The 202,912-nt window shown below is 55.4% G+C and carries 181 protein-coding genes and 5 tRNA genes (1 of these 186 running past the window's edge); 100 read left to right on the top strand and 86 right to left on the bottom strand.

What is annotated here, in order from left to right; translation table 11 throughout:
• The 5 genes in view from FFB58_RS12645 to FFB58_RS12665 are tightly spaced (at most 2 nt apart) and all read left to right on the top strand, a layout consistent with a single transcriptional unit that may run on beyond the window.
• Positions 1 to 1,355, top strand: partial view of a hypothetical protein gene (locus tag FFB58_RS12645; protein WP_039028396.1) — the 3' portion only. Its footprint begins 22 nt before the window's first position; the window shows 1,355 of its 1,377 coding nt (coding positions 23-1,377); the start codon falls outside the window, past its left edge; its stop codon occupies positions 1,353 to 1,355.
• Positions 1,352 to 2,350 (top strand): glycosyltransferase, encoded by a 999-nt coding sequence (locus FFB58_RS12650; protein WP_138370061.1) that lies wholly within the window; start codon positions 1,352 to 1,354, stop codon positions 2,348 to 2,350. Before FFB58_RS12645 ends, FFB58_RS12650 begins: the two co-directional genes overlap by 4 nt.
• Positions 2,350 to 3,561: a glycosyltransferase family 4 protein gene (locus FFB58_RS12655; RefSeq protein WP_138370062.1), complete on the top strand. Its 1,212-nt coding sequence runs from the start codon at positions 2,350 to 2,352 to the stop codon at positions 3,559 to 3,561. Before FFB58_RS12650 ends, FFB58_RS12655 begins: the two co-directional genes overlap by 1 nt.
• 1 nt (position 3,562) lies before the next feature.
• Entirely contained in the window at positions 3,563 to 4,675 is a 1,113-nt protein-coding gene (locus tag FFB58_RS12660; RefSeq protein ID WP_138370063.1) for a glycosyltransferase family 4 protein, read from the top strand.
• 2 nt (positions 4,676 to 4,677) lie between these two features.
• Positions 4,678 to 5,085, top strand: coding sequence for a hypothetical protein (locus FFB58_RS12665; protein ID WP_039028400.1), 408 nt, complete (start codon positions 4,678 to 4,680; stop codon positions 5,083 to 5,085).
• Positions 5,086 to 5,125: 40 nt separating this feature from the next.
• Here the strand turns inward: FFB58_RS12665 and galE are convergent, their stop codons facing one another.
• On the bottom strand, positions 5,126 to 6,142 hold the full coding sequence (gene galE, locus FFB58_RS12670) for a UDP-glucose 4-epimerase GalE (protein WP_138370064.1): 1,017 nt from the start codon (positions 6,140 to 6,142) through the stop codon (positions 5,126 to 5,128).
• A gap of 121 nt (positions 6,143 to 6,263) precedes the next feature.
• The gene (locus tag FFB58_RS12675; RefSeq protein ID WP_138370065.1) at positions 6,264 to 7,190 is read right to left on the bottom strand and encodes a hypothetical protein; all 927 of its coding nucleotides are present in this window, start codon (positions 7,188 to 7,190) and stop codon (positions 6,264 to 6,266) included.
• 291 nt (positions 7,191 to 7,481) lie between these two features.
• Between FFB58_RS12675 and FFB58_RS12680 the strand changes: the two genes are divergently transcribed.
• Positions 7,482 to 8,843: a DUF4832 domain-containing protein gene (locus FFB58_RS12680; RefSeq protein ID WP_138370160.1), complete on the top strand. Its 1,362-nt coding sequence runs from the start codon at positions 7,482 to 7,484 to the stop codon at positions 8,841 to 8,843.
• Between the two features lie 282 nt (positions 8,844 to 9,125).
• Here FFB58_RS12680 and FFB58_RS12690 read toward each other — a convergent pair.
• Positions 9,126 to 9,201 (bottom strand) — tRNA-Phe (locus FFB58_RS12690).
• Positions 9,202 to 9,372: 171 nt separating this feature from the next.
• Between FFB58_RS12690 and FFB58_RS12695 the strand changes: the two genes are divergently transcribed.
• Together FFB58_RS12695 and FFB58_RS12700 are read left to right on the top strand one after the other, a co-directional pair.
• The gene (locus tag FFB58_RS12695; RefSeq protein ID WP_039028403.1) at positions 9,373 to 10,215 is read left to right on the top strand and encodes an AraC family transcriptional regulator; all 843 of its coding nucleotides are present in this window, start codon (positions 9,373 to 9,375) and stop codon (positions 10,213 to 10,215) included.
• 36 nt (positions 10,216 to 10,251) lie between these two features.
• A complete protein-coding gene (locus FFB58_RS12700) occupies positions 10,252 to 10,842 on the top strand; it encodes a LysE family translocator (RefSeq protein WP_138370066.1) in 591 nt (196 codons plus the stop codon).
• Here the strand turns inward: FFB58_RS12700 and FFB58_RS12705 are convergent.
• The 5 genes from FFB58_RS12705 to aspA form a co-directional block, all read right to left on the bottom strand.
• Complete coding sequence (locus FFB58_RS12705; protein ID WP_039028483.1) at positions 10,839 to 11,414, bottom strand: transcriptional regulator; 576 nt, start codon at positions 11,412 to 11,414, stop codon at positions 10,839 to 10,841. The genes FFB58_RS12700 and FFB58_RS12705 overlap by 4 nt on opposite strands.
• A 46-nt stretch (positions 11,415 to 11,460) precedes the next feature.
• The gene (locus FFB58_RS12710; protein ID WP_138370067.1) at positions 11,461 to 13,158 is read right to left on the bottom strand and encodes a protein-disulfide reductase DsbD; all 1,698 of its coding nucleotides are present in this window, start codon (positions 13,156 to 13,158) and stop codon (positions 11,461 to 11,463) included.
• Positions 13,134 to 13,457: a divalent cation tolerance protein CutA gene (gene cutA / locus FFB58_RS12715; RefSeq protein WP_039028406.1), complete on the bottom strand. Its 324-nt coding sequence runs from the start codon at positions 13,455 to 13,457 to the stop codon at positions 13,134 to 13,136. The genes FFB58_RS12710 and cutA overlap by 25 nt, the downstream gene beginning before the upstream one ends.
• Positions 13,458 to 13,571: 114 nt before the next feature.
• Complete coding sequence (locus FFB58_RS12720; protein WP_039028407.1) at positions 13,572 to 14,873, bottom strand: anaerobic C4-dicarboxylate transporter; 1,302 nt, start codon at positions 14,871 to 14,873, stop codon at positions 13,572 to 13,574.
• Positions 14,874 to 14,987: 114 nt separating this feature from the next.
• Entirely contained in the window at positions 14,988 to 16,424 is a 1,437-nt protein-coding gene (gene aspA, locus FFB58_RS12725) for an aspartate ammonia-lyase (RefSeq protein ID WP_039028408.1), read from the bottom strand.
• 335 nt (positions 16,425 to 16,759) lie between these two features.
• On the opposite strand from aspA, the gene FFB58_RS12730 reads away from it, so the two are divergent.
• Positions 16,760 to 17,230, top strand: coding sequence for an FxsA family protein (locus tag FFB58_RS12730; RefSeq protein ID WP_039028409.1), 471 nt, complete (start codon positions 16,760 to 16,762; stop codon positions 17,228 to 17,230).
• Positions 17,231 to 17,309: 79 nt separating this feature from the next.
• On the opposite strand, the gene yjeH is transcribed toward FFB58_RS12730, so the two are convergent.
• The gene (gene yjeH / locus FFB58_RS12735) at positions 17,310 to 18,548 is read right to left on the bottom strand and encodes an L-methionine/branched-chain amino acid transporter (RefSeq protein ID WP_138370068.1); all 1,239 of its coding nucleotides are present in this window, start codon (positions 18,546 to 18,548) and stop codon (positions 17,310 to 17,312) included.
• Between the two features lie 177 nt (positions 18,549 to 18,725).
• On the opposite strand from yjeH, the gene FFB58_RS12740 reads away from it, so the two are divergent.
• The 3 genes from FFB58_RS12740 (at position 18,726) to FFB58_RS12750 (ending at position 21,201) form a co-directional block, all read left to right on the top strand.
• Positions 18,726 to 19,019 (top strand): co-chaperone GroES, encoded by a 294-nt coding sequence (locus tag FFB58_RS12740; protein ID WP_032616151.1) that lies wholly within the window; start codon positions 18,726 to 18,728, stop codon positions 19,017 to 19,019.
• 44 nt (positions 19,020 to 19,063) lie between these two features.
• The gene (gene groL / locus FFB58_RS12745) at positions 19,064 to 20,710 is read left to right on the top strand and encodes a chaperonin GroEL (RefSeq protein WP_039028411.1); all 1,647 of its coding nucleotides are present in this window, start codon (positions 19,064 to 19,066) and stop codon (positions 20,708 to 20,710) included.
• A 137-nt stretch (positions 20,711 to 20,847) separates the two neighbouring features.
• Positions 20,848 to 21,201 carry a DUF4156 domain-containing protein gene (locus FFB58_RS12750; protein ID WP_039028412.1) on the top strand — a complete coding sequence of 118 codons (354 nt, stop codon included), beginning with the start codon at positions 20,848 to 20,850 and terminating at the stop codon, positions 21,199 to 21,201.
• Positions 21,202 to 21,246: 45 nt separating this feature from the next.
• Here the strand turns inward: FFB58_RS12750 and yjeJ are convergent, their stop codons facing one another.
• The 8 genes from yjeJ to FFB58_RS12790 all read right to left on the bottom strand — a co-directional run bounded on the left by yjeJ (position 21,247) and on the right by FFB58_RS12790 (position 31,141).
• Complete coding sequence (yjeJ, locus tag FFB58_RS12755) at positions 21,247 to 22,110, bottom strand: YjeJ family protein (protein WP_138370069.1); 864 nt, start codon at positions 22,108 to 22,110, stop codon at positions 21,247 to 21,249.
• A gap of 23 nt (positions 22,111 to 22,133) precedes the next feature.
• Positions 22,134 to 24,257: a peptidase domain-containing ABC transporter gene (locus tag FFB58_RS12760; protein ID WP_138370070.1), complete on the bottom strand. Its 2,124-nt coding sequence runs from the start codon at positions 24,255 to 24,257 to the stop codon at positions 22,134 to 22,136.
• Positions 24,250 to 25,536 (bottom strand): HlyD family secretion protein, encoded by a 1,287-nt coding sequence (locus FFB58_RS12765; RefSeq protein ID WP_138370071.1) that lies wholly within the window; start codon positions 25,534 to 25,536, stop codon positions 24,250 to 24,252. Before FFB58_RS12765 ends, FFB58_RS12760 begins: the two co-directional genes overlap by 8 nt.
• A 117-nt stretch (positions 25,537 to 25,653) precedes the next feature.
• Positions 25,654 to 26,022, bottom strand: coding sequence for a hypothetical protein (locus FFB58_RS12770; RefSeq protein WP_138370072.1), 369 nt, complete (start codon positions 26,020 to 26,022; stop codon positions 25,654 to 25,656).
• A gap of 195 nt (positions 26,023 to 26,217) precedes the next feature.
• Positions 26,218 to 27,234, bottom strand: a complete 1,017-nt coding sequence (locus tag FFB58_RS12775) for a fimbrial protein (protein WP_138370161.1) — start codon at positions 27,232 to 27,234, stop codon at positions 26,218 to 26,220.
• A gap of 24 nt (positions 27,235 to 27,258) precedes the next feature.
• Complete coding sequence (locus FFB58_RS12780) at positions 27,259 to 29,802, bottom strand: fimbria/pilus outer membrane usher protein (RefSeq protein WP_138370073.1); 2,544 nt, start codon at positions 29,800 to 29,802, stop codon at positions 27,259 to 27,261.
• 30 nt (positions 29,803 to 29,832) lie between these two features.
• On the bottom strand, positions 29,833 to 30,516 hold the full coding sequence (locus FFB58_RS12785) for a molecular chaperone (protein WP_138370074.1): 684 nt from the start codon (positions 30,514 to 30,516) through the stop codon (positions 29,833 to 29,835).
• Positions 30,517 to 30,571: 55 nt separating this feature from the next.
• Positions 30,572 to 31,141 carry a fimbrial protein gene (locus FFB58_RS12790; RefSeq protein WP_138370075.1) on the bottom strand — a complete coding sequence of 190 codons (570 nt, stop codon included), beginning with the start codon at positions 31,139 to 31,141 and terminating at the stop codon, positions 30,572 to 30,574.
• A gap of 479 nt (positions 31,142 to 31,620) precedes the next feature.
• Between FFB58_RS12790 and FFB58_RS12795 the strand changes: the two genes are divergently transcribed.
• Complete coding sequence (locus tag FFB58_RS12795; protein WP_138370076.1) at positions 31,621 to 32,163, top strand: winged helix-turn-helix domain-containing protein; 543 nt, start codon at positions 31,621 to 31,623, stop codon at positions 32,161 to 32,163.
• 206 nt (positions 32,164 to 32,369) lie between these two features.
• On the opposite strand, the gene epmB is transcribed toward FFB58_RS12795, so the two are convergent.
• Entirely contained in the window at positions 32,370 to 33,398 is a 1,029-nt protein-coding gene (epmB, locus tag FFB58_RS12800) for an EF-P beta-lysylation protein EpmB (RefSeq protein WP_138370077.1), read from the bottom strand.
• A 40-nt stretch (positions 33,399 to 33,438) separates the two neighbouring features.
• Between epmB and efp the strand changes: the two genes are divergently transcribed.
• The 3 genes from efp to ecnB all read left to right on the top strand — a co-directional run bounded on the left by efp (position 33,439) and on the right by ecnB (position 34,458).
• Positions 33,439 to 34,005: an elongation factor P gene (gene efp / locus FFB58_RS12805; RefSeq protein WP_010427766.1), complete on the top strand. Its 567-nt coding sequence runs from the start codon at positions 33,439 to 33,441 to the stop codon at positions 34,003 to 34,005.
• A 67-nt stretch (positions 34,006 to 34,072) separates the two neighbouring features.
• Positions 34,073 to 34,204: an entericidin A/B family lipoprotein gene (locus FFB58_RS12810; protein WP_039028423.1), complete on the top strand. Its 132-nt coding sequence runs from the start codon at positions 34,073 to 34,075 to the stop codon at positions 34,202 to 34,204.
• A gap of 107 nt (positions 34,205 to 34,311) precedes the next feature.
• A complete protein-coding gene (ecnB, locus tag FFB58_RS12815; protein WP_032616157.1) occupies positions 34,312 to 34,458 on the top strand; it encodes a lipoprotein toxin entericidin B in 147 nt (48 codons plus the stop codon).
• Positions 34,459 to 34,507: 49 nt separating this feature from the next.
• On the opposite strand, the gene FFB58_RS12820 is transcribed toward ecnB, so the two are convergent.
• Positions 34,508 to 35,086, bottom strand: coding sequence for a LuxR C-terminal-related transcriptional regulator (locus FFB58_RS12820; protein ID WP_039028424.1), 579 nt, complete (start codon positions 35,084 to 35,086; stop codon positions 34,508 to 34,510).
• 271 nt (positions 35,087 to 35,357) lie between these two features.
• On the opposite strand from FFB58_RS12820, the gene sugE reads away from it, so the two are divergent.
• Positions 35,358 to 35,675 (top strand): quaternary ammonium compound efflux SMR transporter SugE, encoded by a 318-nt coding sequence (gene sugE / locus FFB58_RS12825; RefSeq protein ID WP_032616159.1) that lies wholly within the window; start codon positions 35,358 to 35,360, stop codon positions 35,673 to 35,675.
• Here sugE and FFB58_RS12830 read toward each other — a convergent pair.
• From FFB58_RS12830 to frdA, 5 genes are all read right to left on the bottom strand, one after another.
• On the bottom strand, positions 35,672 to 36,202 hold the full coding sequence (locus FFB58_RS12830; protein ID WP_138370078.1) for a lipocalin family protein: 531 nt from the start codon (positions 36,200 to 36,202) through the stop codon (positions 35,672 to 35,674). The two genes, sugE and FFB58_RS12830, sit on opposite strands and share 4 nt — an antisense overlap.
• 86 nt (positions 36,203 to 36,288) lie before the next feature.
• Positions 36,289 to 36,648 (bottom strand): fumarate reductase subunit FrdD, encoded by a 360-nt coding sequence (gene frdD, locus FFB58_RS12835; RefSeq protein ID WP_039028426.1) that lies wholly within the window; start codon positions 36,646 to 36,648, stop codon positions 36,289 to 36,291.
• A 10-nt stretch (positions 36,649 to 36,658) separates the two neighbouring features.
• Complete coding sequence (gene frdC, locus FFB58_RS12840; protein WP_039028427.1) at positions 36,659 to 37,054, bottom strand: fumarate reductase subunit FrdC; 396 nt, start codon at positions 37,052 to 37,054, stop codon at positions 36,659 to 36,661.
• Positions 37,055 to 37,064: 10 nt separating this feature from the next.
• Positions 37,065 to 37,799 (bottom strand): succinate dehydrogenase/fumarate reductase iron-sulfur subunit, encoded by a 735-nt coding sequence (locus FFB58_RS12845; RefSeq protein WP_039028428.1) that lies wholly within the window; start codon positions 37,797 to 37,799, stop codon positions 37,065 to 37,067.
• Positions 37,792 to 39,582, bottom strand: coding sequence for a fumarate reductase (quinol) flavoprotein subunit (gene frdA, locus FFB58_RS12850; RefSeq protein ID WP_039028429.1), 1,791 nt, complete (start codon positions 39,580 to 39,582; stop codon positions 37,792 to 37,794). The genes FFB58_RS12845 and frdA overlap by 8 nt, the downstream gene beginning before the upstream one ends.
• A gap of 309 nt (positions 39,583 to 39,891) precedes the next feature.
• On the opposite strand from frdA, the gene epmA reads away from it, so the two are divergent.
• Positions 39,892 to 40,869, top strand: coding sequence for an elongation factor P--(R)-beta-lysine ligase (gene epmA, locus FFB58_RS12855; RefSeq protein ID WP_138370079.1), 978 nt, complete (start codon positions 39,892 to 39,894; stop codon positions 40,867 to 40,869).
• Positions 40,870 to 40,954: 85 nt separating this feature from the next.
• Here epmA and mscM read toward each other — a convergent pair whose 3' ends face one another.
• The 3 genes from mscM to rsgA all read right to left on the bottom strand — a co-directional run bounded on the left by mscM (position 40,955) and on the right by rsgA (position 46,414).
• Entirely contained in the window at positions 40,955 to 44,278 is a 3,324-nt protein-coding gene (gene mscM, locus FFB58_RS12860; RefSeq protein ID WP_138370080.1) for a miniconductance mechanosensitive channel MscM, read from the bottom strand.
• Between the two features lie 16 nt (positions 44,279 to 44,294).
• The gene (gene asd, locus FFB58_RS12865) at positions 44,295 to 45,263 is read right to left on the bottom strand and encodes an archaetidylserine decarboxylase (protein ID WP_039028432.1); all 969 of its coding nucleotides are present in this window, start codon (positions 45,261 to 45,263) and stop codon (positions 44,295 to 44,297) included.
• Positions 45,264 to 45,361: 98 nt separating this feature from the next.
• Entirely contained in the window at positions 45,362 to 46,414 is a 1,053-nt protein-coding gene (rsgA, locus tag FFB58_RS12870) for a small ribosomal subunit biogenesis GTPase RsgA (RefSeq protein ID WP_171029960.1), read from the bottom strand.
• Positions 46,415 to 46,521: 107 nt separating this feature from the next.
• Here rsgA and orn point away from each other — a divergent pair, with 107 nt between their 5' ends.
• The 4 genes from orn (at position 46,522) to FFB58_RS12890 (ending at position 47,594) form a co-directional block, all read left to right on the top strand.
• Positions 46,522 to 47,067, top strand: a complete 546-nt coding sequence (gene orn / locus FFB58_RS12875; RefSeq protein WP_039028434.1) for an oligoribonuclease — start codon at positions 46,522 to 46,524, stop codon at positions 47,065 to 47,067.
• Between the two features lie 189 nt (positions 47,068 to 47,256).
• A tRNA-Gly gene (locus tag FFB58_RS12880) sits at positions 47,257 to 47,332 on the top strand.
• 78 nt (positions 47,333 to 47,410) lie between these two features.
• Positions 47,411 to 47,486, top strand: a tRNA-Gly gene (locus FFB58_RS12885).
• A 32-nt stretch (positions 47,487 to 47,518) separates the two neighbouring features.
• A tRNA-Gly gene (locus FFB58_RS12890) sits at positions 47,519 to 47,594 on the top strand.
• A gap of 270 nt (positions 47,595 to 47,864) precedes the next feature.
• Here the strand turns inward: FFB58_RS12890 and queG are convergent.
• Positions 47,865 to 49,004: a tRNA epoxyqueuosine(34) reductase QueG gene (queG, locus tag FFB58_RS12895; RefSeq protein ID WP_039028435.1), complete on the bottom strand. Its 1,140-nt coding sequence runs from the start codon at positions 49,002 to 49,004 to the stop codon at positions 47,865 to 47,867.
• Here queG and nnr point away from each other — a divergent pair.
• The 9 genes from nnr to hflC all read left to right on the top strand — a co-directional run bounded on the left by nnr (position 49,003) and on the right by hflC (position 59,242).
• On the top strand, positions 49,003 to 50,529 hold the full coding sequence (nnr, locus tag FFB58_RS12900; RefSeq protein WP_138370082.1) for a bifunctional ADP-dependent NAD(P)H-hydrate dehydratase/NAD(P)H-hydrate epimerase: 1,527 nt from the start codon (positions 49,003 to 49,005) through the stop codon (positions 50,527 to 50,529). The genes queG and nnr overlap by 2 nt on opposite strands.
• Complete coding sequence (gene tsaE / locus FFB58_RS12905; protein WP_039028437.1) at positions 50,522 to 50,983, top strand: tRNA (adenosine(37)-N6)-threonylcarbamoyltransferase complex ATPase subunit type 1 TsaE; 462 nt, start codon at positions 50,522 to 50,524, stop codon at positions 50,981 to 50,983. The genes nnr and tsaE overlap by 8 nt, the downstream gene beginning before the upstream one ends.
• A 16-nt stretch (positions 50,984 to 50,999) precedes the next feature.
• Positions 51,000 to 52,328 (top strand): N-acetylmuramoyl-L-alanine amidase AmiB, encoded by a 1,329-nt coding sequence (gene amiB, locus FFB58_RS12910; RefSeq protein ID WP_138370083.1) that lies wholly within the window; start codon positions 51,000 to 51,002, stop codon positions 52,326 to 52,328.
• Between the two features lie 9 nt (positions 52,329 to 52,337).
• The gene (mutL, locus tag FFB58_RS12915) at positions 52,338 to 54,185 is read left to right on the top strand and encodes a DNA mismatch repair endonuclease MutL (protein ID WP_138370084.1); all 1,848 of its coding nucleotides are present in this window, start codon (positions 52,338 to 52,340) and stop codon (positions 54,183 to 54,185) included.
• A complete protein-coding gene (gene miaA / locus FFB58_RS12920) occupies positions 54,178 to 55,128 on the top strand; it encodes a tRNA (adenosine(37)-N6)-dimethylallyltransferase MiaA (protein ID WP_138370085.1) in 951 nt (316 codons plus the stop codon). The genes mutL and miaA overlap by 8 nt, the downstream gene beginning before the upstream one ends.
• Before the next feature lie 85 nt (positions 55,129 to 55,213).
• A complete protein-coding gene (gene hfq / locus FFB58_RS12925) occupies positions 55,214 to 55,522 on the top strand; it encodes an RNA chaperone Hfq (protein WP_032616179.1) in 309 nt (102 codons plus the stop codon).
• A gap of 77 nt (positions 55,523 to 55,599) precedes the next feature.
• Positions 55,600 to 56,880 (top strand): ribosome rescue GTPase HflX, encoded by a 1,281-nt coding sequence (gene hflX / locus FFB58_RS12930; protein WP_039028441.1) that lies wholly within the window; start codon positions 55,600 to 55,602, stop codon positions 56,878 to 56,880.
• Positions 56,881 to 56,981: 101 nt separating this feature from the next.
• The gene (gene hflK / locus FFB58_RS12935) at positions 56,982 to 58,238 is read left to right on the top strand and encodes an FtsH protease activity modulator HflK (protein ID WP_039028442.1); all 1,257 of its coding nucleotides are present in this window, start codon (positions 56,982 to 56,984) and stop codon (positions 58,236 to 58,238) included.
• Between the two features lie 2 nt (positions 58,239 to 58,240).
• On the top strand, positions 58,241 to 59,242 hold the full coding sequence (gene hflC / locus FFB58_RS12940) for a protease modulator HflC (RefSeq protein WP_039028443.1): 1,002 nt from the start codon (positions 58,241 to 58,243) through the stop codon (positions 59,240 to 59,242).
• A gap of 69 nt (positions 59,243 to 59,311) precedes the next feature.
• On the opposite strand, the gene FFB58_RS12945 is transcribed toward hflC, so the two are convergent.
• Positions 59,312 to 59,602 carry a hypothetical protein gene (locus tag FFB58_RS12945; protein ID WP_138370086.1) on the bottom strand — a complete coding sequence of 97 codons (291 nt, stop codon included), beginning with the start codon at positions 59,600 to 59,602 and terminating at the stop codon, positions 59,312 to 59,314.
• 368 nt (positions 59,603 to 59,970) lie between these two features.
• On the opposite strand from FFB58_RS12945, the gene FFB58_RS12950 reads away from it, so the two are divergent.
• From FFB58_RS12950 to rlmB, 4 genes are all read left to right on the top strand, one after another.
• Positions 59,971 to 61,269 (top strand): adenylosuccinate synthase, encoded by a 1,299-nt coding sequence (locus FFB58_RS12950; RefSeq protein WP_039028486.1) that lies wholly within the window; start codon positions 59,971 to 59,973, stop codon positions 61,267 to 61,269.
• A gap of 191 nt (positions 61,270 to 61,460) precedes the next feature.
• Entirely contained in the window at positions 61,461 to 61,886 is a 426-nt protein-coding gene (gene nsrR / locus FFB58_RS12955) for a nitric oxide-sensing transcriptional repressor NsrR (RefSeq protein WP_039028444.1), read from the top strand.
• Between the two features lie 38 nt (positions 61,887 to 61,924).
• Positions 61,925 to 64,366 carry a ribonuclease R gene (rnr, locus tag FFB58_RS12960; RefSeq protein WP_138370087.1) on the top strand — a complete coding sequence of 814 codons (2,442 nt, stop codon included), beginning with the start codon at positions 61,925 to 61,927 and terminating at the stop codon, positions 64,364 to 64,366.
• A 64-nt stretch (positions 64,367 to 64,430) separates the two neighbouring features.
• A complete protein-coding gene (gene rlmB, locus FFB58_RS12965) occupies positions 64,431 to 65,162 on the top strand; it encodes a 23S rRNA (guanosine(2251)-2'-O)-methyltransferase RlmB (protein WP_039028446.1) in 732 nt (243 codons plus the stop codon).
• A 116-nt stretch (positions 65,163 to 65,278) separates the two neighbouring features.
• Here rlmB and FFB58_RS12970 read toward each other — a convergent pair whose 3' ends face one another.
• Complete coding sequence (locus tag FFB58_RS12970) at positions 65,279 to 66,568, bottom strand: MFS transporter (protein ID WP_138370088.1); 1,290 nt, start codon at positions 66,566 to 66,568, stop codon at positions 65,279 to 65,281.
• A gap of 160 nt (positions 66,569 to 66,728) precedes the next feature.
• Here FFB58_RS12970 and FFB58_RS12975 point away from each other — a divergent pair, with 160 nt between their 5' ends.
• Positions 66,729 to 68,351 carry an isovaleryl-CoA dehydrogenase gene (locus FFB58_RS12975; protein WP_138370089.1) on the top strand — a complete coding sequence of 541 codons (1,623 nt, stop codon included), beginning with the start codon at positions 66,729 to 66,731 and terminating at the stop codon, positions 68,349 to 68,351.
• Between the two features lie 3 nt (positions 68,352 to 68,354).
• Here FFB58_RS12975 and FFB58_RS12980 read toward each other — a convergent pair whose 3' ends face one another.
• The 3 genes from FFB58_RS12980 to bsmA all read right to left on the bottom strand — a co-directional run bounded on the left by FFB58_RS12980 (position 68,355) and on the right by bsmA (position 71,206).
• Positions 68,355 to 70,280 carry a methyl-accepting chemotaxis protein gene (locus FFB58_RS12980; RefSeq protein ID WP_138370090.1) on the bottom strand — a complete coding sequence of 642 codons (1,926 nt, stop codon included), beginning with the start codon at positions 70,278 to 70,280 and terminating at the stop codon, positions 68,355 to 68,357.
• Between the two features lie 172 nt (positions 70,281 to 70,452).
• Positions 70,453 to 70,740 carry a DUF1471 family protease activator YjfN gene (gene yjfN / locus FFB58_RS12985; protein WP_039028450.1) on the bottom strand — a complete coding sequence of 96 codons (288 nt, stop codon included), beginning with the start codon at positions 70,738 to 70,740 and terminating at the stop codon, positions 70,453 to 70,455.
• Positions 70,741 to 70,876: 136 nt separating this feature from the next.
• Positions 70,877 to 71,206, bottom strand: a complete 330-nt coding sequence (gene bsmA / locus FFB58_RS12990) for a biofilm peroxide resistance protein BsmA (protein WP_072036607.1) — start codon at positions 71,204 to 71,206, stop codon at positions 70,877 to 70,879.
• A 138-nt stretch (positions 71,207 to 71,344) separates the two neighbouring features.
• On the opposite strand from bsmA, the gene yjfP reads away from it, so the two are divergent.
• The gene (yjfP, locus tag FFB58_RS12995) at positions 71,345 to 72,076 is read left to right on the top strand and encodes an esterase (RefSeq protein ID WP_138370091.1); all 732 of its coding nucleotides are present in this window, start codon (positions 71,345 to 71,347) and stop codon (positions 72,074 to 72,076) included.
• Here yjfP and ulaR read toward each other — a convergent pair.
• The gene (ulaR, locus tag FFB58_RS13000) at positions 72,073 to 72,828 is read right to left on the bottom strand and encodes an HTH-type transcriptional regulator UlaR (protein WP_039028453.1); all 756 of its coding nucleotides are present in this window, start codon (positions 72,826 to 72,828) and stop codon (positions 72,073 to 72,075) included. The genes yjfP and ulaR overlap by 4 nt on opposite strands.
• 109 nt (positions 72,829 to 72,937) lie before the next feature.
• Positions 72,938 to 74,002: an L-ascorbate 6-phosphate lactonase gene (ulaG, locus tag FFB58_RS13005; RefSeq protein WP_039028454.1), complete on the bottom strand. Its 1,065-nt coding sequence runs from the start codon at positions 74,000 to 74,002 to the stop codon at positions 72,938 to 72,940.
• A 353-nt stretch (positions 74,003 to 74,355) separates the two neighbouring features.
• Between ulaG and ulaA the strand changes: the two genes are divergently transcribed.
• The 6 genes from ulaA to FFB58_RS13035 are packed head-to-tail and all read left to right on the top strand — an operon-like array spanning position 74,356 to position 78,764.
• Positions 74,356 to 75,756, top strand: coding sequence for a PTS ascorbate transporter subunit IIC (gene ulaA, locus FFB58_RS13010; protein ID WP_138370092.1), 1,401 nt, complete (start codon positions 74,356 to 74,358; stop codon positions 75,754 to 75,756).
• A 12-nt stretch (positions 75,757 to 75,768) separates the two neighbouring features.
• Complete coding sequence (ulaB, locus tag FFB58_RS13015; protein ID WP_138370093.1) at positions 75,769 to 76,074, top strand: PTS ascorbate transporter subunit IIB; 306 nt, start codon at positions 75,769 to 75,771, stop codon at positions 76,072 to 76,074.
• A 9-nt stretch (positions 76,075 to 76,083) separates the two neighbouring features.
• Positions 76,084 to 76,551, top strand: coding sequence for a PTS ascorbate transporter subunit IIA (gene ulaC, locus FFB58_RS13020; RefSeq protein WP_039028457.1), 468 nt, complete (start codon positions 76,084 to 76,086; stop codon positions 76,549 to 76,551).
• Positions 76,552 to 76,564: 13 nt separating this feature from the next.
• Positions 76,565 to 77,215, top strand: coding sequence for a 3-keto-L-gulonate-6-phosphate decarboxylase UlaD (locus FFB58_RS13025; protein ID WP_039028458.1), 651 nt, complete (start codon positions 76,565 to 76,567; stop codon positions 77,213 to 77,215).
• A 9-nt stretch (positions 77,216 to 77,224) separates the two neighbouring features.
• Complete coding sequence (locus FFB58_RS13030; RefSeq protein ID WP_138370094.1) at positions 77,225 to 78,091, top strand: L-ribulose-5-phosphate 3-epimerase; 867 nt, start codon at positions 77,225 to 77,227, stop codon at positions 78,089 to 78,091.
• The gene (locus FFB58_RS13035) at positions 78,078 to 78,764 is read left to right on the top strand and encodes an L-ribulose-5-phosphate 4-epimerase (protein WP_138370095.1); all 687 of its coding nucleotides are present in this window, start codon (positions 78,078 to 78,080) and stop codon (positions 78,762 to 78,764) included. The genes FFB58_RS13030 and FFB58_RS13035 overlap by 14 nt, the downstream gene beginning before the upstream one ends.
• A 96-nt stretch (positions 78,765 to 78,860) precedes the next feature.
• Here the strand turns inward: FFB58_RS13035 and yjfY are convergent, their stop codons facing one another.
• Positions 78,861 to 79,136, bottom strand: a complete 276-nt coding sequence (gene yjfY / locus FFB58_RS13040) for a DUF1471 family protein YjfY (protein ID WP_039028461.1) — start codon at positions 79,134 to 79,136, stop codon at positions 78,861 to 78,863.
• A gap of 344 nt (positions 79,137 to 79,480) precedes the next feature.
• On the opposite strand from yjfY, the gene rpsF reads away from it, so the two are divergent.
• From rpsF to FFB58_RS13065, 5 genes are all read left to right on the top strand, one after another.
• Complete coding sequence (gene rpsF / locus FFB58_RS13045) at positions 79,481 to 79,876, top strand: 30S ribosomal protein S6 (protein ID WP_011915632.1); 396 nt, start codon at positions 79,481 to 79,483, stop codon at positions 79,874 to 79,876.
• 6 nt (positions 79,877 to 79,882) lie between these two features.
• A complete protein-coding gene (priB, locus tag FFB58_RS13050) occupies positions 79,883 to 80,197 on the top strand; it encodes a primosomal replication protein N (RefSeq protein ID WP_039028462.1) in 315 nt (104 codons plus the stop codon).
• A 4-nt stretch (positions 80,198 to 80,201) separates the two neighbouring features.
• Positions 80,202 to 80,429 (top strand): 30S ribosomal protein S18, encoded by a 228-nt coding sequence (gene rpsR / locus FFB58_RS13055; protein WP_000135199.1) that lies wholly within the window; start codon positions 80,202 to 80,204, stop codon positions 80,427 to 80,429.
• Positions 80,430 to 80,470: 41 nt separating this feature from the next.
• On the top strand, positions 80,471 to 80,920 hold the full coding sequence (gene rplI, locus FFB58_RS13060; protein WP_032616202.1) for a 50S ribosomal protein L9: 450 nt from the start codon (positions 80,471 to 80,473) through the stop codon (positions 80,918 to 80,920).
• 153 nt (positions 80,921 to 81,073) lie between these two features.
• Positions 81,074 to 82,015, top strand: a complete 942-nt coding sequence (locus tag FFB58_RS13065; RefSeq protein WP_039028463.1) for a DMT family transporter — start codon at positions 81,074 to 81,076, stop codon at positions 82,013 to 82,015.
• Between the two features lie 23 nt (positions 82,016 to 82,038).
• On the opposite strand, the gene FFB58_RS13070 is transcribed toward FFB58_RS13065, so the two are convergent.
• Positions 82,039 to 82,680 (bottom strand): OapA family protein, encoded by a 642-nt coding sequence (locus FFB58_RS13070; protein ID WP_138370096.1) that lies wholly within the window; start codon positions 82,678 to 82,680, stop codon positions 82,039 to 82,041.
• Between the two features lie 231 nt (positions 82,681 to 82,911).
• Between FFB58_RS13070 and fklB the strand changes: the two genes are divergently transcribed.
• Together fklB and cycA are read left to right on the top strand one after the other, a co-directional pair.
• Complete coding sequence (gene fklB, locus FFB58_RS13075) at positions 82,912 to 83,532, top strand: FKBP-type peptidyl-prolyl cis-trans isomerase (protein WP_039028465.1); 621 nt, start codon at positions 82,912 to 82,914, stop codon at positions 83,530 to 83,532.
• A 308-nt stretch (positions 83,533 to 83,840) separates the two neighbouring features.
• Positions 83,841 to 85,250: a D-serine/D-alanine/glycine transporter gene (gene cycA, locus FFB58_RS13080; RefSeq protein WP_039028466.1), complete on the top strand. Its 1,410-nt coding sequence runs from the start codon at positions 83,841 to 83,843 to the stop codon at positions 85,248 to 85,250.
• Between the two features lie 65 nt (positions 85,251 to 85,315).
• Here cycA and ytfE read toward each other — a convergent pair whose 3' ends face one another.
• Positions 85,316 to 85,978 (bottom strand): iron-sulfur cluster repair protein YtfE, encoded by a 663-nt coding sequence (gene ytfE, locus FFB58_RS13085; RefSeq protein ID WP_103823313.1) that lies wholly within the window; start codon positions 85,976 to 85,978, stop codon positions 85,316 to 85,318.
• A gap of 242 nt (positions 85,979 to 86,220) precedes the next feature.
• Here ytfE and FFB58_RS13090 point away from each other — a divergent pair, with 242 nt between their 5' ends.
• Positions 86,221 to 87,870 (top strand): methyl-accepting chemotaxis protein, encoded by a 1,650-nt coding sequence (locus tag FFB58_RS13090; RefSeq protein ID WP_138370097.1) that lies wholly within the window; start codon positions 86,221 to 86,223, stop codon positions 87,868 to 87,870.
• A gap of 153 nt (positions 87,871 to 88,023) precedes the next feature.
• Here the strand turns inward: FFB58_RS13090 and FFB58_RS13095 are convergent, their stop codons facing one another.
• The 3 genes from FFB58_RS13095 to FFB58_RS13105 form a co-directional block, all read right to left on the bottom strand.
• Positions 88,024 to 88,989, bottom strand: a complete 966-nt coding sequence (locus FFB58_RS13095) for a DMT family transporter (RefSeq protein ID WP_138370162.1) — start codon at positions 88,987 to 88,989, stop codon at positions 88,024 to 88,026.
• Positions 88,990 to 89,065: 76 nt separating this feature from the next.
• Complete coding sequence (locus FFB58_RS13100) at positions 89,066 to 89,890, bottom strand: AraC family transcriptional regulator (protein ID WP_138370098.1); 825 nt, start codon at positions 89,888 to 89,890, stop codon at positions 89,066 to 89,068.
• Positions 89,891 to 89,971: 81 nt separating this feature from the next.
• Positions 89,972 to 90,820: an SDR family oxidoreductase gene (locus tag FFB58_RS13105; RefSeq protein WP_138370099.1), complete on the bottom strand. Its 849-nt coding sequence runs from the start codon at positions 90,818 to 90,820 to the stop codon at positions 89,972 to 89,974.
• Positions 90,821 to 90,909: 89 nt separating this feature from the next.
• On the opposite strand from FFB58_RS13105, the gene FFB58_RS13110 reads away from it, so the two are divergent.
• The gene (locus FFB58_RS13110; RefSeq protein ID WP_039028470.1) at positions 90,910 to 91,290 is read left to right on the top strand and encodes a helix-turn-helix domain-containing protein; all 381 of its coding nucleotides are present in this window, start codon (positions 90,910 to 90,912) and stop codon (positions 91,288 to 91,290) included.
• A gap of 130 nt (positions 91,291 to 91,420) precedes the next feature.
• On the opposite strand, the gene FFB58_RS13115 is transcribed toward FFB58_RS13110, so the two are convergent.
• Positions 91,421 to 93,364 (bottom strand): bifunctional 2',3'-cyclic-nucleotide 2'-phosphodiesterase/3'-nucleotidase, encoded by a 1,944-nt coding sequence (locus tag FFB58_RS13115; protein ID WP_138370100.1) that lies wholly within the window; start codon positions 93,362 to 93,364, stop codon positions 91,421 to 91,423.
• A 190-nt stretch (positions 93,365 to 93,554) separates the two neighbouring features.
• Between FFB58_RS13115 and cysQ the strand changes: the two genes are divergently transcribed.
• On the top strand, positions 93,555 to 94,295 hold the full coding sequence (cysQ, locus tag FFB58_RS13120; RefSeq protein ID WP_138370101.1) for a 3'(2'),5'-bisphosphate nucleotidase CysQ: 741 nt from the start codon (positions 93,555 to 93,557) through the stop codon (positions 94,293 to 94,295).
• Here cysQ and FFB58_RS13125 read toward each other — a convergent pair.
• Entirely contained in the window at positions 94,289 to 94,846 is a 558-nt protein-coding gene (locus FFB58_RS13125; protein ID WP_039028473.1) for a YtfJ family protein, read from the bottom strand. The genes cysQ and FFB58_RS13125 overlap by 7 nt on opposite strands.
• A gap of 327 nt (positions 94,847 to 95,173) precedes the next feature.
• Between FFB58_RS13125 and FFB58_RS13130 the strand changes: the two genes are divergently transcribed.
• Positions 95,174 to 95,380: a DUF1107 domain-containing protein gene (locus tag FFB58_RS13130; RefSeq protein WP_032616223.1), complete on the top strand. Its 207-nt coding sequence runs from the start codon at positions 95,174 to 95,176 to the stop codon at positions 95,378 to 95,380.
• A gap of 58 nt (positions 95,381 to 95,438) precedes the next feature.
• Here FFB58_RS13130 and FFB58_RS13135 read toward each other — a convergent pair whose 3' ends face one another.
• Together FFB58_RS13135 and msrA are read right to left on the bottom strand one after the other, a co-directional pair.
• Entirely contained in the window at positions 95,439 to 96,776 is a 1,338-nt protein-coding gene (locus tag FFB58_RS13135; RefSeq protein WP_039028475.1) for a hemolysin family protein, read from the bottom strand.
• 188 nt (positions 96,777 to 96,964) lie between these two features.
• The gene (msrA, locus tag FFB58_RS13140) at positions 96,965 to 97,606 is read right to left on the bottom strand and encodes a peptide-methionine (S)-S-oxide reductase MsrA (protein WP_039028476.1); all 642 of its coding nucleotides are present in this window, start codon (positions 97,604 to 97,606) and stop codon (positions 96,965 to 96,967) included.
• A gap of 224 nt (positions 97,607 to 97,830) precedes the next feature.
• On the opposite strand from msrA, the gene tamA reads away from it, so the two are divergent.
• From tamA to FFB58_RS13155, 3 genes are read left to right on the top strand one after another with little or no spacing between them, the layout of a single operon-like run.
• Complete coding sequence (gene tamA, locus FFB58_RS13145) at positions 97,831 to 99,564, top strand: autotransporter assembly complex protein TamA (protein WP_138370102.1); 1,734 nt, start codon at positions 97,831 to 97,833, stop codon at positions 99,562 to 99,564.
• Positions 99,561 to 103,337, top strand: a complete 3,777-nt coding sequence (gene tamB, locus FFB58_RS13150; RefSeq protein ID WP_138370103.1) for an autotransporter assembly complex protein TamB — start codon at positions 99,561 to 99,563, stop codon at positions 103,335 to 103,337. The genes tamA and tamB overlap by 4 nt, the downstream gene beginning before the upstream one ends.
• Before the next feature lie 2 nt (positions 103,338 to 103,339).
• Positions 103,340 to 103,684, top strand: a complete 345-nt coding sequence (locus tag FFB58_RS13155) for a gamma-glutamylcyclotransferase (RefSeq protein ID WP_039028479.1) — start codon at positions 103,340 to 103,342, stop codon at positions 103,682 to 103,684.
• A 118-nt stretch (positions 103,685 to 103,802) separates the two neighbouring features.
• Here the strand turns inward: FFB58_RS13155 and ppa are convergent, their stop codons facing one another.
• Positions 103,803 to 104,330, bottom strand: coding sequence for an inorganic diphosphatase (gene ppa / locus FFB58_RS13160; protein WP_032616230.1), 528 nt, complete (start codon positions 104,328 to 104,330; stop codon positions 103,803 to 103,805).
• A gap of 309 nt (positions 104,331 to 104,639) precedes the next feature.
• On the opposite strand from ppa, the gene ytfQ reads away from it, so the two are divergent.
• From ytfQ to FFB58_RS13185, 5 genes are all read left to right on the top strand, one after another.
• A complete protein-coding gene (gene ytfQ / locus FFB58_RS13165) occupies positions 104,640 to 105,596 on the top strand; it encodes a galactofuranose ABC transporter substrate-binding protein YtfQ (RefSeq protein ID WP_032616231.1) in 957 nt (318 codons plus the stop codon).
• Positions 105,597 to 105,726: 130 nt separating this feature from the next.
• The gene (ytfR, locus tag FFB58_RS13170) at positions 105,727 to 107,229 is read left to right on the top strand and encodes a galactofuranose ABC transporter, ATP-binding protein YtfR (protein WP_138370104.1); all 1,503 of its coding nucleotides are present in this window, start codon (positions 105,727 to 105,729) and stop codon (positions 107,227 to 107,229) included.
• 10 nt (positions 107,230 to 107,239) lie between these two features.
• Positions 107,240 to 108,265 (top strand): galactofuranose ABC transporter, ATP-binding protein YtfT, encoded by a 1,026-nt coding sequence (ytfT, locus tag FFB58_RS13175; protein WP_138370105.1) that lies wholly within the window; start codon positions 107,240 to 107,242, stop codon positions 108,263 to 108,265.
• Positions 108,252 to 109,253 carry a galactofuranose ABC transporter, permease protein YjfF gene (gene yjfF, locus FFB58_RS13180; RefSeq protein ID WP_138370106.1) on the top strand — a complete coding sequence of 334 codons (1,002 nt, stop codon included), beginning with the start codon at positions 108,252 to 108,254 and terminating at the stop codon, positions 109,251 to 109,253. The genes ytfT and yjfF overlap by 14 nt, the downstream gene beginning before the upstream one ends.
• 93 nt (positions 109,254 to 109,346) lie before the next feature.
• On the top strand, positions 109,347 to 110,915 hold the full coding sequence (locus FFB58_RS13185) for a methyl-accepting chemotaxis protein (protein ID WP_138370107.1): 1,569 nt from the start codon (positions 109,347 to 109,349) through the stop codon (positions 110,913 to 110,915).
• Here the strand turns inward: FFB58_RS13185 and FFB58_RS13190 are convergent.
• Complete coding sequence (locus tag FFB58_RS13190; RefSeq protein WP_039030618.1) at positions 110,890 to 111,243, bottom strand: LysR family transcriptional regulator; 354 nt, start codon at positions 111,241 to 111,243, stop codon at positions 110,890 to 110,892. The two genes, FFB58_RS13185 and FFB58_RS13190, sit on opposite strands and share 26 nt — an antisense overlap.
• A gap of 150 nt (positions 111,244 to 111,393) precedes the next feature.
• On the bottom strand, positions 111,394 to 112,392 hold the full coding sequence (gene fbp / locus FFB58_RS13195) for a class 1 fructose-bisphosphatase (protein ID WP_039030617.1): 999 nt from the start codon (positions 112,390 to 112,392) through the stop codon (positions 111,394 to 111,396).
• Positions 112,393 to 112,571: 179 nt separating this feature from the next.
• Between fbp and mpl the strand changes: the two genes are divergently transcribed.
• Positions 112,572 to 113,945, top strand: coding sequence for a UDP-N-acetylmuramate:L-alanyl-gamma-D-glutamyl-meso-diaminopimelate ligase (gene mpl, locus FFB58_RS13200; protein ID WP_039030616.1), 1,374 nt, complete (start codon positions 112,572 to 112,574; stop codon positions 113,943 to 113,945).
• A 105-nt stretch (positions 113,946 to 114,050) separates the two neighbouring features.
• Here mpl and yjgA read toward each other — a convergent pair whose 3' ends face one another.
• The gene (gene yjgA, locus FFB58_RS13205; protein WP_138370108.1) at positions 114,051 to 114,602 is read right to left on the bottom strand and encodes a ribosome biogenesis factor YjgA; all 552 of its coding nucleotides are present in this window, start codon (positions 114,600 to 114,602) and stop codon (positions 114,051 to 114,053) included.
• Positions 114,603 to 114,697: 95 nt separating this feature from the next.
• Between yjgA and pmbA the strand changes: the two genes are divergently transcribed.
• Complete coding sequence (pmbA, locus tag FFB58_RS13210) at positions 114,698 to 116,050, top strand: metalloprotease PmbA (protein WP_138370109.1); 1,353 nt, start codon at positions 114,698 to 114,700, stop codon at positions 116,048 to 116,050.
• A gap of 54 nt (positions 116,051 to 116,104) precedes the next feature.
• Positions 116,105 to 116,488: a cytochrome b562 gene (cybC, locus tag FFB58_RS13215; protein ID WP_039030613.1), complete on the top strand. Its 384-nt coding sequence runs from the start codon at positions 116,105 to 116,107 to the stop codon at positions 116,486 to 116,488.
• A gap of 68 nt (positions 116,489 to 116,556) precedes the next feature.
• On the opposite strand, the gene FFB58_RS13220 is transcribed toward cybC, so the two are convergent.
• A complete protein-coding gene (locus FFB58_RS13220) occupies positions 116,557 to 116,712 on the bottom strand; it encodes a Hok/Gef family protein (RefSeq protein ID WP_039030612.1) in 156 nt (51 codons plus the stop codon).
• A gap of 419 nt (positions 116,713 to 117,131) precedes the next feature.
• On the opposite strand from FFB58_RS13220, the gene FFB58_RS13225 reads away from it, so the two are divergent.
• From FFB58_RS13225 to FFB58_RS13270, 10 genes are all read left to right on the top strand, one after another.
• Positions 117,132 to 117,470 carry a glycine dehydrogenase gene (locus tag FFB58_RS13225; RefSeq protein WP_039030611.1) on the top strand — a complete coding sequence of 113 codons (339 nt, stop codon included), beginning with the start codon at positions 117,132 to 117,134 and terminating at the stop codon, positions 117,468 to 117,470.
• Positions 117,471 to 117,480: 10 nt separating this feature from the next.
• Positions 117,481 to 117,843, top strand: coding sequence for an SFCGS family glycine-rich protein (locus FFB58_RS13230; protein WP_032616243.1), 363 nt, complete (start codon positions 117,481 to 117,483; stop codon positions 117,841 to 117,843).
• A 2-nt stretch (positions 117,844 to 117,845) separates the two neighbouring features.
• Positions 117,846 to 118,145 carry a DUF4312 family protein gene (locus tag FFB58_RS13235; RefSeq protein WP_039030610.1) on the top strand — a complete coding sequence of 100 codons (300 nt, stop codon included), beginning with the start codon at positions 117,846 to 117,848 and terminating at the stop codon, positions 118,143 to 118,145.
• Positions 118,146 to 118,167: 22 nt separating this feature from the next.
• Positions 118,168 to 118,944: a DUF4311 domain-containing protein gene (locus tag FFB58_RS13240; protein ID WP_039030609.1), complete on the top strand. Its 777-nt coding sequence runs from the start codon at positions 118,168 to 118,170 to the stop codon at positions 118,942 to 118,944.
• A 13-nt stretch (positions 118,945 to 118,957) separates the two neighbouring features.
• On the top strand, positions 118,958 to 119,599 hold the full coding sequence (locus FFB58_RS13245; protein ID WP_039030608.1) for a DUF4310 family protein: 642 nt from the start codon (positions 118,958 to 118,960) through the stop codon (positions 119,597 to 119,599).
• Between the two features lie 42 nt (positions 119,600 to 119,641).
• A complete protein-coding gene (locus FFB58_RS13250; protein ID WP_138370110.1) occupies positions 119,642 to 120,775 on the top strand; it encodes an amidohydrolase/deacetylase family metallohydrolase in 1,134 nt (377 codons plus the stop codon).
• A complete protein-coding gene (locus tag FFB58_RS13255) occupies positions 120,759 to 121,877 on the top strand; it encodes a DgaE family pyridoxal phosphate-dependent ammonia lyase (protein ID WP_039030606.1) in 1,119 nt (372 codons plus the stop codon). Before FFB58_RS13250 ends, FFB58_RS13255 begins: the two co-directional genes overlap by 17 nt.
• On the top strand, positions 121,874 to 122,614 hold the full coding sequence (locus FFB58_RS13260) for a KDGP aldolase family protein (RefSeq protein WP_138370111.1): 741 nt from the start codon (positions 121,874 to 121,876) through the stop codon (positions 122,612 to 122,614). The genes FFB58_RS13255 and FFB58_RS13260 overlap by 4 nt, the downstream gene beginning before the upstream one ends.
• A gap of 93 nt (positions 122,615 to 122,707) precedes the next feature.
• Positions 122,708 to 123,796, top strand: coding sequence for a lactonase family protein (locus FFB58_RS13265; RefSeq protein ID WP_138370112.1), 1,089 nt, complete (start codon positions 122,708 to 122,710; stop codon positions 123,794 to 123,796).
• Positions 123,797 to 123,815: 19 nt separating this feature from the next.
• Complete coding sequence (locus FFB58_RS13270; RefSeq protein ID WP_039030604.1) at positions 123,816 to 125,726, top strand: PRD domain-containing protein; 1,911 nt, start codon at positions 123,816 to 123,818, stop codon at positions 125,724 to 125,726.
• Between the two features lie 2 nt (positions 125,727 to 125,728).
• On the opposite strand, the gene nrdG is transcribed toward FFB58_RS13270, so the two are convergent.
• The 5 genes from nrdG to treR form a co-directional block, all read right to left on the bottom strand.
• The gene (nrdG, locus tag FFB58_RS13275) at positions 125,729 to 126,193 is read right to left on the bottom strand and encodes an anaerobic ribonucleoside-triphosphate reductase-activating protein (RefSeq protein WP_138370113.1); all 465 of its coding nucleotides are present in this window, start codon (positions 126,191 to 126,193) and stop codon (positions 125,729 to 125,731) included.
• A 144-nt stretch (positions 126,194 to 126,337) separates the two neighbouring features.
• Positions 126,338 to 128,476: an anaerobic ribonucleoside-triphosphate reductase gene (nrdD, locus tag FFB58_RS13280; protein ID WP_039030601.1), complete on the bottom strand. Its 2,139-nt coding sequence runs from the start codon at positions 128,474 to 128,476 to the stop codon at positions 126,338 to 126,340.
• A 372-nt stretch (positions 128,477 to 128,848) separates the two neighbouring features.
• A complete protein-coding gene (gene treC, locus FFB58_RS13285; RefSeq protein WP_138370114.1) occupies positions 128,849 to 130,504 on the bottom strand; it encodes an alpha,alpha-phosphotrehalase in 1,656 nt (551 codons plus the stop codon).
• A 49-nt stretch (positions 130,505 to 130,553) separates the two neighbouring features.
• Entirely contained in the window at positions 130,554 to 131,972 is a 1,419-nt protein-coding gene (treB, locus tag FFB58_RS13290) for a PTS trehalose transporter subunit IIBC (RefSeq protein ID WP_039030599.1), read from the bottom strand.
• Between the two features lie 130 nt (positions 131,973 to 132,102).
• Positions 132,103 to 133,050 (bottom strand): trehalose operon repressor TreR, encoded by a 948-nt coding sequence (gene treR, locus FFB58_RS13295; protein ID WP_039030598.1) that lies wholly within the window; start codon positions 133,048 to 133,050, stop codon positions 132,103 to 132,105.
• A gap of 387 nt (positions 133,051 to 133,437) precedes the next feature.
• Here treR and mgtA point away from each other — a divergent pair, with 387 nt between their 5' ends.
• Together mgtA and FFB58_RS13305 are read left to right on the top strand one after the other, a co-directional pair.
• On the top strand, positions 133,438 to 136,140 hold the full coding sequence (gene mgtA / locus FFB58_RS13300) for a magnesium-translocating P-type ATPase (RefSeq protein ID WP_138370116.1): 2,703 nt from the start codon (positions 133,438 to 133,440) through the stop codon (positions 136,138 to 136,140).
• A 211-nt stretch (positions 136,141 to 136,351) separates the two neighbouring features.
• On the top strand, positions 136,352 to 138,736 hold the full coding sequence (locus tag FFB58_RS13305; RefSeq protein ID WP_138370117.1) for a family 20 glycosylhydrolase: 2,385 nt from the start codon (positions 136,352 to 136,354) through the stop codon (positions 138,734 to 138,736).
• A 119-nt stretch (positions 138,737 to 138,855) separates the two neighbouring features.
• Here FFB58_RS13305 and gbpA read toward each other — a convergent pair whose 3' ends face one another.
• The 5 genes from gbpA to FFB58_RS13330 form a co-directional block, all read right to left on the bottom strand.
• Complete coding sequence (gene gbpA / locus FFB58_RS13310) at positions 138,856 to 140,307, bottom strand: N-acetylglucosamine-binding protein GbpA (RefSeq protein WP_138370118.1); 1,452 nt, start codon at positions 140,305 to 140,307, stop codon at positions 138,856 to 138,858.
• 183 nt (positions 140,308 to 140,490) lie between these two features.
• Positions 140,491 to 140,877 (bottom strand): 2-iminobutanoate/2-iminopropanoate deaminase, encoded by a 387-nt coding sequence (ridA, locus tag FFB58_RS13315; RefSeq protein WP_039030594.1) that lies wholly within the window; start codon positions 140,875 to 140,877, stop codon positions 140,491 to 140,493.
• A gap of 72 nt (positions 140,878 to 140,949) precedes the next feature.
• A complete protein-coding gene (gene pyrI / locus FFB58_RS13320) occupies positions 140,950 to 141,411 on the bottom strand; it encodes an aspartate carbamoyltransferase regulatory subunit (RefSeq protein WP_039030593.1) in 462 nt (153 codons plus the stop codon).
• Positions 141,412 to 141,423: 12 nt separating this feature from the next.
• The gene (gene pyrB, locus FFB58_RS13325) at positions 141,424 to 142,356 is read right to left on the bottom strand and encodes an aspartate carbamoyltransferase (protein WP_138370119.1); all 933 of its coding nucleotides are present in this window, start codon (positions 142,354 to 142,356) and stop codon (positions 141,424 to 141,426) included.
• Positions 142,357 to 142,390: 34 nt separating this feature from the next.
• Positions 142,391 to 142,495, bottom strand: coding sequence for a pyrBI operon leader peptide (locus tag FFB58_RS13330; RefSeq protein ID WP_138370120.1), 105 nt, complete (start codon positions 142,493 to 142,495; stop codon positions 142,391 to 142,393).
• Positions 142,496 to 142,698: 203 nt separating this feature from the next.
• Here FFB58_RS13330 and FFB58_RS13335 point away from each other — a divergent pair, with 203 nt between their 5' ends.
• The 5 genes from FFB58_RS13335 to FFB58_RS13355 all read left to right on the top strand — a co-directional run bounded on the left by FFB58_RS13335 (position 142,699) and on the right by FFB58_RS13355 (position 149,583).
• On the top strand, positions 142,699 to 143,151 hold the full coding sequence (locus FFB58_RS13335; protein WP_138370121.1) for a YhcH/YjgK/YiaL family protein: 453 nt from the start codon (positions 142,699 to 142,701) through the stop codon (positions 143,149 to 143,151).
• 303 nt (positions 143,152 to 143,454) lie between these two features.
• On the top strand, positions 143,455 to 144,363 hold the full coding sequence (locus FFB58_RS13340) for a dihydrodipicolinate synthase family protein (protein ID WP_138370122.1): 909 nt from the start codon (positions 143,455 to 143,457) through the stop codon (positions 144,361 to 144,363).
• Positions 144,364 to 144,378: 15 nt separating this feature from the next.
• Positions 144,379 to 146,346: a xylonate dehydratase YagF gene (gene yagF / locus FFB58_RS13345; protein ID WP_138370123.1), complete on the top strand. Its 1,968-nt coding sequence runs from the start codon at positions 144,379 to 144,381 to the stop codon at positions 146,344 to 146,346.
• Between the two features lie 228 nt (positions 146,347 to 146,574).
• Positions 146,575 to 147,957, top strand: a complete 1,383-nt coding sequence (locus tag FFB58_RS13350; protein ID WP_138370124.1) for an MFS transporter — start codon at positions 146,575 to 146,577, stop codon at positions 147,955 to 147,957.
• A 12-nt stretch (positions 147,958 to 147,969) separates the two neighbouring features.
• Entirely contained in the window at positions 147,970 to 149,583 is a 1,614-nt protein-coding gene (locus FFB58_RS13355; protein WP_138370125.1) for a glycoside hydrolase family 43 protein, read from the top strand.
• Between the two features lie 4 nt (positions 149,584 to 149,587).
• On the opposite strand, the gene FFB58_RS13360 is transcribed toward FFB58_RS13355, so the two are convergent.
• The 3 genes from FFB58_RS13360 to FFB58_RS23075 all read right to left on the bottom strand — a co-directional run bounded on the left by FFB58_RS13360 (position 149,588) and on the right by FFB58_RS23075 (position 151,521).
• The gene (locus FFB58_RS13360; protein WP_039030588.1) at positions 149,588 to 150,346 is read right to left on the bottom strand and encodes an IclR family transcriptional regulator; all 759 of its coding nucleotides are present in this window, start codon (positions 150,344 to 150,346) and stop codon (positions 149,588 to 149,590) included.
• A gap of 105 nt (positions 150,347 to 150,451) precedes the next feature.
• Positions 150,452 to 151,456 (bottom strand): ornithine carbamoyltransferase, encoded by a 1,005-nt coding sequence (argF, locus tag FFB58_RS13365; protein ID WP_138370126.1) that lies wholly within the window; start codon positions 151,454 to 151,456, stop codon positions 150,452 to 150,454.
• Positions 151,426 to 151,521 carry a hypothetical protein gene (locus tag FFB58_RS23075; protein ID WP_231568142.1) on the bottom strand — a complete coding sequence of 32 codons (96 nt, stop codon included), beginning with the start codon at positions 151,519 to 151,521 and terminating at the stop codon, positions 151,426 to 151,428. The genes argF and FFB58_RS23075 overlap by 31 nt, the downstream gene beginning before the upstream one ends.
• 99 nt (positions 151,522 to 151,620) lie before the next feature.
• Between FFB58_RS23075 and rraB the strand changes: the two genes are divergently transcribed.
• From rraB to FFB58_RS13390, 5 genes are all read left to right on the top strand, one after another.
• Positions 151,621 to 152,046 carry a ribonuclease E inhibitor RraB gene (gene rraB / locus FFB58_RS13370; protein ID WP_039030585.1) on the top strand — a complete coding sequence of 142 codons (426 nt, stop codon included), beginning with the start codon at positions 151,621 to 151,623 and terminating at the stop codon, positions 152,044 to 152,046.
• A 42-nt stretch (positions 152,047 to 152,088) separates the two neighbouring features.
• The gene (gene miaE, locus FFB58_RS13375) at positions 152,089 to 152,847 is read left to right on the top strand and encodes a tRNA isopentenyl-2-thiomethyl-A-37 hydroxylase MiaE (protein WP_138370127.1); all 759 of its coding nucleotides are present in this window, start codon (positions 152,089 to 152,091) and stop codon (positions 152,845 to 152,847) included.
• A gap of 61 nt (positions 152,848 to 152,908) precedes the next feature.
• A complete protein-coding gene (locus tag FFB58_RS13380; RefSeq protein ID WP_286172736.1) occupies positions 152,909 to 153,583 on the top strand; it encodes a topoisomerase II in 675 nt (224 codons plus the stop codon).
• A 114-nt stretch (positions 153,584 to 153,697) separates the two neighbouring features.
• A tRNA-Leu gene (locus FFB58_RS13385) sits at positions 153,698 to 153,782 on the top strand.
• A 198-nt stretch (positions 153,783 to 153,980) separates the two neighbouring features.
• Positions 153,981 to 155,267 carry an integrase arm-type DNA-binding domain-containing protein gene (locus FFB58_RS13390; RefSeq protein WP_138370129.1) on the top strand — a complete coding sequence of 429 codons (1,287 nt, stop codon included), beginning with the start codon at positions 153,981 to 153,983 and terminating at the stop codon, positions 155,265 to 155,267.
• Positions 155,268 to 155,660: 393 nt separating this feature from the next.
• Here FFB58_RS13390 and FFB58_RS13395 read toward each other — a convergent pair whose 3' ends face one another.
• The 7 genes from FFB58_RS13395 to FFB58_RS13425 are packed head-to-tail and all read right to left on the bottom strand — an operon-like array spanning position 155,661 to position 166,027.
• Positions 155,661 to 157,679: an ATP-binding protein gene (locus FFB58_RS13395; protein WP_138370130.1), complete on the bottom strand. Its 2,019-nt coding sequence runs from the start codon at positions 157,677 to 157,679 to the stop codon at positions 155,661 to 155,663.
• Positions 157,676 to 159,055, bottom strand: a complete 1,380-nt coding sequence (locus FFB58_RS13400; protein ID WP_138370131.1) for a Shedu immune nuclease family protein — start codon at positions 159,053 to 159,055, stop codon at positions 157,676 to 157,678. Before FFB58_RS13400 ends, FFB58_RS13395 begins: the two co-directional genes overlap by 4 nt.
• A gap of 9 nt (positions 159,056 to 159,064) precedes the next feature.
• Entirely contained in the window at positions 159,065 to 160,198 is a 1,134-nt protein-coding gene (locus tag FFB58_RS13405) for a restriction endonuclease subunit S (protein ID WP_138370132.1), read from the bottom strand.
• Positions 160,199 to 160,200: 2 nt separating this feature from the next.
• Positions 160,201 to 161,679 carry an N-6 DNA methylase gene (locus FFB58_RS13410; protein ID WP_138370133.1) on the bottom strand — a complete coding sequence of 493 codons (1,479 nt, stop codon included), beginning with the start codon at positions 161,677 to 161,679 and terminating at the stop codon, positions 160,201 to 160,203.
• Between the two features lie 2 nt (positions 161,680 to 161,681).
• Positions 161,682 to 163,484, bottom strand: a complete 1,803-nt coding sequence (locus FFB58_RS13415) for an AAA family ATPase (protein WP_138370134.1) — start codon at positions 163,482 to 163,484, stop codon at positions 161,682 to 161,684.
• 3 nt (positions 163,485 to 163,487) lie between these two features.
• Complete coding sequence (hsdR, locus tag FFB58_RS13420) at positions 163,488 to 165,803, bottom strand: EcoAI/FtnUII family type I restriction enzme subunit R (RefSeq protein ID WP_138370135.1); 2,316 nt, start codon at positions 165,801 to 165,803, stop codon at positions 163,488 to 163,490.
• Positions 165,803 to 166,027 (bottom strand): helix-turn-helix transcriptional regulator, encoded by a 225-nt coding sequence (locus tag FFB58_RS13425; RefSeq protein ID WP_040077403.1) that lies wholly within the window; start codon positions 166,025 to 166,027, stop codon positions 165,803 to 165,805. Before FFB58_RS13425 ends, hsdR begins: the two co-directional genes overlap by 1 nt.
• 349 nt (positions 166,028 to 166,376) lie before the next feature.
• Here FFB58_RS13425 and FFB58_RS13430 point away from each other — a divergent pair, with 349 nt between their 5' ends.
• Positions 166,377 to 169,895: an AAA domain-containing protein gene (locus FFB58_RS13430; protein ID WP_138370136.1), complete on the top strand. Its 3,519-nt coding sequence runs from the start codon at positions 166,377 to 166,379 to the stop codon at positions 169,893 to 169,895.
• Positions 169,896 to 170,037: 142 nt separating this feature from the next.
• On the opposite strand, the gene FFB58_RS13435 is transcribed toward FFB58_RS13430, so the two are convergent.
• Both FFB58_RS13435 and FFB58_RS13440 read right to left on the bottom strand, forming a co-directional pair.
• The gene (locus FFB58_RS13435; RefSeq protein ID WP_138370137.1) at positions 170,038 to 170,625 is read right to left on the bottom strand and encodes a class I SAM-dependent methyltransferase; all 588 of its coding nucleotides are present in this window, start codon (positions 170,623 to 170,625) and stop codon (positions 170,038 to 170,040) included.
• Positions 170,625 to 171,638 (bottom strand): HNH endonuclease domain-containing protein, encoded by a 1,014-nt coding sequence (locus FFB58_RS13440; RefSeq protein WP_138370138.1) that lies wholly within the window; start codon positions 171,636 to 171,638, stop codon positions 170,625 to 170,627. Before FFB58_RS13440 ends, FFB58_RS13435 begins: the two co-directional genes overlap by 1 nt.
• A gap of 476 nt (positions 171,639 to 172,114) precedes the next feature.
• Here FFB58_RS13440 and FFB58_RS13445 point away from each other — a divergent pair, with 476 nt between their 5' ends.
• Entirely contained in the window at positions 172,115 to 173,782 is a 1,668-nt protein-coding gene (locus tag FFB58_RS13445; protein WP_138370139.1) for a zinc finger-like domain-containing protein, read from the top strand.
• 89 nt (positions 173,783 to 173,871) lie between these two features.
• Here the strand turns inward: FFB58_RS13445 and symE are convergent, their stop codons facing one another.
• Together symE and FFB58_RS13455 are read right to left on the bottom strand one after the other, a co-directional pair.
• Entirely contained in the window at positions 173,872 to 174,207 is a 336-nt protein-coding gene (gene symE, locus FFB58_RS13450; protein WP_138370140.1) for an endoribonuclease SymE, read from the bottom strand.
• Positions 174,208 to 174,417: 210 nt separating this feature from the next.
• Complete coding sequence (locus FFB58_RS13455; protein WP_138370141.1) at positions 174,418 to 174,789, bottom strand: hypothetical protein; 372 nt, start codon at positions 174,787 to 174,789, stop codon at positions 174,418 to 174,420.
• 136 nt (positions 174,790 to 174,925) lie between these two features.
• Between FFB58_RS13455 and FFB58_RS13460 the strand changes: the two genes are divergently transcribed.
• On the top strand, positions 174,926 to 175,447 hold the full coding sequence (locus tag FFB58_RS13460; RefSeq protein WP_138370142.1) for a hypothetical protein: 522 nt from the start codon (positions 174,926 to 174,928) through the stop codon (positions 175,445 to 175,447).
• Here the strand turns inward: FFB58_RS13460 and csiR are convergent.
• From csiR to glaH, 5 genes are read right to left on the bottom strand one after another with little or no spacing between them, the layout of a single operon-like run.
• A complete protein-coding gene (gene csiR / locus FFB58_RS13465; RefSeq protein WP_138370143.1) occupies positions 175,442 to 176,125 on the bottom strand; it encodes a DNA-binding transcriptional regulator CsiR in 684 nt (227 codons plus the stop codon). The two genes, FFB58_RS13460 and csiR, sit on opposite strands and share 6 nt — an antisense overlap.
• A 45-nt stretch (positions 176,126 to 176,170) precedes the next feature.
• Entirely contained in the window at positions 176,171 to 177,454 is a 1,284-nt protein-coding gene (gene gabT / locus FFB58_RS13470) for a 4-aminobutyrate--2-oxoglutarate transaminase (protein WP_138370144.1), read from the bottom strand.
• 23 nt (positions 177,455 to 177,477) lie between these two features.
• On the bottom strand, positions 177,478 to 178,926 hold the full coding sequence (gabD, locus tag FFB58_RS13475; RefSeq protein WP_138370145.1) for an NADP-dependent succinate-semialdehyde dehydrogenase: 1,449 nt from the start codon (positions 178,924 to 178,926) through the stop codon (positions 177,478 to 177,480).
• Between the two features lie 23 nt (positions 178,927 to 178,949).
• Positions 178,950 to 180,218, bottom strand: coding sequence for an L-2-hydroxyglutarate oxidase (gene lhgO / locus FFB58_RS13480; protein ID WP_138370146.1), 1,269 nt, complete (start codon positions 180,216 to 180,218; stop codon positions 178,950 to 178,952).
• An 11-nt stretch (positions 180,219 to 180,229) separates the two neighbouring features.
• The gene (gene glaH / locus FFB58_RS13485) at positions 180,230 to 181,207 is read right to left on the bottom strand and encodes a glutarate dioxygenase GlaH (protein WP_138370147.1); all 978 of its coding nucleotides are present in this window, start codon (positions 181,205 to 181,207) and stop codon (positions 180,230 to 180,232) included.
• Between the two features lie 347 nt (positions 181,208 to 181,554).
• Between glaH and FFB58_RS13490 the strand changes: the two genes are divergently transcribed.
• From FFB58_RS13490 to FFB58_RS13510, 5 genes are all read left to right on the top strand, one after another.
• Positions 181,555 to 183,036, top strand: a complete 1,482-nt coding sequence (locus FFB58_RS13490; RefSeq protein ID WP_138370148.1) for an APC family permease — start codon at positions 181,555 to 181,557, stop codon at positions 183,034 to 183,036.
• A 32-nt stretch (positions 183,037 to 183,068) separates the two neighbouring features.
• The gene (patD, locus tag FFB58_RS13495; RefSeq protein ID WP_138370149.1) at positions 183,069 to 184,493 is read left to right on the top strand and encodes an aminobutyraldehyde dehydrogenase; all 1,425 of its coding nucleotides are present in this window, start codon (positions 183,069 to 183,071) and stop codon (positions 184,491 to 184,493) included.
• 123 nt (positions 184,494 to 184,616) lie between these two features.
• On the top strand, positions 184,617 to 184,901 hold the full coding sequence (locus FFB58_RS13500; RefSeq protein WP_138370150.1) for a hypothetical protein: 285 nt from the start codon (positions 184,617 to 184,619) through the stop codon (positions 184,899 to 184,901).
• An 11-nt stretch (positions 184,902 to 184,912) separates the two neighbouring features.
• Complete coding sequence (locus tag FFB58_RS13505) at positions 184,913 to 185,305, top strand: hypothetical protein (RefSeq protein ID WP_039030567.1); 393 nt, start codon at positions 184,913 to 184,915, stop codon at positions 185,303 to 185,305.
• A gap of 150 nt (positions 185,306 to 185,455) precedes the next feature.
• The gene (locus tag FFB58_RS13510; protein ID WP_138370151.1) at positions 185,456 to 185,875 is read left to right on the top strand and encodes a FosA8 family fosfomycin resistance glutathione transferase; all 420 of its coding nucleotides are present in this window, start codon (positions 185,456 to 185,458) and stop codon (positions 185,873 to 185,875) included.
• Positions 185,876 to 185,991: 116 nt separating this feature from the next.
• Here the strand turns inward: FFB58_RS13510 and FFB58_RS13515 are convergent, their stop codons facing one another.
• The 6 genes from FFB58_RS13515 to FFB58_RS13540 all read right to left on the bottom strand — a co-directional run bounded on the left by FFB58_RS13515 (position 185,992) and on the right by FFB58_RS13540 (position 194,217).
• Positions 185,992 to 187,290: a restriction endonuclease gene (locus FFB58_RS13515; protein ID WP_138370152.1), complete on the bottom strand. Its 1,299-nt coding sequence runs from the start codon at positions 187,288 to 187,290 to the stop codon at positions 185,992 to 185,994.
• On the bottom strand, positions 187,287 to 189,344 hold the full coding sequence (locus tag FFB58_RS13520; RefSeq protein WP_138370153.1) for an AAA family ATPase: 2,058 nt from the start codon (positions 189,342 to 189,344) through the stop codon (positions 187,287 to 187,289). Before FFB58_RS13520 ends, FFB58_RS13515 begins: the two co-directional genes overlap by 4 nt.
• A 129-nt stretch (positions 189,345 to 189,473) precedes the next feature.
• Positions 189,474 to 190,295, bottom strand: a complete 822-nt coding sequence (locus FFB58_RS13525) for an alpha/beta hydrolase (RefSeq protein WP_039030563.1) — start codon at positions 190,293 to 190,295, stop codon at positions 189,474 to 189,476.
• A 30-nt stretch (positions 190,296 to 190,325) separates the two neighbouring features.
• The gene (locus FFB58_RS13530) at positions 190,326 to 191,936 is read right to left on the bottom strand and encodes an MFS transporter (RefSeq protein WP_138370154.1); all 1,611 of its coding nucleotides are present in this window, start codon (positions 191,934 to 191,936) and stop codon (positions 190,326 to 190,328) included.
• Positions 191,933 to 192,343, bottom strand: a complete 411-nt coding sequence (locus FFB58_RS13535) for a DoxX family protein (protein WP_039030561.1) — start codon at positions 192,341 to 192,343, stop codon at positions 191,933 to 191,935. Before FFB58_RS13535 ends, FFB58_RS13530 begins: the two co-directional genes overlap by 4 nt.
• Positions 192,344 to 192,345: 2 nt before the next feature.
• Positions 192,346 to 194,217: an amidohydrolase gene (locus tag FFB58_RS13540; RefSeq protein ID WP_138370155.1), complete on the bottom strand. Its 1,872-nt coding sequence runs from the start codon at positions 194,215 to 194,217 to the stop codon at positions 192,346 to 192,348.
• 236 nt (positions 194,218 to 194,453) lie between these two features.
• Between FFB58_RS13540 and FFB58_RS13545 the strand changes: the two genes are divergently transcribed.
• Genes FFB58_RS13545 through FFB58_RS13565 form a run of 5 tightly spaced genes read left to right on the top strand, consistent with a single transcriptional unit; the run spans position 194,454 to position 201,725 of the window.
• Complete coding sequence (locus tag FFB58_RS13545) at positions 194,454 to 195,146, top strand: hydrolase (protein ID WP_039030559.1); 693 nt, start codon at positions 194,454 to 194,456, stop codon at positions 195,144 to 195,146.
• A gap of 59 nt (positions 195,147 to 195,205) precedes the next feature.
• Positions 195,206 to 195,415, top strand: coding sequence for a DUF1427 family protein (locus tag FFB58_RS13550; RefSeq protein ID WP_032616311.1), 210 nt, complete (start codon positions 195,206 to 195,208; stop codon positions 195,413 to 195,415).
• On the top strand, positions 195,412 to 195,669 hold the full coding sequence (locus tag FFB58_RS13555; RefSeq protein WP_039030557.1) for a DUF1427 family protein: 258 nt from the start codon (positions 195,412 to 195,414) through the stop codon (positions 195,667 to 195,669). The genes FFB58_RS13550 and FFB58_RS13555 overlap by 4 nt, the downstream gene beginning before the upstream one ends.
• 26 nt (positions 195,670 to 195,695) lie before the next feature.
• Complete coding sequence (locus FFB58_RS13560; RefSeq protein WP_138370156.1) at positions 195,696 to 196,064, top strand: response regulator; 369 nt, start codon at positions 195,696 to 195,698, stop codon at positions 196,062 to 196,064.
• Positions 196,065 to 196,121: 57 nt separating this feature from the next.
• On the top strand, positions 196,122 to 201,725 hold the full coding sequence (locus FFB58_RS13565; RefSeq protein ID WP_138370157.1) for an AAA family ATPase: 5,604 nt from the start codon (positions 196,122 to 196,124) through the stop codon (positions 201,723 to 201,725).
• Here FFB58_RS13565 and FFB58_RS13570 read toward each other — a convergent pair.
• The gene (locus FFB58_RS13570) at positions 201,717 to 202,334 is read right to left on the bottom strand and encodes a response regulator (RefSeq protein ID WP_039030554.1); all 618 of its coding nucleotides are present in this window, start codon (positions 202,332 to 202,334) and stop codon (positions 201,717 to 201,719) included. The genes FFB58_RS13565 and FFB58_RS13570 overlap by 9 nt on opposite strands.
• Between the last annotated feature and the right edge of the window lie 578 nt (positions 202,335 to 202,912).

Raw genomic sequence — 202,912 nt, forward strand, 5'->3', positions numbered from 1 at the left:
ACCTACAAACGTTCACCCTGCTGACACTCATCTTCTGCGGGCTGGTGCAGTATTTTACCGGTGAGCTGACGGTGCTGTGGCTGCCCTTCTTCTTAACGATGCTGATGGCGGCTTTCCTGCTTCTGCAGACCCGTCACGAACCCGTGCGCCTCGATGCGCAGGAAGCCATTGTCCTGACGCTGTATCTCTCTTTTATCCTGCTCGCAGGGATCTCGACCCTGTTTCAGGGCGGGGCGCTCATCACCCTTATCGGGTTTAAGAATGAGATTGCCCTCTCGCTGGTGATGCTCTGCCTGCTGCTGGGGTTCTGCCGGGAATCGCAGATCTACCAGGTCACGCGCGGCCTGTACTGGATTTTTTATCTCCAGTTCCCGGTTGCGCTCTACCAGCTCATCTTTGTGGTGCCGCAGCGCGTGGCGTTGCATGGCGAAGAGGAAAAATGGGACTCCGTGGTGGGAACGTTCGGGGGCGACCCGATGGGTGGGGGAAACACCGCAGCGATGGGCTTGTTCTGCCTGCTGATCATGCTGCTGAAAGTCTCGGAGTATAAGCATGGGCTGACCAGCTTTAAAAACATGGCCTTGCATATCATCCTGGGTTTTGTGATGTGCATTATTGGTGAAGTGAAGTTCGTGATCCTGCTGTCGCCGTTATTGCTGGGGTGGGTGTGGATCATGCCTTCCTGGGTCAAAGAGGCGAGCAAGGTGAATCTGGCCGTGCTGCTGTCTATTCTGGTGTCGATGGTGCTGTTGATCGGCCTGGCCATTGTCATCCTGGCCTACAGCTATAGCGCCGCCTATGGCATCGACACGTCGGAAAACCCCTTCGCCGTGTTCTTTGACTCACTGGGCTACATTTTCGACCCGAACTTCATCCTGCCGGGCGGGGAGATAGGGCGTTTTACCACCCTGACGTTCTGGTTACAGCATAACGACCTGTCGGGGTTGCCGGGCACGCTGTTCGGCTACGGGCTGAATGCCACCAACAGCGGCAGCTTCCTCTCGCCGGGTTTCCTGAACCAGATCTACAACCTGACCCTCGACAGTACCGCCATGAGTATGCTGCTCTGGGAAGTCGGGGTGGTGGGGACCGTCATCTTTATCGGGCTGTTTGTCTATATTCTGAAAGTGGTTCAGCCTGAACCGTTGCTGTCGGTTGACCAGATTGATGAGCAGGATCTCCGGCTGCTGAGCTTTGCGCCGGCCTTTAACGTTTTTTCAATCGCCTGTCTGCTCAGTATTCCCTACAGCCAGATACTGATGATCGTGCCAATGCTGCAATTCTTGTTCTATTTATCATTAGGTTCCAGCTTGATCATTCGCCGGACCGTACGCCGTTATACGGGGCTCTATTGATGTACAAACCGTTTATTACCGTAAGTATTAAGACGTTTAACGAAGCCGAATGTATAGAGAAAACCATCGACAGTATTCGCAGCCAGATTGCTGAGTATCCGCATAAAATTATCGTTGCCGACAGTCTTTCGACGGATAACACCCAGCAGCTGGCCAGCGATAAAGGGGTGATGGTGGTGTCGTTAACCGAACCGGCAGACCGCTGCTGCGGCGTCGGGCATCAGCTGGGCTACCTTCACAGCGAAGGTGAGTTCATCCTGCTGATGGATGGCGATATGGAGCTGGAGCCGGGATTCATCGATCGGGCGGTGGCGTTTCTGCAGGAAAATCCTGGGTACGCTGGCGTGGCCGGAACGGTGGAGATGGACGACGCTTCAAACTATGAATTCACCTCCCGCAAGCAGCGCATTAATAAGATCTACCCCCTGGGCGACTGCGACCATCTGGGCGGCGGCGGACTGTACCGCCTGTCGGCGATTGCCGATATCGGCTACTTAACCAACCGCAGCCTGCACGCCTATGAAGAGGCGGAGCTGGGGATCCGCCTGCTGACCGCGGGTTACAAACTGCATCGCCTGAACGTGCCCTATTTCCGGCACACCTCCTACACAATGCCGACCTTCAAAATGCTGCGCTATCGCTGGAAGAGCGGTTTCCATCAGGCGCCGGGGGAGCTGCTGCGCAGCGCGTGGGGTAAACCCTGGTTCCGCGACGCGCTGATGCTGGTGAAAAACGAAGTCATCTTCGCAAGTTACATTCTTATCGTGCTGATTGTGTTCTTTACCTTCGACGTCAGCCTGATCGATATCGCGCTGTTGCCGCTGCTGGCCTTTATCCTGCTGAAAACCATTCGCAACCGCTCATTAAAAAACGGCCTCAACAGCGTAATCAATCTGGCGGTGCTCTCTGCCGGGCTGGTCAAAGGGCTTTTTCATCCGCTCCGCGACCCCAGGGTGCCACCGGGCAATAAAGTTATTCGTGAGCAGGGAGAGTAATGAAAGTCTTACTGGTGAATAAGTTCTTCTTTATCAAAGGAGGAGCTGAAACGGTCTATTTTCAGGAACGCAACATGCTGAAAGAGGCCGGCGTGGAGGTGATCGATTTCTCGATGCAGCATGAGAAAAACTTCCCCTCTGACTATGCGGACTACTTTGTCACAAACGTGGATTACCATACAGAGGGTGGTCTGCTGGCCGGGGCTAAAACCGCCATCAACTTTATTCACAACCGCGAAGCCTGCAAAAAAATGCGGGCGCTGCTGGAGCAGACGCGCCCGGAGATCGTCCACTTCCACAATATCTATCACCAGCTGACGCCGGCGCTGATCAAGGTCGCCCGGGATTTCGGCTGTAAGACGGTGTTAACCGCCCACGACTATAAAATTATGTGCCCGTCGTACTCCATGCTGCGCGACGGCAAGGTGTGCGATGCCTGCGTGACCGGCACCGTGTTCAATGCGTTTCGCTATCGCTGCCAGGAGGGCTCGGCGGCGAAAAGCCTGCTGCTCTCCTTAGAGGCCACCTGGCAGTACATCGCGCAAAATTATCAGGCGCTGGACGTGATTGTCTCCCCGAGCGAGTTCCTGCGTAACGAGCTGAAGCGCTCGCTGCCGAAGTCCCGTATCGAGGTGATCGTGAACGGCATCGACGACGGTAAGCCGCCAGAAGAGAGCCCTGATGAGTCGTATCTGCTCTACGTCGGGCGCCTGAGCCGCGAAAAAGGGGTGCCGACGCTGACCCGGGCGCATCAGCTTATGCGCAACAAAATGCCGTTAAAAGTGGTCGGCCACGGGCCGCTGCATGACGACATGGTTAAGAACTTCCCCGATGCGGAATTCCTTGGCTATGTGCAGCAGGGACCGGGGCTGGATGCGTTGATTAAAAACGCCCGGGCGGTGGTGCTGCCCTCAGAATGTTATGAGAACTGCTCGATGGCGGTGCTGGAGGCGATGTCGTTCGCCCGGCCGGTGGTGGGGGCCCGCATTGGCGGCATCCCGGAGCAGATTCGACACGATGTGGAAGGATTGCTGTTTGAACCTGGCAACGCTCAGGATCTGGCCGATGCGCTGGACGTGATAGCGGAAAACCCGCAGCAGGCCCGGGAGATGGGGCTGAGAGGCCGGGAACGGCTTTGCCAGAAATACTCACTGCGTAAGCACATGGAAACGTTGCAGTCGCTGTACCGCGAGCTGCTCGACGGGCGATAACATGGCAAAAAAAATCACGGTGTTGGGTACCCGGGGGATCCCCGATGTATTGGGCGGCGTCGAAACCCACTGTCAGCATCTCTATCCGGCTATTCGCCAGCAGTATGACGTGGAGATTTGCGTCATTGCCCGGTCTCCCTATGTACCTTACCGGCGCTCGAGCTACAAAAACGTCGAGACGCTGGCGCTGTGGGCACCTAAAAAACGCAGTTTTGAGGCCATCGTGCACTCTGTTATCGCTGCGTTGAGGACATTCTTCGATCGATCCGATATTGTTCATGTTCACGCCATCGGACCCGGCCTCGTGGTGCCGCTGTTACGCCTGCTGGGCAAACGCGTGGTCTTTACCCATCACGGGCCGGACTACGATCGCCAGAAGTGGGGCAAGACGGCGAAAAAAATCCTGATGCTCGGTGAGAAAGTGGCGGTGAAGTACGCCAGTGAAGTGATTGTGATTTCTGAGGTGATCAACCAGCTGATCCAGCAGAAATACTACCGCTATGATGCGCATCTGATTTATAACGGCGTGAAGGTGCCAGAACCGCTGGATAACGAGACGATTGACAGGATCCTCGGGCGGTATGATCTGCAGCCCGGGGGCTATATCGTGATGGTCGGGCGATTCGTTGAAGAGAAGGGGATGCATGACGCCATCGCCGCGTATCAACAGTCGGGCCTGACGTTGCCGCTGGTGCTGGTGGGGGATTCGGATCACCCCTCGGAATACAGTTTGCGTCTGAAGCAGCTCGCGTTTGAGACGCCGGGCGTGGTGATGACGGGATTTTTAAAAGGTGAGGAGTTGCAGGTTGTCTTCTCTCAGGCTTCACTCTTTGTGATGCCGTCGTACCATGAGGGGCTGCCCATTGCGCTACTGGAGGCGATGTCCTACTCGCTCCCGGTGGTGGTAAGCGATATTCTGCCCAATCTCGAGGTCGGCTTGCCGGATGAGACCAGCTTTAAGCTCGGGAACATCGCGGATTTAGCCCGGAAAATGGCAAGCCAGGCGAACCTGCCGCGCGTGGATTACGGTGATTTTCTGAAGCGTTACAACTGGGACGAAATCGCCAGAAAAACCGTCTCTGTCTACCACAAAATAGATAAAACAATAGGTTAAAATTGACCAGTAAGCCCAGAAACCCGATAGTTATCGATCGTTTTTACGAAGTGCTTGATAAGAACGTTGCCGCTCAGCTGACCCCAGAGCAAAAAGAGGAGATCGAGGACGCCATCGTTTCGATTACCCTGGCATCGCGGCATCGGATCGATTTCCGTAAAAGTTTTCCTTTCTTCGGCAAACGCCTCTATATGGTGTTCTTACTGGGACGGGACCTCCGCGCGCGTTCCCGCCCGGAGTCAAAACTGTCACGCATCGTGGTGACCTTCCTCATTCTGTTCGCCACGCTGTTCCTGCTGTGCTGCGTGCTGCTGACGCTGTACATGATCAAATCGGCACTGGGAATAGACGTCTTCCAGAACTTCCACGTCGGGATCTGGGACTGGTGGCTCAGTCTGAAATATCAGTAAAAAACAGGTGCCTGATGGCACCTGTTTGCTCAGCTGAACGTCAGGCGTTGTAACCCCCGGGATTGTTCTTCTGCCAGTTCCAGGCGTCGCGCATCATCTCGTCCAGGTTGCGCGTGGCCTGCCATCCCAGCTGCTGGCGCGCCAGCGACGAATCAGACCAGCACTCTGCCACGTCGCCGGAGCGCCTGCCGACGATGCGGTAATTGATTCTGGTCTGGGCGGCTTTTTCGAATGCCTTGATCAGGTCAATTACCGAATACCCGACGCCGGTGCCGAGGTTGATGACCTTAAACGCCTCGCCTTCGTCTTTATGATCCAGCGCGGCCAGATGGCCGTGGGCCAGATCCATCACATGAATGTAATCCCGAACGCCGGTTCCGTCAGGCGTCGGATAGTCGTCGCCGAAGACGGTCAGGCACTCCAGCTTGCCGATCGCAACCTGGGAAATATAGGGCACAAGATTATTGGGAATACCGTTCGGATCTTCTCCCAGGCGCCCGGAAGGGTGCGCACCCACCGGATTAAAATAGCGCAGACAGGTGATCCTGAATTGCGGTTGCGCGGCCGCGAAATCCCGCAAAATCTGCTCTACCATCAGCTTGGAGGTGCCGTACGGGTTCGTGGTACCGCCGGTGCGGGACTTCTCGCTCAGGGGAACGGCGTCAGGATTGCCATAAACCGTGGCCGACGAGCTGAAAATTAAACTGGTCACGCCTGCCCGCTGCATTTCATCCAGAAGGACCATCGTCCCGACCACATTGTTTTCATAATAGGCGAGCGGCTGGGCAATAGACTCGGAAACAGATTTAAGGCCCGCGAAGTGGATGACGTCGGTAATGGTATGTTGAGTGAAAAGCGTTTTTAACGCGTCGCGATCGAGAATATCAGCGATATGAACCACCGGCTGTTTTCCCGTTAATTCTGCAACCCGGATTAACGACTCCTGCGAAGCATTAGAAAGATTATCTATGACAACGACCTCTTCTCCTCGCTCCAGTAATGTCAGCACCGTATGTGAACCAATATAACCTGCACCGCCCGTAACCAGAATTGCCATAATAAATCCCCTAAAAAGCCCGCATCCGTCCGCGCACCGGGGTGGCGGAATATAGACGCTCTTTTGCAGTTTTTTATCCTGTGACACTGGTTAGGTTAGTGCTAATTCCCCATATTGTCACTTAGCTAAAAAGACGCTTTCGGTGATTAACCATAACTTTATACGTCAGCTTTTTAAGCGTGGAGAGCAGGCTGAAGGTCAGGTGTTTTGTATCGTAGACAATATAGTTATCGGTAAAGTTTAAGGTGTGAATACCGTCACTGTTATTAATCGACGAACTTATTTTGCCTACCAGCTTCTCTTCATATTTATGCGGCGTCAGGCTGGTCAATTCCTTGATGAAGATAGACTTTCCATAAAAGCCAGGATTGCACTCCTGGGTAAAAAGGTAGGTCTTGTCGTTGATCGAGTACGGCTTGCCGGCACCTCTGGCATGAACATTACAGATATCCAGGGCCGGGGAGATTTGCTTCCAGTCGCCGAGAATGCCCTCTGAGGTGTGGATCACCAGCTCGTTATCCAGCGTGGTGGAGACCAGGTAGTTCACGCCGTTCAGCTCAAAGACCACGTTATCCGTCACGGCTATATCGGAGACCAGCACTTTGACCTTTTCCCAGCGCGCGGGGAAATCGACGGACTGGAACAGAATGACCTCTTTTCTCTCTGACGACTCGGGGATCATGAACAGTTTACCCTCGAGTTCAAACAGGAACGGAAAAGAGAGATGGCATTTTAAGTCGTCAAAGCCTTCAAGCTTAACGTCGTCCATCTCCTGAAGGTCTTTATTCAGGATACGGCAACGCAGAATGCCTTTAGAGTTGAGGAAGGAGAAAGCTTCATAAAAAACATACAGTCGATCGCCTTTATCTATAATAAAAGGGTCGGCCTGGAAGATATATTTTTTATCAAGCTGCTGTGCTTTAGCGTTACAAAGAATATCCAGCGTGTTTTCCGGGAAAACATGCTGGCCGTGGCTGTTTATGACCATGATGTCCCAGGACTCATGGAAGAACAGCTTTTTGATTAGCTTGTTATTTTTATTGAACATTTCACCATGCTACTCATGATAAAAATTGATAAAACCAGAAATAAGCGGTGTCTGTTGGCCCAGAGGTATGATAGATGAATCCTGACACTCACTTTTCCCGCGCAGTAACATATCAACATTAGTTCCTTTCTTGTTTATGGAAATAGTCAATTCGTGTGAGTCCGGGAATATATTCTGTGAAATAAAATGTTATTTATAAGAAGTAAGTCACTGTAAAAAGGGGATTCAATGCGCTTAAACGATCTGCCATGCAGTAAAAATGGGTTGTTACTGCTTATCGCCGGAGCGCTGATGTTCTCTTCGGGTTGGGCCTGCGCTGAAAGTGCAGAAACCTTGCAGACGGTGAATCCGCCCGCCATTAGCGGCCCGCTGGCTAATCCCGGGAACGGCGTGGCCCGTTTTCACGATCAGGACTTAAACCTTGCGGATTATCCGGCGACGGGCCTCGAATATCGGCGCTATTACTGGAGCGAGGTTGAACCGCGAGAAGGGCAGTACAATTTTGCGCTGGTGGATGAGGGGTTTGCGGCGGCGGCTGCCCATCAACCGCCCATGAACGTCGGGCTGCGCTTTATGATCCTCGATGGGCCGGAGTCAGGCTCTGAGATCCCCCAGTGGCTGATCGACAAAGGGATTAAAGGCACCTGGACGCCGGATCATAAAACCTTTGCCCCCGATCTGGACGATCCTACCTATATTGCCTACGCCCGGCGGCTTCTGCAGGCGTTTGGCGCGCGGTACAACAATAACCCGGAGCTGGCTTTCATCGACATTGGGATGGTGGGCGCCTGGGGGGAGTGGCATAACAGCAACTTCCCTAACCTGCCGCCGTTGCAGGAGCGCTATTCCCCGGCGCTGCTCAACCGTTACGTTGATATGCATTTCAGTGCCTTTCCTGACACGCCTAAGATCATGCTGATCAACGGCTATGATTCCGTCGCCTATGCAGCGAAAAAAGGGGCGGGCTGGCGGGCGGACTGCTGGGGAGACTGGCGCAACTTCAGCCCTACCTGGAGCCATATGGCCAATGATTACCCGGAGCGTATTACGGCGGCGCAGGCGGCCTGGCCGGGATTCAACGACGCCTGGAAAAAAGCGCCCGTCAGCCTGGAGATTTGCGGCCATATGGCGGAATGGCTGACCGAGCAAAAGTACTCTCGCGAAGAGGTACAGGCGACCTTTGACTGGGCGCTGGCGCAGCATGCCAGCACCCTGAATATCAAATCCACTGAAATACCGAAGGTGTATCGCGATATCGTCGACAAGGCGCTGACTAAAATAGGTTACCGCTTCCGGGTGGTGTCGCTGACGCATCCGGCGAGTGCGCGTGCGGGGCAGGCCCTGTCGCTCACCAGCCAATGGTCAAACGATGGCGTGGCGCCGATTTATCTGCGTTATAACCTCGCCTGGCGCCTGCAGGACCAGCGCGGGAGCACGGTCGCCCAGGGCAGCGCCGGGGATGATATCCGCCAGTGGCTGCCGGGCAGGCACAGTTCGGCTTATCAGCTGGCAACGCCGCGTAACCTTGCGGCCGGACGCTATCAGCTGGACATGGCGCTGGTGGATAAAAACAACACAGCGCGGATCCAGCTCGCTAACGAGGGGAAACTGAGTGATGGCTGGTATCGGCTGTCGTCGGTCGTGATTAACTGAAGGATTTGGCTGAAAGCTGAAAAGCAAAAAACCAGCCCTAAGGCTGGTTTTTCTAAATAGTGGTGCCAGTCCGGCTCTGTAAAAGCAAAAACCCGCCTAAAAGGCGGGTTCTTTAAATAGTGGTGCCCGGACTCGGACTAACGCCGCAGGCGTTGAACAGCGCGCTTGCCGCGCTGGCCCCGAAGGGGTGAGCCGCTGGCGGCGAATAATCGAACGGAGTTCGATGAAGAGTCCGGCTCTCCAAAAGCAAAAACCCGCCTTTTGGGCGGGTTCTTTAAATAGTGGTGCCCGGACTCGGAATCGAACCAAGGACACGGGGATTTTCAATCCCCTGCTCTACCGACTGAGCTATCCGGGCAACGAGGCGCATTAAACCGTAATCGCGTACGGTCGTCAACCTTATTTCGGGAAACCCTGTTCAACTGCTTAAGATTGCGGCAATCTGTCGGTTTGCGCGGCGATTTTGCACAAATCTTCCAGACAGAAAGATACGCTCGGGCAATGCTGGCAGCGAAAAAGGGGAGCGACAGTGAACGACTGGCTTGAACTGCGACAGCATGCGGATACAGGAATTGAAACGATCAAGGCGCACTTTGAAGGGCATGCCTACGATCCGCACTGGCACGACAGCTATCTGGTGGGCATCACCCTGAGCGGTACCCAGCAGTTCCATTGCCGTCGTGAGCGCCATCGTAGCCATCCGGGTGATGCGTTTCTGCTTGAGCCGGGTGAGATCCACGACGGCGACGCTCCTGTCGCAGGCGGCTTCACCTATCTGACCTTCTACCTCGACGAGCGCTGGCTGACCGATACCCTGCATGGCCTGTATGAATCCACCCCCGGCAGTTATTCCCTGCATTTCACGCAAACCCTGACCCGCGAGCCGCAGCTTGTGCGCATCATTGGCGACACCTTTGCCACGCTGCACAACGACGAGATGAAAATCGTGCAGCAAAGCACGATGGATAATCTGCTGGCCCAGCTCACGTCACACTGCTACTGGCGCAAAAAACTCCCCTCGCAACTGCAGAGCGCGGCGGTAGCGCACCGGGCGCGGGACTATCTCTATGCGCACCTGGGCGACAATATTGGTCTTTCCGATCTGGCACGGGAGACCGGCACCGATCGCTTTACGCTTACCCGCTGCTTCAAGCGCGAGTTTCATCTGGCGCCCCATGCCTGGCTCATTCAGCTGCGGCTGGCAAAAGCACGGCAGCTTCTGGCGCGTGGGGATCAGCCTGTCGATGTGGCGGCGGCGCTGGGGTTTGCCGATCAAAGCCATTTAGGGCGCTGGTTCCAGCGTGCCTATCGCATTACGCCCGCCCACTACCGGCGGTTATGCACAAACCTTCCAGACGTTTCCAGAAAATAGCGGCAATGTCAGGGCTCTTATCAAAAGGAGCCACCTGTGAATCTGATCCCGTTTCTGCTGTTTGCTTTTGTCGCCTCGATAACGCCGGGCCCTACCAATATCTTGATTCTGACCAACAGTCAGCACCACGGTGTGAAGGCAACCCTGCCTGCGCTGGTGAGCGCCTGCGCGGCAGCCAGTGCCATTGTGCTGATTTCGGGGGCCGGAGCGGGTGAGCTGCTGCATCAGTATCCGCTGGTGCGTCAGGGGATGAGCTGGGCCGGGGTGTTGTGGTTGAGCTGGATGAGCTGGCAGTTGTTTTGCGCACCCGCAGCTAACTTATCCGGTAATACGCATACCCGGTTTACCGCGCGTGCGGCGGCACTCTTGCAGGTGATCAATCCTAAAACCTGGATGATGGCGCTGGCGGTAGTCAGCCTGTTTGCTCCTGCAGGGGGGCATGTATTACGGGACGTCGCGCTGATGGCGCTCTGGTTTTTACTGATTTCAGTGGCCTGCCTGCTGTGCTGGGCATGGCTGGGAAAAGCAGTGAACAGGCTGTTTCGCACCACTGCGGCAATGGTGCGTTTCCAGCGCCTGATGGCGCTGTGCCTCTTTATTTCTGCCTGGGCGGGAATGCTGGCTTAAGTCAGCGCCCCCCCTTTACGACATTGTGCGAAGTGCAGAATGTCCTCCGCCAGTCGCTGGGCGGTGTCGACATCTGCCTGGCTGCGGTTCACCAGCATCCGGCTGAGGCAGCCCTCCAGGATTAGATCCATCTGCTTTGCCACCATCGCCGGGTCGTCTACTTCAAGCGTGGTCAGCAGCTCATGGGTAAAGTCATGTGAGGCGCGTTTTTGCTGGTCGGCAAGCTGGTGAATAGGGTGGCCCGGATCCGGGAAAAAGGTACAGGCGGCAATAAACAGACAGCCTGGGTAGCGGTGATTGCGCACGCAGTCGGTGAGCGCGGAATAGCGCGCCATTAACTTTTGTTCCGCCGAGAGGTCAGGGTTAAGCATCAGTTGCCTGCGCCAGATGTCTACCTGCTGGCTGAGGTAGCGCAGGGCATCGTACAGCAGAGCCTCTTTATCGGGCCAGAAACGGCGGAGTTCATCCAGAGGATAATTAATTCGTTCGGCGACCATTTCCAGCGAGGTGCTGGCTATCCCTTGAATTTCAAGCAATTGCAGGGTTGCGCCCAGAACATCTTCACGTTGCACGGTTTTCTCCTCCGTTACTTTCGTACTTTCCCGCTTAAAGTGTCGTTTACGGTTGGCGATCGCGCAAATGCGCGCTGAATGCGGCGGCATCCATAAAGCCCGTTACCCGTTGAGCGGACTGCTCCTTACCCTGAGCATTAAAAAAGAGGATGGTAGGCAGGCCGAGCACCTTAAGCTCATTCAGCAGGACCTTATCCTCCGGGCCGTTCGCCGTGACGTTAGCCTGCAGGAGGACGGTATCTTTCAGCGCGTTTTGCACCTGTGGGTCGCTAAAGGTGTATTTTTCAAACTCTTTGCAGGCGACGCACCAGTCGGCGTAGAGGTCGAGCATCACCGGTTTGCCCTGCGCCTGCGCTAGCGCGTGATGTAATTCGTCGACGTTCCTGACCGGCGTGAAATTCAGGTGCGCCTGGCTTTGCGCGGCCGGCGCGCCAAACACCCAGTCCTGTAGCGGGCGCACGCTAACCAGCGCGGCAGCCAGCAGCAGGATCTGCACAACGCGGACCCACGGCTTGCGGGCACTGAGGCTGCTGATAAATGCCCAACTAAAGAATGCCACCCCCAGCATGGCCCACAGGCGCATCCCCCAGACATCGCCGATCACGCGTTCCAGCAGGAACACCGGCAGCGCCAGGATTACAAAGCCAAACGCGGTTTTGACTGTTTCCATCCACGGGCCGCTTTTGGGCAGCAGGCGGTTGCCGAATACCGTCACCAGAATCAACGGCAGACCCATTCCCAGGGCGTAAAGATAGAGCGTGCCGCCGCCGAGCCACATATTACCGCTCTGGGCGATATAGAGCAGGATCGCGCTGAGCGGGGCGGTGGTGCAGGGCGAACAGATCAGCCCGGCGATAGCGCCCATCGCAAATACCCCGCCTATGGAACCACCCTGCTGACGGTTACTCATCAGGGTTAAGCGGGTTTGCAGGGAAGAGGGCAGCTGCAGGCTGAAGAGGCCAAACATGGAGAGCGCCAGCAGGATAAACACCACTGACAGCCCGATAAGCACCCACGGATGCTGCAGCGCGGCCTGGAACTGGAGCCCGGCTGCCGCCACGATCAGGCCAAGCGCGGTATAGGTAAGCGCCATCCCCTGTACGTAGATAAACGCCAGCAGCAGCGCGCGGGCGGTAGAGAGACGTTGCTTGCCCCCGAGCACGATGCCGGAGATAAGCGGATACATCGGCAATACGCAGGGCGTAAAGGCGATGCCGATGCCGATCAGAAGGGCCCAGAAGGCGGAGAAGGGCAGTTCACTGCCGCTTTCGCCCGTCACCCCTGAGGGGAGAGGGGAAACTGCTGGTTGGTCAGTTGCGGTAACTTCGCTCAGCGGCACGACTTTGGTTTCGGGCGGATAGCATAAGCCCGCGTCGGCACAGCCCTGATAGGTGACCGTCAGGGTGGCACCTTTATCAGCCTGAGTGACCGTTACCGGGACAGACAGCTGGCCGCGGTAGATTTCGCTTTTACCGTAAAATTCGTCTTCGTGCGCCACGCCGGCGGGCAACTGGAGCTCACCGACCTGCGCCTGAGCGGGCGTAATGCTGATCTGTTTGCGATAGAGGTAGTAACCCTCCTTCACAGTCCAGTTGAGATTCAGTTCATGTTGGTTTTGCTGAAAATCGAACACGAAAGCCTGATCGGCTGGCGTGAAGTTTGAGCGGCCGGGTGCATCAAACAACCCGGCAAAGACTGATGTGCTGCACAGCAGCAGGATCAGCGTAAGGACGCGTTGAGCCATGAGAGATAGTCGTTATCACCGTGGAGCACTGGCAGCACCAGCAGTTCCGGGGTCTGGTAAGGATGATGCGATTTGAGGCAGTCGAGGAGTGCTTGCTGATGGGCCACGCTGGATTTAAGCAGCATCTGCACTTCATACTCCTGTTCCAGCTTGCCTTCCCAGTAGTAAAGGGAGGTGGCGCCGGGGAGGATGGTCACGCAGGCCGCGAGCTTTTCTGCCAGGACTTTGGCAGCCAGATCCTGAGCGGTAGCTTCATCAGGGGCGGTACAGAGTACAACAACAGTGTCAGGCATATTCACAGGTCGACCTCGTTATCGCGAAAAAAAATCACTATATCACGACGGGCCGCTGCTCATTAATGAATCGGGCCGCTAAGCGGCCCGACTTTAACTCTTTTTACAGCCAAAAAAGGTTTACAGCACAATCCCGCCGATGATGAAGCCGAGGATCACGCACAGGGTAATAGCAATCACGCCCGGGATCAGGAAGGCGTGGTTAAACACGTATTTACCAATGCGGGTCGAGCCGGTGTCATCCATTTCGACGGCTGCAAGCAGGGTCGGGTAGGTTGGCAGCACAAACAGCGCGGAAACGGCAGCAAACGAGGCGATTGCAGTCAGCGGAGAAACGCCCAGCATCAGTGCCGCAGGCATCAGCGCCTTGGTGGTGGCCGCCTGAGAGTAGAGCAGGGTAGCCGCAAAGAACAGCACCACCGCCAGCAACCACGGGTAGTTATGCAGCAGGTCGCCCGCAACGGTCTGGATATCGGTGATGTGGGCTTTGACGAAGGTATCGCCCAGCCAGGCCACGCCCAGTACGCACACGCAGGCGCTCATACCGGATTTGAAGGTGCTGGCATTAAGCACTTCGCTGGTGTCGATTTTACAGGTGATGCTAATCAGCGTAGCGATGGTCAGCATGAACACCACGATGGCTTCGTTACGCGGCAGAACCGGGTTCTGGATCAGCCCAACGGTATCGCTGATGGCGGTGGCGTAGAACATCACCGCGACGATGCCGATCAGGAACAGCAGCACGGAGCGTTTAGCGTGTGGCTTCAGGATAAATGCCTGGCTGCCGCGCAGCTTCACTTCACCTTTTGCCAGACGCTCCTGATACACCGGATCGTCTTTCAGCTCGGCACCGAGGAAGTTACAGACCACCGCGGTGATCATCACCGCAATCAGGGTCACCGGAATACAGATCGCCAGCAGCGTCAGGTAGCTCACGCCCAGCGGCTCAAGGATACCGGCAAAGAACACCACTGCCGCCGAAATTGGCGAGGCGGTAATCGCAATTTGCGAAGCGACAACGGCAATGGAGAGCGGACGGGACGGACGGATGCCCTGCTCTTTCGCCACTTCGGTGATCACCGGCAGGGTGGAGAACGCGGTATGGCCGGTACCGGCCAGAATGGTCATAAACCAGGTGACCAGCGGAGCAAGGAAGGTGATGTATTTCGGGTGACGGCGCAGCATACGCTCCGCCAGGCTCACCAGGTAGTCCATACCGCCTGCAACCTGCATGGCTGCGATAGCGGCGATAACCGCCATGATGATTTCAATAACGTCAAACGGGATAGCGCCTGGTTTAATTTGAAAAAAGAGAGTGAGGACAAGCACGCCGAGACCACCGGCGAAACCGATACCGATCCCTCCAAGCCTTGCGCCTAAGTATATCGCCAACAAGACGATGACGAGTTCTGCTCCGAACATAAGTGCCTACCTTGCTTATTAACAAGTTGATATTAAATTGTTGTGTTTTGGTAACGCCTAAAAAGAAAAAAGGCACGTCATCTGACGTGCCTTCATGAAGTTTAACCTGAACTGTTATTGTTCACTTTCATCCGTATATCTTTTTGCTTTATAGGCCGGGTGCATTAAGTTTTGCGCCGAGAAGATATCATCCAGCTCGGCTTCTGTCAGCAGTCCGCGCTCAAGTACGACCTCGCGTACGCTCTTACCGGTTTCAGCACAGATTTTACCAACGATGTCGCCGTTGTGGTGACCGATGAACGGGTTAAGGTAAGTCACGATACCGATAGAGTTATATACATAACTTTCACAAACCGCTTTGTTGGCCGTGATGCCGTTAACGCATTTTTCCAGCAGGTTGTAGCAGGCGTTAGTCAGGATGTGGATGGATTCGAACATCGCCTGGCCAATCACTGGCTCCATTACGTTCAGCTGCAGCTGGCCCGCTTCGGACGCCATGGTAACGGTAATGTCGTTGCCGATGACTTTAAAGCACACCTGGTTTACCACTTCCGGCACGACCGGGTTCACTTTGGCTGGCATGATGGACGAGCCCGCCTGCAGTTCCGGCAGGTTGATTTCGTTCAGACCGGCACGTGGCCCGGAAGAGAGCAGACGCAGGTCATTACAGATTTTGGACAGTTTCACCGCCAGGCGTTTCAGCGCGCTGTGCACCATTACGTAGGCACCGCAGTCGGAGGTGGCTTCAATCAGGTCTTCCGCCGGCACAACGGCCAGGTTGGAGACTTCCGCCAGCTTCTGCACCGCCAGCTGCTGATAGCCATCCGGGGTATTCAGGCGCGTACCAATCGCCGTTGCCCCAAGGTTCACCTCAAGCAGCAGTTCAGAGGTGCGCATCAGGTTGCGGGTCTCTTCATTCAGCAGCACGTTAAACGCGTGGAACTCCTGACCGAGGGTCATCGGTACCGCGTCCTGCAGCTGGGTACGCCCCATTTTCAGGATGTCCTGGAATTCGACAGCCTTGTTCTGGAAACCTTCGCCCAGCTGGTTAATCGCATCAACCAGCTTCACTACAGAGGCGTACACGGCGATACGGAAACCGGTCGGGTAGGCGTCGTTGGTGGACTGGCATTTATTGACGTGATCGTTCGGGTTCAGGTACTGGTACTCACCTTTCTGGTGGCCCATCAGCTCAAGGCCGATGTTTGCCAGTACCTCGTTGGTATTCATGTTCACTGATGTACCCGCGCCGCCCTGATAGACGTCGACCGGGAATTGGTCCATGCACTTGCCGTTGTTCAGCACTTCATCGCAGGCGGCGATGATGGTATTGGCGATGTTTTTAGGAATGGTTTGCAGCTCTTTGTTCGCCATGGCTGCCGCTTTCTTCACCATCACCATGCCACGGACAAACTCAGGGATGTCGCTGATTTTGCTGTTGCTGATGTAGAAGTTTTCAATCGCTCTCAGAGTGTGAACACCATAGTAGGCATCCGCTGGAACTTCCCTGGTACCCAACAAATCTTCTTCGATACGAATGTTGTTTAACATGTGAACCTTCTTTTCAAGCTGCCGATTGATGTACTAAACACACAGTACATATGTGGTTATGTCTATTTTCTGACCGACGATTATCCCCTGAATCGACCAGATACCCGGAATGATATGCTGATGATAGCGAAATGCCGTAACCTGGATCACTTATTATGGAGCCCGCGACATGATATTTATTAATCTGTGAAATGAATCACCGCTTTAATATTTCCAGAAAAAATATCCGTGCAAACCGATTGAATTTTGACTAAACGCCTCCATTTCTGACAGACGCGAATCGCAAATTGATACCGACAGGGGCCATAAAGGCGTCTGCCACACAGGAGAAGCCAGTGCGCTGGATACCGTTAGCTGCAATCTTTCTCTATGTTTACATAGAGATTTCTATTTTTATTCAGGTCGCCCACGTGTTGGGCGTCCTGCTGACGCTGATACTGGTGATTTTCACTTCGGTGATTGGCATGTCGCTGGTGCGCAATCAGGGTTTCAAAAACTTCCTGTTAATGCAGCAGAAGATGGCCGCAGGGGAGAGTCCGGCTGCGGAGATGATCAAAAGCGTATCGCTGATTATCGGCGGTATTTTGCTGATTATTCCCGGATTTTTCACCGACTTCCTCGGCCTGCTGCTGCTTGTCCCGCCAGTGCAAAAGCTCCTGACGCTGAAGCTGATGCCGCATTTGCGTTTTAACCGTATGCCGGGTGGTGGTTTCAGCGCCGGTACGGGCGGTGGCGAGACGTTTGACGGGGAGTATCAGCGCAAGGATGATCAGCGCGACCGTCTGGACCATAAAGACGACCGTTGATTATGTGCCCGGCGGCGCTGCGCTTGCACGGGCCTGGGGAATCTGTAGGCCCGGTAAGCGAAGCGCCACCGGGCGTAACTTACACCGCACTCCGCTTCGGCAAAAACAGCCATAATCCCGCCAGCATCACAATGGCGTAGAGACTCTTCCATCCCACCATTGCCAGCAGCAGCAAACAGAGTACTCCGCCAATCACCGCCAGCGCTTTATAGCGGCCTTTCAGCAGACGACATCCCGCCAGCATGCACAGCAGGTAGATCATAATGAAAATGCCGTTGGCATAGACGATAAGCGCGTCGAGGTTGATGTCCAGCCAGTAGATAGCCAGCGTACTTAGCACACAGCAGCCCAGCACCGTATTCAGGGCGTTGAGCGGCAGCTGACGTTTCGACAGTCGTGCGAGACGGCTTTCCGGCTTGTATAGGGCCTGGGACCAGACCAGTCGGGCAAAGCTCTGGATGTAAATATTCAGGCTGGCAAAGCAGGCCAGATAGCCAATGACGCAGGCAATCCACAGCGCCTTCAGGCCAAACAGCTGTACCACGATGGCAGGAAGAGAAGCCGCTGCCGCCATCTCGGCACCGTAGGCGGTAAAGTGGAGTACCAGCACCGTACAGGCCCAGTAGACCGTGCCTGCCAGCAGCAGACCGATCATCAGGGCGCGCGGAAAATCCCGTTCCGGCTGTTTAAATTCGGAAGCCAGATGGGCAAAAGCCTCGAGGCCGACAAAACACCAGAACATCACAGAAAGCGCCGCGAAAAGCTGCGAGTGGTTGATATCTGTGACCGCAGGGAAGGGGATCTTTGAAACTTCAATATCTCCCGCCCACCAGATGGCGGCAATCAGCGCCACAATCAGAATGGCGACCAGGGTTTGCAGGTTGGCGCTGGAGCTGGCTCCACGTGAGCCAACCCACCAGACGATGGCCAGGGTGCCCAGCTCGGCCAGTAACAGCTGCGCGTCGTGCCAGCCAAAGAGGGCCTGACCGAAGCCCGTCGCGATATGCAGAGCGGCAGGCAAACCCACGGGAATGACGGAAAGGAACAGCCAGCCGGTGACGCGCTCCAGACGCGGGCCAAACGCCATCCCGACAAAGTGCGCTACACCACCCGCGCTCGGGAAGTGACGCCCGAGAATGGCAAAGACAATTGCCACCGGGAAGACCAGCACGATGAGCACCGGCCACGCCCACAGGCTGTTATCACCCGCCACCAGGGCTGCCAGCGCAGGCACGGCAAAAACCCCCGTACCTAATAAAGACGTTGAAAGTAAGCCAACACCCTGCGCGAGTCCCAGCTCCTGTTTGAGTCCACTCATTCCATTGTCCTGCCGCCAACAAAAGAGAGGCGATGGTAACACTTTCACAAATTTTTTTTCGACTACCCCTTGAAGGGGTAAAACCCCATCCCCATCTCTCAGGGCACTAGCCGGAAAACCGCTTACGGCCCGGCGTCACCCATAACTGATAATGACTTTCTCAAAGGAGAGCTATCAATGAGTATTCGTCCGTTACATGATCGTGTGATCGTCAAACGTAAAGAAGTTGAAACCAAATCTGCGGGCGGCATCGTTCTGACCGGTTCTGCAGCAGCAAAATCAACTCGTGGCGAAATCATCGCTGTCGGTAAAGGTCGCATTCTGGAAAACGGTAATGTGCAGCCGCTGGACGTTAAAGTTGGTGACATCGTCATTTTCAACGATGGCTACGGTGTTAAGTCCGAGAAGATCGACAACGAAGAAGTGCTGATCATGTCCGAAAGCGACATTCTGGCAATTGTTGAAGCGTAATCCGCGAACGACACTGAACATACGAATTTAAGGGAAAGATTAAAATGGCAGCTAAAGACGTAAAATTCGGTAACGACGCTCGTGTGAAAATGCTGCGCGGCGTAAACGTACTGGCAGACGCAGTTAAAGTAACCCTGGGCCCGAAAGGCCGTAACGTGGTTCTGGACAAATCCTTCGGCGCACCGACCATCACTAAAGATGGCGTTTCCGTAGCGCGTGAAATCGAACTGGAAGACAAGTTCGAAAACATGGGTGCCCAGATGGTGAAAGAAGTTGCCTCTAAAGCGAACGACGCTGCAGGCGACGGCACCACTACTGCAACCGTACTGGCGCAGGCAATCATCACCGAAGGTCTGAAAGCCGTTGCTGCGGGCATGAACCCGATGGATCTGAAACGTGGTATCGACAAAGCTGTCCTTGCTGCTGTTGAAGAGCTGAAAGCGCTGTCCGTACCGTGCTCTGACTCTAAAGCCATTGCTCAGGTTGGTACTATCTCCGCTAACTCCGACGAAACCGTAGGTAAACTGATCGCAGAAGCGATGGATAAAGTCGGTAAAGAAGGCGTGATCACCGTTGAAGACGGTACCGGTCTGGAAGACGAACTGGACGTGGTTGAAGGTATGCAGTTCGACCGCGGCTACCTGTCCCCATACTTCATCAACAAGCCAGAAACTGGCGCTGTTGAGCTGGAAAGCCCGTTCATCCTGCTGGCTGACAAAAAAATCTCCAACATCCGCGAAATGCTCCCAGTTCTGGAAGCCGTTGCGAAAGCAGGCAAGCCGCTGGTTATTATCGCTGAAGACGTTGAAGGCGAAGCGCTGGCGACCCTGGTGGTTAACACCATGCGTGGCATCGTGAAAGTGGCTGCGGTTAAAGCACCTGGCTTCGGCGATCGTCGTAAAGCTATGCTGCAGGATATCGCGACCCTGACTGGCGGTACCGTGATCTCTGAAGAGATCGGTATGGAGCTGGAAAAAGCGACCCTGGAAGACCTGGGTCAGGCGAAACGTGTTGTTATCAACAAAGACACCACCACCATCATCGATGGCGTGGGTGAAGAAGATGCAATCCAGGGCCGTGTGACTCAGATCCGTAAGCAGATCGAAGAAGCGACCTCTGACTATGACCGTGAAAAACTGCAGGAACGTGTTGCTAAACTGGCAGGCGGCGTTGCAGTTATCAAAGTCGGTGCAGCTACCGAAGTTGAAATGAAAGAGAAGAAAGCACGCGTTGACGATGCCCTGCACGCGACCCGTGCTGCGGTAGAAGAAGGCGTGGTTGCTGGTGGTGGCGTTGCTCTGGTTCGCGTTGCAGCGAAACTGGCTGGCCTGACCGCTCAGAACGAAGACCAGAACGTGGGTATCAAAGTTGCGCTGCGCGCAATGGAAGCTCCACTGCGTCAGATCGTTTCCAACGCCGGTGAAGAGCCGTCTGTTGTGGCAAACATGGTGAAAGCGGGCGAAGGTAACTACGGTTACAACGCTGCTACCGAAGAGTACGGCAACATGATCGACTTCGGTATCCTGGACCCAACTAAAGTGACCCGTTCTGCTCTGCAGTACGCGGCATCTGTTGCTGGCCTGATGATCACCACCGAGTGCATGGTCACTGACCTGCCGAAAGGCGATGCGCCTGACTTAGGTGCTGCTGGTGGTATGGGCGGCATGGGTGGTATGGGCGGCATGATGTAATCATGTTGTTCTGCACCTTGCAGAAATGAATAAACCCCCGGTCAGAAATGATCGGGGGTTTTTCTTTTGGTCATCTTTTTAGTATAAGGTTTAGACGCGGGCAGCACGTGCCCAGCTTATTGAAAACGAGGAATAACATGCGCGTTAAAGTGGGTGCAGGGATAGTAGCAGCAGCGTTGCTGCTGGCGGGTTGTAGTTCCGGTAACGAACTGTCTGCTGGTGGGCAGAGCGTTCGCTTTGTGGAAGATAAGCCGGGCAGTGAATGTCAGCTGGTCGGTACCGCAACCGGTAAACAAAGTAACTGGCTCTCAGGGCAGCATGGCGAAGAGGGCGGTTCGATGCGCGGCGCGGCAAACGCGCTGCGTAATCAGGCGGCAGAGATGGGCGGAAACGTGATTTATGGCGTGAGCAGTCCGACACAAGGGATGTTGTCGAGCTTTGTCCCGACCGCCAGCGAGATGCAGGGTCAGGTTTATAAGTGCCCGAACTAAGGTGATACTCCTCTCTCCGTTTGAGTAGAGAGAGGAGTATGGCTATCATGAATTAAGCGTAGCTTGTGTTTCAAGGTAGAAAGCGTGAAGAGGCCGCAGGCACTCTTCCAGGGTCAGCATTTTTCCGGAATGTGAAGAAATAATTCTGCTAAATATCTGGCAGGGTTCAGCGTCGTTATGCATTGATTTTAGTTTAGGGCTTTTGTCGATTAAACTCATTACAATACTATTTTCAGTTTCAGATAAATGCGGGGCACTAGTTTTGATCACTGCACCAGAAATTATCTTTTTACCGGCTGTTGTTTCACAACAGAATAATACTCCAAGGTAATGGGTAAATAAGTTAAGTTTCCAACTATCTTGCGTATACTGTTGATAATCAATATTTGGGACTTTTGTTAAATCCACTGCATATAACATCAGAAATTCAAGATTTGAACTTAGGTATTTAATTATATTATTATCTTCAGAATTTTCTAATGCCTGCCGAATACCTACCAACAATGCTTCCACCTGCATATCATCAATACGTAATGATACGACTTCTTCATTTTGTAAAACCAAAATAATGGTGCACCATGTTTCAGCAGGTTTCAGAGTAATAGACATAATACGCTGAGCAGGATTTGGTTGCTCAATTTCAGACATATCAATCAATGGGGTATGTGTTACAAAATCTTCATTATAGGTAATCAGTTCAGATTTATAATCATCACCTTTATGTTCAAGGCGCTGAATAATAATCTGAAGGCGGCTTTGCAAAATTAATAGAAGATCCGAAAGAATATTTGCCTGTAAATAATATGTCTGGCAAAATTGGTTATTAAGCTTTATTTTTAACATTAACGCTAGAAAATTTCCAGCATGCGTAATACTTGCAGTATTGAATCCGATAAATTTTTCTTGCATGGGCTTTTCCTTTTTCCCGATAACTATACTGTTAACAGCGAATGAGCTTTAGACAGGTCGATAATACGATCAGCTGAAGCAATAGTTGATGGTCTATGGGCTACAATGATCCTGGTAATACTTAAAGAGGATATGGATTCATTGATTACAGACTCATTACTAAGATCGAGATGACTGGTTGCTTCATCCATAAATAAAATACTTGGTTTACGGTAGAGCGCTCGAGCAATTAGTATGCGTTGCTTTTGACCACCAGAAATCCCCAGGCCTAACTCACCAACAATGGTTTCATAACCCATTGGCATTTTCATGATTTCTTCATGAATATTGCAGCGTTGGGCACACTCAATAATAAAATCAAGATCAGCATTATCTTCAAAACCGCTAATATTATCAATAAGCGAACCGGAGAATAAGCGATCCTCTTGAAGTACGCAGGCCGTTCCTAGTCGATAGTTATTAAGACCAATTTTAGTAATGTCCAGATTATCCGCCATTATATCGCCACTCGTCGGAGTGAGCAGGCCACACATCACTTTCAGGAGTGTTGTTTTACCCACACCAGAGGGACCAATAAGTGCTACGGATTCGCCCGGCTCAACAGTAATATTTAAATTAGAAAATATCGGCTGAGAAAATGGATCATATTGATAACTTAAATTTTTAACTTCAAGCTTTGCACCTTTATTCTCATCGAATACCTTGCGGAAAGGAAGTTCTTTTTCTGGCTCGCTAAAAACAATTTCAGAAAGACGTTCATTATGCAAGGAAAGCATTCGCAATTGCATTATCAAATCGATTAAACTTGATGCTCGCTGAGAAAATTGACCACGATACGCATTAAAGGCCATAAACATCCCGAGGGTCATCTCATTATCAATAACCATAATGGCACCCAACCATAAAACCGCGACCTGATCGATTGAAGTAATAAAGGTATTAATACCACCAAACATCATATCGAAACGGGTTTGTTTTATACCGGCGTTACAGGCATCAATATTTATATTAAGCCAATGTTTAGATCGACGTTCTTTTAAGTTTAATGCCTTAATGGTTGAAATACCGTACAGAGATTCCATGAAATGCGAACCGGAACGTGCACCTTTTACTACTTGCTCTTCGGCCACCTGGCGATAGAAACGATAGGTAATCAGACGCATGATTGCGTAACATAAGGTGAAGCCTACCACTACCCACACTAACCAGCCACCGTAAAGGGTGAGCATCACCAGCAAACCAATCGTCATTATAGAGTCTATAATGCCGCTAACTATATTGTTGGTAAAGATTGAGCGAATAGTATCCAACGACGAAAAACGAGATTGAATATCGCCCAAATGCCGCTTCTCGAAAAAAGATAACGGTAAGCTACTTAAATGGTCAAAGAGAGTCGTTTTCCATTGGATATCGGTCAACGTATTTAGGGTGAGAGATGTCCAGGCACGTAGCATGCTGATAAAAGTGCGAAACAGGGTAAAAATCACCAGGCCAATACAAATAACTGAAAGCAGGCTCTGGTCATGAGCCATAATGACATGGTCCGTTACCAGTTGGGTGCCAATAGGCATTAGTAAGCCGATAGTTTCAATGACCACGGAAAAGGCGAATATTTTTACCAGAGCAGATTTCAAGCCCACAATATTACGCATCAAATCGATTAGGCGCAGGCGGGATTTAGCTTGCTCTTGCTGAAAACTGTGATCGGGCCATAGCTCTAAGGCTACACCAGTGAAATTATTAGACATTTCCTGCAGACTAATGATGCGTTTACCAAGTGCTGGATCGTGTACGATGAAACTGGATTTACGCACCCTAGTCAGGACCACAAAGTGGTTCATACCCCAGTGAAGAATGCACGGCAACTTAAGCTGGTTTATTTCATCCAGATCAAGAGCAAGGGCACGGCTTTTTAAGCCAGCATTCTCTGCAGTTTTACTCAGAGATACTAATGTCGTTCCTTGAGATGGGCTGCCGAAGCGTTGGCGAAAGTTAAACAGGTCAATATCTAGCCCATAAAAGCTACAAATCATCGCCAAACTGGCTATTCCGCATTCGGTAGCTTCTGCTTGCAGAATGACCGGTATTTTCTTTGTAAATGAAAAATTAAGTTTGGCTACAATAGATTCAAAAAGATCTTTAGTCATGAATAGGTCCGCTTACGCTCTGGGCAATTTTATAAAATGGGGTAAACATCCACATATAAAGAGGACGCTCTTCAAGAAATACTATCGCCCGTGCTTTTAATCCGTTCGATAAATTGAGGTTTTTTCCATTATAACTAAATGTCTTATTTTTAATTTTTACTATTGTTTTATAAAGAGCAAATTCTTGCTGATTAGTACCATTGTTGACATTAGTGTATTCAGACATCTCTTGACGAGAAGTCGGCACGGAAGATATAGAAAGTATCTCTCCTGGGAATTGTCCAAATTTATCCGATGGAAATGCGTCATAACGGATGTTAATAGTGTCTCCAGGCTTAACGTAAGGTATAGTGTTATTTGGTAGCCATAAAACAAGAAAATATTCAACGTTACCGGTTGGTTTTATTTGTGCCAAACTACTGCCATTTTCTACCATTTGACCTTTTGTGACTGAAAGCGATTCGATGCGACCATCGATAGTTGCTTTGATAACTAAATTACCATTCGCATTGGACTCAACGAGTTGATTTTTATAGTCATTTGTTTGATTGAGCTGGCTGGAAATTTGGTTATCAAAATCGGCATTCTTAGTTATTTTGTCGCTATTAAGCTGTGTGATCTGTGATTCAAGCTGTAACTTCTGGCTCACCAGTGACTGGTACGCACTTTGTTGTTGAAAGTAAAGTGAGTGTTGATAATTATATTGGTCTTTGTTAATTAAACCCCGTTTTAGATAATCATTATAACTAGATAAGTTATCCTGCATTTTTTTTAACCCGGATTGGGTGTTTTTCAGCATGCGGTTGGTTTCATTAAGCGAATCACTGACTGTTTTAAGTTGCTTATCTAATGCCTTTATTGTTTCAAGCTTATTGTGCTGTAATTTTGAAATTATGTCTTGAGAGTTGTTGATTTTTTCATTGATAACAGCAGTCTGTGCTTTGCTTACGTTTCCGGTTATCGTTGAACGTGAAACATCGATTTCATATAAAGGCTGTCCTTTTTTTACTAATGCTCCAATCTGGACATGCTGATTGACAACAAATCCATGCTGTGGAGCAAACACGTTAACAGAATGAGGTAAAGTAATCACTTCTCCACTGACGTCTATACGTTGAGTGAATGTGCAAAAAATAAGCGCAGAAAGAAGTAAAATAAAAAAAACACTTGCGATGAGGCAAATTAGCCATACAGGTAATCCGGCTAATAAGAGAGCTTTTCCCTTCCAGTGGGCTCTTTTATAATCAATCGCTTCCTTGCGATAAATATTTTTCAACATTTTCACTTACTTTTAATAAAAAGATAGAAATTTGGGAACCAAATTTCTATCTTAAATAATTTAGAATAAACCTAATTCAAATTCTAACCATGAGAATTTATAGTTAGATTTTAAGTATTAGGACCAGAAGTTAATGGTGCCGTTGATACCACCTTCGAGAGCCATCGTACCGTATTTATAAACATCATCGAAGCCGATTAAAGCGCCACAGACTCCGCCACCGATAATGCCGACAACCAGGCCCCAAATCATGCCTACACCCTGACCGATGCTACCAACACCCAGAAGTCCACCGCCTGCACCACCCCAACGACCACCGATAATAGAACCGATCATGCCTGCAGCAGCAGCTCCACCAATGGCACCAGTTGTAGCAGAGATTGCATTACCAGCCAGGGTAGATAGTGTGCTGCTGACAGAAGAAAAATCCCAAGTATAGGCGCCACCAGCGATTGATTCCATTTCAAATACAGTTAATTGTTTCATGTTTAATCCTTTAATGAAATATATTATTAATTAATAGACCATGACGTTTGGTCCGCCGATAAGATAACGGTTGTAGTAAGTATTGGCAACTGAATTAATTATGAAGAAACATTGAAAAGTAACAGTCAGAGTATTTTTTCTTTTTATAAAAAAAAAGAGTGGCGTGAATACCACTCTCTGAAATTTAGGATAGCACTACTCCTCCTGAATAATGACTTCCATCATTGCCTTGACATTCCCTGATGTTATTTCTGATGCATTATCACTAAGTTTGTAATAATCCGCAGTAAAATTTATCGATTGAGAGTTTTTTAAGCTGTCAATACGGTATTTATCCGTATCGTAAAAGACTATCGGATTGTTATCTTTTTTAAAGATAATACCAACCTTGGTAGCTGCCGTCGCTCCTGTCAGCATATTTTCTATTATGCCATTTCCTGATGAACTGCTTCCTGATATTGGGTTAAACCAATAACTTAAGGTATTGCCAATTGAGTTCATTGGGCAAATTATATTCATTGTAATTGTTTTCTGCGATGGTGTAGCTGCACCCCGAGAAACTGATAAAAGAACATTCTTTTCAATTTTGTTTAAGGTTATTTGTTTAGGGCCTGAAACTGAGATATCACAAGAACTATCCTGAAAGTTTATACTCTGAAACTTTACATTTGCAGTTAGTAGCAACCTATCACTGGGTCTCGGGTTGGTGTTTAAATTACCCGCAGAAAATTTTATAAAGGGATTCGATGACGTTCCTGCTGTGTCGATTACTGCTTTCGTTTTTACCAGCCATAGTGTGATAAATTTGTAATCGTTATCAGATTTCTCTTTCGGCACCAATACTGAACCCGCAACTGCAGGAGTAAGTGAGCCATTTTTGCTGGTTAAAATATCAGACACTTGAAAACCGAGACCATCTATACCAGTTTCATACACAGGTTTTCCTTGAATACCGGTTACTCCAGCTACTACAGGTGTGGAGGATTCAATAATGTACTGATCGCTCATAATTTTTTTGCATTCAAAAGTTTTATAAGGACCGGTAGTTATTTTTTTTGTATAAAGTATTGAACCCACAGGAATAGTAGGGTCGGTTGCTATTTTAGGGGATAAAGATATAGTGACAATTTCGGAAGTGCCATTGTAAGTACACTTCGCTACAGCTTCGCCGTAGTAACAGACTAGCCCTAATATAAAGACGATCTTGTTAATCATTTGTAATTCCTTGACTAATGATTAGCGACAAATTGCTTCGGTTTGGATGATGCCGGTAGCTGTGTCTTCCCTTAACGGTAACTTAAAGGGGGCCCGGCATTGCTGATTTTCGTTTTTTCCCCATTGCACATTAAGAATACCGGTCTGTTTTAAGCCAGACATATAGACTATTCCGGCATCACTGACGATATTCGTTTTTTTGGTTAAGTCGGCATCAAGCAATACTGTGGCTCCAAATGGAATATCTTTTCCTTCAGAATTTTTGAGATGAATAAAGGCGCGCTGGCCGATACTTCCTGCATAATTCGCGCGCACAATAGCACCGCGAGTTGGAACGACAGACTGTGTAGTTTGAGGTAACTCCATGTTATCGCTAAGGGTAGCGCTATCCAGAGTAATATCTGTCCGGCGGTATGGAGTGACATACGGAACGATGGCATAGCCGCGATGATCTGTAGAGATCGAATTATCCGTTACTAATCTGACATCATTTAATCCAGGTGCTTTAACCAGTACCGCCGCATCGGTAATATCCTGACCAAAGGTAATGCCGTCCCTATGAGCGATCAGACTTCCACTCGCACCGTAATCAATACGCTGGCTATCACGATCATAGCTATACCCTGCATTAATACTGCCTCGAGAGCCATTATAGGTTGCGCGCATATCTCCACTGTAGTATTCACGGTTGCTGTATCCCTGTTGAATACTCCAGTCCAGGCTATCGTTTTCAAGAGCAACACCTCCAATGGCAACTGATTGATCGGTAGCCCCCGGATTACTGTTTGTAAGCTGATAACTGGTATAGGTGCTAGGTAGCCAGTTACTCATCGGAACTGTAAGAGTAAAACTGATACGCTGGTCGTCCTGGGCTGTCTTGTCTGAATTACTGCTGTTCCAGGTGTAGCGGTTGTAGCTGTAGCCGATATAGTAATTTATATTTCTCCAGCCACCGTTATAACCGATGCTAATAGACTTGTTGGTTCGCTTGTTATCCCAATAATCTTCAATCAGGCCGCTAACCGATATGCTTCCAAGACCGTAACCCAAGCTTTGGTTTACGGTAAGATTTGTTCTGTTACGTAATGAACGACTAGTAGCATTGCTGCCGTCGTTCGAATAAGTATCAAGTACATCGCTAAGCGAATTAAAGCCCTTTGTAGAGTAGCGATAACCAGCGATGGTCACGTTAGTTCCTGTTTCTAATATATTTTTACCATAGCGAATTCGCCAAGATTGACCCGACGTTTTATCTTGATCTTGTTTTTTGGACCATGCTTGAATGACATCCGCAGAAATCGCACCTAAATCACCTAAGTTATAGCCCAGGCCTGCTGACAGCGATTGGTAGTGCGAAGAAAACTGTGTGCCGCCATAGACAGTCGTGCTACTGGTAGCACCATAGCTCGCCGTCGCCTGTGTGAATGGCGTTTCATCGACTTTGTTATCGTATGGACGATATTTACCCGAGGTAACTTCATACTCAAATTGGTTCTCTCTGAGCATGAGCGGTAGTGTGGCGAATGGGACGATAAAGTTCTGAGTCGTCCCGTCGGTTTCCTCGACTGAAACGTAGAGATCGCCGCTACCCCCACTTGGATACATGTCTGTTATTTCAAAAGCACCCGGAGCGACATAGGTCTGATAGACCTGATAGCCGTTTTGTTTAATAACCACCCGGGCATTTGTTTTTGCAATACCGCGCACAACTGGAGCGTAGCCACGCATACTTTCTGGCAGCATGGAGGTATCTGTCGCCAGTTGAATACCAGTAAATGGCACACTGTCAAAAATACTTGATAAGGATGAGCTTTCACCTAAAACGAGATTACTATTAAGCTTATGAATACTACGCTGCATATAAAGATAGGCAGAATCCCACTTTCCAGAATCACTTTGACTTTTATTCCAGGTGCTTAAATTACGTACGCGCCATGGTCCGATGTTTAGACCAGACTGAAGATTCAAACTGTAATACTCATCTTTAGCTTCATAATCCTCTGAGCCGCTGAACTGGTAGTTTACCATTAAGGCATTTATACCATCATCAAATTGCTCGGGAGGAATGTATCCCTGCGCAATATTCAATAAGGCAGCCTGCGGAATAGAGATGCTCAGTCGTTGTGTTGTAAAGTCAAATACAGCTTTGGTATCCGGGATAGCATTTAGTCTGGCGCAACCTTGCGAATTTTCTTTTAACATAGTAAAAGAATTTATTTTTACGCCATATTCAGATAGCGTCTGCAGACTTATACAAGGGACAAGTTTGATTTGATCATCACTTTTATTAGCTTCTTCATCAATAATGAAGGTGATGTTCTTCGTCTCCAGATATCGGCCGTTTAAAATGATATCAACACGGTACTCGCCTGGTGCTTGGGCATATTTTGTCTGGAATACTGATAAGTCTAGCGTATCAGATGAATTATTATTTACAGCATTAATGAATGCCGGGTCAAAAAAATCGCGCGCATGTACTTTGTTATTCAGATCAGGATATAATGCGGAGATCGTTGCCAGACAAAGGGTCGATAATCTTAACAGATCTTTTTTTCTATGTTGCATAGATACATCCCTTATATATACAAGCCGCTATCACAGCGAAGAAGAATATAGAGAGCCAGCACCGCCATAATCGTTCACTATTTTCCAAGTGATTTTAGATTCGTTACTTTGTTTAACGGTGATTTCTTGTGTTGTAAATGGTGGAATTGTTTTGATATCTTTTTTTATTTCCATGTTCCCTAGTTTTACAGTATTAAAGTAAAAAAAGAATGGTGTAGGGTTTTTCAGGATTATTTTATTACCAGTTTTACGCCACTCAAGTTTTTTAGCTTCTATGTTAGGGGTTAAGCTAAGAAGCGATTTCGGGCGAAAAATCAAACGCATACGATGTCGAACTGCAAGTTGAATGGTATTGTTTCTTGCCTGCGCTTCATCTGATGGTGGGATCGCCATGACATTAAAATAGAATAATGACTCACGGTCCTTTGGAGCGTTAATATTACCGGCTGAAAAAATACGTACCGTGTTTTGCTGCTTAGCTTCCAGGCGAAATAGTGGAGGTGTAGCCGTAAATGCTGGTGAGCTTCCAGGGTTAGTTTCTACCCAAGATTTTATTAAATAGGGCATATCATCTTTATTTTCAATTTGTGAGGTAATTTCCCTCGCGCCTTCTTTATAAAGATAACGGGTTGATTCAATCACAATTCCCGCATGAGCGAGGCTACCTGCCAGCAGTATATATGCAATGGTGGCATTAAATAGTGTCCTAAACATATGTGTTTCTCAAAAATAAAGAGAGCCCGAGCATTGCCCAGGCTCTCGGGTGTCATTACTTGGTGGTGTAATCAATGGTGAAGGTTGCTACAGCTTTAACCGGGCCTTCGGTCACTGGAGTCGCAGCATTTACTTTGACATAGCCAGCCAGGTATTCCAGCGCAGTCACATTGCCTACGGTGTATGTTTCTGACATTGAAGTGCCATCGAAAGAGATACGACTAGCATCACTGACCTTCTGCATGCCAATGCCGATACCTTCAGCTCCGCTTTCAGCTGTGTTATCAAGAATATTATTGTTGGCGCTGCTGGTGCCATTAACTGCTACAGTCAGGCCGTTAACGTTAGCGGCATTGGTGCTACCCAGAGCACAATCCTTAACTTCAAAACCGAACTTCTGTGGTTTAAAGAGAGTGTTAGCTGCCTGAGAGTTTGCTTCGCTGGTTGTTACGGTTGCCAGGCGTACAACGCCATTATTGAGGGTACCAGTCGGAGTAACAACGCAGGAAGTGGCGGAGTCGGATACTTCACCCAGAACAGTCACTTCAGCGGTATTGTTTGCCAGTGCTTGTGCGCTTAATACTGCAGATGCAGCGACCATTACAGCTACAATTGATTTTTTCATTTTAGTATTCCATATATTGAAGTTACATTGTCCTTAAAATGCTATGTACCACGATTACAGTCTTACTAAACGTTGTAATAATACCGTTCGACATGGACATGACATTTTCAACTTGCAGGGATTAGGTTAAGCGCATTGTAGTTTGCTGCATAAACATCTAGCCCCCTTAAGAGCGAAGATAATATAATGCAATAACTTGGTGGGTGTTTGTGAATTATGTTGAATGTTCTATTCACGTGTGGGTTTTGGTTGCATTAAGAATTTCTTAAACTAATTTTAAGCGTGGTGTAATGTTAATATATATGATTATGTTAATCTCATGTGGCCGTGATATTCTAATTTTAACAAAGATCACGGCTGTTTACTTTTAAAAAGTGCTGCGCTTAACTCTTTGTATAATTTGGATTTTTATCGCGCCATTTGATGAAGTAGTTTGCTTTTTTATTTGCGTGATTCAGTATGGATAACTGAGGGGATATATGGCATTCAAGAAATTTATGATTAATGGTGAAGTTATTTTCGATGCTGATTCAAATGAGTTGAAATCAATCATCGGAAATGAAGAATGCATCATGCTGAATGCACCAACAGCGCGTTGCTTACAGTTATTATTGGAAAGGCGAGATCAAGTGATTTCCCGTGAGGTCTTTCTTGAGGAGGTGTGGCGCTCAAGAGGTATCGTAGTATCTGAAAATACTTTTTATCAGAATATATCCTTACTAAGGAAGTCGTTAATAAAGGTGGGGATAACAGAAGATATTATCGTTACAATCAGACAAAAAGGTTTCATCATTTCTGAAAGTTCTAATGTCACTCCCATTGCTCATGAGAAAACTGAATATTCCTTGTCTACATATCATGAGCAAATTGAAGATGATGCATCTGAGATATTATCAACTAATAATTTTAAGGGGGAGATCAAAAATAGGGAAACATTTAACACTTTCCGCTTATCTAAATGGATATTAATTGCCTGTTTTATATTGATTATTATCGATATTTTTACTTTATTTTTCAAATAATTCATTATGAGGGCGATTTGTAGTGTTGCTTATAGCGATTGCTTTAAGTTGATATAATATTGACGGAAGAGCAGGACGTGCTTGTACAGGCTGGCACTCTTGCTCGTTAGTAAAATAGTGAGCATCTATCCCCTTGAAACATACTTTGATTTCATAGATGCTCACCAAATCACTAGCGCTCGCGAAAATCCTTTACAAATAATGAGTTAGCGTTGTGTTAAATGAAGGTCTAATGGTGTTTTGCTCGGCTCCCCGCCAATTTCACGTGCCAGCTTCGGCACCATGTAACCGGATACCAGGGTCAACAGTTCGCGCATAATGGCGCGAGCTTCATCATCACCCACCATAAAGTGCGCAGCACCCTGTACTTTATCCAGCACGTGGATGTAGTAGGGCATTACTCCGGCATCAAACAGCGCATTACTCAGATCGGCTAATGTCGCGGCATTGTCATTCACACCACGCAGCAGAACGCTTTGATTAAGCAGAGTCACGCCGGCCCGGCGCAGACGACTCATTGCGTTCCGGAACGTCTCGTCAATCTCATTGGCATGGTTGATATGGTTCACCAACAGGATTTGTAGTGATGATTGTTCCAGGCGATGGGCCAGCTCATCGGTAATACGCGCGGGGATAACAATCGGTAAACGGCTATGGATGCGCAGCCGCTTAATGTGCGGGATCGCTTCCAGCTCTGTAATCAGCCAGTCCAGTTCGTGATCTTTCGCCATCAGCGGATCGCCACCGGAGAAGATGATCTCATCCAGCTCAGGATGGGAGGCAATGTAATCAAGCGCCGTCTGCCAGTTACGTTTGTTGCCCTGATTATCGGCGTAGGGGAAGTGGCGACGAAAACAGTACCGGCAATTTACCGCACAACCGCCTTTAACCAGCAGCAGGGCGCGATTGCGGTACTTGTGCAGTAAACCGGGTACCACGCTGTTCTGCTCTTCAAGGGGATCGGTGCTGAAACCGGGGGCGGCGATAAACTCTTCCTGCGAAGTAAGCACCTGTTTTAAGAGTGGATCCTCAGGATTGCCTTTCTCCATACGTGCAACAAAAGCACGCGGAACACGCAGCGCAAACAGGCGCTTCGCTTCTCGTCCGGCAAGGAGTTTTTCGTCAGTGTCTACATTTAAGAGACGCAGCAGTTCATCCGGACTGGTGATTACATCTGCAAGTTGCAATAACCAATCTTCTCTGGATGGGGTGTTTAGGGTTACAATATGCGCCATTTTGTGGCTTAGCTACCAGTTAACAATTTCAGAGGGCCTTATGGCGACTTACTATAGCAACGATTTTCGTGCCGGTCTTAAAATCATGATGGACGGCGAACCGTACGCGGTTGAAGCCAGTGAATTCGTGAAACCAGGCAAAGGCCAGGCTTTCGCACGCGTTAAGCTGCGCCGCCTGCTGACCGGTACCCGTGTTGAGAAAACCTTCAAATCTACCGACTCCGCTGAAGGCGCAGACGTAGTGGATATGAACCTCACCTATCTGTACAACGACGGTGAGTTCTATCACTTCATGAACAACTCTACTTTCGAACAGCTCTCCGCTGATGAGAAAGCGGTCGGTGACAGCGCTAAATGGCTGCTGGATCAGGCTGAGTGCATCGTGACGCTGTGGAACGGCCAGCCTATCGCTGTGACCCCACCAAACTTCGTTGAGCTGGAAATCGTTGAAACCGATCCAGGTCTGAAAGGTGATACCGCAGGTACTGGCGGCAAGCCAGCTAAGCTGTCTACCGGTGCAGTGGTTAAAGTTCCACTGTTCGTACAGACTGGCGAAGTAATCAAAGTTGACACCCGCTCTGGTGAATACGTTTCTCGCGTGAAGTAATTCATTTCGGGATGCAGGGCGCAGCAGTTTTGCTGCGCCTTTCCGACCTTAAAAAGGTTCATGGACGATGCAGCGTACAATCAAAATTGTTCTGATGATGGTTATTGCCAGCACAATGCTTTCCGGATGCAACACGGCCCGGGGCGTTGGGGAAGACATTAAAAGCCTGGGCAATGCTATTTCGCACGCCGCCTCCTGATACTTTCTACTTTTCTTAAAAATTCTTCCTTTTCCGTCATCTGATGAAATCCTGTCCTATGCTTATGTGGCTGTACACAATAACTTTGGCTAAAAAAGGAAGACATTATGCTTAAGAAAACATTTGTAGCGATCTTTTCTGTCCTCGTGCTTTCTTCAGTTTTAACCGCCTGTAATACCACTCGCGGCGTCGGCGAAGATATCTCCTCTGGCGGCAGCGCGATCTCTGGTGCGGCAACGAAAGCACAGCAGTAATTTTGGGTGGTACGGGGCTGAATACGTCTCCGTACCCTCAGTTTACCGCTCAGGGCAGCGACAGAAACGGCGAGTACCGCGTATCCATGTGCAATTTCATCCTGATATTGCGCTTGTAGGTATAAACCGTTTTTCCATGAATACTCAGCTTGCTGGCAATTTTCTGGTTGCTGGCTCCATCCATCCACAGCGTTAAAACTTTTTCCTCCTGACGCGTCAATAATGGCGTAGCGACAGGCCCGGATTCACTACCCTCATGTGCTGCCAGCGCCTCATTAATCACTTTTGCAAGCGCCTCCAGCGGGGTCGTTTTAGGTAACGATGCGCATAAAGGAAATGTACCCGTGAAGGCTGACATTTCAGGCGTCTCATCTGTGTGAAGCAAAATGAAAGGCACGGTTTCGCTGGCGTTCATCACTGAAGAGAGTTGCTGGATGTCGGAGGCGAACCCCTGAAAATCTGCGATAACTAACGCTGGTTTCCACTGCAGGATATGCTCTCTGGCAAGAAAGAGGTTATTAAGGCCTGTCACCAACACAGGTGAAGGAAACAGCCCTGAATGATTGATCCACATTTCCAGGCCCATGCGGGTGTAATGACACCGGTCAATCAAGAGAATTTTGAACATGTTATTTCGCAATCGGCAAAGTGTAGTCGCTTCCTGCTATCAGGAAGTGCCTCATCATAAAGAAGTCGGATGAGTAATAAATGACTGAATTTCGCTTCGAATTGCGCCTATTTCTGGGCTTCAATGCCCCAATTGCTACCTTAAACAAACAAGTTGAAAAAAGAGTTCATGCTCTTCACAATAAGTAATTCATATATCTTGCAGGACGACCTGTAAGCATTTCTCTCACCGGGGACGGCCCCAGACTGTTATTTAAGTTAAGGAGCCTGATATGTCCTGGATCATTCTTTTTATTGCCGGTTTACTCGAAGTGGTATGGGCCATCGGCCTGAAATATACCCACGGGTTTACGCGTCTTACGCCCAGCATCATTACCGTTTCCGCCATGATTGTGAGCATTGTGCTGCTCTCGTGGGCGATGCGTTCGCTGCCTGTAGGGACGGCTTATGCCGTTTGGACGGGGATTGGTGCGGTAGGCGCAGCCATTACCGGCATTTTACTGCTGGGCGAATCTGCGAGCCTGGCGCGCATTGCCAGCCTCGCATTGATTGTTGCCGGAATAATTGGGCTGAAGCTCAGCACCCATTAACGGGGCTGTTCGACCCAGATAAGTTTGCTGACATCAAATCCCTGACGCGTTGCAGAATTCAGTAACGTCTGTTTCATCTCATCTGAAATCGTCGGTGTGCGGGAGAGGATCCACAGGTAATCGCGATCCGGCCCGCACACCAGCGCATGGCGGTAATCTTTATCCAGCCCAATCACGTTATAGCCGCCATAAAAGGGGCCAATGAAAGAGACTTTCAGCGCTGCAGTATCAGACGCGCCGGTAAAGTACGCTTTTCCCGTCACCTTTTGCCACATGCCACGTTCAGGATTATAACCCCGGTTGATAACCTGAATACCGCCATCGTTCATCTGGCTGTAATTCGCCGTCACTTTTTCCAGACCACGCTCAAAACGGTGGTCAAAGCGGGCAATTTCATACCATGTGCCCAGATATCGCTGAACGTCGAAGGGATGGACAACAGTCACGCCCCGGGGTGGGGTAGGGGAGCTGCAGGCAACAACCAGAAACGCAACGGTAACTGCGGCGATGACAGGCAGGATGCGCATAGGATTATCCTTACAGGATTTTTGTTAAGTGTAGAACCTGTCAGGAATTTTGCTCTCCCACCGGTGGGCGGGAGAGCGAGGAAGCATTACATAAAGACTACGGCAACCAGCGTAACCACGCTCAGGATAGCCGCCAGACCGTAGAACACCCATTTACCGTTAGGAACGTGGATCTTCAGGTCATGCATGGCGTGATGAATACGGTGCAAACCACACCACAGTGGCAGAACAATCATCAGGAAGATGAATACCCGACCAATAAAGCTGTGGGCAAAGGCCAGCACCCGCTCGTAGCTCAGCGCATCCCCGGGATAGAGCCCCAGCGGCAGCATAATGCCCACCAGCAGAATGATGACCGGCGCGATAATGGCGCACCACATGCCGCCAGCCCCAAAGAGACCCCAGAAGACCGGCTCATCAGAACGTTTTGGATTTGGATTAATCACAGTGGTCTCCTTACCAGAACAGGGCTACGCCGAGAATTACCACGGTTACCACCGCAGTCACCACCCAGAGTCCTTTGATAATTGGCTCTGGCCCAAGTTTTTCGTTTTTCACGATAATATTTGCTGCTTTTGGCGCGAGTTCAAACCAGGTTTTGGTATGCAACAGCGCCGCTGCCAGCACGATGATGTTCAGGATCACCACAATCGGGTTCTGCAGGAACCCGACAAAACCGGCCCAGGTTTCAGGGCCGTGTTTGAGGGCAAACAGGCCGTACATCAGTTCAATACTGAACCACACCGCCGGTACTGCCGTGCCTTCACGCAGCATATAGAAGCGATAAAACGGCAGATTTTTCCACCAGGTGGACGGCATCGGCCGCACATAGGCTTTGCGTTTAGTCGTCATCATGCACTCCTTAGCGTGGTTTCAGGGTGGCAATAAGAAAGTCTTTCGAGCTTTCAACTTTACCCTGCTGGATCGCGGCGGCCGGGTCGACGTGCTTCGGACAGACTTCCGAGCAGTAGCCGACAAAGGTACAGGTCCATACGCCGTTCTGACCGTTCAGCTGCGCCATACGTTCTTTCTTACCGTGATCGCGGCTGTCTTCGTTGTAGCGATGCGCCAGGGTAATGGCTGCCGGGCCGATAAATTCCGGATTCAGACCAAACTGTGGGCAGGCGGCATAGCACAGGCCGCAGTTAATACAGCCGGAGAACTGGTGATACTTGGCCATCTGCGCCGGGGTCTGCTTGTTAGGCCCTTGATCCGGCGTGCGCGGGTTACCAATGATGTACGGCTTAATGGCTTCCAGACTTTCGATAAAGTGGGTCATGTCGACCACCAGATCGCGCTCAATTGGGAAATTGGCCAGGGCTTCGACTTTCATCCCCTTCGGGTATTCACGCAGGAAGGTTTTACAGGCCAGTTTAGGCACCTTGTTGACCATCATCCCACAGGAGCCGCAAATCGCCATACGGCAGGACCAGCGGTAGCTTAGGTCCGGTGCCAGGTTGTCTTTGATGTAGCCCAGCGCATCCAGCAGGGAGGTCTGCTCATCGTAAGGGACTTCATAGAAAGTGCTGTGCGGCGCGCTGTCCACTTCCGGGTTATAGCGCACCACTTCAACTTTCAGAGTTTGCATCTCAGCCATTCGCCGTCTCCTTCTTATCGGCTGCTTCCGCTTCTGCACCGTAAACGCGTTTCGCCGGTGGCAGCGTAGTGATCTTCACGTCGCTGTAGTCCAGACGGGTAGAGCCGTCCGCGTCGCGATAAGCGAGGGTATGCTTGAGGAAGTTAACGTCGTCACGCTCCGTGCAGCCTTCGTCCAGACGCTGGTGCGCACCGCGGGACTCTTTACGCGCCATGGCGGAGTGCGCCATACATTCGGCAACGTTCAGACCGTGGCCCAACTCAATGGTGTAGAGCAGATCGGTGTTGAACACGCTGGAGGTGTCGGTCACCCGCACGCGTTTGAAGCGCTCCTGCAGCTCGGCCAGCTTATCAATGGTTTTCTGCATCAGCTCCGGCGTACGGTAGATCCCGCAGCCTTCCTCCATGGAAAGACCCATCTCATCGCGGATTTTCGCCCAGTTTTCACTGCCTTCCTGATTAACCAGTTTTTTCAGACGCTGCTCGACATCTGCTGCCTGCGCATCGAGCGCGGCATCGTTCGCTACCCCGGCAGTCGCGGCGCGCGCCATGGCCTGCTCACCGGCCAGACGACCAAATACCACCAGTTCCGCGAGCGAGTTTGAACCCAGGCGGTTAGCCCCGTGCAGGCCGACGGAGGAACATTCGCCCACCGCAAACAGGCCCTGAATTCGAGTTTCACACTGCTGATCGGTTTCGATACCGCCCATGGTGTAGTGCGCGGTTGGGCGTACAGGAATTGGCTCTTTAACCGGGTCGACACCGACATAGGCCCTGGACAGCTCGCAGATGAACGGCAGACGCTCCAGCAGCTTTTTCTCACCCAGGTGGCGTAGGTCGAGGTAGACCACATCGCCGCGTGGTGTTGGGATAGTGTTGCCTTTGCGCCACTCATGCCAGAAGGCCTGAGAGACTTTATCGCGCGGGCCAAGCTCCATGTATTTGTTCTTCGGCTCGCCGAGCGGGGTTTCCGGGCCCATGCCGTAATCCTGCAGATAGCGATAGCCGTCTTTATTGACCAGAATACCGCCTTCACCGCGGCAGCCTTCGGTCATCAGAATGCCGGAACCCGGCAGACCGGTTGGGTGATACTGCACAAACTCCATATCGCGCAGCGGTACGCCGTGGCTGAGCGCCATGCCCATGCCGTCGCCCGTTACGATGCCGCCGTTGGTGTTATAACGATAAACGCGACCCGCACCGCCCGTTGCCATTACCACCGCATTGGCGCGGATCTGGACCAGCGTACCTTCCATCATGTTCATTGCCACCAGGCCGCGAGCCTGACCGTCATCAACCAGAATGTCGAGGACGAAGTGCTCGTCGAAGCGCTGGATCTGGGGGAACTGCAGTGAAGTCTGGAACAGGGTGTGTAGCATATGGAAGCCGGTCTTATCGGCGGCAAACCAGGTACGCTCAATCTTCATACCGCCGAAGCGACGCACGTTGACGCTGCCGTCATCCCGGCGGCTCCACGGGCAACCCCACTGCTCCAGCTGGGTCATTTCCGTCGGGCAATGATGGACGAAATAATCGACGACATCCTGTTCGCACAGCCAGTCACCGCCGGCCACTGTGTCGTGAAAGTGATAATCAAAGCTGTCATGATCCTGCGCAACGGCGGCGGATCCCCCCTCAGCGGCAACCGTATGGCTGCGCATAGGGTATACTTTTGAAATCAGGGCGATTTTAGCGTTTGGATTAGCCTGGGCTGCAGCTATTGCTGCGCGTAATCCCGCTCCGCCAGCGCCAATTATGGCAAGATCGGCTTGAAAGGTATGCACGACATTCCTCCAGATTTTTGATATTTCGCATCTTAACTACCTAAGGTAGTGCACGGCCCGGGAGGGCGAATGCGAAAGCGATTCCACTGCTCCTTTATGGGTAACGCAGTATAGCCGCAGGGAAAGAAGGGAAATTTGACGTGTTCGATTTTTTTGCGGTTATTTCTCTGGATTTATCACCGCAATTGATGAATTGCGTCACGTAATTATTGTCGGTTATGAAAACCCCAAAATTCACTGTGCAAAATTTGTCTCCGCCATGGGTTACGAGTAGACTTCGTCCCCTTGTCTGAAATCGGAGAAATTCTCATGAGCGAAACGGCCACCTGGCAGCCGAGCGCATCCATCCCCAATCTGTTAAAACGCGCAGCAATTATGGCGGAGATCCGCCGCTTCTTTGCCGACCGCGGTGTGCTGGAGGTGGAAACGCCCTGCATGAGTCAGGCGACGGTGACCGACATTCATCTGGTGCCGTTTGAAACCCGTTTTGTTGGCCCTGGTCACTCCCAGGGGATGAATCTCTACCTGATGACCAGCCCGGAATACCACATGAAGCGCCTGCTGGCAGCGGGGTGTGGACCGGTTTATCAGCTGTGCCGCAGCTTCCGTAATGAAGAGATGGGACGCCATCACAATCCGGAATTCACCATGCTGGAGTGGTACCGCCCGCATTATGATATGTATCGCCTGATGAACGAGGTGGACGATCTGCTGCAGCAGGTGCTGGAGTGCCCGGAAGCCGAGACGCTCTCTTATCAGCAGGCTTTCCAGCGCTATCTGGAGATTGATCCGCTCTCTGCGGACAAAACCCAGCTGCGTGAAGCGGCAGCGAAGCTGGATCTCAGCAATATTGCCGATACCGAAGAAGATCGCGACACGCTGCTGACGATGCTCTTTACCTTTGGCGTTGAGCCGCAGATTGGCAAAGATCGCCCGACCTTCGTCTATCACTTCCCGGCAAGCCAGGCGTCACTGGCACAGATCAGCACGGAAGACCACCGCGTGGCGGAGCGTTTCGAGGTTTACTTTAAAGGTATTGAACTGGCGAATGGTTTCCATGAGCTGACCGATGCCCGTGAACAGCAGCAGCGTTTCGATCAGGATAACCGCAAGCGTGCCGCGCGCGGCCTGCCGCAGCAGCCAATCGACCACAATTTGCTGGGCGCGTTAAAAGCCGGCCTGCCGGACTGCTCCGGCGTGGCGCTGGGTGTCGATCGTCTGGTGATGCTGGCGCTGGGCGCCGAGCAGCTGGGTGATGTGATTGCGTTTACTGTAGATCGCGCCTGACGGTTTTTTTGCCCGGCGGCGCTGCGCTTGCACGGGCCTACTATTTTCGTAGGCCGGGTAAGCGAGGCGCCACCCGGCATTTGCACTACAAACTCCCCGCCGGGCGCGTCTTCGCCGCTGACGTCAAGGTTCTTCCCGTCTTACGTCCGTCCAGACTTTCCAGACGCATCTGGAACGGTGGGAACGGCAAATCAATACCGTGTTCACGGAAGCCCGCCAGAATCAGCTGGTGGATTTCATGACGCAGCGGCATACGATGCCCCATTTCCGCAGCATAAATACGCAGTTCGAAAATCTGGATACCCTGCTGTAAATCTACCAGGAACACTTCCGGCTCTGGGGTGCTGATCACCAGCGAGCAGCGCTCGGCTGCCGTGTAAAGGATCTGCGTCACCTCTTCGCTGTTGGCATCCGACGGGGCAGGTACGGTCAGGACCACACGCGTGACGGAGTCGGACAGCGACCAGTTAATAAACTGCTCGGTGATAAACGCCTTGTTAGGGACGATGATCTCTTTACGGTCCCAGTCACTAATGGTGGTGGCACGGGTGTTGATTTTGGAGATGCTCCCGGTCAGATCGCGGATCGTCACGGTATCGCCGATACGGATCGGCTTTTCAAACAGGATAATCAGGCCAGAGATAAAGTTGGCGAAGATCTCCTGCAGCCCAAACCCGAGCCCGACACCCAGTGCGGCAACCAGCCACTGCAGCTTCGACCACTCAATCCCGATCATCGAGAAGCCCACCAGCCCGCCAAACAGCATCAGCAGGTATTTGGTGATGGTGGTGATGGCGTATCCGGTTCCGGGGGTTAAATCCAGGTGCTGCAACAGGGCCAGCTCCAGCAGCGCCGGGAAGTTACGGATCAGCTGAGTGGTGATGATGAACACCAGAATCGCAATCAGTACGGCCCCGAGCGTAATGGGTTCCAGGCTCTCCACGCCCTGTACCGTCGAGGTCACATCCCAGAGGGTGATGTTCTCGAGGAAGCCAAACGCCGAGTGAATTTCCGACCACAGCACGATAACGGAGAGCAGGGCGACCAGCATCAGGATGGAGCGCACCAGGCGCAGTGACTGGGTACTGATGGCATCCAGATCCAGCTCGGTTTCATCGACCTCTATCGCCCCTTCGGTGCTGAGCGTATGGGCCGGCTCTTCTTCACCGCGCGCACGCTGGGCAAGAATTTCGGCCCGGCGGTTCTTGGCCCGGTCAAAGGCCAGACGACGGCGCTGAATCAGCATCCAGCGGCGAATGACGTGATAGACCACCAGCAGCAGGAACCAGATCGCCACCGATGTCTCGAGGCGCGCCAGCAGCGCCTGGGCAGTGGCCAGATAGCCGACGGCTGCCGCGAGAATAGCCGCCAGTGGGGCGCTGAGCAGCAGGTTCCACAGCATACGGTTAAGCATGTTATCGCCGCTGCCCTCTTTATCGAGGTAGAGCGGGATCCCGGCCTTCTTCAGGCTCAGAGTTACCACCGCCAGCGCACCGCAAATCAGCATAAAGCAGAGGCGACCGAGCGAGCCGGAAAACTCCCGGTCGTTCAGGTTATCAAACATGATCAGCGCCATAATCAGCGGCACGATCAGCCCGATGCTCATCAGGTAGTAGCGCATGGCTCGCGCCACGCGATTACGCGGCCAGCCAAAGTGGGCGACGAACAGCCCGTTAGGACGGGCGAAGGTGGCACAGATCATCACCACCCACAGCAGCGGCACGGTGGCCGTCACCCCGGCGCCAATGGCCACCGCCAGCGGATAAGGCCAGGCTTCGCGCAGGCCATAACCCAGCGTCATCCACAGTACCGGCAGCGGGGAGGCGACCAGAATCGACCAGAAGACCGTGCGCAGCGTGAGCCAGAAATGATCTTGGGTCACTTTGCCGACCCGCGCGCTGGAACGGTCAAGGAAGCGGGTGAAGTGGCGGCGCGAGTAAATGCTGAACCCCACCAGAATCAGTGCCCCCAGCAGCGGGAAAATCGTCTCCTTGCTGGTGAGCATCATGACGCTGGCTTTGCCGAGCTGGCTGAAGGTATCCAGCGAAATTAAGCGCCGCAGATCCTGAACAATATCAATCGGCCAGGAGAAGGAGACCGGCCGCACGTCCGAGGTCCAGAACAGATAGCGGTGCGTCGCCTCGTTGACCTCTTTTAACGCATCTTCCAGCTGGCTGTTGGAGACTTTCAGTTTGGTCAGCTCAAGCAGGAGGGTATCGCCGCCCTGCAGCAGAGAGTTCAGCAGCTCGCGCTGCGTTCGTAACTGGGCTTCCAGGATCCGGTTTTGCTCGGCGGTCAGCGGTTTGCCGTCCGGCTGGTGGACTTGTCGCAGCTGAGGCTGCTTGTTGAGCAAATCTTCAAAGTGCAGGCGCTGGACGCGAAGCTGCGCCATTTCGGTGTCGAGCTGCTGGGGTTTAGGCATCTCGGGCAGACGAGCCACCTGCGCGCGCAGCGCTTCGCCGAGCAGATTCGACGAACCCAGCCACTGGGACTGTTCGCGCAGGGTGTTCAGCGCCTGACGCACCTGCAGGGTCTGATTCGTGGCCTGGCGTTGCTGCGAGGCCACCAGATCCATGCGCTGCGCCTGCTGGTTCAGCGCGGCCGAAAGCTCACGGTTAACCTTGAATTGCTCAACGATGCCGGCCGGCAGGTTCTCGCTGTTTTCCGCCAGCAACTCGGTGCTTTCCAGCGCCCGTTCTGCTTCGCGCTGGCGCTGGCTGTTCAATTGATTGCGCAGCGCCTGGAGATAAGCATCCAGCTGTTCACCCTGCTTCTTCGCCAGCTCAGAGCGCATACGCGCCAGCTCCTGACGGTTGTTGGCCGACAGTTGCGCCAGCTCCAGCTCATCCACAAGGGCTTTTAACCTGGCGGATTCCGCCTGCATGCCGAGACTCTGCGCCTGGTTAAGAGGCGTATTGCCGGTTTGCGCCCCGGCCCGGCGTTCAACCTCATTAAGCTGACGACGGGCATCGGTTTGCTGCTGGGGCAGTTGGCTCAGAGAGTCGGCGATATCACGGGCACGCTCCTGCTCCTGCTGCGCCTGGCGGGTTTTTTCCAGTAACTGGCTGCTGACCTGCAGGATCTCCTGATTGAGTGCGTCTGAGGTCAGGCCCGCAGGCACCTGGCGCGGCTCTTCACGAATATCGCTCAGCTGCGTGCGCAGGGTCTGTGAAAGTTTGGGGAAATTATCGATAACTTGCTGATACTGCGTGGCGCGCTCAAGGGAGCCTTTCCGCTCCTCAAGGGCGTTCAGCGCAGCCTGGAGCGCCTCGACGGCTTCCGGCTGGGCGGGTTTTGCCGCCTTCGCCTGCTCCAGTTCTTGGGTGATTTGTTTGGTATCGGGGGCCGTCGCTGCGTACGCCCCCATGCTGAGGCACCAGGCCATCAGAAAAGTGATAATCAGGCGCACGTCAGTTTACCTTTACTTAGCTTTCGTCTTTCTTGTCGTCAACCAGCGGGCTGGCGTCGAGTTCGGCGGCAATTTCTTCTTCTGACAGCGGCGCAGGCTCTGCATCCGGTGTGACGAAGGGCTCTGTCGATACCGCCAGCGGCTGGCCGAGTTTGGTCACGGAGAGGCTTTCGAGCTGCTCTGCCAGCTGCACTTTACCCGGGGCAAACAGGTTGATAACGGTGGAGCCGAGCTTGAAGCGTCCCATCTCCTGGCCTTTCAGCAACGCCACGGATCCTTCGCTTTCGCCCGCAGGCCACGTCCAGCGTTTGATCACCCCTTCACGCGGTGGCGTAATGGTGCCAGCCCAGACCGTTTCGATGCTGCCAACAATGGTCGCACCCACCAGAATCTGCGCCATCGGGCCAAACTCGGTATCGAACAGGCAGATAACGCGCTCGTTACGGGCGAACAGGTTCGGTACGTTTTGCGCCGTCAGGTGGTTAACCGAGAACAGGTCGCCCGGCACGTAGATCATCTCGCGCAGGATGCCGTTGCACGGCATATGCACGCGGTGATAGTCGCGCGGCGACAGGTAGGTGGTGGCAAACGTACCGTTGCGGAACAGGTCCGCCATCAGGTAGTTACCGGCCAGCAGGGCCTCGAGGCTGTAGTTGTGGCCTTTAGCCTGCAAAATCTTGTCGTTTTCGATAGCGCCCAGCTGGCTGATCACGCCGTCGGCAGGCATCACCAGCACGTTCGGGTCAGTATTCAGGGGACGCACTTCGTCGCGTAGTGGGCGGACAAAGAAATCATTGAAGGTGCGGTAGCTGGCAGTATCCGGCTTCTGCGCTTCCTTCATATCGACCTTGTAGTATTTCACGAACAGATCGATTACCAGCTTCGTCAGCCAGCCCGCTCGTTTGCTCGCGCCCCAGCCCGCCAGGCGAGTGAGCCACAGTTTCGGCAGAATGTATTGAAGCGAAAGTTTAAATGAGTTTAACAAGGTAGCCTCCAGGCCATTGTTTTGTCGTTCCTGATCCGGCCGTCAGACAGCCGGAACCTGAAAAAAGGGGACGATTTTAGCGACGCTTAGCTTAGTTGTCAGTCATCAGATTCAGAAAAGCTTTTACGCGTTTTTACCTGCGCCATGCTTTCTAGAATATGGTGATAATTCGCAAAGCGGGTTTCCGCAATTTCACCGTTTTCAACCGCGGCACGAATGGCGCAGCCGGGGTCGTTATCATGCTTACAGTCGCGGTATTTACACGCGCCTAGATAGTCGAGGAATTCGACAAAGCCGTTAAAGATCTGATCGGGTTCGAGATGCCACAGACCAAATTCACGCACCCCCGGGGAGTCGATCACATCCCCGCCGTGCGGGAAGTGATACAGACGTGAGGCGGTAGTGGTGTGCTGACCCAGACCCGAGTTATCAGAAACGTCGTTAGTCAGGATCTCTTGCTGCAAGCCGAGCAGGTTGTTCAGCAGGCTGGATTTGCCCACCCCGGACTGACCGGCGAAAATGCTGATGCGGTCGGTCAACGCCTCTTCGAGCGGCTTCAGCCCATCCTGCGTACGGCTTGAAACCATCAGCACGCGGTAACCAATCTTGCGATAGATATCCATCTGCTCGTTAACGAAGCTCATGCCGTCGTCGTCGAGTAAATCAATCTTGTTCAGCACGATCAGCGGTTCAACCTGCAGGGTTTCACAGGCGACGAGATAACGGTCGATAATGTTCAGCGACAGTTCCGGCAAAATGGCAGAGACAATCACGATCTGATTGATATTGGCGGCAATTGGTTTTACGCCGTCGTAGAAGTCAGGGCGCGTTAATACCGACGTGCGCTCATGCACGGCTTCCACGATCCCTTTCACCGCTACGCCTTCTGCGGCAGCTTTGCCCGGACGCCATACCACGCGGTCACCGGTGACCAGCGAGCGGATGGTGCGGCGAATGTTACAGCGGTGAACGTCGCCATCGGCAGACTCCACGTCGGCATGCATACCGAAGCGGCTAATCACGACGCCTTCCGCGGGCTCGCCAAACAGGTTGTCGTCGTAGTCGACCTTCTCCGAAGTGGTTTTAAGGCGGCGCTGATGATTGGCTTTTACGCGGCGCTGCTGCCCTTTGGAGAGTTTATTTTTACTCAATCGTGCTGGCTCCTGGTCGCCCATATTGGGCAAAACCTCTATGATACACACTAATTAATACTAGTTAACCTGCCACGGCCGGTTATGCGAGAAGGGTGGAAAATAACATGAGTGCAGATGAAAACAATCTGATTTGGATCGATCTGGAGATGACCGGGCTGGATCCCGAGCGCGATCGCATTATCGAGATCGCCACGCTGGTGACCGACGCGAACCTGAATATCCTGGCAGAAGGGCCAACCATTGCCGTACACCAGTCTGACGAACAGCTGGCGCTGATGGATGACTGGAACGTGCGCACCCACACCGGCAGCGGGCTGGTGGATCGCGTGAAAGCCAGTACCCAGGGCGACCGCGAAGCTGAGCTGGCAACAATCGAATTTCTGAAGCAGTGGGTGCCGCAGGGCAAGTCACCGATTTGTGGCAACAGCATCGGCCAGGATCGCCGCTTCCTGTTTAAGTACATGCCGGAGCTGGAGGCTTATTTCCACTACCGTTATCTTGATGTCAGCACCCTGAAAGAGCTGGCGCGTCGCTGGAAACCAGAAATCCTCGACGGCTTTAAGAAGCAGGGCACCCATCAGGCCATGGATGACATCCGTGAGTCAGTGGCGGAGCTGGCTTACTACCGCGAACATTTTATTAATTTATAAGCACTCTTCCCGGCAGCGCTGCGTCTGCCGGGGTGTTGCGCTCTAAATCTGTACAATGTGATGAATATTGCAGCGCTTGAACTAAATTTATAAAAAAACGCTTTTGAGGGGGTTGCAGGAGGAAAGATTTCTCGTATAATGCGCCTCCCGTAACGACAGAGAATTCATCGTTACGACAGCATAGATTTTGCGGGAATAGCTCAGTTGGTAGAGCACGACCTTGCCAAGGTCGGGGTCGCGAGTTCGAGTCTCGTTTCCCGCTCCAAATCTGTTTGCTGCGCAGTAAGACCACCAATCGCAGGATTTCGAGTTGCAACAAGGCGGCTTGAAAGACGAAGATTAAGCGGGAATAGCTCAGTTGGTAGAGCACGACCTTGCCAAGGTCGGGGTCGCGAGTTCGAGTCTCGTTTCCCGCTCCAAAATTTGTTCGCAAAGCAGTAACACCACCCAAGCGGGAATAGCTCAGTTGGTAGAGCACGACCTTGCCAAGGTCGGGGTCGCGAGTTCGAGTCTCGTTTCCCGCTCCAAATTTTATCTCCTCCTCCAGATATCCACAGCGGAAAGCCCCGCCAGGGATGATTTGTTTCATTTCTGACAAACTCTTCTTAACAGACTTATCCACAGCTTTGTCTTTTTCTGACGATTACTCAATTACTTCGCCTGATGAATAGTAACTTTATAATTCCTTGAAAATTATAAATAAAATTTCATTTCAAATTGTTAAGCCGATCACTTGACCTGTAGCCGCACCCAGAGTACTTCTGGCTTTTGATTTTTATTCACAGCCTGTGGAAACATCATGCATCGCGCGGCAGCCCTTTTTCGATCACGCGTACCAGCCTGATTTTCTGCGGTAATTGCACCTCCACCACACAGGCGTTTCGCTTGTCTATTTGCTGCGCAACCGCCCACTCTATGTGCTCATCGAGAAGTGGGTGCTCACCCCGGCGACTTTCCAGCGCCTGAATATTGGCCTCATCCCAGGGGGCATTTCCCAGCGCAACGGCGACATTACGCAGCCAGCGCAGGTGACCAATACGGCGAATCGCCGATCCTTCTGTCACTTTCAGGAACCAGGCTTCGCTCCAGGCGAACAGTTCGATCAGCGGAGGCGCGTGCAATGCCTTGCGGGGGCTGAAGTCGTCCTCTTCCGTTAACTGCGAGTAACGGTTCCACGGGCAGATCAACTGACAGTCATCGCAACCGTAGATGCGATTGCCGATTAAGGGACGAAACTCTTCCGGGATGGCCCCTTCAAGTTCAATGGTCAGGTACGAGATGCAGCGGCGGGCATCGACGGTATACGGCTCGACAATGGCCCCGGTGGGGCAGATAGTCATACAGGCCACGCAGCGGCCGCAGCCTTCTTCGACCGGTTTATCCACCGGTAAAGGGATATCAACCAGCAACTCGCCAAGGAAGAAGAAAGAGCCGGCGTCGCGGCTGAGGATAAGTGAGTGCTTACCTGTCCAGCCGAGCCCGGCTTTTTCAGCCAGCGGGCGCTCGAGAACAGGCGCAGAATCGACAAAGGGTCTAAAATTCAGCGTGGCGCACTGCTCCTGAATCCTTTCCCCAAGCTTTTTGAGTCGGTTACGCAAAAGTTTATGATAATCACGCCCCAGGGCATAACGGCTGACATAGCCCAGCGACGGATTTTTCAGCGTACTGGCAAAAGCAGCCCCGGTGGGAAGGTAGTTCATACGCACGCTGATCACGCGCAGGGTTCCCGGCAAGAGTTCATGCGGGCGGGCGCGCATCATGCCGTGGCGCGCCATCCACTCCATCTCGCCGTGGTATTGATTATCCAGCCATGCCTGCAGCTTTGGCTCGCTGGCAGAGAGATCGGTATCGGTGATACCCACGTGTTGAAAACCAAGCTCAGCGCCCCACTGTTTAATGTTTTGCGCTAACTGATTGAGATCGAGGGGCTGTGACATGACGGACCATACTGTGAAGAAAAACCCTGCAAGTATACCACACTCTGTCTGGCCCGCGGATGACCTGCGGCGCGCCGAAAAAGAGGCGGCAGACAGTCTCGGCATAACCCTTTACGAACTGATGCAGCGCGCGGGCGAGGCGGCTTTTACCGTTGCCCGCACGGCATACCCGCAGTCCCGCCACTGGCTGATCCTGTGCGGTCATGGCAATAACGGCGGCGATGGCTATGTGGTTGCCCGCCTGGCGCTTGCCGCAGGCATTACCGTCACGCTGCTGGCGCTGGAAAGCGACAAACCCCTTCCGGAAGAGGCAACCAACGCGCGGCAAGCCTGGCTGGACGCGGCGGGAGTGATCCACGCTGCGGATACGCCCTGGCCGGAAGGTATCGACCTGATCGTCGACGGCCTGCTGGGAACCGGTTTACACAGCGCACCTCGCGATGAGGTCGCCGGATTAATCACCCATGCAAACCAACATAAAGCGCCCATCGTGGCGCTGGATATTCCCTCCGGGCTGGTTGCCCAGACGGGCACCACGCCGGGGGCGGTCATTCAAGCCGACCATACGTTGACCTTTATCGCCCTTAAACCCGGCCTGCTGACCGGTAAAGCGCGCGATGTGGTCGGGACGTTGCATCATAACGCCCTTGGACTGGAGGGGTGGCTCGCCGGGCAGGAGACGGGTATTACGCGCTTTGATGCCTCGCATCTGGCGCAGTGGCTGCCGCCACGCCGTCCCACATCCCATAAGGGCGATCACGGCAGGCTGGTGATTATCGGCGGCGATCATGGTACTGCGGGCGCTATCCGTATGACCGGCGAAGCGGCGCTGCGTACGGGGGCGGGGCTGGTGCGCGTGCTGACGCGCAGCGAAAATATCGCGCCGATCGTCACCGCCCGGCCTGAACTTATGGTGCATGAACTGACGCCAGAGTCGCTGGAAGACAGCCTGCAATGGGCCGATGTGGTGGTGATTGGACCTGGTCTGGGGCAGGAGTCATGGGGGAAAGAGGCATTACGCAAGGTCGGGAATTTCCGGCATGCGATGCTGTGGGACGCTGACGCGCTGAACCTTCTGGCAATCAACCCGGATAAACGTCACAATCGCATCCTGACGCCGCACCCTGGCGAAGCCGCGCGGCTGCTTAACTGCAGCGTTGCAGAAATTGAAAGCGATCGCTTACATTCTGCCCAGCGTCTGGTAAAACGTTACGGTGGTGTTGTGGTTCTGAAAGGCGCCGGTACCGTCGTCGCCAGCGAGAGCGGAGTGGCAGGCATCGTGGATGTCGGCAATGCCGGAATGGCGAGCGGCGGAATGGGCGACGTGCTCTCGGGTATTATCGGAGCGTTGCTCGGACAGAAACTGGCGCTTTATGATGCCGCCTGCGCAGGCTGCGTCGCGCATGGTGCAGCTGCCGACAGGCTGGCGGACCAGTACGGCACGCGCGGCATGCTGGCAACCGATCTTTTTGACGCGCTACGGCGTGTCGTTAACCCAAGAATAATTGACGTAGAAAATGATTAATCGAGTGATCCCTTTACCCGACGAACAGGCAACTTTAGATCTCGGCCAGCGCGTGGCGCAGGCCTGCGAGGGCGCAACCGTCATCTATCTGTATGGCGATCTTGGTGCGGGTAAGACCACCTTTAGCCGGGGCTTCTTGCAGGCGCTGGGGCATCAGGGAAATGTGAAAAGCCCAACCTACACGCTGGTTGAGCCCTACACCCTGGAAAATCTGATGGTGTACCACTTCGATCTCTATCGCCTTGCCGATCCTGAAGAGCTGGAATTTATGGGGATCCGTGACTACTTCGCCAACGATGCCATTTGCCTCGTGGAGTGGCCGCAGCAGGGTACCGGCGTCTTGCCTGAACCCGACGTTGAAATTCACCTGGAGTATCAGGCGCAAGGGCGTGAGGCCCGCGTGACTGCTGTCTCTGCATCAGGAAAATCGATACTGGCGCGTTTAGCCGGTTAAGTTAAGAGATAACGGGATGATTAATCGCGTTAAAAGTTGGTTGATAGCAGCAACGGTGCTGTTTTGTGCACAGGCCGGGGCGGCAACATTGTCCGATATTCAGGTTTCCAACGGAGACAATCAGGCCCGGATCACCTTCAGCTTTATGGGCGATCCTGAGTATGCGTTTTCGCAGGTCGATAAGCGCAGCGTTGCGCTGGATATCAAACAGACCGGCGTCATCAAAGGGCTGCCGCTCCAGTTCAGCGGCAATAACCTGGTGCAAAGCATCCGTTCAGGTACGCCAAAAGACGCGCAGTCCCTGCGTCTGGTGGTCGATTTAACCCAAAACGGCAAGACCCGGGCGGTGAAGCAGCAGAACGGTGCGAACTACATGGTGGTCTTTACCATCAACGCCGATGCGCCGCCGCCTCCTCCGCCACCGGTGGTGGTGAAGCGTATGGAGGAGCCTGTCGTTGCGCCGCGCCCTTCAGAGCCAGCGCGAAATCCGTTTAAATCCGGCAGCGATCGTATTACCAGCGTCACCAGCAGCAACACGGTAACCCGTCCGGCAGCGCAGGCGCGCCGTCAGGTAAACGGCGATAAAGTCATTATTGCGATTGATGCCGGACACGGTGGCGATGATCCTGGCGCCATCGGGCCGGGTGGTACGCGTGAGAAGAACGTGACCATTGCCATTGCCCGTAAGCTGCGGACCTTGCTGAACGACGACCCGATGTTTAAAGGCGTGTTAACCCGTGACGGCGATTATTTTATCTCGGTCATGGGCCGCTCAGACGTGGCGCGCCAGCAGAACGCTAATTTCCTCGTCTCTGTGCACGCCGATGCCGCTCCCAACCGCAACGCGACGGGGGCATCCGTATGGGTGCTTTCCAACCGTCGTGCTAACAGCGAAATGGCAAACTGGCTTGAGGAACATGAAAAGCAATCCGAGCTGTTAGGCGGGGCAGGTGACGTACTGGCGAACAGCCAGTCGGATCCCTACCTGAGCCAGGCGGTGCTGGATTTACAGTTCGGCCATTCCCAGCGCGTCGGGTATGATGTGGCGACTAACGTCCTGAGCCAACTGCAAAGCGTGGGTTCCCTGCATAAGCGCCGTCCGGAACATGCCAGCCTGGGCGTGCTGCGCTCGCCGGATATCCCGTCCATCCTCGTGGAGACGGGCTTTATCAGTAATAACGGTGAAGAGCGCCTGCTGGCCAGCGACAGCTATCAGCAGCAGATTGCCGAAGCGATTTACAAGGGCCTGCGTAAGTACTTTGATGCGCATCCGCTCCAGTCTGCACCACAGGGTGGCGCGGAGCAGACCGCCATGTTACCGGGCGAGTCGTCCTCGACCCATTAAGGAGATTTCATGCCGATTCAGGTTCTGCCGCCGCAGCTTGCGAACCAAATCGCCGCCGGTGAGGTGGTGGAACGTCCTGCATCGGTCGTGAAAGAACTGGTGGAAAACAGTCTCGATGCGGGCGCGACCCGCATCGATATTGATATCGAACGCGGCGGTGCGAAACTCATTCGAATTCGCGATAACGGCTGCGGTATTAAAAAAGAGGAGCTGGCACTGGCGCTGGCTCGCCACGCCACCAGTAAAATTGCCTCCCTCGACGACCTTGAAGCCATCATCAGCCTCGGTTTTCGCGGCGAAGCGCTGGCCAGTATTAGCTCTGTCTCCCGCCTGACGCTCACCTCCCGCACCGCTGAACAGCAGGAAGCCTGGCAGGCTTACGCCGAAGGCCGGGATATGGACGTGACGGTGAAACCTGCCGCGCACCCGGTGGGTACAACGCTGGAAGTGCTGGATCTCTTCTATAACACCCCCGCGCGGCGCAAGTTTATGCGTACCGAGAAAACCGAATTCGGCCACATCGACGAGATCATTCGCCGTATCGCCCTGGCGCGCTTCGATGTCACCATCAATTTGAGCCACAACGGCAAGGTGATGCGTCAGTACCGCGCCGTGGCGCAGGGCGGGCAGAAAGAGCGTCGGCTTGGCGCCATCTGCGGAACCCCGTTCCTGGAACAGGCGCTGGCCATTGAGTGGCAGCATGGCGATCTGACCCTGCGCGGCTGGGTAGCGGATCCGAAAGCGAACAGTTCCGCATTTGCCGAGATCCAGTATTGCTACGTGAACGGCCGCATGATGCGTGACCGTCTCATCAACCATGCGATCCGCCAGGCGTGCGAGGATAAACTGGGCGCCGGCGAGCAGCCCGCTTTTGTGCTGTATCTGGAGATCGACCCGCATCAGGTGGACGTCAACGTCCATCCGGCGAAACATGAAGTGCGTTTTCATCAGTCGCGGCTGGTACATGACTTTATCTATCAGGGCGTGCTGAGCGTATTGCAGCAGCAGGCCGAGCCGGGCTTGCCGTTGAGCGAAGAGGTGCCCGCTCCACGTCCGATCCCGGAGAACCGTGTTGCGGCGGGCAGAAACCAGTTTGCTGAACCCGCGGTGGCGCGGGAACCTGCCGCCCCGCGTTTTTCGTCTGGCGGCTCAGCCCCCCGGGCGTCTGGCGCGAATTATCCTCATGCCCAGCCGGGCTACCAGAAGCAGGCGGGAGCGGTATATCGCACCTTGCTCGACACTCCTGCTCCGGCGCAAAAAGCGGATGAGGTCGTCCCCACGACGCCAGCGCTGGCGAGCCATAGCCAGAGTTTTGGCCGGGTGCTGACCATCGTCGCGCCCGATGCGGCGCTGCTGGAGCGTGACGGTCAGCTGGCGCTGCTCTCCCTGCCGGTCGCCGAACGCTGGCTGAAACAGGCGCAGCTGGCGCCGGGTCCGCATCAGGCCTGCGCACAGCCGTTGCTGATCCCGGTGCGGATAAAAATCTCACCGCAGGAGACGCAGGTTGTGCAGCGTCATCAGGCTGCCCTTGCTGAAATGGGTATTGAAATGGTGCAGGAGTCGCATCATGTCACGCTTCGTGCCGTGCCTTTACCCTTACGCCAACAAAATTTACAAAACTTGATTCCTGAACTGATAGGCTACCTGGCGCAGCAGACAACGTTTGATGCCGCCAATACCGCGCAGTGGATTGCCCGCCAGCTGGCAAGCGACCACCCGACGTGGAGCATGGCGCAGGCTATCACCGTGCTGGCAGAGGTCGAACGTCTCTGTCCGCATCTGGTGAAAGCGCCGCCGGGTGGTTTGTTGCAACTTATAGATCTACAAACGGCTAAGACCGCCCTGAAAAATGAGTGACTTGAGTAATACCAGCCTGCCAAAGGCGATATTTTTGATGGGGCCAACGGCCTCGGGCAAAACTGCGTTAGCCATTGAGTTACGTAAAGTTTTGCCAGTAGAGTTGATTAGCGTTGATTCCGCCCTTATTTATCAGGGGATGGATATTGGTACGGCTAAGCCTAACGCAGACGAGTTACGCGCGGCACCGCACCGATTACTGGACATTCTCGACCCGGCGCAGGCTTATTCGGCGGCTGATTTTCGTCGCGATGCGCTGGCGCATATGGCTGAGATCACAGCAGCAGGACGTATCCCGCTGCTGGTGGGCGGAACAATGCTGTATTTCAAAGCCTTACTGGAAGGGCTGTCGCCGCTACCTTCGGCCGATCCGGCAGTAAGAGCAAAGATTGAGCATCAGGCAGCAGAGCAGGGGTGGGGTGCGCTGCATGAGCAACTGGCAGAGATCGATCCGGTTGCTGCAGCACGTATTCATCCAAATGATCCGCAAAGGCTTTCCCGGGCACTGGAAGTTTTTTTCATTTCGGGTAAAACTTTAACGGAACTGACGCAAACGTCAGGAGAGGCTCTGCCGTATCAGGTGCATCAGTTCGCCATCGCCCCGGCGAGCCGTGAACTGCTCCATCAGCGAATTGAGCAGCGTTTTCATCAGATGTTGGCTTCAGATTTTGAAGCAGAAGTGCGGGCGCTATTTGCCCGTGGAGATTTGCATACGGACATGCCTTCCATTCGTTGTGTGGGTTATCGCCAGATGTGGTCATACATTGAAGGTGAAATATCACATGATGAAATGGTTTATCGAGGTATTTGCGCCACGAGACAGTTGGCGAAGCGCCAGATAACCTGGTTGCGCGGTTGGGACGGGGTTCACTGGTTAGACAGTGAAAAGCCGCAACAGGCGTTACACGATGTATTACAGGTTGTTGGTGATATCGCAGACTGAATGTGTACAATTAAGCCGTATCGTGCGCAATTTTTCAGAATCGCAAGGTTCTAAGTACAAAACAAGCATATAAGGAAAAGATAGAATGGCTAAGGGGCAATCTTTACAAGATCCGTTCTTGAACGCACTGCGTCGGGAACGTGTTCCAGTTTCTATTTATTTGGTGAATGGTATTAAGCTGCAAGGTCAGATTGAATCTTTCGATCAGTTCGTGATCCTGTTGAAAAACACGGTCAGCCAGATGGTCTACAAGCACGCGATTTCTACTGTTGTTCCGTCTCGCCCGGTATCTCATCACAGCAATAACGCTGGCGGCGGTTCCAGTAACTACCATCACGGCAGCAACGCACAGGGCTCTTCAGCGCCTGCGCAGGACAGCGAAGAAACCGAATAAGGTTACTGGCTGTTATTTCCATATCGGGGAGCCAGGTTTTCTGCGTTCCCCGCTGATCTTTTTTGAGGGGTTTACGCTTGTTTGACCGTTACGATGCCGGTGAGCAGGCGGTGCTGGTACACATCTATTTTTCGCAAGACAAAGATATGGAAGATCTCCAGGAGTTTGAATCTCTGGTCTCTTCCGCCGGTGTCGAAGCAATGCAGGTGATTACCGGTAGCCGTAAAGCGCCGCACCCAAAGTATTTTGTTGGTGAAGGTAAAGCAGTAGAGATTGCGGATGCCGTTAAAGCGACTGGCGCATCAGTCGTGCTGTTCGATCACGCTCTGACACCGGCCCAGGAACGCAACCTGGAACGTCTGTGCGAATGCCGGGTTATCGATCGGACGGGTTTGATTTTAGACATTTTTGCCCAACGTGCACGTACCCATGAAGGGAAACTGCAGGTTGAGCTGGCGCAGCTGCGCCATCTGGCGACGCGCCTGGTGCGTGGCTGGACACACCTTGAACGACAAAAGGGCGGGATTGGTTTGCGCGGCCCGGGTGAAACCCAGCTCGAAACCGACCGTCGCTTGCTGCGTGGCCGTATTACCCAGATCCTCTCACGACTGGAAAAAGTTGAGAAGCAACGCGAGCAGGGGCGCCGCTCCCGACAGAAAGCTGACATCCCGACGGTGTCGCTGGTCGGTTATACCAACGCCGGTAAATCCACCCTGTTTAACCAGATAACCGAAGCCCAGGTATATGCCGCAGACCAGCTGTTTGCGACCCTGGATCCGACGCTGCGCCGCATAGACGTGACGGACGTCGGTGAAACCGTGCTGGCGGATACCGTTGGGTTTATCCGTCATCTGCCGCACGATCTGGTGGCCGCGTTTAAAGCGACTCTGCAGGAGACCCGTCAGGCGACGTTGCTGTTGCACGTCATTGACGCTGCGGATGTCCGCCTGCAGGAAAATATTGATGCAGTGAATATCGTGCTGGAAGAGATTGATGCCCACGAGATCCCGACGCTGCTGGTAATGAACAAGATCGATATGCTGGACGGTTTTGAGCCACGTATCGACAGGAATGAAGAGAACATACCGATTCGGGTCTGGCTATCTGCTCAGACCGGTGTTGGTGTACCACTGCTTTTCCAGGCCTTAACAGAACGCCTTTCCGGTGAAGTGGCTCAGCACACGCTGCGTCTCCCGCCAGAAGAAGGCCGACTGCGCAGCCGTTTTTATCAGCTTCAGGCGATAGAAAAAGAGTGGATGGAGGATGACGGCAGCGTGGGGTTGCAGGTACGTATGCCAATCGTTGACTGGCGTCGCCTCTGTAAACAAGAACCTGCGCTGGTCGACTACGTCGTCTGACCGGAAAGGAGATGCCTGAAGGATTTTGCCCTTTGGGATACCCGCATCGCTGCACAGGCGTTTGAGGGTATATCACCGCATAACAAATATGGAGCACATACATGGCGTGGAATCAGCCCGGTAATAACGGACAAGACCGCGACCCGTGGGGGAGCAGCAATAATCAAGGCGGCAACTCCGGGGGAAATGGCAACAAAGGTGGTCGCGAGCAGGGGCCACCCGATCTGGATGATATCTTCCGCAAGCTGAGTAAAAAGCTGGGCGGACTTGGCGGTGGTAAAGGCACTGGCGGTGGTACTGGCCAGGGGCCGCGTCCTCATATGGGCGGTCGCGTGGTGGGCATTGTTGCAGCAGCAGCGGTGATCATCTGGGCAGCCAGCGGATTCTACACAATCAAAGAAGCCGAGCGCGGTGTTGTTACCCGTTTTGGTAAATTCAGCCATCTGGTTGAGCCAGGCCTGAACTGGAAGCCAACCTTTATCGATGACGTCACGGCGGTGAACGTTGAATCGGTACGTGAACTGGCGGCCTCTGGCGTGATGCTGACGTCCGATGAGAACGTCGTGCGCGTTGAGATGAACGTGCAGTATCGCGTAACCGATCCGCAGCACTATCTGTTCAGCGTGACCAGCGCAGATGACAGCCTGCGTCAGGCTACCGACAGCGCCCTGCGTGGCGTAATCGGTAAATACACCATGGATCGCATTCTGACCGAAGGTCGTACCGTTATTCGTAGCGATACCCAGCGCGAGCTGGAAGAAACCATTCGTCCGTACAACATGGGTATCACCCTGCTGGACGTCAACTTCCAGGCCGCTCGTCCGCCGGAAGAGGTGAAGGCCGCGTTTGATGATGCGATTGCTGCACGTGAAAACGAACAGCAGTACATCCGTGAAGCGGAAGCGTACATCAACGAAGTACAGCCGCGTGCTAACGGCCAGGCACAGCGTATCCTCGAAGAGGCGCGCGCCTATAAGACTCAGACCATCCTCGAAGCACAGGGTGAAGTGGCGCGTTTTGCGAAGCTGCTGCCTGAATATAAAGCCGCACCGGAAATTACCCGTGAGCGTCTGTATATCGAGACCATGGAGAAAGTGCTGAGCCACACCCGTAAGGTGCTGGTCAATGACAGCAAAAATGGCAACCTGATGGTTCTGCCGCTGGATCAGATGCTGAAAGGCGGTAACGCCGCGGGCGCGAAGAACGACAACAGCGGGGCGAATAACCTGCTGCGTCTGCCACCTGCGTCAACGGGTAACTCCAGTGCCAACACCAGCTCTTCTTCAAGCGATGGTGACATCATGGACCAACGCCGCGCCAACGCGCAGCGTAACGACTACCAGCGTCAGGGGGAATAACGATGCGTAAGTCAGTTATTGCGATCATCATCATCGTGCTGGTCGTGCTTTATACCTCTATTTTTGTCGTAAAAGAGGGTGAGCGCGGTATTACCCTGCGTTTTGGCAAAGTTCTGCGTGACAGCGAAAACAAACCGCTGGTTTACGAGCCGGGTCTGCACTTTAAGATCCCAATGATCGAGTCGGTTAAAACGCTGGATGCTCGTATCCAGACCATGGATAACCAGGCCGATCGCTTTGTGACCAAAGAGAAGAAAGACCTGATCGTCGACTCCTATATCAAATGGCGTATCAGCGACTTCAGCCGTTACTACCTGGCGACAGGCGGTGGCGATGTTTCACAGGCAGAAGTGCTGCTGAAACGTAAGTTCTCTGACCGTCTGCGTTCGGAAATCGGTCGTCTGGATGTGAAAGACATAGTTACCGACTCCCGCGGCCGTCTGACCCTGGAAGTGCGCGATGCGCTGAACTCCGGCTCTGCGGGCACGGAAGATGAAGTGACAACCCCAGCGGCTGACGATGCAATCGCCAAAGCGGCGGAGCGCGTTCAGGCTGAAACCAACGGTAAAGTCGCGGTCATTAACCCGAACAGTATGGCGGCGTTAGGTATTGAAGTAGTTGACGTGCGTATCAAGCAGATCAACCTGCCGACTGAAGTGTCTGAAGCGATCTACAACCGTATGCGTGCAGAACGTGAAGCGGTAGCGCGTCGCCATCGTTCACAAGGTCAGGAAGAGGCAGAGAAACTGCGTGCGACCGCGGACTATGAAGTGACCAAAACGCTGGCAGAAGCGGAGCGTCAGGGTCGTATCCAGCGTGGTGAAGGCGATGCCGAAGCCGCGAAACTGTTCGCCGATGCGTTCAGCCAGGATCCGGACTTCTACGCCTTTATCCGTAGCCTGCGTGCTTATGAGAGCAGCTTTAAGAGCAATCAGGACGTGATGGTTCTAAGCCCGGACAGCGATTTCTTCCGCTATATGAAGTCACCGACAACCACTCGCTGATTTCCCGGCTTCAAAAAATGATAATGGCGCCTCTATGAGGCGCCATTTTTTTGCATGCTACTGTGTCACTCAGTTGCCAAGCCATTTATTCAGCAGGTTACCGACAACCGGAAGATTTGCCAGGGTAGATTCAATGGTTCCGCCCACGGTTTTGCCAACAGAAGTACCCAGGTTTTTGCCCAGATCCGGGGCAACAGTGGCAAGATTGATGGTACCAAACAGCGGCAGCTCAACTGTCAGCTGATCAGAGCTCATTGACCACGCTTTTTCACCAATTTTACCGCCCAGAGATGCCAGTCCATCCTGCAGCCAGCCCGCACCACCAACGTATTCCATTTCTACGATTGTTAATTCTTTCATTTTAATCATCCTAATTAATGAGTTTATGCCGCCCCCTCATGGGGCGCGAAAGGATCCTGACAACCTTTTAAATATTCAGCAATACCAGTGGTTTATGAATTTTATTTCATCTCGTTAAATCACATTTACTCATAACAGGAAGCGGTAACGTCTAACGATGAAACAAAAGCGGTTATCATTTCATCCTGTTTTTATGCGGTCTTTACCGCACCGCTTGTGATGAAAATCGGCACGTCACACAAGATATTGAGGTAATCGTTTAACTGGCGAGGAACCCGCCAATTTCGCCGAAATTTGTATACAAAAAAAGCTGAACATCATCAAAACCGATGGTAGAATCCATTTTTAAGCAATCGGTGATTTTGAAAATGGGTAACAACGTCGTCGTACTGGGCACCCAATGGGGTGACGAAGGTAAAGGGAAGATCGTCGATCTTCTGACTGAACGTGCTAAATTTGTTGTACGCTATCAGGGTGGTCATAACGCTGGCCATACTCTCGTAATCAACGGTGAAAAAACCGTCCTCCATCTTATTCCATCAGGTATTCTTCGTGACAATGTGACCAGCATCATCGGTAACGGTGTTGTGCTGTCTCCTGCCGCGCTGATGAAAGAGATGAAAGGCCTGGAAGACCGTGGCATCCCGGTTCGCGAGCGTCTGCTGCTCTCCGAAGCCTGTCCGCTGATCCTCGACTACCACGTTGCGCTGGACCTGGCGCGTGAAAAAGCGCGCGGCGCGAAAGCGATCGGTACAACCGGTCGTGGTATTGGCCCGGCTTACGAAGATAAAGTTGCCCGTCGCGGCCTGCGCGTTGGCGACCTGTTCGACAAAGCCACCTTTGCTGAAAAACTGAAAGAAGTGATGGAATATCACAACTTCCAGCTGGTGAATTTCTACAAAGTTGACGCTGTTGACTACCAGAAAGTGCTGGATGATGTCATGGCAATCGCTGACATCCTGACCGGTATGGTTGTTGATGTGTCCGATCTGCTGGACCAGGCGCGCAAACGTGGCGATTTCGTCATGTTCGAAGGTGCGCAGGGTACGCTGCTGGATATCGACCACGGTACCTATCCCTACGTAACCTCCTCTAACACCACCGCAGGTGGCGTGGCAACCGGCTCTGGCCTGGGTCCGCGTTATGTGGATTACGTTCTGGGGATCATCAAAGCTTACTCCACTCGCGTGGGTGCCGGTCCATTCCCGACCGAGCTGTTTGATGAAACCGGCGAGTTCCTGTGCAAGCAAGGTAACGAGTTTGGCGCGACCACCGGTCGTCGTCGTCGTACCGGCTGGCTGGATGCAGTTGCTGTGCGCCGTGCGGTGCAGATCAACTCCCTGTCTGGCTTCTGCCTGACCAAGCTGGACGTGCTGGACGGCCTGAAAGAAGTGAAAATCTGTGTTGCCTACCGTATGCCGGATGGCCGCGAAGTGACGACCACTCCGCTGGCTGCAGACGACTGGCAGGGTATTGAGCCAATCTACGAAACCATGCCAGGCTGGTCTGAGACCACCTTTGGCGTGAAAGAGCGTAGCGGTCTGCCGCAGGCGGCGCTGGATTACATCCAGCGTATTGAAGAACTGACCGGCGTGCCGATTGATATTATCTCTACCGGCCCGGATCGTTCTGAAACGATGATCCTGCGCGACCCGTTCGACGCATAATCTTCGTGAATACTGGCCTGCGGGGTGACCCGTAGGCCGGATAAGCGTAGCGCCATCCGGCGACCGCTCCTGGATCCCCGCTTTTTCACCCCGTCTGTCAAATAAATTCGCCGTTGACTATCTGGCTGGTTTATCATCATTAATGAATATCTCTGCGGAACTCCCGCGTTTTACCCTTTCCTGAGGTTGATGTGCAGTTAACAAGTTTCACCGATTACGGATTACGCGCGCTGATCTACATGGCGTCGTTACCCGATGGGAAAATGACCAGTATCTCTGAGGTGACAGAGGTGTACGGTGTGTCCCGTAATCATATGGTCAAAATAATCAATCAACTTAGCCGTGCCGGATACGTTGCTGCCGTCCGCGGGAAAAATGGCGGCATCCGCCTGGGTAAACCGGCACAGAGTATTCGTGTTGGTGATGTGGTGCGCGAACTGGAGCCATTGTCTCTGGTGAACTGCAGCAGCGCCTTCTGCCACATTACCCCCGCCTGTCGACTGAAACAGGCGCTTTCTAAGGCCGTGCAAAGTTTTCTCATGGAGCTGGATAACTACACGCTGGCCGATTTGGTTGAAGAGAATCAACCGCTGTATAAATTATTGCTGGTGGAATGAAGAAAACGTCCACCGGAGATGACAACGGAGGAACCGATATGTCACAAGATCCTTTCCAGGAACGCGAAGCTGAAAAATACGCGAACCCTATCCCCAGCCGCGAGTTCATCATTGAACACCTCACAAAACGCGAAAAGCCTGCCAACCGTGAAGAACTTGCCGTTGAATTAAACATTGAAGGCGAAGAGCAAATCGAAGCCCTTCGCCGTCGTCTGCGCGCAATGGAGCGCGATGGGCAACTCGTCTTTACCCGCCGCCAGTGCTATGCCCTGCCAGAACGTCTCGATCTGCTGAAAGGCATGGTGATTGGTCACCGTGATGGTTTCGGCTTCCTGCGCGTCGAAGGCCGCAAGGACGACCTGTACCTCTCCTCTGAACAGATGAAGATGTGCATTCACGGCGACCAGATCCTGGCCCAGCCGCTGGGTGCAGACCGCAAAGGCCGTCGTGAAGCGCGCGTCGTGCGCGTGCTGGTGCCAAAAACCAGCCAGATTGTGGGCCGCTACTTCACCGATGCCGGTGTAGGTTTTGTGGTACCGGACGACAGCCGCCTGAGCTTTGACATCCTTATTCCACCTGAAGAGGTGATGGGCGCGCGAATGGGCTTTGTGGTGGTCGTTGAGCTGACCCAGCGTCCAACCCGCCGTACCAAAGCGATCGGTAAGATTGTCGAGGTGCTGGGCGATAACATGGGTACCGGCATGGCCGTGGATATGGCGCTTCGCACCCATGAAATCCCACACGTCTGGCCAAAAGCGGTTGAAGAGCAGGTTGAAGGCCTGAAAGAGCAGGTGCCGGAGTCGGCAAAAGCGGGCCGCGTGGATCTGCGCAGCCTGCCGCTGGTTACCATTGATGGCGAAGACGCCCGCGACTTCGATGACGCCGTGTACTGCGAGAAAAAACGCGGTGGTGGCTGGCGTCTGTGGGTAGCCATTGCCGATGTGAGCTACTACGTCCGAACCGGTACGCCGCTGGACGGTGAAGCGCGTAACCGCGGCACCTCGGTTTACTTCCCGTCGCAGGTAGTGCCGATGCTGCCGGAAGTGCTCTCTAACGGTCTGTGCTCGCTCAACCCGCAGGTTGACCGTCTGTGCATGGTTTGTGAAATGACCATCTCCAACAAAGGGCGTTTAACCGGTTACAAATTCTATGAAGCGGTGATGAGTTCACATGCGCGCCTGACCTACACCAAAGTGTGGCATATGCTGCAGGGTGACCAGGATCTGCGTGAACAGTATGCTCCGCTGGTGAAGCACATCGAGGAGTTGCATAACCTCTATAAGGTGCTGGATCAGGCACGTGAAGAGCGCGGCGGGATCTCATTTGAGAGTGAAGAGGCGAAGTTCATCTTTAACGCCGAGCGTCGTATTGAGCGTATCGAACAAACCCAGCGTAACGATGCTCACAAGCTGATTGAAGAGTGCATGATCCTGGCGAACATCTCTGCGGCACGCTTTGTTGAGAAAGCCAAAGAGCCTGCGCTGTTCCGTATTCACGATAAACCGACCACCGAGGCCATCACCTCCTTCCGTACCGTACTGGCGGAGCTGGGCCTTGAGCTGCCCGGCGGCAATAAGCCGGAGCCGCGCGATTACGCTGAGCTGCTGGAATCTATCGCCGATCGTCCTGACGCAGAAATGCTGCAAACCATGCTGCTGCGCTCTATGAAGCAGGCGATTTACGATCCTGAAAACCGCGGTCACTTTGGTCTGGCGCTGCAGTCGTATGCGCACTTTACGTCGCCGATCCGCCGCTATCCGGATCTCTCCCTGCACCGTGCCATTAAGTATCTGCTGGCGCATGATCAGGGACATAAGGGCAACACCACGGAGACCGGTGGTTACCACTACTCTATGGAAGAGATGCTGCAGCTGGGCCAGCACTGTTCAATGACCGAACGCCGGGCTGATGAAGCGACGCGCGACGTCGCTGACTGGCTGAAGTGTGACTTCATGCTGGATCAGGTCGGCAACGTGTTTAAGGGCGTCATTGCCAGCGTCACCGGCTTCGGCTTCTTTGTCCGCCTTGATGAACTGTTTATTGATGGTCTGGTTCACGTTTCATCCCTGGACAACGACTACTACCGCTTTGACCAGGTCGGTCAGCGCCTGATTGGCGAATCTGGCGGTCAAACGTATCGCCTGGGCGATCGCGTTGAAGTGAAGGTTGAAGCCGTCAACATGGACGAGCGTAAAATCGACTTTAGCCTGATCTCCAGCGAACGTGCGCCGCGCAACGTGGGTAAAACCGAGCGCGAGAAAGCGAAGAAAGGGGCCGCCGGCAAAACCAGCGGTAAACGCCGTCAGGCCGGTAAGCGAGTAAACTTCGAGCCGGATAGTGCGTTCCGCGGCGAGAAAAAACAGAAGCCGAAGGCCGCGAAGAAAGAGGCCAGAGCGGCGAAAAAACCGTCGGCAAAGACCCAGAAAATAGCTGCCGCGACCAAAGCGAAGCGGGCAGCGAAGAAAAAAGTGGCGGAGTAATTCTCCCCTGACCATGATCCTCTCCCGGCAGGGAGAGGTGAACAGTAATTAATGAGAACCATCAATGAGTGAAATGATTTACGGCATCCACGCGGTGCAGGCCCTGCTGGAGCGCGCACCGGAGCGTTTTCAGGAAGTGTTTATTCTGAAAGGGCGTGAAGACAAACGCCTGATGCCGCTGATCCACGCGCTGGAAGCGCAGGGCGTGGTGATCCAGCTGGCGAACCGTCAGTATCTGGATGAGAAAAGCGAAGGCGCGGTACACCAGGGGATCATCGCCCGCGTGAAGCCGGGCCGCCAGTATCAGGAGAACGATCTACCGGATCTCATTGCCGCGCTGGATAACCCGTTCTTCCTGATCCTCGACGGCGTGACCGATCCGCACAACCTCGGTGCTTGCCTGCGTAGCGCCGATGCGGCGGGCGTCCATGCGGTGATCGTGCCGAAAGACCGCTCCGCGCAGCTCAACGCGACGGCCAAGAAAGTGGCCTGCGGCGCGGCGGAGAACGTGCCGCTGATCCGCGTGACCAACCTGGCGCGCACCATGCGTCAGCTGCAGGAAGAGAACATCTGGATTGTCGGCACCGCGGGTGAAGCGGACCATACCCTGTTCCAGAGCAAAATGACCGGCCGTCTGGCGCTGGTGATGGGTGCGGAAGGGGAAGGCATGCGCCGCCTGACGCGCGAGCACTGCGACGAGCTGATCAGCATTCCGATGGCGGGCAGCGTCTCGTCCCTGAACGTCTCCGTAGCAACCGGCATCTGCCTGTTTGAAGCGGTGCGCCAGCGCGGGTAAGGCTTTGTGGTTTTGCCGGGTGGCGGCTACGCCTTACCCGGCCTACAAAACAGAGACCCGGCACAACAATATGCACGGTCCCGTAGGCTGGGTAAGCGCAGCGCCACCCGGCACTGTCACTCCTCCAGCGACCGCAAATGGTCATCCTTCTTCAGCGTCATCAGCGCAAAAATACTTACCACCGCCGTCGCCATTACGTAATACGCCGGAATATCCAGGTTCCCCGTCTCTTTAATCAGCCCGGTAATGATTAACCCCGCACAGCCCGAGAAAATAGCGTTCGACAGGGAATAGGCCAGCCCCAGCCCGGTATAGCGCACCCGCGTCGGGAACATCTCTGACAGCATGGCCGGTCCTGGTCCTGCCAGCATCCCCACCAGACCACCGGCAATGAGCACCACTATCGCTTTCACCGCCAGCGTGCTGGACTCCGCCTGCAGAATTTTCAGCAGCGGCAGGGCGAGGATCAGCAGCAGCGCGGCGGCGATCACCATTACCGTCCGGCGTCCGATGCGGTCGCTGAGCATGCCCGACGGGATAATGGTCAGCGCAAAGCCGATATTCGAGATCACCGCAATCAGCAGCGCCTGGTTAAAGCCGGTATGCAGGGCTGATTGCAGATAGGCAGGCATGATCACCAGATAGGTATAGCCCGCGGCAGACCACACCATCACCCGGCCTATGCCCATGACAATGGCCTTCAGCGTGTCGCGGGTGCGCGCCTTTACAACCACCGGTTTGGTTTGCTGCTTCACGAAGCTCGGCGTCTCTTCCATGCTCACCCGCAGCCACAGGGCCACCGCCCCCAGCGGCAGGGCGATAAAGAACGGAATGCGCCAGCCCCAGTCGTGCAGGGCTTCTGGCGTCAGCAGCGCAGAGAGCAGCGCCACGATGCCCGCTCCGGCGAGCAGGCCCAGCGCAACGGTAAAGGACTGCCAGGCGCCGTACAGCCCGCGTTTACCGCGCGGGGCGAACTCGGTCATCAGCGACACTGCACCGCCATATTCGCCGCCAGCGAAAAGCCCCTGCAGGATCCGCAGGCCGGTGATTATCAGCGGTGCGGCAATGCCGATGCTGGCATACACCGGCACGAGGCCGATTGCCGCCGTTGCCAGCGTCATCATCACCAGCACGATAATCAGCGTGGGCTTGCGCCCGATACGATCGCCAATCCGGCCAAATACGATGGCACCCAGCGGGCGGAAGAAAAAGGCGATGGCGAACGAAGCGTAGGTGAGGATCAGGCTGGTCAGCCCCGCTTCACCGCTGAGCTGAAAGAAGTTTTTCGCAATCACGGTGGCCAGAAAACCGTACACCGCAAATTCGTACCATTCTATGAAGTTGCCGATGGAGCCAGCAATCAAAGCGCGTTTGTGGGCATCCGGCGCCCGTTGTGTGTTGTGCATTGTTATTCTCTCCATGAGTCGAGAATAAATTATTCACCATAATATCCCATAAGAAATTTATTATTCGCTCATTGTGTGACCATGTTCACGCTTGAGAGTGGCGGTAATGTGGCCCGGTCTGTCCATACTTACTCCGTTGCCACAGATGGAGGGATACACTATGCACTGGCAGACACACACTGTTTTTAATCAGCCTGCGCCACTCACCAACAGCAACCTTTTTCTTTCCGATCGTGCCCTGTGTGAAGCGGTCAATCGTGAAGGTGCCGACTGGGACGCTGACCTGCTCGCCAGCATCGGCCAACAGCTGGGGACGGCAGAATCTCTGGAGCTTGGCCGCCTGGCTAACGTCAATCCGCCCGAACTGCTGCGCTATGATGCCAGCGGAACCCGGCTGGACGATGTGCGCTTTCACCCCGCCTGGCACCTGCTGATGCAGGGGCTCTGCGCCAACCGGGTACATAACCTGGCGTGGGAAGAGGAGGCGCGAAAAGGGGCCTTCGTGGCCCGGGCGGCACGTTTTATTCTGCATGCCCAGGTGGAAGCCGGCACGCTCTGCCCGATCACCATGACCCATGCCGCCACGCCGCTGTTGCAGCAGGCCCTACCGCGGGCGTTTCACGACTGGCTGACGCCGTTGCTGAGCGACCGCTACGACTCGCATCTCGCGCCGGGCAACCAGAAGCGCGGCCTGTTAATCGGGATGGGGATGACGGAGAAGCAGGGCGGGTCGGATGTCCTGAGCAACACCACCCGGGCAGAGCGCTGCAGCGACGGCAGCTACCGGCTGGTGGGGCATAAGTGGTTTTTCTCGGTGCCGCAAAGCGATGCGCACCTGGTGCTGGCCCAGGCCAAAGGCGGCCTGTCGTGCTTCTTCGTTCCCCGTTTTCTGCCCGACGGCCTGCGCAATGCCGTGCATCTGGAGCGTCTGAAAGACAAGCTGGGGAACCGCTCGAACGCCAGCAGCGAAGCCGAGTTTCTCGACGCCACCGGCTGGCTGCTGGGGGAAGAGGGGGAAGGGGTGCGCCAGATCCTGAAGATGGGCGGCCTCACCCGTTTCGACTGCGCCCTCGGCAGCCACGGCCTGATGCGCCGGGCCTTCTCGGTGGCGCTGTACCACGCCCACCAGCGGCAGACTTTTGGTAAAAATCTGATCGATCAGCCGCTGATGCGCGATGTGTTAAGCCGCATGGCGCTGCAGCTTGAAGGCCAGACGGCGCTCCTGTTCCGCCTGGCGCGGGCCTGGGATCGCCGGGATAACGAGCACGAGGCGCTGTGGGCGCGGCTGTTTACCCCGGCCGCGAAGCTGGCGATCTGTAAAGCGGGCATCCCGTTCGTTGCGGAAGCGATGGAGGTGCTGGGAGGGATCGGCTATTGCGAAGAGAGCGAGCTGCCGCGCCTGTACCGCGAGATGCCGGTCAACAGCATCTGGGAAGGCTCGGGCAATATTATGGGACTGGACGTGCTGCGGGTGCTGGCGAAGCAGCCAGGCGTGCTCGATCTGCTCGCGGCGGATTTTGCCGAGGTCAAAGGCCAGGATCGCCATTTCGATCGCAGCTGGCGGCAGCTCCAGCAGAAACTGCGCAAACCGCAGGAGGCCCAGGGCAGGGAGATCGCCCGGCAGATATACCTGCTGGGCGCGGGCGCGCAGATGCTGCGCCATGCTTCCCCACCGCTGGCACAGGCCTGGTGCCGTGAAATGCTCGACGCCCGGGGCAGATCCCTGCTCAGCGAGCAGATACAGGACGACCTGCTGCTGCGCGCCACGGGCGGCGTGGCCTGAGTGTTACAGGCGGAACAGACTGACCAGGTTGGTGAGGTGCGAACCCTTCTCCCGCAGGGTTTGCGCCGTCTGTTCGCTACGCGAGACGCGGTCGGCGTTGATGTGCGACGCTTCGCCGATGTGCGTCATCGCCAGATTCACCTGACCGATACCTGCCGACTGCTCGCGGGAGGCGTGGTTAATCTCCGTGACCAGTTGGCTGATGTTGTCGATGTGCTCGATGATGCTCTCCATCGCCTGGCGGGTCTGCTCCGACAGGGCGTGGCCCTCGCTCACCTTACTGAGCGTATCGCCAATCAGCTGTTCAATCTCCTTCACCGCGTTGGCGCTGCGTGCCGCCAGAGCGCGAACTTCCTGGGCGACCACGGCAAAACCTTTACCGTGCTCACCTGCCCGGGCCGCTTCTACTGCGGCGTTCAGCGCCAGAATATTGGTCTGGAAGGCAATGCTCTCAATCACCCGCGTGATGGCTTCGATACGTTTCGATGCCTCGCGAATATCATCCATGGTGGAGACAGCATTGCTGACGGTCTCCCCGCCCTGATGCACCGCCCGTGAGGTTTCGCCTACTAACTGCTGGGTCTGCTCCATATTGGCCGCGTTCTGCTGCACGGTGGCCGCCAGCTGCTCCATACTGGCAGAAGTCTCTTCCACGCTGCTGGCCTGCTTGTTGATCTGCTCGGAGATCTCGCCGGTATCCGCCGCCAGGGCGTTGGTTCCCAGATGAATATCTCCCGCGGCTTCCCGCACCTGCAGCACGATTTTTTGCAGGCCGCCGCCAATGCCGTTGATGGCGTTGATCAACTGGCCCACCTCATCCTGACGGGTGGCTGGCAGGGTGGCGCGCAGATCGCCTGCGGCATACTGTTCCGCCAGACCAATCACATCGCGCAGCGGGCGTGACAGCCAGCGGCGGATAATAAACACGAACAGCATGGCAAAGAGCGCCGACAGCGCCACACCCGCCAGCAGGAAGCGATCGCGCAGGCTGCTCACATCGGCCAGCAGGACGCTTTTATCCACTTCGCCCACTATCGTCCAGTTCCAGCCCGGCAGCGGCGTCCAGGCCATAATCAGCGTGCTGCCATCATTGCTCTTGCGCTCCAGGGTACCGGAGCGATCCCCCAGCAGCTGTTGCTGAACGGCGTTATCCCACTTCGGCAGTTGCCCCTCTTCGGCGCTATGGAACAGATACTGGCCATGATTTTTGCCATTGCTGCGGTCCAGCACAAAGAAGTGACCGCTCTCGCCCAGACGGCGGCTGAGGATCTTCTCGCGCATGACGTTCCAGGAGTGGGTGATATCGACCCCGACGAAGATAATGGCGATCACCTGTCCGCCCGCGTCTTTTACCGGCTGATACTGGGTGATATAGCGTTTGCCGAACAGCAGGGCGAGGCCGCGATAAACCTCGCCTGTGTTGACCACCGCCCAGGCCGGGCTGGCACGATCGAGAACGGTGCCGATAGCCCGGTCGCCGTTCTCTTTACGCAGCGAGGTCGCCACGCGGACAAAATCGTCGCCGCTGCGAACAAACAGCGTCGAGATCGCCCCGGTGCGACTCAGAAAATCATCCGGCGTGGCGTTGTTCTCGTGGAGTTCCGTCTCGCCGCCCTTCAGCAGAGGAACGTTCTGACCGTTAATCGCGCGGGTCTGGCTGGCATCAAGGTTCAGCGGCTGCGGCAAGAAGGTGGTGAACAGGCGGGTATAGCTCTCCACCTCTTCGGTGAGGCTGGTATTGAACATCTGCACCATATCCACCACGCCGGTGGATTGATTATGCAGGTCTTCAATGGCCAGCGATTCGAGTTTTTGACTGGTGTTGTAGCTCAGGAGAAAAGTGAAAAGCAGAAAGAGCGTGGCAACGCTCAAGCCAGTAAGCAGCGACAGCTTAGTGCCCAGACCTGCACGGCGAAAAAAATTGATCATAAATTGCTCATTGTTAAAAAGGTATCGCTTTTCAACGGCAGAGCGGGGATAACATTTATTCGGTTTATGTAACAAAATGTTACAAAGATGTCTCTGGGCAGTAACGGCAAGGATAATAAAATTGTAAATATTAAAAAGCCACTCTTTTTTAGTGGCTTTTTATTGGCGCTTTTCAGGCATAGATAATGGCCTGTGCCCGCCAGCGATCGACATGGCTCTCTTCCTGCATTTTAATGATGCGATACCAGGAGGCACCCTGCTCATCAGCTTTTAGCGCAATCATGCGCTCTACGTCCTGCGGGCTCCCTGAGATATCACTCACGGAGATCAATCCAATTTCATTTAAACCTGTCACACAATCCGCGCTGGCAAATTCAGCTGACTGTGCAGCCGTACTCAGCAGACCTGCTGAGAGCAGCAGTGAGGTCAAAGCAAGAGATCGTTTCATCGTTAGCTCCATTTTACGTATCCCCGGAATCCGCCGGGCAATCCTTCGCTAATAAACTCACTTCCATTGTCACAGGCATGGAGTTTATTGTGGACAGGAAAACGTCTATGGACGCAAAGCAGTGTAAATGTCGTTTAAATACCGCGCGTTATTTACGGTATAAAATGGCCTGCGAATACCATTGCCCTGTTACGATAGTTTCATCGATAAGGGTAATGACGTAATAATCTGCATTCGCGGCGACAGCTTTTGCTTTAATGGCATCTTCCACATCGTCGGGAGAGCCGCGCTCAAGTGCGGTCACGGTACCCATTCGCTGTAATCCTTCCGTCTGATTACGACGAATTTCCTGGGGGTGATCGGCGACCGGTGGTGCGGGCTGTGGCGTACCTTCCAGCACGCTACATCCGGCTAACAGCAGCATCAGCGTTAAAGCAGCAACCCTTCGCATAACCATATCTCGTTTCCTGATAGCCATAGTGTAGATCTCTGTTGATTTGACATTGGGGGAATGTTCCCAAATTGTTATCTGATACGTAAATTTCGAATGAAAATTGTGTGAAAACGTAAGCCAGTTCTCAACATTATGATTCACCCTAAAGTATGAGGCCCACTGATGATTGAAATTGAAGTCCGGCAGCTTGGCGACCATGAGATTGTACATGCCGTTCCGGCGGGAAAACGGTCTGAACCGTTGCCGGTTGTTATTTTTTATCATGGTTTTACCTCCTCAAAGCTGGTCTACAGCTATTTTGCGGTGGCGCTGGCACAGGCAGGTTTCAGAGTGGTAATGCCGGATGCGCCCGAGCACGGGGCGCGTTTTACGGGTGATGAGCAGGCTCGTCTGGGGCAGTTCTGGCCAATCCTGCATGGCAATCTTACCGAGTTTGCCGCGCTGCGGGACGCTCTGTATCAGGCCGGGCTGGTGGCCGATGAACGCCTTGCGGTGGCCGGGGCCTCGATGGGCGGCATGACCGCGCTGGGGATTATGACGCACCACCCTGAGGTGAAGTGTGTGGCAAGCCTGATGGGCTCTGGCTACTTTACGTCGCTGGCCCGGACGCTGTTTCCGCCGCTGCAGCCTGAGGCATTCGCGGCGATGGTCTCTCCGCTTGCCGACTGGGAAGTGACAACCGCGCTACCGCGTCTTGCCGACCGCCCGCTGCTGCTCTGGCATGGTGAGGAAGATGATGTGGTGCCTGCCGGAGAAACATTCCGTCTGCAGCAGGCGTTACGGCAGGAAGGACTGGATAAAAATCTGACCTGCCTGTGGGAGGCGGGGGTGAAACACCGCATTACCCCGACCGCGCTCGACGCCACGGTGGCGTTTTTCCGCCAGCACCTTTAAACGCGCAGGATCGTCACCCCCTGATCTTCCAGTTTCTGGAGGATCTGCGGGTTGGCATTTTTGCCGGTGATCACCATGTCTATCTGCTCGGCACGGCTGAACAGCATGCCCGCACGCTCGCCGACCTTGCTGCTGTCGACCAGCACCACCAGCTTGCCGACCACGTTCAGCATGTTCTGCTCCGCCATCGCCGTCAGCATATCGGTTTTATACAGCCCTTCGGCGGTGAGCCCTTTGCCGCTGGTAAACATCCAGTGCCCGGCATAGAGCGTGTTCTCGCTGTCCTGCGGGCTTAAGGTGATGGACTGGCTCTTATTGTACTGGCCGCCCATGATCACCACGCTTTCATGCTCCTGATCGATCAGGTAGTTGGCCAGCGGCAGGTAGTTAGTGATGATCTGCACCGGTTTGCCGCACATTTCACGGCCCAGCAGGAAAGCGGTGGAACCGCAGTTAATCACCACGCTTTCGCCGGGATTGACCAGCTGGGAGGCGGCTCTGGCGATACGCACTTTCTCGTCGTGGTTCTGCGCCTGATGAATATTCATCGGCGACCAGCGTGGGCGCTGCTGGCTGATCCCTTCGGCGCCGTTGCGCACCTTTTTCAGCTTGCCGCTTTCATCAAGTTTGTTGATATCCCGGCGCGCGGTGGCGGGAGAGACGCCCAGCCGGGCAATCACCTGCTCAACGGTGACAAACCCGGTTTGCGCCAGGAGATCCAGTAAAATTTGATGCCGCTGTGCTTCCGTCATGAGCTATTCCGAAATAAATTGATGTTAAAAGATGATATTTGAAATAGCCTGAAAATACTAAGCAAAATGTTCTATCGCCAGGCAAGGCGCCTGGCGATCTCCTGAAAGATTACAGGAACGATTTGAACGGCAGATCGGGCTCAATGGTGAAGCAATCATCAAAGCCGCGCGGGTAGTGATACTCAAAATTGTCTTTATCCAGCGGCCAGGTAAATTTGCCGCCCACCTGCCAGATAAACGGCTTAAAGCCATACTTCAGCCGGTCTTTTTTCATCTCCCACAGCACGCGGATCTCCTGCGGATCGGCCTGGAAGTTTGACCAGATATCGTGATGGAACGGGATCACCACCTGGGTATTCAGCGCTTCCGCCATGCGCAGAATGTCGGCGCTGGTCATCTTATCGGTGATGCCGCGTGGGTTCTCGCCGTAAGAGCCCAGCGCCACGTCGATATGGTGCTCGTTACCGTGTTTGGCGTAGTAGTTGGAGTAGTGTGAGTCACCGCTGTGGTACAGCGTGCCGCCCGGGGTTTTGAACAGATAGTTCACCGCGCGCTCGTCCATCCCGTCCGGCAACACGCCGGCTGCCTTCCGATCGGCCGGCAGGGTAATCAGTGCGGTGCGGTCAAACGCGTCAAGGGCATGAATTTCGATGTCTTTGATTTTTACCACGTCACCCGGTTTCATGACGATGCAGCGCTCTTTAGGCACGCCCCAGCCGATCCATAAATCGACACAGGTTTGTGGCCCGATAAAGGGCACGTCTTGCGGACAATTCTGCATTACCGCTGCCGCAACGTTGACGTCGATATGATCGTTATGATCGTGGGTCGAAAGAACGGCGTCGATCTGACGAATCGCAAAAGGATCGAGGACAAACGGCGTGGTGCGAAGGTTCGGCTGCAGTTTCTCGACACCTGCCATACGCTGCATCTGATGGCCTTTTTTCATCAGCGGGTTGCCATGGCTCTGTTTGCCGGTGCCGCACCAGAAATCAACGCAGACATTGGCGCCGCCCTGAGACTTCAGCCAGATGCCGGTACAGCCCAGCCACCACATCGCGAATGTGCCCGGCGCGACCTGCTCCTGTTCGATCTCTTCATTCAGCCAGCTACCCCATTCCGGGAAAGTGCTCAGGATCCATGATTCGCGGGTAATGGTATTCACTTTACTCATTGTCAGACTCCCTATCTATCAAAAGTAATCATTTGGTGATGTGTTTTGATTTATATTGTCACCGATGAATCAGCAATGCAATGCCATTTTGCGAGGGTTGCGGCAAACTCAGGCGACTACCCTGAAAATTCCTGAATGTGATTTTGTTACTTATATTTATATAATATATTGATTTAAAATGGATTTATAGGGTGGCCGTGAATGCATATAAAGGCATTAATCTTTACGGGGAAATAATTTGCGTGATGCGTCACAAATAATCAAAATAAATCTTGTGGTGATTATTTGTGATTAATAGAGTGGGGGCTGTTGTACGAGCATTACGCATCGTACTGCCTTTACCGGAGAGTGTTATGGAGATCCTCTACAGCGTCTTTACCGTCTTTTTTAATCAGGTAATGACCAATGCCCCGCTGCTGCTGGGTATCGTGACCTGCCTGGGCTATATCCTGCTGCGTAAAAGCGTGAGCGTGATAATCAAAGGCACCATCAAAACCATCATCGGTTTTATGCTGCTTCAGGCGGGTTCAGGCATTTTAACCAGCACCTTTAAGCCCGTTGTCGCCAAAATGTCGGAAGTTTATGGCATTAACGGCGCGATTTCAGACACCTACGCCTCAATGATGGCCACCATCGAACGCATGGGCGATGCCTATAGCTGGGTGGGATACGCCGTCCTGCTCGCCCTGGCGTTGAACATCATTTACGTTCTGCTGCGTCGGATCACCGGCATCCGCACCATCATGCTGACTGGCCACATCATGTTCCAGCAGGCCGGTTTGATTGCGGTTTCCCTCTATATTTTCGGCTATTCGATGTGGACCACCATTATCTGTACGGCGGTGCTGGTCTCACTCTATTGGGGGATCACCTCCAATATGATGTACAAACCCACGCAGGAAGTGACCGACGGCTGCGGTTTCTCCATCGGCCACCAGCAGCAGTTTGCCTCATGGATTGCCTATAAGGTTGCCCCGTATCTGGGTAAAAAAGAGGAGAGCGTTGAGGATCTGAAGCTGCCCGGATGGCTGAATATCTTCCACGACAACATCGTCTCTACGGCGATTGTGATGACCATCTTCTTTGGCGCCATCCTGCTCTCCTTCGGCATTGACGTTGTGCAGGCCATGGCGGGTAAAACCCACTGGACCATCTACATCCTGCAAACCGGCTTCTCCTTCGCCGTGGCGATTTTCATCATCACCCAGGGCGTCCGCATGTTCGTCGCCGAGCTGTCTGAGGCCTTCAACGGTATCTCTCAGCGTCTGATTCCCGGCGCGGTGTTAGCGATTGACTGTGCGGCGATTTATAGCTTCGCGCCGAACGCGGTGGTGTGGGGCTTTATGTGGGGCACCATCGGCCAGCTGATTGCGGTTGGCATCCTGGTGGGCTGCGGCTCGTCCATCCTGATTATTCCTGGCTTTATCCCGATGTTCTTCTCTAACGCCACCATCGGCGTATTTGCTAACCACTTCGGCGGCTGGCGCGCGGCGCTCAAGATCTGCCTGGTGATGGGCATGATTGAAATCTTCGGCTGCGTGTGGGCGGTCAAGCTCACCGGTATGAGCGCCTGGATGGGGATGGCGGACTGGTCGATTCTGGCGCCGCCGATGATGCAGGGCTTCGCCTCTGTCGGCCTGATCTTTATGGGCGTCATCATTCTGATTGCACTGGCTTATATGTTCTTCGCTGGCCGTTCGCTGCGCGCTGAAGAAGATGCGGAACAACAAACAGCAGAAGTTTCTGCTCACTAAGGAGTTTTGATTATGACCGTACGTATCCTGGCCGTGTGTGGCAATGGGCAAGGGAGCTCCATGATCATGAAGATGAAAGTGGACCAGTTTTTAACCCAGTCAAAAATTGACCACACGGTGAACAGCTGCGCGGTGGGTGAATACAAAAGTGAACTGAACGGCGCGGACATCATCATCGCCTCAACCCACATCGCCGGTGAGATTAACGTGACTGGCAATAAATACGTGGTGGGCGTGCGCAACATGCTGTCGCCTGCGGACTTTGGCCCAAAACTGCTGGAAGTGATCAAAGCGCATTTCCCGCAAGACGTGAAGTAAAGAGGCCTTATGAAACTACGTGATTCGCTGGCAGAGAATAACTCCATCCTTTTACAGGCCGAGGCCAGTACCTGGCAGGAGGCGGTAAAGCTGAGCGTCGATCTGCTGGTTAAGGCTGACGTTGTAGAGCCGCGCTATTACCAGGCCATTCTTGATGGCGTCGAGCAGTTCGGGCCGTACTTTGTGATTGCCCCGGGGCTGGCCATGCCGCATGGCCGTCCGGAAGAGGGCGTCAAAAAAACCGGTTTCGCCCTGGTCACCCTGAAAACGCCGCTGGTGTTTAACCATGAAGATAACGACCCGGTGGACATCCTGATCACCATGGCCGCCGTGGATGCCAACACCCATCAGGAAGTGGGCATTATGCAGATCGTCAATCTGTTTGAAGATGAAGCCAATTTTGACCGTTTACGCGCCTGCCGCACCGCGCAGGAAGTGCTGGATTTAATCGACAACGCCACAGCGGCGGCAGTTTAAGAGGGATTTGAAAATGTCATTACCTATGTTACAGGTTGCCCTGGATAACCAGACCCTGAACCACGCTTACGAAACCACGCGTCTTATCGCCGAAGAAGTAGACATCATCGAAGTAGGCACCATCCTGTGTGTCGGCGAGGGGGTTCGCGCCGTCCGCGACCTGAAAGCCCTCTACCCGCATAAAATTGTGCTGGCCGACGCCAAAATTGCCGATGCGGGCAAAATCCTGTCGCGGATGTGCTTCGAAGCCAACGCCGACTGGGTCACGGTGATCTGCTGCGCGGATATCAACACCGCCAAAGGCGCGCTGGAAGTGGCAAAAGAGTTCAACGGTGACGTGCAGATCGAACTTACCGGCTTCTGGACCTGGGAGCAGGCCGAAGAGTGGCGCGCCGCAGGCATTCAGCAGGTGGTCTATCACCGCAGCCGCGATGCGCAGGCCGCGGGCGTTGCCTGGGGCGAAGCGGATATTAGCGCCGTTAAGCGTCTGGCGGAGATGGGCTTTAAGGTGACGGTTACCGGCGGGCTGGCGCTGGAAGATCTGCCGCTGTTCGCGGGGATCCCGATTCACGTCTTTATCGCCGGTCGCAGCATCCGCGATGCCGCCTCGCCGGTGGAAGCGGCACGCCAGTTCAAACGTTCCATCGCCCAACTGTGGGGATAAGGAGCGGCTATGTTAAGCAAACAGGTGCCGCTTGGCATCTATGAAAAGGCGCTCCCCTCGGGGGAGTGCTGGCTCGAACGACTGAAACTGGCGCAGTCGCTGGGGTTCGATTTCGTCGAGATGTCGGTGGATGAGACGGACGAGCGCCTCTCCCGTCTCGACTGGAGCCGCGAACAGCGTCTGGCGCTGGTGAACGCCGTCGCCGAAACCGGCGTGCGCGTGCCATCAATGTGCCTTAGCGCCCACCGTCGCTTCCCGCTCGGCAGTGAAGATGACGCCGTGCGGGCAGAGGGCCTTGAGATCATGCGTAAAGCGATTCGCTTTGCCCAGGACGTAGGGATCCGCGTTATCCAGCTGGCCGGTTATGACGTCTACTATCAGGAAGCCAATGACGAAACGCGCCGCCGTTTCCGGGATGGGCTGAAAGAGAGCGTGGAAATGGCCAGCCGTGCGCAGGTGACGCTGGCGATGGAGATCATGGATTACCCGCTGATGAACTCCATCAGCAAGGCGCTGGGCTATGCCCACTACCTGAATAATCCGTGGTTCCAGCTCTATCCCGATATCGGCAATCTCTCGGCGTGGGATAACGACGTGCAGATGGAACTGCAGGCGGGCATCGGCCATATCGTGGCGGTCCATGTGAAAGACACCCGCCCCGGCGTCTTCAAAAACGTGCCGTTCGGCAGCGGGATCGTCGATTTTGAACGCTGCTTCCAGACGCTAAAACAGAGCGGCTACTGCGGGCCTTATCTGATCGAAATGTGGAGCGAAACCTCAGACGATCCGGTTCGCGAAGTGGCGCTGGCGCGCGACTGGGTGCGTGAGCGGATGGCGCGAGCCGGGCTCGGAGAGGATCAGCATGAAGCAGCTTAAACAGCAGGTATTTGAGGCAAACATGGATTTGCCGCGCTACGGTCTGGTTACCTTCACCTGGGGAAACGTCAGCGCCATCGATCGGGAGCGTGGGCTGGTGGCGATCAAACCCAGCGGGGTCGCCTACGAGACCATGCGCGTCGATGACATGGTGGTGGTAGATCTCAGCGGCAACGTGGTGGAGGGACAATGGCGCCCTTCGTCTGATACCGCGACCCATCTGGTGCTGTACCGGCGTTACCCCTCTCTTGGCGGGGTGGTGCATACCCACTCGACCCATGCGACCGCCTGGGCGCAGGCAGGGCTGGCGATCCCGGCGCTCGGCACTACCCATGCCGACTACTTCTTTGGCGATATCCCCTGTACCCGGGCCCTAACCGAAGCAGAAGTGCAGGGCGAGTACGAGCTCAATACCGGCAAGGTGATCATTGAAACGCTGGGAGAGGGTGAACCGCTGCACAGACCGGGTATTGTGGTGTATCAGCATGGCCCCTTTGCCTGGGGAAGCGATGCTCACGATGCCGTGCATAATGCCGTAGTCATGGAAGAGGTCGCGAAAATGGCGTGGATAGCTCGCGGCATTAATCCGCACCTGAAGCCCGTCGACAGCTATCTGATGAACAAACATTTTATGCGCAAGCATGGTGCCAATGCCTATTACGGCCAGAAGTAAGAGAAGTAAAAGAAGAAAAAAAGCCCCCGGGCAGGGGGCTAATCAGACTATGACAATTTTTTCGTTGTTGGCTTTCCTGGTGCTAGCGTCAAAGCGTTACCGATAGATATCTGCGCTGACGTGCATATTGCCGTTGCTGCCCGGTTCACGGGTGAGCATGACGTGATAGTAGCGGGCATCCCGCGCATCGGCTTCTGCATTAATGGCTTCAGTCGCTTCACTTTCCGTGGCGAAGTTATGGTTGATATAAATGACGCCCAGGCTTTGCACATCATCCATATTTCTGGCCTGTCGGCCGTCAACCTGAATGGCTGCAGTCGCGTTTGCACTCAGCAAAAGCGCAGCCAGAAGGGCAATGGTGATCTTTTTCATGATATGCGCTCCACGACAAACTACGGTGCGACGATATTCACGGCTGTCTTTTATCCTGAGACAGGGTCTGATTAAAGTGTAAGCATGAATCTCACAGGCTATGGCGACCATTTCTGATGCTGTTGTTCAAAAAAACGCCGCGATCGTCCGTGAGCAATGGTAAATCACCCACTTAGACCCGCTTTGCGCTTTGTGCGAATTATTTGCGCAATCAGCTTGAGTTTCCTGGGGGGCGCAAGTATTATGACGCGTCAATTTTTCAGCCGACCTTTAACACGTTCCTTGCCTCCCCGGGCCTCGGCTGACCCAGACAGGAGGCTGAATAATCCGTAAGGAGCAATTCGATGCGTCATTACGAAATCGTTTTTATGGTCCATCCTGACCAGAGCGAACAGGTTCCGGGTATGATCGAGCGCTACACTGGTGCAATCACTGCAGCAGAAGGCACGATCCACCGTCTGGAAGACTGGGGCCGCCGTCAGCTGGCTTATCCGATCAACAAACTGCACAAAGCTCACTACGTTCTGCTGAACGTTGAAGCGCCGCAGGAAGCGATCGATGAGCTGGAAACTAACTTCCGCTTCAACGATGCCGTTATCCGCAGCATGGTTATGCGTACCAAAAACGCAGTGACCGAAGCATCTCCGATGGTTAAAGCGAAAGACGAGCGCCGTGAGCGTCGCGATGATTTCGCAAACGAAACCGCAGATGATTCTGATGCTGGGGATTCTGAAGAGTAATTTCTGATGACCAACCGTCTGGTGTTGTCCGGTACCGTGTGCAGGACCCCACTTCGCAAGGTCAGCCCATCAGGAATTCCTCACTGCCAGTTCGTGCTTGAGCATCGTTCAGTGCAGGAGGAAGCCGGGTTTCACCGGCAGGCGTGGTGCCAAATGCCCGTTATTATTAGCGGACACGAAAACCAGGCCATTACTCACAGTATAACGGTCGGTAGTGCAGTAACGGTTCAGGGGTTCATCTCTTGCCACAAGGCAAAGAACGGCCTGAGCAAACTAGTTCTGCATGCCGAGCAGATTGATTTGATAGATTCTGGAGACTAGCCAAATGGCACGTTATTTCCGTCGTCGCAAGTTCTGCCGTTTCACCGCGGAAGGCGTTCAAGAGATCGACTATAAAGATATCGCAACGCTGAAAAACTACATCACCGAAAGCGGTAAGATTGTCCCAAGCCGTATCACCGGTACTCGTGCAAAATACCAGCGTCAGCTGGCTCGCGCTATCAAACGCGCTCGCTACCTGTCCCTGCTGCCGTACACTGATCGTCATCAGTAATCGGGCACGGTCCATTAATACGACTTTAAGAGGATAAGGTAATGCAAGTTATTCTGCTTGATAAAGTAGCAAACCTGGGCAGCCTGGGTGATCAGGTAAACGTTAAAGCGGGCTACGCTCGTAACTTCCTGGTTCCACAGGGTAAAGCTGTTCCTGCTACCAAGAAAAACGTAGAGTTTTTCGAAGCACGTCGTGCTGAACTGGAAGCCAAACTGGCTGACGTTCTGGCGGCTGCTAACGCTCGCGCTGAAGAAATCAACGCACTGGGCACCGTTACTATCGCGTCTAAATCAGGCGACGAAGGTAAACTGTTCGGTTCCATCGGTACCCGCGATATCGCTGATGCAGTAACTGCAGCTGGCGTTAAAGTGGCTAAGAGCGAAGTTCGTATGCCGAACGGCGTTCTGCGTACCACCGGTGAGCACGAAGTGGACTTCCAGGTTCACAGCGAAGTATTCGCGAAACTGGTTGTTAACGTTGTTGCTGAGTAAGTAATTACTCTTCACCACGTCGAAGCGCCGGCCTTGTGCCGGCGTTTTGCTTTTTAACGCGACCGGCCCCTTTCTTTGTGACTTGTATGGTGGCTATTCCTTGCGCATTCCCTGATAATAAAATGAAACGACATTTTATCTTTGGGATTTGTCATGGACACCGCTCTGCCTGCACCGCTTTTCTCCCGTAAAAACATCGTCTTCGCCAGCGCGACGCTGTGCTGCCTGTTATGGGGTAGCTCCTATCCCGCCATTAAGAGTGGCTATGAACTCTTTCAGATAGCCGCCAACGACATTCCGTCAAAAGTGGTCTTTGCCGGTTATCGCTTTGTTTTTGCAGGCCTGCTATTGCTGCTGTTAGCCCTGGCTCAGCGCAAGCCGATTGGTCGGCTCAGCCCGCGACAGTTCGGACAGCTGACGGTCCTTGGCCTGACGCAGACTGCCATTCAGTACACCTTCTTTTATATCGGCCTCGCCTACACAACGGGTGCTAAAGGCTCGATCATGAACGCGACCGCCACCTTCTTCAGCGTTATGCTGGCGCACTTCATCTATCAGAACGACAGGATCAGCTACAACAAGGCCCTCGGGTGTATCCTCGGTTTTGCCGGGGTGATGATCGTGAACTTTAACAGCGGCTTGCAGGACTTCCACTTTGTCTGGAACGGGGACGGTTTTGTGGTGCTGGCGGCGTTTATTCTCTCTGCCGCCACGCTCTACGGTAAACGCATTTCTCAGACGGTCGACCCGATGGTGATGACCGGCTGGCAGCTGGCGATTGGCGGGGTGATGCTGGTGGTGGGCGGTTACATCACCGGCGGAACGCTGGCCGTCCCCAGCTTCAAGGCGGCGGCTATCCTCGGCTATCTGACCCTGCTCTCCTCGGTTGCGTTTGCCCTGTGGAGTTTGCTGCTGAAACACAACCGCGTAAGCATGATCGCCCCGTTCAACTTTTTAGTGCCGGTCGCCGGAACCGTACTCTCGGCCATTTTCCTCGGTGAGAATATCCTCGAGATCAAATATGCCGTGGCGCTGGTGCTGGTCTGCTCAGGGATCTGGTGGGTCAATAAAGAGAGTGGAAAGCAGGCCCGGTAAGCCTTACGCCACCGGGCGAACTGCTATTTAGCGCGGATAAAGCTGCCGTCAGACTGACGGGTAAACAGCACCTGCTGGCCGTTTCCGCTGTCAATGGTCAGCCCGGTTACCACGCCGCTCGCATTCTGGCGGATCTGCACCATCTGGCCGTTTTGCAGATTGCTCAGCGGCTTGCCAGCTCCTTCAACCTGCGCCATGGCATAGACATCGGTCGGCGGCAGGTTATGATCGCGGAACAGCTGCGCCAGGGTTTTACCCGGCTCTACCCGATAGGTCCGCCACTGCTGCTCAATACCGGGAGGGGATTGCCGGGACTGGACAGGCGCGGCGGCCTGCTCCTGGGGTTGATCCTCCTGAATCGGCTCCGGCTCAACAGGGGCGATCTGGCCGGGATCGTTAGACGGGGCCACCAGCTGCGTCTGGATCGGCTGTGCGTCGGGCTGCGGCTGCGTCTGCGAACGAATATCCAGTTCGGCATCGCGACGAACCGGCGTCGTCGCGCTGTCGTCCGCGCCGCCTGGCAGCAGAAATCCGACAATCACCATCAACGCACCAATAATAATGCCTCTGCGGTGCAGGGGCGGCAGCGGGTCCATGATGCGAAAGTTATCCGGCGCATGCCAGATTTTCGTCAGGGTAGGTTTTAGTTCAAATGGCCCGGGCATGGCTCTCCTCCTGCTCCGCGTCTTTTTTCCTGTCCCGAGAAGTATAGTTTGCTAACTGCCTGATGAGCGTAACAAAGCCGGCTTCCGTGACACGCATTCGGGAAAAATCCAGATAGTCTCTATTGTTTCCGTTTCGTCGCAATTTGTCATCTTTCCATAAGACAAAGTTTTACCGGATGGAAGGTGGCTGTTATGCTGCCCGCTACTTTAAATGTGATGGAAGGAAATCCCATGACCACCCCGACTTTTGACACAATCGAAGCGCAAGCAAGCTACGGCATTGGTTTGCAGGTAGGACAGCAGCTGAGCGAATCAGGTCTGCAGGGTCTGTTACCTGAAGCGCTGGTGGCGGGTATCGCCGATGCGCTGGAAGGTAAACAACCGGCGGTTCCGGTAGATGTGGTTCACCGCGCGCTGCGTGAAATCCACGAACGTGCTGACTCCGTGCGTCGCGCCCGTTTCGAAGAGATGGCTGCGGCAGGCGAGAAATTCCTCGAAGAGAACCGTGAGCGTGAAGGCGTGAACAGCACCGAAACCGGCCTGCAGTTCCGCGTACTGACTCAGGGTGAAGGCCCAATCCCGGCGCGTACCGACCACGTTCGCGTGCATTACACCGGTAAACTGATCGACGGTACCGTGTTCGACAGCTCCGTTGCCCGCGGCGAACCGGCAGAATTCCCGGTAAATGGCGTGATCCCAGGCTGGATCGAAGCCCTGACCCTGATGCCGGTTGGCTCTAAATGGGAACTGACTATCCCGCAGAACCTGGCCTACGGCGAGCGCGGCGCTGGCGCGTCCATCCCGCCATTCAGCACCCTGGTCTTCGAAGTTGAGCTGCTGGAAATCCTGTAAGCGACCTTCCTCTTCCTCTCCCCGACAGGGGAGGGGAAATCAGTTAAAAAACCTATAGTTACGCGCCAATCAACAGATTATCTTGCAAAAGGTCACAGTAAGTGTATTTTTGTGAGCTGTTTTGCGTTACTTAAGTGATATGACACTCAGTTTCAACATGTTGTTAACATAATATTTAAATCATAGTATTCATCCCGCCGATTCTTACCTAATATCGATGAGTCCTTAATCGGGGCCGTCGCTTTTCGATGTAATAAAGGGCCAGAAGAGCCTGAACAACACAGGTAGTCACAACAGGAAAACATCACATGGTAGATCAGGTAAAAGTCGTTGCCGACGAAGAGGCACCGTCTGAACAGTCGCTACGGCGCAATCTCACAAACCGTCATATTCAGCTTATCGCCATCGGCGGTGCTATCGGCACCGGGCTGTTTATGGGTTCAGGTAAAACCATTAGCCTTGCCGGTCCGTCGATCATTTTTGTCTATATGATCATCGGCTTCATGCTCTTTTTCGTGATGCGTGCAATGGGAGAGCTGCTGCTCTCGAATCTCGAATACAAATCCTTCAGCGACTTTGCCTCCGACCTGCTCGGGCCGTGGGCGGGTTACTTTACCGGCTGGACCTACTGGTTCTGCTGGGTTGTTACCGGCATGGCCGACGTGGTCGCCATTACGGCCTATGCGCAGTTCTGGTTCCCGGGGCTGTCTGACTGGGTAGCCTCGCTGGCGGTCATCGTCCTGCTGCTGAGCCTTAACCTCGCCACCGTGAAAATGTTCGGTGAAATGGAGTTCTGGTTCGCGATGATCAAAATTGTCGCCATCGTTGGCCTGATCGTGGTCGGCCTGGTGATGGTGATGACGCACTTCACCTCTCCGAGCGGCGTGCAGGCTTCGTTTACCCATCTGTGGAATGACGGCGGCTGGTTCCCGAAAGGGCTGAGCGGCTTCTTCGCCGGCTTCCAGATTGCGGTCTTTGCCTTCGTGGGGATTGAGCTGGTGGGCACCACTGCCGCAGAAACCAAAGATCCTGAGAAGTCGCTGCCACGGGCAATTAACTCCATTCCCGTGCGTATCATCATGTTCTATGTCTTCGCGCTGATCGTCATTATGTCGGTTACGCCGTGGAGCTCCGTCGTCCCTACCAAGAGCCCGTTCGTTGAGCTGTTTGTGCTGGTAGGCCTGCCGGCTGCGGCGAGCCTGATTAACTTCGTGGTGCTGACGTCAGCGGCCTCTTCGGCCAACAGCGGCGTGTTCTCCACCAGCCGTATGCTGTTTGGCCTGGCGCAGGAAGGCGTAGCGCCGAGCGCGTTCGCGAAGCTCTCTAAGCGTGCGGTACCGGCGAAAGGGCTGACCTTCTCCTGTATCTGCCTGCTGGGCGGCGTGGTGATGCTCTACGTGAACCCAAGCGTGATTGGCGCGTTCACCATGATCACCACCGTCTCTGCGATCCTGTTCATGTTCGTCTGGACCATTATCCTGTGCTCGTACCTGGTGTACCGCAAACAGCGTCCGCACCTGCATGAAAAATCGATCTACAAGATGCCGCTTGGCAAGCTGATGTGCTGGGTCTGCATGGCGTTCTTCGTGTTCGTACTGGTCCTGCTGACGCTGGAAGAGGATACCCGTCAGGCGCTGATCGTCACGCCGCTGTGGTTTATCGCGCTGGGGCTGGGCTGGCTGTTTATCGGTAAGAAACGTATGGCAGGTGTAAGGTAAAAGCAAAACGGCAACTTCGGTTGCCGTTTGTAGGCCCGGTAAGCGTTAGCGCTACCGGGCTTTTTTTATTCCCCGGCAAGCGCCCGCGGGAACAGCACGTTATTCTCGAGACTGATGTGTTCCATCAGGTCGTCAATCATCTCGTTAATCCCGTTATACATCGCGCGCCAGGTGGTGCAGGCATCCGCAGGCGGGGTCACGTTATGGGTGATGTGCTTAATCACTTCGACCAGTTCACCGGCGTCGTCGTGTTCGCTTTCCATCACGCTGATAGGCCCCATCGCCTGGCTACCCATCCCCTGTTTGATCATCGGGAACAGGATCTGCTCCTCTTTCATCATGTGGCTGGAGAGCTCTTCATGCAGCAGGGTCAGGTTTTTCGCCAGGCCGCGCGGAACGGAGGCTTTTTCGGCATGGACGCGCTCAACCTTGGTGGCCTGCAGGATCAGCTCCGGCAGCTGTTCGCGGTGGCGGTCATGGAAACGCACGATGATGTGGTCGATGATCTCTGCCAGCGCCACGCTGCGCCAGTCTTTTTCCAGCGGCTGCTCGGCCAGTTTTGCCAGTTCAGCTTCGATGAGGTCCAGATCCAGTTCCTTGCGCGATGCGGCACGCGCCAGGGTCTGCTTACCGCCGCAGCAGTAATCCATATCGTATTTACGAAACAGCGCGGAAGCGCGTGGGATGGAGAGCGCCAGCTCGCCTAAAGGTTGGTCGCGGAAGGCCATGGTCGTTACCTCATCGTTATTTGATAAGATGTATTTTAAATGCATCTTTAAGGTGAAGATATAACCCTTTAGGAGCAGAGGATTAAAAAGGGGGCAATTCACAAAAGTTTCTTATGATTTAACTTGCTGAATGGATTTGATAATTTCCAAATAATAGGGGTGGTTAGACCACGATTTGTTAAATAACATGCCCTCCCTGCCGATATACCCCTCAGACAATATCCTGCAAAAGAAGACTGAGAATGTTTAAACGTATTAAAGTAATCACCCTGTTAGTCTCGGTGCTGCTGGTGCTGGGGGTGATGCAAATCATCGCGGCGTCGGTATTTATCAATGCCCTGAATAACGATAAGGACAATTTCACCGTCTCCCAGCTCTCAAGCCAGAACGTGGCGGAGTTTACCGACGCGTGGATCAGCCTGAACCAGGCGCGCGTCACCCTTAACCGCGGTATGCTCCGTCTGCAGAGCAGCACGGCGAGCGAAATCAACGGCGGCCAGTTGGGCGAGCTGGTGACGGCGGGCAAAAACCTGCTGGCAGAAGCCCAGGGACACTACGACAAATATTACGCCCTGCCGGAAACGCCGGGCCTGGATGAGAAGCTGGCCGATCGGCTGGAAGAGCAGTACCGCGCTTACCACACCACGCTGACGAAAATGAACGAGCTGTTGGCGCAGGGCAACCTGGACGACATGTTCAGGCAGAATGCCGAGCAGAAGCAGGTGGCAATGCAGGCTGTATATCGTGAATGGCGTGAAGCCCAGGCGAAGCTGGCCAGCGCAGGCATTACTGACAACGAGAACGACTACCAGCGGATTCTGTGGATCCTGACGGCAATTATGGTGATTGTGGTGGCGGTGATTGTCGCCAGCTGGATCGCCATGCGCAACGTCCTGCTGAAGCCGCTGCACGAGGTGATTGCCCATATTCGCGCCATTGCCGCAGGGGATCTGACCCAGCCCGTTAACGCCGAAGGTCACAATGAAATGGCGATGCTGGCGCATAACGTACACGAGATGCAGAAGGCGCTGGCTAACACCGTGGGCGTGGTTCGCGATGGGGCAGATACCATCTATACCGGTGCCGGTGAGATCTCCGCAGGCAGCAACGACCTCTCTTCCCGTACCGAGCAGCAGGCGGCCTCGCTGGAAGAGACCGCCGCCAGCATGGAACAGCTGACCGCCACCGTGAAGCAGAACGCCGATAACGCCCGTCAGGCGTCACGCCTGGCGCTGGATGCCTCGAGTACCGCGAAGAAAGGCGGGAACGTGGTTGAAGGCGTAGTGCGCACCATGGACGAGATTGCCAACAGCTCCAGTAAAATCGCCCAGATCACCAACGTGATTGACGGTATCGCCTTCCAGACCAACATCCTGGCGCTGAACGCGGCGGTAGAAGCGGCGCGTGCCGGAGAGCAGGGACGCGGGTTTGCGGTGGTGGCAGGGGAAGTCCGTACGCTGGCCCAGCGCAGCGCCCAGGCGGCGAAAGAGATTAAAGGGCTGATCGACGACTCTGGCGCGCGCGTCAGCGCCGGTTCCGCGCTGGTGAACGAAGCCGGGGAGACGATGGCGGAGATCGTCAGCGCCGTCACCCGCGTGACCGACATCATGGGCGAAATCGCTTCCGCTTCGGATGAGCAGAGCCGGGGTATCGATCAGGTCGGTCAGGCGGTGGCCGAGATGGATCGCGTGACCCAGCAGAACGCCTCGCTGGTTGAGGAGTCTGCGGCGGCGGCAGCAGCGCTGGAAGAGCAGGCAGCGCGACTGAACGAGGCGGTGGCGGTGTTTAAGATCACAAAGAGCCAGACGGCGAAGGCCGCGCCGGTGAAAACCTATACCGCAAAAGCGAAGCCGGTGCTGGCGACGACGGACGCGAACTGGGAAACCTTCTAAAACCTGCCGGGTGGCGGCTTCGCCTTACCCGGCCTGGGAAGTGTGCGGCCTGTTGCCCTCACCCCAACCCTCTCCCACCGGGAGAGGGAGCACACATTAAAAACGGCAACCCCAGGGTTGCCGTTTTGCTTTTACCTCGCCGCCGGGCGATACCTACAGCTCCGAAGCCGGAACAACCAGGGGTTTTTCCGGTTTCGCGCTCACCGCAATCACCACGCCCACCACCAGCAACACAATCCCCGTGCCGGTTAACAGCGGCGGCAGACTCTGGCGCAGCAGGAAGGTATACAGCAGCCCGGCCAGGGTTTCGAAGACAATCAGCGGCCCTAATATCACCGTCGGTAATTTCTGGCTGGCAACGTTCCAGCATAGCGCACCCACCCACGAGCAGCACACCGCAATTGCTACCATCAGCCCAAGGAAGACCCACGGGCGCGGCCCCAGCGGAAGCGCAAAGTCCGGCTGCTGCACGTTCAGCCATGCGCAGGCGGCGAGATACCCCACCACCGAGACCGGCAGCGTCACCAGCGCCTGCGCGGTGGCCCACATCATCGGATGCTTGTCGGGGTTTTCCCGCAGCCAGCGGGCGTTACGCAGGGCATACCATGCCCAGCAGACCACCGACACCGACGCCAGCAGGATCCCGGACACGTAGCGCCAGCCGCTGCCCCCGGCCACGCCATGACGCAGCTCGGCGATATTCACGCACACCAGCCCCAGCGCAATGGCAAGCAGTCCGGGGACCATCTTCGACCACGGCAGTTTACCGTCGCGCTGGCTGTAGAGCAGATTGGCGAACACCGGGATCACCACCGGCAGAGTGCCAATGATCATCGTCGAGACGGGCGCCCCGGTACGCTGGATTGCGCTGGCCAGACAGATGTAATAGATCAGGTTGCCCATCATGGTCAGCGACAGCGCGGTCAGCCAGTCCCGGCCTTTAAGCTGGCGCAACCGCGCCCGGCCCAGCCAGGCGATCGGCAGGGCGATAAGCCCCAGCGCCAGATAGCGTCCCATCGACTGCAACGCCGCCGGGTATTCCGGGACGATCAGCGGACCAACAAAAATCAGCCCCCACATCAACCCTGCAAGCAGGGCATACAACACGCCGCTAATCATTTTTCCATCCATCTTATTTGAACCTGCTGGCAGTGTAGAAAGACAAAAGGGGGGACGTATTGTATGAGATTGCGCATTAGCGCTGCGTTACCTGTTTCTGGTAGCGCACGGGAGTGATGCCGTACCGACGCGTAAACGCCCGGGTCAGGTGTGACTGATCGGTCAGGCCCGTCGCGGCGGCCACCTCTGCCGCAGGCAGTCCCTGGGTGAGAAAGGCTTTGGCGCGCCACAGGCGGATGGCCATCAGCATCTGATGGGGTGTGACGTGAAAATGGGCCTTGAACTGGCGCTGGAAATGGTACGGGCTGAGCGACACCACCTGCGCCAGCTCATCAAGGGTCAGGGAGTGCATATAGTTGTCATGCAGGTAGTCGCGCACCCGCTCGAAGCGATGTGCCCCTTCGTGCAGGACAGGCGCATGGCGCGCCAGCGGTTGAAAGGTATCAATCAGGTCCAGCAGCAAGCCTTTTTGTGCCAGCGGATCGTCGGTATGCCACAGGCCGTAGATCAGCTGACAGATCTGCTGCGAACGGCGGGGATCGTGGCGGGTAACGTCGCTGAACCACCAGTGGCGGATGCCGGTCACCTCTTCAAGCAGATCCGGTTCGAGATAGATCATCCGGTAGCGCCAGCCGTCGGCGGTCTCGGCCTCGCCAGTGTGAAGTTCATCAGGGTTCATGGTGACGACGGAGTGGACCGGGGCGACGTACTGCGTCCCGCGATAGCGAAAGCGTTCGGCACCGGCTTCTATGGCGCCGATCCCGAAGGCCTCGTGGGTATGGGGCTCAAACGCGTAGCGGGAGATATGGGCGTGATACAGTTCGACGCCAGGCACCTGCGCCAGATGGCGAAAGCGCGCGCTGTCTCTCTCATCGAAGAACTGTTCGGGTACGCCTTGCACGGTGAGCCTCCTCGCGGGTCAGACTGTCATTATCAGAGATGACCCGCGGGGATGCCACACTAATTAACGACATTTTAACAATTACAGGATGCCCTTCACGCTCTCAGCAAGCGTTGTGGTCGGGCGACCCAGCAGCGCGCTCAGGGTGCGGCTTTCATCAAACAGACCGCCTTTCGAGGCGCCCACGTCGGAGTCGGCCAGCATATCCGCCAGGCCCGCCGGTAAGCCAACGCCCTTCAGCGCGGCGGCAAAATCGGCTTCGCTCAGGTTCTGATAGACCACGTTTTTACCGCTCTGGCGGCTGAGTTCGGCTGCAAGTTCTCCTAATGTCCACGCGTGGTCGCCCGCCAGCTCATATACTTTACCGGCATGGCCCTCTTCGCTGATGACGCGGGCGGCGGCAGCGGCATAGTCGGCGCGGGTGGCAGAGGCGATTTTGCCTTCACCGGCGGCACCGATGAAGACGCCGTGCTCCAGTGCAGGCGGGGCGCTGGCGAGATAGTTTTCGGTATACCAGCCGTTACGCAGCAGGGCATAAGGAATGCCCGACTCTGCCAGGGCGCGTTCGGTGGCGACATGCTCCACGTGCAGGCCCAGCGGCGAGGTATCGGCATGCAGCAGGCTGGTATAGGCGATGAACTTCACGTCCGCCGCTTTTGCCGCGTTAATAACGTTCTGATGCTGCGGGGCGCGCTGGCCCACTTCGCTGGAGGAGATGAGCAGCAGCTTATCCACCCCTGCGAGCGCACGGGTGAAGGCGGCCTGGTCGGTGTAATCGGCCTGACGCACGGTCACGCCCTGCTGGCTCAACGCCTCAGCCTTTGCCGGGTTGCGTACAATGGCGACCAGTTGGCTGGCCGGAACGGTTTTCAGGAGCTGTTCAATAACGAGTTGGCCGAGCTGGCCGGTAGCGCCGGTGATTGCGATCATGATGATTATCCTTCGTATCGGGTGACTGTTGTGGCACACTATCACTCAAGCTAACTTTTAGTAAGTACGCACAAAAAGGTAAGTATCAAATGACGAATCAGACCCTCAGCGAGCAGCTGCGCGACGGCAACCTGTTTGCCGAGCAGTGTCCTTCCCGGGATGTGCTCAAGCATGTGACCAGCCGCTGGGGCGTGCTGATTCTGGTGGCGCTGCGTGATGGAACGCATCGCTTCAGCGATCTGCGTCGCAAGATGGGTGGGGTGAGCGAGAAGATGCTGGCCCAGTCGCTGCAGGCGCTGGAGCAGGATGGCTTTATCAACCGGGTGTCGTATCCGGTGGTGCCCCCGCACGTGGAGTACAGCCTGACCCCGCTGGGGGAAGAGGTGAGCGAGAAGGTGGCGGCGCTGGCCGACTGGATAGAGCTGAACTTACCGCAGGTGATGAGTAACAGGGGGGAGCGAGCGGCGTGATTATATAAAATTGTGCGGCCTGATGCCCTCACCCCAACCCTCTCCTTTGGTCCGAGGGCGCAAACACTAAAAACGGCAACTTGCGTTGCCGTTTTGCTTTTACCTCGCCTTACCCGGCCTACATAAACGACTATTTGCTCAAATCTAATTGATAAATCGCAAATCCGATCTCATCGGTGGCGACCTGCTGCATCGGGTACTGCGCTTTCTCTTTGATAAACGCCGCCGCTTTTTCCGTTGGCGCGGTCTCAAAGCGAACATCCAGCTTCACGTCGCTGTGGATGGGGGCCAGACGCCAGTTGTTGTCCGCTGCCGGATGGATTTCGCCACGCTTCTTCGACTGCTCGCCAATCCACGCCGCCAGCACCGAGCGGTTCTCATCCGGTGAGGCGAAGGCGATATGGCTGTCGCCGGTTCCGGCAAACTTCCCGCCGTAGGCGCGGTAGTTGTTGGTCGCCACCAGGAAGGTCGCTTTCGGGTCGATCGGCTTGCCGTTAAAGGTCAGGTTCTTGATGCGCTCGGCCTGGGCATTCACCACCTGGCACTCGCCGTCATATTTCGCCGGCTGCGACACGTCAATCTGGTACTCCACGCCGTCGATCACGTCGAAGTTATAGGTACGGAAACCGTCCCAGTTAATCAGCGACTGTGGTTTGCTGCTGTGGGTATCGATCTGGTTGAATTGCCCGGCGGAACACTCCAGCCACTCCTTCACCTCCTGGCCAGTGGCTTTGACCACCACCAGGGTGTTCGGATAGAGATAGAGATCGGCGGCGTTACGGAAGGTCAGCTGGCCTTTCTCCACTTCAACGTAGCTGGCCGGATCGTTTTTACGTCCACCCACCTTAAACGGCGCGGCGGCGGAGAGCACCGGCAGTTTCGCCAGGTCCGGGTCGCCCTGAATATATTTCTCCACGTAGGCTTTCTGCGCCATGTTCACAACCTGTACGGTAGGATCGTCCTGCACCAGTGACAGGTAGCTGTACATGTTGTCGGCGGATTTACCGATCGGTTTGCTGACAAACTCGCGGGTGGCGTCGTGATCGTGCTTCAGCACCTCAACGATTTTTTTATCCTCGCTCACCAGCGCTTTTTTGGCGGCCAGATCGTAAATCGGTCGGGCTTCGGCTTTCGACTGCGTGACCTGCCATTTCCCGGCGTCGTTATTCAGCACCAGATCGACCACCCCAAGGTGATCCCCCCACATGCCCGGCATCACCGCTGGCACGCCGTTCAGGGTTCCTTTCGCAATGTCGGCCCCTTTGATGCTGGCGAAATCTTTGCCCGGGAACACCGCATGAGCGTGGCCGAAGAGAATGGCGTCCACCCCTTTGACTTCGCTGAGGTAGTAAACCGAGTTTTCCGCCATCGCCTGGTATGGGTCGGCAGAGAGACCCGAGTGCGCCACCACTACCACCAGATCGGCGCCTTTCTCGCGCATCTCCGGCACATACTTGCGGGCGGTTTCGGTGATGTCGTTGACCGTCACTTTGCCGCTCAGGTTAGCCTTATCCCAGGTCATGATCTGCGGCGGGACAAAACCGATATAGCCGATCTTCAGGGTCTGCTGTTTGCCATCCTGATCGACGACTGTCGTTTCTTTAATTAAGTAAGGCGTAAACAGCGGTTTGTTGGTCTTAACGTCGATGATATTGGCGTTAACGTAGGGGAACTTCGCGCCGGAGAGCGCCATGTGCAGGTAGTCCAGCCCGTAGTTAAACTCGTGGTTGCCGAGGTTGCCCACCGCGTAATCCAGGGTGTTCAGCGCCTTATATACCGGATGCACATCGCCCTTTTTTAGCCCCTTCGCTGCCATGTAATCCCCAAGCGGACTACCCTGAATTAAGTCGCCATTATCGACCAGCACGCTGTTTTTCACTTCGCTACGGGCGGCGTTAATCAGGCTGGCGGTGCGCACCAGGCCAAATTTTTCCGTCGGGGCGTCTTTGTAGTAGTCGAAGTCCATCATATTGCTGTGCAGGTCGGTGGTTTCCATTATGCGGAGATCGACCGTCGCCGCCTGTACGCTCGCTGCAATCAGCGTCGCCAGGAGCGTTGCGCTAAACTTAATCATCAGAGGAGTCCTTTTTTAGATCCAGGCCACAAAAGAATATGTATCTATATTTTTTTGCTTACAGAATTGTGAATCCTGCCAGAAAAAAGGGTCCTGAAACCGGAATTGCTTCACAGATAGCGGATTTATTCACAATGCGATATAAATAAAACAAAGAGTTAAACCCACTGTGTTAACAAAGAGGTGGAGAATGTTAGATAAAATTTGTCAGCTCGCACGGGATGCGGGCGATGCCATTATGCAGGTCTACGATGGCAAGATCCCAATGGACACGATCCGTAAAATCGACGACTCCCCGGTCACTGCAGCCGATCTCGCGGCGCACGGGGTGATCCTGCAGGGTCTGCAGGCGTTGACGCCCAATATTCCGGTGCTGTCCGAAGAAGATCCTCAGCCCTGGGACCAGCGCCAGCACTGGCAGCGTTACTGGCTGGTGGATCCGCTGGACGGCACCAAGGAGTTCATCAAGCGTAACGGTGAATTCACGGTAAACATTGCTCTGATTGATAAAGGCAAAGCGGTGCTGGGCGTGGTCTATGCCCCGGTGCTTAAGGTGATGTACAGCGCCGCCGAAGGCAAAGCGTGGAAAGAAGAGTGCGGGGTGCGCAAGCAGATCCAGGTCCGTGACGCCCGGCCACCGCTGGTGGTGATCAGCCGCTCGCATTCGGATAATGAGCTGGAGGAGTATCTGCATCAGCTGGGTGAGCACCAGACGACGTCCATCGGCTCATCGCTGAAGTTCTGCCTGGTGGCAGAAGGGCAGGCGCAGCTTTACCCGCGCTTCGGGCCGACCAACGTCTGGGATACGGCGGCAGGCCATGCCGTTGCCGCCGCTGCGGGTGCACACGTTCACGACTGGCAGGGCAAGCCGCTCGACTATACCCCGCGTGAATCTTTCCTCAATCCGGGCTTCCGGGTCTCGCTTTACTGACCGAGCAGCTTGTGCAGCAGGGCAACCACCTGCTGCACCTCTTCCTGGGTCAGGGCGCCGTCTTTCGCCCACTGCACGTTACCGTTTTTATCCAGCACCACGACTGCCGAACTCTCTTCTTCCAGCTGCCAGGCGCTACGCGCGGCACCGTTGCTGTCAACAATGAACTGTGACCATGGATAGAGCTTTTTATTGCTCTCAAGGCTGCTGCGCACGAACATGCCGGAGCCCGGGATCGCATCATCGGTGTTCACGACGGTAGTGGTCTGATAAGTATCTTTTGGTAAATGTGCCGCCTTGATCGCTTCAATCAGGGTTGCGTTTTTCTCTTTTGCCGATGTGCGACCGGCAATATGTAGCACCACTCGCACTTTGCCCACGAGCTGCGCGCTATTCCAGGTTTTGTAGCTAAACTCATTATTGTCGAGGATCAATTCTCCCCGGTCGGCAATGCCCACCGGCGGCACACGTTGTCCCTTCTCAAAATTATGTGCGGAAGCCATCAGTGGCAGCATCAGGCAGGCAGTTGCCAGGATGTTACGTAAGGTCATGGTGTTTTCCTTTTTGTTTTTAGCAGGTGATCCGACCACTTGGTCTGACGTTTTAATCATAAGTGCGATCGCGGCGCTTTACCCGCAATCCCGGTGCCAGAGTGAGGGGGAACGCACATATCTGCACAAAAACGATGGCTTATACTGCCTGAAAGTTACGTTTGCAAAGAATATTCTGATTATTTGTCATCAAAAGGTAAATAAACTTATGCAGACTGGGTATCACCTTTTTTCTCGTCTATAGTCATTGGGCAACAAAATTTGCGCTCCAGAGGGTCGGCCCGATTGTGGTGCCGCAAGAGCGTATGATTCGCAGGAGATAATAGAATGAAAATTTTCCAACGCTACAATCCGCTTCAGGTAGCTAAATACGTAAAAATCCTGTTCCGTGGACGGTTGTATATCAAGGATGTTGGCGCTTTTGAGTTTGATAAGGGCAAAATCCTTGTCCCGAAAGTGAAGGATAAACAGCACTTTTCTGTGATGTCCGAAGTCAACCGTCAGGTTATGCGTCTGCAAACTGAGATGGCTTAACCAACGTGCTATGCAGTAAAAGAAACGGCTCCCGATGGGAGCCGTTGATGTTTCTGGCTTAGGCCGATACGTTCTCTTCGGCGTCCGGCAGTTTCGGTACCAGCACCGTCGGCTTGTTGTCGATGCGGGTCACCAGCAGCTGGTCGATGCGGTAGTTGTCGATATCCACCACCTCGAACTTGTAGCCCGAGAACTTCACCGAGTCGGTGCGTTTCGGGATCTTACGCAGCATGAACATCATAAAGCCGCCAATGGTCTCGTAGTTGCCCGACTGCGGGAACTCGTCGATATCCAGCACGCGCATGACGTCGTCGATAGGCGTGCCGCCGTCCACCAGCCATGAGTTCTCATCGCGGGCCACAATCTGCTCTTCCAGACCCTGGCCCACCAGATCGCCCATCAGGGTGGTCATCACGTCATTCAGGGTGATGATACCCACCACCAGCGCGTATTCGTTCATGATCACCGCGAAGTCTTCCCCGGCGGTTTTGAAACTTTCCAGCGCTTCGGAGAGCGTCAGGGTGTCCGGGACAATCAGCGTATTGCGGATCTGCACGCCGCTGTTCAGCGCCAGGCTCTGGTTTGCCAGCACGCGGTTGAGCAGGTCTTTGGAGTCGACATAGCCGATGATGTGGTCGATATCTTCATTACACACCAGGAACTTGGAGTGCGGATGTTCCGCCACCTTGGTCTTCAGGCTCTGCTCGTCTTCGTGCAGATCGAACCAGATCACGTTCTCACGTCCGGTCATGGATGACGGCACGGTACGGGATTCCAGCTCAAACACGTTCTCGATCAGCTCATGCTCCTGCTTACGCAGCACCCCCGCCAGCGCACCGGCTTCGAATACCGCGTAAACGTCATCAGAGGTGATGTCATCTTTACGCACCATCGGCAGCTTAAACAGGCGGAAAATGGTATTGGCCAGGCCGTTAAAGAACCACACCAGCGGGCGGAACACGAACAGACAGAAGCGCATCGGGTTGATGATGCGCAAAGCCACGGCTTCGGGCGCAATCATACCGATGCGTTTCGGGGTCAGGTCGGCAAACAGAATGAACAGGCCCGTCACCAGCGAGAAGGAGAGAATGAAGCTCAACTGCTCGGAAAGCTCCGGAGAGAAGTACTTTGAGAAAAGGGCGTGGAATACCGGCGAGAAAGCAGCATCACCGACAATACCGCCAAGAATGGCGACCGCGTTGAGGCCGATCTGCACCACGGTAAAGAACATCCCCGGGTTTTCCTGCATTTTCAGGACGCGTTGGGCATTCAGGTCGCCATCGTCGGCGAGCAGTTTAAGTTTGATTTTACGGGATGCGGCCAGCGAGATTTCTGAAATTGAGAAAAATGCACTGACGGCAATGAGACAAAGTATTACTAAAATACTGTTTAACATATCTTATCCAGCTTATCGCCGGATCCTCGGAGGGAAGTTGGTCATACAGGTGTGTAGAGATTTTGAACACCGGTCCGAAGCAGTAGGCCGGTTATTTCAGTGGCTAGTATAGCGTAAATGTCTGTAAACCCGCCAGAGATCACTTTTTGAGCCGGTTTTGCTCGTAAACGGGCAAAACCGGCTTACTGTTATGCCAGTTGAGGTGGAAGGCAAACGCCGATGCCGCCGATACCGCAGTAGCCGTACGGATTTTTATGCAGATACTGCTGGTGGTCGTCTTCCGCGTAGTAGAACGGCAGCGCGCTGGCGATCTCAGTGGTCACAGGGCGATCGTCACCGGAAGCATGCATCGCCTGCTGGAAACGCGCCAGGCTGTCGCGGGCGGCGGCATCCTGCTCTGGCGTGAGCGGATAGATCGCCGAGCGGTACTGGGTACCGTGGTCGTTGCCCTGACGCATACCCTGCGCCGGGTCGTGGTTTTCCCAGAACACCTGCAGCAGCTGTTCGTAGCTGACGACGTTCGGGTCATACACCACGCGTACCGCCTCGGCGTGGCCGGTCTGGCCGGAGCAGACTTCACGGTAGGTCGGGTTCGGGGTATAACCGCCGGTGTAGCCGGCCGCGGTGCTGTAGACGCCCGGCAGCTGCCAGAACAGGCGCTCGACGCCCCAGAAGCAGCCCATCGCGAACAGGGCGACCGCCATACCGTCCGGAACGTTGGTCATGGAGTGTCCGTTAACCGCGTGCAGGGTGGCGACTGGCATAGGGGTGTTACGTCCCGGTAATGCATCCGCCTGAGCAACAAGGTGTTTTTTATCAAATAAACTCACGGTGTGGCCTCCGGGTAGGTGATGTTTGGGTTAAGGTTGTCACGACGCGTTTAATTGAACACAATAAATGCGGTGAATGAGTCTAGATTTAAACATAAGAAATATTAGGTTGTTTAACCATTTTTCAACCCGTCTATTGGGTTTTGGGCTTAATGCCGTGATTTGCTGCGGAGCGGCACTTCATATGCTTCCAGGGGTGGAAACAAGGATATTCAGGAGAAAACGTGCCAAAAATCCGCCAGTTATGTTTAGTCAGTGTCTTGCTGACAAGCGGAGTCGCCAGCGCGGCGAATGTTCGTTTGCAGGTTGAGGGGCTATCCGGGGCGCTGGAAAAAAACGTACGCGCACAGCTCTCCACGATCCAGAGCGACGAAGTGACGCCAGACCGTCGCTTTCGCGCGCGCGTGGACGACGCCATCCGCGGCGGTTTAAAAGCGCTCGGCTACTACGAACCGACCATCGACTTCGAACTGCGTCCACCTCCTGCCAAAGGGCGGCAGGTGCTGATTGCCCGCGTCAAGCCGGGCGTACCGGTACTGATCGGCGGCACGGACGTGGTGCTGCGCGGCGGCGCGCGCACGGATCATGACTATCTGGATCTGCTGAACACGCGGCCAAAAAACGGCACCGTGCTCAACCACAGCGACTATGACGGCTTTAAAAAAGATCTGACTAAGGTCGCGCTGCGCAAAGGCTACTTCGACAGCCAGTTCAATAAAAGCCAGCTCGGCATCGCCCTCGACAGGCATCAGGCGTTCTGGGATATCGACTACGACAGCGGGGAACGCTACCGCTTTGGCGACGTCACCTTCGAAGGCTCGCAGATCCGCGACGAGTACCTGCAAAGCCTGATCCCCTTTAAAGAGGGGGATTACTATGAATCAAAAGATCTGGCGGAACTGAACCGCCGCCTGTCAGCCACCGGCTGGTTTAATTCGGTGGTCGTGGCGCCGGAGTTTGATAAATCGCGGCAGACAAAAGTGCTGCCGCTGCACGGCGTGGTTTCGCCGCGCACCGAGAACACCATCGAGACCGGGGTGGGCTACTCCACCGACGTCGGCCCGCGGGTAAAAGCGTCGTGGAAAAAGCCGTGGATGAACTCCTACGGCCACAGCCTGACCAGCAACCTCAGCCTTTCCGCGCCGGAACAGCAGCTCGATTTCAGCTATAAAATGCCGCTGCTGAAAAACCCGCTTGAGCAATATTACCTGGTGCAGGGCGGCTTTAAGCGCACCGATCTTAACGATACCGAAGCGGACTCCACGACCCTCGCCGTGTCGCGCTACTGGGATCTCTCCAGCGGCTGGCAGCGCGCCATCAACCTGCGCTGGAGTCTCGACCACTTTACCCAGGCCAACGTCACCAACACCACCATGCTGCTCTATCCTGGGGTGATGATCAGCCGGACCCGCTCCCGCGGCGGGCTGATGCCGGACTGGGGCGACTCCCAGCGCTATTCGATAGACTACTCCAATACCGCCTGGGGCTCGGATGTGGACTTCTCCGTGGTACAGGCGCAGAACGTCTGGATCCGCACCTTCTATGACCGCCATCGCTTTGTGGTGCGCGGCAACCTCGGCTGGATCGAAACCGGCGATTTTGAAAAAGTGCCGCCGGATCTGCGCTTCTTCGCCGGGGGCGATCGCAGCATTCGTGGTTACAAATACAAATCCATCGCGCCAAAAGATGACGACGGCAAGCTGATCGGGGCCTCGAAGCTGGCCACCGGCTCGCTGGAGTATCAATACAACGTCACCGGAAAATGGTGGGGCGCGACCTTTATCGACAGCGGAGAGGCGGTAAGCGATATCCGCCGCAGCGACTTTAAAACCGGCGCGGGCGTCGGGGTGCGCTGGGAGTCACCGGTCGGGCCAATCAAGCTCGATTTCGCCGTGCCGGTGGGCGACAAAGAGGAACACGGTTTGCAGTTCTACATCGGTCTGGGGCCTGAATTATGAGTTTATGGAAGAAAATCAGCCTCGGCGTACTGGTGTTTATCCTGCTGCTGCTGGCTGCGGTGGCTTATCTGGTGGGGACCACCAGCGGCCTGCATCTGCTGTTTAAGGCGGCAGACCGCTGGGTGCCGGGGCTGGAGATCGGCCAGGTTACCGGCGGCTGGCGCGACCTGCATCTGAAAAACGTCCGCTACGACCAGCCGGGCGTGGCGGTGAATGCCGGGGATCTGCATCTGGCGGTGAAGCTCGGCTGCCTGCGCGACAGCAGCCTGTGCATTAACGATCTGTCGTTAAAAGATGTATTTGTGACGATAGATTCGAAAAAAATGCCGCCGTCGGCGCCGGTCGCCGAAGAGGAGAGCGGCCCGCTGGATCTCTCCACGCCGTACCCGATTGCGCTCTACCGGGTGGCGCTGAATAACGTCAACGTCAAAATCGACGACACCACCGTATCGGTGATGGATTTCACCTCCGGCCTGCGCTGGCAGGAGAAAAACCTGACCTTAACCCCGACCAACCTGCAGGGGCTGCTGATTGCCCTGCCGAAAGTGGCGGAAGTGGCGCAGGAAGAGATCGTCGAGCCAAAAATTCAGAACCCGCAGCCGGAAGAGAAACCGCTGGGCGAAACCCTGAAAGATCTCTTCTCTAAACCGGTCCTGCCGGAGATGACCGACGTCCATCTGCCGCTGAACCTCAATATCGAAGAGTTCAAGGGCGAGCAGCTGCGCCTGACCGGTGACACCGATCTGACGGTCTTCAACATGCTGCTGAAAGTGAGCAGCATCGACGGCAACATGAAGCTCGACGCGCTGGATATCGACACCAACCAGGGCAGCGTCAACGCCACCGGCAATGCACTTCTGAAGGATAACTGGCCGGTCGATATCACCCTCAACAGCACCCTGAACATCGATCCGATTAAAGGCGAGAAGGTGAAGCTGAAGGTTGGCGGCGCCCTGCGCGACCAGCTGGAGTTCGGCGTTAACCTCTCGGGCCCGGTAGACGTTGTGCTGCGCGGCCAGACCCGGCTGGCGGAGGCGGGCCTGCCGCTCAACCTGGAGGTGGTGAGCGAGCAGCTGTACTGGCCGTTTACCGGCGAGAAGCAGTACCAGGCCGATGACGTGAAGCTGAAGCTCACCGGCAAGATGACCGACTACACCCTGTCGTTCCGCACGTCAGTGAAAGGGGAGGGACTGCCGCCTGCGGGCATTACCCTGGATGCGAAGGGTAACGAGCAGCAGATTAACCTCGATAAGCTGACGGTCGCGGCGCTGGAGGGTAAAACCGAACTGAGGGCGCTGCTCGACTGGCAGAAGGCGATCAGCTGGCGCGGCGAGCTGAAGCTCACCGGGATCAACACCGCCAAAGAGGTGCCGGACTGGCCTTCGAAGCTCGACGGCCTGATTAAGACGCGCGGCAGTCTGTACGGCGGCAGCTGGCAGATGGAGGTGCCGGAGCTGAAAATCACCGGCAACGTGAAGCAGAACAAGGTGGATGTGAACGGCTCGCTGAGGGGCAACAGCTACCTGCAGTGGGTGATCCCGGGCCTGCACGTCGCGCTTGGTCGCAACACCGCCGACATCAAGGGCGAGCTGGGGGTGAAAGATCTCGATCTCGATGCCACCATCGACGCGCCGAATCTTGATAACGCCCTGCCTGGGCTGGGCGGCACCGCGAAAGGACTGGTTAAGGTGCGCGGTACGGTCGAAGCGCCACAGCTGCTGGCGGATATCACCGCCAACAGCCTGCGCTGGCAGGAGCTCACCATCGCCCGCGTGCGGGTGGACGGCGACGTGAAATCCACCGACCAGATCGCCGGGCATTTGAACCTGCGGGTGGATCGGATTTCCCAGCCGGGCGTTAACCTTGACCAGGTGACGCTGGAGGCCAAAGGCAGCGAGAAGCAGCACGACCTGCAGCTGCGCATTCAGGGTGAACCGGTTTCCGGCCAGCTGCATCTGGCGGGCAGTTTTGACCGCAAAGAGACGCGCTGGAAAGGGACTCTGGATAACACCCGCTTCGCCACCCCGGTGGGGCCGTGGTCGTTAACCCGCTCCATTGCCCTGGATTACCGCAACGCGGAGCAGAAAATCAGCATCGGGCCACACTGCTGGACCAACCCGAACGCCGAGCTGTGCGTGCCTCAGACCATTGACGCGGGCGCAGAAGGACGGGCGGTGGTTAACCTCAACCGCTTCGATCTGGCGATGCTCAAGCCGTTCATGCCGGACACCACCCAGGCGAGCGGCGTCTTCAGCGGCAAGGCGGATGTCTCCTGGGATGCCACCAAACCGGGGCTGCCGGAGGGTAACGTCACGCTCGCCGGGCGTAACGTAAAGGTGACCCAGGTGGTGAACGATGCGCCGCTGCCGCTGGCGTTCGACACCCTGAATCTCACCGCCGATCTGCATAACAACCGCGCCGAGCTGGGCTGGCTGATCCGTCTTGCCAACAACGGCCAGCTGGACGGCCAGATCCAGGTGACCGATCCGCAGGGACGGCGCAATCTGGGCGGCAACGTCAATATCCGCAATCTCAACCTGGCGATGGCCAACGCCATCTTCTCCCGCGGTGAGAAGGCGGCAGGTATGCTGAATGCCAACTTACGTCTGGCGGGCAGCGCGCAAAGCCCGCAGCTGTTTGGTCAGCTGCAGCTGAACGGGGTGGATATCGACGGCAACTTTATGCCGTTCGATATGCTGCCGAGCCAGCTGGCGATGAACTTCAACGGTATGAGCTCGACCCTGGCGGGCACCGTACGTACCCAGCAGGGGCAGATCAACCTCAGCGGCGATGCGGACTGGAGCCAGCTTGATAACTGGCGCGCGCGCGTCGCGGCCAAAGGCAGCAAGGTGCGTATCACCGTGCCGCCGATGGTGCGTTTAGACGTCTCGCCGGACGTGGTCTTTGAGGCCACGCCGCAGCTGTTCACCCTCGATGGCCGCGTTGATGTGCCCTGGGCGCGTATCGTGGTGCATGAGCTGCCGGAAAGCGCGGTGGGCGTCTCCAGCGATGAGGTGATGCTCAACAACAACCTGCAGCCGGAGGAGCCGCAGAGCGCCTCTATCCCAATCAACAGCAACCTGATAGTGCACGTGGGCAACAACGTCCGTCTGGATGCGTTTGGGCTGAAGGCAAGGCTGACCGGCGATCTGAAAGTCGCGCAGGATAAGCAGGGTCTGGGCCTGAACGGGCAGATCAACATCCCGGAAGGGCGCTTCCATGCCTACGGCCAGGATTTGATTGTGCGTAAAGGCGAGCTGCTGTTCTCCGGTCCGCCGGACCAGCCGCTGCTGAATATCGAAGCGATCCGTAATCCTGAGGCCACCGAAAATGACGTGATCGCCGGGGTGCGCGTGACCGGCACCGCGGATGAACCGAAAGCGGAAATTTTCTCCGACCCGGCAATGTCCCAGCAGGAAGCGCTCTCATACCTGCTGCGCGGGCAGGGGCTGGACAGCAATCAGAGCGACAGCGCGGCGATGACCTCAATGTTAGTCGGCCTGGGGGTTGCACAAAGTGGTCAGGTTGTGGGTAAAATCGGCGAGACCTTTGGCGTAAGCAACCTGGCGCTGGACACCCAGGGGGTCGGTGACTCCTCTCAGGTGGTGGTCAGCGGTTATGTACTGCCAGGTCTGCAGGTGAAATATGGTGTGGGGATCTTTGACTCGCTGGCGACGCTCACGTTACGCTATCGCCTGATGCCTAAGCTATATCTGGAAGCGGTGTCTGGCGTAGACCAGGCACTCGATTTGCTCTATCAGTTTGAGTTTTAGCAATGCGAATATTTGTCTACGGCAGTTTAAGAACGAAGCAGGGCAACAGCCACTGGATGACCAACGCCCAGTTGCTGGGTGATTACAGTATCGAAAACTACCAGCTGTACAGCCTGGGCCACTATCCAGGCGCCGTTCCGGGGGAAGGAGCAGTACAGGGTGAGGTTTATCGTATTGATAATGCCACGCTGGCCGAACTTGATGCCTTGCGCACCAAAGGCGGGGAATACGCTCGCCGGTTGATCCAGACGCCCTACGGCAGTGCATGGATGTACGTGTACCAACGTTCGGTGGAAGGTTTAACGCTGATTGAAAGCGGTAACTGGTTAGACAGAGACCAGTACTGATACGAATAACGCCACCTTCGGGTGGCGTTGTTTTTTGCGCGGCGGCGCTTCCGCCACCCGGCAACCGACGGGCACAAAAAAGCCCCGGCTCGCGGGGCTTTATTAGCAGCAGTAAGAATTACTTCTTAGCGCGCTCGAAGGAGGCAATGATTTCAGCTTTAGCCGCTTCTGCATTGTCCCAGCCTTCCACTTTCACCCATTTGCCTTTCTCGAGATCTTTATAGTGCTCGAAGAAGTGGGCGATCTGCGCTTTCAGCAGTTCTGGCAGGTCGTTCACATCTTTGATGTGATCGTACTCTTTGCTCAGCTTGGTGTGCGGTACCGCAACCAGTTTCGCATCTTCACCGGCTTCGTCGGTCATTTTCAGCACGCCAACTGGACGGCAGCGAATGACGGAGCCCGGCTGCAGTGGGTACGGCGTTGGGACCAGAACGTCTACCGGGTCACCGTCCAGAGACAGGGTGTGGTTGATGTAACCGTAGTTGCACGGATAGAACATCGCGGTAGACATGAAACGGTCAACGAACAGTGCGCCGGTGTCTTTGTCGATTTCGTATTTGATAGGATCAGCGTTCGCCGGGATTTCGATAACTACGTAGATGTCTTCCGGCAGTTCTTTACCCGCTGGGACGTTGAGTAAGCTCATGTCTGTGTCCTTTAAAATGATTGGTAATCAAGTGGCGAGTATTATAGCCAACTGGCGCGGAATGTCTCCGCCTGTTTTCGCCATTCCTTTCACCTGAAGGCCACTATCAGCCCATTCTCATGACAAGATAATCCATAAACTCAGCCGCTTTTTTCATGGGTGAGTGAAAGCGATTACAAACTTGTGATTAACGTTTTATTCACTTTTCCGAAGTGTGATGTAACACACTCCGTTACATCTCGCATTGTCTATAGTTTGGTCGCAGAACATCTTTTACCCAACAATAAACTACCCTACGAGGACGCACTTATGTGGAAGCGCTTACTTCTTGTCACAGCAGTTTCGGCAGCCATGTCGTCTATGGCGATGGCCGCCCCTTTAACCGTAGGATTTGCGCAGGTCGGCTCAGAGTCCGGCTGGCGCGCCGCTGAGACCAACGTCGCGAAGAGCGAGGCCGAAAAACGCGGTATCACGCTGAAAATCGCCGATGGTCAGCAAAAACAGGAAAACCAGATCAAAGCGGTACGCTCTTTTATCGCCCAGGGCGTTGACGCCATCTTCATTGCCCCGGTTGTGGCGACAGGCTGGGAACCCGTTCTGAAAGAAGCGAAAGATGCGGAAATTCCGGTCTTCCTGCTCGATCGTTCCATCGATGTAAAAGACAAATCTCTCTATATGACCACCGTCACCGCCGACAACGTGCTGGAAGGCAAATTGATAGGTGAGTGGCTGGTGAAACAGGTGGATGGCAAGCCGTGTAACGTGGTTGAGCTGCAGGGCACCGTCGGCGCCAGCGTGGCTATCGACCGTAAGAAAGGCTTTGCCGACGCCATCTCCAAAGCGTCAAACATCAAAATCATCCGCTCCCAGTCCGGCGACTTTACCCGCAGTAAAGGTAAAGAGGTTATGGAAAGCTTTATCAAAGCTGAGAACAACGGCAAGAACATCTGCATGGTTTACGCCCATAACGACGACATGGTGATCGGTGCCATCCAGGCCATTAAAGAAGCGGGCCTGAAGCCGGGTACCGACATCCTGACCGGCTCCATCGACGGTGTTCCGGATATCTATAAAGCGATGATCGACAAAGAGGCCAACGCCAGCGTTGAGCTGACGCCAAACATGGCAGGCCCGGCCTTCGACGCGCTGGAGAAATTCAAGAAAGACGGCACCATGCCGGAGAAAGTCACCATCACCAAATCCACGCTCTATCTGCCTGATACCGCTAAAGAAGAGTTAGAGAAAAAGAAAAATATGGGCTACTGATCCCTTGCCCCTCACCCCGCCCTCTCCCCAGAGGGGAGAGGAAGAAAGGCAGGGCGGAGCTGGAAATTAACAATTGGCACGATCAATCCCCTCTCCCCTCCGGGGAGAGGGTTAGGGTGAGGGGGAAATCATGACCACCAACCAACACCAGGAAATCCTCCGCACAGAAGGATTGAGCAAGTACTTTCCCGGCGTAAAAGCGCTGGATAGCGTCGATTTCAGTCTGCGCCGTGGCGAGATCATGGCCCTGCTGGGAGAGAACGGCGCCGGGAAATCGACCCTGATTAAAGCCCTGACCGGCGTGTATCACGCCGATCGCGGCACTATCTGGCTGGAAGGGAACGCTATATCGCCAAGAAATACCGCCCATGCCCAGCAGCTGGGGATCGGGACGGTCTACCAGGAAGTGAACCTGCTGCCGAACATGTCGGTAGCGGATAACCTGTTTATCGGCCGCGAGCCGCGACGTTTTGGCTTTTTGCGCCGCAAAGAGATGGAAGCCCGCGCCACCAGGCTGATGGAGTCTTACGGCTTCTCCCTCGACGTACGCGAGCCGCTGAACCGTTTTTCGGTAGCGATGCAGCAGATCGTCGCCATCTGCCGCGCCATCGATCTCTCCGCCAAAGTGCTGATCCTCGATGAACCCACCGCCAGCCTGGATACCCAGGAGGTGGAGATGCTTTTCACCCTGATGCGCCAGCTGCGCGACCAGGGGGTAAGCCTGATTTTCGTCACTCATTTCCTCGATCAGGTGTATGAGGTGAGCGACCGCATTACCGTCCTGCGTAACGGCAGTTTTGTCGGCTGCCGCGAAACCCGCGAGCTGCCGCAGATCGAGCTGGTCAAAATGATGCTCGGCCGCGAGCTGGAGACCAACGCCTTGCAACGTGCGGGCCGCACGCTGCTCAGCGAGAAACCTATTGCGGCGTTCAAGGATTACGGCAGGAAGGGCACCATCGCGCCCTTTGACCTTGAGGTGCGTCCGGGCGAGATTGTCGGTCTGGCGGGTCTGTTAGGCTCAGGCCGTACCGAAACGGCGGAGGTGATCTTCGGGATCAAACCTGCCGACAGCGGCACGGCGATGATCAAAGGCAAACCCCAGGCGCTGCGCTCTCCGCATCAGGCCTCCAGCCTTGGGATCGGCTTCTGCCCGGAAGACCGTAAAACCGACGGTATTATTGCCGCCGCCTCGGTGCGCGAGAACATTATTCTGGCCCTGCAGGCCCAACGCGGCTGGCTGAGGCCCATTCCGCGTAAAGAGCAACACGCCATTGCCGAGCGCTTCATTCGCCAGCTCGGTATCCGAACCCCGAGCGCGGAACAGCCCATTGAGTTCCTCTCCGGCGGTAACCAGCAGAAGGTGCTGCTGTCGCGCTGGCTGCTGACCAAACCGCAGTTCCTGATCCTTGACGAGCCGACCCGCGGTATCGACGTGGGGGCGCACGCGGAAATTATTCGCCTGATCGAAACCCTCTGCGCCGACGGTCTGGCGCTGCTGGTCATCTCCTCGGAGCTGGAGGAGCTGGTGGGGTATGCCGATCGGGTGATCATCATGCGCGACCGTCAACAGGTGGCCGAGATCCCGCTGGACGCGCTCTCCGTTCCGGCCATCATGAACGCCATTGCGGCATAAGGAGTAGATCGTGATGCCACGTTCACTTTCTCAAACCGGCGAGCCGAAGCGCCGCTTCAGCTGGCCCACCGGCACGCCGCAAATCATTGCCCTGGTGCTGGTATTGCTGGTGGATAGCCTCGTTTCGCCGCATTTTTATCAGATTATCCTCCAGGATGGCCGCCTGTTCGGCAGTCCGATTGATATCTTAAACCGCGCCGCACCGGTGGCTCTGCTGGCAATCGGCATGACGCTGGTGATTGCCACCGGCGGTATCGACCTGTCGGTGGGGGCGGTGATGGCCATTGCGGGCGCGACGGCGGCGTCGATGACCGTGGCCGGACACAGCCTGCCGGTGGTGCTGCTGGTAACCCTCGGTACCGGGGTGCTGGCGGGACTATGGAACGGCATCCTGGTGGCGATCCTCAAGATACAGCCCTTCGTTGCGACCCTGATTTTAATGGTTGCCGGACGCGGGGTGGCGCAGCTGATCACCTCCGGGCAGATCGTCACCTTTAACGCCCCTAATCTGGCGTGGATCGGCAGCGGCTCGCTGCTGTTCTTCCCGACGCCGGTAATTATCGTGGTGGTCACCCTGATCGCCTTCTGGCTCTTTACCCGCAAAACCGCCCTCGGGATGTTTATCGAAGCGGTGGGGATCAACATTCGCGCCGCGAAAAACGCCGGGGTCAGCACCCGCCTGATGGTGATGCTGACCTACGTCTTAAGCGGGGTGTGCGCCGCCATTGCCGGGGTGATTGTCGCGGCCGATATTCGCGGGGCGGATGCCAATAACGCCGGTCTGTGGCTGGAGCTGGACGCGATCCTCGCGGTGGTGATTGGCGGCGGCTCGCTGATGGGCGGGCGCTTCAACCTGCTGCTGTCGGTGGTGGGGGCGCTGATTATCCAGGGGATGAACACCGGTATTCTGCTGTCTGGCTTCCCGCCGGAACTCAACCAGGTGGTGAAAGCGGTGGTGGTGCTCTGCGTGCTCATCGTGCAGTCGCCGCGCTTTATCAGTCTCATTAAGGGGATGCGTGGTCATGATAAAACGTAATTTACCGCTCATGATAACCCTGGGCGTGTTTGTGCTGGGGTATCTCTACTGTCTGACGCAGTTCCCCGGCTTTGCCTCAACGCGGGTGATCTGCAACATCCTGACCGACAACGCCTTTCTGGGGATCATCGCCGTCGGCATGACCTTCGTGATCCTCTCCGGCGGGATCGACCTCTCCGTCGGGTCGGTCATCGCCTTTACCGGCGTCTTTCTGGCAAAAGCGATTGGTTACTGGGGGATCTCCCCGCTGCTGGCCTTCCCGCTGGTGCTGGCGATGGGCTGCGCCTTTGGTGCCTTTATGGGGCTGCTGATCGACGCCCTGAAAATTCCGGCATTCATTATCACCCTCGCCGGGATGTTCTTCCTGCGCGGCGTCAGCTATCTGGTGTCGGAGGAGTCGATCCCGATTAACCATCCGGTGTACGACACCCTCTCCAGCCTGGCGTGGAAAATCCCCGGCGGCGGCCGTCTGAGTATTCTCGGTTTGGTGATGCTGGGCGTGGTGGTGATCGGTATTTTCCTCGCTCACCGCACCCGCTTCGGCAACGAAGTGTATGCCATCGGCGGCAACGCCACCTCGGCGAACCTGATGGGGATCTCCACCCGCAGCACCACCATCCGGATCTACATGCTCTCTACCGGGCTGGCGACGCTGGCGGGGATTGTCTTCTCCATCTATACCCAGGCGGGCTACGCCCTCGCAGGGGTTGGCGTGGAGCTGGACGCAATTGCCTCGGTGGTGATTGGCGGCACGCTGCTCAGCGGCGGGGTCGGCACGGTGCTGGGCACGCTGTTCGGGGTGGCGATCCAGGGGCTGATCCAGACCTATATCAACTTCGACGGCACGCTCAGCTCGTGGTGGACCAAGATTGCGATTGGCATTCTGCTGTTCATCTTTATCGCCCTGCAGCGCGGCCTGACCGTACTCTGGGAGAACCGCCAGAGCTCGCCTGTCACCCGGGTGAGTACCACATCAAGCAAGGGATAACTCCCTGAATTTGCGTAAAGTCTAAATCTTTTCCGGTAGCGGCCGATAACCCTTAATTCTGTCCAGATTTATCTCGCTACCGGAAATTACATCATGCTTAAAACGCTATCGATTCGTACCGGCTTGCTTTCATTACTGGCCGTCATGACCCTCCTGCTGCTGCTCGTCAGCGGTATTGGCATTTATGCCCTCACGCAGAGTTCCTCCTCCCTGCAGCGCATTAATCACCTCCAGGGTGAACAGCTGGTGCAGCTCAATTCGGGCTACACCCTGATTTTGCGCGCGCGCAACGAGGCGGGGCAGGCCGTCCGCATGATGGAGGTGGGCCTGCTGGATGATGCCGCCAAATCGGTGAAGAACATCAATGACGAAATCAAACAGGCGCAAGCCACGCTGAAAAGCGTGATCGATGGCGGCGTGAACGATCCCGAAGGGGAGCAGTTGCTGAAGAAGGTGGCGGAGAGCCTGGCGGCATACAACGCCCAGGGGATTGTGCCGATGCAGAACGCCCTGAATGCGCAGAATGCGGATGACTATTACGATCTGCTGGAGAACCGTCTGGTGCCGGTGGCGCGTCAGTTTGACAACGACATGCAGGCCTTCCAGATCTGGAGCGACGCCCGGGGCAAAGCCGAAGTCGCCGCGGTGCAGGCGAGTAAAGACCGGGTGATGATGCTGATTATCGTCGCCGCGCTGCTGACCGCCGGCATTATCGTGCTGGCCTGGCTGGCGCTGCGCCATATGCTGCTCAAGCCACTCTCTGCCTCAATCGCCCAGCTTGAACACGTGGCCGCCGGGGATCTGACCCACGCCCTGACCCGCCCCGCCAGCCAGGAGTTTAACCGCCTCAATGCCGCCATCGAGAAGATGCGCCAGTCGCTGATGGGCTCGGTGCTGCGGGTGCGCGACGCCAGCTCGCAAATCGACACCGGCAGCCGGGAGCTGACCGCAGGCAACATGCACCTTGCCCAGCGGACCGAATCCACCGCCACTTCCCTTGAGCAGACTGCCGCCAGCATGGAAGAGCTCACCGCCACGGTGAAACAGAACGCCCACAACGCCGAGCAGGCGCATCAGGTGGCGAAGACGATGTCCGATACTGCCGACCGCGGCAGCGAAATGGTGTGCTACGTGATTGAGAAGATGCGCGACATCTCCGGCAGCGCCGACCGCATCGCCGACATTCTCAGCGTCATTGACGGCATTGCCTTCCAGACCAATATTCTGGCGCTGAACGCCTCGGTCGAGGCCGCCCGCGCGGGTGAGCAGGGGCGCGGTTTTGCGGTCGTCGCCGGGGAAGTGCGTATCCTCGCCAGCCGCAGCGCCGATGCGGCAAAAGAGATCCGCACCCTGATTAGCGATTCACAGGCACACGTCAGCGAAGGCAGCGAGCTGGCCCAGCAGGCGGGTGAAACGATGGACGAGATCGCGACCGAGGTGATGCGCATGACCCGCCTGATGCGTGAGATCGCCAACGCGTCGCACGAACAGAGTCGCGGTATTGAGCAGGTGAATATCGCGGTCAATCAGATGGATGAAACCGCGCAGCAAAACGCGGCGCTGGTCCAGCAATCGTCGGCCGCGACGCGCTCGCTGGAAGAACAATCCCGCGAGCTCATCGAGGCGATGTCATCGTTTAAGCTGTCGTTACAGCAGGCGTAGCCTTATCACGTTCCGGCGCCGCTGGCGTCGGGACGCTCTCCGCGTTCTCCGGTGTGCTGGCGATATGATCGTGAATTGAAGCCAGCAGCTTTTCCATCTCGGCGGTGAGCTTCAGCGCGTGTGGCGTTGGCTCCAGGAACAGCCCCTTGCGGGTAAACAGCGGCTCATTAAACAGCATACCAAAGCGTTTCAGCGCCAGGCTCACGGCGGGCCTGGACATATCAAGACGTAAAGAGGCTTTGGCCATGCTCCCGCATCTGACGACTTCAATAAATACCGGAATAAGATTGAGATCGATTCCAGTGGATGAGCGAGAGTAGTTTTTCATTTCTGCTGATTCCCGTTGAACACTATTTGAACGCCGTAATGATGACGGATAGCGCCGGAGGGTTACAGCAGCATTTTTATATAGTGTTATACCGACACAGGTATAAATCTTTGGAAAAACAAAAGGGCCTGGCGGCCCTTTTGGTCAAACTCAGGCGTCCGGGTATTCGCGGATCAAACGTTCGACGTCTTCAACCATATGATCGTTGCCGACGAAGAACGAGCGGCGCTGGTGCAGGCTTTCAGGAATGATATCCATAATCCGCTCTTTGCCGTCGCTGGCTTTACCACCCGCCTGCTCGGCGAGGAAGGCCATCGGGTTGCACTCGTACAGCAGGCGCAGCTTGCCTTCCGGGTGGCTGGCGGTGCTTGGGTAGAGGTAGATACCGCCCTTCAGCAGGTTGCGGTGGAAATCCGCCACCAGGGAGCCGATATAGCGCGAGGTATAAGGGCGCTGGGTGGCTTTATCCTCTTCCTGGCAGAATTTAATGTACTTCTTCACGCCCGACGGGAATTTAATGTAGTTCCCTTCGTTGATGGAGTAAGTGCTGCCTTTCTGCGGATAGCGCATGCGCTCCTGGCACAGGCAGAACACGCCCAGCGACGGATCGTAGGTAAAGGCGTGCACGCCGCAGCCGGTGGTGTAGACCAGCATGGTGGAGGAGCCGTAAACCACATAGCCCGCAGCAACCTGCTTGTTGCCCGGCTGCAGGAAATCTTCTTCGGTTACCGGCGTGCCGACAGGGGTAACGCGACGGTAAATGGAGAAGATCGTGCCGACAGAGACGTTAACGTCGATGTTGGAGGAGCCATCCAGCGGATCCATCAGTACGACATACTTCGCGTGTTCACACCCTTCAAAGACGACGATTTCATCTTCTTCTTCCGAGGCGATCCCCGCAACGATGTCGCGTGCGCGCAGTGCAGCTTTCAGTTTTTCGTTCGCGAACAGATCGAGTTTCTGTTGAACTTCGCCCTGCACGTTCTCAGCACCGCTGGCACCCAGGATATCGACCAGACCGGCCTTGTTGATATCGCGATGGATGATCTTGGCGCCCAGCTTTATTGCCGACAACAAAGCAGTGAGCTCACCGGTAGCATGCGAGAACTCGTGCTGCTTTTCGACAATAAATTCACCTAACGTTTTCATAACACTTTCCCTGCATTGGATGTTGAGTAAAGTTGTTGATGCCCAACAATCTTAACAAACTTTCAAATAGTGTCGCAGAGGTGAATCGCGCCAGCTTGCTACAGATTTTCCTGAAATGCGTTTCTCTGCTGCTGACATATGCGTAAAATGTGCGCCACATTGAAGAAGGATAGTGACGTATGCGCATTCATATATTGGGGATTTGTGGCACTTTCATGGGCGGCCTGGCTATGCTGGCGCGCGCTCTTGGCCATGAGGTGACAGGTTCGGACGCCAATGTGTATCCGCCGATGAGCACGCTGCTGGAAAACCAGGGCATCGATTTGATTCAGGGTTACGACGCCAGCCAGCTGGAGCCGCAGCCGGATCTGGTGATCATCGGTAACGCCATGACCCGTGGTAATCCCTGCGTAGAAGCCGTGCTGGAAAGGAATATTCCCTACATGTCAGGCCCGCAGTGGCTGCATGATTTTGTCCTGCGCGATCGCTGGGTTGTTGCTGTTGCGGGGACGCACGGTAAAACCACCACCGCCGGAATGGCGACCTGGATCCTCGAAGCCTGTGGCTACAAGCCGGGCTTTGTGATCGGCGGCGTACCGGGTAATTTCGACGTCTCTGCCCGCCTGGGCGAGAGCCCGTTCTTTGTCATTGAAGCAGACGAATACGACTGCGCGTTCTTTGATAAACGCTCCAAATTTGTCCACTACTGCCCGCGCACGCTGATCCTCAACAACCTTGAGTTCGATCACGCGGACATTTTTGACGACCTGAAAGCGATCCAGAAACAGTTCCACCACCTGGTGCGCATCGTGCCGGGTCAGGGGCGGATCATCCTGCCGGAAAACGACATCAACCTGAAGCAGACCATGGCGATGGGTTGCTGGAGCGAGCAGGAACTGGTGGGCGAGCAGGGCCACTGGCAGGCGAAAAAGCTGACCAACGATGCCTCCCAGTGGGAAGTGCTGCTGGATGGCGAAAAGGTCGGGGAAGTGAACTGGGCGCTGGTGGGCGAACACAACATGCATAACGGCCTGATGGCGATTGCCGCTGCCCGTCATGTGGGCGTGCTGCCTGCCGATGCGGCCAATGCGCTGGGCTCCTTTATCAACGCCCGTCGCCGTCTTGAGCTGCGCGGCGAAGCTAATGGCGTCACGGTGTATGACGATTTTGCCCATCACCCGACCGCGATCCTGGCGACCCTGGCTGCCCTGCGCGGCAAAGTGGGCGGCACGGCACGCATCCTGGCCGTACTGGAACCGCGCTCAAACACCATGAAAATGGGCGTCTGCAAAGACGATCTGGCGCCTTCTCTGGGCCGTGCGGATGAGGTCTTCCTCCTGCAGCCGCAGCACATTCCGTGGCAGGTGGCGGAAGTGGCCGAAGCCTGCGTCCAGCCAGCGCACTGGAGCGCCGATGTGGATACCTTAGCGGAGATGGTGGTGAAGACCGCGCAGCCGGGCGATCACATTCTGGTGATGAGCAACGGCGGGTTTGGTGGGATCCATCAGAAGCTGCTGGACGGTCTGGCGAAGAAAGCACAGGCCGCAGAGTAATAAAAAAGCCCGGTGGCGCTAGCGCTTACCGGGCCTACATTTCGCACGACCTTGTAGGCCGGATAAGGCGTTTACGCCGCCATCCGGCAAACAACGGGCAGGGGATTAACCTTCCGCTTCCGCCAGCTCGCGCAGATACTGGAAAATCAGACGCGCAGATTTCGGCGGCTTGTTTCCCTCTTTCTCTTTCTTCGCGTTGCGGATAAGCGTTCGCAGCTGCTGGCGGTCGGCGTCCGGCCACAGATTCAGCACTTCTGCCAGGGCATCATCACCATTATCAATAAGGCGATCGCGGATCTGCTCCAGCTTATGGAACAGCGCAACCTGCTGGTTGTGGCGGTTTTTCAGCTTATCCAGCGCCTGGCGGATCGGATCCACATCGCGCTGACGCAGCAATTTACCAATCAACTGAAGCTGGCGACGGCGGCCCTCTTTCTTGATGCGTTGTGCCAGTTCGATGGCGGCACGCAGATCGGGATCGAGCGGGATTTTGTCCAGCGCGTTTTTACCCAGCTCTACCATTTCCGCACCAAGCTGTTTTAACTCTTCGGCGTCGCGTTTAATTTCACTTTTACTGACCCAGATGATCTCATCATCTTCGTCTTCGATGTCATCACCGGGAACGTCGTCGAGCCAGTCTTCGGGCTGCTTAGTCATGTCAGGCTCCTTAAAAAAAGAGGCTAATGTTACCAGTTTAGACGCGTACTGAGAAACGGTTCTCTGTTAGACTTCAGCTAACTACACCTTACATTATGGCATTTACGATGAAAGTGATCTCACAAGTTGCAGCGCAGCGTAAAGCACTGGAAGAGGCCGTCTCCATGGCCCTGGAGCTGGCGTCAGCGAAATCCGACGGGGCAGAAGTCGCCGTCAGCAAGACCACCGGCCTGAGCGTCAGCACCCGCTATGGTGAAGTGGAAACCGTTGAATTTAATAGCGATGGCGCGTTAGGGATTACTGTTTATCACCAGAACCGTAAAGGCAGCGCCTCCTCGACCGACTTAAGTCCGGACGCTATTGCCCGCACCGTGCAGGCGGCGCTGGATATCGCCAGCTACACCTCCCCAGACCCTTACGCTGGCGTCGCGGACAAAGAATTGCTGGCTTTCGAGGCCCCGGATCTGGATCTGTTCCACCCGGCGGAAGTGACCCCGGACGAAGCCATTGAGTTTGCGGCCCGCGCGGAACAGGCCTCCCTTAACGCCGATAAGCGCATCACCAACACCGAAGGCGGCAGCTTTAATAGCCACTACGGCATCAAAGTCTTCGGCAACAGCCACGGCATGCTGCAGGGCTACAGCTCAACCCGTCACTCGCTCTCCAGCTGCGTGATTGCGGAAGAGAACGGCGACATGGAGCGCGACTACGCCTACACCATTGGCCGCGCGATGGGCGATCTGCAGTCGCCTGAGTGGGTTGGGATGGAGTGCGCAAAACGCACATTATCCCGCCTCGCTCCGCGAAAACTGTCTACCATGAAAGCACCGGTGATCTTCGCCAATGAAGTGGCGACCGGGCTGTTCGGACATCTGGTGGGTGCCATTGCGGGTGGAGCGGTGTACCGTAAATCTACCTTCCTCCTCGATGCGCTGGGCACGCAGATCCTGCCGGAGTGGCTGACCATTGAAGAGCATCCGCACCTGCTGAAAGGGCTGGCCTCCACGCCGTTCGACAGCGAAGGCGTGCGCACGGAACGTCGCGATATCATCAAAGACGGCATCCTGACTCAGTGGCTGCTGACCAGCTACTCCGCGCGCAAACTGGGGCTTAAGAGCACCGGCCATGCGGGCGGGATCCACAACTGGCGCATTCCGGGCCGTGGCCTGGGCTTTGAGCAGATGCTTAAAGAGATGGGCACCGGGCTGGTGGTGACCGAGTTGATGGGCCAGGGCGTCAGCGGCGTGACCGGCGACTACTCGCGCGGGGCGTCTGGCTTCTGGGTGGAAAACGGTGAGATTCAGTATCCGGTGAGCGAAATTACCATTGCCGGTAACTTAAAGGATATGTGGCGCAATATCGTGACCGTGGGCAACGATATCGAGACGCGCAGTAATATTCAGTGCGGATCCGTACTGTTACCGGAGATGAAGATCGCCGGTCAGTAACATTCAAGCGCACTCCGGTGCGCTTTTTTTTGATAATAAAAAAGGAAGTGAGCAATGCGTAAAACCCTGTTAGCTATCCTCGCAGCGTCATCGCTGGTAATGAGTACGTCGGTCTTTGCCGACCTGGAAGACAATATGGACACCCTCAGCGAAAACCTGAAGGTGGTGCAAAAAACCGATAATGCCGGAGAGATGAAAGAGGCGTTAACCAAAATGCGTACCGCGGCGGTGGATGCGCAGAAAGAGACCCCGCCGAAGCTGGAAGGCAAAGCGGAAGACAGCCCGGAGATGAAAGATTTCCGCCACGGCCTTGAGACGCTGGTCGGCCAGATCGACGGCGCGCTGAAGCTGGCGAACGAAGGAAAAGTGAAAGAGGCCCAGGCGGCAGCCGACGGGTTTGTCACCACGCGCAATACCTATCACAAAAAATACCGTTAATGGGTGCCTGAGCCTTACGCCCTGTCCCCGTGTGCGGAGGCGCACTAAACGCCTCCGCCTGTTTGCTCCTACGATCCGGAGCGACACTCCATTTGCGCAATCACTTCAAGCGAACCGTTTCGAAAACGGATCTCGCACAGCGTTTTCCGCGTCACCAGAGTTAAGATGATTATCGTCAAAGAAATAATCATCAAAACCCCGATACTGGGATCTCTGCGTTTCATGGATGCCTCCTTGCTTTAAAAGCGGGCGAGGTAGCGAACTCCACGTGGTTGGACGTGTCGTTTCGAGCCCCCGCCCTGATTTTTAGTCAGGCGGGGCTTTCCACTTTCCGTCCCATGCAAGAGACGGTCAGTCTCAAGCACCCACGGCCACTCTACCCAATCCGCATAAGAAAACCTTATCCAGCTCACATTTCTACGAGTCTGCTCGTAAACTTTTTCACTTCCAGACCGCCGTATTCGCCGTTCAGATGCGTGATATTCGTCACGTAAATCCAGTTCAAAATCATTATTCAGAGCAATTATGTGGCACAGATCACTGGTGCCGCTCTCCTTTCCACTTCGAAGTGGAAAACAACTCGCTACAAACCCATAACAGCCGGCGTTAGTTTTATCCCAGAGCCAATAACGGGGTAAGACGAGTGATTAACGGAACGGTAATAAACGACACTGGAGACCAGGCGGCACAAACTGAACAGCTCGCCGACAGCATGCTCAGGCAGACTTTCGCGCTGCTTAGTCATCACAACATTATCCCCAATGCCGTTCAGGAGCAGATGCTGACCTCCCACGTTCGCGCCATGGCGCACCGGTCAGTTACCGGCGAACCCTTGCCGGAGGTCGAAGCTGACCTGTTTGACGAAATTTCACCAGAATCCATGCGGCTTGCCCGTGAAGTGGTCGCGCAGTTTGGCAATCTTCCTGATGAAGAGGCCTGGCTGCTCTCCGTTCACTTCGAAGTCGCAAAAGACAACCTTTAAGGAGCACATCATGGAACAAATTACAGTTGTCATCGGCGATCGCCTGGGCAAAGGCCAGAAGGTTGCAGCAGGGGTTGAAAAAGCAGGTGGCCGCGCGGTCGTGGTGCCTGGCATGGCGGCGGATATGAAGCTCGGCGACGTGATGAAAGCGGAAAACGCCACCTTCGGCATCTCCTTCTGCGGCAGCGGCGGCGCGGGTGCTATCACCGCCCAGACCAAATATGGCTACAAAGCGAAGTACGGCATGCGTTCGGTGGAAGAGGGCGTGACCGCCATCAACGAAGGCTGCAACGTGCTGGGCTTTGGCTTTATGGATAAAGAAGAGCTGGGCGAGCGTCTGGTTCAGGCGTGGCAGAAGAAGCACGGCGCATAAGCATGAAAGAACAGTTCACCACCACGGTGAGAGTGAAAGGCAAAGGTGACGTCAAAGCGCGCGCCTTTGCCGACGCGCTGAACCACGTTCAGGCCGCGGTGATGAAAGCATCGCCGCATATCTTACTGCGTATTGAGCCACAGGATGTGCAGGTTGTTCAGGCGCAAGAAGCGGTGCGTAAAGAGGCGTTTCTGTTCTTCTTTTTGCGCCGGGAAAGACGCACCTACAGCGTGGAGCTGGACGTGACCGTCAACGTGACTGCCATCAATCTCGACCAGGTGGACTTTGTCACGCAACGCTGATTCTTACTAATAGGGCAGACTAATGTTCCTGATAATTTTAATAAAATCGCTCATCATCGGCGGCCTGGTTGGCGTCGGCGTTGGTGCCGGGGCTGCACGCATGTTTCATGCGCCTACCACACAAGGTATGGGCGCGTTTCGTACGTTGGGGGAGCTGAACTCCTGTGAAGGGGATCCGGCGTCCCACTTCTCCTTTGGGTTAGGCTTCTTCTTTAACGCCTGGGCGTCGTCAGTGGCGGCGGGTTCCTTCACCCAGGACGTAGACCATCGCATCATCCCTAACTGGGGTGCTGCGGCGTTGATGATCAAAAACCGCAACGTCGGCGAGACGCTGCACGATCCCCGCAAAATGGCAATTGCCTGCGGCGTGATCGGCATGATTGTCGTCACCTTCCTGAACCTTACCGCCTCGTCCGTTCCGGCCGCGCTGCAGGTAACCGCCGTTAAGGTGCTGGTGCCGGCGGCTAACCTGCTGGTCAACACCGTGATGCCGGTGATCTTCTGGCTGGCGGCCATCGACGCGGGCAAAAAATCGGGCTTCTGGGCCACCGTCTTTGGCGGCGCGGCGCAGCTGATTATGGGTAACGCCGTACCGGGTCTGGTGCTGGGCATCCTGATCGGCAAGGGCGTGGAAGAGAGCGGCTGGAACCACGTCACCAAAGTGATGATGGCGGCCATCGTTCTGCTGTTCGTGCTGAGCGGTTTCTTCCGCGGCTTCGACATGAAGATGATTGAATCCTTCCATCTGACCGTGCCGAACTGGCTCGACATGATCCACAACTCGCTCAGCGGCAAGTAACAGGAGCCTCTAAATGGAACAAAATAAAGGTTTTTGGTATGCCGACTGGTCGTTCCCGATCTTCGTTGGCCTGCTCTCCTCCGGCGTGTTCGCCGGGACGCACATGTACTACCTCTACGGCATCGGTGCTTTTAACGAAGTGGCCTTCGTGGCGATGCTGAAAGCGGGCATCGATACCGGGGCTTACGGTGCGGTCGCGGCGTTCGGCGCCAGCTTCCTGTTCGCCCGTATTATCGAAGGTTCGCTGGTGGGGATCCTCGATATCGGTGGCGCGATCCAGACCGGCGTAGGCTTAGGCGTTCCGGCGCTGCTGCTGGGCGCGGGCATCATGTTCCCGGTGACCAACTTTGCCGCCTCGCTGGCAACCGGCCTGGTGATTGGCCTGGCGATTGGTTACGTCATCATCCTGGCGCGTAAGTTCACCATCAACCAGAGCAACTCCACCTACGGGGCAGACGTGATGATGGGGGCCGGTAACGCCTCCGGCCGCTTCCTCGGGCCGTTGATTATCCTCAGCGCGATGACCGCGTCGATTCCTATCGGCATTGGTTCGCTGGCGGGCGCACTGCTGTTCTATATCTGGCAGAAGCCGATCACCGGCGGCGCCATCCTCGGTGCAATGCTGTTGGGCTGGCTGTTCCCGGTCGCCCTTTAATACCCGCGGGCGCTCAGGCGCCCGACTTATCAGGAGAACCCCATGTTTGATTTACTCCTGCGCCGTGCGCGCCTCACCGACGATACCCTGACCGATATCGCCATTCAGGACGGGAAGATCGCGGCGACGGGCGACATCACCGATCCCGCCCACCGCACCGTTGAGCTCAACGGCGACACTTACGTCAGCGCAGGCTGGATCGACTCCCACGTCCACTGCTACCCGAACTCGCCGATTTACCACGACGAGCCGGACAGCGTCGGCATCGCCACCGGCGTCACCTCCGTGGTCGACGCGGGCAGCACCGGGGCGGACGACGTGGACGATTTCTACGCCATCACCCGCAAAGCCTCCACCGAGGTCTTTGCCCTGCTGAACATCTCCCGCGTGGGGCTGATTGCCCAGAACGAGCTGGCCAACATGGCCAACATCGACGCCGACGCGGTGAAGCAGGCGGTACAACGCCACCCGAATTTTATCGTCGGCCTGAAAGCGCGCATGAGCAGCAGCGTGGTGGGCGAGAACGGCATTACGCCGCTGGAGCGCGCCAAAACCATCCAGAAAGAGAACGGCGACCTGCCCCTGATGGTGCACATTGGCAATAACCCGCCGAACCTCGATGAGATTGCCGACCTGCTGAGTTCCGGCGACATCATTACCCACTGCTACAACGGCAAACCGAACCGCATTCTGACGCCATCCGGCGAACTGCGCGCCTCCATCACCTCCGCTCTGAAGCGCGGCGTGCGTCTGGACGTGGGCCACGGCACGGCGAGCTTCAGCTTTGAAGTGGCGAAACGCGCCATCGCGATGGGCATTCTGCCGCACACCATCAGCTCGGATATCTACTGCCGCAACCGCATCAACGGTCCGGTGGGCTCGCTGGCAAGCGTGATGTCGAAATTCCTCGCCATCGGCATGTCGCTGCCGCAGGTGATTGAGTGCGTGACCGCCAACGCCGCCGACGGCCTGCGCCTGGCGCAGAAAGGGCGTATTCAGCCGGGGCTCGATGCCGACCTGACGCTGTTCACCCTTAAGCGCCAGCCGACAGTGCTGGTGGATGCCGAAAACGACAGCCTGCAGGCTGAACACATTCTGGTGCCGCTTGCCGCGATCCGCGCGGGCAAGGGCTACATGACCGAACAAGGGAGCACGGAACATGCCTTCAATTTTTGAGAAATACAATTTAAAACAGGTGATTAACACCTCCGGACGCATGACCGCGCTCGGCGTCTCCACCCCGCGCCCGGAAGTGGTGCAGGCGGCAATGGACGGCATGAACCAGTACTTCGAGATGAAGGATCTGGTGAACAAAACCGGCGAATACATCGCGAAACTGCTGGATGTGGAAGGGGCGACCGTCGTCTCCTGCGCCTCGGCGGGCATCGCCCAGTCGGTGGCGGCCGTGCTGGTAAAAGACAGCGACTGGCTGCTGGAAAACCTGCACGTCACCCCGATTGAGAACAACGAGATCGTCCTGCCGAAGGGCCATAACGTCAACTTTGGCGCTCCGGTGGGCACTATGGTGGCGCTGGGCGGCGGCAAACTGGTGGAAGCGGGCTATGCCAACGAATGCTCCGCCGATCAGCTGGCGGCGGCGATCACTCCGCGCACGGCGGCGATCCTCTACATCAAATCTCACCACTGCGTGCAGAAGAGCATGCTCAGCGTGGAGCAGGCGGCCGTGGTGGCACGTAAGCACGACCTGCCGCTGATCGTCGATGCGGCGGCGGAAGAGGATCTGCATACCTACTACCGCTCCGGCGCGGACCTGGTAATTTACAGCGGCGCGAAGGCCATTGAAGGCCCAACCAGCGGCCTGGTGATCGGCAGGACCCAGTACGTGGAGTGGGTGAAGCGCCAGACGGCGGGCATTGGCCGCGCCATGAAGGTGGGCAAAGAGGGGATTCTCGGCCTGACCTGCGCCATCGAACACTACCTGACGGCCACCAAAGAGAGCGGTGCTGAGATGGTGGCGAAGATGACCCCGTTTATTGACGCGCTCAACACCCTGAACGGCGTGACCGCCCGCGTGGTGTGGGACAGCGCCGGTCGCGATATCGCCCGTACCGAAATCAAGTTCGACGAAGCCGCCACCGGCGTCGGCACCGGCGACCTGGTGCACGCCCTGAAGCAGGGCGAATACGCCATCTACTTCCGTGGCTACAAGGCCAACGAAGGGATCATCGAAGCGGACGTGCGCAGCGTCAGCGCCGACCAACTGAATATTGTCTATCGCCGCATCAGCGAAGTATTAGGCCAGGAGAAAAAGGCATGAAACTGACCCCCAATTTTTACCGTGACCGCGTCTGCCTGAACGTGCTGGCCGGATCGAAAGCCAATGCCAGCGCCATCTATGAGGCGGCAGAAGGCCATGTGCTGGTGGGCGTGCTCTCCAAAAACTACCCGGACGTCGACAGCGCCGTGGCCGATATGCGCGAGTATGCCGCGCTTATTGATAACGCGCTCTCCGTGGGCCTGGGGGCTGGCGACCCGAACCAGTCGGCGATGGTGAGCGAAATCTCCCGCCAGGTACAGCCGCAGCACGTCAACCAGGTCTTTACCGGCGTGGCGACCAGCCGCGCGCTGCTGGGGCAGAGCGAGTCCGTGGTCAACGGTCTGGTCTCGCCGACCGGCACCGTCGGCATGGTGAAAATCTCCACCGGCCCGCTGAGCAGCGCGTCGCCGGACGGCATTGTCCCGGTGGAAACGGCGATTGCCCTGCTGAAGGATTTCGGCGGCAGCTCGATCAAATACTTCCCGATGGGCGGCCTGAAGTGTCGTGACGAATACAAAGCGGTGGCGGAAGCCTGCGCCCGTCACGATTTCTGGCTGGAGCCGACCGGCGGCATCGATCTGGAAAACTATGAAGAGATCCTCCAGATCGCCCTGGATGCGGGTGTGAGCAAGATCATCCCGCATATCTACAGTTCGATCATCGACAAAGCCAGCGGCGACACGCGTCCGGAAGACGTGCGCACGCTGCTGGAAATGACGAAGAAACTGGTTAAGTAATAAAAACCACCCCTCACCCCAGCGGTGTAATCATCCCCTCTCCCCTATGGGGAGAGGGTCAGGGTGAGGGGAGTAAAAAATCTCAGGATCCCCATGCACACCCAACATCAGCAGTACGCCTGGGTCGGCACCTACCATCCCCACGGCGAAGGCTTATACCGCTTTACCCTCGACCCCATCACCGGCGCGCTCAGCAACAAAACCCTGGCGCATACCCTGACAAACGCCGCGCAGCTGGCTATTGCGCCGGATGGCAATACGCTCTATCTGGCAAGCGAAGTAGAGCAGGGCGTTGTTCAGGCGCTGCGTATTGATGACGCCGGAGAATTGCATCTGCTGAACGAGGTGGCGTCCGGCGGCGCAGGCCCGGTATCCCTGTCGTTGACCCCTACCGGACGTTACCTGCTGGTGGCGAACTACGGGAGCGGGTCGGTGGCCGTTCTGCCGGTGAAGGCAGATGGCAGCCTGAGTGAGGCCAGCGACGTTCATCTGCATCGGGGCGAACCGGGTGTGGCAAAACCGGAAGCCGCCGTGGAGGGCAGTTTTGCCATCAGCGGGCATAGCGGCCCGCATGCCCACATGATCGCCGCCGATCCGCGCGGGAAGTTCGTTTTTTCTACCGATCTGGGGCTGGATCGTATTTATCAGTACCGTTTTGACGATCAAAGCGGAACGCTGATCCCGAACGATCCGCCGTTTATCAGCGCCTCCTCGAAAGGGGCAGGGCCGCGCCATTTCGTCTTTACGCCAAAAGGTGATGCCCTGTGGCTGATTAACGAAGAGGCGTCTACGCTGACCCATTATGTGCTGGATAACAGCGGCAGGCTGAAAGAGGGTAAAACGGTCTCCGCGCTGCCGGCAGGTTACAAAGGCACCAGTTTTGCCGCCGGGCTGGCATTAAGCACCGATGGAAAACAGCTCTATGTCGCTAACCGTTTGCATAACAGCATCGGGCACTTTACCGTAACGGCGGACGGCATCCTGACCCATCAGGACGATGTCTGGACGCGGGGCGATTACCCGCGCACCCTGACGCTGGATAAAGAGGGACGCTGGCTGTACGTCATGAACCAGCGCAGCGACAACATCACCCGTTTTCGCGTGGCGCAGGACGGCAGGCTGAGCTTTGAGCCAGACTACACCCCGGTAGGCAGTCCATCCCAGATGGTCATTTCACCCTGAGCAGTAAGAGGACAACCCCGTGCGATTTCCCAACCAACGTTTAGCGCAACTGTTCGAGATGTTGCAAAACGAAACGCTGCCGCAGGATGAACTGGCGCAGCGGTTGTCGGTATCCACGCGTACCGTCCGGGCGGACATTTCCGCGCTCAACGCGCTGCTGGCGGGGAACGGGGCGCAGTTTATCCTCAGCCGCGGGAACGGCTACCAGCTGAAGATCGACGATCCGGCGCGCTATCAGCTGCTGCAGGATTCCCACCCACGGATGCTGCGTATTCCGCGCACCGGCCCGGAACGGGTGCACTACCTGGTGGTGCGTTTTCTCACCTCGGCGTTCTCCCTCAAGCTGGAAGATCTGGCCGACGAGTGGTTCGTCAGCCGCGCTACGCTGCAGAGCGATATGGCGGAGGTGCGGGAGTGGTTTCACCGCTACCGCCTGACCCTGGAGACCCGTCCGCGTCACGGCATGAAGCTGTTTGGCAGCGAGATGGCGATCCGCGCCTGCCTGACCGATCTGCTGTGGCAGCTGGCGCAGCAGGACAATCTCAACCCGCTGGTGACGGAAGTGGCGCTGAATGCGGGCGTGCCGGAGCAGCTCGCCGCCGTCCTGCATGAGACCTTTACCCGCCATCACATTCGCCTCACCGATGAGGGGGAGCTGTTTTTACGCCTCTACGGCGCGGTGACGGTGCGACGCATCAGCGAAGGCTATCCGCTGCCGGAATTTAACGCCGAAGAGGTGGCCGAGAACGTGCGCGACGCCGCGCGGGATATCGCCAGCGCCATCGCCCGGCTGGCAGATAAAACGCTGGCACCGTCGGAAGTGACCTGGCTGGGGGTGCATATCGCCGCGCGCCAGGTGCAGGAGATCTCCCCCAGCGCCATCAACGCCGATGATGAAGAGGCGCTGGTGAACTACATCCTGCGCTATATCAACACCCACTATAACTACAACCTGCTCGACGACGCCCAGCTGCACGCGGATCTGCTGACCCACATTAAGACCATGATTACCCGGGTGCGCTACCAGATCATGATCCCCAATCCGCTGCTGGATAACATTAAGCAGCACTACCCGATGGCCTGGGACATGACCCTCGCGGCGGTCTCCAGCTGGGGCAAATACACCCCGTATGCGATCAGCGAAAACGAGATTGGCTTCCTGGTGCTGCATATCGGCGTCGGGCTGGAGCGCCACTACAACATCGGCTATCAGCGCCAGCCGCGGGTAATGCTGGTGTGCGACGCGGGCAACGCCATGGTGCGGATGATCGAGGCGGTGTTGCAGCGCAAGTATCCGCAAATCGAGGTCACCCGCGTCCTGACGCTGCGGGAGTATGAGCAGTGCGAAAGCATCAGCGAAGATTTTGTCATTTCCACCGCGCGCGTCGGCGAAAAAGCCAAGCCGGTGGTGATGATCGCCCCGTTCCCGACCGACTATCAGCTGGAGCAGATTGGCAAGCTGGTGCTGGTGGACAGAACCCGCCCGTGGATGCTGGAGAAGTATTTCGACGCCAGCCACTTCCGCGTGATTGAAAAACCCATCGACCAGCAGACGCTGTTCCAGGAGCTGTGCGGCCAGCTGCAGGAGGAGGGGTTTGTGAACGCGGAGTTTCTCGACTCGGTGGTCGAGCGTGAGGCCATCGTCAGCACCCTGCTCGGCGACGGTATCGCCCTGCCGCACTCCCTTGGTTTGCTGGCGCAAAAGACCGTGGTTTACACCGTGCTGGCCCCACAGGGCATCCAGTGGGGGGATGAAACCGCGCACGTCATCTTCCTGCTCGCCATCAGCAAAAGCGAGTATGAAGAGGCAATGGCCATCTACGATATTTTCGTCACCTTCCTGCGCGAACGGGCGATGACCCGGCTGTGCGGCTGCCACGACTTTGCGGAATTTAAATCCGTGGCAATGGAGTGTTTGAGCCGGTTTTGAGCTCAACGCAAATGATGCACCACCTGGTTACTGCTGCCGCGCCAGATAAGCATCGGATCTTTCAGATCCTGCACGAACTTGCCGTCGATCAGCACGTTGATCAGATCCACCACCTGCAGCTGGGCGTCGTTCAGTTCGTCCAGCTTGTAGCCGGTCCACATCCAGATATCTTTTCCCGGGCACTCGGCGCGGATGCGCTGCACCAGTTTTAAGATATCCGGCACGTTTTGCGGATGCAGCGGATCGCCGCCGGATAACGAAATGCCCTGGCGTTTAATGCGCGTGTCGTTGAGATCGTCGATGATCCGCTGCTCCATCTCTGCGGTAAACGGCATCCCGGAGTTCAGCCGCCAGGTGCTTTTGTTATAACAGCCGGGGCATTCGTGGATGCAGCCCGAGACAAACAGGGTGCAGCGGGTGCCGGGGCCGTTGACGATGTCGACGTGGTAGTATTGGTGGTATCGCATAGAAGTCGTCCATAGAGTCGTGCGCGCTGAGACCCTCACCCCGGCCCTCTCCCTGAAAGGGAGAGGGAGAAAACCGGTGCCGGGCTCAACAATGTGCTCGATCGATCCCCTCTCCCCTATGGGGAGAGGGTTAGGGTGAGGGGATTACCCGATCTGCCCATTCCCTAAATGCTTAACCCGGCGCTTCACCTCTTCCTGCTTACCGGCGTTGAACGGACGGGCGTCCGGGCTACCCAGATAACCGCACACGCGGCGGGTCACGGAGACGCGGGCGGCGTCGTGGTTACCGCATTTCGGGCAGGTGAAGCCTTTGCTGGTGCATTCGAACTCACCGGTAAAGCCGCACTCGTAGCACTCGTCGATTGGCGTGTTGGTGCCGTAATAAGGCACGTGCTGATAGCTGTAATCCCACACGTCTTCCAGCGCCTTCAGGTTGTGCTGGATGTTCGGATATTCGCCGTAACAGATAAACCCGCCGCTCGCCACCGGTGGGTAGGCCGCTTCGAAATCGATCTTGTCGTACGGGTTCACCTTCTTCTCCACGTCGAGGTGGAAGCTGTTGGTGTAGTAGCCTTTATCGGTCACACCCTCCACCACGCCAAACTCGGCGGTATCCAGGCGGCAGAAGCGGTCGCACAGGTTTTCGCTCGGGGTGCTGTAGAGGCTGAAGCCGTAGCCGGTTTCGTCTTTCCACCGATCCACCGCGTCGCGAAGGCGCTGCACGATAGCTATGCCTTTCTCACGCAGGGCTTCGCTGTCATAGATGTGCTTGTCACCACAGAGCGCATTAATGGTTTCATGAATGCCGATATAGCCCAGCGAAATGGACGCCCGGCCATTCTTGAAGATCTCCGACACATCGTCGTCGGCTTTCAGACGCACGCCGCAGGCCCCTTCCATATACAGGATTGGCGCGACGCGGGCCTTGACCCCTTCCAGACGGGCTATACGGGTCATCAGCGCTTTACGCGCCAGCACCAGACGCTCGTCCAGCAGTTTCCAGAAGGCCGCTTCGTCGCCTTTGGCTTCCAGCGCGATGCGCGGCAGGTTGAGGCTGATGACGCCCAGGTTGTTACGCCCGTCGTGGATCTGCTCGCCGTTTTCATCTTCGTAGACGCCGAGGAAGCTGCGGCAGCCCATCGGGGTTTTGAACGAGCCGGTGACTTTCACCACCTGGTCATAGTTCAGAATGTCCGGGTACATGCGCTTGCTCGCGCACTCCAGCGCCAGCTGCTTGATGTCGTAGTTGGCATCGCCGAACTTGTGGTTCAGGCCGTCGCGGATGGCGAACACCAGCTTCGGGAACACCGCGGTTTTGCGGTTTTTGCCGAGGCCGGAGATACGGTTGCGCAGAATGGACTGCTGGATCAGGCGCGACTCCCAGCTGGTGCCCAGGCCAAAGCCAAAGGTGACAAACGGCGTCTGGCCGTTGGCGGTGTGCAGGGTGTTCACTTCGTATTCCAGCGACTGGAAGGCGTCGTAGCACTCTTTCTCGGTGCGGGAGCGGGCATAGCCGTCCGCATCCGGGATCTGCCACTCTTCTGCCACCTGACGGTGCTTGTCAAAGCTGGCGGTCACAAACGGGGCCAGCACTTCGTCGATACGGTTGATGGTGGTCCCGCCATAAATATGGCTGGCAACCTGGGCGATGATCTGCGCGGTTACCGCAGTGGCGGTAGAGATCGACTTTGGCGGCTCAATCTCGGCGTTGCCCATCTTAAAGCCGTGGGTCAGCATACCTTTCAGGTCGATCAGCATGCAGTTGAACATCGGGAAGAACGGTGAATAGTCGAGATCGTGATAGTGAATATCCCCGCGCTCGTGGGCCTGCACCACGTCGCGCGGCAGCAGGTGCTGACGGGCATAGTGTTTGGCGACGATACCCGCCAGCAGGTCGCGCTGGGTCGGGATCACCTTGCTGTCTTTGTTGGCGTTTTCGTTGAGCAGCGCGGAGTTGGTTTGTTCGACCAGGCCACGGATCTCCTGGTTCAGACGACCGCGTTTTTCACGTTCGATATCCCGGTCGTGACGGTATTCAATGTAGGCGCGCGCCAGCTGCTTGTACGGGCCAGACATCAGCTGGTTTTCCACCGCGGTCTGGATCTCGTTGATGTCGACCTTGCTGCGGTCATGCATCTGATTGCTGACGACTTCTGCGACGGTGGCGCAATAGTCTGCGTCATCGACTCCCGCTGCTTTAGCTGCACGCAGAATCGCTTCCTTGATGCGCTCTGATTTGAAAGGCACGTTACAGCCATCTCGTTTCATCACATGCGGTGTCATGATCACTCCATTTTAAGAACAGGTTATCCACAGAAGCAGGGAAAAGGGTCGGGGCCGTAACTGCCGACGCGCGCGCGATTTCTCCTGATATCGACCCTTTTTATCCACAAACTGGTGCAGTCTGGGTTGCAAAGTCTTGTGGCAATAATAGACGATGAATACAACATCTTGGGTCGGCGAGCATTCTAAGTTCTATATGTAGTGATTTGCATCAAACTTGTTTGCGATTTATTTGATTCAGGACAAGGTAAAAAACGAAGTGTACAGATGACGGGCGATCCGGGGTTTGTAAATTCTTCAAGCGCTAATCTGGTTGATTTTCCACCAAAAAAAGCGTGCGCCGGGCAAGGGTGCGCTGCCCGGCGGATAACATCAGTTTTGCAGCCACCACACCGCTTCAAAGGGACGCAGGGTCATGGCGCCAGGCTGCCGGGACACCTCGGCATAGTTGCTCATCGCCACCTGCCATTTGCCGTCCACCGAATGCGGCTGCCACGGCTGGCACTCGCGGCTCAGGTTCGCGACCACCATTAGCGTCTGGCCCTGCCAGTGACGGCGATAGCACCACAGCGACGGGTGATCCGGGAGCAGATCCTGGTAATCCCCCCAGGTCAGCACCGGCAGGGTTTTACGCAGCTGGATAAGCGCCTGGTAGGTGTAAAATACCGAGTCGGGATCGGCCAGCGCCGCGTCAACGTTGATCGCCTCTGCGTTATCGCCCAGCCCAATCCACGGCTCGCCGGTGGTGAATCCGGCGTTGGGGGAGGCATCCCACTGCATCGGCGTGCGGCTGTTATCCCGGGACTTACTTGCGAGGATCGCCAGCAGGTCGTCGGCATCCCGTCCCTGGTTGCGCAGTTCGGCGAACATGTTGTGGCTCTCCACGTCGCGATAATCGGTGATGCGGCTGAAGTGCGGGTTGGTCATGCCAATCTCTTCACCCTGGTAGATGTAGGGCGTGCCCTGCATCCCGTGCAGCACCATCGCCAGCATCTTCGCCGCCGGGACGCGGTACTCTCCCTCGTCGCCGAAGCGCGAGACGATGCGCGGCTGATCGTGGTTACACCAGAACAGCGCGTTCCACGCCCGGTTGTGCATCCCCTGCTGCCAGTGGCTGAACAGGCTTTTCAGCGCCACAAAGTCCGGCTTTGCCAGGGTCCACTTCTCGCCGTTGGGATAATCCACCTTCAGATGGTGGAAGTTAAAGGTCATCGACAGCTCGCGCCCGTCCAGCGCCGCGTACTGCTGGCAGTGTTCCAGGCTGGTAGAGGACATCTCGCCCACCGTCATCAGGTTGCGCGGGATGAAGACGTCCCGGCTCATCTCCTGCAGATAGTCGTGAATACGCGGCCCGTCGGTATAGAAGCGGCGACCGTCGCCGAACTCATCCTCCGGGAAGTCCTGATCTTTCGAAATCAGATTAATCACGTCGAGGCGCAGGCCGTCCACGCCGCGATCGGCCCAGAACTCGCACACCTTTTTCAGCTCGGCGCGCACCTCGGGGTTCTCCCAGTTCAGGTCCGCCTGTTCCGGGGCAAAAAGGTGCAGATAGTACTGCTCGCTCTCGGCATGCCAGCGCCAGGCGTTGCCGCCAAACTTGGAGCGCCAGTTATTAGGCGCCTGCTCCGGGGTGCCGTCGCGCCAGATATAGAACTCGCGGTACGGGCTTTGCGGGTTCAGCGACTCGCGGAACCACGCGTGCTGGGTGGAGGTGTGGTTAAACACCATATCCAGCACGATGCGCATTCCGCGGCGATGGGCTTCGGCCACCAGCTCGTCGAAGTCGTCCAGGGTGCCGTAGGCCGGATCGATGCTGACGTAGTTCGCCACGTCGTAGCCGTTATCCACCTGCGGAGAGATGTAGAATGGCGTCAGCCAGAGGGCGTCAACGCCGAGGGTTTTGAGGTAGTCGAGACGCGACGTCACGCCGCGCAGATCCCCGGTGCCGCGCCCGGTGGTGTCCTGGAAGCTCTTCGGGTAGATCTGATAGATGACGCCGTTTTGCCACCAGTGAGGAAGGGTATTCATCATGCGTTCCTGCAAATGCGAAGGGGGCGCAACTGCGCCCCGAAGAAGATTAAACCGCCTGTAACGCGCCCTGACGGTACTTGCGCTGATAGACAACGGTGGTCAGCGCCATCGGGACGATGATCGCCACGGCCATTGCCAGGGAGAACACCTGCCAGTAGGTCGGCTGGATGGAGAGGATGCCCGGCAGGCCGCCGACGCCAATGCCGTTGGCCATCACGCCGTTCAGTCCACACAGCAGGCCCGCCAGCCCGGAGCCGATCATGGCGCACAGCATCGGGAAGCGGTACTTCAGGTTGATACCGTACATCGCCGGTTCGGTGACCCCGAGGTAGGCGGAGATGGCCGCCGGTACCGAGATTTCACGCTCGTTATGCTTGCGGCTGACGATGATGATGCCGGTGACCGCCGAGGCCTGGGCAATGTTCGACAGGGCAATCAGCGGCCACACCGGGGTACCGCCGAGGCTCTGGATCATCTGCATATCAATGGCCAGGGTGGTCTGATGCACGCCGGTGATCACCAGCGGGGCATACAGGAAGCCAAACAGCGCGGCGCCAATCGGGGCGAAGCTGCCGGTCATCAGGTGACGCACCGCGTAAGCAACGCCGTCGCCAATCATGCGGCCAAACGGACCGATAAAGGCGTGGGCGAGGAACACCGCGAGGATCAGGGAGCAGACCGGCACCACCACCAGATAGAGGTAGTCCGGCACCATGCGCTTGAGGCGGGTTTCAATCATCCCCAGCGCCAGGCCAGCCAGCAGGGCCGGGATCACCTGCGCCTGATAGCCCACTTTGGCGATGGTAAACAGGCCGAAGTTCCACACCTCGGGCACCTGCTGTCCAAGTAAGTAAGCGTTCATTAACTGCGGAGAGACCAGCGTCACGCCCAGTACGATACCCAGGATCGGGGTACCGCCCATTTTGCGCACCGCCGACCAGCAGATGCCCACCGGCAGATAGAAGAAGATGGCCTCGCCAATCAGCCACAGGAAGTCATAGATGCTCTGCAGGGCCGGATACATCTGGGCCAGGGTTTTGCCGTCGCTCATCGGCACATCGCCAATCACGTTACGGAAGCCGAGGATCAGGCCTCCGCTGATCAGCGCCGGCAGCAGCGGGAAGAAAATCTCCGCGAAATGTGAAATGAGCTGTTCATGCCACTTCATGTTCTGGCGCGCCGCTTTCTTGGCCTGCTCTTTATCAGCCGAGGAGTGGCCGGTGGTCGCCAGCAGCGCCTTGTAGTAGTCGCCCACTTCGGTGCCGATCACGACCTGGAATTGTCCGGCGTTGGTGAAGCAGCCTTTTACCATCGACAGATCTTCGATGGCTTTCGGGTCGGCTTTGGCCGGGTCGTTTAACACAAAACGCAGGCGGGTAATGCAGTGGCTGACCGTGGCGATATTGTCACGTCCGCCAACCAGCAGGATCAGCTGGTCGATATCCGTTTGTTTTACTTTGCTCATCATGAAACCTCATGACACTCGTTCAGGGGGAGGAAGATAACTGGTGGCAAGCCTACTCTTAACCTCAATTAACGAAAATGGGAACGTTCCCGAAATCGGGCGAGGATCACAATAAAGCGTCTTTTGACGCTCAGGAAAGGGTGGCGGGAATGACGATCTGGCGTGGTTTGCTGCGGCCGTTAATCTGCTCAATCAGCTGCAGAGCGGCCTGGCGGCCGGAGTCGGCGTAGCCCGGATCGACGGTGATGATCTCCGGATGCAGGAACTTCATCAGCGGCGTGTTGCCCACGCTCGCCAGCTGCAGGCTGTCGATGCGCTGCTCTTGTAAGTACTTACTTGCACCCAGAGCCAGAGTATCCGTAGCGCAGACCAGCGCGGTGGTCTGCGGGGTCAGCACGTCGGCTACCTTCTCATAGCCCTGTTTCATCCCCAGACCGGGTAAGGCGGCGACCGCAGGCAGCGCGTGCTGTTTGCAGAATTCCAGATACGCAGCATGGCGGCGCTGGCCGGTGGTGACGTCGCTGTGGGGCACGCCAAGATAGCTGATATGGCGATGGCCGCTCTCATACAGGCACTGCATCAGAATGTGAATAGCCCCTTCATCGTCATAGCATACCGAGGCAAATCCGCGGGCATCGCGCGCCAGCAGCACCAGCGAGGACTGCCACGGGGTGAGCATCTCTTCACTGATGCCGGTAAAACCAAACAGCACCACGCCGTCGATATTGCGGCGCTTGAGCATCCCGAGATGCTCTTCCACCATCTGCGGCGAGAACTTACTCTCCATCATGATCGGATCGTAGCCCTGTTCGTAGAAGGCGGGCAGCATGGTCTGGACGGCCAGGTTTTCCGACAGCGAATCCAGACGGGTGACGATGATTGCCACCACCTTGTCGCTCTGGCCACGCATGGCGCGCGCCGAGCGGGAAGGGGAAAAACCGTGCTGATCCATTACCGCCTCGACGCGCTCGCGCGTGCGCTGGCTGACACCACTTTCGTTATTCAGCACCCGCGAGACGGTGGATTTACCCACGCCGCTCAGACGGGCAATGTCTTTAATGGTGAGGCGGTTCTGCATGCTTTATATCCTGTTATGCATCAATGAAATAATCAGTAAGCCTAAATCGGGTATGGCGATGTGCAATGGGCAATGTCTGGTTTACGTTTGGTTTAATGCCAGGGCGGTATCATACCGCCCGAATTGTCACTCACGGTATGGTTAAAACACTATACTGCGCGCCGACTTACCTTTTTTTACTTACCGGAGGCCGTATGGATCCCGATCCCACCCCTCTCCCGACAGGGAGAACCCTTTTACCCCGGTAAGTCTCTTCCTGCCTTACCGGATGCGTAAGGCAGTGACGTTTTATCCGTCCCTGCATAGTTGATATCGCCGCTCAGGCGTGGCTTTGTCACGTCTGATGGCAAGACTGCGCCCGTTTTTTACGGGTGCGGGGGACTTCGTATGTTCAAAAATTTCACCCAACAGCTGTTCACCCGGCTGAGCCGCCATCTGCCGCGTCGTCTGGTGCAGCGTGCGCCAATGGCAACCGGTAAAACCGATGCCGCTGTTCCCGGCGCGCTTGCCGCCCACTGCCTGCGGGTCGCCGCAATGAAAGAGAATGCGCTCTGGCACGCATTCGCCAGCCACCCGGAAGGGTTGAATGCCACAGAGGTGGGGATCGCCCGTGCCCGCCATGGCAAGAATGAAATCCCGGCGCAAAAACCGGCCCGCTGGTGGGTTCATCTGTGGACCTGCTACCGCAATCCTTTCAACCTGCTGCTGACGGTGCTGGGAGTTATCTCCTATGCCACCGAAGACCTGTTTGCCGCCGGGGTGATCGCCCTGATGGTGGGCATCTCCACGCTGCTGAACTTCATTCAGGAAGCCCGTTCAACCCGCGCGGCGGATGCCCTGAAGGCGATGGTCAGCAACACCGCCACCGTCCTGCGCACCCTCAACGACAAAGGCGAAAGCGGCTGGCAGGAGATACCCATCGATCAGCTGGTGCCAGGGGATCTGGTTAAGCTGGCGGCCGGGGACATGATCCCGGCGGACCTGCGTATCCTTCAGGCGCGCGACCTGTTCGTGGCGCAGGCCTCGCTGACCGGTGAATCCCTGCCGGTGGAGAAGGTGGCCCACAGCCGCGATCCGCAGCAGAGCAACCCGCTCGAGTGCGACACCCTGTGCTTTATGGGCACCACGGTGGTGAGCGGTACGGCGCAGGCGATGGTGATCGCGACAGGGGGCAACACCTGGTTTGGACAGCTGGCCGGGCGCGTCAGCGAGCAGGAGAGTGAGCCGAACGCCTTCCAGCAGGGGATTGGCCGCGTCAGCATGCTGCTGATCCGCTTTATGCTGGCGATGACCCCCATTGTGCTGCTGATTAATGGCTACACCAAAGGCGACTGGTGGGAAGCGGCGCTGTTTGCCCTCTCGGTGGCGGTGGGGCTCACCCCGGAGATGCTGCCGATGATTGTCACCTCGACCCTGGCGCGCGGGGCGGTAAAACTCTCGAAGCAAAAGGTGATCGTCAAACACCTCGACGCCATTCAGAACTTTGGCGCGATGGACATCCTCTGCACCGACAAAACCGGGACTCTGACCCAGGACAAGATCGTGCTGGAGCACCACACCGACGTTTCGGGCAAGATTTGCGAGCGGGTGCTGGAAACCGCGTGGCTGAACAGCCACTACCAGACCGGGCTGAAAAACCTGCTCGACGTTGCGGTGCTGGAAGGGGTGGACGAAGCTGCCGCCCGCACCCTCTCGACCCGCTGGCAGAAAGTGGATGAGATCCCCTTTGATTTCGAGCGTCGACGCATGTCGGTGGTGGTGAGTGAAGAGCAGGGCGTGCATCTGCTGATCTGCAAAGGGGCGCTGCAGGAGATCCTGAATGTCTCTACCCAGGTACGGCATCACGGCGAGATTGTCCCGCTGGACGAAAGCATGCTGCGGCGCATCCGGCGCGTGACCGACAACCTCAACCGCCAGGGGCTGCGCGTGGTGGCGGTGGCCAGCAAGTTTCTGCCGGCCCGCGAGGGCGATTACCAGCGCATCGATGAATCGGATCTGATCCTCGAGGGCTACATCGCCTTCCTCGATCCGCCGAAAGAGACCACGGCGCCAGCGTTAAAGGCGCTGAAAGAGAGCGGCATCACGGTGAAAATCCTCACCGGCGACAGCGAGCTGGTGGCGGCGAAAGTGTGCCGCGAAGTGGGCCTGGACGCGGGCGAGGTGGTGACGGGCAGCGAGATTGAAGCGCTGACTGACGACGCGCTGGCACTGCTCGCTAAGCGCACCACGCTGTTTGCGCGCCTGACGCCGATGCACAAAGAGCGCATCGTCACCCTGCTGAAGCGCGAGGGGCACGTGGTGGGCTTTATGGGGGATGGCATTAACGATGCCCCCGCGCTGCGAGCGGCGGATATCGGTATTTCGGTGGACGGGGCGGTGGATATCGCCCGGGAAGCGGCGGATATCATTCTGCTGGAGAAGAGCCTGATGGTGCTGGAAGAGGGGGTGATCGAAGGCCGCCGCACCTTCGCCAACATGCTCAAGTACATCAAAATGACCGCCAGCTCCAACTTCGGCAACGTCTTCAGCGTGCTGGTGGCGAGCGCGTTCCTGCCGTTCCTGCCGATGCTGCCGCTGCATCTGCTGATCCAGAACCTGATGTACGACATCTCCCAGGTGGCGATCCCGTTTGATAACGTCGACGAGGATCAGATCCAGAAGCCGCAGCGCTGGGACCCGGCAGAACTGGGCCGTTTCATGCTCTTTTTCGGCCCGATCAGCTCCATCTTTGACATTCTGACCTTCTGCCTGATGTGGTTTGTGTTCCACGCTAATACCCCGGAACAGCAGACCCTGTTCCAGTCCGGCTGGTTCGTGGTCGGGCTGCTGTCGCAAACGCTGATTGTGCATATGATCCGCACCCGCCGCATTCCGTTCCTCCAGAGCCGTGCCGCCTGGCCGCTGATCCTGATGACCGGCCTGGTGATGGTGCTCGGCATCGCGCTGCCGTTCTCGCCGCTGGCGGGCTATCTGCAACTGCAGGCGCTGCCGCTCAGCTACTTCCCGTGGCTGGTGGCGATCCTCGCCGGGTATATGGTGCTGACGCAGTTGGTGAAAGGATTCTATAGCCGCCGGTACGGGTGGCAGTGAAAAATCTACCCCTCACCCTAACCCTCTCCCCATAGGGGAGAGGGGACGATTACACCCTCGCCCCTTTGGGGAGAGGGCCGGGGTGAGGGGCTCCGTTTTCTCCCAAATTCAACAACCTGTGATCTCCGTCATCCGCCGTGCTTGACGCTAATTTGCGCACATGTTAACAGAATGTTTTGCCTTTTTTCGGCCCGTCAAATAAGGAACATTCATGTTACGGTACAGCCTCTTAACCGCCGGGCTTATGCTCGGCTTTTCCGCGTTTGCCGCCCCGGCAGGCGATCTCCCTCTGATGCCCTGGCCTGCGAAAGTGGAACGTCCTGCCACCCAGGGGGCGCTGGTCATCAACAATAATTTCCAGGTCAGCGTCGCCGGGGACGATCTCGGCGATGCGGTTGCCCGTCTGCGCCAGCGCGTGGCGCTGCAAACCGGCTGGACGCTCCAGCCTCAGGCGGATAAGCCGGAAAAACCGACCGTCACCATCGCCATCGCCCGTAAGGTGGCCCCGCTACCGAAACCGGACAGCGATGAAAGCTATAAGCTCACCGTCGACGCCAGCGGGGTTTCAATTGCCGCCAATACCCGTTTCGGCGCGCTGCGGGGGATGGAAACCCTGCTCCAGCTGATCCAGAACGGTTCAGAAAATACCTCTCTGCCATGGGTCGCCATTGAGGATGCCCCGCGCTTCCCGTGGCGCGGCCTGCTGCTCGACTCCGCCCGCCACTTTATTCCGCTGGATGACATCAAACGCCAGATCGACGGCATGGCGGCGGCGAAGCTCAACGTGCTGCACTGGCACTTAACCGACGATCAGGGCTGGCGATTTGCCTCGAAGCGCTACCCGAAACTGACCGAACTTGCCAGCGACGGGCTGTTCTACACCCAGGATCAGATGCGCGACGTGGTGCGCTACGCCACCGCGCGTGGCGTTCGCGTGGTGCCGGAAATTGACATGCCAGGCCATGCGTCGGCCATCGCCGTGGCCTATCCGGAGCTGATGAGCGCCCCGGGGCCGTACCAGATGGAGCGCCACTGGGGCGTGCTCAAGCCGGTAATGGATCCTACCAAAGAGGCCACCTACGCCTTTGCCGGGGCGATGATCGCCGAACTGGCGGCGATCTTCCCGGATCCCTATCTGCACATCGGCGGCGATGAGGTGGACGACACCCAGTGGAAAAATAACCCGGCCATCCAGCAGTTTATGCGCGACAACAAGCTGGCCGACAGCCACGCGCTGCAGGCGTACTTCAACCGCAAGCTGGAGACGATCCTCGAAAAAAACCAGCGCCAGATGGTGGGCTGGGATGAGATCTACCACCCGGATCTGCCGAAAAGCATTCTGATCCAGTCCTGGCAGGGGCAGGACGCGCTGGGTGAGGTGGCAAAAAAAGGCTACAAGGGGATCCTCTCGACGGGCTTTTACCTCGATCAGCCCCAGTACACGGCCTATCACTACCGCAATGAGATCGTGCCGCAGGGGCTGAACAATGTGGACGTCATTACCGACAGCGACAGCGCCCAGAGCTGGTCATTCACCCTGCCGCGCCTGAAGGGCAAGCCGGTGGAGGGCAGCTTCACGCTGGTGAAAGGCGAGGCGGGCTGGCGCGGCTTTATCGATTTCAGCGGCAAATCCCGGCGGGCGGTGCAGAATATCGAATGGCGCAGCGACAACCAGGTGAGCTTCACCGTGGACACCTGGATGGGGGAGACTCGTCCGGTGGTGACGGTGAAAGACGACAAGATCGACGGCTATTTCCTGCTCGGCAACAGCCGTTACCCGGTGACAGGCCAGCGGCTGGACGCGGTGCCGGAAGGGATCGCCCCGGCGGTGCCGGATGCCAGCCAGCAGGCCAATCTGCTGGGCGGCGAGGCGGCGCTGTGGGCGGAAAACGTCTCTGCGCCGGTGCTGGATATTAAGCTCTGGCCGCGGGCGTTTGCGGTGGCGGAGCGGCTGTGGTCGGCCCAGGAGGTGAACGATATCGACAACATGTACACCCGCCTGCAGGCGATGGACAGCTGGTCGACGGTATCGGTGGGGCTGCAGCAGCATGCCCGCCAGCAGGTGCAGTTCACGCGGCTCGGCAACACCACCGACACGCTGGCGCTGACGATCCTCGCCCAGGCGCTGGAGCCTGCGCAGTATTACACCCGTAACCATCTCAAGTTCCAGGCCGGGAATTACGATCTGTTTGAGCCGCTGAACCGCCTGGCCGACGCGCTATCGCCGGAGAGCAATACGGTGCGGCAGATGAACCACTGGGTGGAACGGCTGGTGAGCGATGCCGAAGACAGCGAAAGCGCGGAGTCGCTGCGCCATCTGTTTAGCCGCTGGCAGACCAACACTCCGGACGCGCTGGCGCTGGCTGAAAACAGCTATCAGCTGAAAGCGATCAAACCGGTGATTCAGACGGTGGATAAGCTGGCGACGATTGGGCTGCGCTTAACGGATCTGGTGGCGCGTCAGGGAACGCTGGATGATACGGAGATTGCGTCGATTCAGGGCGAGCTGGATAAAGCGGCGCAGATTCAGGATGAAGTGGTGATTGCGGCGGTGTATCCGCTGGAGAAACTGCTGCGCGCAACGCGCAATCAGTAAAAAAACGCCCGGTGGCGGCTTCGCCTTACCGGGCCTGGAAAACCTGCATAATTCTGCGGTCACGTAGGCCGGGCAAGCGAAGCGCCGCCCGGCACACAGACCGCACAATCCTCAACGTATTACTTCAGAGTCCACGCCATCTGCCAGTGAGAACCGACACCCGGTTCGAACTGGTTAGAGCCAGCGGAATACTGCACGCAGTAGCCGCTGTATGGCGCTTTCTTACACTGGTAAGTTTTGCCATTTTTCGGCTGCAGTACCACGGTGCCTGCCTTGTAGGAAGAGAGGTTCTGCGGGAAGGTATAGTCGTATTTACCCGCGGTATCGGATGACGCTTCGTTTTCCAGCATCATATCGATCACATCCTGGGCGAACAGCACGCCATCTTTGTTGGTGGCGAAGTATTTCAGCATGTGGTGGCCGGCAGTCACGTCAGTCAGGTTCATGGTCACGTCCTGGTTGGCGTTGTTCATGTCCTGCTTCAGGTAGCCTTTTTCCGCACCCGCGTGGTTTAACGCACTGGCTTCCAGGCTGACATCACCCTGGGTGTTCACGTGGAAGGTTACGGTTGCTGCGCCGTTCTTGATTTTGGAGAACTGCACGTTGGTGACGGCGATGTTTTCGCTCACCTGCGCCTGCTGCTCTTCATAGGAGATCGCTACGGATTTCAGCGTGCTGCCATCTTTCACATAGACGTTGTTCGCGCCGTGAACCGGGTTCACCACGCCGCTTTCGTCCTTCACACCGACACGGACATCGCTGTGCGCGGCGTTAATCGCCTGCGCCAGATCGAAGGACCACTGGCTTGCCTGACCCTGGGATGCAGAAGCCACGGTCAGTTCGGTACGCATGGAGGCGACTTCGCCGTTAGCATCGAAGAAGCGGGCAATGATTTTATCGCCTGCATTCACGTTATTCCCGGCGATCTGGCCGTCCAGGGTTTTCGTCCACTCGGATACCTGAGCCGGAGTCTCATCGTCAGGGATCACGTTGCCGCCGTTACCGAAATCAACGTCGATAGCCTGGTAGAAACTGTTAGTGGTATCTGCAATTTCCCATACCGCGTAAATAACCTGGTAGCCGGTACGCTGTGGCACGTTACAGGTCATATCCTGACGAACAGCTGGCGTCTGGCCATTACCGTTAACGGTACAGAATGGTGTGGATTCAAATTGATCGCGGGTCAGCGGTTTATTAGGATTCCAGTCTTGTTTAGTAATATACCAGCGCCAGTTGGTGGTTTTATGCGGAGCGGTGTGATACCAGGTAAATTTATTCGCACCCGCAGTAATAGGCGTTTTAGTCCAGGCGTTCATGCTCTGGCGATCGAGCTGGGAATACTGGGAGATACCGGCGCTGGCCAGCTGACCATCTGGCGGCAGTGCGCCAGTCGGGAAGCCAGATGTGCGTTCTACACTCTGTGGTTCATATTGTACAGAACCGCAATCGATATTCTTACCGAGCTTACACATATAGGCACGGCTGGCCGGAGTATCAACATAACCATGCGCTAAAGCCGATGAAGCAACCGTGAGTGTGGCAAGTGCCAACGCAATTTTAGACAGTTTCATTTTTATTCCATTAAAGAGGGGATTAATTATTTAGGCAGGGCTAGTCTCCTCTGGAATAAAAAATTAATCATTTCAGGCGGCGGCGAAAAATAACGGTGAAAATGCTTGAAGAATATTATTTGCTGTGTATTCAGAAAATAAAAAAGGCAGCCGAAGCTGCCTTTAACTTTTCAAAATCAATAATTAGCGGCGCACGGCGATCGCTTCGATTTCGATTTTCACGTCTTTTGGCAGACGCGCCACTTCCACGCAGGAGCGCGCCGGGAAGCTGGCGTTATGCTCGGTGAAGAAGGCTTCGTATGTAGCGTTAACGGTGGCGAAGTCGTTGAGATCTTTTACGAATACCGTTGTTTTAACGATATCGCCCACTTTCAGGCCAGCGGATTCGACGATCGCTTTGACGTTTTCCAGCGACTGACGCGCCTGAGCGGAGACGTCTTCCGGCACTTCACCGGTTTTTGGGTTTACCGGGATCTGGCCGGAGGTGATGATCATGCTGCCAAGATCAACGCCCTGAACGTATGGGCCGATTGCTGCAGGTGCATTTTCCGTCGCGAGTACTTTGGTCATGATTTCTCCTGAATAACAGCGTTATGAATGTCCCGGCCATTATAAAGAGCCGGGAAGGCATTACCACCGGGATTAGTTGGCCAGCACCACATTGTGGGAAAACTCTTTTTCACAGTATTTGCATTTGAGCGCGATGTCATCGGCGCGTTTTTTCACTGCAAAACTGGAATTTACCGGCTCAGCGTGGCTGATGCAGTTGCTGTTCGGACACACCAGCACGCTCTCAATGCGCTCCGGCAGGCTCGGGCGGGATTTACCCACCACTTCGTAGTCGTCGATACGGTTGACGGTGGCTTCCGGGGCGTACAGCGACAGCTGGTTTACCTGCTCGTCGGTCAGGAAGGTGTTTTCGATTTTAATCAGGTCTTTACGGCCCATCTCGCCGGAAGGCAGGTTCAGGCCGATGGTGATGCGCTGGTCGGTTTCGGTCAGTTTGAACAGGGTCAGCAGCTTAAAGCCCACCTGCGCGGGGATGTGGTCAATTACGGTGCCGCGTTTGATGGCTTCGACCTGGAGTTTGTTATCGTGTGTCATTGTCATTTCCCCTTACAGAGCTAAATCGCGATTCAGAACCAGTGCCAGTAACGCCTGGCGGGCGAAGATGCCATTCCCGGCCTGCTGGAAGTACCAGGCGTGCGGCGTCTTATCCACGTCGGTGGTGATCTCATCGATACGCGGCAGCGGGTGCAGCACCTTCATGTTGTTGCGTGCGCCTTCGAGGTCGCTGGCGCGCAGAACGAACTGCGCCTTGACGTTGGCGTACTCCGACGGATCCAGACGCTCTTTCTGCACGCGGGTCATATAGAGAATATCCACGTCGCCCATCACCTCTTCGATGCTGGCGTGCAGGCTCCACTGAATGCCTTTCTCATCCAGCATATCGAGGATGTACTGCGGCATCGCCAGCGCGTCCGGGGCGATAAAGTAAAAGCGGTTGCCGTTGAATTTCGCCAGCGCCTGGGTCAGGGAGTGGACGGTACGGCCATATTTCAGGTCGCCGACCATGGCGATGTTCAGGTTCTCAAGCGTGCCCTGGGTCTCCTGAATGGTGAACAGATCCAGCAGGGTCTGGGTCGGATGCTGGTTTGCCCCGTCACCGGCGTTCAGCACCGGAATACCGCCGGAAAACTCGGTTGCCAGACGGGCCGCGCCCTCCTGCGGGTGACGCATCACGATAGCGTCGACGTAGGTGCTGATCACCGAGATGGTGTCCGCCAGGGTTTCGCCTTTTTTGCCAAGCGACGTGTTGCTGCTGTCGGAGAAGCCCACCACGCTTGCGCCCAGGCGGTGAATGGAGGTCTCAAACGACAGGCGGGTACGGGTGGAGGCTTCGAAGAAGCAGCTGGCGATCACCTTGTGCTTCAGCAGCTCCGGTTGCGGATTGGCTTTCAGTTTTGCCGCGGTTGCCAGAACCAGCTCCAGCTCTTCACGGCTGAGGTCGTTGATGGAAATGATGTGTTTTTGATAAAGCGGATTCATTTTTCTCTCCTGACGCCGGGCAAAAAAAAGCCCCTCAAATGAGGGGCTTCTGGAATAGGGATTGCAACGGGAAGAAAAACGGCAGGCCAGCGTCTGATTTAAGACGCGCTGGGGCACTCTGTCGTACATGTTTGAGCATGCTTCCTCCTGGCAAATTGTGGGGCATTATACGCAGCCTGAATCATCGATCAAGCGAATAATGCACACTTTACGCAACGTAAAGGTTTCCGCATGCATGGTTATGCGCAAGAGCAAATCCCCACTAAAAAGTGGTGGTATGGCAGCTGAAATTCTCGTATAAAAGTTGAAAATGAAACGGTGTTTTATAATGAGGATTTAAACATGATCGTTGGCAACATCCACAACCTCCAGTCCTGGCTGCCGCAAGCGCTGCGTCAGGCGATCGAACACGTTAAAGCGCATGTGACAGACGCCACGCCGACCGGCAAACACGACATCGACGGCAACAACCTGTTCTATCTGGTTTCTGAAGACATGACCCAGCCGTTCGCCGAGCGTCGCGCGGAGTATCACGCCCGCTATCTGGACATTCAGATCGTGCTGAAAGGCCAGGAGGGGATGACCTTCAGCACCTTGCCAAACGGCACGCCGGACACCGACTGGCTGGCGGACAAAGACATCGCGTTTCTGCCGGAAGGCGAGCAGGAAAAAACTGTGGTGCTGAGTGAAGGCGATTTCGTGGTCTTCTATCCGGGCGAAGTCCACAAGCCGCTGTGCGCGGTAGGCAACCCGGCGCAGGTGCGCAAGGTGGTGGTGAAGATGTTGGTAGGGTAAATACCCTTCACCATCACCCCTCACCCTAACCCTCTCCCCAGAGGGGAGAGGGGACTGCACGGTGCGGTCTTTTACCCCTCGGCCCTTTGGGGAGAGGGGACTGCACGGTGCGGTCTTTTCCCCCTCGCCCCTATGGGGAGAGGGTCGGGGTGAGGGGAAAAAAAATTTGTGATCCAGCTTAAATTTCCCGCACTCCCTGTTCTCCTCTCATTTACCTGCGCTTTTTCTGCGTCATAGTATGATCGTTAAATAAACGAACACTGTTCTATAATGTAGAACAAAATGATTCAGCAAGGAGATCTCATGCAGCAGACCGTGCAGTTCTCGGGCATTATTCCCCCTGTCTCCACCATTTTCACCGCCGACGGCAAGCTGGATAAACCCGGCAGCGCTGCGCTCATCGACCATATGATCGACGCCGGTGTCGATGGCCTGTTCTTCCTGGGCAGCGGCGGCGAGTTTTCGCAGCTCAACACCGCCGAGCGCAAAGCGATCGCCGAATTTGCCATCGCCCACGTGAACCGTCGCGTGCCGGTGCTGATCGGTACCGGGGGCACTAACGCCCGGGAAACTATCGAGCTGAGCCAGCACGCCCAGCAGGCGGGCGCCGACGGCATCGTGGTGATCAACCCCTACTACTGGAAAGTGTCTGAAGCGAACCTGATCCGCTACTTTGAACAGGTGGCCGACAGCGTGACCCTGCCTGTGATCCTCTATAACTTCCCGGCGCTGACCGGGCAGGATCTGACCCCGCAGCTGGTCAAAACCCTGGTGGACTCCCGGGCCAATATCGTCGGGATCAAAGACACTATCGATTCCGTGGCCCATCTGCGCAGCATGGTGCTTACCGTTAAAGCGGCGCATCCGAACTTTGTGGTGCTGTGCGGCTACGACGATCACCTGTTCAACACCCTGCTGCTGGGCGGCGACGGGGCGATCTCCGCCAGCGGTAACTTCGCGCCGCAGGTGTCGGTCAAACTGCTGCAGGCGTTCCGCGACGGCGACCTGGCCCGGGCGGCGCAGTATCATCAAACCATGCTGCAAATTCCGCAGATGTATCAGCTGGATACACCGTTTGTGAACGTGATTAAAGAGGCGATTGCCCTCTGCGTACGCCCGGTCTCCACCCACGTGCTGCCGCCAGCCGGTCCGCTGAACGACGCGCGCAAGGCGCAGCTGAAAACGCTGCTGCAACAGCTCAAGCTCTGCTGAAGCCGGAAGGTCACGATGTCGATAGAAACCATTTTTACCCCGCAGGATGACGCCTTCTATTCGGTGATCACCCACGCGGCCGGGCCGCAGGGGGCGCTGCCCCTGACCCCGCAGATGCTGATGGAATCCCCCAGCGGCAATCTGTTTGGCATGACGCAAAACGCCGGAATGGGCTGGGATGCGAATAAGCTCACCGGCAAAGAGGTGCTGATTATCTGCACCCAGGGCGGGATCCGCGCCGGAGATGGCCGCCCGGTCGCGCTGGGTTACCACACCGGCCACTGGGAGATTGGCCTGCAGATGCAGGCGGCGGCAAAAGAGATCACCCGCAACGGCGGGATCCCCTTTGCCGCCTTCGTCAGCGATCCCTGCGATGGCCGCTCCCAGGGCACCCACGGGATGTTTGACTCCCTGCCGTACCGCAACGATGCGGCAATCGTGTTTCGCCGTCTGATCCGCTCCCTGCCCACGCGCCGGGCGGTGATTGGCGTCGCCACCTGCGACAAAGGCCTGCCCGCCACCATGATCGCCCTGGCCGCGATGCACAACCTGCCGACCATTCTGGTGCCGGGTGGTGCCACGCTGCCGCCGACGTTCGGCGAAGATGCGGGTAAAGTGCAGACCATCGGCGCGCGGTACGCTAACCATGAACTCTCTTTGCAGGAGGCCGCCGAGCTGGGCTGTCGCGCCTGCGCCTCGCCGGGCGGCGGCTGTCAGTTCCTCGGCACCGCAGGCACCTCACAGGTGGTGGCCGAAGCCTTAGGCCTGGCATTGCCGCACTCGGCGCTGGCGCCGTCAGGCCAGGACGTGTGGCTGGAGATCTCCCGCCAGTCCGCCCGGGCGGTATTTGAGCTGGATAACCGCGGCATCACCACCCGGGATATTCTCACCGATAAAGCGATTGAGAACGCGATGGTGATCCACGCCGCGTTCGGGGGCTCCACCAACCTGCTGCTGCACATACCGGCCATCGCCCACGCGGCGGGCTGCACCATTCCTGACGTGGAGCACTGGACGCGGATCAACCGCAAAGTGCCACGACTGGTGAGCGTCCTGCCGAACGGGCCGGATTATCACCCGACGGTGCGGGCGTTCCTCGCGGGCGGCGTGCCGGAGGTGATGCTCCATCTGCGCGATCTCGGCCTGCTGCATCTGGATGCCATGACCGTTACCGGTCAGACGGTGGGGGAAAACCTCGACTGGTGGCAGGCCTCTGAACGGCGGGAACGCTTCCGCCAGTGCCTGCGCGAGCAGGACGGCGTTGAACCGGATGACGTGATCCTGCCGCCGGAGCGCGCTAAAGCCCGCGGGCTCACCTCCACGGTGGCCTTCCCGATGGGTAACATCGCCCCGGAAGGCTCGGTGATCAAGGCCACGGCCATCGACCCGTCGGTGGTGGGGGAGGACGGCGTCTACCGTCACACCGGCCGGGCGCGGGTGTTTGTCTCGGAAGCCCGGGCGATCAAGGCGATCAAAAGCGGCGAGATTGAGCAGGGCGACATCATGGTGGTGATCGGCGGCGGGCCGTCCGGTACTGGCATGGAAGAGACCTACCAGCTGACCTCGGCGCTGAAACACATCTCCTGGGGTAAAACGGTGTCGCTGATCACCGATGCCCGCTTCTCGGGCGTCTCCACCGGGGCCTGTTTTGGTCACGTCGCCCCCGAAGCGCTGGCCGGCGGGCCGATTGGCAAGCTGCGGGACAACGACATTATCGAAATTGCGGTGGACCGTCTGGCCCTGACCGGCAGCGTGAATTTTATCGGCACGGCACAGGTACCGCTCACCCCGCTGGAGGGGGCGATGGAGCTGGCCCGTCGTGAGCCGCACCCTGATCTGCACGCCCATGAATTTTTACCGGACGATACGCGCCTGTGGGCCGCATTACAGTCGGTCAGCGGCGGCACCTGGAAAGGCTGTATTTACGACACCGATAAAATCATTGAGGTAATTAACGCCGGCAAAAAAGCGCTCGGACTTTAATTATATTTATCACTTTTGTCGTCTGCGGAAATATTCCGCGGACGGCTTTGTTGTGTCTGTTATTAATTACCTAAAAACAGATATTTACCTTATTTCGAGGAGTATCACAAAAGCAAAATAACGTAATTCAGAAACAAGATATGACCATTGCTGGTTAATTGAACAGCTCATTACACTCTATTAACACGATGTTGTGAATTCAGCACACTAAATAAGGGTGTATTTCTGATGATGCAATTAACCATGAAAGATAAAATTGGCTACGGGCTGGGTGACACCGCCTGCGGCTTTGTCTGGCAGGCGACCATGTTCCTGCTCGCCTATTTCTACACCGATGTGTTTGGCTTATCGGCCGGGATTATGGGCACGCTGTTTTTGGTCTCCCGCGTGCTGGATGCGGTGACCGACCCGCTGATGGGGCTGCTGGTGGACCGCACCCGCACCCGCCACGGCCAGTTCCGCCCGTTCCTGCTGTGGGGGGCGATCCCGTTTGGCATCGTCTGCATGCTCACCTTCTACACCCCGGATTTCTCCGCCAACGGCAAAATTATTTACGCCTGCGTCACCTACATCCTGCTGACCCTGGTTTATACCTTCGTTAACGTGCCGTACTGCGCCATGCCGGGGGTGATCACCGCCGATCCGAAAGAGCGTCACGCCATGCAGTCGTGGCGATTCTTCCTTGCCGCAGCCGGATCGCTGGCGATCAGCGGTATTGCCCTGCCGCTGGTGGGGATCATCGGCAAAGGCAACGAACAGCTCGGCTACTTTGGCGCGATGTGCGTGCTGGGGCTCTGCGGCGTGGTGCTGCTCTACGTCTGCTTCTTCACCACCAAAGAGCGCTACACCTTTGAGGTGCAGCCGGGCTCGTCGGTGAAAAAAGATCTCAAGCTGCTGCTCGGCAACAGCCAGTGGCGGATCATGTGCGCCTTCAAGATGATGGCGACCTGTTCCAACGTCGTGCGCGGCGGGGCGACGCTCTACTTCGTGAAATATGTGATGGATCACCCGGAGATGGCGACCCAGTTCCTGCTCTACGGCAGCATCGCCACCATGTTTGGTTCGCTCTGCTCTTCGCGCCTGCTGGGCCGTTTCGACCGGGTGAAGGCCTTCAAATGGATCATCGTCGTTTACTCCCTGATCAGCCTGCTGATCTTCTTCACCCCGGCCGAACATATGGCCCTGATTTTCGCCCTCAACATCCTGTTCCTGTTCGTCTTTAACACCACCACGCCGCTGCAGTGGCTGATGGCCTCCGACGTGGTGGATTACGAAGAGAGCCGCAGCGGCCGTCGTCTGGACGGGCTGGTGTTCTCCACCTACCTGTTCAGCCTGAAGATCGGCCTGGCGATCGGCGGCGCGGTGGTGGGCTGGATCCTGGCGTACGTGAACTACTCCGCCAGCAACAGCGTGCAGCCGGTTGAGGTGTTAACCACCATCAAAATTCTGTTCTGCGTGGTGCCGGTGGTGCTCTACGTGGGCATGTTCACCATGCTGTCGTTCTATAAGCTCTCGGATGCGCGGGTGGAAGCCATCAGCAAGCAGTTACTCAAACATCGCGCGGCGCAGGGGGATGCGATCCCTGACGCGGCGACGGCGGCATCTCATTAAGCAGGAGGCACTATGTACACCATTACCAACCCGATCCTGACCGGCTTCAACCCTGACCCGTCGATGTGCCGTCAGGGTGAGGATTACTACATCGCCACCTCGACCTTTGAGTGGTTCCCGGGCGTGCGTATTTACCACTCCCGCGATCTGAAAAACTGGCGGCTGGTGAGCACCCCGCTGGATCGCGTGTCGATGCTGGATATGAAGGGCAACCCGGACTCCGGCGGCATCTGGGCGCCGTGCCTGAGCTACGCCGACGGACAGTTCTGGCTGCTCTATACCGATGTGAAAATTGTCGATTCCCCGTGGAAAAACGGGCGCAACTTCCTGGTGACCGCCCCCTCCATCGAGGGGCCGTGGAGCGAGCCGATCCCGATGGGCAACGGCGGGTTCGATCCCTCGCTGTTCCATGACGACGATGGCCGCAAATACTACCTCTACCGCCCGTGGGGGCCGCGCCACCACAGCAATCCGCATAACACCATCGTGATACAGGAGTTTGATCCGCAGACCCGCACGCTGTCGCCCGAGCGGAAAACCCTCTTCACCGGCACGCCGCTGTGCTACACCGAAGGGGCGCATCTCTACCGCAAAGAGGGCTGGTACTATCTGCTGGTCGCCGAGGGCGGCACCAGCTACGAGCACGCGGTGGTGGTGCTGCGGGCCAGAAACATCGACGGGCCTTATGAGCTGCACCCCGATGTGACGATGATGACCAGCTGGCACCTGCCGGAAAATCCACTGCAAAAAAGCGGCCACGGCTCGCTTCTGGAAACCCACACCGGCGAGTGGTATATGGCGTATCTCACCAGCCGCCCCCAGCGCCTGCCTGGCATTCCGCTGCTGGCCTCCGGCGGGCGGGGCTACTGCTCCCTGGGGCGTGAGACGGGGATCGCGCGCATCGAATGGCGCGACGGCTGGCCATACGTCGAAGGGGGGAAACATGGCCAGGTGACGGTGCCGGGCCCGCAGATGACCGAGAGCGCAGCCGTGACGCAGGACGCCTGGCGGGACGACTTCGACGGCGAGCGCCTCGACCCGGAGCTGCAGACGTTGCGTATTCCGTTCGACGACTCACTTGGCTCGCTGCGGGCGCGTAAAGGCTTCCTGCGGCTGTACGGCAACGACTCGCTTAACTCGACCTTTACCCAGTCCACCGTGGCGCGCCGCTGGCAGCACGTCGCCTTTCGCGCCGAGACGCGCATGGCGTTTTCGCCGCGTCACTTCCAGCAGAGCGCCGGGTTAACCTGCTACTACAACAGCAAAAACTGGAGCTACTGCTTTGTCGATTATGAGGAGGGGATGGGCAGAACCCTGAAGGTTATCCAGCTCGACCACAACGTGCCGTCGTGGCCGCTGCACGAGCAGCCGATCCCGGTACCGGATGAGGCGCAAAGTGTGTGGCTGCGGGTGGATGTCGATCGTCTGGTCTACCGCTACAGCTACTCCTTTGACGGCGAGACGTGGCAGACCGTGCCCGTCACCTATGAGGCGTGGAAGCTGTCGGATGACTATATCGGCGGACGTGGATTCTTTACCGGGGCCTTTGTCGGGCTGCACTGCGAAGATATCAGCGGCGACGGGTGCCACGCCGACTTCGACTACTTCACCTACGAGCCGGTATAACGGCTCAGGCCGGGTAGCCCAGCGCGCGTGAGAGCTGGCGCCCGGCCTCCTGCAGCTGCTCGCGAAAGCGGGCCAGTTCCTCGTCGTCCACGCGGGAGGTTAAGGTCGACAGGCTCAGGGCGGCGATGACCCGGGACTCATGGTTACGCACCGGCACCGACACGCAGCGCACCCCCTGTTCGTTCTCTTCGCTGTCCAGGGCATAGCCCTGCTCGCGGGTTTGCGCCAGCGCGGCCAGCAGCGCCTCGCGGGAGGCCAGCGTCGCCGGAGTAAAGGTGGTGTACTGATAGCCTTCCAGCAGGGTATTCAGCTCGGCGTCGCTCAGCCAGGCGATCAGCACTTTGCCGATGGCGGTGGCATGCACCGGCAGGCGACGGCCAATGCGCGAGTAGGCGATGGCCGCCAGCTTGCCTTCAATCTTTTCGATATAGACCCCTTCGCGCCCGTCCAGAATGCCCAGATGGGTGGTCTGCCCGGTGCGCTCCGACAGCTCGGTCAGAAAATGCTTCGCCTTCTGGCGAATATCCATGGTGCTCACCACGAAGTGACCGCGCTCGACCAGCTTCATGCCCGGGCGATATTTGCCGTTCTCCGGGTTCTGATCGATATAGCCGTGCAGCTGCAGGGTTTTGAGCAGCGAGTGAAGGGTGCTTTTACTCAGGCCCATCTGTTTACTGATGTCGGTGATTTTAAGTTCCGTCGCCTGTTCGTTAAACAGATCGAGGATCTGTAAGGCACGTTCAACAGATTGAATAATAGGCATGAGATCGGCTTATCCGCGCTGGAATTAAGGCGAAAACGTACCTTTTTTGGGCAGGAAAATCAATTTGTTCCCTCTCCCCGGAGGGAGAGGTCAGGGCACGAAAAACTACTTCCCAAGCGTCGCTACCATCACTGCCTTAATGGTGTGCATGCGGTTTTCAGCCTGATCAAATACCACGCTTGCCGCAGATTCAAATACCTCGTCCGTCACTTCCATCCCGCCGTGCAGATCGAACTCTTTCGCCATCTGCTTGCCGAGCGTCGTCTGGTCGTCGTGGAACGCTGGCAGACAGTGCAGGAACTTGACGTCCGGGTTGCCGGTGAGCGCCATCATCTGGGCATTCACCTGATAGCCACGCAGCAGGGCGATACGCTCGGCCCACTTCTCTTTGGCTTCGCCCATTGACACCCACACGTCGGTGTAGATAAAGTTCGCGCCCTTCGCGCCTGCCGCCACGTCTTCCGTCAGGGTGATTTTGCCGCCGTTCTTTTCTGCCAGCGCGCTGCACTCTGCTACCAGGCTCGCTTCCGGCCAGCAGGCTTTGGGCGCAACCAGACGCAGATCCAGCCCGGTGAGCGCCGCCGCTTCCAGCATCGAGTTACCCATGTTGTTACGCGCATCGCCGGTATAGACCAGCACCATCTCGTTAAACGCCTTGCCCGGCAGATGCTCCTGCATGGTGAGCAGGTCCGCCAGCAGCTGGGTCGGATGGAACTCGTTGGTCAGCCCGTTCCACACCGGCACACCGGCAAATTCCGCCAGGGTTTCGACAACGTCCTGGCCATGACCGCGATACTGAATGCCGTCGTACATCCGGCCCAGCACGCGAGCGGTATCTTTAATTGATTCTTTATGCCCAATCTGGCTGCCGCTCGGCCCGAGATAAGTGACGCGTGCGCCCTGGTCAAATGCGGCAACTTCGAAAGAGCATCGGGTGCGGGTCGAGTCTTTTTCGAAGATGAGCGCGATGTTTTTGCCAGTAAGCTTCTGTACTTCAGTGCCTTTTTTCTTATCGGACTTCAGCTGTGCCGACAGCGCAAGCAGGGACGTGATTTGTGCAGGGGTAAAATCGAGCAATTTCAGGAAGTGTTTTTTATACAGTTCAGACATTTTATCCTCACATGGCAAAGGCCACTTATTGAATTAAAATTCACTTTATAAGTATTAATATTCACTTGCAACCCCGTTTCACAAATCTTTCTTACAAAGGTGGAGGCAAACACATCCGTGTGTGAAAATAGAAGTATCTGCCGCACTTTAAAGAGGAACGAGCCATGGCAAACCCAGAACTGCTGGAAGAACAGCGCGAAGAGACGCGACTGATTATTGAAGAACTGCTGGAAGACGGCAGCGATCCGGATGCGCTGTACACCATCGAGCATCATTTCTCTGCGGATGATTTCGAAGCGCTGGAAAAGCTGGCGGTTGAAGCGTTCCGCCTGGGTTACGAAGTGACGGAGCCGGAAGAGCTGGAAGTGGAAGAGGGCGACACTGTCATCTGCTGCGATATCCTGAGCGAAGGCGCGCTGAAGGCAGAGCTGATCGACGCCCAGGTTGAACAGCTGATGGACCTGGCCGAACGTTTTGAAGTGGAATACGACGGCTGGGGCACCTACTTCGAAGACCCGAACGGCGAAGAGGGTGACGACGAAGACGACGAAGATTTCATCGACGAAGATGACGACGGCGTGCGTCACTAAGTGTTATTTGCGGCAGCTTCGGCTGCCGCTTCAGGAAAAATAATGGATTACCCGCAGATACTCGCCCCTGTTTTAAACTTCCTCCAGTGTCCGACCCCGCAAGCCTGGATTGATAAAGCCCGCGACCCGGCGAACCTGCCGCTGCTGCTCACCGACCACATGGTGTGCGAGCTCAAAGCCGCCCAGACCGCGCTGTTATTAGTGCGAAAATACGTTGCCGACGAGAGCGGAGCCGACGCGCTGCTCGAGTGGCTCAGACCCTACGAAGCTTTTACTTTCCGCGAAGGCCCGGAACCGGATTTTGTCGCCCTGCACAAGCAGATTGGCAAAAGCGTGATGCCGAAGACCGACGACCCCTGGGGCCAGGCGCTCATCGACAGCATGGTGCTGTTGATTAAAGAGGAACTGCACCATTTCTGGCAGGTGCGGGAGGCGATGCTGATGCGTAACATTCCCTACGTCAAAATCACCGCCAGCCGCTACGCTAAAGGGATGCTGAAAGCCGTGCGCACCCACGAGCCGCTGACGCTGATCGACAAGCTGATTTGCGGCGCCTATATCGAAGCGCGCTCCTGCGAACGCTTCGCCGCGCTCGCACCGTTCCTCGACGAGGATTTGCAGAAGTTTTATCTGTCGCTGCTGCGCTCCGAGGCGCGGCACTATCAGGACTATTTGCGTCTGGCGCAGCAGGTCAGCGATGACGACATCACCCCACGCGTGAAGCTGTTTGGCGAGGTGGAGGCGGAGCTTATCTTATCGCCCGACACCGAGTTCCGCTTCCACAGCGGGGTGCCGGTTTAATAACAAAAGGCAGGGAATGATGAAAAAGGGTTTACGTATCGCCATCGCCGTCGTGGTGGGTATGGTGGCAGCAGGCTGGTTTTATCGCGACAACGCGCCCAGCACCGAACAGCAGCTGGATACCGCGCTCAGCAGCATGCCGGTGTGGCAGGTGATCAAGGAGCAGGAACCTGCGTTCCGCAAACAGGTGCAGGACGAGATGCTGGCTCTGCAGAAAGCGGGTAAAAACGAGCAGCAAATTATCGACACCCTGCAGCCAAAGATTTTGCACCTGCAGATGGCGCGCCTGCAAACCGCCCCGGACGCCAACGTGGTGGCGTATATGAAGCTCAACATGGAGCAGACCGCCGCCATGCAGAAGGTGAGCGATGACAGCTGCTTCCGCTTTCTCTACCCGGAGGTGAAGGGCGGCGTCAACCCGATGCGTCTGCTGGATAAGGATCTGATGCAGCGCCGCATGCAGGCCGACGTCGACATGATGCGCGCCGCCGTTGGGCCGGATAAACACACCGTGACGCCGCAGGAGATTAAACAGGCCGAGACGGATGTGGTACCGATTGTCCAGAAGCTGACGACGAAGTACGGCGACGATATCGAGTTGCTGCAGGCACCGCAAAAAGGGCAGGGCAAAGAGAAGCAGAGCTGCGACCTGGTGCAGGATCTGTGGAACAACGTGCTGGCCCTGCCGGAGCCGAACGCCGCCGGGCTGATACGCTATGCGGTGTCGGACCTGTAAGGGCTGCGTGGGTTACGCTGGTTTTTTGGACACTTAGCGAAACAACCGTACGTCGCCGCTTGCATGGCGGCGTGCGACAGGTATAATCCACAACGTTTCCGCATCCCCTTCAGTGCCGAAGTGGCGAAATCGGTAGACGCAGTTGATTCAAAATCAACCGTAGAAATACGTGCCGGTTCGAGTCCGGCCTTCGGCACCATCGGAACATCAATAGACGTCAACGGACGTCTTTTTTTGTGCCTGAAATCCAGTATCCGCAAGGCTTTCCGCGCTTTTTCACTCAACCTAAGTCAACCTGATTCAATCTACATCAACTTACTGATGAGGGTACAACTGCGGGTATATCCCGGTTCGATAATGTTTGTACCCACACAGAACCTTTGAAAGGAGACTCATCATGGCTCTGAGTGATGTGAAGGTTCGTTCGGCTAAGCCTGAAGCAAAAGCCTATAAACTTACTGACGGCGACGGTATGGTTTTGCTGGTTCATCCTAACGGCTCCAAATACTGGCGGCTACGTTATCGCTTCGGTGGTAAAGAGAAGATGCTGGCGCTTGGGAAATACCCTGAGGTTTCGCTGGCGGATGCCAGGGCGCGCCGGGACGAAGCCCGTAAGCTGTTAGCTAATGGCGTCGATCCCAGTGAAAACAAGAAAGCCGTTAAAGTAGAGCAGGAGCAAGAGGCGATAACGTTTGAAGTGGTTGCCAGAGACTGGCATGCCAGCAATCAGAAATGGTCTTCAGCGCATAGCGCTCGTGTATTGAAAAGTCTCGAAGATAATCTCTTTGCTGCTATCGGTAAGCGGAACATTGCGGAACTGAAGACGCGGGATCTTCTTGTACCCATCAAAGCTGTGGAATCATCCGGACGACTCGAAGTCGCCGCCCGTTTACAGCAGCGCACTACCGCGATTATGCGGTTTGCCGTTCAGAGCGGCTTAATCGACTACAACCCCGCGCAAGAGATTGCCGGTGCGGTTGCTACGGCGAAAAGACAGCATCGTGCTGCTCTGGAACTTAATCGCATTCCTGAATTACTTCATCGCATTGATCACTATTCTGGTAGACCGTTAACCCGACTGGCGGTTGAACTCACTTTGTTGGTTTTCATCCGTTCAAGCGAGCTGCGTTTTGCCCGCTGGTCAGAAGTAGATTTTGATACTGCCATGTGGACGATTCCGGGTGAGCGTGAACCGTTGGAAGGTGTTAAGCATTCTCAACGTGGTTCAAAGATGCGGACGCCTCATCTTGTTCCCTTATCGAGTCAGGCCATAGCTATTCTGGAAAAGATCAAAAGCATGAATGGGAATCGAGAGCTGATTTTCGTAGGCGATCACGATCCCCGTAAGCCGATGAGTGAGAATACGGTGAACAAGGCTCTTCGAGTGATGGGCTATGACACAAAAACGGAAGTCTGTGGACATGGTTTCAGGACGATGGCGTGTAGTTCGTTGATTGAGTCGGGGCTGTGGTCTAGAGATGCGGTAGAGCGGCAGATGAGCCATCAGGAGCGTAGTTCTGTGCGTGCGGCTTATATCCATAAGGCTGAACACTTGGGTGAACGCAGGCTAATGCTGCAATGGTGGGCAGATTATCTGGATACGAATCGGGAAAAGGGGGTTAATCCGTTTGATTTCTCGAAGATTGATAGAGTAAATCGGCAGGGCGACAGTTCCGCTTTATAAAATTCATTTCGTAAAGTTGGGCTCTAAGTAAAAAAGACGCCTAGTCGTAAAGTTAGCTTGACGTCTTTTTTGATCCTGCGGTTGATAAAGACCGATATTGTGCAATGTCAATCTTTACCCAACATTTTATTCGTTTTATTACAGTAACTTGGAAGCATATATGGTGTGCTCAGGCATGCAGCCATTTTTGGGGAAAAATTGATAATTCAGGCCAAAATCTAACTATGAAAAATGGAATAATTCAGTTTTTCAACGTTACTGCTCCAAAATATCGATTGCTGAAGGGCTCGTGTTTCGATAAAGCAAGATGCAAGAGTTTGTAATCCTGTACCACCAGTGCGGCCTGACATTAGCAACACAGTAAATTCTATTGCTCACTCCCCTTTACCAATCCTAAGCGGAAGGTAATCCAAGCTTGTCGAAAAATGCCCGGTTACGCTCTCTAGCCGCTTTTACTAATTGGTCAAAACTAATCACTTCAATATAGGCATGGGAAGGTTCGTTATAACCGAAATAGCCCATCCCATCAGATGTGATCCGCAGATTGGCTCGACGACAGCGCCGGTGCATGGATTCAGTAAGGTCACAAAGTACATAACAATAGCCCGGTATATCATTATTTCCCGGAATTGGGCGACCGGATTTTGTAGTTACTTTACCCTCTCGTATCCGCTCTAAATAACTGAGCGCCTGATCAATAGGGTCTTTATCTTCACCTTCTCGCATATCATTACGCATGGGGCGTTTGATTTCGATAACTGTGATGGCTGCAAGTGGAAAGCTGATCTGGTCGTTAACAAGAAGTGGATTATCAAATACTCTTAGGCTGAGCAAGTCTGGCTCTTTGGTTGATTCATTACCAGTGATTGGCATCGAATTGAGCGTTTTATCAGAAGCCAAATAGTTATGAAATGCCAAGCGCTCATCAATTAGCCAAAGGTTACAAGAGTCTAGGAAAACCTCGACGGAATCCTTGCGCATAGGCATGATTAGTTCGTGAATCATATCTTCACGGGCGTACTTTCCGTCCTCTAGCCGCTCAATAGATTTTTGTAACAGGTCGATAATAACCTTGCGGTGTGAAACGTAATTGGCAAGATCTGATTTTTTAAGGTCTCCTGCTTTGCGTAGGTAGTCGCCTAACCGTTCTTTATATTCTTCTACATGCTCCTTATTCTGAGGCAGCATGATGTCATGGCCTTCGCTCACCAACTGACGCTCCACCTCATACCACTGAGCATGCAGGTGTAACTCCAGCTCTTTGTCTGATTTTTCTGGGTCAACGATCAAAAATTCTTCTGCAACATAATTGGCAATGGGGCGATAGCGTGGAGCATGATTGTTGATAAAATCATCCACTCGTCTGCGGCCAGCCGACACGTTTTCTGCCAGAACATCTTGCAGGTACTCTTTGGTACGAATCAACACGGCTTCTCTAATGTCTTTAAAGCTTACTTCGTTGAGCATGTCCTCAACATCTTCAGCAATATCAAAGGAGGTACGCTCACTACGCACATGTTGGTTCAGGTAGTCGGAAGATATGTAACATGTATAAGTAAACTCACCGGAAACGTCAGAAATTTTTCCGTACAGTCCAGGAATTTTTCCTTGAATGGACTCTTCTTTAACCAGTCGATTAGCTGCGCAGAGTGCCAGTTGGTGTTTTTTATTAACGGATGCACGAAATTTGATATGAGTTAATTCGAATTGGTGGTCACGAATTGTTATTGTTTCGAGAAAGGCGCTGGCATGCATATGCTCTTGGAGCAAAAGATCGAGGTCAAACACCTCGTCCGCGTCTTCTAGAAGTATCTTGGGTGCGCTTCCTTGCCGTACGAAATACCATAGAACATGTTCCAGCAACTGATTGGCTATGGACTGGCCTTTTGCAGGAACCTGCTTTCGAAAGTTTTCATCAAAATCAAGCAGTTTTATAATGGTGCCAGGTTTTTCGTATGTGGCTTCTACAACCTTTTCACCGTGGACTCCCGATTTATCGTCGAAGCGAAATATGCGTTTTTTAAGCTCATCATCAACATCGAAAAAGTGGCTTTCCACTTCGACCAGACCAAACACTTTAAGCCACATCAGACGGCCAACACCCCTGCACCCCTTGTCAATTTTGTGGTCAGAATCTAGGGTTTCAAATGACTTAAAGTTCGCTTCGTCAAATCCACAGCCATTATCAATTATAGTGAAGCCGATGATTGGCGATTGGGATTTTGCGTCTAAATCTAGGCTGCCTTGAGTGGTGCGATTGATGCGAAGAATAACCTTTCCATCAGTAGTGTTATTGGTCTCCTCAATAGAATGAATGGAGTTTACCACCGCCTCAAATACTGGCATTAGGCCGTGACTCTTAGGCAATGAAGTATTTCTTAAGCGGCCCTTTAAATTTGTTTGTAGGCTCACGGTGCAGCCTCCTCTTTTTCATCGCTATTGTCGAGAAACTCGTGCAGTTGTTTTAACTTGAGTAAGAGCTCATCAAATGTAGTGATTTGCACGTTCTTCGAATTACGTCGGTACATCTCAAAAGACTTCTTCTCGTCTTCATCACTTGGCATAGTACCAATCACTAAAATACAGTGAACAGCATATGATTCAATGTCATAAATTCGATTGTTGTTCTTTATCGTGGCGATGTTTTGCTGTAGCTGATAACACTGATCAAGTACTTGTGTTACAGAGCCGGTAAGTTCTGCGGAGACGCAATAAACTGAGCCTCTGTAGGGCTTTTTGTTCAGTAATTCGGAAGAAGGTTTTTTGATTTCAATAAGTGCTAAGTTGTTCGTTATACCATTTTTTATTAGATAATCCGTGATTTTTTCGCCATCACCAGTCAAACGTTTGCCGCCAACACTTGCTTGGTCTGATATTTTTATTGCCGGGTAGCCGAAGGCAAGGCTCAAGATAAATGGGTTCTGATTGAATAGTTTCTGCCAGGTATCTTCTTTAGTCTTTTTGTTTAGCAAGTCTTCATAAGAACCAATCAAACGCTCTAATGAGACCAACTCGATATCATTTTTCAACTTGGCCAAGGTGAGTGAGTCGGTTTGTTTTACCACTGATTTGTCTTCCGTAACCATACTCATAGCTGCTTGCTTATCAGTATCCGTTATCTTGATCCGAAGCATCTTGCTAATGGCGTCATTATCTGTAGGCAATCGTTTTTGCTCCACACCCAATCGATAAGCGATATGGTTGTAGGTGGCAGCTATCTTCGTGATGCGCGCAACTTTCCGTGCTCTTTCAGTAATGCGGTTACAAGCACGACGCATTTCATCATAATCATTCAAATTTAGATGAAAATATTCATACTCAGTGCCGCCCGTTTTTTCCTTGCCAATCACAAGGCATTGGTGCTTCGCATGCTCTTCAATAGATGAAATAATCGCCTTGTATTCTTTTGTTAATCCTAGGCCATAGCGAATGTCTTTGACAAAACCTGCCGGCAAAAGCTGCAAGCATTCAAAAACCTCTTCTTTGGTATAGGGTGCTGAACCAAGGTATACTTCAACACCAATTTCATTTATTTCGTCATACTTCTGTTTTAAATAATTAGGATGGGTGGGTAAGGTATATATGGGGTAAATTAAGATAAAATTATCCTGACCGTTAAATAGTGCAATCTTTCTTTTATACTTACTAGGATCAGCCGAGTCTATTCCTGCTTCTTCTAGATCACTTATACTCGGAAGATAGAATACTTCCGTGCAGTTAGGGAATACTTCTTCAATCTCAATATTCAGCTCTTCAGGGCTGAAATCTTCGGGTAATAGCTTAGCCATGCTCCCTCCTTAGAGCTCGCCTTTAAAGGCTGAATCGAGAATTGATACTTTTAGTTGCTGCATCATTGTTATTTTCTCAGAGATTTCAGCCTTCACTCTTACAGAAATTTGGTCGACAGCATTGATCTTACTCACAATGTCCCTTTGCTCATTAAGAGTGGGAACTGGAATTTCTATTTCGGATAGAATTTTTAGATTAATGTTCTTCTGTGCTGCGGCATTCGCTTTACTGTCCAGTTGCTGCTGAAGTGTTGTTAGGAAGTAATAAAGGTAATCGGTTTCTAGCTCCGAAGAAGAAATACCAACAATACTATCAGGAAAACATGCATCCATTCCTAGAATTGCAACATCCCCAATATTGGCTGCTATTGTTAGACAGATAGTGTCCTTTGGCCACAACTTACTCTGTTGAAACCCTTTCTCATTATAACTGGTTGAAAAAGTTGTGATGTATTTTTGTGCATTTCGTACATCACCCGTTTGTATGAACGGATAATCACCACCAAACAATGATTTGTCATTGCGAGGCCTATGCTTAGACTTTCCACGCGCCACTTCAGCAACTTCATTTATTTTTCTTAATGGCCACTTATTATCACCAGAACTAAATATATTATTGAGTTCGCTTGCATAGAGTGCATCAGCAAGCGAGGCGCTTTCCTGTAAATGCTCAATGGCAACGTCGATACGGGTGAGTAGTGCATCGAGTTTTTCGACGATGCGTTTTTGTTCATCGATGCTGTCTGGTGTACATACCAACTCTGAACTAAAAGAGTTTCGATTTAGAGTAGGTACTGCTGCCCCAGATGAAAAACGAGTTAAATCAAAGATTTCAAGGAAGTATTTTATAAAGCGTGGATAATTTCCATTGAACTTCTGCACATACAGTGCTGTATTTAGTGGCCAAAAATCACTCTCAACGAAATGCACTTTACCGATCGTACCGCTTCGCCCAGTAACAACTCCAGGTCCCTCAACTTTAAATTGATCAATGTAATCTGTAACACCGTTTGCGCTATATAAAGGGATATTACCTACCGACCTTGCATGTGTTGGAAGGTCATAGCCTCTCTTAAGGACACAAACATCCTCAAATTTTTTCCAACTCCAGCCTTTTGGAACATTAACTTCAATCTGTTCCATGGTTATTTCTCCGCCAGCAGAAATTCAATTTCATCCAGCAGACCAGAAACCAGTTTTTCTTTGGTGCGAATTTTCTTAAGGATATCTTTTGGCGCTAAGTGTTCGGCATCTTTCTGTTTGGCTGGGTTTTTGGCAGATAGGTCATACTCTTCAGTCAACTTGTTGGCTGAAACCGTCCACGAATTCTCTGTGGTTTCCCGTCTGCTATATAGCGCAACAAACTTTTTCAGGTGATCATCAGTGATCGGTTTGTTTTTGGTGAGTTTTTGCTCTGGTTCGCACTCGTAATACCAAACATCGCTGGTGCAGCCGCTGCGTTCAAAAAACAGCACGTTGGTTTTTACGCCGGAATAAGGCAAAAAAACCCCAGCAGGCAAACTTAAAATGGTGTGTAGGTTAAAGTTTTCAAGCAGCTCTTGTTTTACCTGTTTAAATGCGCTGTTGGTTTGGAATAACACACCTTCTGGCACTACAACCGCCGCCTTGCCGCCGCTTTTCAGGGTCTTCATAAAATGCTGTAAAAACAGCAACTCGGTGGCGTTGCTTTGGATGGGGAAGTTTTGCTGAATCTGCGACTTTTCTTTGCCGCCAAACGGCGGGTTGGCCAGAATAATGTTGTAACGGTCTTTTTCCTGAATATCGCGAATATTCTGGGTCAGTGTATTACCGCGGAATAGATTGGGCGACTCGATACCATGCAGGATCATGTTCATCATCCCCATGACATACGCCAGGGAGGTTTTTTCATAGCCGAAGAACGTATCGCGCTGAATGAAGTCCCATTGCTCGGTGGAGAGTTCATTCTTTTTGCTCTTCAGGTGCTCAAAGGCTTCAACCAAAAAACCGCATGAACCTGCCGCCGCGTCGTAAATGCTCTCACCGGGCTTGGGGTCTATCACTTGCACCATAGCTCGCACTACAGGGCGAGGGGTGTAAAACTCACCCGCATAACCACCAGCATCGCCCATGTTTTGCAATAAGCCTTCGTAGACCAATGAAAGCTCGAATAAATCGGACTCAGACTGGAAGTTCAGACTATCCACAATATCCAGCACTTCGCGCAGGGTATGACCAGAGGCCACTTTGTTATCCAGATATTGAAATATCGCGCCAATTTTGTAGGTGAAGGATTTTGGGTTTACGCCATTTACTGTTACGTTGGCGAAGCTTTTCAGGTAAGGGAAAAGTTGACTGTTCACATAATCGGTCAGGTCATCTCCTGTTTTAGCACGCGCCAAATCCAGCTTACCATCGGCAGTTTTTGGGCAAGCCCAGGTTGTCCAGCGGTGTTCCTTATCCAGTACGGGTTGATAGTCTTTGCCGGACAATACTGCTTCGTCTTCTTTTTCGGACTCGTAATCATCGAGAAACTTCAGGAACAATACCCAAGAGGTTTGTTCTGTGTAATGCATGGCACCGCTGATACCATCGTCACGGCGCAGAATGTCGGTGATGCGGCTAATTTTTTGTTGTAGTGACATGCTTAGAGTTTTCCGATAATAAAATTGTACATATTAGTGATGTCTTCGCTGATTTCGTCAGGCGGAATCAGGTCAATATAGGCTTGTAGTTTTTCAGGATTTAAACCTTCGCCGTCGGTATTAATTAGCGGGTTGATGACATCTTTAACATTCAGCCTGCGAATATCTTCATTATCACTAGGATTGTTGGGCTGTAGATGATTACGCTGAGCAATATCACCATTATTAATCTGACCGAGAAGATGGTGATGCGCCAAAGCTGTGTATGAGAGTAAGTAGTTTTTGATTTCTCTACGTTTCCATGCAAGTAAATATGGTGTCACCCTCATACCGTGCGGCCACTGAACGGCATTGAGCAAGTTACGGTACACCTGCCCGTTCACTTGTACACCATTGGCCGCGCTCCAATCTAATACTGCTTCATCCCGATCGCATATCATAAATATTTTGGTTGTGAGCAGAGGAGACTCTATCTTGCTGAGGCTATGTAGCCAATCGATCTTACCTTTGCCAAAGGTCTCGCTTGCCGTTGTATAGCTCGAAGACTTTTTCATGGCATATACAGTGGATAGCCGGTCTACATCTAAACCTGCATGTGCTGCAAGTTTGGTAAAGATAACCCAGTCGTTGTAGTCATCTAACAACGCTATATTTGGTAGTTTGCCGCATACCTCAAACTCAACGGATTTTGCGCGTGAAAGTACACTCAGGCGATTGATCAACTGTTTAATCTTGTTGTCTTCGCTGATCCGCCCTTTTTCCACGACTTTCAGGTTTTCGATACGATTCTCTTTGGCCGAAATGGAGTCGAGAAGGTGTGTGGTAGTGATGGCGTGCCCTTTTATGCCGTGCAGCAGAGCCCAAAGTTTTTCAACGTTTTTATAGTGAAGATGAGAGTCTGCCTCATCGAATAAGAACAGGGTGCTGTCAGAGTCGAAAAGGTCAATTAGCGCATACAGGAACAGGAGCTGATATTCACCATCGCTGAGCTGATCCAGCTCGATATTGCCGTTGAATACCAGCTTGCAACGAGACTTATCTATAAAGTAGTTGTTATCAGCGGCTTGAGTAAAAAAGGCCACTTCCGGGTCCCAGCTGGTAGCTTGGGCGTTAGGCGCACCGGCTTCGTCATCGCCAGCCTGAACTCGCCTAGGGTAGTCGAAAGAAACCTGGATTAACCCATTGGCTGTGATATTGATGCTTTGCTTTCGAATGGGCTCTTCGAACTCATAGCTACGGGAAATCAGGTTTGTAATAAAGCTTTCCAGTGAACGAAAGTATGGCGTTGCACGTAGTGTGTCCGCTTCTCCACGTTCTTCACGGCTAAGTGCATCTTGCACACGTGCGATGTAGTTTTTATCAACCTTAAAAGTGCATTTCAAGATTGTACTTAGATCGTCTTTTTCTCGATCACTTCCTTCATTAATCTCAGTCTCAACTACATAATTGCGCTCAGCCAAAAAAGCCCGAACTTTTCCTTTACGCTTGATCGCGGTAGCTAAAAAAATTAACAACTTAGACCAAGACTTATCATAGTAAAAACACTCAAGGCTCAATCCTCGACCGGCTTTCCGCTCTTTATTTAGATAGGTACTGAACTTTGCTGAGTAGTTCTCGTTCTGGCCGGAGGAGAAGCACACGACCTTGAGATTTTCATGGTCTGTTCCTGCTAATCGTTGTTCAAATACTGACTGTAAAATACTGGATTTACCAGAGCCGTTCTCGCCAATCAGCGTCGCGATTTTATCAATACGGAGAGTCTGTGCATGTTGGTGCAATGGGTTTGGGGCTAAGTTCAGTTCCATTATTTAGCTCACGTGATAAAGCTGGTGTTGTAGTTGTTTGAATGCAGCGAGCAATTGCGCAGGTTTGCCGCCAAATGCCATAGAAGCATCTTTGGTGGTGCCGAGGCCGGATAGTTCAATTAGGGCTGGCAGGCGCTCACGCGCCAACTCTGTAGTGCCGTCTTGTTCATAGCGTTTCAGGACAAAATGCAGGAATTGCTTGGCCTTTGCCTCTTTGTATTGATCAAAAAAGGCGTTATTAGTCCGTACAGCCTCAGCTCTGGATCTGCGTGTAGCCATGGGTTGTTCAAACGCTAAAAATGCTAGTAGATCGAATATGTCGCAGTCGTCGGCCTCGAACATTCGACGCAGAGCGGATAGCTGCTCTTTGTCAAAGCCAGCTTGTATCAGTTTGGCCAGCAGTTGTTCGCGTAGGTCTGGGTCTGACCAGATGTCTCTGAGTTCATCGACGCTTTTGAATAGTCCTGGCAATTGTTGAATTAGCCGTTCGACAAACTCCTGAATCGAGAGAGGCTTACCATTCTCGTCGATATAGCGGGTTTCTATATCAATGACCTTGAGCTCACGGTACTTACCTAGTTTTACTTTCAGTCGTGGGTGTGGCTCGCCTGGTTCGGGTTCTGGCCTGTCGCCGCCTACTGGTGGCTCGGGTGAATAAGGTGGCGGCGTAGGTTCTCTGGTGCCACCCGGCTCGGGGGCTTGGGGCTCGCCATCCCATTCTTCGTCATAGAAGTTATTAGTCGCACCACGAAAATCCACGATGGTGAAGTAGTCTTTACCGTCGAACACTCGAGTACCACGACCAACAATCTGTTTGAACTCCACCATTGAGTCTATGGTTCGATCCAGCACTACGTTGCGTACGTTACGGGCATCAACGCCGGTAGTGAGCATTTGTGATGAGGTAATAATGGTAGGGATGTTTTTGTCATTGTCCTGAAATTTTTCCAGCAGTTCGCGACCGATCTTGCCTTCGTCACTGGTGACCCGTACACAGTAATGCGGATCTTTAACTGATTTGTTTTTATTAATCATATCGCGCATGGTTAGCGCATGATTTTGGTTTTCACAGAAGACAATAGTTTTATCCAGCGGGTTGATGTTTTGCAAAATTGCTTTCGCAACCAACTCAGTGCGTTCATCTACAATGATTTTGCGGTCGTAATCTTCTACCTGATATAAATCTTGACTAGATTCACCTTCGACGATGACATCATCATTGGTGAGAACTAATTCATCCAAATTAGTTCTAATGCGCTTAACCCGGTATGGTGTGAGAAAACCGTCGTTGATACCATCCTTTAGTGAATACACATAGGCAGGCTGGCCAAAATATTCATAGGTGTCCACGTTGTCTGTGCGTTTTGGTGTGGCAGTCAAACCCAAATGCACAGCGCTACTGAAGTGATCAAGAATGGCTCGCCAGGAACCTGCTTCATTGGCAGCACCTCTGTGGCATTCATCAATCAATACCATGTCAAAGAAATCTTTGGGATAGGCTTTATAGTAGCCATCAATGTTTTCCCGTTCCGCAATCGCCTGATAGATCGCAAAAAAGATGTGTGCGTTGGTAGGCACCACGCCATTGCGCTTGCGAACTTCCTCCCCATTAATTTTAATCAAATCTTTTTCATAGGGGTTGAAGGTGTTAATGGCTTGGTCTGCAAGGATATTACGATCGGCCAGAAACAGAATACGCGGTCTGCGCGAACCGGGGTTGTCGCGGTTCCAGCGAGCCTGAAATACTTTATGAACGATTTGGAAGGCAATGAATGTTTTACCAGTACCAGTAGCCAGTGTGAGCAAGATTCGGGATTTACCCTCACCGATTGCGTCTGTAGCGGAATGGACTGCCAGTTCCTGGTAATAACGTGGTTGCATTGCTCCTTCCAAGTGAAACGGGATGTTTCTTAGTTCTTGACTTAACCCCGTAGTTTCACTTGTATAGCGTTTTTCTAGCTCTACAGGTGTTGGATAGAACTCAATATAGTCGCCTTTGCCTGTTTCCAGATCGAATTCGTAGGTTTGCTTACCGTTGCTTGAATAGACGAAACGAACGCAAAGCTTCTTAGCGTAGTCGATGGCTTGTTGCAGGCCTTTCGTAGGATGCTCGGATTCTTTTTTAGCTTCCACCACTGCCAAATAGCGACTGTCTTTATGAAGCAGATAATCCACAAAACAACGCCGCCCACGCACACCACCTGCCATCTTTCTACCGTCGGTGAAGTAATGCTCCCGGCTGATGTTGCTCGATAGCCAACCAGCTGAAACCAAAGCTGGATCAATATAGTTCGCTCGAGTATCTGCTTCAGAGGCCATTAGGTCGCTCCTTGGTCATTTGGGCTTGGTATCAATTCCAATAGCTCACCAACAGTGCAATCAAACAGTACGCAGATCTGCTTAATGGCATTTAGATCTACCTTTTGTGCCGTCTCTTTATAGAGCAAGGTCACTGTGGCGCGGCTGAGCCCAGTTTCCCTGGCAACGTCTGCAATGCGCAATTTGTGTTCGCCCATCATTCTGGCGAGGTGGCAGCGGATCATGGCTGTGACTCTGGGTATAAGGGTAATGTAAGATAATATCACGACTTACTGATTTACATAGTATTTTGTGAGTTGAAATTGAATTTTGCCGTTCAAACTTCGTTTTTTGACGTTGGTAACAATTGGGCTGGCAAAGCAATGAAACAGATGGAAGATCGTCGAGTTGGCTTAACTAAGGCTCCCATTAATAGATAACTCTCAGCAAGTTATGACCTTTGTATAATTTGTCAAATGTACCAGAGCGATACAAAAATTATTGCGAACGACACCGCATCGTGGACAATGCTTAACCATGTGTTGAATTTATATCAACGAAATCAATAATTTTTATTAAGTCATGGGATGAGTAATGGACAGGAACACTCAGGGATTTGCGTCATATTGGCGTAATTCCTTAGCAGATGCCGAGTCTGGCAAAGGGGCATTTGAGCGTAGAGATACGGATGCATTCACCCAGTGGATGAATATCTCAACGGGACGATTGAATGAGGAAATTGTCAGCGCGTTTTTTGAGGGGGAAGTCGATACGGTGAAAACCGTTGAAGTGATGCTACGCCCACAAGCCTGGATCCGCCTGATACAGCATGGTAAAGAGCGGACAGCCGGAGCGCCGGGTATCGTCACCCCGTTAGTGACTTCTGCTCTCCTGAACCGTGAAGGATTTTTATTCCCCACTGGGGAAACCACCATTCCTCGTGATCTACTTGAGCCTCTCCCCAAAGGCACCTTCTCCATTGGAGATATGGCGCAATATGACAAATACAAAACCACGCATAGTTCTATCACCTTCGGTGAGGATGATGAACAGCAACGCCTTGAGGAAAATGACGAACAACGAGCTGAACGCTATGCAAAGCATCAGTTGCAGTGGCAAAAGTATTTAACTGAGTCAAAGAATCTCCTGAAAAACGTGGCCGAAACATGGCTCTCTACCCACGAGCAATACGAACCAACTGGATACGGCTACATTATTAAAGCCAACCAACCCGGAGGGGCCAGTATCCATATCCTGCCCATGTACGATCATCTGCTGTCGTGCAAAAAAGAGGTTCCATTACTAACGCGCTTTGCTTCGACTGTAATGCCATCTGTAGAACCTCTCCTTGCCGCCAATGCAATGTTCTGCGAGCGTCTGGGACATTCCGGGGATGAGTTCCCGTTGGCAATGGCGCAGCGAGATGCCCTAGGCCATTATCTCACCCAGCAATCTGGCGATATCCTCGCGGTTAATGGCCCGCCGGGAACCGGAAAAACTACTCTGGTTCTCTCTATCATTGCCACTGAATGGGCAAGAGCGGCTCTCAATAAAACCGAGCCGCCGGTGGTTATTGCCACCTCAACCAATAATCAGGCCGTGACCAATATTATCGAAGCCTTCGGTAAGGATTTTTCCACTGGCACCGGAGCTATGTCCGGGCGCTGGCTGCCTGAGCTAAAAAGCTATGGCGCTTACTTTCCGTCATCTGGCCGTAAGGCTGACGCAGCGAAAAAATACCAAACGGATGATTTTTTTAACCGCGTTGAATCTCTGGAATACGTTGAAGAGGCAAAGGTTTTCTATCTGGAGAAGGCAAGGGCGGCGTTCCCATCGTCGGATTGCAGCTCTCCCGAACGCGTCGTGGATCTTTTGCATGAGTGTATAACCAAGCAGTCCGCGCAGCTAAATGACATCGAGACCGCATGGGAATGCCTGAATTTTATTCGCCAGGAGCGTCATGCTATTAGCGAAGATCTCGACCAATATATTCGGAACAAAAGTACGTCATTGCTCGATAGCAAGAATGAAATCGCATTTTTGAACCAAGGCAAAAAACAATGGCAGCAATATCGTGCGGGTGAGTCGATTGTGTATGCGATCTTCTCCTGGATTCCCGCAGTCCGTACTAAGCGCCACTACCAGATTAACCTCTTCCTGGACGAGACATTTGGCACAAGAATGGCCGCATTCCAGGGTACCGCACCTGAAGGTATCGATGCGTATATCGACGGCCTTGTTGCCCAGGTGCAGACAGAACGGGATGGATATCAGCAGCAAATTGATCTTGCTCAAGACGTTTCCCGACGCGAAAGTGAGGCTACCCGATATTGGCATGAACTGACCAAGTTACTGGGGCATACAAGCGAAGAGGAGCTGAGCCTGGCTGGAGCTGATGAGCTTGCCGATATGATGATCCGCTTCCCAGCATTCCTGTTGGCGACCCATTACTGGGAAGGTCGCTGGCTGATGGATATGGCGGCGATTGATAATCTTCAGAAAGAAAAAGGCCGTCGCGGGGCGAAAAGCGTAAAAGCCCGCTGGCAGCGTAGAATGAAGCTCACCCCCTGCGTCGTGATGACCTGCTACATGCTCCCTAACCATATGAAGACTAGTGAGTTTGTCGGCGGGACTAAGAAATATGATGGTAACTATTTATATAACTTTGCCGACTTGCTGATCGTAGATGAAGCCGGGCAGGTGCTTCCCGAAGTGGCCGCTGCCTCCTTCGCACTAGCGAAGAAAGCGCTAGTGATTGGCGACACAGAACAGATTGCACCTATCTGGAACAGTTTACCAAGTATTGATATCGGTAATATGGTGGAGGAGAACATTCTTCCTGGCGGTACCCAGGAAGAGCTCACGGATGCCTATGCCCTGGTGTGTGGTTCAGGGAAAAGTGCAGCATCGGGTAGCGTAATGAAGATTGCCCAGTTTAATTCTCGCTATCACTACGATCCGGATTTAGCCCGTGGGATGTATCTGTACGAACACCGTCGCTGCTTCGATAATATTATCGGATACTGCAATACGCTGTGCTATCACGGCAAGTTACAACCAAAGCGGGGAATAGAAAATGAGACGCTTTTCCCTGCAATGGGTTATTTACATATTGATGGCAAAGGCATGCAGGCAAACAGTGGGAGCCGCTATAACGCTTTTGAAGCAGAGACAATAGCGGCCTGGCTCACGGCTCATAAAGAAGAAATCGAACGTCATTACGACAAACCGTTACATAAAGTGGTTGGAGTCGTGACGCCATTTTCAGCGCAGGTCAACGCTATCAAAGTCGCATTACGCAAGCTCGACATTAACTGTAGCGGTGATGAGGATTCGCTAACAGTTGGTACAGTGCACTCGCTGCAGGGGGCAGAAAGAGCGATCGTGCTCTTCTCCCCGGTCTATTCGAAACATGAAGATGGTGGGTTTATCGACAGCGACAGTAGCATGCTAAACGTTGCCGTATCCCGCGCTAAAGATAGCTTCCTGGTCTTTGGTGATATGGACTTGTTTGAGATCCAGCCAGGCTCTTCGCCACGTGGATTGCTGGCAAAATACCTGTTTGCGTCCACCAGCAATGCATTGCAGTTTGAGTTTCAGGAGCGCAAAGACTTAAGCGCAGCACAAACGCAGATCTCAACTTTGCACGGTGTGGAACAGCATGATGCGTTTCTGAACCATACTTTTGGCACTATCGGAAAGAACATAACGATTGTTTCTCCGTGGTTAGCCTGGAAAAAACTGGAACAAACCGGTTTTCTGGATTCAATGATCCAGGCCCGCTCGCGCGGCATTGATATCACAGTTGTAACGGATAGAAATTTCAATATCGAACATACCGATTATCAAAAGCGTAAAGAAAAGCAGCAGAGTCTTAACGAAGCTGTGGAAAAGCTAACTGAAATAGGCATCACTGCGAAACTGGTCAATCGCGTTCATAGTAAAATTGTGATTGGCGATGACGGGTTATTGTGTGTGGGTTCGTTTAACTGGTTTAGCGCTGCGAGAGAGGATAAGTATCAACGATACGATACGTCGATGGTGTACCGTGGCGAAAGCTTAAAAGGCGAAATACAAACGATATATACAAGTTTGGAGCAGCGACAGCTATAAACGGGGAGTCTGCTTTTTAGTTTTTTAGTTCAGACCTGATCTGGCAGTTATCGATTATTGTTAAAGATGGCTGTCAGATTATATCTGGCTAATATTTTTAATATATTGTGAAACTGGAATCAAAAGCGTTTATTACACAATTTTAATTACAGTCCTTTTTCCTCAATATCCCATTAACCCAAATCTCCTTCCTGTCCGGGCGCTTATCTTGTGTCAGCCAAACTTCACCAACCTCGATCGCAGTTAAAGAGCTTACTAACGTGTTCAAATCATCCTCATCCATATCCGTAAACCTCCTCCCATCAACCTCCCGCTCTCCATCCCCATACTTAAACGACACATACCAAACCCCGCCCGGCTTAAGTGTATCCGCCAACCTCCGCATCACCCCTGGAAGCTCAAGCGATGGAACATGCAACAGTGAAGCACAACACCAAATCCCATCAAACTCTTCTTTCCAGTCCACATCCGCAAAGGTCATCAGATGAACCGGCAACCCGGTATGTTCCCGCGCCAGCTCAACCATCGCAGAGGACGCATCAAACGCCTCCACCTGATATCCCATCTCCTTAAACGTCTTTGCATCGCGTCCTGAGCCGCATCCCGCGTCCAGCACCCGAGCCCCAGGCGCAAGATGGCGAGTAAAGCTCTCGTAGAGCGACGACATATCAACATTCACCGTCCCGTCGAAGAAGGTCTGTGCATTGTCCTGATAGTATTTAAGCGTCATTAGAATGTGGCCTCGCCTTCAGCTTTAGGTTCCCAGGTATGGAACAGCCTCACTTTGGCAGCGTTCCAGTTATTTTCAAGAAAGTTTTTCCGCGTGGCGGGCTGCTTTCCAGTCTGCTGGACAATGGTTTCATGCAGTGGAAGTTTGCTCTGGATGAAATACTCGTTGCGCGCATTTAACCGTTCCAGCAGTCTGCTTCCCGGCAGGCGAGCGGATTTGCCCTCAACGCCTCGATTGCAGCATTTGCAGGCCAGCACCAGATTCCACACGCCATTGATATTCGCGACTTCATCGCGTGCTGCCCACGGAATAAAGTGGTCAACATCAGCCAGTTCAGGATCGCCCGGTATGAGACTGATAGGTTTGAAGCAGTAGAAGCAGCGTCCTTTTTGATAGCCGTTTAAACTGTCGCGACAGCTGGTGATATCAACCCGACGCGCATTCACGCGGCTAAACAGCAACTGATTATCCTCGTCGAACTCAACGCCAACAAGGTTGCGGGAAACGCCCATCGCCCAGGCCTGTTCGACCAGGTTCCAGCGCGCAGTGGTTTCAAATGCCAGGTTCTGATATTGCAGACGCTCGCCCAGATGGAAGAAATTATCCGTCAGGCGGATGCCGTTATGGGTTTTACGCTCATCAATGAAAAATCGTTTTTCGATCTCGCCGCCATTCACATTGTGGAAGGCATCAATCACGTTGGCAAAGCCTCGCCGCACCGTGGTTTCAATCAGCTGGTTATGAGAAATTTCATTGTTATTAAACTGCACGCAGGTTTCCAGAAACTGACTGCGGCTCGAGGTGATCTGCTTCGGGGCGTGTTTCAGATGCTCGCAAAGATGGCGGCTGAACGGCACGGCGAGTTCGTCGAGGGTGATGATGTCACTGCCCGACTTATCGATCTCATACAGGGCATGGGCAAGCGCGAACTTGTACGATGCGACGTTCTTTCCAAAAAGAATCACCCCGCGCCAGTAGTTCTCCAGCGTAGGGTCAGCCTGGTAAAATTCCATCAATGAAATCCTGTTACGGTGGGGGAGGTAGCTAACTACCGAAACCTGTAACGGGATCACATAACAAATGAAAGGTGATGTAAACCGTGAATCAATGGATTTGATGAATTTGTGACCGGGTGCAGTGGAAAAGTGATGCACCGGACGAGTGGCACACTGGAAAGGCGACCATCGGCGTCTTACGCGACATTAGTTGCATGCAGCCTTCACCCATGCTGTCGTTCTCGTATTAAATGGCTGAAGCAGTAAGAGTGCACTAACAACAATTCATACTTACAAGGCTTTTTTCAGTCTAATCAAACGCACGGCCAAATTAATTCTTAACGCTAAACAACTAGTATTTCATATCCATTCCAACGCATTTTATATACGCTAAACACCCCATATTTACTCCCCAACTCCGTTTATTAGTAGTTGCCTGATGTATGCAAACCCCTATCATTCTGCCGATAACCAATCTCAATCCAGGTAAAAAGATGAAAGACGCGTGGCTGGAAACGTGCTCTACAACCATTCAAAACTTCGTGGAACGCTCGACGAGGCTGCAGCCAGATAATCTTGAACTGGACCTGGTCGAAAAAATCGATTTTGACTACCAGATTAACTTAAGTCTCCATTTTCGTGTTGAGACGACAGATCACACTCAGGTGGGAAGAGTCAGCGCCGGGAGCGGCACTCGCGTTTTTACCAGTACTTTCCAGTACGCTGAGGCTCTCCAGGCTGAAACCAGCGCTGTTTTATCTCGAGCAGAAACACTTCGTGAAGCTCAGGCACTGGTGCTTTCCCACCCTTACGGTGCGCTTCAAAAAGAGCAAGAAATCTATTCCCATCCTACGCGCCTCTGTTTAACTGAAAACTGCACTAACTGTAATGGACGCGGACAGGTCAATTGCTCCTGGTGCTATGGCTCTGGTCGCGTGAGCTGCACAACCTGTGGAGGAAGTGGACAGGTACTGGAACAGCGAAGCCATTTCGATCACTACACCAATCAGTACCGCACGGAGAGCCATTACCGGATGTGTTACACCTGCACAGGCGGTAGGGTGAACTGCAACCACTGTAGCGGTTCGGGAAACCAGCGCTGTTCACCCTGTGAGGGAACGGGCGAAACAACCCGCATTACCCGGCTTGCCAGCGTTGCGGTGCCTCGTTACCAGTTGATCTACCATCGTGAAGATGTGCCGACGTTCATTAAAGATGGCCTCTACAAAGCGGGCATCCCGGAACTGGCAAGTTATGGTGCCGTTGAGCTGGCAGATTCCAGTATTGATGAGGATTTACGTAACGTTAACTTTATCTACAACGCCAGCGTACCCTTTGCCCGATTTACGAGCCAGTTACGTCAGGCTCAGCTTGCTGAACAGCCTGTTAACTGGGTCGTTTACGGTCGTCATCCGCAGATACTGGATGCGGGACATGTCGTTGAGTTGATGCTGAAAAACGATCTCAATGAGCTTGTCTATCGGAGCACAAAAGGGAATTTGCTGAACCCGCTTGTTGCGGCGGTTAGCCGTAAAACGGTGGCCACCTTTATGGAATCGGAAGCTCACCAGGATATGCTGGATGCGAATCGCGCGGGTAAATCCGGAGAGATGCTCCGCGAAGCGATGAATCGTGGGGTTACTACGACCTATATTGATGAAGCCCTGACCAGCCTGAAAGCCATTACGCAGGCGGTCCAGAACTGGTCGGTGGTGAAGTGGGCAATCTTCAGCGCGGTCATAATCTATCTGTTTATGCCTCTGTACACGGCCTATGGCGACTTCTGGTTCAACGACATGACTGGACGGATCTATCTTACCCCGCTCCTGCGCTGGGATAATCAGCATAATTTACTCGCTTCTCTGGAAGTACTGGCGCGTTACTGTGGCTTGTTTATTGCCATCGCTGCCGTTGTTATCTCTTTTCTGGGGTATTTATGGCGCAGGGGCTGGGTCCGCTGGCGAATGGGTCAGCATCTGGCGAGATGGGCGGTGAATAAGAAGATTTTACGTAGCGGTTGGTTTATGAGCCTTCTTCTCACCAGCCTGCTCACAGCTTCCCTGTTACTCTTTTTCCCGATCTGGGTGACAAATGAGGGAGAACTGTTTGGGCAGTATTCCTTAATTGAATTACTTCGCTGGGTTGCTCAGTTCATAAGATAATAATACGACCATGGCTCCCGGTATGTTTTCAGGGAGCTTTTCGCAACCAACAAAAAAGGCACCCATCGGCGCCTTAGTCATTCAATCTTTTATTCAGCCTTTCGCAGCTGCCCCGATATCACCCCAACAAAATCCATCACCTGTTTCTGCTTACTCGCCGACAGCTGACTCACCTCGCGCATCAGCGTCTCTATCTCCGGTTCGGACTCCCGGGACGTCAGTATCATGCAGCCCTTCATCACCTTCACATCCACTTTCGTTCCGGTGCTGAATCCGGCCTCATTTAGCCACAAACCTTTCATGATAAATGCGGGGATGCGGGTGTAATCCCCATAGCGCGTCGCATAACTTACGGTAAATACGCGGTCGTCAGCGGCAAAGACTTCTGGTTGCAGGGATTCTGCAATACAATCGATATTAGTCATGGTTACTATTCTCCGTAAATAGTGATTGTGATGAGCGGTACGGGCATGTTGGCGCATGCCCGTATTGCGTTAAATAACCCTGTAAATCTAACCAGTAAATATAAATAAGTCCAGAGTAATATAAAACGTAATAAGCGCGATTAGACTACTTTTAGTATTAATATAATGAATGGCTCGATCCTGTATTAATGATAATAAATTTATATACGTTTAATCCTGTTTGGTTTGTTCTCTAACAGTTTCAATTATTACACGATGCAACTCATCTACCGTTAAATCACGAATGATCGGCCTGGGTATGCCACGTAACCAGTTGATAAAAAGCCCGATACCAAAAGGATCAAGCCCTTCACCGGTAAACAGGTACTCGTTCTCTGCGAGCGAGAATCTCTCTCGGAGGCTTTTAACCTCCGTATTAAATGAAATAGTAAACGCTTGCTCACAGGCCTCTAAAAGGTCTGTACCATCGTCGCCACAGATATGCAGGTCATCTTCAATGAGTGAATTACCGTCGATAGGTTTGCGATAAGGTCCGAATTTTTCTCGAATAATCTTAATCACCTCATCTAACGTTGATTCCATAATGATATTCTCCTTTTAATCCACAATCCCTACACCAGAGTACTGAAATAAGAATACAACCAGGCAGTTAAGATAGAGAAAGTAATATAAACCTTTTACCATAGTGTGCATATTATTCAGGCGTATCAGGTGGATTATGTTTTTACAGGGAACGTGGACAGTCATTAGGATCGCGCTTTTCTTTATGGTCATGCTGTTCGTCGCATGGGCGGTCCCTTATGAAGATCTGGTGGATAATTTTATCTATGCGCACATAAGTCTTACTGATGCAGAAAAGATAACGAAACAGATTTGGGGAGAGCAGGAACCTGAGCCTTACGATTCACTTAGAGCGGACATAAACCTCTTCATCAATACGCTAATCAGCGTTCCTTTAATGAGCATAATTATTAGCGCTTATAATGCGATTACAGGCAAAACAAGGCCTGCTGAGCTTCTTAAAGAGTGGACACTATCCACGTTAAGACGGTTTGGGAAGATAGTCTTTTTTACTTTCCTGTTTTGGGCGCTGCTCCGTTTGCTGCCTTATGAGATGATTTTTCCTGCCGGGCAAAAGGTTTCTAATGCTGCTTTCGCAGCCGCTGTGGGCTTCAATTTACTGTTAGCCGTTTTTAGCTACAGGTTTTGTACCCGAATAATCAAAAGGGGTTTTTCATAGCCCCAATCCCACCCCCATCGCCCCCCTGATTATCGGAATCGGCGTCAACAAATGCTGATACATCAATTCCCCCGCCTTATCCGCATCCCGCGCCAGCACCGCGTCCATCAGCTTCTGATGCTCCACATGCTTCTCTTCTAACATCGCCACCGACAGCACCGTCTTCCGCAACCACACATACCTATACCTTGCCGCCAGGTCGAACAATCTTTCCCGCATCTGCATCAAATACTGCGATCCACACCCCGCCACCATCGCCGTATGGAACGCCTGATGCCGCTGGTCCCATTCGTCCAGCATGGTCTCGCTGGCGTCGCGGGATTCCAGCTTGTTCAGCAGATGCATGCGGGCGAGGAGGTCGGCTTCCCACTCTTCGCCGCCGCGTTCGATGGCGAGGCGGACCAGCATTGCCTCCATATTGGCGCGCGCGTCAAAGATATCGAGCAGCTCCTGTTCGGACATCGGCGCCACCCGGTAGCCTTTCTGGTTGATGACCGTGACCAGCCCTTCGGCAACCAGCTGCGACAGCGCTTCGCGCAGCGGACCGACGCCCAGCTCATAGCGGGACGTCAGCAGGCTCATGCGCAGCTTCTCATCCGGCTGATAAACGCCGCGGATAATGTCGTTCTTCAGCCAGCGGTACCCGTCTATGGCCGTCGCCTGGGAAATGATGGTCATGGTCCTGCTCCTTAAAAACTGCCCGGCTTACACCGGGCGCAAAATCTAACCCTGCTTCGCCTCGTCAAAACACTCGGCGATGATCGCCAGCCCCTGCTGAAGCTGCGCCTCTTCCACGGTCAGCGGCACCAGGATGCGCAGCACATTGTAGTATGGGCCGCAGGAGAGCAGGATCAACCCTTTATCCCGCGCCCGGGCGACAATCTGCGCCGTCAGGGCAGCGTTCGGTTTATTGTGGTCGCCGTCTTCAAACAGCTCGATGGCGATCATCGCCCCCAGGCCGCGCACGTCGCCGATCTCAGAGTGTTTTTCGGCGATAGCCAGCAGTCCCTCGCGCAGGGTGTTGCCCAGCTTATTGGCTTTGCCCAGCAGATCTTCCTGCTCGAACACCTTCATCACCGCCAGCGCGGCGGCACAGGCGATGGGGCTCCCGGCGTAGGTGCCGCCCAGCCCGCCCGGGGCGATGGCGTCCATCACGTCGGCGCGTCCGGTGACGCCCGCCAGCGGGAAGCCGCCGGCAATGGATTTGGCGAAGGTGGTGATATCCGCCGCCACGCCCATCTGCTCCATGGCGAAGAAGGTCCCGGTCCGGCCCGCGCCGCTCTGCACTTCGTCGGCGATCAGCATGATGCCGTGCTCGTCGCACAACTCGCGCAGGCGCTGCATAAAGGCAGGGGAGGCGGCATAGAATCCGCCTTCACCCTGCACGGGTTCGATCACGATGGCGGCGATATCTTCCGGCGCGGCATCGTTCTTAAAGATGCGGTGGATGCTGGCGATGGCGTCGTCATCGCTCACGCCGTGCAGGGCGCACGGATAGAGTGCGCGATAGACGTGGCCCGGCATCAGCCCCATGCCCGCTGAGTAAGGGTTCACTTTCCCGGTCAGCGAGAGGGTGTAGTGGGTGCGGCCATGATAGGCCCCGGTAAAGGCGATGGTGCCGTTGCGCTTGGTGGCCGCGCGGGCAATTTTCACCGCGTTCTCCACCGCTTCGGAGCCGGTAGTTACCAGCAGGGTTTTTTTCGGGAAATCGCCCGGTACTTTCTGGTTCAGGGTTTCACAAAGCTCCAGGTAGGGCTCGTAGGCCAGCACCTGGAAGCAGGTATGCGTCAGCTTTTTCAGCTGCTCTTCCACGGCGCTGACCACCTCCGGGTGCAAGTGCCCGGTGTTCAGCACCGCGATGCCGCCGGCGAAATCAAGATATTCACGGCCTTCAACGTCCCACACCCGGCTGTTCTCGGCGCGGGCGGCGAAAATCGGGTGGATCTGACCCACGCCGCGGGGGATGGCATTGCTACGACGCTGCATTAACTCTTTATTGCTGCTCATTGAAATCTCCTGAATCACATAAGTTAAAGGCCGATGCACATATATTTGATTTCTAAGTAATCTTCGATGCCGTATTTAGACCCTTCCCGACCCAGACCGGAGGCTTTGATCCCACCGAACGGGGCCACTTCGTTAGAGATAATGCCGGTGTTGATCCCGACGATGCCGTACTCCAGCGCCTCGCCGACGCGGAACACGCGGCTCAAATCGCGGGCATAGAAATAGGCGGCGAGGCCGAACTCGGTGTCGTTGGCCATCGCGATAACGTCCGCCTCATCCTGAAAACGGAACAGCGGGGCCAGCGGGCCGAAGGTCTCCTCTTTGGCCACTTTGGCATCACCGGGCACATCTACAAGAATAGTCGGCTGGAAGAAGTTGCCGCCCAGTTTATGCAGCGATCCGCCGGTGATTACCCGCGCGCCTTTATCCACCGCGTCAGCAATGTGTTCTTCAACTTTCGCCACCGCCTTGCTGTCGATCAGCGGCCCGGTAGTGACGCCCGGCGTCATGCCGTCGCCGAGCTGGAGTTTATCCACCGCCTGCTGGAGTTTTTCGGCAAAGCGATCGTAAACGCCGTCCTGCACGTACAGGCGGTTGGCGCACACGCAGGTCTGCCCGGCGTTGCGGAACTTGGAGGCCAGCGCCCCTTCCACGGCCTTATCCAGGTCGGCATCGTCAAAGACGATAAAGGGCGCGTTGCCGCCCAGTTCCAGCGACACTTTTTTGATGTCTTTCGCGCACTGGGCCATCAGCTGGCGGCCAATCTCGGTCGAGCCGGTAAAGGAGAGCTTGCGCACCAGCGGGTTGCTGGTCAGCTCGTTACCGATGTCCGACGCTGAGCCGGTCACCACGTTGAACACCCCTTCGGGGATGCCCGCGCGGCTCGCCAGTTCGGCCAGCGCCAGGGCGGAGAACGGCGTCTGGCTGGCGGGTTTGAGCACCATGGTGCAGCCTGCCGCAAGCGCCGGGCCCGCCTTGCGGGTGATCATCGCCGCCGGGAAGTTCCACGGGGTGATGGCGGCGGTGACGCCAATCGGCTGCTTTATCACAATCAAGCGCTTGTCCGCCTGATGGCCCGGAATGGTGTCGCCGTAGACGCGTTTTCCCTCTTCGGCGAACCACTCTATAAAGGAGGCGGCATAGCTGATTTCACCTTTCGCTTCCGCCAGCGGTTTGCCCTGTTCGAGGGTCATCAGCTGAGCCAGATCGTCCTGGTTGGCCATCATCAAATCGAACCAGCGGCGCAGGATGTTGGCGCGCTCTTTGGCAGTGAGCGCTCGCCAGGCGGGCAGGGCGCGGTTCGCCGCCTCAATCGCGGTGCGGGTTTCATCGGCGCCCATCTTCGGCACGCTGCCCAGGGTCTGGCCGTTTGCCGGGTTGGAGACGGTAATCGCCTCACCGCGGTGCGCGTCGCACCACTTTCCTTCTATATAGGCCTGCTGGCGAAATAAGCTGGGATCGTTGAGTTGCATGATGGCTTCCTGTCTCAGAATGATTAACGGGTACAGGCGGCGTGGAGTGCGTCCACGCTTCTGGCTGCCCGCAGTGCGCGGCCGGGGTTGTGTTGACTGGCGAGCAGGGTCTGAACCTTGCTGACAATATGCGCGCCAATGGGGATCGCCGAGGTCGCAGCCGGTGAGGGAGCATTACAGGTATGAATGGTTCGCGGCGTAGTGACAAATAAAAAGTCGTCGATGAGCTTCCCGTCTGGCGAAACTGCTTGCGCCCTCACACCCGCAGGCCAGGGGTGCAGATCTTTCACCGTCAGGCTCGGGCAATATTTTTGCACCAGCCGCAGGTAGCCGCTTTTGCACAGAGAGTTTTTCATCTCGCTTAAGCCCGAGCGCAGGTTGTTTTGCAGCACCCGGCGAATGCCGGAGGAACCAATAATTTCCAGCATATCGGTTAAGGAGATATCGCCCTTGCGATAGCCCTCGCGCTTAAAGGCCAGCACCGCGTTGGGCCCCACCGTGACGCTGCCGTCGATCATGCGGGTGAGATGCACGCCCAAAAACGGCATGGCCGGATCGGGGATCGGGTAGATCAGGTGGTTAACGATCTGATTATGTTCCGGCGCGAGGCGGAAATACTCCCCCCGGAACGGGCAGATAATAAAGCCCGGATCGATACCGAGCATGTTGACCAGCCTGTCGGCCATCAGCCCGGCGCAGGCAATCATGGTCATGGCTTCAAACTCGCGCCCGTCGCGGGTGTGGATGACCACGCCGCTGGCGTGCTCCTTCAGGGCGCTGACCTCGGCGTTGAAAATCACCTCGCCGCCTTTCGCCTGGAAGCGTTTTGCCATCGCCGCTGTCACCTCGCGATAGCTGACAATCCCGCTGGAGGGGACAAAAATCCCGCCCAGCCCGGTGATGTTGGGCTCGCGCTCGCGCAGTTCGGCGGCGCTCAGCCACTCGCGCTCGATCCCGTTGGCGGCGGTGCGATCCCACAGGGCCCGCATCCGTTCCATCTCAAGCGCAGAGGTGGCAACCAGCATCTTGCCGCAGGTGTCATAGCGAATCTGGTTCTCATCACAAAAGGCTTTGGTGGCCCGGTTCCCGGCCAGGCAAAACTGCGCCTTCAGGCTGCCGGGAGTGTAATAGACCCCGGCATGAATCACGCCGCTGTTGCGCCCGGTCTGGTGGCAGGCCGGACCTGCTTCCTTCTCCAGCAGCGCGATGCGGGCGTCCGGGTAGAGCTCAATCAGCTGCATGGCGGTCGACATGCCGATGATGCCGCCGCCGGTAATCACGAAATCATACATCCGCGCAATCCCTACTGATGAGTCTGATAGTGGCTGGTGGCGTAGCTGATATACCCCCGCTGGCGCATCAGCTCCCGGCGCAGATCCGGGTGCGGGGTGAAGCGGTCCCGGCCGTGTAGCCAGAACATATTGTTGATCAGCAGGAATTTACCCACTGGCACCGGAATGGAAATGATGTGTTTACTGCTCTCCAGTGCGTCAGAAAGTTCGCTCAGCCACACGCCCTCTTCAAAATCTTTCGGCTGCACGAACTGGTCGATGTAGCGCATCACCGGGCGGCCCTGCTGGTCGACGTCGAACACCGGATGAAACACATCCTGCGCGACGTTTTTGCTTGGCGGTGCCGTCCAGCGTAACGGGCGGCGGGCCAGCGGATGGCTGAAGAATTTTTCCAGCGACTCCCAGTCATCAAGGTGCAGTAGCAGGGAGTTGCCGCCCTGCATGTTCTGCTCGTCGATCTTCATCATCAGCACGTAGTCGGTCACTTCATCGACGAAGGTGCCGTCGTTGTGCAGCTCCAGCACGCGATGGGGCTGGCGCAGATAGCTGTCTGAGTTATCGACGTTTTTCACCGTAAAGCGGGCGTAATACTGGCCGCTCATGGCGTCATAGTTCGAGCGTCCAATCAGGTGTGCAACGGCGGTGGCGATCTTCACCATCTCGTCGGCCTGGGCGACGTTATCCACCCCCTCGGCGTCAATAAGCAGGGCACCCTCGCTGCGGCTGAGGATCGTGTTCAGCAGCAGGGGCTGTAGTTGGTTGCCGCACAGGTCATCGAGGATCTTCGCCACCCGAAAGCGCAGGAAGGATTTGTACTCCAGCGCCTGGATGGGCCACTGCTCCACCTCCCGCAGGAACTGCTGCGTGACGTCCGCTGAGAACGTCAGCTCCAGCAGGCGCGGAGACTGCACGGAGGGCGCGATACGAAAACCGGTGATGGTGCGGGATAACGCCTCGTCGGGCTGTTTTACGGCGGTCAGTGCATTCATCAGAATCAATCCTCTCAGAAAGTATTCAGGGAACGGGGTGTTTCGTAGCCATAGATTAAAAATATCTACATTTTGGATAAATGGGCACATAACAGGCAGATTGTTTAGATTTTGTGATGCAGGCGTAAAAATTGACTGAATTGAGCGGAAAAAGCGGGAAAAGTTGGAGATCTGAACATGGCGCAGTGATGGCGCTCACGGAAAATGAGGTGTGACCTTAACAAAAACGTGACATATCCATACAAATCTTAACAAATCGCGAGGGCGGTGCTGTACGGCGTTCAGGCGCTCTTCTATACCTTGATTCGTGTTACCTGCGACACCAACTCAACACAGAGAATAAACGTATGGAACAGACTTCTGGCAAGAAAAGTGAAGCAATTCATAGCGATAATACACAGCAATTTAACCGCTCCATCGGTCTCATCTCTAACTTTTCGCTTGGGTTCACCTACCTCTCGCCGCTGACGGCGGTCTACTCCCTGTTTGCGCTGGCGGTGACGCTGGCGGGCCCTCCGGCCATCTGGTGGATCCCGATTGTCGCCTGCGGGCAGCTGCTGGTGGCCCTGGTGTTTGGCGAAGTGGCGTCGCAGTACCCCATTACCGGCGGGTTGTACCCCTGGGCGCGCCGCCTGTGGGGCAAAAAATATGCGTGGATCGCCGCCTGGATCTACCTCTGGGCGCTGGTGGTGACCATCACCTCGGTAGCGGAATACACCGCCACCTTCGTCGGCTCCCTGTTCGGCTTTGAAATCTCGCCCGGTAACATGCTGATCACCTCGGTCGTACTGCTGATGATGATGATGGCGGTGAACATGTCGGGCACCAAAAATCTCGCCCGGGTCGCCAGGATCGGCTTCTGGTGCGAGATCGTCAGCGTGATTGCGCTCGGGATCTACCTGCTGATTTTCCACCGCGCCCAGCCGTTCTCGGTGGTGTTTGATTCGATGGGGGTGATTGCCAAAGACGGTAGCTACCAGCCGGCGTTTATGGCGGCGGCGCTGATCGGCCTGTTCATGTTCTTCGGCTTTGAGGCCTGCGGCAACGTGGCGGAAGAGGTGAAAAACCCGAGCAGGAAGATCCCGGTGGCGATGATCCTCAGCATCGTGTTTGGCGCCATCTCGGCGTTGATCTCGATCCTCGGCTACCTGCTGGCCTCCCCAAACCTGATGAACATCGTCAACGGCCAGATTGCCGATCCGATCCCGGCGATCCTCAACGAAGCCCTGGGTGAAACCGGCGCCACGGTGTTTATCATCATCGCGGTGATCGCCATGCTGTCGTGCATTCTCTCCCTGCAGGCCGCGCTGAGCCGCCTGATCTTCTCCTTCTCCCGCGACCAGATGCTGCCGGGCAGCGCCTGGATGTCGAAGCTGTCGAAAAACAGCGTTCCTGACAACGCGATGATCGTCAGCTGCCTGCTGCCGGTGCTTATCTGCGTGTGGGTTTACTTCCAGCCGGATAACCTGGCGCGCATCACCGCCTTTGCGGTTATCGGCATCTACATTTCGTTCCAGATGGTGGTGCTGGCGGCGCTGCGCCAGCGTCTGAAAGGCTGGAAACCGGCCGGGGAGTGGAGCGTCGGTGGCTGGGGAATGCTGGTTAACGTGCTGGCGCTGGCCTATGGCCTGTGCGGCATCTGGCTGCTGGCACAACCTGCCGAGAGCAGCGACTTTATCGACCGCTGGACGGTGCTGGTGGGGCTGTCGGTGGTGGTGATTTCCGGGCTGGTGTACATGGCGCTGGCCCGACCGTTCGGACGCTCAAACGCGCCGGAAAACGACGCGATCGAGCATGCAAAACGCCTGAACGCGGGACAATCTCTCTAATCACTCAGAACATAAAAACAATGGAGTCGGCTATGCAACACAACTTACTGATTAATGGCGAACTGGTTGCGGGTTCAGGTGAGAGGCAACCCGTGTACAACCCGGCCACCGGCGAGGTGCTGCTGGAGATCGCCGAAGCCAGCCCGGAGCAGGTGGACGCCGCGGTGCAGGCCGCCGATCGCGCCTTCCGCACCTGGGGTCAGACCACGCCAAAAGCGCGTGCCGAATGCCTGCTGAAGCTGGCGGACGTGATTGAGCAGAACGCCGACAGCTTCGCCCGCCTGGAGTCGCAGAACTGCGGCAAACCGCTGCACTGCGTGCTGAACGACGAGATCCCGGCCATTGTCGATGTGTTCCGCTTCTTCGCGGGGGCAACCCGCTGCCTGAACGGCCTGGCCGCCGGGGAGTATATGGAGGGACACACCTCGATGATCCGCCGCGACCCGGTGGGCGTCGTCGCCTCCATCGCCCCCTGGAACTACCCGCTGATGATGGCGGCCTGGAAGCTGGGCCCGGCGCTGGCGGCGGGCAACTGCGTGGTGCTCAAACCCTCTGAAATCACCCCACTCACCGCCCTGAAGCTGGCCGAACTGGCGAAAGATATCTTCCCGGCCGGGGTGATTAACGTGCTGTTTGGCAGGGGTAAAACCGTCGGCGACCCGCTGACCGGCCACGACAAAGTGCGCATGGTCTCCCTGACCGGCTCCATCGCCACCGGGGAGCACATTATTGCCCACACCGCGCCGTCGATTAAGCGCACCCATATGGAGCTGGGCGGTAAAGCGCCGGTCATCGTCTTTAACGACGCCGACATCGATGCGGTGGTGGAGGGCGTGCGCACCTTTGGCTTCTACAACGCCGGGCAGGACTGCACCGCCGCCTGCCGGATCTACGCGCAAAAAGAGGTTTATAACGCGCTGGTCGAAAAACTGGGCGTCGCCGTCGCCAGCCTGAAAATGGGCGCTCCGGATGATGAAACCACCGAGCTTGGCCCGGTCAGTTCCGCCGCCCATCTGACCCGCGTCAGCGAGGCGGTCGAGCGCGCGAAAGCCCTGCCGCACATTCACGTGGTCACCGGCGGCAACAAGGCCGAGGGTAAGGGGTATTACTATCAGCCGACCCTGCTGGCCGGGGCGAAGCAGGGGGATGAGATCATCCAGCGCGAAGTCTTCGGCCCGGTGGTGAGCGTCAGCGTGTTCGACGACGAAGAGCAGGTACTCGAGTGGGCTAACGACTCACAGTACGGCCTGGCCTCGTCGGTCTGGACCCAGGACGTTGGCCGCGCACACCGCATGAGCGCGCGCCTGCAGTACGGCTGCACCTGGGTGAACACCCACTTTATGTTGGTGAGCGAAATGCCGCACGGCGGGCAGAAGCTTTCCGGCTACGGCAAGGATATGTCGATGTACGGGCTGGAAGATTACACCGTGGTACGGCATGTGATGGTGAAGCACTAATCTGCTTAAGCGGCGGCAAGCGCGATTCACGTTTGTCGCAGCAAAGGATATATACATTCTATATGGATCATTTTTTTGCCTCTCTATATACTTTGCATATAGCGGTATAGAAGAGAGGTTATCATGCCCACCCCAACACGCACTGCACCTAAAAAGTTCCTGTTCCAGCTCCGTTCCGTTGACAACGAATTCGGCGTAAGTGAAGAGACGTTTGCCCGTCTGATGGCGGAGCTATCCCTGAACCAGACTGAGTTAGTCCACAAGGCGTTACGCAACCTCGCCAAAGAGGTGTTGCCCGCCTACGAACAGGACGATGGCCCGTTGACCGAAGCGCAACACAACGCGGTCAGAAAAATGTCAGGCCTCGATATCTCAGAGGACGATCTGGACTCTCCATTATTTAAATAAGCAGGACGCTTATGACTAATAATTACAACCCGTTACCGGCAATCGGTGACATCATCTGGTGTCGATTTCCTCAACATGAGGATCTGGGGCATCCGGGGCCGAAAGCGCGTCCCGGACTGATTTTGAACGTCTTTCCGGATCTGCATGCCGTCCTGATTGTCTATGGAACCTCCCGGACGGACCACGTCTATCAGGGCGAATTTGTCATCGACGATCAGTTGGATACGGCAGGGCTAAGCTGGCCGACAAAGTTTGATCTTAATCGCCTGCAAAAATTGCCTTTTAATACCGAGTGGTTTGCGGTGGCACCAGGCGTGGAGATTGCTTCACCGTTGCCCAAAATGGGCGTTATCCCACCGGTGTTTATTCCCGTAATGCGTGCCGCCTGGTCTAAAAGACGGTAGCAGCCATTGCCCGGCGGCGCTTCGCTTGCACGGGCCTACGGTTTTGCCCTTTCGTAGGCCGGGTAAGCGCAGCGACACCCGGCGCTTCTGTTTATACGTCGATAAACATGCTAAAGAAGTGAGGTTAACCTCTATAAGGAACTGAATCTCATGCTCAACGCCCTGAACCATCTGACCCTCGCCGTCAGCAACCTGCCTGCCAGCATCGCATTCTGGCGCGATCTTCTCGGCCTGCGGCTGCACGCCGAATGGCACACCGGGGCTTACCTTACCTGCGGCGATCTCTGGCTCTGCCTGTCTTATGACGAAACGCGAACATTCATCCCGCCGCAAAATAGCGACTACACCCACTACGCCTTCTCAGTTGCACCGGAAAACTTCGAAGTTGTCTCGCAAAAGCTGAAAGACGCTGGCGTAACGGTCTGGAAAGAGAACAAAAGCGAAGGGGCGTCGTTCTATTTTCTCGACCCGGACGGGCACAAACTGGAGCTGCACGTAGGGGATCTGGCTGCGCGTCTGGCGGCGTGTCGGGATAAGCCTTATGCGGGGATGGTATTTACCTCAAAGTAAGCTGATGCCCGCACCTTCAGACTGCCGCTGTTTATTATTCTGTTCTCGTTTTTTCTGCATGTTTCATAACGTCATGGGAGGCCTGACGCCTGCTAAGCGAGCGTCAGGTTCACATATTAAAGTGTAAAAGCTTCTGGGAGATGGAGTTTTGAGTTTTGAATGCTGGTTCCGATGGCAAAAGGGACGACCCACAGACGTAATGCATGACCATCCGGTTTGTGAAGTTCAAAGGGATGGGGAAGCGCATCATTAAAACCGTCATGCCCTGGATAGATAAGTATCATATCCCCCCGGCTATCGAGATATTTCACCCCGTAGGCTTGCATCTGGTAAAGGTCATTTTGCGAAATGTTAAAGCCAGGTTTATACGGCTTGATCTTTTTCCATTTCGTATCGCAAATAATCGGTGAATGCTGCGAAGTTTCATGCGGGCGAAGCCAGATATCCGGCTTGAGTCTGAACATATTCTTCGTGTGATAACGAGCCAGGCTGTGTTTTTTTGCCTGTGTATCGATCTGGTAGTGTAGATGATGGTGATGTTTCATCCAGGCGGCAACGAAGGATTCAAAAACAGCCTCCATTGGAAAGAGCAGTGAAATGGCATTAGCCTGCCCCTGCATACAGTGTGGAGACTCGCCTTGTAAAATGAGTTTTGCCCAGTCCAGAGCCTGTTCGTAATAATGCATATGCCTGTCCAGGCGAACCTGGCTGAAGGCAAATGCGACATCCATAACTGGGGAAAGGGGTTCAAAGGCTGTCAGCAAAGGCTGAAGCTGTCGTATCAGCAGAGGATTGCGGGTCAGTCGGGAGACTTTATCGATAGCCGTTTTCAGAATGCGGTTTTCGGGACGCTCAACGCTGTATTCATCATATTCCACTTGAAAACGATCGTGCCGAACGCTGTTTTTGGTTAGCTGTGCTGAAACCCGTAATTTGCCTTTCATCCACGCCAGATTATCGTGCTGACGAAGATAGTCGCGTTTAAGACCTTGTTGAAGGATAAACTGAACGCTGATGATGAACTGCTGAATAAAGATATCCATCAACGGCATGCGTGAGGTCTTGATGCTCGCCGATGTTGTTGCAATATGTCGGAAGGTTTTCAGAGTACGCAGCATCATTATTAACTGCTCACGGGCGTGTTCATGGCCCGTTTTGGGTAACACCTCAATAAACGCACCTCCCGGTAGCGCAATCACGCCCACGTAATTTTTCACCTGCAGTGCCTGAACCCGGCCAACAGCGCGAAGGGTAAGCAACCGGCTATCATATTCTACATCGTCACTTAAACAGCGTTGCACCAGCCATTGAAAAAGCGTATCGGGCAGCACAACCGCGTCCCTGACGCGGCCCTGATCTTTATCGCTAATCACATATCCGTGCTCAATGAGCGTCCAGGAATGGCCGGATGTCATTCCTCGCTCTCCTGATGTATGGCTTTTGGATCGTAAATCTGGCGATAAGCCAGCGGGTTATTCCATACGGGCTTCGACTCGTGAGAAAGATGGTAGGTCATCCCTGCCTCCTGCAAATCTTCTGCAGCATCAGCACCAAACAATCGCAGGAAATTGCCTTCACTGTTTATTGATGAGACGAACTGTAAGCTCTCGTCCTGTTTCTGGTTGTCACCGAGGACAAGGCGGATTTTTTGCCAGTCGTTATAAAAATACTCCTCCAGCAAAGGAAGGATTTTATTTTTCATGATGCGTTTAAGCAGATCGAAGGCGGCATCTTCGTCATCCTTAGCTTGTATTACGGGCATGAAAAATGCGTGTCCCAGCGTGTGTTCATAATCATACAACGCCTGAATCCTGGCATTCAGCGTTTCCAGTAGCCGTTCAAGCTGAATCCCCTTGATCGTAGTGCCTGCCAACAAGCTGGTGTCTGGAAGCATAGGTACAAACTCGAAGCGGCGGCGCAACGCGGTATCGAGCGCCGTCAGGGAGCGGTCTGCGGTGTTCATTGTGCCGACAAGGTAAAGATTATTGGGGACGCTAAATGACGTGGCGGAATAAGGGAGAGAAACGCTGAGTTCTTCTGCTTCACCTGCACGTTTAGAGGTTTCAATCAGCGTGATGAGCTCGCCGAAGATTTTAGAAATATTGCCACGGTTAATCTCGTCAATAATCAGTACGAAATTCTGTCGTTTAGCGCCAGTTGTCTTCTCCGGTGTGGCCGGAATATGATTTTCGCGAATCAGAAACGCCAGGATCCCACGTATATAAGAAACGTTATGCACTTTGGCATTGTTATCCTGGTACCAGGCTCGAATGTCCTTAAGATAAGCATTGTAGCCCTGACCCAAATCTTCTTTTTTGCTCTGCTCAGGGAAGATCCCAAAGACAGCCTCGCTTTTGTAAGTCACACGGAAAGGGTTACCATTGTGGGTGCGTAGCGTAATGCTCTCTCCTTCAGCAAGCCGTTCCTGTAACAGCACAAGTGCCTTGTCCAGAGCCTGCTGTATACCCGCATTGCCAAAAGCGGCGTCATCGCAAATTTGCTTGAAAATCCCAGGTTTGACGTCATAACGCACGTTACCGTCGTCGGTCGTTTCTGCCCTTAGTCCTTCAATGAACTCTTCGTACCCGAAGCTTTGATGGAAAGTAATAAAACGGATCCGTTTTTCGTTCATCAGCTGGTTATAAATTTTCTTAAGCTCGCGTCGACGTTCGCTCTCTTCTTTTCCATCCAGCCTGGCGTATGCCTGAGGTTCACAGGCGCGCACGGCAACGTCGATTGTTTTATAGGTTTTGCCCGTGCCTGGTGGCCCATACAGGATCAAGTTTTTAGGCAATTGAAGATCGTTGGGTTCAGAACCCTGTTCATCATCTTCACCCGTGTTGTCGGGCACCACCACAGTATCGTCTTTCTCAAGGATAAAATGTTTGTACAGATGCCAGAGAGACATATTCAATGTGATGGCATCAATCTGGGAGCCTATCGCCTGGTTAAGTGCCTTTTTCAATTCAAGATTAAGGTCAAACCATTCGCCTTGACCTGACAGGCCCAGATCAAAGCGGTTATTGCAGTAGTTATAGATACGAAAGAACGCGCCAGTGTTAACAATATTGCTGATGTGCTCAGGGTACATAACTGCAAACGCACGATGGCACAGCGCCCAGTACACTTTTTTCAGGATCTTTTGTTCTTTGAGAGACTTCAGTTGTGTAATCACCTGCTGATAATTGGCGGGCGTACATTCTTTGGCAATCAGACGGGACAGGGCGCGCAGCTTTTCTTTCGCCTCGTTAAATTCATTCAGTGACATGCCGCCTTGCTTAATACTGGCGACGCCATTGGAGCGGTTGTACCAAAGTTCATAGAGCGTCTCGTCTGAGAAGTTGGGGCGCTCTTCCTCCACTTTTATTCGTAGTGCCCAAAACGCCGGGCCCCATTCAATACTGTAATTCTCGTTATTGGCCGTGTGAGAGGTGAAGAATGAAAGTACGTCGGTGTGTTCCTGAACCATTACCCGCTCCAGCTTGATGAAAATAAAAAGTTTTCCTCATTTTATCGGAATTATCTGAAGTGTTGCACTGCTTGTTCAGGGGGGCAGTGGATGTGAACAGCTGACGCCAGGTGGCGTCAGCTTTAACACTTACAGCCCCTTCACAAACGTCAGCAGGTCTTCGTTCAGCTGGTCCTGATGCGTCAGCGCAAAGCCGTGCGGCGCGTTGTCGTACACCTTCAGCTCCGCGTTGCTAATCAGCTCCGCCGCCACTTTTCCGGTGGTTTCAAACGGGACGATCTGGTCGTTGCTGCCGTGGATCACCAGCGTCGGCACGTCGACTTTGGCCATATCCGCACGGAAGTCGGTTTCGGCAAAGGCGGTTACGCAGTCCAGCGTCCCTTTCAGGGAGGCCAACAGGGCGATGTTCAGGGTCTGGGTCAGGCCGCCTTCAGACACTTTCTGTCCGGCGTTGAGGCCGTAGAACGGGGTGGCGAAATCACTGATGAACTGGGCGCGATCTTTCAGCAGCCCGTCGCGAATGCCGGCGAAGACCGACTGATCCACACCCTGCGGATAAGAGTCAGACTTACCGAAGATCGGCGTGACCGCACCCAGCAGCGCCAGCCCGGCCACGCGGTCGGTGCCGTAAGTGCCGATATAGCGGCTCACGTCGCCGCCGCCCATGGAGAAGCCCACCAGGGTCACGTCGCGCAGATCGAGCGCGGTGATCAGGTCGTTGATGTCGGAGGCAAAGGTGTCGTAGTCATAACCGTTCCACGGCTGATCCGAACGGCCAAAGCCGCGGCGGTCGAAGGCGATGGCGCGGAAGCCGCGCTCGGCCAGATAGTTAAGCTGGCTGTCCCACATGTCGGCATCCAGCGGCCAGCCGTGGCTGAACAGCACCGGCTTACCCGCGCCCCAGTCTTTGTAGTAAATCTGCGTGCCGTCTTTCGCTTTGATCGTAGCCATAGTCTCTTCCTCAAAATGTTGTTTTAGGTTTTAAACCGGCGCCACCAGATAACGGGTCGCCGGGGGTGCATCGCCCTGATGAAAAGCCAGCACGCGGCTTTGCAGCAGGTGGTCATTCATGGTGTGGCGCTCCTGCAGACGCAGGTGTTCAACCCACGAGCCCAGCAGGAAGGTCTCGATATAGAGGCCCGGCCGGTCGATATCCTCATACACCGCCCAGCTCATGGCGCCCGCCCGGCGCCTGACCCGGCGCAGCTCGTGCACCGCCTGCAGAAAGTCGTTTACCGCTTCGGGATCAACCAGATATTCGCAGGAGACCAGCACCGGGCCACGCTCGTTGGGGATGTTCTCCCGGGCGTCGTCGGCAATCAGGCCGCTGGTGTCGAGGTTCAGGTTGGGATCTTTCTCCAGCTTCCAGCGCAGCACCGTGGCGCTCGCCAGCAGCATCCCCACCGTCGCCACGCAGAGTGACGTATAGGTGTTGAAGTGCGAGGCAATCTGTCCCCACAGGGCGCTGCCCGCGGTCATCGAGCCGAAAAAGACCGTCAGATAGACCGCCAGCGCCCGGGCCTTCACCCAGCGTGCGGCGCTGCGTTGCGCCCCCAGGTTGAGCGTGGACAGCACCGCAATCCACGCAAAGCCGGTGAAAAACTCAAACAGGTTCAGCAGCCAGAAGTGGCGCACGAAGGCCAGGGCCAGCATAGTGAGGGCGAAGACCAGGCTTGCCGCCACCATCAGCCGGTCGGCGTTCAGGCGCTGGCGCAGTCGCGGCAGCAGCACCGCCCCGGCAATCGCCCCCAGCCCGATGCAGGCCAGCATGATGCCGTACCCCGCCGGGCCGAGGCCCAGCTCCCGGCGCGCCACTAGCGGCAGCAAGGCCCAGCCCGCGCTGGCGAACACGAAAAACGCCACGGTGCGAATTAAGACGTTACGCAGCACCGGGGCGGCGTGTACGTAGCGCACCCCGGCGCGCACCGCCGAGAAAAAGTGCTCCGGCGGCAGGCGCTGCACCGAGAGCGCAGGCTTCCAGCGCCACAGCACCCAGGCCACGCCCAGCACCGACAGGGCATTGAGCAGGAACACCATCCACGGCCCGGCCAGCGAGAGCAAAAAGCCGCCCAGCGCCGGGCCGATGGCGCGACTGATGTTCACCCCCAGCGAGTTGAGGGCAATCGCCGGGCCCAGCTCCGCCTTGCTCACCAGATCCGGCACCACCGCCTGGAACGGCGGCGAACTCATGGCGCTGCCGACGCTCAGCAGAAACGCCGCCACCAGCAGCACCGTCGGCGTCACCTGACCGGTAAACGACAGAATGGTCAGCCCGGCGGCGGCGATAAACACCCATAGTTGCGAAAACAGCAGGTACTTGCGCCGGTCGACGATGTCCGCCATCACGCCGGAAGGCAAGGCGAAGAGGAACATCGGCAGGCTGCTCGCCGCCTGCACCATGGCGATATCCAGCGGATCGGCGCTCAGCGTTAGCATGCTCCAGTTGATCCCGACGTCGCTCATCCACGAGCCAACGTTCGACACCACCGTGGCGATCCACAGCATGCGGAACACCCGCTGGTGCAGCGGCTGCCACGTCGACATCGCCGGGGCAGGCGGGTGCTCGATGTGCGCGTCGGTCACCTGGGTCATGCGAATCTCTCCGTGGCACGCGAGCGTAACCGCCACGCGCCGGGGCCGGTGATGGCAAGGGTGGTGAAGATAATCAGCAGCAGCCAGCCAAACTGACCTTCGGCAATCGACCAGTCAGGGTGCACCGCCAGCATCGCCACCAGCAGCACGGCGATAATCGGCACGCAGGCCAGCCGGGTCGCCACGCCGAACAGGATCAGGATCGGGCAGATCACCTCGGCGAAGATCGCCGGGATCAGGCTGAAGTACGGCCCGAAGCCAAAGGGATCTTCGATCCGCGTCAGTTCTTCGCTGAAGTGCAGCACCTTCGGCAGGCCGTGGACGTAGAGCAACAGCAGGCTGCCGGTGATGCGCAGGAAGAACAGCCCCAGGTCGATCCGGGGCAGGGGTTGAGTTGAGTTCATCATGATCAGAACGCGAAGCAGCTGCAGCCCAGCGCTCCCCAGAAGGCGTTATCGTCGGCCACCGGCATCTCTGCGCTGCGGGCAAAATCGTGGGCGTGGTTATGCACGCCGCACGGCCCGCTGCAGTGGTGCACGGCGCTCATCCCCACCCGGGCGGCCTGCGGTGGCGCGGATCGGTAGTGTCCCGGCACCTTGACCACCGGCGACCACTCCGGCAGAACCGGGATGGCAGGCGGTGCCAGCGGGCCGAAAGCGCCTGCGGCATAGACGATATCGCCGTCCACCACCGTCAGCACCGACTCGATGCCCTTGATCTCCTCTTCCGGCACGCGGAAGAAGTCTTTGCTCAGCACCGCGAGATCCGCGAGCTGGCCCTTTTTGATCTGCCCTTTCTGGTTCTGCTCGTTCGAGAACCACGCGCTGCCCTGGGTCCAGAGCATCAGGGCGGTATCGCGATCCAGACGGGCGCTGTGATCGTACATCTGCATGCCGCCCACGGTGCGCCCGGAGACCAGCCAGTAGAGCGCGGTCCAGGGGTTGTAGCTCGCCACGCGGGTGGCGTCGGTGCCTAAGCCTACCGGCACGCCGGTCTCCAGCATGCGGGTCACCGGCGGGGTATGGCGGACAGCCTCCATCCCGTAGCGCTCGGCGAAGTACTCGCCCTGGAAGGCCATGCGGTGCTGCACGGCGATGCCGCCGCCCAGGGCCTTGATGCGGTCGATGTTGCGCTGGGTGACGGTCTCGGCGTGGTCGAAGAACCAGTGCAGGCCGTCGAACGGGATCTCGCGGTTCACCTTCTCGAAAACGTCCAGCATCCGGCTGATGGACTCGTCATAGGTGGCGTGCAGGCGGAACGGCCAGCGGTGTTCCACGAGATGGCGCACCACGCGCTCCAGCTCGTCCTCCATGCCGGGGGCCAGATCCGGGCGCGGCTCGAGGAAATCCTCGAAGTCGGCGGCGGAGAAGACCAGCATCTCCCCCGCGCCGTTATGGCGGAAGAAGTCGGTGCCCTGGCCCGGCTTGAGCATGTCGGTCCACTTCTCGAAGTCCTCCAGCTCGTGGCCGGGACGCTGGGTGAAGAGGTTGTAGGCGATGCGGATGGTCATCTGCTTTTTGTCGTGCAGCTCGGCGATCACCTCGTAGTCTTCCGGGTAGTTCTGGAAACCGCCGCCCGCGTCGATGGCGCTGGTCAGCCCCAGACGGTTCAGCTCGCGCATAAACTGGCGGGTGGAATTCACCTGCTGCTCCAGGGGCAGTTTTGGCCCTTTGGCGAGGGTGGCGTAGAGGATCATGGCGTTCGGACGGGCGATCAGCATCCCGGTCGGATTGCCGTTGGCGTCGCGCTGGATCTCGCCGCCCGGCGGGTTCGGGGTCTCTTTGGTGTAACCCACCACCTTCAGCGCCGCGCGGTTGAGCAGGGCGCGATCGTAGAGGTGCAGGATAAAGACCGGGGTATCCGGCGCGGCCTCGTTGATCTCATCCAGGGTCGGCATGCGGCGCTCGGCAAACTGGAACTCGCTCCAGCCGCCCACCACGCGTACCCACTGCGGGGATGGGGTGCGCAGGGCCTGCTCTTTCAGCATCCGCAGGGCGTCGGCCAGCGACGGCACCCCTTCCCAGCGCAGCTCGAGGTTGTAGTTCAGCCCGCCGCGGATCAGGTGCAGGTGCGAATCGTTAAGACCGGGGATGGCGGTGTGACCTTTGAGATCCACCACTCTGGTGGCCTCGTCGTGGTACTGCATCACGTCGGCTACGGTGCCGACGGCAAGGAATTTGCCGTCACGTACGGCCACCGCTTCGGCGAGGGGGTTTTCACGGTCGACGGTATGAAACTGGCCATTCACCAGAATCAGATCTGCTTTAGCAGAGGAAGTCATAACTGCTCCTGACTGAGAGGGGGTTGGTCAGGATTATTGGAACCGGTTACCGAAAAAAACCAGTTATACAAAGGGATAGGTATACCAAAGTATAACTATACCGACGTATAACTATACGAAAGGTTAATTATACAAAGAGATAATTACCTCCGGCGCGAGAGAGACATAGGATGCAGTCAACGCATCGTCAAAGGTGGTGCGGCGGATTTCACCTGTTAACCTCACTGGATACCATTATGTCTAACTCAAAGCTCGAAGTGTTAACCCCGGATAACTGTCAGATTATCTTCATCGACCAGCAGCCGCAGATGGCGTTTGGCGTGCAGTCTATCGACCGTCAGGTGCTGAAAAACAACGTGGTAGCGCTGGCGAAATCGGCCAAAGTGTTCAACATCCCGACCACCATCACCACCGTTGAAACCGAAAGCTTCTCCGGCAACACCTTCCCGGAACTGCTGGACGTCTTCCCGGGGAAAGACATTCTTGAGCGCTCCTCCATGAACTCCTGGGATGACCAGAAAGTGCGTGACGCCCTGAAAGCCAACGGCAAGAAGAAAGTGGTGGTCTCCGGCCTGTGGACCGAAGTGTGCAACAACACCTTCGCCCTGTGCGCAATGCTGGAAGGCGACTACGAGATCTACATGGTGGCGGATGCGTCCGGCGGCACCTCCAAAGAGGCCCACGACTTCGCGATGCAGCGCATGATCCAGGCCGGCGTGATCCCGGTAACCTGGCAGCAGGTGATGCTGGAGTGGCAGCGTGACTGGGCGCGTAAAGAGACCTACAACGCGGTAATGGATATCGTGCGTGAGCACTCCGGTGCCTACGGCATGGGCGTGGATTACGCCTACACCATGGTGCACAAAGCACCGTCTCGCCAGAAAAGCGAGCACGAAACCCTGGCCCCGGTTCCGGCCCCGGTCCGCTAAGTTCGATGCGGCAGGCTGGGCCCTCATCCGGCCTGCCGCTGACCTCCCTGGAGTTCACCATGAGTACTGGGTTAATTTCCCTCGCGGCAGGCGTGCTGATAGGCCTGCTCTACGCCCTGCTGAAAGTGCGTTCCCCCGCGCCGCCCGCGCTGGCGCTGATTGGCCTGCTGGGAATGCTGGCCGGCGAACAGGCGACCCGCCATTTTCTGCACGCTGACGACACCGCGCAAAAAGCGCCCGTCACCCTCTCAACAGGAGCCTCGTCATGAAAGCCTGGGTCATTTCACTGAGCTGTGGAATTCTGGCAGGGGTGATTTATGCCGCAATTGATGTACACTCGCCCGCGCCGCCCGTCGTTGCGCTGATGGGGCTGTTTGGCATGCTGGTGGGGGAGCAGCTGATCCCGATTGGCCGCCGTCTTTTCAGCCGCCAGCTGACGATGACCTGGTTTCGTCACGAATGCGTTCCCAAAATCAGCGGCACTCCGCCTCCACCCCGTCCCGGCGACGGCAGTGAGGGTTAATCACGATTCATTTGAGGAACACGAGCATGCCGCAGCGCATAGCCATCATTGATGATGAACGGTCTGTTCGCAGCGGGTTAAGCAACCTGCTGCAGTCGGAGGGGTACGCCACCGAAGCCTTCGACTCGGCAGAGGGGTTTCTCAGCCACCCCACCGCGCTGACCGACGCGGCGCTGGTGATTGCCGACATCCGCCTGCGGGGGATGAACGGTCTGGAGATGCTCGACAGGCTGCACCTCATCGCCACTTCACCCCCGCCGCTCATTTTTATCTCTGGTCATGCGGATGACAACATAGAGCGCTACGCTGTTGAGAATGGCGCCGTTGTTTTTCTGCGCAAACCCATTAATGTCGATGTGCTGCTGGCGCATATTCAGCGTGCGCTCGCCAGCTGACAACACCTTTACCTGTTTCCCACGAGAACCATTAATGAAGAAAAATAAGGAACGTGGATGACTAACCCATCGCTGCCTGAGATCTGGCCCGCCCCCGGAAATTTATCCGAAGGGCGGGCTTTTGTGCTTAAAGAAGACGTCATTTTTACCCCGCTGGGGCAGGAGGGGAGCCTCTGCTGGCTCAACGCCCGACTGCCCCGTTCCGGCGGAGCCTTTATCATCGCCACCGCCGTGAGTGATGAAGAAGAGGCCAGCGCAACGCGCCTGCTGCGCAACGAGTTTGCCCTGCGGGAGTACCTGAGCGTCGACTGGGCCGTGCGTCCGGTCGCCAGCACCCAGTACCACGGGCGCTTTGCACTGGTTTATGCCCCTTTTTCCTTTGTGCTGCTGACGCGCATCGTGGGCGCGCCGATGGCCTGCATCCAGAGCTTTCTGGAGCTGGCGATCCGCATCAGCCTGCCCCTGCGGCTGATGCATCTGCGCAACCTGGTGCACGGGGATATCAAGCCGGGGAATATCTTTATTCACGAGGACAATACCTGTCGGCTGGGAGGCTTTGGCCTGTCGTCCGGCACCTCGGAAGAGCTGCAGCAGTCGAGGCTGGCGGTGGTGGGCGGCACGCCTGCCTACATGTCGCCGGAACATACCACCCGCACCCATCGCGCGGTGGACAGCCGCAGCGATCTCTACAGCCTCGGGGTGGTGCTTTACGAGCTGCTTACCGGCAGCCTGCCGTTTGAGCTGGGCGGCCAGGATCAGGGCAAGTGGGCGCACTATCACATCGCCTCGGAACCGCGATCGCCAGGAGAAGTCAGTCCCGGCGTGCCCGCCATGCTGTCGGCCATCGTGCTGAAAATGCTGGCGAAAAAACCAGAGAACCGGTATCAGACCATCGATGGCCTGATTGCCGACCTGCGCCGCTGTCAGGCCACCCTGAGCGACGAGGGGGATATCGCCGCCTTCACGCCCGGTTTGCAGGATCGCTCGCCAGCGTTTCATCTCACCGACACGCTTTACACCGCTCATCCTCAGGCGGCGGATCTGATCCACGCCTTTGACCGGGTGAGCCGGGATGGGATTGCCGGATTTGTGGCCATCAGCGGCCCGTCGGGGATCGGTAAGTCGTCGCTGATCGCCTCGGCGCTGAAGGCCTTACAGCACCGCAGCGCGCTGCTGGCGGTGGGCAAGGTGGATCAGTTTTCACCCACGCTGCCCTATGCCGCGCTGACCTCGGCGTTTCGCACCCTGGCGCTGCACCTGCTGGGGCTCCCGGCGGTGGAGGTGGCGCACTGGAAGATCCGCCTCTCAAGGGAGCTGGAGGGCTACGAAGAGCTGGCCGTCAGTCTGGTGCCGGAGCTGCGGCTGCTGCTGGACAACAAGCCGCGCTTCACCAGCGATACCTTCTCTATCGACGCCCGGGCGCGCTTCAGCCACATGGTGCTGGCGCTGGTGAAAACCTTCGCCAGCGCGGGCGCTCCGCTGGTGCTGCTGCTGGACGATATCCACTGGATCGACCCCGCCAGCCTGCAAATTCTCGAATACCTGCTGACCCACGGCAGTAACATGCCGCTGCTGATGGTGGTGGCGCACCGGGACGCCTGTTCGCTGCCGGACAACACCCTGCATCAGCAGCTGGCGAACCTGCACCGGGCGTCGCGCAACACCACCGAGCTGCGCCCGGAGCCGCTGTCGGTGAAGGCGGTCTCCCGCTGGCTGGCGAACATCTTCCATACCCGCTCCGCCAGCACCACCGATCTGGCCGGGCTGATCCACGAGAAAACCGGCGGCAACCCGCTATTTGTGCACGAGTTCTTCCGCCGCATCGTCGATGACGGGCTGGTGACGCACAATAAATATCAGGACAAGTGGCACTACGATCTGCATGCCATCCGCACCCGGCACTACACCGAAAACGTGGTCACCCTGGTGCTGCAGCAGCTGGAGGAGATGCCCGAAGAGACCCGCCGCCTGCTGGGCAGCATCGCCTGTCTGGGCGGTAGCGGCGAGCTGGAGATGGTCTGCCGGGTGGTGTCGATGTCGGTGGCGGAGATCCGCTATGCCCTGCACCCGGCGGTGACGGCGCAGCTGATCACCCTCAGCGCCGACGGCTATGCCTTTACCCACGACCGGGTTCAGGAGGCGGCGTTCGCCCTGCTGGATAACGCCGAGCGCAGCCGCCTGCACCTTACCACCGCCAGCCTGCTGGCGGAGTCGGCCCGTCAGGCGGCGGGCAACGAGATCCTGTTCCGCGCCGTCCACCACGTCACGGCTGCGCTGGACTGCATCCAGCCTGCGCCCCAGCGCCAGATGTTCCGCGAGCTGAGCCTGCTGGCCGCCCGCCGCGCCCGGCGCTCGGGGGATTATCTGTCCGCCCTGAGCTACATCCAGACCGCCCGGGCGCTGGGCAACGCCGGTGCCGCGCCCGAGAGCGCCAGCGACTTTATCCTCGACAGCGAAGAGGCCGGGTGCGAGTTCGCGCTGGGTAATCTTGAGACCACCCGCAGGCTGTGCGACCGCATTCTCGGCTCCCCCGGCGGGCTGGCGGAGAAGGCGCTGGCGGCCAACCTGCTGGCGGAAGTCTATATGCGCCAGTCCGACAACCGGCTGGCGCTGGAGGCGGCCCTGTGCTGGCTGGCGGTTTTTGGCATTCACGTCAGCCGCTTCCCGGAGACCGCCGAGTGCGACGAGGCCTGGCAGAGCCTGTGCAACCGCGTTGGCGATAATCCGCAGAGCCATTTCAACCGGCTGCCGCTGATGAAGGATGGCGATACCGAGGCGGTGATGAACCTGCTCAACAGCGCCAGCCTGTTCGCCAGCTTTACCAGCTCGCGCCTGCATTTCGTGCTGCTGTGCCGGATGATGCACCTGACCCTCGACCACGGCATTACCGGCGCCTCCACCACCGCGATGGCGTGGTTCGGGGTGCTGATTGGCCACCGCTACGCCGAATACCGGCTCGGCTTCCAGTACGGCACCCTGGCCCGGGAGCTGGTGAACCGCCACGGCTACGACGCCTTTGAAGCCAAAACCCTGCTGCCGCTGGATCAGCTCAGCGTCTGGACCCAGCCGCTGGGCTACACCATCGAGTGCGCCAAAGCCTGCTTCACCTCCGCCGTGACCCACGGGGATATGACCGTGGCCTGCTTTGCCGCCTGTCATCAGGTGATCAATTTCCTGACCCGGGGCGATCACCTCGACGCGGTGCTGATGAGCATCGAGCGCGGGCTGGCCTTCGTGCGCAAAACCCATTTTCAGGACGTGGAGGCGATCCTGCTGATGCAGCGCCACTACGTGGAGCACCTGCGCACCCCGGTGAGCGGCCCGTGGAGCGCCAGCGAGGTGCTGCCGCAGTCCCTGCTGCCCGCCTCCCCGGAGCAGGCCACGGAGCAGACCTCCACCATGCTGTTCTGGTTCTGGCTCTATCGCGGCATGGCCCACTTCGCCTGCGGCGAATTCCCGCAGGCGGCGGAGAACCTGGCCCAGGCCGGGCGGTTTGCCTGGTCCGCGCCGGGCCATATTCATCTGCTGGACTACCACCTCTACAGCGCGCTAACCCTCTCGCAGCAGCTGACCCCGGAGACCTTTACCGCCGATCTGCGTCGCCAGATCCACCTCCATTACGACAAAATCGCCCTCTGGGCGCGGATCAACCCCGGCACCTTCGCCGATAAAGAGGCGCTGATTTACGCCGAGATTGTGCGCCTCGACGGCATGAACAGCATCGCCCTTGAACAGTACGAGAAGGCGGTGCGCCTCTCCCGCGAAGGGGGCTTCAACCCGTTCAACGCCCTGGCCCACGAGCTGGCGGGCCGCTTCGCCCACGCCTGCGGCTACACCACCGCCGCCGATGCCCACTTCCGCGGGGCGATAACCGCCTGGGTGCGGGCGGGGGCGCAATCGAAGGTGCGCCAGCTGGAGCGGGATTTCCCCTGGCTGATGGCGCCCGGGCAGGCCAACGCCTGGGACACCGTGGCCTTTGCCCGCAACGAGGAGATCCGCGATCTGCAGAGCGTGATCAAGGCGTCGCGCGCTCTGTCGGAGGAGATCAACCTCGAGCGGCTGATCGAAACCCTGATGACCATCCTGCTGGAGCGTGCCGGGGCGCAGCGCGGCTTTTTGATCCGGGTAAACGACAACAACATCCCGGAGATCGAGGCCAGCGCCAGCACCACCACCGACGGGGTGCGGGTGCAGATCCGCAAAGACGTACCGATGGCGACCGAGATGCCGCTGACGGTGCTGGCGGCGGTGATCCGCACCGGGCAGGAGATCCACACCGGTAAACCGGAGGAGTTCCACCCCTTCAGCCAGGATCCGTATCTGGTCACCTCCGGCGCGGCGGTGATGTGCGTTCCGATGTTCAAGCAGGCGCGGCTGGTGGGGGTGCTGTATCTGGAAAACCGCCTGATGCCGGAGGTCTTTACCGTCGAGCACTCCCGGGTGGTGAGCCTGCTGGGGGCCCATGCCGCCATCTCGCTGGAGACCGCCCGGCTCTATGCCGAGCTGCTGGAGGAGAACCAGCAGCGCCGCCGGGTGGAGAAAGAGCTGCGGGCAAGCCAGACCTCGCTGATGCTGGGGGAGCAAATCAGCCACACCGGCAGCTGGCGCTGGGAGCTGCAGCAGGATCTGATGTTTATGTCGGAGGAGTACGCCCGCATTCTGGGCCTGCCGGAGAAGCAGAAGATGATCTCGATGGCGGAGTTTCTGACGTTTGTGCATCAGGATGACTATCCGCGCATCAGCACCCTGGTGACCGAGAGCGTGCGCGACGGCCTGACCATGCGCGCCGAATTTCGCATCATCCGCGCCGACGGTGCCGTGCGCACTATCCTGGGGATTGGCGATCCGGTGGGGGTGGGCAGTGAAGTGAACGAGTATTACGGCATCATCACCGACATCACCATCCAGCGCACGGCAGAAGACGCCATGCGGGTGGCCCAGGCGGAGCTGGCCCGCGTCTCGCGCGCCACCACCGTCGGGCAGTTAACCTCGTCCATCGCCCACGAGATCAACCAGCCGCTGATGTCGATTGTCGCCAACGCCGGGGCCAGCCTGCGCTGGCTGAACCGCGAACCGGCCCGGCTGGATAAGGCGCGGATTGGGCTGGAGGAGATTGTCTCCGAGGGCGAGCGGGCGGGGGAGATCATCCGTAGCCTGCAGTCGCTCACCCGCAAGCAGGATCCGGCCTTTACCCGCATCGATCTGCACCATCTGGTGCGCCACATCATCACCCTGTCGCGCAGCGAGCTGGATCGCCGGAGTATCAGCGTCAGCTTTGCCCTGGCGGCAGAAAACAGTTTTATCGTGGCTGACAGCGTGCAGATCCAGCAGGTGCTGCTGAACCTGGTGATGAACGCGGTGGAGGCGATGGCGGAGATCAAGGATCGTCCCGGCACGCTACTGCTGTCGACGTCGAATCCGGAAAAGGGCGGGATCAAATTTGAGATTGCCGACAGCGGGACCGGCATCGCGCCGGGGCAGGGCGAGCGCATTTTTGACTCGTTCTACTCCACCAAAGCCCAGGGGATGGGGGTGGGGCTGACCATCAGCTACAGCATTATCGAGCGCCACCGCGGCAAGCTGACGGCCAGCAACCGCCAGCCGCACGGCTGCGTCTTCGCCTTTACCCTGCCGCTGGCAGAGGGCGAGACGTCACTCTGAGGGCTGGCTTCTGGTCAGGCGCTCTGCGGCCCTGACCAGATCCGCCAGCGAGCGGGCCTGCATCTTCTCCATCACCCGACGGCGGTGGACTTTGACGGTAATTTCACTTACCCCCAGCTCGGCGGCGATCTGCTTGTTCAGCATCCCGCTGATCGCCAGCTGCAACACCTCCTGCTCGCGCGGCGTCAGCGAGAGATGGCGCTGCTTCAGGGAGTACTGCTCCCGCAGCTGCAGGGCGTTCTCTTCCGCCAGCTTCAGCGCGTCGCCAATGGAGTTCAGCAGGTCATTCGACGCCACCGGTTTGGTGAGAAACTCGTACGCGCCGCCCTTCATCGCCTTCACCGTCATCGGGATGGTGCCGTGACCGGTAAGATAGATAATCGGGATTTCGCGTCCGCTGGCCTTCAGGGAGTCCGCCACCTCAAACCCGCTGATGGTCGGCATCTGCATATCGAGGATCACGCAGGAGGGCACGTCTTCAAAGGTGTGTTGTAAAAAGGATTCTGCCGAGGAAAAGTCGAGGGCGTTCAGCCCGGCAGACTCCAGCAGCCCAACCACGGACCGCCTGACAGCGTGATCATCATCAACGACGTAGACAATATGTTCCATTAATAGCCCCAATGATTCAGCCTGACAGAGATGAGAGGATTTCGCTCAGCGTGAAAACTACCTCCCTCATGTTCAAGCGGTTATGGCGGCAGTTTTATGAACGCAGTCACTTTAACACATTAATTATCATTATCATTTAACTATATGATAACTGTATGAATGCGGTAGATGAGTTTTCAAAACCGTTTTTCACATTGGGTAAGCGTAGGCTAAAAATGGTTGATTTGTAGTCAATCAGATGAGGGGCACGGTAGATCCCCTCTCCTCTTTGGGGAGAGGGCTGGGGTGAGGGGAAGCATGCGGCTATCGGTGGTAGTTCCGTTCACTTTACGTTCTGTACTTCTCTGTCAGGCGCGTCACCCGTGAACGTGCCAGGGGGGCTCGCCGCCTCCCCCCTGGCTACCCCGGCTCCCGGCAAAGAAAATCGCCGCTACGCGGTACCCTCAGCTTATTCCTTTCGGCTATCGGGTCGGGCGCGATCCTACATCCATGTAGGTCACGCCCTCTCGGCGCATCCATGCGCCTCGCCCCGGCCGACAGGAAACGCTTCGGCGATTTTCAGCCGGACCAGGGAGTTG

The organism is Enterobacter sp. MF024 (assembly GCF_005843915.1).
Classification (GTDB): Bacteria; Pseudomonadota; Gammaproteobacteria; order Enterobacterales; family Enterobacteriaceae; genus Enterobacter; species Enterobacter barmai.

Coding starts and splice junctions, on each gene's coding strand:
- FFB58_RS13250 (WP_138370110.1), top strand. CDS start 119,642: ATGTTTGATTTACTCCTGCGCCGTGCGCGCCTCACCGACGATACCCTG.
- FFB58_RS13070 (WP_138370096.1), bottom strand. CDS start 82,680: ATGCCCGGGCCATTTGAACTAAAACCTACCCTGACGAAAATCTGGCAT.
- symE (WP_138370140.1), bottom strand. CDS start 174,207: ATGACTAATATCGATTGTATTGCAGAATCCCTGCAACCAGAAGTCTTT.
- cybC (WP_039030613.1), top strand. CDS start 116,105: ATGCGTAAAACCCTGTTAGCTATCCTCGCAGCGTCATCGCTGGTAATG.
- FFB58_RS13360 (WP_039030588.1), bottom strand. CDS start 150,346: ATGCCTATTATTCAATCTGTTGAACGTGCCTTACAGATCCTCGATCTG.
- efp (WP_010427766.1), top strand. CDS start 33,439: ATGGCGACTTACTATAGCAACGATTTTCGTGCCGGTCTTAAAATCATG.
- FFB58_RS13405 (WP_138370132.1), bottom strand. CDS start 160,198: ATGGAACAGATTGAAGTTAATGTTCCAAAAGGCTGGAGTTGGAAAAAA.
- FFB58_RS12975 (WP_138370089.1), top strand. CDS start 66,729: ATGCACTGGCAGACACACACTGTTTTTAATCAGCCTGCGCCACTCACC.
- ytfQ (WP_032616231.1), top strand. CDS start 104,640: ATGTGGAAGCGCTTACTTCTTGTCACAGCAGTTTCGGCAGCCATGTCG.
- FFB58_RS13555 (WP_039030557.1), top strand. CDS start 195,412: ATGAAAGCCTGGGTCATTTCACTGAGCTGTGGAATTCTGGCAGGGGTG.
- FFB58_RS13335 (WP_138370121.1), top strand. CDS start 142,699: ATGATCGTTGGCAACATCCACAACCTCCAGTCCTGGCTGCCGCAAGCG.
- FFB58_RS13435 (WP_138370137.1), bottom strand. CDS start 170,625: ATGACGCTTAAATACTATCAGGACAATGCACAGACCTTCTTCGACGGG.
- FFB58_RS13260 (WP_138370111.1), top strand. CDS start 121,874: ATGAAACTGACCCCCAATTTTTACCGTGACCGCGTCTGCCTGAACGTG.
- FFB58_RS13230 (WP_032616243.1), top strand. CDS start 117,481: ATGGAACAAATTACAGTTGTCATCGGCGATCGCCTGGGCAAAGGCCAG.
- FFB58_RS13550 (WP_032616311.1), top strand. CDS start 195,206: ATGAGTACTGGGTTAATTTCCCTCGCGGCAGGCGTGCTGATAGGCCTG.
- hflC (WP_039028443.1), top strand. CDS start 58,241: ATGCGTAAGTCAGTTATTGCGATCATCATCATCGTGCTGGTCGTGCTT.
- FFB58_RS13560 (WP_138370156.1), top strand. CDS start 195,696: ATGCCGCAGCGCATAGCCATCATTGATGATGAACGGTCTGTTCGCAGC.
- treB (WP_039030599.1), bottom strand. CDS start 131,972: ATGAGCAAAGTAAAACAAACGGATATCGACCAGCTGATCCTGCTGGTT.
- ulaB (WP_138370093.1), top strand. CDS start 75,769: ATGACCGTACGTATCCTGGCCGTGTGTGGCAATGGGCAAGGGAGCTCC.
- yjgA (WP_138370108.1), bottom strand. CDS start 114,602: ATGACTAAGCAGCCCGAAGACTGGCTCGACGACGTTCCCGGTGATGAC.
- FFB58_RS13390 (WP_138370129.1), top strand. CDS start 153,981: ATGGCTCTGAGTGATGTGAAGGTTCGTTCGGCTAAGCCTGAAGCAAAA.
- mgtA (WP_138370116.1), top strand. CDS start 133,438: ATGTTCAAAAATTTCACCCAACAGCTGTTCACCCGGCTGAGCCGCCAT.
- FFB58_RS13350 (WP_138370124.1), top strand. CDS start 146,575: ATGATGCAATTAACCATGAAAGATAAAATTGGCTACGGGCTGGGTGAC.
- FFB58_RS12655 (WP_138370062.1), top strand. CDS start 2,350: ATGAAAGTCTTACTGGTGAATAAGTTCTTCTTTATCAAAGGAGGAGCT.
- cysQ (WP_138370101.1), top strand. CDS start 93,555: ATGTTAGATAAAATTTGTCAGCTCGCACGGGATGCGGGCGATGCCATT.
- FFB58_RS13025 (WP_039028458.1), top strand. CDS start 76,565: ATGTCATTACCTATGTTACAGGTTGCCCTGGATAACCAGACCCTGAAC.
- FFB58_RS13520 (WP_138370153.1), bottom strand. CDS start 189,344: ATGGTTCAGGAACACACCGACGTACTTTCATTCTTCACCTCTCACACG.
- FFB58_RS13355 (WP_138370125.1), top strand. CDS start 147,970: ATGTACACCATTACCAACCCGATCCTGACCGGCTTCAACCCTGACCCG.
- FFB58_RS13505 (WP_039030567.1), top strand. CDS start 184,913: ATGACTAATAATTACAACCCGTTACCGGCAATCGGTGACATCATCTGG.
- FFB58_RS13130 (WP_032616223.1), top strand. CDS start 95,174: ATGAAAATTTTCCAACGCTACAATCCGCTTCAGGTAGCTAAATACGTA.
- gabD (WP_138370145.1), bottom strand. CDS start 178,926: ATGCAACTCAACGATCCCAGCTTATTTCGCCAGCAGGCCTATATAGAA.
- yjfP (WP_138370091.1), top strand. CDS start 71,345: ATGATTGAAATTGAAGTCCGGCAGCTTGGCGACCATGAGATTGTACAT.
- priB (WP_039028462.1), top strand. CDS start 79,883: ATGACCAACCGTCTGGTGTTGTCCGGTACCGTGTGCAGGACCCCACTT.
- groL (WP_039028411.1), top strand. CDS start 19,064: ATGGCAGCTAAAGACGTAAAATTCGGTAACGACGCTCGTGTGAAAATG.
- argF (WP_138370126.1), bottom strand. CDS start 151,456: ATGTCTGAACTGTATAAAAAACACTTCCTGAAATTGCTCGATTTTACC.
- ulaC (WP_039028457.1), top strand. CDS start 76,084: ATGAAACTACGTGATTCGCTGGCAGAGAATAACTCCATCCTTTTACAG.
- pyrI (WP_039030593.1), bottom strand. CDS start 141,411: ATGACACACGATAACAAACTCCAGGTCGAAGCCATCAAACGCGGCACC.
- FFB58_RS12945 (WP_138370086.1), bottom strand. CDS start 59,602: ATGAAAGAATTAACAATCGTAGAAATGGAATACGTTGGTGGTGCGGGC.
- FFB58_RS13410 (WP_138370133.1), bottom strand. CDS start 161,679: ATGTCACTACAACAAAAAATTAGCCGCATCACCGACATTCTGCGCCGT.
- FFB58_RS13440 (WP_138370138.1), bottom strand. CDS start 171,638: ATGGAATTTTACCAGGCTGACCCTACGCTGGAGAACTACTGGCGCGGG.
- FFB58_RS12795 (WP_138370076.1), top strand. CDS start 31,621: ATGGCATTCAAGAAATTTATGATTAATGGTGAAGTTATTTTCGATGCT.
- orn (WP_039028434.1), top strand. CDS start 46,522: ATGAGTGCAGATGAAAACAATCTGATTTGGATCGATCTGGAGATGACC.
- yjeJ (WP_138370069.1), bottom strand. CDS start 22,110: ATGCAAGAAAAATTTATCGGATTCAATACTGCAAGTATTACGCATGCT.
- FFB58_RS13265 (WP_138370112.1), top strand. CDS start 122,708: ATGCACACCCAACATCAGCAGTACGCCTGGGTCGGCACCTACCATCCC.
- epmA (WP_138370079.1), top strand. CDS start 39,892: ATGAGCGAAACGGCCACCTGGCAGCCGAGCGCATCCATCCCCAATCTG.
- FFB58_RS12830 (WP_138370078.1), bottom strand. CDS start 36,202: ATGCGCATCCTGCCTGTCATCGCCGCAGTTACCGTTGCGTTTCTGGTT.
- FFB58_RS12790 (WP_138370075.1), bottom strand. CDS start 31,141: ATGAAAAAATCAATTGTAGCTGTAATGGTCGCTGCATCTGCAGTATTA.
- FFB58_RS12820 (WP_039028424.1), bottom strand. CDS start 35,086: ATGTTCAAAATTCTCTTGATTGACCGGTGTCATTACACCCGCATGGGC.
- FFB58_RS12740 (WP_032616151.1), top strand. CDS start 18,726: ATGAGTATTCGTCCGTTACATGATCGTGTGATCGTCAAACGTAAAGAA.
- FFB58_RS13445 (WP_138370139.1), top strand. CDS start 172,115: ATGAAAGACGCGTGGCTGGAAACGTGCTCTACAACCATTCAAAACTTC.
- gbpA (WP_138370118.1), bottom strand. CDS start 140,307: ATGAAACTGTCTAAAATTGCGTTGGCACTTGCCACACTCACGGTTGCT.
- FFB58_RS12680 (WP_138370160.1), top strand. CDS start 7,482: ATGTTCTCTTCGGGTTGGGCCTGCGCTGAAAGTGCAGAAACCTTGCAG.
- FFB58_RS12675 (WP_138370065.1), bottom strand. CDS start 7,190: ATGTTCAATAAAAATAACAAGCTAATCAAAAAGCTGTTCTTCCATGAG.
- FFB58_RS12750 (WP_039028412.1), top strand. CDS start 20,848: ATGCGCGTTAAAGTGGGTGCAGGGATAGTAGCAGCAGCGTTGCTGCTG.
- rnr (WP_138370087.1), top strand. CDS start 61,925: ATGTCACAAGATCCTTTCCAGGAACGCGAAGCTGAAAAATACGCGAAC.
- nrdD (WP_039030601.1), bottom strand. CDS start 128,476: ATGACACCGCATGTGATGAAACGAGATGGCTGTAACGTGCCTTTCAAA.
- aspA (WP_039028408.1), bottom strand. CDS start 16,424: ATGTTAAACAACATTCGTATCGAAGAAGATTTGTTGGGTACCAGGGAA.
- hfq (WP_032616179.1), top strand. CDS start 55,214: ATGGCTAAGGGGCAATCTTTACAAGATCCGTTCTTGAACGCACTGCGT.
- yjfN (WP_039028450.1), bottom strand. CDS start 70,740: ATGGAGCTAACGATGAAACGATCTCTTGCTTTGACCTCACTGCTGCTC.
- FFB58_RS13515 (WP_138370152.1), bottom strand. CDS start 187,290: ATGACATCCGGCCATTCCTGGACGCTCATTGAGCACGGATATGTGATT.
- FFB58_RS12770 (WP_138370072.1), bottom strand. CDS start 26,022: ATGAAACAATTAACTGTATTTGAAATGGAATCAATCGCTGGTGGCGCC.
- FFB58_RS13305 (WP_138370117.1), top strand. CDS start 136,352: ATGTTACGGTACAGCCTCTTAACCGCCGGGCTTATGCTCGGCTTTTCC.
- FFB58_RS13500 (WP_138370150.1), top strand. CDS start 184,617: ATGCCCACCCCAACACGCACTGCACCTAAAAAGTTCCTGTTCCAGCTC.
- treR (WP_039030598.1), bottom strand. CDS start 133,050: ATGCAGAACCGCCTCACCATTAAAGACATTGCCCGTCTGAGCGGCGTG.
- FFB58_RS13415 (WP_138370134.1), bottom strand. CDS start 163,484: ATGGAACTGAACTTAGCCCCAAACCCATTGCACCAACATGCACAGACT.
- FFB58_RS13490 (WP_138370148.1), top strand. CDS start 181,555: ATGGAACAGACTTCTGGCAAGAAAAGTGAAGCAATTCATAGCGATAAT.
- FFB58_RS12710 (WP_138370067.1), bottom strand. CDS start 13,158: ATGGCTCAACGCGTCCTTACGCTGATCCTGCTGCTGTGCAGCACATCA.
- rraB (WP_039030585.1), top strand. CDS start 151,621: ATGGCAAACCCAGAACTGCTGGAAGAACAGCGCGAAGAGACGCGACTG.
- ulaA (WP_138370092.1), top strand. CDS start 74,356: ATGGAGATCCTCTACAGCGTCTTTACCGTCTTTTTTAATCAGGTAATG.
- FFB58_RS13380 (WP_286172736.1), top strand. CDS start 152,909: ATGGTGGCAGCAGGCTGGTTTTATCGCGACAACGCGCCCAGCACCGAA.
- FFB58_RS13190 (WP_039030618.1), bottom strand. CDS start 111,243: ATGAAAAACTACTCTCGCTCATCCACTGGAATCGATCTCAATCTTATT.
- FFB58_RS13400 (WP_138370131.1), bottom strand. CDS start 159,055: ATGGCTAAGCTATTACCCGAAGATTTCAGCCCTGAAGAGCTGAATATT.
- FFB58_RS12950 (WP_039028486.1), top strand. CDS start 59,971: ATGGGTAACAACGTCGTCGTACTGGGCACCCAATGGGGTGACGAAGGT.
- fbp (WP_039030617.1), bottom strand. CDS start 112,392: ATGAAAACGTTAGGTGAATTTATTGTCGAAAAGCAGCACGAGTTCTCG.
- FFB58_RS13125 (WP_039028473.1), bottom strand. CDS start 94,846: ATGACCTTACGTAACATCCTGGCAACTGCCTGCCTGATGCTGCCACTG.
- FFB58_RS13245 (WP_039030608.1), top strand. CDS start 118,958: ATGGAACAAAATAAAGGTTTTTGGTATGCCGACTGGTCGTTCCCGATC.
- FFB58_RS13455 (WP_138370141.1), bottom strand. CDS start 174,789: ATGGAATCAACGTTAGATGAGGTGATTAAGATTATTCGAGAAAAATTC.
- FFB58_RS12765 (WP_138370071.1), bottom strand. CDS start 25,536: ATGTTGAAAAATATTTATCGCAAGGAAGCGATTGATTATAAAAGAGCC.
- FFB58_RS13035 (WP_138370095.1), top strand. CDS start 78,078: ATGAAGCAGCTTAAACAGCAGGTATTTGAGGCAAACATGGATTTGCCG.
- FFB58_RS12980 (WP_138370090.1), bottom strand. CDS start 70,280: ATGATCAATTTTTTTCGCCGTGCAGGTCTGGGCACTAAGCTGTCGCTG.
- ulaG (WP_039028454.1), bottom strand. CDS start 74,002: ATGAGTAAAGTGAATACCATTACCCGCGAATCATGGATCCTGAGCACT.
- FFB58_RS13240 (WP_039030609.1), top strand. CDS start 118,168: ATGTTCCTGATAATTTTAATAAAATCGCTCATCATCGGCGGCCTGGTT.
- FFB58_RS13155 (WP_039028479.1), top strand. CDS start 103,340: ATGCGAATATTTGTCTACGGCAGTTTAAGAACGAAGCAGGGCAACAGC.
- lhgO (WP_138370146.1), bottom strand. CDS start 180,218: ATGTATGATTTCGTGATTACCGGCGGCGGCATCATCGGCATGTCGACC.
- treC (WP_138370114.1), bottom strand. CDS start 130,504: ATGAATACCCTTCCTCACTGGTGGCAAAACGGCGTCATCTATCAGATC.
- FFB58_RS13095 (WP_138370162.1), bottom strand. CDS start 88,989: ATGATTAGCGGCGTGTTGTATGCCCTGCTTGCAGGGTTGATGTGGGGG.
- FFB58_RS13510 (WP_138370151.1), top strand. CDS start 185,456: ATGCTCAACGCCCTGAACCATCTGACCCTCGCCGTCAGCAACCTGCCT.
- FFB58_RS13530 (WP_138370154.1), bottom strand. CDS start 191,936: ATGACCCAGGTGACCGACGCGCACATCGAGCACCCGCCTGCCCCGGCG.
- patD (WP_138370149.1), top strand. CDS start 183,069: ATGCAACACAACTTACTGATTAATGGCGAACTGGTTGCGGGTTCAGGT.
- ecnB (WP_032616157.1), top strand. CDS start 34,312: ATGCTTAAGAAAACATTTGTAGCGATCTTTTCTGTCCTCGTGCTTTCT.
- yjfF (WP_138370106.1), top strand. CDS start 108,252: ATGATAAAACGTAATTTACCGCTCATGATAACCCTGGGCGTGTTTGTG.
- FFB58_RS13185 (WP_138370107.1), top strand. CDS start 109,347: ATGCTTAAAACGCTATCGATTCGTACCGGCTTGCTTTCATTACTGGCC.
- FFB58_RS12760 (WP_138370070.1), bottom strand. CDS start 24,257: ATGACTAAAGATCTTTTTGAATCTATTGTAGCCAAACTTAATTTTTCA.
- cycA (WP_039028466.1), top strand. CDS start 83,841: ATGGTAGATCAGGTAAAAGTCGTTGCCGACGAAGAGGCACCGTCTGAA.
- FFB58_RS13105 (WP_138370099.1), bottom strand. CDS start 90,820: ATGATCGCAATCACCGGCGCTACCGGCCAGCTCGGCCAACTCGTTATT.
- galE (WP_138370064.1), bottom strand. CDS start 6,142: ATGGCAATTCTGGTTACGGGCGGTGCAGGTTATATTGGTTCACATACG.
- FFB58_RS13090 (WP_138370097.1), top strand. CDS start 86,221: ATGTTTAAACGTATTAAAGTAATCACCCTGTTAGTCTCGGTGCTGCTG.
- ppa (WP_032616230.1), bottom strand. CDS start 104,330: ATGAGCTTACTCAACGTCCCAGCGGGTAAAGAACTGCCGGAAGACATC.
- FFB58_RS13235 (WP_039030610.1), top strand. CDS start 117,846: ATGAAAGAACAGTTCACCACCACGGTGAGAGTGAAAGGCAAAGGTGAC.
- fklB (WP_039028465.1), top strand. CDS start 82,912: ATGACCACCCCGACTTTTGACACAATCGAAGCGCAAGCAAGCTACGGC.
- FFB58_RS12720 (WP_039028407.1), bottom strand. CDS start 14,873: ATGTTCGGAGCAGAACTCGTCATCGTCTTGTTGGCGATATACTTAGGC.
- FFB58_RS13220 (WP_039030612.1), bottom strand. CDS start 116,712: ATGAAACGCAGAGATCCCAGTATCGGGGTTTTGATGATTATTTCTTTG.
- FFB58_RS13535 (WP_039030561.1), bottom strand. CDS start 192,343: ATGATGAACTCAACTCAACCCCTGCCCCGGATCGACCTGGGGCTGTTC.
- sugE (WP_032616159.1), top strand. CDS start 35,358: ATGTCCTGGATCATTCTTTTTATTGCCGGTTTACTCGAAGTGGTATGG.
- FFB58_RS13115 (WP_138370100.1), bottom strand. CDS start 93,364: ATGATTAAGTTTAGCGCAACGCTCCTGGCGACGCTGATTGCAGCGAGC.
- yagF (WP_138370123.1), top strand. CDS start 144,379: ATGTCGATAGAAACCATTTTTACCCCGCAGGATGACGCCTTCTATTCG.
- miaA (WP_138370085.1), top strand. CDS start 54,178: ATGAGTGACTTGAGTAATACCAGCCTGCCAAAGGCGATATTTTTGATG.
- FFB58_RS13030 (WP_138370094.1), top strand. CDS start 77,225: ATGTTAAGCAAACAGGTGCCGCTTGGCATCTATGAAAAGGCGCTCCCC.
- FFB58_RS12810 (WP_039028423.1), top strand. CDS start 34,073: ATGCAGCGTACAATCAAAATTGTTCTGATGATGGTTATTGCCAGCACA.
- mutL (WP_138370084.1), top strand. CDS start 52,338: ATGCCGATTCAGGTTCTGCCGCCGCAGCTTGCGAACCAAATCGCCGCC.
- FFB58_RS13460 (WP_138370142.1), top strand. CDS start 174,926: ATGTTTTTACAGGGAACGTGGACAGTCATTAGGATCGCGCTTTTCTTT.
- glaH (WP_138370147.1), bottom strand. CDS start 181,207: ATGAATGCACTGACCGCCGTAAAACAGCCCGACGAGGCGTTATCCCGC.
- pmbA (WP_138370109.1), top strand. CDS start 114,698: ATGGCATTTACGATGAAAGTGATCTCACAAGTTGCAGCGCAGCGTAAA.
- hflK (WP_039028442.1), top strand. CDS start 56,982: ATGGCGTGGAATCAGCCCGGTAATAACGGACAAGACCGCGACCCGTGG.
- amiB (WP_138370083.1), top strand. CDS start 51,000: ATGATTAATCGCGTTAAAAGTTGGTTGATAGCAGCAACGGTGCTGTTT.
- yjeH (WP_138370068.1), bottom strand. CDS start 18,548: ATGAGTGGACTCAAACAGGAGCTGGGACTCGCGCAGGGTGTTGGCTTA.
- yjfY (WP_039028461.1), bottom strand. CDS start 79,136: ATGAAAAAGATCACCATTGCCCTTCTGGCTGCGCTTTTGCTGAGTGCA.
- ytfR (WP_138370104.1), top strand. CDS start 105,727: ATGACCACCAACCAACACCAGGAAATCCTCCGCACAGAAGGATTGAGC.
- FFB58_RS12970 (WP_138370088.1), bottom strand. CDS start 66,568: ATGCACAACACACAACGGGCGCCGGATGCCCACAAACGCGCTTTGATT.
- rplI (WP_032616202.1), top strand. CDS start 80,471: ATGCAAGTTATTCTGCTTGATAAAGTAGCAAACCTGGGCAGCCTGGGT.
- FFB58_RS12660 (WP_138370063.1), top strand. CDS start 3,563: ATGGCAAAAAAAATCACGGTGTTGGGTACCCGGGGGATCCCCGATGTA.
- FFB58_RS13110 (WP_039028470.1), top strand. CDS start 90,910: ATGACGAATCAGACCCTCAGCGAGCAGCTGCGCGACGGCAACCTGTTT.
- hsdR (WP_138370135.1), bottom strand. CDS start 165,803: ATGGCCTCTGAAGCAGATACTCGAGCGAACTATATTGATCCAGCTTTG.
- FFB58_RS13255 (WP_039030606.1), top strand. CDS start 120,759: ATGCCTTCAATTTTTGAGAAATACAATTTAAAACAGGTGATTAACACC.
- queG (WP_039028435.1), bottom strand. CDS start 49,004: ATGTCACAGCCCCTCGATCTCAATCAGTTAGCGCAAAACATTAAACAG.
- tsaE (WP_039028437.1), top strand. CDS start 50,522: ATGATTAATCGAGTGATCCCTTTACCCGACGAACAGGCAACTTTAGAT.
- FFB58_RS13330 (WP_138370120.1), bottom strand. CDS start 142,495: ATGCTCAAACATGTACGACAGAGTGCCCCAGCGCGTCTTAAATCAGAC.
- FFB58_RS13430 (WP_138370136.1), top strand. CDS start 166,377: ATGGACAGGAACACTCAGGGATTTGCGTCATATTGGCGTAATTCCTTA.
- FFB58_RS12845 (WP_039028428.1), bottom strand. CDS start 37,799: ATGGCTGAGATGCAAACTCTGAAAGTTGAAGTGGTGCGCTATAACCCG.
- FFB58_RS13545 (WP_039030559.1), top strand. CDS start 194,454: ATGTCTAACTCAAAGCTCGAAGTGTTAACCCCGGATAACTGTCAGATT.
- ytfE (WP_103823313.1), bottom strand. CDS start 85,978: ATGGCCTTCCGCGACCAACCTTTAGGCGAGCTGGCGCTCTCCATCCCA.
- frdC (WP_039028427.1), bottom strand. CDS start 37,054: ATGACGACTAAACGCAAAGCCTATGTGCGGCCGATGCCGTCCACCTGG.
- miaE (WP_138370127.1), top strand. CDS start 152,089: ATGGATTACCCGCAGATACTCGCCCCTGTTTTAAACTTCCTCCAGTGT.
- epmB (WP_138370077.1), bottom strand. CDS start 33,398: ATGGCGCATATTGTAACCCTAAACACCCCATCCAGAGAAGATTGGTTA.
- rlmB (WP_039028446.1), top strand. CDS start 64,431: ATGAGTGAAATGATTTACGGCATCCACGCGGTGCAGGCCCTGCTGGAG.
- ulaR (WP_039028453.1), bottom strand. CDS start 72,828: ATGACGGAAGCACAGCGGCATCAAATTTTACTGGATCTCCTGGCGCAA.
- FFB58_RS13540 (WP_138370155.1), bottom strand. CDS start 194,217: ATGACTTCCTCTGCTAAAGCAGATCTGATTCTGGTGAATGGCCAGTTT.
- FFB58_RS13570 (WP_039030554.1), bottom strand. CDS start 202,334: ATGGAACATATTGTCTACGTCGTTGATGATGATCACGCTGTCAGGCGG.
- FFB58_RS13425 (WP_040077403.1), bottom strand. CDS start 166,027: ATGATCCGCTGCCACCTCGCCAGAATGATGGGCGAACACAAATTGCGC.
- FFB58_RS13565 (WP_138370157.1), top strand. CDS start 196,122: ATGACTAACCCATCGCTGCCTGAGATCTGGCCCGCCCCCGGAAATTTA.
- FFB58_RS13065 (WP_039028463.1), top strand. CDS start 81,074: ATGGACACCGCTCTGCCTGCACCGCTTTTCTCCCGTAAAAACATCGTC.
- nrdG (WP_138370113.1), bottom strand. CDS start 126,193: ATGCGATACCACCAATACTACCACGTCGACATCGTCAACGGCCCCGGC.
- pyrB (WP_138370119.1), bottom strand. CDS start 142,356: ATGAATCCGCTTTATCAAAAACACATCATTTCCATCAACGACCTCAGC.
- nnr (WP_138370082.1), top strand. CDS start 49,003: ATGACGGACCATACTGTGAAGAAAAACCCTGCAAGTATACCACACTCT.
- FFB58_RS13340 (WP_138370122.1), top strand. CDS start 143,455: ATGCAGCAGACCGTGCAGTTCTCGGGCATTATTCCCCCTGTCTCCACC.
- csiR (WP_138370143.1), bottom strand. CDS start 176,125: ATGACCATCATTTCCCAGGCGACGGCCATAGACGGGTACCGCTGGCTG.
- rpsR (WP_000135199.1), top strand. CDS start 80,202: ATGGCACGTTATTTCCGTCGTCGCAAGTTCTGCCGTTTCACCGCGGAA.
- mpl (WP_039030616.1), top strand. CDS start 112,572: ATGCGCATTCATATATTGGGGATTTGTGGCACTTTCATGGGCGGCCTG.
- rpsF (WP_011915632.1), top strand. CDS start 79,481: ATGCGTCATTACGAAATCGTTTTTATGGTCCATCCTGACCAGAGCGAA.
- bsmA (WP_072036607.1), bottom strand. CDS start 71,206: ATGGCTATCAGGAAACGAGATATGGTTATGCGAAGGGTTGCTGCTTTA.
- tamB (WP_138370103.1), top strand. CDS start 99,561: ATGAGTTTATGGAAGAAAATCAGCCTCGGCGTACTGGTGTTTATCCTG.
- FFB58_RS13525 (WP_039030563.1), bottom strand. CDS start 190,295: ATGGCTACGATCAAAGCGAAAGACGGCACGCAGATTTACTACAAAGAC.
- gabT (WP_138370144.1), bottom strand. CDS start 177,454: ATGAGCAGCAATAAAGAGTTAATGCAGCGTCGTAGCAATGCCATCCCC.
- FFB58_RS12780 (WP_138370073.1), bottom strand. CDS start 29,802: ATGCAACATAGAAAAAAAGATCTGTTAAGATTATCGACCCTTTGTCTG.
- FFB58_RS13135 (WP_039028475.1), bottom strand. CDS start 96,776: ATGTTAAACAGTATTTTAGTAATACTTTGTCTCATTGCCGTCAGTGCA.
- FFB58_RS12785 (WP_138370074.1), bottom strand. CDS start 30,516: ATGTTTAGGACACTATTTAATGCCACCATTGCATATATACTGCTGGCA.
- ridA (WP_039030594.1), bottom strand. CDS start 140,877: ATGACCAAAGTACTCGCGACGGAAAATGCACCTGCAGCAATCGGCCCA.